This window comes from Streptomyces sp. NPDC012508 (assembly GCF_042902595.1).
Taxonomy (GTDB): Bacteria; Actinomycetota; Actinomycetes; order Streptomycetales; family Streptomycetaceae; genus Streptomyces.
Map to the genome: position 1 here is coordinate 169,807 of NZ_JBIBEO010000010.1, position 226,063 is coordinate 395,869.

Annotated in this window: 198 protein-coding genes, 7 pseudogenes and 1 riboswitch (1 of these 206 cut by a window edge); of the genes and pseudogenes, 128 read left to right on the forward strand and 77 right to left on the reverse strand. The window is 72.4% G+C overall.

Annotation, left to right across the window (positions count from 1 at the left end; all coding sequences use genetic code 11):
- The first annotated feature begins 86 nt into the window (after positions 1-86).
- A complete protein-coding gene (locus ACFY8U_RS30875) occupies positions 87-740 on the forward strand; it encodes a DUF305 domain-containing protein (RefSeq protein ID WP_361597915.1) in 654 nt (217 codons plus the stop codon).
- 112 nt (positions 741-852) lie between these two features.
- Positions 853-2,241: an FAD-dependent oxidoreductase gene (locus ACFY8U_RS30880; RefSeq protein WP_389575535.1), complete on the forward strand. Its 1,389-nt coding sequence runs from the start codon at positions 853-855 to the stop codon at positions 2,239-2,241.
- 30 nt (positions 2,242-2,271) lie between these two features.
- Here ACFY8U_RS30880 and ACFY8U_RS30885 read toward each other — a convergent pair whose 3' ends face one another.
- Complete coding sequence (locus ACFY8U_RS30885) at positions 2,272-2,619, reverse strand: ArsR/SmtB family transcription factor (RefSeq protein WP_389575536.1); 348 nt, start codon at positions 2,617-2,619, stop codon at positions 2,272-2,274.
- A 119-nt stretch (positions 2,620-2,738) separates the two neighbouring features.
- Here ACFY8U_RS30885 and ACFY8U_RS30890 point away from each other — a divergent pair, with 119 nt between their 5' ends.
- The 5 genes from ACFY8U_RS30890 to ACFY8U_RS30910 all read left to right on the forward strand — a co-directional run bounded on the left by ACFY8U_RS30890 (position 2,739) and on the right by ACFY8U_RS30910 (position 7,785).
- A complete protein-coding gene (locus ACFY8U_RS30890; protein ID WP_389575537.1) occupies positions 2,739-3,821 on the forward strand; it encodes an NADH:flavin oxidoreductase/NADH oxidase in 1,083 nt (360 codons plus the stop codon).
- A 181-nt stretch (positions 3,822-4,002) separates the two neighbouring features.
- A complete protein-coding gene (locus ACFY8U_RS30895) occupies positions 4,003-5,088 on the forward strand; it encodes a WD40/YVTN/BNR-like repeat-containing protein (protein ID WP_389575538.1) in 1,086 nt (361 codons plus the stop codon).
- 34 nt (positions 5,089-5,122) lie between these two features.
- A complete protein-coding gene (locus tag ACFY8U_RS30900) occupies positions 5,123-5,800 on the forward strand; it encodes a uracil-DNA glycosylase (RefSeq protein WP_361645175.1) in 678 nt (225 codons plus the stop codon).
- Positions 5,797-6,774 carry an N-acetylglucosamine kinase gene (locus ACFY8U_RS30905; protein WP_389575539.1) on the forward strand — a complete coding sequence of 326 codons (978 nt, stop codon included), beginning with the start codon at positions 5,797-5,799 and terminating at the stop codon, positions 6,772-6,774. The genes ACFY8U_RS30900 and ACFY8U_RS30905 overlap by 4 nt, the downstream gene beginning before the upstream one ends.
- A gap of 87 nt (positions 6,775-6,861) precedes the next feature.
- Positions 6,862-7,785 (forward strand): hypothetical protein, encoded by a 924-nt coding sequence (locus ACFY8U_RS30910; protein ID WP_361437945.1) that lies wholly within the window; start codon positions 6,862-6,864, stop codon positions 7,783-7,785.
- 63 nt (positions 7,786-7,848) lie between these two features.
- Here the strand turns inward: ACFY8U_RS30910 and ACFY8U_RS30915 are convergent, their stop codons facing one another.
- Both ACFY8U_RS30915 and ACFY8U_RS30920 read right to left on the reverse strand, forming a co-directional pair.
- The gene (locus tag ACFY8U_RS30915; RefSeq protein WP_389575540.1) at positions 7,849-8,895 is read right to left on the reverse strand and encodes a lactonase family protein; all 1,047 of its coding nucleotides are present in this window, start codon (positions 8,893-8,895) and stop codon (positions 7,849-7,851) included.
- Between the two features lie 287 nt (positions 8,896-9,182).
- Positions 9,183-10,685, reverse strand: coding sequence for an FUSC family protein (locus ACFY8U_RS30920; protein ID WP_389575715.1), 1,503 nt, complete (start codon positions 10,683-10,685; stop codon positions 9,183-9,185).
- A gap of 312 nt (positions 10,686-10,997) precedes the next feature.
- On the opposite strand from ACFY8U_RS30920, the gene ACFY8U_RS30925 reads away from it, so the two are divergent.
- The 3 genes from ACFY8U_RS30925 to ACFY8U_RS30935 all read left to right on the forward strand — a co-directional run bounded on the left by ACFY8U_RS30925 (position 10,998) and on the right by ACFY8U_RS30935 (position 12,863).
- Entirely contained in the window at positions 10,998-11,480 is a 483-nt protein-coding gene (locus ACFY8U_RS30925) for an Lrp/AsnC family transcriptional regulator (protein ID WP_361437941.1), read from the forward strand.
- 41 nt (positions 11,481-11,521) lie between these two features.
- Positions 11,522-12,217, forward strand: coding sequence for an HAD family hydrolase (locus tag ACFY8U_RS30930; protein ID WP_389575541.1), 696 nt, complete (start codon positions 11,522-11,524; stop codon positions 12,215-12,217).
- Between the two features lie 193 nt (positions 12,218-12,410).
- A complete protein-coding gene (locus ACFY8U_RS30935; protein WP_361597888.1) occupies positions 12,411-12,863 on the forward strand; it encodes an SRPBCC family protein in 453 nt (150 codons plus the stop codon).
- 105 nt (positions 12,864-12,968) lie between these two features.
- Here ACFY8U_RS30935 and ACFY8U_RS30940 read toward each other — a convergent pair whose 3' ends face one another.
- The 4 genes from ACFY8U_RS30940 to ACFY8U_RS30955 all read right to left on the reverse strand — a co-directional run bounded on the left by ACFY8U_RS30940 (position 12,969) and on the right by ACFY8U_RS30955 (position 18,149).
- Positions 12,969-13,328, reverse strand: a complete 360-nt coding sequence (locus ACFY8U_RS30940; protein ID WP_389575542.1) for a hypothetical protein — start codon at positions 13,326-13,328, stop codon at positions 12,969-12,971.
- 124 nt (positions 13,329-13,452) lie between these two features.
- Positions 13,453-14,253 (reverse strand): TIGR01458 family HAD-type hydrolase, encoded by an 801-nt coding sequence (locus tag ACFY8U_RS30945; protein ID WP_389575543.1) that lies wholly within the window; start codon positions 14,251-14,253, stop codon positions 13,453-13,455.
- Between the two features lie 215 nt (positions 14,254-14,468).
- Positions 14,469-16,913, reverse strand: coding sequence for a discoidin domain-containing protein (locus ACFY8U_RS30950; protein WP_389575544.1), 2,445 nt, complete (start codon positions 16,911-16,913; stop codon positions 14,469-14,471).
- A 204-nt stretch (positions 16,914-17,117) separates the two neighbouring features.
- Positions 17,118-18,149: a LacI family DNA-binding transcriptional regulator gene (locus tag ACFY8U_RS30955; protein WP_361597879.1), complete on the reverse strand. Its 1,032-nt coding sequence runs from the start codon at positions 18,147-18,149 to the stop codon at positions 17,118-17,120.
- Between the two features lie 123 nt (positions 18,150-18,272).
- On the opposite strand from ACFY8U_RS30955, the gene ACFY8U_RS30960 reads away from it, so the two are divergent.
- The 5 genes from ACFY8U_RS30960 to ACFY8U_RS30980 all read left to right on the forward strand — a co-directional run bounded on the left by ACFY8U_RS30960 (position 18,273) and on the right by ACFY8U_RS30980 (position 25,778).
- Positions 18,273-19,559: an ABC transporter substrate-binding protein gene (locus ACFY8U_RS30960; RefSeq protein ID WP_389575545.1), complete on the forward strand. Its 1,287-nt coding sequence runs from the start codon at positions 18,273-18,275 to the stop codon at positions 19,557-19,559.
- Positions 19,560-19,638: 79 nt separating this feature from the next.
- Complete coding sequence (locus ACFY8U_RS30965) at positions 19,639-20,511, forward strand: sugar ABC transporter permease (RefSeq protein ID WP_361597873.1); 873 nt, start codon at positions 19,639-19,641, stop codon at positions 20,509-20,511.
- A gap of 2 nt (positions 20,512-20,513) precedes the next feature.
- Positions 20,514-21,368, forward strand: a complete 855-nt coding sequence (locus ACFY8U_RS30970) for a carbohydrate ABC transporter permease (RefSeq protein ID WP_389575546.1) — start codon at positions 20,514-20,516, stop codon at positions 21,366-21,368.
- Positions 21,369-21,385: 17 nt separating this feature from the next.
- Complete coding sequence (locus ACFY8U_RS30975; protein WP_389575547.1) at positions 21,386-22,690, forward strand: glycosyl hydrolase; 1,305 nt, start codon at positions 21,386-21,388, stop codon at positions 22,688-22,690.
- Positions 22,691-22,724: 34 nt separating this feature from the next.
- Entirely contained in the window at positions 22,725-25,778 is a 3,054-nt protein-coding gene (locus ACFY8U_RS30980; RefSeq protein WP_389575548.1) for an alpha-mannosidase, read from the forward strand.
- On the opposite strand, the pseudogene ACFY8U_RS30985 reads toward ACFY8U_RS30980, so the two are convergent.
- The 3 genes and pseudogenes from ACFY8U_RS30985 to ACFY8U_RS30995 all read right to left on the reverse strand — a co-directional run.
- Positions 25,769-27,082: pseudogene (locus tag ACFY8U_RS30985) on the reverse strand (MFS transporter); the annotation flags it as partial. The gene ACFY8U_RS30980 and the pseudogene ACFY8U_RS30985 overlap by 10 nt on opposite strands.
- Before the next feature lie 90 nt (positions 27,083-27,172).
- Positions 27,173-27,532 carry a metalloregulator ArsR/SmtB family transcription factor gene (locus ACFY8U_RS30990; protein WP_361437920.1) on the reverse strand — a complete coding sequence of 120 codons (360 nt, stop codon included), beginning with the start codon at positions 27,530-27,532 and terminating at the stop codon, positions 27,173-27,175.
- A gap of 90 nt (positions 27,533-27,622) precedes the next feature.
- Positions 27,623-27,844, reverse strand: coding sequence for a hypothetical protein (locus ACFY8U_RS30995; protein WP_260227397.1), 222 nt, complete (start codon positions 27,842-27,844; stop codon positions 27,623-27,625).
- A 288-nt stretch (positions 27,845-28,132) separates the two neighbouring features.
- Here ACFY8U_RS30995 and ACFY8U_RS31000 point away from each other — a divergent pair, with 288 nt between their 5' ends.
- Positions 28,133-29,005, forward strand: a complete 873-nt coding sequence (locus ACFY8U_RS31000) for an ABC transporter ATP-binding protein (RefSeq protein ID WP_389575549.1) — start codon at positions 28,133-28,135, stop codon at positions 29,003-29,005.
- A 33-nt stretch (positions 29,006-29,038) separates the two neighbouring features.
- On the opposite strand, the gene ACFY8U_RS31005 is transcribed toward ACFY8U_RS31000, so the two are convergent.
- Complete coding sequence (locus tag ACFY8U_RS31005; protein WP_361767690.1) at positions 29,039-29,422, reverse strand: VOC family protein; 384 nt, start codon at positions 29,420-29,422, stop codon at positions 29,039-29,041.
- 277 nt (positions 29,423-29,699) lie between these two features.
- A complete protein-coding gene (locus tag ACFY8U_RS31010; RefSeq protein ID WP_389575550.1) occupies positions 29,700-32,933 on the reverse strand; it encodes a BTAD domain-containing putative transcriptional regulator in 3,234 nt (1,077 codons plus the stop codon).
- 188 nt (positions 32,934-33,121) lie between these two features.
- Between ACFY8U_RS31010 and ACFY8U_RS31015 the strand changes: the two genes are divergently transcribed.
- Both ACFY8U_RS31015 and ACFY8U_RS31020 read left to right on the forward strand, forming a co-directional pair.
- Complete coding sequence (locus ACFY8U_RS31015; RefSeq protein ID WP_389575551.1) at positions 33,122-33,832, forward strand: DUF6338 family protein; 711 nt, start codon at positions 33,122-33,124, stop codon at positions 33,830-33,832.
- Entirely contained in the window at positions 33,807-33,995 is a 189-nt protein-coding gene (locus ACFY8U_RS31020; RefSeq protein WP_389575552.1) for a hypothetical protein, read from the forward strand. The genes ACFY8U_RS31015 and ACFY8U_RS31020 overlap by 26 nt, the downstream gene beginning before the upstream one ends.
- A 109-nt stretch (positions 33,996-34,104) precedes the next feature.
- Here the strand turns inward: ACFY8U_RS31020 and ACFY8U_RS31025 are convergent, their stop codons facing one another.
- Positions 34,105-38,610 (reverse strand): CHAT domain-containing protein, encoded by a 4,506-nt coding sequence (locus ACFY8U_RS31025; protein WP_389575553.1) that lies wholly within the window; start codon positions 38,608-38,610, stop codon positions 34,105-34,107.
- A 25-nt stretch (positions 38,611-38,635) separates the two neighbouring features.
- Here ACFY8U_RS31025 and ACFY8U_RS31030 point away from each other — a divergent pair, with 25 nt between their 5' ends.
- The 6 genes and pseudogenes from ACFY8U_RS31030 to ACFY8U_RS31055 all read left to right on the forward strand — a co-directional run bounded on the left by ACFY8U_RS31030 (position 38,636) and on the right by ACFY8U_RS31055 (position 42,520).
- The gene (locus ACFY8U_RS31030) at positions 38,636-38,854 is read left to right on the forward strand and encodes a hypothetical protein (protein ID WP_389575554.1); all 219 of its coding nucleotides are present in this window, start codon (positions 38,636-38,638) and stop codon (positions 38,852-38,854) included.
- 451 nt (positions 38,855-39,305) lie between these two features.
- On the forward strand, positions 39,306-39,941 hold the full coding sequence (locus tag ACFY8U_RS31035) for a metal ABC transporter ATP-binding protein (RefSeq protein WP_389575555.1): 636 nt from the start codon (positions 39,306-39,308) through the stop codon (positions 39,939-39,941).
- A pseudogene (locus tag ACFY8U_RS31040) lies at positions 39,938-40,078 on the forward strand (metal ABC transporter permease); the annotation flags it as partial. The gene ACFY8U_RS31035 and the pseudogene ACFY8U_RS31040, both read left to right, overlap by 4 nt.
- A 137-nt stretch (positions 40,079-40,215) precedes the next feature.
- On the forward strand, positions 40,216-40,620 hold the full coding sequence (locus ACFY8U_RS31045) for a GntR family transcriptional regulator (protein WP_389575556.1): 405 nt from the start codon (positions 40,216-40,218) through the stop codon (positions 40,618-40,620).
- Positions 40,617-41,513 (forward strand): ABC transporter ATP-binding protein, encoded by an 897-nt coding sequence (locus ACFY8U_RS31050; protein WP_389575557.1) that lies wholly within the window; start codon positions 40,617-40,619, stop codon positions 41,511-41,513. Before ACFY8U_RS31045 ends, ACFY8U_RS31050 begins: the two co-directional genes overlap by 4 nt.
- Positions 41,510-42,520, forward strand: a complete 1,011-nt coding sequence (locus tag ACFY8U_RS31055; RefSeq protein WP_389575558.1) for a transporter — start codon at positions 41,510-41,512, stop codon at positions 42,518-42,520. Before ACFY8U_RS31050 ends, ACFY8U_RS31055 begins: the two co-directional genes overlap by 4 nt.
- A gap of 135 nt (positions 42,521-42,655) precedes the next feature.
- Here the strand turns inward: ACFY8U_RS31055 and ACFY8U_RS31060 are convergent, their stop codons facing one another.
- Positions 42,656-43,351, reverse strand: a complete 696-nt coding sequence (locus ACFY8U_RS31060; protein WP_361597841.1) for a helix-turn-helix domain-containing protein — start codon at positions 43,349-43,351, stop codon at positions 42,656-42,658.
- A 102-nt stretch (positions 43,352-43,453) separates the two neighbouring features.
- Between ACFY8U_RS31060 and ACFY8U_RS31065 the strand changes: the two genes are divergently transcribed.
- The 6 genes from ACFY8U_RS31065 (at position 43,454) to ACFY8U_RS31090 (ending at position 50,574) form a co-directional block, all read left to right on the forward strand.
- Positions 43,454-45,088: an amidohydrolase gene (locus tag ACFY8U_RS31065; protein ID WP_389575559.1), complete on the forward strand. Its 1,635-nt coding sequence runs from the start codon at positions 43,454-43,456 to the stop codon at positions 45,086-45,088.
- A gap of 180 nt (positions 45,089-45,268) precedes the next feature.
- Entirely contained in the window at positions 45,269-46,903 is a 1,635-nt protein-coding gene (locus ACFY8U_RS31070; RefSeq protein ID WP_389575560.1) for an ABC transporter substrate-binding protein, read from the forward strand.
- A complete protein-coding gene (locus ACFY8U_RS31075; protein WP_389575561.1) occupies positions 46,900-47,853 on the forward strand; it encodes an ABC transporter permease in 954 nt (317 codons plus the stop codon). The genes ACFY8U_RS31070 and ACFY8U_RS31075 overlap by 4 nt, the downstream gene beginning before the upstream one ends.
- A complete protein-coding gene (locus tag ACFY8U_RS31080) occupies positions 47,850-48,728 on the forward strand; it encodes an ABC transporter permease (RefSeq protein ID WP_389575562.1) in 879 nt (292 codons plus the stop codon). The genes ACFY8U_RS31075 and ACFY8U_RS31080 overlap by 4 nt, the downstream gene beginning before the upstream one ends.
- A gap of 5 nt (positions 48,729-48,733) precedes the next feature.
- A complete protein-coding gene (locus ACFY8U_RS31085; RefSeq protein ID WP_389575563.1) occupies positions 48,734-49,750 on the forward strand; it encodes an ABC transporter ATP-binding protein in 1,017 nt (338 codons plus the stop codon).
- A complete protein-coding gene (locus ACFY8U_RS31090; protein ID WP_389575564.1) occupies positions 49,744-50,574 on the forward strand; it encodes an ABC transporter ATP-binding protein in 831 nt (276 codons plus the stop codon). The genes ACFY8U_RS31085 and ACFY8U_RS31090 overlap by 7 nt, the downstream gene beginning before the upstream one ends.
- A 95-nt stretch (positions 50,575-50,669) precedes the next feature.
- Here ACFY8U_RS31090 and ACFY8U_RS31095 read toward each other — a convergent pair whose 3' ends face one another.
- Complete coding sequence (locus tag ACFY8U_RS31095) at positions 50,670-51,410, reverse strand: class I SAM-dependent DNA methyltransferase (RefSeq protein ID WP_389575565.1); 741 nt, start codon at positions 51,408-51,410, stop codon at positions 50,670-50,672.
- A gap of 129 nt (positions 51,411-51,539) precedes the next feature.
- Between ACFY8U_RS31095 and ACFY8U_RS31100 the strand changes: the two genes are divergently transcribed.
- Genes ACFY8U_RS31100 through ACFY8U_RS31110 form a run of 3 tightly spaced genes read left to right on the forward strand, consistent with a single transcriptional unit; the run spans position 51,540 to position 54,375 of the window.
- Positions 51,540-52,295 (forward strand): (Fe-S)-binding protein, encoded by a 756-nt coding sequence (locus ACFY8U_RS31100; protein ID WP_389575566.1) that lies wholly within the window; start codon positions 51,540-51,542, stop codon positions 52,293-52,295.
- Positions 52,292-53,725 carry a LutB/LldF family L-lactate oxidation iron-sulfur protein gene (locus ACFY8U_RS31105; protein ID WP_389575567.1) on the forward strand — a complete coding sequence of 478 codons (1,434 nt, stop codon included), beginning with the start codon at positions 52,292-52,294 and terminating at the stop codon, positions 53,723-53,725. The genes ACFY8U_RS31100 and ACFY8U_RS31105 overlap by 4 nt, the downstream gene beginning before the upstream one ends.
- Positions 53,722-54,375, forward strand: coding sequence for a lactate utilization protein C (locus ACFY8U_RS31110; protein ID WP_389575568.1), 654 nt, complete (start codon positions 53,722-53,724; stop codon positions 54,373-54,375). The genes ACFY8U_RS31105 and ACFY8U_RS31110 overlap by 4 nt, the downstream gene beginning before the upstream one ends.
- 115 nt (positions 54,376-54,490) lie before the next feature.
- Here ACFY8U_RS31110 and ACFY8U_RS31115 read toward each other — a convergent pair whose 3' ends face one another.
- Positions 54,491-54,808 carry a hypothetical protein gene (locus tag ACFY8U_RS31115; protein ID WP_389575569.1) on the reverse strand — a complete coding sequence of 106 codons (318 nt, stop codon included), beginning with the start codon at positions 54,806-54,808 and terminating at the stop codon, positions 54,491-54,493.
- Positions 54,809-54,937: 129 nt separating this feature from the next.
- Entirely contained in the window at positions 54,938-55,867 is a 930-nt protein-coding gene (locus ACFY8U_RS31120; protein ID WP_389575570.1) for a TIGR03564 family F420-dependent LLM class oxidoreductase, read from the reverse strand.
- A 328-nt stretch (positions 55,868-56,195) separates the two neighbouring features.
- On the opposite strand from ACFY8U_RS31120, the gene ACFY8U_RS31125 reads away from it, so the two are divergent.
- From ACFY8U_RS31125 to ACFY8U_RS31150, 6 genes are all read left to right on the forward strand, one after another.
- A complete protein-coding gene (locus tag ACFY8U_RS31125) occupies positions 56,196-56,963 on the forward strand; it encodes a GntR family transcriptional regulator (protein WP_389575571.1) in 768 nt (255 codons plus the stop codon).
- A gap of 45 nt (positions 56,964-57,008) precedes the next feature.
- Positions 57,009-57,236: a ferredoxin family protein gene (locus ACFY8U_RS31130; protein WP_125741086.1), complete on the forward strand. Its 228-nt coding sequence runs from the start codon at positions 57,009-57,011 to the stop codon at positions 57,234-57,236.
- Between the two features lie 14 nt (positions 57,237-57,250).
- Entirely contained in the window at positions 57,251-58,621 is a 1,371-nt protein-coding gene (locus ACFY8U_RS31135; protein ID WP_389575572.1) for an ABC transporter substrate-binding protein, read from the forward strand.
- Entirely contained in the window at positions 58,618-59,499 is an 882-nt protein-coding gene (locus ACFY8U_RS31140; RefSeq protein WP_389575573.1) for an ABC transporter permease, read from the forward strand. Before ACFY8U_RS31135 ends, ACFY8U_RS31140 begins: the two co-directional genes overlap by 4 nt.
- A complete protein-coding gene (locus tag ACFY8U_RS31145; RefSeq protein ID WP_389575574.1) occupies positions 59,496-60,251 on the forward strand; it encodes an ABC transporter ATP-binding protein in 756 nt (251 codons plus the stop codon). The genes ACFY8U_RS31140 and ACFY8U_RS31145 overlap by 4 nt, the downstream gene beginning before the upstream one ends.
- Positions 60,252-60,395: 144 nt before the next feature.
- The gene (locus tag ACFY8U_RS31150) at positions 60,396-63,179 is read left to right on the forward strand and encodes a fumarate reductase/succinate dehydrogenase flavoprotein subunit (RefSeq protein WP_389575575.1); all 2,784 of its coding nucleotides are present in this window, start codon (positions 60,396-60,398) and stop codon (positions 63,177-63,179) included.
- 13 nt (positions 63,180-63,192) lie between these two features.
- Here the strand turns inward: ACFY8U_RS31150 and ACFY8U_RS31155 are convergent.
- The 3 genes and pseudogenes from ACFY8U_RS31155 to ACFY8U_RS31165 form a co-directional block, all read right to left on the reverse strand.
- Positions 63,193-63,962: pseudogene (locus tag ACFY8U_RS31155) on the reverse strand (class E sortase).
- 51 nt (positions 63,963-64,013) lie between these two features.
- The gene (locus ACFY8U_RS31160; protein WP_389575576.1) at positions 64,014-64,757 is read right to left on the reverse strand and encodes a hypothetical protein; all 744 of its coding nucleotides are present in this window, start codon (positions 64,755-64,757) and stop codon (positions 64,014-64,016) included.
- A 34-nt stretch (positions 64,758-64,791) separates the two neighbouring features.
- On the reverse strand, positions 64,792-65,955 hold the full coding sequence (locus ACFY8U_RS31165) for an ABC transporter substrate-binding protein (RefSeq protein ID WP_389575577.1): 1,164 nt from the start codon (positions 65,953-65,955) through the stop codon (positions 64,792-64,794).
- A 247-nt stretch (positions 65,956-66,202) separates the two neighbouring features.
- Between ACFY8U_RS31165 and ACFY8U_RS31170 the strand changes: the two genes are divergently transcribed.
- The 9 genes from ACFY8U_RS31170 (at position 66,203) to ACFY8U_RS31210 (ending at position 79,664) form a co-directional block, all read left to right on the forward strand.
- Complete coding sequence (locus ACFY8U_RS31170) at positions 66,203-67,246, forward strand: iron-containing redox enzyme family protein (RefSeq protein ID WP_361597776.1); 1,044 nt, start codon at positions 66,203-66,205, stop codon at positions 67,244-67,246.
- A gap of 93 nt (positions 67,247-67,339) precedes the next feature.
- Positions 67,340-68,026 carry a 2OG-Fe dioxygenase family protein gene (locus ACFY8U_RS31175; RefSeq protein WP_389575578.1) on the forward strand — a complete coding sequence of 229 codons (687 nt, stop codon included), beginning with the start codon at positions 67,340-67,342 and terminating at the stop codon, positions 68,024-68,026.
- Between the two features lie 74 nt (positions 68,027-68,100).
- Positions 68,101-69,027, forward strand: a complete 927-nt coding sequence (dapF, locus tag ACFY8U_RS31180) for a diaminopimelate epimerase (RefSeq protein ID WP_389575579.1) — start codon at positions 68,101-68,103, stop codon at positions 69,025-69,027.
- Positions 69,024-70,142: a pyridoxal phosphate-dependent aminotransferase gene (locus tag ACFY8U_RS31185; RefSeq protein ID WP_389575580.1), complete on the forward strand. Its 1,119-nt coding sequence runs from the start codon at positions 69,024-69,026 to the stop codon at positions 70,140-70,142. Before dapF ends, ACFY8U_RS31185 begins: the two co-directional genes overlap by 4 nt.
- Before the next feature lie 317 nt (positions 70,143-70,459).
- Complete coding sequence (locus tag ACFY8U_RS31190; RefSeq protein ID WP_389575581.1) at positions 70,460-73,633, forward strand: amino acid adenylation domain-containing protein; 3,174 nt, start codon at positions 70,460-70,462, stop codon at positions 73,631-73,633.
- The gene (gene glyA / locus ACFY8U_RS31195) at positions 73,626-75,101 is read left to right on the forward strand and encodes a serine hydroxymethyltransferase (RefSeq protein ID WP_389575582.1); all 1,476 of its coding nucleotides are present in this window, start codon (positions 73,626-73,628) and stop codon (positions 75,099-75,101) included. The genes ACFY8U_RS31190 and glyA overlap by 8 nt, the downstream gene beginning before the upstream one ends.
- A complete protein-coding gene (locus tag ACFY8U_RS31200) occupies positions 75,098-77,536 on the forward strand; it encodes an amino acid adenylation domain-containing protein (RefSeq protein WP_389575583.1) in 2,439 nt (812 codons plus the stop codon). The genes glyA and ACFY8U_RS31200 overlap by 4 nt, the downstream gene beginning before the upstream one ends.
- Entirely contained in the window at positions 77,533-78,348 is an 816-nt protein-coding gene (locus ACFY8U_RS31205; protein ID WP_361597755.1) for an alpha/beta fold hydrolase, read from the forward strand. Before ACFY8U_RS31200 ends, ACFY8U_RS31205 begins: the two co-directional genes overlap by 4 nt.
- Positions 78,345-79,664: an MFS transporter gene (locus tag ACFY8U_RS31210; protein ID WP_389575584.1), complete on the forward strand. Its 1,320-nt coding sequence runs from the start codon at positions 78,345-78,347 to the stop codon at positions 79,662-79,664. The genes ACFY8U_RS31205 and ACFY8U_RS31210 overlap by 4 nt, the downstream gene beginning before the upstream one ends.
- On the opposite strand, the gene ACFY8U_RS31215 is transcribed toward ACFY8U_RS31210, so the two are convergent.
- The 3 genes from ACFY8U_RS31215 to ACFY8U_RS31225 form a co-directional block, all read right to left on the reverse strand.
- Positions 79,651-81,654 (reverse strand): BTAD domain-containing putative transcriptional regulator, encoded by a 2,004-nt coding sequence (locus ACFY8U_RS31215; RefSeq protein ID WP_389575585.1) that lies wholly within the window; start codon positions 81,652-81,654, stop codon positions 79,651-79,653. The genes ACFY8U_RS31210 and ACFY8U_RS31215 overlap by 14 nt on opposite strands.
- A 474-nt stretch (positions 81,655-82,128) precedes the next feature.
- Positions 82,129-82,854, reverse strand: a complete 726-nt coding sequence (locus ACFY8U_RS31220) for a LuxR C-terminal-related transcriptional regulator (RefSeq protein WP_389575586.1) — start codon at positions 82,852-82,854, stop codon at positions 82,129-82,131.
- Positions 82,838-83,668, reverse strand: a complete 831-nt coding sequence (locus ACFY8U_RS31225; RefSeq protein WP_389575587.1) for a sensor histidine kinase — start codon at positions 83,666-83,668, stop codon at positions 82,838-82,840. The genes ACFY8U_RS31220 and ACFY8U_RS31225 overlap by 17 nt, the downstream gene beginning before the upstream one ends.
- A 919-nt stretch (positions 83,669-84,587) precedes the next feature.
- On the opposite strand from ACFY8U_RS31225, the gene ACFY8U_RS31230 reads away from it, so the two are divergent.
- The 3 genes from ACFY8U_RS31230 to ACFY8U_RS31240 all read left to right on the forward strand — a co-directional run bounded on the left by ACFY8U_RS31230 (position 84,588) and on the right by ACFY8U_RS31240 (position 88,400).
- Entirely contained in the window at positions 84,588-85,322 is a 735-nt protein-coding gene (locus ACFY8U_RS31230; RefSeq protein WP_389575588.1) for a MerR family transcriptional regulator, read from the forward strand.
- A gap of 79 nt (positions 85,323-85,401) precedes the next feature.
- Positions 85,402-86,997, forward strand: a complete 1,596-nt coding sequence (locus ACFY8U_RS31235; protein WP_389575589.1) for a M28 family peptidase — start codon at positions 85,402-85,404, stop codon at positions 86,995-86,997.
- 203 nt (positions 86,998-87,200) lie between these two features.
- Positions 87,201-88,400 carry a cysteine desulfurase-like protein gene (locus tag ACFY8U_RS31240; RefSeq protein WP_389575590.1) on the forward strand — a complete coding sequence of 400 codons (1,200 nt, stop codon included), beginning with the start codon at positions 87,201-87,203 and terminating at the stop codon, positions 88,398-88,400.
- Between the two features lie 215 nt (positions 88,401-88,615).
- On the opposite strand, the gene ACFY8U_RS31245 is transcribed toward ACFY8U_RS31240, so the two are convergent.
- Complete coding sequence (locus ACFY8U_RS31245) at positions 88,616-89,542, reverse strand: MurR/RpiR family transcriptional regulator (RefSeq protein WP_389575591.1); 927 nt, start codon at positions 89,540-89,542, stop codon at positions 88,616-88,618.
- Positions 89,543-89,750: 208 nt separating this feature from the next.
- On the opposite strand from ACFY8U_RS31245, the gene ACFY8U_RS31250 reads away from it, so the two are divergent.
- Positions 89,751-90,569, forward strand: a complete 819-nt coding sequence (locus ACFY8U_RS31250) for an SDR family NAD(P)-dependent oxidoreductase (protein ID WP_389575592.1) — start codon at positions 89,751-89,753, stop codon at positions 90,567-90,569.
- A gap of 7 nt (positions 90,570-90,576) precedes the next feature.
- On the opposite strand, the pseudogene ACFY8U_RS31255 reads toward ACFY8U_RS31250, so the two are convergent.
- A pseudogene (locus tag ACFY8U_RS31255) lies at positions 90,577-91,114 on the reverse strand (FABP family protein).
- Between the two features lie 170 nt (positions 91,115-91,284).
- On the opposite strand from ACFY8U_RS31255, the gene ACFY8U_RS31260 reads away from it, so the two are divergent.
- The 4 genes from ACFY8U_RS31260 (at position 91,285) to ACFY8U_RS31275 (ending at position 96,377) form a co-directional block, all read left to right on the forward strand.
- On the forward strand, positions 91,285-93,408 hold the full coding sequence (locus ACFY8U_RS31260; RefSeq protein WP_389575593.1) for a DUF4139 domain-containing protein: 2,124 nt from the start codon (positions 91,285-91,287) through the stop codon (positions 93,406-93,408).
- Between the two features lie 6 nt (positions 93,409-93,414).
- Complete coding sequence (locus ACFY8U_RS31265) at positions 93,415-95,025, forward strand: mucoidy inhibitor MuiA family protein (RefSeq protein WP_389575594.1); 1,611 nt, start codon at positions 93,415-93,417, stop codon at positions 95,023-95,025.
- Between the two features lie 82 nt (positions 95,026-95,107).
- Entirely contained in the window at positions 95,108-95,581 is a 474-nt protein-coding gene (locus ACFY8U_RS31270) for a VOC family protein (protein ID WP_389575595.1), read from the forward strand.
- A gap of 124 nt (positions 95,582-95,705) precedes the next feature.
- Positions 95,706-96,377: a DUF4389 domain-containing protein gene (locus ACFY8U_RS31275; protein WP_389575596.1), complete on the forward strand. Its 672-nt coding sequence runs from the start codon at positions 95,706-95,708 to the stop codon at positions 96,375-96,377.
- Between the two features lie 63 nt (positions 96,378-96,440).
- Here the strand turns inward: ACFY8U_RS31275 and ACFY8U_RS31280 are convergent, their stop codons facing one another.
- A complete protein-coding gene (locus ACFY8U_RS31280) occupies positions 96,441-98,357 on the reverse strand; it encodes an FHA domain-containing protein (protein ID WP_389575597.1) in 1,917 nt (638 codons plus the stop codon).
- A gap of 304 nt (positions 98,358-98,661) precedes the next feature.
- Here ACFY8U_RS31280 and ACFY8U_RS31285 point away from each other — a divergent pair, with 304 nt between their 5' ends.
- The 4 genes from ACFY8U_RS31285 to ACFY8U_RS31300 all read left to right on the forward strand — a co-directional run bounded on the left by ACFY8U_RS31285 (position 98,662) and on the right by ACFY8U_RS31300 (position 103,974).
- On the forward strand, positions 98,662-99,426 hold the full coding sequence (locus ACFY8U_RS31285; RefSeq protein WP_389575598.1) for an IclR family transcriptional regulator: 765 nt from the start codon (positions 98,662-98,664) through the stop codon (positions 99,424-99,426).
- Between the two features lie 101 nt (positions 99,427-99,527).
- Complete coding sequence (locus ACFY8U_RS31290; RefSeq protein ID WP_389575599.1) at positions 99,528-100,772, forward strand: PP2C family protein-serine/threonine phosphatase; 1,245 nt, start codon at positions 99,528-99,530, stop codon at positions 100,770-100,772.
- Between the two features lie 180 nt (positions 100,773-100,952).
- Positions 100,953-101,501: a rhodanese-like domain-containing protein gene (locus tag ACFY8U_RS31295; RefSeq protein WP_389575600.1), complete on the forward strand. Its 549-nt coding sequence runs from the start codon at positions 100,953-100,955 to the stop codon at positions 101,499-101,501.
- 232 nt (positions 101,502-101,733) lie between these two features.
- Entirely contained in the window at positions 101,734-103,974 is a 2,241-nt protein-coding gene (locus ACFY8U_RS31300; protein ID WP_389575601.1) for a sulfatase-like hydrolase/transferase, read from the forward strand.
- Positions 103,975-104,054: 80 nt separating this feature from the next.
- On the opposite strand, the gene ACFY8U_RS31305 is transcribed toward ACFY8U_RS31300, so the two are convergent.
- Entirely contained in the window at positions 104,055-104,954 is a 900-nt protein-coding gene (locus tag ACFY8U_RS31305; protein WP_389575602.1) for a formylglycine-generating enzyme family protein, read from the reverse strand.
- A 336-nt stretch (positions 104,955-105,290) separates the two neighbouring features.
- A complete protein-coding gene (locus ACFY8U_RS31310) occupies positions 105,291-105,710 on the reverse strand; it encodes a YjbQ family protein (RefSeq protein ID WP_389575603.1) in 420 nt (139 codons plus the stop codon).
- A 91-nt stretch (positions 105,711-105,801) separates the two neighbouring features.
- On the opposite strand from ACFY8U_RS31310, the gene ACFY8U_RS31315 reads away from it, so the two are divergent.
- The 6 genes from ACFY8U_RS31315 to ACFY8U_RS31340 all read left to right on the forward strand — a co-directional run bounded on the left by ACFY8U_RS31315 (position 105,802) and on the right by ACFY8U_RS31340 (position 111,197).
- Positions 105,802-105,885, forward strand: coding sequence for a putative leader peptide (locus ACFY8U_RS31315; protein WP_351816447.1), 84 nt, complete (start codon positions 105,802-105,804; stop codon positions 105,883-105,885).
- 106 nt (positions 105,886-105,991) lie between these two features.
- Positions 105,992-106,858 (forward strand): ABC transporter permease, encoded by an 867-nt coding sequence (locus ACFY8U_RS31320; RefSeq protein WP_389575604.1) that lies wholly within the window; start codon positions 105,992-105,994, stop codon positions 106,856-106,858.
- Positions 106,831-107,562, forward strand: coding sequence for an ABC transporter ATP-binding protein (locus ACFY8U_RS31325; protein WP_361597697.1), 732 nt, complete (start codon positions 106,831-106,833; stop codon positions 107,560-107,562). The genes ACFY8U_RS31320 and ACFY8U_RS31325 overlap by 28 nt, the downstream gene beginning before the upstream one ends.
- Before the next feature lie 225 nt (positions 107,563-107,787).
- The gene (locus tag ACFY8U_RS31330; RefSeq protein ID WP_389575605.1) at positions 107,788-108,825 is read left to right on the forward strand and encodes an ABC transporter substrate-binding protein; all 1,038 of its coding nucleotides are present in this window, start codon (positions 107,788-107,790) and stop codon (positions 108,823-108,825) included.
- Positions 108,825-110,036: an LLM class flavin-dependent oxidoreductase gene (locus tag ACFY8U_RS31335; RefSeq protein ID WP_389575606.1), complete on the forward strand. Its 1,212-nt coding sequence runs from the start codon at positions 108,825-108,827 to the stop codon at positions 110,034-110,036. The genes ACFY8U_RS31330 and ACFY8U_RS31335 overlap by 1 nt, the downstream gene beginning before the upstream one ends.
- Before the next feature lie 57 nt (positions 110,037-110,093).
- Positions 110,094-111,197 carry an NAD(P)-binding domain-containing protein gene (locus tag ACFY8U_RS31340; protein ID WP_389575607.1) on the forward strand — a complete coding sequence of 368 codons (1,104 nt, stop codon included), beginning with the start codon at positions 110,094-110,096 and terminating at the stop codon, positions 111,195-111,197.
- A gap of 1 nt (position 111,198) precedes the next feature.
- Here the strand turns inward: ACFY8U_RS31340 and mltG are convergent, their stop codons facing one another.
- Complete coding sequence (gene mltG, locus ACFY8U_RS31345; RefSeq protein ID WP_389575608.1) at positions 111,199-112,074, reverse strand: endolytic transglycosylase MltG; 876 nt, start codon at positions 112,072-112,074, stop codon at positions 111,199-111,201.
- A 320-nt stretch (positions 112,075-112,394) separates the two neighbouring features.
- Positions 112,395-114,230 (reverse strand): ABC transporter ATP-binding protein, encoded by a 1,836-nt coding sequence (locus ACFY8U_RS31350; protein WP_389575609.1) that lies wholly within the window; start codon positions 114,228-114,230, stop codon positions 112,395-112,397.
- Between the two features lie 95 nt (positions 114,231-114,325).
- Between ACFY8U_RS31350 and ACFY8U_RS31355 the strand changes: the two genes are divergently transcribed.
- The 3 genes from ACFY8U_RS31355 (at position 114,326) to ACFY8U_RS31365 (ending at position 119,433) form a co-directional block, all read left to right on the forward strand.
- Positions 114,326-114,769 carry a MarR family transcriptional regulator gene (locus ACFY8U_RS31355; protein ID WP_361437753.1) on the forward strand — a complete coding sequence of 148 codons (444 nt, stop codon included), beginning with the start codon at positions 114,326-114,328 and terminating at the stop codon, positions 114,767-114,769.
- Between the two features lie 36 nt (positions 114,770-114,805).
- On the forward strand, positions 114,806-117,733 hold the full coding sequence (locus ACFY8U_RS31360; protein ID WP_389575610.1) for an FAD-binding and (Fe-S)-binding domain-containing protein: 2,928 nt from the start codon (positions 114,806-114,808) through the stop codon (positions 117,731-117,733).
- A 275-nt stretch (positions 117,734-118,008) separates the two neighbouring features.
- Entirely contained in the window at positions 118,009-119,433 is a 1,425-nt protein-coding gene (locus ACFY8U_RS31365; RefSeq protein ID WP_389575611.1) for a Gfo/Idh/MocA family protein, read from the forward strand.
- A gap of 68 nt (positions 119,434-119,501) precedes the next feature.
- On the opposite strand, the gene ACFY8U_RS31370 is transcribed toward ACFY8U_RS31365, so the two are convergent.
- Complete coding sequence (locus tag ACFY8U_RS31370) at positions 119,502-121,130, reverse strand: peptide-N4-asparagine amidase (RefSeq protein WP_389575612.1); 1,629 nt, start codon at positions 121,128-121,130, stop codon at positions 119,502-119,504.
- 167 nt (positions 121,131-121,297) lie between these two features.
- On the opposite strand from ACFY8U_RS31370, the gene ACFY8U_RS31375 reads away from it, so the two are divergent.
- A complete protein-coding gene (locus ACFY8U_RS31375; protein ID WP_389575613.1) occupies positions 121,298-123,109 on the forward strand; it encodes an ABC transporter transmembrane domain-containing protein in 1,812 nt (603 codons plus the stop codon).
- The gene (locus ACFY8U_RS31380; RefSeq protein ID WP_389575614.1) at positions 123,106-124,887 is read left to right on the forward strand and encodes an ABC transporter ATP-binding protein; all 1,782 of its coding nucleotides are present in this window, start codon (positions 123,106-123,108) and stop codon (positions 124,885-124,887) included. The genes ACFY8U_RS31375 and ACFY8U_RS31380 overlap by 4 nt, the downstream gene beginning before the upstream one ends.
- A 59-nt stretch (positions 124,888-124,946) precedes the next feature.
- Here the strand turns inward: ACFY8U_RS31380 and ACFY8U_RS31385 are convergent, their stop codons facing one another.
- Positions 124,947-125,738, reverse strand: coding sequence for a metal-dependent hydrolase (locus ACFY8U_RS31385; RefSeq protein WP_361437741.1), 792 nt, complete (start codon positions 125,736-125,738; stop codon positions 124,947-124,949).
- Between the two features lie 71 nt (positions 125,739-125,809).
- Here ACFY8U_RS31385 and ACFY8U_RS31390 point away from each other — a divergent pair, with 71 nt between their 5' ends.
- The 4 genes from ACFY8U_RS31390 (at position 125,810) to ACFY8U_RS31405 (ending at position 130,768) form a co-directional block, all read left to right on the forward strand.
- On the forward strand, positions 125,810-128,383 hold the full coding sequence (locus tag ACFY8U_RS31390) for a DEAD/DEAH box helicase (protein WP_389575615.1): 2,574 nt from the start codon (positions 125,810-125,812) through the stop codon (positions 128,381-128,383).
- Positions 128,384-128,396: 13 nt separating this feature from the next.
- Entirely contained in the window at positions 128,397-129,260 is an 864-nt protein-coding gene (locus ACFY8U_RS31395; RefSeq protein ID WP_389575616.1) for an acyl-CoA thioesterase, read from the forward strand.
- A 49-nt stretch (positions 129,261-129,309) separates the two neighbouring features.
- Positions 129,310-129,795: a glutathione peroxidase gene (locus ACFY8U_RS31400; protein ID WP_361762577.1), complete on the forward strand. Its 486-nt coding sequence runs from the start codon at positions 129,310-129,312 to the stop codon at positions 129,793-129,795.
- A gap of 184 nt (positions 129,796-129,979) precedes the next feature.
- Positions 129,980-130,768 carry a putative protein N(5)-glutamine methyltransferase gene (locus tag ACFY8U_RS31405; protein ID WP_389575617.1) on the forward strand — a complete coding sequence of 263 codons (789 nt, stop codon included), beginning with the start codon at positions 129,980-129,982 and terminating at the stop codon, positions 130,766-130,768.
- Between the two features lie 56 nt (positions 130,769-130,824).
- Here the strand turns inward: ACFY8U_RS31405 and ACFY8U_RS31410 are convergent, their stop codons facing one another.
- Positions 130,825-132,219 carry a cytochrome P450 gene (locus tag ACFY8U_RS31410; protein WP_389575618.1) on the reverse strand — a complete coding sequence of 465 codons (1,395 nt, stop codon included), beginning with the start codon at positions 132,217-132,219 and terminating at the stop codon, positions 130,825-130,827.
- Positions 132,220-132,354: 135 nt separating this feature from the next.
- Here ACFY8U_RS31410 and ACFY8U_RS31415 point away from each other — a divergent pair, with 135 nt between their 5' ends.
- The 3 genes from ACFY8U_RS31415 (at position 132,355) to ACFY8U_RS31425 (ending at position 133,780) form a co-directional block, all read left to right on the forward strand.
- On the forward strand, positions 132,355-132,822 hold the full coding sequence (locus ACFY8U_RS31415) for a VOC family protein (protein WP_389575619.1): 468 nt from the start codon (positions 132,355-132,357) through the stop codon (positions 132,820-132,822).
- A gap of 148 nt (positions 132,823-132,970) precedes the next feature.
- Positions 132,971-133,423, forward strand: coding sequence for a DUF6325 family protein (locus ACFY8U_RS31420; RefSeq protein WP_389575620.1), 453 nt, complete (start codon positions 132,971-132,973; stop codon positions 133,421-133,423).
- Between the two features lie 54 nt (positions 133,424-133,477).
- A complete protein-coding gene (locus ACFY8U_RS31425; RefSeq protein WP_389575621.1) occupies positions 133,478-133,780 on the forward strand; it encodes an SHOCT domain-containing protein in 303 nt (100 codons plus the stop codon).
- A gap of 117 nt (positions 133,781-133,897) precedes the next feature.
- On the opposite strand, the gene ACFY8U_RS31430 is transcribed toward ACFY8U_RS31425, so the two are convergent.
- Entirely contained in the window at positions 133,898-135,127 is a 1,230-nt protein-coding gene (locus ACFY8U_RS31430) for an acyl-CoA dehydrogenase family protein (protein WP_389575622.1), read from the reverse strand.
- A gap of 163 nt (positions 135,128-135,290) precedes the next feature.
- Here ACFY8U_RS31430 and ACFY8U_RS31435 point away from each other — a divergent pair, with 163 nt between their 5' ends.
- Positions 135,291-135,938 carry a TetR family transcriptional regulator gene (locus ACFY8U_RS31435; protein ID WP_389575623.1) on the forward strand — a complete coding sequence of 216 codons (648 nt, stop codon included), beginning with the start codon at positions 135,291-135,293 and terminating at the stop codon, positions 135,936-135,938.
- A 152-nt stretch (positions 135,939-136,090) separates the two neighbouring features.
- On the opposite strand, the gene def is transcribed toward ACFY8U_RS31435, so the two are convergent.
- Positions 136,091-136,651 (reverse strand): peptide deformylase, encoded by a 561-nt coding sequence (gene def / locus ACFY8U_RS31440; RefSeq protein WP_389575624.1) that lies wholly within the window; start codon positions 136,649-136,651, stop codon positions 136,091-136,093.
- A 126-nt stretch (positions 136,652-136,777) separates the two neighbouring features.
- On the opposite strand from def, the gene ACFY8U_RS31445 reads away from it, so the two are divergent.
- The 5 genes from ACFY8U_RS31445 (at position 136,778) to ACFY8U_RS31465 (ending at position 141,321) form a co-directional block, all read left to right on the forward strand.
- Positions 136,778-138,025 (forward strand): MurT ligase domain-containing protein, encoded by a 1,248-nt coding sequence (locus ACFY8U_RS31445; RefSeq protein ID WP_361437717.1) that lies wholly within the window; start codon positions 136,778-136,780, stop codon positions 138,023-138,025.
- A 19-nt stretch (positions 138,026-138,044) separates the two neighbouring features.
- Positions 138,045-138,773, forward strand: coding sequence for a glutamine amidotransferase (locus ACFY8U_RS31450; protein WP_361437715.1), 729 nt, complete (start codon positions 138,045-138,047; stop codon positions 138,771-138,773).
- 176 nt (positions 138,774-138,949) lie between these two features.
- Positions 138,950-139,975 (forward strand): 6-phosphofructokinase, encoded by a 1,026-nt coding sequence (locus ACFY8U_RS31455; protein ID WP_389575625.1) that lies wholly within the window; start codon positions 138,950-138,952, stop codon positions 139,973-139,975.
- Positions 139,976-140,080: 105 nt separating this feature from the next.
- Positions 140,081-141,049: a cytochrome c oxidase assembly protein gene (locus ACFY8U_RS31460; RefSeq protein WP_389575626.1), complete on the forward strand. Its 969-nt coding sequence runs from the start codon at positions 140,081-140,083 to the stop codon at positions 141,047-141,049.
- A gap of 62 nt (positions 141,050-141,111) precedes the next feature.
- On the forward strand, positions 141,112-141,321 hold the full coding sequence (locus tag ACFY8U_RS31465) for a hypothetical protein (RefSeq protein ID WP_389575719.1): 210 nt from the start codon (positions 141,112-141,114) through the stop codon (positions 141,319-141,321).
- Positions 141,322-141,402: 81 nt separating this feature from the next.
- Here ACFY8U_RS31465 and ACFY8U_RS31470 read toward each other — a convergent pair whose 3' ends face one another.
- Complete coding sequence (locus ACFY8U_RS31470) at positions 141,403-142,419, reverse strand: DUF3048 domain-containing protein (RefSeq protein ID WP_389575627.1); 1,017 nt, start codon at positions 142,417-142,419, stop codon at positions 141,403-141,405.
- Positions 142,420-142,505: 86 nt separating this feature from the next.
- Between ACFY8U_RS31470 and ACFY8U_RS31475 the strand changes: the two genes are divergently transcribed.
- The gene (locus tag ACFY8U_RS31475) at positions 142,506-143,237 is read left to right on the forward strand and encodes a lysophospholipid acyltransferase family protein (protein WP_389575628.1); all 732 of its coding nucleotides are present in this window, start codon (positions 142,506-142,508) and stop codon (positions 143,235-143,237) included.
- Between the two features lie 65 nt (positions 143,238-143,302).
- A complete protein-coding gene (locus ACFY8U_RS31480; protein ID WP_389575629.1) occupies positions 143,303-144,340 on the forward strand; it encodes an NAD-dependent epimerase/dehydratase family protein in 1,038 nt (345 codons plus the stop codon).
- An 83-nt stretch (positions 144,341-144,423) separates the two neighbouring features.
- On the opposite strand, the gene ACFY8U_RS31485 is transcribed toward ACFY8U_RS31480, so the two are convergent.
- The 8 genes from ACFY8U_RS31485 to ACFY8U_RS31520 all read right to left on the reverse strand — a co-directional run bounded on the left by ACFY8U_RS31485 (position 144,424) and on the right by ACFY8U_RS31520 (position 151,360).
- Positions 144,424-145,884 (reverse strand): Kelch repeat-containing protein, encoded by a 1,461-nt coding sequence (locus ACFY8U_RS31485; RefSeq protein ID WP_389575630.1) that lies wholly within the window; start codon positions 145,882-145,884, stop codon positions 144,424-144,426.
- Between the two features lie 230 nt (positions 145,885-146,114).
- Positions 146,115-146,858 carry an urease accessory protein UreD gene (locus ACFY8U_RS31490; protein ID WP_389575631.1) on the reverse strand — a complete coding sequence of 248 codons (744 nt, stop codon included), beginning with the start codon at positions 146,856-146,858 and terminating at the stop codon, positions 146,115-146,117.
- A complete protein-coding gene (gene ureG, locus ACFY8U_RS31495; RefSeq protein WP_361597614.1) occupies positions 146,855-147,544 on the reverse strand; it encodes an urease accessory protein UreG in 690 nt (229 codons plus the stop codon). The genes ACFY8U_RS31490 and ureG overlap by 4 nt, the downstream gene beginning before the upstream one ends.
- Before the next feature lie 20 nt (positions 147,545-147,564).
- On the reverse strand, positions 147,565-148,254 hold the full coding sequence (locus ACFY8U_RS31500) for an urease accessory protein UreF (RefSeq protein WP_389575632.1): 690 nt from the start codon (positions 148,252-148,254) through the stop codon (positions 147,565-147,567).
- Positions 148,254-149,975 (reverse strand): urease subunit alpha, encoded by a 1,722-nt coding sequence (locus ACFY8U_RS31505; protein ID WP_389575633.1) that lies wholly within the window; start codon positions 149,973-149,975, stop codon positions 148,254-148,256. Before ACFY8U_RS31505 ends, ACFY8U_RS31500 begins: the two co-directional genes overlap by 1 nt.
- Positions 149,968-150,279, reverse strand: a complete 312-nt coding sequence (locus ACFY8U_RS31510) for an urease subunit beta (RefSeq protein ID WP_389575634.1) — start codon at positions 150,277-150,279, stop codon at positions 149,968-149,970. Before ACFY8U_RS31510 ends, ACFY8U_RS31505 begins: the two co-directional genes overlap by 8 nt.
- Positions 150,280-150,295: 16 nt before the next feature.
- The gene (locus tag ACFY8U_RS31515) at positions 150,296-150,598 is read right to left on the reverse strand and encodes an urease subunit gamma (RefSeq protein WP_389575635.1); all 303 of its coding nucleotides are present in this window, start codon (positions 150,596-150,598) and stop codon (positions 150,296-150,298) included.
- A 141-nt stretch (positions 150,599-150,739) separates the two neighbouring features.
- Complete coding sequence (locus ACFY8U_RS31520) at positions 150,740-151,360, reverse strand: TetR/AcrR family transcriptional regulator (RefSeq protein ID WP_389575636.1); 621 nt, start codon at positions 151,358-151,360, stop codon at positions 150,740-150,742.
- Positions 151,361-151,466: 106 nt separating this feature from the next.
- On the opposite strand from ACFY8U_RS31520, the gene ACFY8U_RS31525 reads away from it, so the two are divergent.
- Positions 151,467-152,468, forward strand: a complete 1,002-nt coding sequence (locus ACFY8U_RS31525) for an ABC transporter permease (RefSeq protein ID WP_389575637.1) — start codon at positions 151,467-151,469, stop codon at positions 152,466-152,468.
- 96 nt (positions 152,469-152,564) lie between these two features.
- Here the strand turns inward: ACFY8U_RS31525 and ACFY8U_RS31530 are convergent, their stop codons facing one another.
- Positions 152,565-152,849: a type II toxin-antitoxin system Phd/YefM family antitoxin gene (locus tag ACFY8U_RS31530; RefSeq protein ID WP_361437685.1), complete on the reverse strand. Its 285-nt coding sequence runs from the start codon at positions 152,847-152,849 to the stop codon at positions 152,565-152,567.
- Between the two features lie 55 nt (positions 152,850-152,904).
- Here ACFY8U_RS31530 and ACFY8U_RS31535 point away from each other — a divergent pair, with 55 nt between their 5' ends.
- The 3 genes from ACFY8U_RS31535 to ACFY8U_RS31545 all read left to right on the forward strand — a co-directional run bounded on the left by ACFY8U_RS31535 (position 152,905) and on the right by ACFY8U_RS31545 (position 154,833).
- Positions 152,905-153,528 (forward strand): ClpP family protease, encoded by a 624-nt coding sequence (locus ACFY8U_RS31535; protein WP_389575638.1) that lies wholly within the window; start codon positions 152,905-152,907, stop codon positions 153,526-153,528.
- Between the two features lie 7 nt (positions 153,529-153,535).
- On the forward strand, positions 153,536-153,841 hold the full coding sequence (locus tag ACFY8U_RS31540; protein ID WP_389575639.1) for a hypothetical protein: 306 nt from the start codon (positions 153,536-153,538) through the stop codon (positions 153,839-153,841).
- 314 nt (positions 153,842-154,155) lie between these two features.
- A riboswitch (cyclic di-AMP (ydaO/yuaA leader) is annotated at positions 154,156-154,353 on the forward strand.
- A gap of 3 nt (positions 154,354-154,356) precedes the next feature.
- Complete coding sequence (locus tag ACFY8U_RS31545; RefSeq protein WP_361437679.1) at positions 154,357-154,833, forward strand: C40 family peptidase; 477 nt, start codon at positions 154,357-154,359, stop codon at positions 154,831-154,833.
- A gap of 222 nt (positions 154,834-155,055) precedes the next feature.
- Here ACFY8U_RS31545 and ACFY8U_RS31550 read toward each other — a convergent pair whose 3' ends face one another.
- Both ACFY8U_RS31550 and ACFY8U_RS31555 read right to left on the reverse strand, forming a co-directional pair.
- Positions 155,056-155,514: an ATP-binding protein gene (locus ACFY8U_RS31550; RefSeq protein ID WP_389575640.1), complete on the reverse strand. Its 459-nt coding sequence runs from the start codon at positions 155,512-155,514 to the stop codon at positions 155,056-155,058.
- Between the two features lie 158 nt (positions 155,515-155,672).
- Positions 155,673-156,839 carry an 8-amino-7-oxononanoate synthase gene (locus ACFY8U_RS31555; protein ID WP_389575641.1) on the reverse strand — a complete coding sequence of 389 codons (1,167 nt, stop codon included), beginning with the start codon at positions 156,837-156,839 and terminating at the stop codon, positions 155,673-155,675.
- 144 nt (positions 156,840-156,983) lie between these two features.
- On the opposite strand from ACFY8U_RS31555, the gene bioB reads away from it, so the two are divergent.
- The 5 genes from bioB (at position 156,984) to ACFY8U_RS31580 (ending at position 161,746) form a co-directional block, all read left to right on the forward strand.
- Positions 156,984-158,273, forward strand: a complete 1,290-nt coding sequence (gene bioB, locus ACFY8U_RS31560) for a biotin synthase BioB (protein WP_389575642.1) — start codon at positions 156,984-156,986, stop codon at positions 158,271-158,273.
- Complete coding sequence (locus ACFY8U_RS31565; protein ID WP_389575643.1) at positions 158,266-159,546, forward strand: adenosylmethionine--8-amino-7-oxononanoate transaminase; 1,281 nt, start codon at positions 158,266-158,268, stop codon at positions 159,544-159,546. Before bioB ends, ACFY8U_RS31565 begins: the two co-directional genes overlap by 8 nt.
- Positions 159,547-159,943: 397 nt before the next feature.
- Entirely contained in the window at positions 159,944-160,642 is a 699-nt protein-coding gene (gene bioD / locus ACFY8U_RS31570; RefSeq protein ID WP_389575644.1) for a dethiobiotin synthase, read from the forward strand.
- A gap of 18 nt (positions 160,643-160,660) precedes the next feature.
- Positions 160,661-161,005, forward strand: a complete 345-nt coding sequence (locus ACFY8U_RS31575; RefSeq protein WP_389575645.1) for a VOC family protein — start codon at positions 160,661-160,663, stop codon at positions 161,003-161,005.
- A gap of 75 nt (positions 161,006-161,080) precedes the next feature.
- Positions 161,081-161,746: a class I SAM-dependent methyltransferase gene (locus ACFY8U_RS31580; protein ID WP_389575646.1), complete on the forward strand. Its 666-nt coding sequence runs from the start codon at positions 161,081-161,083 to the stop codon at positions 161,744-161,746.
- A gap of 12 nt (positions 161,747-161,758) precedes the next feature.
- On the opposite strand, the gene ACFY8U_RS31585 is transcribed toward ACFY8U_RS31580, so the two are convergent.
- The 3 genes from ACFY8U_RS31585 to ACFY8U_RS31595 form a co-directional block, all read right to left on the reverse strand.
- Positions 161,759-162,130: a fic family toxin-antitoxin system, toxin component gene (locus tag ACFY8U_RS31585; protein WP_389575647.1), complete on the reverse strand. Its 372-nt coding sequence runs from the start codon at positions 162,128-162,130 to the stop codon at positions 161,759-161,761.
- Positions 162,127-162,354, reverse strand: coding sequence for an antitoxin (locus ACFY8U_RS31590; RefSeq protein ID WP_361597563.1), 228 nt, complete (start codon positions 162,352-162,354; stop codon positions 162,127-162,129). Before ACFY8U_RS31590 ends, ACFY8U_RS31585 begins: the two co-directional genes overlap by 4 nt.
- A 70-nt stretch (positions 162,355-162,424) precedes the next feature.
- Positions 162,425-162,835 carry a Fur family transcriptional regulator gene (locus tag ACFY8U_RS31595; RefSeq protein WP_361765406.1) on the reverse strand — a complete coding sequence of 137 codons (411 nt, stop codon included), beginning with the start codon at positions 162,833-162,835 and terminating at the stop codon, positions 162,425-162,427.
- Between the two features lie 265 nt (positions 162,836-163,100).
- Here ACFY8U_RS31595 and katG point away from each other — a divergent pair, with 265 nt between their 5' ends.
- The 7 genes from katG to mug all read left to right on the forward strand — a co-directional run bounded on the left by katG (position 163,101) and on the right by mug (position 171,457).
- The gene (gene katG / locus ACFY8U_RS31600) at positions 163,101-165,323 is read left to right on the forward strand and encodes a catalase/peroxidase HPI (RefSeq protein ID WP_389575648.1); all 2,223 of its coding nucleotides are present in this window, start codon (positions 163,101-163,103) and stop codon (positions 165,321-165,323) included.
- A gap of 104 nt (positions 165,324-165,427) precedes the next feature.
- Complete coding sequence (locus ACFY8U_RS31605) at positions 165,428-165,916, forward strand: GNAT family N-acetyltransferase (RefSeq protein ID WP_389575716.1); 489 nt, start codon at positions 165,428-165,430, stop codon at positions 165,914-165,916.
- A gap of 143 nt (positions 165,917-166,059) precedes the next feature.
- Positions 166,060-167,400 (forward strand): hemolysin family protein, encoded by a 1,341-nt coding sequence (locus tag ACFY8U_RS31610; protein WP_389575649.1) that lies wholly within the window; start codon positions 166,060-166,062, stop codon positions 167,398-167,400.
- The gene (locus tag ACFY8U_RS31615; RefSeq protein WP_389575650.1) at positions 167,397-168,416 is read left to right on the forward strand and encodes a hemolysin family protein; all 1,020 of its coding nucleotides are present in this window, start codon (positions 167,397-167,399) and stop codon (positions 168,414-168,416) included. The genes ACFY8U_RS31610 and ACFY8U_RS31615 overlap by 4 nt, the downstream gene beginning before the upstream one ends.
- Positions 168,417-168,565: 149 nt before the next feature.
- Positions 168,566-169,345, forward strand: coding sequence for an SGNH/GDSL hydrolase family protein (locus ACFY8U_RS31620; RefSeq protein WP_361597548.1), 780 nt, complete (start codon positions 168,566-168,568; stop codon positions 169,343-169,345).
- Positions 169,346-169,433: 88 nt separating this feature from the next.
- Positions 169,434-170,876: an adenylosuccinate lyase gene (purB, locus tag ACFY8U_RS31625; RefSeq protein WP_361597545.1), complete on the forward strand. Its 1,443-nt coding sequence runs from the start codon at positions 169,434-169,436 to the stop codon at positions 170,874-170,876.
- A complete protein-coding gene (mug, locus tag ACFY8U_RS31630; protein WP_361438096.1) occupies positions 170,873-171,457 on the forward strand; it encodes a G/U mismatch-specific DNA glycosylase in 585 nt (194 codons plus the stop codon). Before purB ends, mug begins: the two co-directional genes overlap by 4 nt.
- On the opposite strand, the gene ACFY8U_RS31635 is transcribed toward mug, so the two are convergent.
- Positions 171,435-171,803, reverse strand: a complete 369-nt coding sequence (locus ACFY8U_RS31635) for a hypothetical protein (protein ID WP_389575651.1) — start codon at positions 171,801-171,803, stop codon at positions 171,435-171,437. The genes mug and ACFY8U_RS31635 overlap by 23 nt on opposite strands.
- Before the next feature lie 143 nt (positions 171,804-171,946).
- Between ACFY8U_RS31635 and ACFY8U_RS31640 the strand changes: the two genes are divergently transcribed.
- Complete coding sequence (locus ACFY8U_RS31640; RefSeq protein ID WP_361649490.1) at positions 171,947-173,104, forward strand: ROK family transcriptional regulator; 1,158 nt, start codon at positions 171,947-171,949, stop codon at positions 173,102-173,104.
- A 167-nt stretch (positions 173,105-173,271) separates the two neighbouring features.
- On the opposite strand, the gene ACFY8U_RS31645 is transcribed toward ACFY8U_RS31640, so the two are convergent.
- Positions 173,272-174,012 carry a GntR family transcriptional regulator gene (locus ACFY8U_RS31645; RefSeq protein ID WP_389575652.1) on the reverse strand — a complete coding sequence of 247 codons (741 nt, stop codon included), beginning with the start codon at positions 174,010-174,012 and terminating at the stop codon, positions 173,272-173,274.
- Positions 174,013-174,282: 270 nt separating this feature from the next.
- Positions 174,283-175,167, reverse strand: a complete 885-nt coding sequence (locus tag ACFY8U_RS31650) for an RNA polymerase sigma-70 factor (RefSeq protein ID WP_389575653.1) — start codon at positions 175,165-175,167, stop codon at positions 174,283-174,285.
- 114 nt (positions 175,168-175,281) lie between these two features.
- On the opposite strand from ACFY8U_RS31650, the gene ACFY8U_RS31655 reads away from it, so the two are divergent.
- Positions 175,282-176,112 carry an alpha/beta fold hydrolase gene (locus tag ACFY8U_RS31655; RefSeq protein ID WP_389575654.1) on the forward strand — a complete coding sequence of 277 codons (831 nt, stop codon included), beginning with the start codon at positions 175,282-175,284 and terminating at the stop codon, positions 176,110-176,112.
- A 93-nt stretch (positions 176,113-176,205) separates the two neighbouring features.
- Here ACFY8U_RS31655 and ACFY8U_RS31660 read toward each other — a convergent pair.
- A pseudogene (locus tag ACFY8U_RS31660) lies at positions 176,206-176,991 on the reverse strand (EamA family transporter); the annotation flags it as partial.
- 193 nt (positions 176,992-177,184) lie between these two features.
- Here ACFY8U_RS31660 and ACFY8U_RS31665 point away from each other — a divergent pair.
- The 8 genes and pseudogenes from ACFY8U_RS31665 to ACFY8U_RS31700 all read left to right on the forward strand — a co-directional run bounded on the left by ACFY8U_RS31665 (position 177,185) and on the right by ACFY8U_RS31700 (position 188,867).
- Positions 177,185-178,636, forward strand: coding sequence for a PLP-dependent aminotransferase family protein (locus tag ACFY8U_RS31665; protein WP_389575655.1), 1,452 nt, complete (start codon positions 177,185-177,187; stop codon positions 178,634-178,636).
- 101 nt (positions 178,637-178,737) lie between these two features.
- Positions 178,738-180,327, forward strand: coding sequence for an alkaline phosphatase D family protein (locus tag ACFY8U_RS31670; protein WP_389575656.1), 1,590 nt, complete (start codon positions 178,738-178,740; stop codon positions 180,325-180,327).
- Positions 180,328-180,405: 78 nt separating this feature from the next.
- Entirely contained in the window at positions 180,406-181,851 is a 1,446-nt protein-coding gene (locus ACFY8U_RS31675; protein WP_389575657.1) for an SWIM zinc finger family protein, read from the forward strand.
- Positions 181,848-184,595 carry a DUF6493 family protein gene (locus ACFY8U_RS31680; protein ID WP_389575658.1) on the forward strand — a complete coding sequence of 916 codons (2,748 nt, stop codon included), beginning with the start codon at positions 181,848-181,850 and terminating at the stop codon, positions 184,593-184,595. The genes ACFY8U_RS31675 and ACFY8U_RS31680 overlap by 4 nt, the downstream gene beginning before the upstream one ends.
- A gap of 76 nt (positions 184,596-184,671) precedes the next feature.
- The gene (locus tag ACFY8U_RS31685; protein WP_389575659.1) at positions 184,672-186,063 is read left to right on the forward strand and encodes a GNAT family N-acetyltransferase; all 1,392 of its coding nucleotides are present in this window, start codon (positions 184,672-184,674) and stop codon (positions 186,061-186,063) included.
- Between the two features lie 102 nt (positions 186,064-186,165).
- Positions 186,166-186,398 (forward strand): annotated as a pseudogene (locus ACFY8U_RS31690) (hypothetical protein); the annotation flags it as partial.
- A 135-nt stretch (positions 186,399-186,533) separates the two neighbouring features.
- The gene (locus ACFY8U_RS31695) at positions 186,534-188,237 is read left to right on the forward strand and encodes a DUF885 domain-containing protein (RefSeq protein WP_389575660.1); all 1,704 of its coding nucleotides are present in this window, start codon (positions 186,534-186,536) and stop codon (positions 188,235-188,237) included.
- Between the two features lie 183 nt (positions 188,238-188,420).
- Positions 188,421-188,867, forward strand: coding sequence for an Lrp/AsnC family transcriptional regulator (locus tag ACFY8U_RS31700; RefSeq protein ID WP_389575717.1), 447 nt, complete (start codon positions 188,421-188,423; stop codon positions 188,865-188,867).
- A gap of 84 nt (positions 188,868-188,951) precedes the next feature.
- On the opposite strand, the gene ACFY8U_RS31705 is transcribed toward ACFY8U_RS31700, so the two are convergent.
- The 4 genes from ACFY8U_RS31705 to ACFY8U_RS31720 form a co-directional block, all read right to left on the reverse strand.
- Positions 188,952-189,689, reverse strand: a complete 738-nt coding sequence (locus tag ACFY8U_RS31705; RefSeq protein WP_389575661.1) for a hypothetical protein — start codon at positions 189,687-189,689, stop codon at positions 188,952-188,954.
- Positions 189,690-189,857: 168 nt separating this feature from the next.
- Complete coding sequence (locus ACFY8U_RS31710) at positions 189,858-192,866, reverse strand: AAA family ATPase (protein WP_389575662.1); 3,009 nt, start codon at positions 192,864-192,866, stop codon at positions 189,858-189,860.
- Positions 192,863-194,041 carry an exonuclease SbcCD subunit D gene (locus ACFY8U_RS31715; protein ID WP_389575663.1) on the reverse strand — a complete coding sequence of 393 codons (1,179 nt, stop codon included), beginning with the start codon at positions 194,039-194,041 and terminating at the stop codon, positions 192,863-192,865. Before ACFY8U_RS31715 ends, ACFY8U_RS31710 begins: the two co-directional genes overlap by 4 nt.
- A gap of 99 nt (positions 194,042-194,140) precedes the next feature.
- Positions 194,141-194,767 carry a YigZ family protein gene (locus tag ACFY8U_RS31720; protein WP_361437610.1) on the reverse strand — a complete coding sequence of 209 codons (627 nt, stop codon included), beginning with the start codon at positions 194,765-194,767 and terminating at the stop codon, positions 194,141-194,143.
- Between the two features lie 234 nt (positions 194,768-195,001).
- Here ACFY8U_RS31720 and ACFY8U_RS31725 point away from each other — a divergent pair, with 234 nt between their 5' ends.
- Complete coding sequence (locus ACFY8U_RS31725) at positions 195,002-195,424, forward strand: CoA-binding protein (RefSeq protein ID WP_361437607.1); 423 nt, start codon at positions 195,002-195,004, stop codon at positions 195,422-195,424.
- An 11-nt stretch (positions 195,425-195,435) separates the two neighbouring features.
- Here the strand turns inward: ACFY8U_RS31725 and ACFY8U_RS31730 are convergent, their stop codons facing one another.
- On the reverse strand, positions 195,436-195,993 hold the full coding sequence (locus ACFY8U_RS31730; protein WP_389575664.1) for a YbaK/EbsC family protein: 558 nt from the start codon (positions 195,991-195,993) through the stop codon (positions 195,436-195,438).
- A 44-nt stretch (positions 195,994-196,037) separates the two neighbouring features.
- Positions 196,038-196,610, reverse strand: a complete 573-nt coding sequence (locus ACFY8U_RS31735) for a helix-turn-helix domain-containing protein (protein ID WP_389575665.1) — start codon at positions 196,608-196,610, stop codon at positions 196,038-196,040.
- Between the two features lie 117 nt (positions 196,611-196,727).
- Here ACFY8U_RS31735 and ACFY8U_RS31740 point away from each other — a divergent pair, with 117 nt between their 5' ends.
- Complete coding sequence (locus tag ACFY8U_RS31740; RefSeq protein ID WP_389575666.1) at positions 196,728-197,597, forward strand: EamA family transporter; 870 nt, start codon at positions 196,728-196,730, stop codon at positions 197,595-197,597.
- 191 nt (positions 197,598-197,788) lie between these two features.
- Here the strand turns inward: ACFY8U_RS31740 and ACFY8U_RS31745 are convergent, their stop codons facing one another.
- Positions 197,789-198,532: an acyltransferase gene (locus tag ACFY8U_RS31745; protein ID WP_361437598.1), complete on the reverse strand. Its 744-nt coding sequence runs from the start codon at positions 198,530-198,532 to the stop codon at positions 197,789-197,791.
- A 120-nt stretch (positions 198,533-198,652) separates the two neighbouring features.
- On the opposite strand from ACFY8U_RS31745, the gene ACFY8U_RS31750 reads away from it, so the two are divergent.
- A complete protein-coding gene (locus tag ACFY8U_RS31750) occupies positions 198,653-199,180 on the forward strand; it encodes a gamma carbonic anhydrase family protein (protein ID WP_361437596.1) in 528 nt (175 codons plus the stop codon).
- Positions 199,181-199,254: 74 nt separating this feature from the next.
- Here the strand turns inward: ACFY8U_RS31750 and ACFY8U_RS31755 are convergent, their stop codons facing one another.
- A complete protein-coding gene (locus tag ACFY8U_RS31755; RefSeq protein ID WP_389575667.1) occupies positions 199,255-199,938 on the reverse strand; it encodes a DedA family protein in 684 nt (227 codons plus the stop codon).
- A 196-nt stretch (positions 199,939-200,134) separates the two neighbouring features.
- On the opposite strand from ACFY8U_RS31755, the gene ACFY8U_RS31760 reads away from it, so the two are divergent.
- From ACFY8U_RS31760 to ACFY8U_RS31770, 3 genes are all read left to right on the forward strand, one after another.
- Positions 200,135-201,577 carry a hypothetical protein gene (locus ACFY8U_RS31760; protein ID WP_389575668.1) on the forward strand — a complete coding sequence of 481 codons (1,443 nt, stop codon included), beginning with the start codon at positions 200,135-200,137 and terminating at the stop codon, positions 201,575-201,577.
- A 92-nt stretch (positions 201,578-201,669) separates the two neighbouring features.
- Positions 201,670-202,920, forward strand: a complete 1,251-nt coding sequence (locus ACFY8U_RS31765) for an AAA family ATPase (protein WP_389575669.1) — start codon at positions 201,670-201,672, stop codon at positions 202,918-202,920.
- On the forward strand, positions 202,917-204,158 hold the full coding sequence (locus ACFY8U_RS31770) for a VWA-like domain-containing protein (protein WP_389575670.1): 1,242 nt from the start codon (positions 202,917-202,919) through the stop codon (positions 204,156-204,158). The genes ACFY8U_RS31765 and ACFY8U_RS31770 overlap by 4 nt, the downstream gene beginning before the upstream one ends.
- Before the next feature lie 93 nt (positions 204,159-204,251).
- Here the strand turns inward: ACFY8U_RS31770 and ACFY8U_RS31775 are convergent, their stop codons facing one another.
- Positions 204,252-204,713, reverse strand: coding sequence for a DUF4442 domain-containing protein (locus ACFY8U_RS31775; RefSeq protein WP_384511108.1), 462 nt, complete (start codon positions 204,711-204,713; stop codon positions 204,252-204,254).
- 107 nt (positions 204,714-204,820) lie between these two features.
- On the opposite strand from ACFY8U_RS31775, the gene ACFY8U_RS31780 reads away from it, so the two are divergent.
- Positions 204,821-205,912 carry a hypothetical protein gene (locus ACFY8U_RS31780; protein ID WP_389575671.1) on the forward strand — a complete coding sequence of 364 codons (1,092 nt, stop codon included), beginning with the start codon at positions 204,821-204,823 and terminating at the stop codon, positions 205,910-205,912.
- A gap of 84 nt (positions 205,913-205,996) precedes the next feature.
- Positions 205,997-207,421, forward strand: a complete 1,425-nt coding sequence (locus ACFY8U_RS31785; protein ID WP_389575672.1) for an MFS transporter — start codon at positions 205,997-205,999, stop codon at positions 207,419-207,421.
- 9 nt (positions 207,422-207,430) lie between these two features.
- Here ACFY8U_RS31785 and ACFY8U_RS31790 read toward each other — a convergent pair whose 3' ends face one another.
- The 4 genes from ACFY8U_RS31790 to ACFY8U_RS31805 form a co-directional block, all read right to left on the reverse strand.
- Positions 207,431-208,276, reverse strand: coding sequence for a fused MFS/spermidine synthase (locus ACFY8U_RS31790; RefSeq protein ID WP_361597468.1), 846 nt, complete (start codon positions 208,274-208,276; stop codon positions 207,431-207,433).
- Positions 208,277-208,445: 169 nt separating this feature from the next.
- Positions 208,446-209,615: an elongation factor Tu gene (tuf, locus tag ACFY8U_RS31795; protein WP_389575673.1), complete on the reverse strand. Its 1,170-nt coding sequence runs from the start codon at positions 209,613-209,615 to the stop codon at positions 208,446-208,448.
- A 94-nt stretch (positions 209,616-209,709) separates the two neighbouring features.
- Entirely contained in the window at positions 209,710-209,853 is a 144-nt protein-coding gene (locus ACFY8U_RS31800; RefSeq protein ID WP_361437573.1) for a hypothetical protein, read from the reverse strand.
- Between the two features lie 59 nt (positions 209,854-209,912).
- Positions 209,913-210,620 carry a DNA alkylation repair protein gene (locus ACFY8U_RS31805; protein ID WP_389575674.1) on the reverse strand — a complete coding sequence of 236 codons (708 nt, stop codon included), beginning with the start codon at positions 210,618-210,620 and terminating at the stop codon, positions 209,913-209,915.
- A 68-nt stretch (positions 210,621-210,688) separates the two neighbouring features.
- Here ACFY8U_RS31805 and ACFY8U_RS31810 point away from each other — a divergent pair, with 68 nt between their 5' ends.
- Complete coding sequence (locus tag ACFY8U_RS31810) at positions 210,689-211,474, forward strand: TVP38/TMEM64 family protein (RefSeq protein ID WP_389575675.1); 786 nt, start codon at positions 210,689-210,691, stop codon at positions 211,472-211,474.
- A gap of 188 nt (positions 211,475-211,662) precedes the next feature.
- On the opposite strand, the gene ACFY8U_RS31815 is transcribed toward ACFY8U_RS31810, so the two are convergent.
- Positions 211,663-212,832 (reverse strand): thiolase family protein, encoded by a 1,170-nt coding sequence (locus ACFY8U_RS31815; protein WP_389575676.1) that lies wholly within the window; start codon positions 212,830-212,832, stop codon positions 211,663-211,665.
- 117 nt (positions 212,833-212,949) lie between these two features.
- Between ACFY8U_RS31815 and ACFY8U_RS31820 the strand changes: the two genes are divergently transcribed.
- The 3 genes from ACFY8U_RS31820 to ACFY8U_RS31830 all read left to right on the forward strand — a co-directional run bounded on the left by ACFY8U_RS31820 (position 212,950) and on the right by ACFY8U_RS31830 (position 214,664).
- Positions 212,950-213,411, forward strand: coding sequence for a helix-turn-helix domain-containing protein (locus ACFY8U_RS31820; RefSeq protein WP_361437564.1), 462 nt, complete (start codon positions 212,950-212,952; stop codon positions 213,409-213,411).
- 109 nt (positions 213,412-213,520) lie between these two features.
- The gene (locus ACFY8U_RS31825; protein WP_361597450.1) at positions 213,521-214,396 is read left to right on the forward strand and encodes an undecaprenyl-diphosphate phosphatase; all 876 of its coding nucleotides are present in this window, start codon (positions 213,521-213,523) and stop codon (positions 214,394-214,396) included.
- Between the two features lie 52 nt (positions 214,397-214,448).
- On the forward strand, positions 214,449-214,664 hold the full coding sequence (locus tag ACFY8U_RS31830; RefSeq protein ID WP_260227218.1) for a hypothetical protein: 216 nt from the start codon (positions 214,449-214,451) through the stop codon (positions 214,662-214,664).
- Positions 214,665-214,695: 31 nt separating this feature from the next.
- On the opposite strand, the gene ACFY8U_RS31835 is transcribed toward ACFY8U_RS31830, so the two are convergent.
- Positions 214,696-215,295: a flavin reductase family protein gene (locus ACFY8U_RS31835; protein WP_361597447.1), complete on the reverse strand. Its 600-nt coding sequence runs from the start codon at positions 215,293-215,295 to the stop codon at positions 214,696-214,698.
- Between the two features lie 83 nt (positions 215,296-215,378).
- Between ACFY8U_RS31835 and ACFY8U_RS31840 the strand changes: the two genes are divergently transcribed.
- Both ACFY8U_RS31840 and lnt read left to right on the forward strand, forming a co-directional pair.
- Positions 215,379-215,816, forward strand: coding sequence for a nuclear transport factor 2 family protein (locus ACFY8U_RS31840; protein WP_389575677.1), 438 nt, complete (start codon positions 215,379-215,381; stop codon positions 215,814-215,816).
- A 125-nt stretch (positions 215,817-215,941) separates the two neighbouring features.
- Positions 215,942-217,675, forward strand: coding sequence for an apolipoprotein N-acyltransferase (gene lnt, locus ACFY8U_RS31845; protein WP_389575678.1), 1,734 nt, complete (start codon positions 215,942-215,944; stop codon positions 217,673-217,675).
- On the opposite strand, the gene ACFY8U_RS31850 is transcribed toward lnt, so the two are convergent.
- Both ACFY8U_RS31850 and ACFY8U_RS31855 read right to left on the reverse strand, forming a co-directional pair.
- Positions 217,599-218,504 carry a Gfo/Idh/MocA family protein gene (locus ACFY8U_RS31850; RefSeq protein WP_389575679.1) on the reverse strand — a complete coding sequence of 302 codons (906 nt, stop codon included), beginning with the start codon at positions 218,502-218,504 and terminating at the stop codon, positions 217,599-217,601. The genes lnt and ACFY8U_RS31850 overlap by 77 nt on opposite strands.
- Before the next feature lie 62 nt (positions 218,505-218,566).
- The gene (locus tag ACFY8U_RS31855) at positions 218,567-219,754 is read right to left on the reverse strand and encodes an FAD-dependent monooxygenase (protein ID WP_389575680.1); all 1,188 of its coding nucleotides are present in this window, start codon (positions 219,752-219,754) and stop codon (positions 218,567-218,569) included.
- 83 nt (positions 219,755-219,837) lie between these two features.
- Here ACFY8U_RS31855 and ACFY8U_RS31860 point away from each other — a divergent pair, with 83 nt between their 5' ends.
- A complete protein-coding gene (locus ACFY8U_RS31860) occupies positions 219,838-220,437 on the forward strand; it encodes a TetR/AcrR family transcriptional regulator (protein WP_389575681.1) in 600 nt (199 codons plus the stop codon).
- A 120-nt stretch (positions 220,438-220,557) separates the two neighbouring features.
- On the forward strand, positions 220,558-221,013 hold the full coding sequence (locus ACFY8U_RS31865) for a hypothetical protein (RefSeq protein ID WP_389575682.1): 456 nt from the start codon (positions 220,558-220,560) through the stop codon (positions 221,011-221,013).
- Positions 221,014-221,111: 98 nt separating this feature from the next.
- On the opposite strand, the pseudogene ACFY8U_RS31870 reads toward ACFY8U_RS31865, so the two are convergent.
- The 6 genes and pseudogenes from ACFY8U_RS31870 to ACFY8U_RS31895 all read right to left on the reverse strand — a co-directional run.
- Positions 221,112-221,878: pseudogene (locus ACFY8U_RS31870) on the reverse strand (SDR family oxidoreductase).
- 226 nt (positions 221,879-222,104) lie between these two features.
- The gene (locus tag ACFY8U_RS31875) at positions 222,105-222,503 is read right to left on the reverse strand and encodes a VOC family protein (protein WP_389575683.1); all 399 of its coding nucleotides are present in this window, start codon (positions 222,501-222,503) and stop codon (positions 222,105-222,107) included.
- Entirely contained in the window at positions 222,500-223,021 is a 522-nt protein-coding gene (locus ACFY8U_RS31880; protein ID WP_389575684.1) for a cupin domain-containing protein, read from the reverse strand. The genes ACFY8U_RS31875 and ACFY8U_RS31880 overlap by 4 nt, the downstream gene beginning before the upstream one ends.
- Positions 223,022-223,163: 142 nt before the next feature.
- Complete coding sequence (locus ACFY8U_RS31885; RefSeq protein WP_361597417.1) at positions 223,164-223,637, reverse strand: hypothetical protein; 474 nt, start codon at positions 223,635-223,637, stop codon at positions 223,164-223,166.
- A 114-nt stretch (positions 223,638-223,751) separates the two neighbouring features.
- On the reverse strand, positions 223,752-224,420 hold the full coding sequence (ung, locus tag ACFY8U_RS31890; RefSeq protein ID WP_361438092.1) for a uracil-DNA glycosylase: 669 nt from the start codon (positions 224,418-224,420) through the stop codon (positions 223,752-223,754).
- A gap of 95 nt (positions 224,421-224,515) precedes the next feature.
- On the reverse strand, positions 224,516-226,063 hold the 3' portion of the coding sequence (locus tag ACFY8U_RS31895) for an ABC transporter substrate-binding protein (protein ID WP_361597414.1). The gene runs 30 nt beyond the window's last position; the window shows 1,548 of its 1,578 coding nt (coding positions 31-1,578); the start codon falls outside the window, past its right edge — the gene reads right to left on this strand; its stop codon occupies positions 224,516-224,518.

Here is a 226,063-nt window from a genome sequence, read left to right on the forward strand (position 1 = left end):
TGATCGACTTCTCGTGGAAGCGTGCTAGGAACATTCCACCCGGCCATGCCTCGGCCCTGCCCCCGGAACCACCCCTGGAGGTCGCCTTGTTGAACCGCCGTATCCGCGGAGCCGCCGCCGTGGCGCTCAGCGCCGTCGCCGTACTGGCGCTCGCCGCCTGCGACTCGGGCGCCGACTCGGGAGGCGAGCCGCAGAGTCAGGGGTCCACCGGGCCCGCGGTGGTGGCACCGGGGAAGCCGGGCGAGCCGGCGCGGAGGATATCCCCCGCCGAGGCGTCCAAGCTGCTGCCCGACGGCAAGCCCAACGCGGCCGACTTCCATTACGCCCAGATGATGATCGTCCATCACCAGCAGGCGCTCACGATGACCGCGCTCGTACCGGATCGTGCCGAATCGACACAGATCAAGAAACTGGCGGACCGGATCACGGCGGCGCAGAAGCCGGAGATCGGCGCGATGGAGGGTTGGCTGAAAACCAACGGCGGCCCGCGCGAGCAGACCGGCCACGACCACCACACGATGCCGGGGATGGCGACCGAGGCTCAGCTCGCGACGTTGCGGAACGCGAAGGGGAAGGCCTTCGACGAGCTGTTCCTGAAGCTCATGATCACCCACCACGACGGAGCCGTGACGATGGCGGCGGAGGTGCTGGGGAGCGGGAACAACGTGCTCGTGGAGGAGATGGCGAACGACGTGATCGCGCAGCAGACGGCGGAGATCAGCCGGATGCGTTCGATGTAGCCGGGGCGGCGGCTGCGTTCTCGCCCGTGTCGCGCACCTCCCCTCCGGGGGCTTCCGGTGGGATGCTGGAAGCCTCTCGGCGGGCATCCCCGCGGCGGGAAGGAGTACGGACGTGCTTCGTGTCGCTGTCGTCGGTTCCGGACCCAGCGGGGTCTACACGGCCCAGTCACTGGTCCAGCAGTCGGCCGTGCCCGGGATACAGGTCGACGTCCTGGACCGGCTGCCCTGCCCGTACGGCCTGGTCCGCTACGGGGTCGCACCCGACCACGAGAAGATCAAATCGCTGCAGCAGAACCTGCGGGCGGTCCTGGAGGACGAGCGGATCGCCTTCGTCGGCGATGTCGAGATCGGCGCGCGAGGGCTGACTCCGGCCCGCCTCCTGGAGCTGTACCACGCGGTCGTGTACTGCGTGGGCGCGGCACGGGACCGGCGCCTCGGGGTGCCCGGCGAGGATCTGGCGGGCAGCTACTCGGCGACGGACTTCGTCTCCTGGTACAGCGCGCACCCCGATGCCTCGGCCAACGGTTTCGCCGGGTCCGGGACCGGTCTCGACGGCCGGTCCGCGGTCGTCATCGGCGTGGGCAACGTGGCGGTGGACGTCACGCGGATCCTGGCCCGGGGCGTGGACGAGCTGCGGCCGACGGATGTGCCCGAGGGCGCGCTCAAGGCGCTGGAGGCCAGCCGGGTGCGTGAGGTGCACATGGTCGGGCGGCGCGGGCCGGGGCAGGCCAAGTTCACGACGAAGGAGCTGCGGGAGCTGGGATCGCTCCCGGGCGTGCGCGTGGGAGTGGAGGCGGCGGACCTGGCCCTGGATCCGTCGTTCGCCGACCCTTCGGACCTCCCCGCGGTGAACCGGCGGAATCTGGAGGTCGTCCGCGGCTGGGCGGCGGGCGACGCGGGTGACGCGGACGGGGAGGACGTGGCGCGCGGGATCCGGTTGCGGTTCTTCCTGCGGCCCATGGAGCTGCTCGGCGAGAACGGCCGCGTGGCCGCGGTCCGTTTCGAGCGCACCGAGCCGGACGGCGCCGGAGGTGTGCGGGGGACCGGCCGCTACGAGGAGATCGAGGCCCAACTGGTGCTGCGGGCCGTCGGGTACAAGGGCGTCCCGCTTCCCGGGCTGCCGTTCGACGAGAGGCGGGGCACGGTGCCGAACGAGGCGGGTCGCGTGCTGCGTGACGGCGCCCCCTCGCGCGGCGAGTACGTGGCCGGCTGGATCAAGCGCGGCCCGACGGGCGTCATCGGCACGAACCGGCCGTGCGCGAAGGAGACGGTGGCCTCGCTGCTGGCCGACGCGGCGGAGCTGGCGGGCCGTCAGGTGGCGGGCGACCCGCTCGCCGCGATGCGCGAGCTGGGTCACGAGCCGGTCGCCTGGAGGGGCTGGCTCTCGATCGAGGAGGCGGAGTCGGCCCTCGGTCACGCGCTGGGCCGCGGTCGGGTGAAGATCCCCGACTGGGCGGGGCTGCGGGCCGCCGCCCGCGAGGACGCGACCGGACGCGACTGAGGGGGCCGGCGCCGCGCTCGGCCGTCGGACCTAGCCGTCCAGACGGGCGGACTGGGCGTCCGCCGCCGCCAGGACGCTGTCGAGGAGGCCGGGGAAGAGGGCGTCGAGGTCGTCCCGGCGCAGGGCGTTCATCTTGGCCGTGCCCTGGTAGTCCTGCTGGATGACGCCGCTCTCGCGCAGCACGCGGAAGTGGTGCGTCGTCGTCGACTTGGTCACCGGGAGGTCGAAGAACGAGCAGCTCAGCTCGGTGCCCTCACGCGCCATGTCGCGGACGATCCGCAGCCGCACCGCGTCGGAGAGCGCGTGCAGCACACCCTCGAGCCGGATCTCCTCACGCGCGGGGTGGTCGAGGACGCGAGTGCTCGTCGCGGTCGTCACGGAGGCTCCACTTCGTTCGGGAACCACCATTGTACGAAAGGCGCCGTAGTTTGACAGACGCCGTACTACGACGGCTATCGTACGAGTGACCCGAAGGCCCACGCACGAGGAGTTCCGCGATGACCGTCGCCCTGTTCGAGCCCTACACCCTGCGCTCGCTGACCATCCCGAACCGGGTGTGGATGGCCCCCATGGACCAGTACTCGGCGGAGCCGGCCGGTCCGAACGCGGGCGTCGCGAACGACTGGCACTTCGCCCACTACGCCGCCCGCGCCACCGGCGGGACCGGGCTGATCATCGTCGAGGCGACCGCGGTCGCCCCCGAGGGCCGGATCAGCCCCGCCGACCTCGGCATCTGGAACGACACCCAGGCGGAGGCCCTGAGCCGGACCGCCCGGTTCCTCAAGGAGCACGGCACCGTGCCCGCCATCCAGCTCGGACACGGCGGCCGCAAGGCGTCCACCCGGCGCCCCTGGGAGGGCCGCGGCCCGGTCGCCCCGGGCGAACACGGCTGGCAGCCGGTCGCGCCGAGCCCGGTCCCGTTCGCCGAGGGCTATCCCGTCCCCACCGAGCTGAGCGTCGATCAGATCGCCGAGATCCCGGGGAAGTTCGCCGAGGCAGCCCGACGCGCCCTGGCCGCCGGCTTCGAGGTCGTGGAGGTGCACGGCGCGCACGGCTATCTGATCAGCAGCTTCCTCTCCCCGTACGCCAACCACCGCACCGACGCCTACGGCGGCTCGTTCGAGAACCGCACCCGACTGGCGCTCGAAGTCGTCGACGCCCTCCGGGGCGTGTGGCCCGATGAGCTCCCCCTCTTCTTCAAGATCTCGGCCACCGACTGGCTGGAGGGCGAGGGCTGGACCGCCGACGACACCGTCCGCTTCGCGCACCTGCTGCGTGAGCACGGGGTGGACCTCCTGGACGTCTCCGGCGGCGGCAACGGAGGACCGGCGCGGATCCCGCTCGGCCCTGGCTACCAGGTGCCGTTCGCGGCGCGCGTGAAGGCCGAGACCGGTCTGGCCGTCGGGGCCGTCGGGCTGATCACGGAGAGCGGGCAGGCGGAGAAGATCGTCGCCAACGGGGAGGCCGACGCCGTCCTGCTCGGCCGTGAGCTGCTCCGCGACGCGTCCTGGGCCCGCCGCGCGGCGCGCGAGCTGGGAGCCGAGACGCACGCGCCGGCCCCGTACGCCTGGGCGATCTGACACGGGCCCTCTGGGCCGCACCCTCCGCCCCTCCGCCCCTCCATCCCTCCGCCTCTCCGGGTCCTCCCCAGGGCCGGAACACGCCGCCGACCTGGGGAGATGCCCGCTCCGGGAGCCGCTGTCAGTGGTCGGGTGCAGACTGGCCCGTATCCGCGACAACGGCGTCCTGGAGGTGTCGGCCATGCCCGACGTAGTACTGACCGTAGGTACCCGCAAGGGTCTGTTCATCGGCCGACGGCGCGACGGCCGGTGGGAGTTCGACGAACCCCACTTCAACGCGCAGGCGATCTACTCGGTCGCGATCGACAAGCGCCGCGCGACGCCGCGGCTGCTCGTCGGCGGGGACAGTTCGCACTGGGGCCCGTCCGTCTTCCACTCCGACGACTTCGGCGCGACGTGGACCGAGCCCACGAAGCCGGCCGTCAAGTTCCCCCCGGACACGGGCGCTTCACTGGAGCGCGTCTGGCAGCTGCACCCGGCGCCCGCACACTCCCCCGACGTCGTCTACGCCGGGACGGAGCCCGCCGCCCTCTTCCGTTCCGAGGACGGCGGGGAGTCGTTCGAGCTGGTCCGCCCACTCTGGGAGCACCCCACGCGGTCCCAGTGGGTGCCCGGCGGAGGCGGCGAGGCCGTGCACACGATCGTCACCGACCGGCGCGACCCGGCGGCGGTGACGGTCGCGGTGTCGACGGCCGGGGTGTTCCGCTCCCGGGACGGCGGGGCGAGCTGGGACCCCTCCAACCGGGGAGTGTCGGCGGTCTTCCTGCCCGATCCGGACCCGGAGTTCGGCCAGTGCGTGCACAAGATCGCCCAGGACGCCGGGGACCTGGACCGGCTCTATCTGCAGAACCACTGGGGTGTGTACCGCAGCGACGACGCGGGCGGGAAGTGGACCGACATCGGCTCCGGTCTGCCGTCCGACTTCGGCTTCTCGGTGATCGCGCACCCCCATCGGGCCGATGTGGCCTATGTGTTCCCCATCAACGCCGACGCGGACCGCGTGCCCGCCGGCCGCCGGTGCCGGGTCTACCGTACGAGTGACGCCGGGGAGCACTGGGAGCCGCTGAGCGCGGGGCTGCCCGCGGGCGACCACTACGGCACGGTGCTCCGGGACGCGATGTGCACGGACGACGGGGACCCGGCCGGCGTCTACTTCGGCAACCGCAACGGCGAGCTGTACGCGAGCGCCGACGACGGCGACAGCTGGCGGCTCCTCGCCGAACATCTGCCGGACGTGTTGTGCGTACGGGCGGCGGTGATCGGGTGAGAGGGCGGGACACTGCGCCAGTAGAGTGACGGCCGTGGCAGCACGACCGTTGAATGAGATCGTCGAGCCGGGCTGGGCGCACGCCCTCGCGCCGGTGGCCGACAACATCGCCGCGATGGGCGACTTCCTGCGCCGGGAGATCGCCTCCGGGCGTACCTACCTGCCCGCCGGAGCGAACGTCCTGCGCGCCTTCCAGCAGCCCTTCGACGAGGTACGGGTCCTGATCGTCGGACAGGACCCGTATCCGACACCGGGGCACGCGGTGGGACTGAGCTTCTCGGTGGCGCCGGAGGTGAGTCCGCTGCCGCCGAGCCTGGAGAACATCTTCCGGGAGATGAACACCGATCTGGGGCTCCCCCGGCCCTCGAACGGTGATCTGACCCCATGGACCCGCCAGGGGGTGCTGCTGCTCAACAGGGCGCTCACCACGGCGCCGAGAAAGCCCGGGGCGCACCGCGACAAGGGCTGGGAGGCGGTCACGGAGCAGGCCATCCGCGCGCTCGCCTCGCGGGGCAAGCCGCTGGTGTCCGTGCTGTGGGGGCGTGACGCGCGCAATCTGCGTCCGCTGCTGGGCGATCTGCCGGCGATCGAGTCCTCGCACCCCTCCCCCATGTCCGCGGACCGCGGCTTCTTCGGGTCGCGGCCGTTCAGCCGCACCAACGAACTGCTTCTGCGCCAGGGGGCGCAGGAGGTGGACTGGCGGCTGCCGTGACGGCCGGGGCCGAGGGCTGGGTCGTCGGGGTCGACTCGGGCGGCTCCGGGCTGCGGATCGCCCTGGCGCGCGCCTCCGACGGGCGCGCCGTGGAGAGCGTGACGTCTCGTGAGCCGGTGCGGACGGGTCCGGGCGGGATCGAGGCGGCCCATCTGCTCGATCAGCTCCTGCCGGCCGTGGAGGCGCTGCGCGCCCGCGCGGGGGCGGGACCCGTCGTCGCCCTGGCCGTCGGCGCCGCCGGGATGGCGACGCTCGGCGAGGAGCTGCGGGCGGTCCTCCCCGGCGCGCTGGACCAGGCGCTCGGCGTACGGCGGCTGGCGCTGGCGGCCGACGCCGTCACGGCGTACGCGGGAGCGCTCGGGCAGCGGCCCGGCGCGGTCGTCGCGGGCGGGACGGGACTCATCGCCCTCGGTACGGATCTGACGACGTGGCGCCGCGCCGACGGCTGGGGCCATCTGCTGGGCGACTGCGGCGGGGGCGCCTGGATCGGCCGGGCCGGTCTGGAGGCCGCGATGCGGGCGTACGACGGCCGGCGCGGGGGTTCCGCCGCGCTGCTCGCCCGTGCCGAGGCGCGGTTCGGCACGGTGGCCGGGCTGCCGGGCGCGCTGTACCCCCGGACCGACCGGCCCGCCGTGCTCGCGTCGTTCGCGCCCGACGTGGCCGGCTGCGCGTCCGACGGCGACCCGGTGGCGTCGGGGATCCTGCGGCAGGCGGCCCGGCACGTCGCCGAGGCCGCGGCCGCCGTGTGCCCGGCCCCGGGTGTGTACGAAGTGGCCCTGACGGGTGGCCTGTTCAAGCTGGGTGAACCCCTGCTCGTACCGCTGCGCGCCGAGCTGGCGGAGCAACTGCCGCACGCCCGGCAGGCGTCGGCGGCCGGAGATCCGCTTTCCGGCGCGATCGCCCTCGCCACCGCGCTGGCGACGGATTCACTACGGCTGCCGGTGGACCCGAAGTTGTTGCATGTAACCGCGTAAGCCGCGGTTCGGACAAAGAGGGGCAGATAACGCTCTGCTGCACCTCACCGCAGTGCTCGGCGGTCAAAACCAGTAGCATGCGGCGCCATGAGCTCCCCCACTGGGCCTGCTTCCGGCCTGCCTGTACGAATGCCGCGACCCCGCCAGCCCGGGCGACACCGTCGCCCCGAACCCGTGGCGGCGCCCGAGGGCGCTCCCGCGCTGGTTCTCGCTGTTCCTGGTGTGCCGTCGGCCGCCATACGCTCGCTGGCCGAAGAGGTCGTGAGCATCGCCCGCTCCGAGCTGCCCGGCCTGGAGGCCGCGATCGGCTACCTGGACGGGGACGACGCCGAGTACCCCACCCTCGGGGGCGTACTGGCGCGCGCCGAGGCGCTGCGCACCGAGCGGTACGAGCTGGCTCTGGCCGCCGGCCGTGAGGTCAGCGCCCCGGAGGGTCCGGCCGCGGTCGTCGTTCCGCTGCTCGCGGGCCCGGACAGCGCGCTGATGCGCCGGATCCGGCAGGCCGTGATGGACAGCGGCAACGTTGCCGAGCTGACGGACGTCCTCGGTCCGCACCCGCTGCTCGCCGAGGCGCTGCACGTGCGTCTGTCGGAGGCCGGTCTGGCCCGTGCGGACCGCGCGCGGCTCTTCACGGTCGCCACGGCCGCCGACGGCATCGTGCTCGCGACGGTGGGCGGCGAGGAGGCCGTGCAGGCCGCGGGCATCACCGGCATGCTGCTGGCCGCGCGCCTGGCCGTCCCGGTGATGGCCGCCGCGCTCGACCAGGAGGGTTCGATCACCGCGATCGCCGAGCAGCTGCGCGGCTCCGGCTCGGAGCAGCTGGCGCTCGCCCCGTACCTCATCGGCCCCGAGCTGGCCGACGGCCTGCTCGACGCGGCCGCCAAGGAGGCGGGCTGCGCCGCCGCCGAGCCGCTGGGCGCGTACCCGGCGATCGGCAAGCTGGTGCTGTCGCAGTACACGGCGGCGCTGGGCATCGCGCCGCAGCAGCCGCAGGGGGCTCCGGCTCACTGAGTGGACGGGTGAGGGCCCGCACCGGAGGTGTCCGGTGGCGGGCCCTCACCCGTTTCCGCCGGATCAGCCGAAGACGACGCAGGAGGCGGCCGGAGCCTCGACGGAGCCCGCGCGGTGCGGAGTGCCGCTCTCCGCGTCGAGGTCGAACCAGGTCACGTCGCCGGAGCGCTCGTTGGCCGCGTACAGCCGCCGGCCGGAGGGCTCGAGGGCCAGGTCCCGGGGCCAGTGGCCGCCGCTGGGCACGGAGGTACGGAGTTCGGCCTTCTCGCCGCTCGGGTCGAGGGCGAGGACGGCGATGCTGTCGTCGCCGCGTACGGCGACCCACAGGAAGCGGCCGTCGGGGGCCGCGACGATCGCGGAGGGGTAGCTCGGGCCGGGGGTTCCGGCGGGGACGACGGGGGTCTCCCCGAGCGGCTCCAGGGTGCCCGTCGTGGCGTCCCAGCGGCAGACCGTGAGGACGGGCTCCAGCTCGTGCAGGACGTAGGCGTGGCCGCCCGCGGGATGGAAGGCCAGGTGGCGGGGGCCGGTGCCGGGACGGAGGGGGGTCTCGCCGTGGTGGCGCGGCGCCCCGGACACGGGGTCGAGGGCGTAGATCCGTACGGAGTCGGTGCCGAGGTCCACGGCGGTCGCCCAGCGGCCGCCGGGGGCGGGCAGGACCTGGTGGGCGTGCGGGCCGCTCTGACGGTCGGCGACGGGCCCGGCGCCCTCGTGGCGGGCGACGACGGTGGCCGGGCGGAGGGTTCCGTCCGGGGCGATGGGCAGCGCGGTGACGCTGCCCGAGCTGTAGTTGGCGGTCAGGACGTGCCCCTCGGCGACGGCGAGATGCGTCGGCCCCGCGCCCTGTACGGCCACGGGCTCGCCGAGCGGCCTGGGTACGGCCCCGGACACGTCGAAGGCGGCCACGGCGCCGTCCTCGGCCTCGGAGACGGCGTAGAGCACGGGGCCGACGAGGGTGAGGTAGGAGGGATCGGCGAGCTGTCCGGCCGCACCGGTGACGACGAGGGCCCCAGTCTCCGGCTCGACCTCGGCCACGAGAATGCCGCGCCCGCCGGAGGACGTGAACGACCCGACGAAGGCCCGCACCGATCCGCGTACGTCCGTGCCACCCATGACATCTCCCCTCTCGGCCGCGACCCTCGCCGAACGGCCCCGTAGTCGGGGCAGACGTTAGCAGGCGGTCTAGACCAACTTGGATCACAGACGCGCGGGGACGCGCCGCAGGCCCGTGCACCTCGCCGGACCTCCGGGGCCCGCGGCCGTGGCCACGAGGACGGGGGACGGTGTAGGCCCGTCGCACCCGGCCCTCACGCGTCCAGCCCGCGCCCCGGCGGCCCTGAGGCCGCCGAACGGCGAGGAAGGCCGCCGGCGGGCGACTCGGGCTGGCGGGGCGGGGGCTGTCAGGCCGCGGGGACCAGCGGGGCGCTGGGAGACGTGCGCACCGGGGCCGCCAGGGCCACCAAGGCCTGCTCCAGGCCCTGGAGGTGGGTGAGTGCCGCCTCGGCGCCCGGGTGATGGGTCGGGGCTCCGGAGACCTCCGCCGTGGCCCTGCGCGCGGGCCCCACCGGGGGGACGAGCGCGTGGACGGCCGACTCGACGCGCCACGCGGCGGCCGCGAGGCGGGCGTCGTGCGAGGCGTCAGGGTCCGCGGCGACCGCCGCCAGGCCGCGGATCTCGCGGGCGCAGTCGTCCAGCAGCGCCAGGACCCGCCGGGCGCGCGCCTTGCGGGCGCGCAGCGGGCTCAGCGGGTGGACCAGCGGCGCCAGCGAGAGCCGGGCCCGGCCCAGCAGCACCTCCAGCTCCGCGGCGAGCGGCGCCGGGTCGGCCTCCGGGTCGCCGGCGAGGCGCCGCGCCGCCGCCGTGGTGCAGGCGTGCACACAGGTCACGGCCCGCTCGATCCACGCGTTGGTGGCCGCGTGCGTCGTCACCGGCAGCAGCACCACGCCCACGGCCGCGCCGAGCGCACCCACCGCCGTCTCCTCGAAGCGCAGCACCAGGAGCCCCGGATGCAGCACGCCGAGGAGCCCGTACAGCAGCCCCGCCATGACGGTCACGAAGAACATCATCCAGCTGTACGAGAGGGGGGCCGTGTAGAAGATCCCGAAGACGCACACGGCGACCAGCGCGGCCGTCGGCGCGGACGCGCCCGCCAGCGGGATCGCGATCAGGAATCCGGCGGCGATGCCGGTCACCGTTCCGACGACCCGCCGGAAGCCGCGGACCAGCGTCTCGCCGCGCGACGCGGTGTTGACGAAGATCCACCACGCGGTGCCGACGGCCCAGTACCAGCGCTCGTGCGAGATGAACTGGCCCGCGGCGAGCGCGACCGCGCAGGCGACCGTCGCCTGGAACGCCTGCCGCGTCGTGGGCCGGTCGAGGCCGCGGCCGGGCAGCTGCACGGGCGCGGCCGGCGGCGGCACGCGCCGCTCGATGCACCAGGCCACGAAGCGGACCGCCCCCGCCGCCGCGAGAGCCAGGCCCACCGCCCCGTACAGCTCCGGCAGCTGCGCCGGCAGCGCGTGCAGGAACTGGGTGACGAAGAACATCATGAACGCGAAGATGCCCAGCGCGTGTCCGCGCGGACCCCACCGGCGCGCGTACACACCCGCGAAGATCACGAGGAGCCATGACGCGTCACGCAGCAGCGGGGCGCCGTGCAGCGTGGTCGCCAGCGCCAGGACGGGGAAGCCGGCCGCGGGAAGCAGCGCCGTGGTCACGGCCTGGCGGCGGACGGTGGGGTCGGCGACGGTGAAGAGCGCGAGCAGGGCCGCGAGACCGCCGGTGATCGACGCCGTGAGGGAGAGTCCGCAGAGTTCGGCCGCGCCGACGGCGAGGCCGATGGCGAGGACGGCGCGCGAGGAGACGCGCAGCCGGACGCGGCCGGGATCGGGGGCCACGAACATGAGCCTGACCAGCCGACGACCGGTCGCCCGGAGGTTCTTCACGACGGTAGTTCCGCCCCCGCTGCTGAACACACACCCTCTTCGCGTCATCTCGTGCCCCGGCCTGCTTGTGGCGGCCCCAGGACATGGGAAAGGCGCCGCGGTCCGGTCACCGGCCTCGTCGCCGGTCCGGCGCTCGCGCGGCGCCAAGAATTCACTACTGTTCTCAGAGGTAAACACCTGGACACCCAGTGGCTCAACCGACGTGTCGAACGCTGGACCATTGGTACAGTCGGGAGAGCACCAGCCCAGCCAGAAGGGAGCCAACGGACCATGGCGGTGGACGAGCTCGACACCCGGATCCTGCGGCTCCTGATCGAGCAGCCGCGCACCAGCGTGCGCGAGTACGCGCGGATCCTCGGGGTCGCCCGGGGCACGGTGCAGGCCCGGATCGACCGGCTGGAGCGGGACGGTGTGATCACGGCGACGGGTCCGGTCCTCTCCCCCGCCGCGCTCGGTCACCCCGTCCTCGCGTTCGTCCACATCGAGGTCACCCAGGGGCATCTGGACGAGGTCGGCGACGCGCTCGCCGCGGTGCCGGAGATCGTCGAGGCGTTCTCGATCACCGGCGGCGGGGACCTCCTCACGCGCGTGGTGGCCCGGGACAACGGGCACCTGGAGGACGTGATCCAGCGGTTGATCCAGCTGCCGGGCGTGGTCAGGACCCGTACGGAGATGGCGCTGCGCGAGCGCGTGGCGCACCGGCTGCTGCCGCTCGTGGAGTCGGTGGGGCGCGCCTCGGCCCGCAGAGGCTGACGCCGGACCGGACCCCTCCCCTCCGTTGAGATGCTTGACCCATGAGCACCTCCCCCACCTCGGTCATCTTCGATCTCGACGGAACGCTGGTGGACAGCGAGCCGAACTACTACGAGGCCACCCGGCGCACCCTCGCCGCCTTCGCCGGCGCCACGGACTTCGACTGGGAGCGGCACACCCGGTTCATCGGGATCGGGACCCGCGAGACGCTGGAGATCCTCGCCGTGCGGTACGGGATCGACGCGCCCGTCGACGAGCTGCTCGACGCCACCAACCGGAGCTATCTGGAGCTGGCGCGGGCCTCGACCCCGGTCTATCCGGAGATGCGGACGTTCGTGGAGCGCCTGCATACGGCGGGTGTGCCGATGGCCGTGGCCTCCGGTTCGTCCCGCGCCGCGATCGAGGCGGTCCTCGCCGGCACCGGTCTGGACGCCTGTCTGACGACGCTCGTCTCCGCCGAGGAGGTCGGTCGCGGCAAGCCGGAGCCGGACGTCTTCCGCGAGGCCGCGCGCCGGCTCGGCGCGGACCCGGCGCGGTGCGTGGTGTTCGAGGACGCGGCCCCGGGCGCCCTTGCGGCGCGGGCGGCGGGCATGCGGTGCGTGGCGCTGCCGTACGTGGCGGCCACGGCGGACGATCCGGCGTTCCTCGCCGCCGATCTGCTCTTCCCGGGCGGCCAGGCGGAGTTCACCGCGCACGCGGCGCTGGGCCGGCTTGACCTACCGGTCCGGACACGCTGACGTGGGGTGTGCCCCGTGACCCGCTCCGACGATCTCGGCCCGGACGGCATGCGCCCGGGTGGACTGGTTCCACGTGCCGTCGATCCGGATCAATAGCGACACTTCGCCATACATGGGATCATTTGTATGAAGTGACAACACGCCAACACAGGCACACAGATACACAGACACACAGGCACTCAAAGAGGGCGAAATGTCTGCCATCAAGGAATCCATCGACATTTCCCGCAGCCCCGAGGAGGTCTTCTCCTACGTGACCGACCCCACCCATCTGCCCGAGTGGCAGGAGAGCGCCGTCTCGGTCCGGCCGCTGGGAGACGTACCGCTGGGCGTCGGTTCGAAGGTCGCCGTGACCCGGCGGATGGGGCGGCGCGAGATGGTCACGACGATGCAGGTCATCGACATGGACCCACCCAGGAGTTGGCACATCCACGGCATCGACGGCCCGGTGCGCGGTGACGTCCAGGGCAGGATCGAGCCGATCGACGACGGCACGCACTCCCGGCTCACGATCTCCCTGGATTTCGAGGGCCATGGGATGGGCAAGATGCTCGTCCCTCTCGTCGTCCGCCCGGCCACGCGTAAGGAGTTGCCCCGGAACGAGCAGAACCTGAAGGGCATCCTGGAGGCGGGAGCCGCCCGTTGACCGCCCGGCCGCCCCGCCGACCGACCCGTCCCACGCCCCGATGCGCGGCGCGGCGCGGCGGGGCCGGTGTGGCTCGGTGGTCGGGGTCGGGGGTCGGGGTTCGGATCAGCTGAAGACCACGGAGCGCAGCTTCAGCCGCTCCGAGGCGTGGCCGCCCTGCGGCCGAAGGGTGAACCGGTCGCCCTCACAGTCGGGACCGGTGAAGACCGTGGTGGTGGAGGTCGTGTTGTTGCGCGGGGAGTGGGCGGGCGCCGTCCACGGGTCCGCGACCTCGGCGAGGGTCAGGCACACCCCGCTCGGCGGGTCGGCGAGGGCCCCGAGGTGCGGCGCGCCGGTCGGGTCGTTGTAGACGTATGTGAACTCCCCCTCGGCGGCGGAAGCGGAGGGGGCGGCGGCGAAGAGCACGGCGAGACCACAGGCGGCGGCGGTGGCGAGGGCGCGCAGGCGCATGGAACAGCTTCCCATCGTTCGGCGGTACGGCCGGAGTGACGTCGGGGGTGACGTCGGGCGACGTCCGAAGTGCCGCCCGGCCTCCCGGGCTCTCCCCCGGAACGATCACCCTCACTCCCCCTCTGACCTGCGGAAACGATCAGCCGTCACCCGTTCGGGTGAGATCATCGATGAGATCGGGGACATCGGCGAACGAGTCGAGGACGTGGTCCGGTTCCCCGGAGGCCGCGCGGTGGGTCTCAGGCAGGTACTTGCCGGTCTTCACCAAAGCCCCGGTGATCCCGCAGCGCTGGGCGGCCAGGACGTCCGACTCGATGTCGTCGCCGACCATCAGGGTGCGGGCGGCCGAGGCGCCGACGTGCGCGAGGGCGGTCTCGAAGAAGGCCCGGGACGGTTTTCCGGTGATCTCCGCCTCGACCCCGGCGGCTCGTTCGAGCCCGATCAGAAAGGCTCCGGTGTCGAGGTCGAGCCCGTCGGCGGTACGCCAGTACAGGTTGCGGTGCATGGCCACCAGCCGTGCGCCCTCCCGTACATGACGGAAGGCGCGGTTGAGCGCCGCGTAGCCGAAGTCCTCACCTGCCCCGCCGAGCACGACCACGTCGGGCTCTTCGTCCGCTCCCGTGAGCGTCAGGCCGACGAGATCGTCCCGTACGTCCCCGGTGTTGATCAGCAGGCATCGCGCATCGGGGTGCTGCTCCCGCAGATGGGCGGCGGTGGCGGCGGGCGCCGTGAGGATGTCGTCGACGGCGACGGGAAAGCCCCCCTCGGCCAGCGTGGCGGCGATGGAGGCGCGGGTGCGCGAGGTCGTGTTCGTGACCAGCGCGAGCGGAGTTGCGCTCTCCCGCAGTCGCTCCATGGCCGCCACGGCGCCCGGCAGCGGTTTCCAGGAGACGGTGAGCACACCGTCGATGTCGATCAGGACCGCTTCGATACGGGGCATGGGGAGGACCCTCCACACATGCAGTCCCCGGTAGTCCGTCTCCGCACTCGGACGTCTCGGCCGTCGCCGAAAGGCCTGAGTTCCGGGAGGATCTGCCGGGGGCCTGGCCAGAGCCAGCGAGTGGGTCACGCGGGTCGGCGAACGTCTTCACCGACGGGTGCGGCTCGCTCTGGTTTTCTGGTGTATTAGGGATTTTCCTCCTTATTTCTCCCTCGTCAAGACCCCCAGACCTCGAACTCGTAGATCCGTGCGGCAGGGTCGGTGGTCTGCGTGGGCCTGGTGATCTGGAGCCGTACGTAGCGTGCCGAGGCGCTCACCGGGTGCGTCGTCGTGGCCGCCGTGTTGCCGGTGACGGTCGCGGCGGTCGTCCAGGGGTCCGTGGCGGAGCTCCGGACCTGGAGGGTGAAGTCCCGGGTGTTCCAGGACGCGCTCTCGCCGCCCGCCGACGCGTGCTTCACCGTGACCCGGTCGATGGATCGGCCCGACCCGAGGTCGACCTCCAGCCATGGGACCGAGGCCGTGGTGCACCACTTGTCGGTCGTACCGCCGGAGACCGAGCCGTTGACCGCCTTGGCCGGGCCCTCGCCGCTGTTGCACCGGCCGGAGGCGGTCGCCGGGCGGCCGAGGGCGAGGTTGGACTCGGTGCTCGGGGACCAGCCGACGGTGGTCGTCGCGGCCGGCGAGCGGCCGTACTCGGTGGAGACGGCCTCGATGTCGAGCGTCGTCGACGTCTCCGTACCGGCACGGTCGAGCCGGGGGACGAAGAGGGCGTCGTTGGGGGTGGCGCCGAGGAAGGTACGGGTGGAGTCGGCGTTCCGCCGGTAGACCTCGTAGTGGTGGACGGAGCCGGAGGCCGAGGGAGTCCAGGCCAGGCGCAGGGACTTGGCGCCCGCACCGACGTCGGTGGCGCCGAGGACGGTGACCCCGGTCGGGGCGGCGGCGGTGTCCACGGCTCCGTCGTGGACGGCGAGTTGGCCGACCCGGATGTCGTACGAGGGGGCGGAGCCCGAGGCCTGCAGACCGACCTGGGCGATGGTCCGGCCGGTGAAGGCGGCCAGGTCGAGCGTCTTGCGCTCCCAGCCGGTGGTGGTCGTCGAGCCGAGGTCGAGGGTGGTGAAGGTGGCCGGCGCGTCGGTGAACGACACGGCGGCCTTCAGACGGGTGGGCCCGGCGGCCGGGGTCTTCAGGACCACCGACAACTTGGTGTCGGCGGCGACCGGCAGCTTGGTCTGGTAGAGCCGGACGGTGTTCACGGCGTCGAGCCTGCCGGTCAGGCGCAGCGAGGAGCCGCCCTCGTAGGCGTCGGTGAAGTCGATGGACGGGGTCAGCCTGGAGCCGCTGGAGGTGACGAGCCAGCGGTAGGTGGGCGGCACGTCCTGGAGGGAGAGGTTGTTCCAGCCGGTGGAGGAGACCCGGACGCCGCCGGAGTGGAAGAAGTCGCCCTGACCGGCGCCGAACGAGGTGACGAACGGTTTGGCGGTGACGGCGGACGACTCCGGGACGTAGTGGGCGAGGCCCTTCCAGGCCGAGGTCGTCGTGGTGTTCGACGGGTCGCCGTTGGCGCCGTCCCAGTAACGGGCCTCGCGCGCATGGGAGTCGGCGCGCCCGGTGGAGGAGGTGAAGGTCCACTCCGGCCGGTAGATGCCGAGCGAGGTGACGTGCGGCTGACCGGCGGGGAAGACCGATGCCCAGGGGACGGCGGTGTTGTGGCCGTTCGCCTCGGTGTCGATGCCGGAGTACAGCTCGTACTCGCTCCGGCCGAGGCTCCGGGCGAGCGTACGGGAGGAGGTGAGGCCGGCCGCGCTCCAGCCGAAGTCGAGGAACATCGAGTCGGAGGTCCGCTGCGCACCCTCCTGGAGGAACGAGTCGTTGGCGGAGGTCAGCGAGTCCTGCCAGGTCACCGCGCCGGACTCGGTCATCGCGTCGTACCACATGAACTCGACGGGCCCGAGGGAGCGGGCGTACCGCATCTCGTTGCGCAGCTCGGTGGCGAGGGCCGCGTCGCCGCCCGCCGTCTCCTGGTTGATGAACCAGCCGTCGAAGCCGTAGTACTGGGCCACTTGGGCGAGCTTGTCGGCGACGGGGTAGGTGGAGCCGGTCTTCCGGGCGAAGTCGCGTACCCACTGGATCTGGCCGCCGTAGGCGGTGGGCGGGAAGAAGACGGTGCCGTAGACCTTGACGCCGTTGCGGTGCGCGGCGTCGATGACGGTCGCGTTGGGGGCGAGGATCAGGCCCTCGCTCGCCGAACCACCCCAGAAGACCAGCTTGTCGATGTACTGCCAGTGGCCGAAGGCGTAGTAGTGCGGGTTCGTGGAGCCCTGCGAGGGGTTGTTCGAGGTCGGGCCGAAGGAGACGAGCGCGGCGATCTTCCCCTCGCCCGCGCGGGCGTTGGCGTTGGCCTTGAGCGCCGGGTCGGAGACACGGGGGCGCAGCGGGACGCGGGAGCGGTTGAACCGCGCGTCGGGGTCGGTGGCCGGGTCCCAGTTCAGGAGCGTGTCGGGGTGCCAGTACGAGGCGTAGGGCTGGTCCCCGGCGGCGACCGGGGCCCGGGGTGCCACGGGCGCCTCGGGCGCCGCGTGCGCCTCGGGCGCGTGGGGGGCGAGGCCGAGCAGGGCGGCGAGGAGCGCCGCGACCGTCAGCAGGGGGAGGTGTCGTCTCATCCGATACTCCGGTCCAGCGGGAAGGGTGGGGGTGCTGGGCGTACGGGAGGTGCGGCGGTACGAGCGTGCGCGGTGGTGCGGCGGTGCAAGCGACCGGCGAGCGTTCGCGGGGCATGCCGTTCGGCATGGGCGTGCGGCGGTACGTGCGGACCGCGGCGGTACGGGGCGAGCCGGTCGCCGTCTCGCCCGGGAGGCTAAACGGCTTTAGTTGGCCGGGTCAAGGGCCGGCGGCGCCGTGGACTCGCGGACCGTGAGCCGCGGTGTGGGGTTCTTGATGTCCCTCGCCGCCGCCGGGTCGTCGACGACCGCGAGCAGTGCCCGCGCGACCTGCTCGCCGAGGGCGAAGGTGTCCCGGGAGAGCGCCGTGAGCGAGGGGTGGACGATGCGGGTGAGGGCGGAGTCGTCGAAGGAGACGACGGACAGTTCGCCGGGGACGGCCACACCCATCTCGGTGGCCACACCGAGCCCGGCCACGGCCATCACGTCGCTGTCGTAGATGATCGCCGTCGGCCGCTGCGGCCGGGCGAGCAGGGCGCGGGTCGCGGCCGCGCCCTCCGCGTCGCTGAAGTCGGTCGGCAGCGAGACGGCCTCGGTGAGGCCGAGGCGCCGGGCGCTGTCCCGCACGGCCCGGATCCGCCGCTGGGTGTGCTGGAAGGCCGGGAGTCCGGCGAGGTGCGCGATACGGCGGTGGCCGAGGGCGGCGAGATAGTCGACGATCGAGATCATCGCCTCGCGGTCGTCCGCCCAGACGCTGGGCAGGCTGCCGTGCCGGCCGGGTCCGCCGAGCACGGTCGTGGGCACGCCGAGCTCCTCCAGGACGGGGATGCGCGGGTCACGGACCTGGAGGTCGACGAGGACGAAGCCGTCCACCCGGTGCTCGGAGGTCCAGCGCCGGTAGACCTCGATCTCGGCCGCCGTGTCCTCCACGACCAGCAGGTTCAGCGCCGTACCTCGCACGGACAGTCCGGCCTGGAGTCCGCTGAGGAGATGGCTGAAGAAGGGTTCGAGGCCGATGGTCCGCGCGGGGCGGGCCAGGACGAGGCCGACCGCGCCCGCCCGTGCGCCGCCCAGGGCGCGCGCGGCGCTGTGGGGGCGCCAGTTCATCTCCTCCGCGACCCGCAGGATGCGTTCGCGGGTGGCGTCGCTCACCCCCGGCCGGCCGTTGAGCGCGAAGGACACGGCGCCCTTGGACACCCCGGCCCGGCGGGCGATGTCGGCGATCGTCGGTCTGGCCACGGGCGCCCCTTCGGTCTCGCGCACTGTCTTGACAGCGGAGTGTAGCGGGAGCATAGTCCCCCATCGCTAGACCGGTTTAGTAGCTCTGCCTCGTCCGCCAGAACAGACCGGGAGACCTCTCATATGCGAACAAGCAGCCACTGGAAACGGCTGGCCGTGGCCGCGGTCGCCGCGGTGACCCTCGCCGGCTGTGGCCTCGGCGACCCGAACGCCCCGGAGGACGCGGGCGGCGCGGGCGGGGGCGAGGTGACGGGCAGGGTCTCGCTCCAGACCTGGGCCCTGAAGCCGAAGTTCACCGCGTACATGGAGGGCGTGATCGACGCCTTCGAGAAGAAGCACCCGGGCGTCGAGGTGGAGTGGCTCGACCAGCCGGGCGACGGCTACTCCGAGAAGGTGCTCAGTCAGGCGGCAGGCGGCACGCTGCCCGATGTGGTCAATCTGCCGCCGGACTTCGCGCTGCCGCTGGTGAAGCAGAAGAGGCTGCTCGACGTGGCGGGCGCCGATCCCAAGCTGGAGGCCGACTACGTCGAGGGCGGCACCGCCGCCTACCGCTTCGCCGGCCACGACGGCACGTACGGCTACCCCTGGTACCTCAACACCGACGTCAACTACTGGAACTCCGAGCTGCTCACCCGGTACGGCCTCGACCCGAAGAAGCCGCCGGCCACCCTGGACGAGCTGATCGCGGCGGCCAGGACCGTCAAGGAGAAGTCCGGCGGCGAGGTCTATCTCATGAGCCGCAAGCCGGGGCTGATGGACTTCGCCGACGCAGGGGTGAAGCTGATGTCCGACGACGGGAAGAGGTTCACCTTCAACACCCCCGAGGCCGCCGCGCTCCTGGACACCTATCGCGGCGCGTTCAAGGAGGGGCTGCTGCCCAAGGACGTGCTGACGGAGACGTACGCGGGCAACACCAAGCTCTTCTCCTCCGGCACGGCCGCCTGGACGACGGCGGGCGGCAACTACATCACCTCGCTGGCCACCGACAACCCGAGCCTCGCGCCCAAGGTGGTCTCCTCCCCCGCGACGGGCACCCCGCCGCTGTACGTCCAGGGTCTGTCGGTCTCCAGGGCGACCAAGAACCGGGCCACCGCCCTCGCGCTCGCCCGCTGGATCACCAACGCCGAGAACCAGGCCGCCTTCGCCCACCTGACCAGCATCTTCCCCTCCACCAAGGCCTCGGCCTCGGACGCCTTCTTCAGCAAGAGCGACGGGACGAACGCCGGGGACGCCAAGGTCACGGCGTTCACCTCGCTGGCGACGGCGAAGATGCTGGAGCCCGTCCAGGCCAACGAGGCGATCAAGACCGTCGTCAACCAGCAGATCGCCCTCGCCCTCAACGGCCAGGCCGGATCCAAGGAGGCGCTGGACACGGCGGTCGAGCGCGCCGATCAGCTCCTGAAGGACTGACCTCCGGCACGTACCGAACACCGGCCGCGAGCGGCGCCGTCGTCCCCCGGCGCCGCTCTCCCTCCCCGGAAGGCACCCCATGACTCACCGGCGCTGGTTCACCCCGTGGCTGCTCGCCGGACCGGCCGTCGTCTGGCTCGCCGTCTTCAATCTGTGGCCGGCCGTGAACACCGTGATCCTGTCGTTCACCAATGCCAAACCGCTGGGCGGCGGCCGCTTCACCGGCCTCGCCAACTATGAACGCGCCCTGACGGACGACCAGTTGACCGACGCGCTGATCAACAGCATCGTCTACCTCCTCATCTGCCTGCCCCTGCTGACCCTGCTGCCGCTGCTGCTCGCGCTGCTGGTGGAGAAGAAGCTGCCGGGCATCACCTTCTTCCGTACCGCCTTCTACACACCAGTGGTCGCCTCCGCCGTCGTGGTCGCCCTGATCTGGGGCTGGCTCCTGGACGACCGCGGTCTCCTCAACGGCGTGCTCGGCCGGCTCGGTCTCACGGACCGGCCGGTCGACTTCCTCACCGACCGCTGGCTGCTGCTGTTCAGCGCCATCGGGCTGACCGTGTGGAAGGGCCTCGGGTACTACATGGTCATCTATCTCTCCGCGCTCGGGAACGTGGGCCGCGAGCTGCACGAGGCCGCCGCCGTCGACGGGGCCTCCGCCGTGCGCCGCTTCTGGCACGTCACCCTGCCCGGCGTACGGACCACGATGATGCTGGTCTCCGTCCTGATATCGGTCTCCGCGCTGCGGGTCTTCTCCGAGCTGTACGTCCTCTCCCACGGCACCGGAGGCCCGGGCGGCCGGGACATGTCGGTGGTCATGCTCATCCAGATGTACAGCCGAGGCTTCACCGGGCACATCGGCTACGCCTCCGCCCTGAGCCTGCTGCTCTTCGTGATCACCATCGGCCCGATGCTGCTCCTCGCCCGGCTGAACCGGAAGGCGGCCTGACCATGCCCGTACGAGCGTCACGGGGTTTCGGCACACCCGGTCCGGCCGCGAAGGCGGCCCGGTACGCGCTGCTCGCGCTGGTCCTGCTGCTCACCACGGGTCCGTTCCTCTGGCAGCTGTCCACGTCGCTCAAGGGACCGGGCGAGGACGTCTACTCCCGTACGCCGGACTTCCTGCCACGCGACCCGACGTTCTCCAACTACGCACAGGTCGCCGACACCATCCCGGTGTGGACGTACGCCCTCAACTCGCTGACGGTGGCGGCGGTCGCGGTGGCGGGCAACGTGGTCGGGGCCACGCTCGCGGGCTTCGCGCTCTCCCGGCTGCGGTTCCGCGGCGCCCGGCTCGTGCTCGGCCTCTTCGTGGCCACCCTGGTGCTGCCGGGGGAGGTCACGATCGTCTCCCAGTACGTGACCGTGCGCAGCATGGGCCTGACCGACACCCTGCTCGGGGTGGCCCTCCCCGGCGCCATCGCGATGCTCAACATCCTGCTGATGTACACGGCGTTCCAGGCCGTTCCACCCGAGCTCGACGCCGCCGCGCTCGTCGACGGCGCGAACGTGTGGCAGCGGCTGATCCATGTGGGGCTGCCGAACGTACGGGGCATGCTGAGCGTGGTCGTGATCTTCACCTTCATCGGCGCCTGGGACGACTTCCTGTGGCCGCTGATCGTGCTCAACGACCCCGAGCGGTACACGCTCACCGTGGGGCTGCAGTACCTCGACGGCACCTTCACCGCCAACCCGCGGCTGATCGCGGCCGGGACCATGATCGCGTTTCTGCCGATCGTGGCCGTGTTCGCCGCGCTCCAGCGGTTCTTCTTCAAGGGCGTCGAGGAAGGCGCCATCAAGGGATGACCCGTGGAAAGGACCCCATGCCGAGCACGCCCCCTCAGCACGACGCCCCGCGCCTTCCGCCCGACGCGCCGCGCTTCGGCGTCAACTACACGCCGAGTCAGGGCTGGTTCCACCACTGGCTCGACTTCGATCTCGATGCTGTCCGCGCCGATCTGGACTCCATCGCCGGCCTCGGCCTGGACCACGTCCGGGTCTTCCCGCTGTGGCCCGTCTTCCAGCCGAACCGCACCCTGATCCGCCCGCGCGCCGTCGCCCAGCTGGCCGCCATGGTGGACGCGGCGGCCGAGCGGGGCCTGGACGTGGCCGTCGACGGGCTGCAGGGCCATCTGTCCAGCTTCGACTTCCGGCCCTCCTGGACTCTCACCTGGCACCGGCGCAATCTCTTCACCGATCCCGACGTGCTCGACGGCCAGGCCGCCTATCTGCGCACCCTCGCGTCGGCGCTCGCGGACCGCCCCAACTTCCTGGGTATGACGCTCGGCAACGAGATCAACCAGTTCTCCGGCGACCCGCACCCCGATCCGGACCGGATCACCCCGGGCGAGGCGGAGAGCTGGCTGCGGCGCATGCTCGCGGAGTGCGAGCGGGCGGCGCCCGGACGGCTGCATCTCCACGCGGAGTACGACGCCGCGTGGTACCTGGACGACCATCCCTTCACCCCTGCCCAGGCGGCCCGGCTCGGCGGGGTGACGGCCGTGCACTCCTGGGTCTTCAACGGCACCGCCCAGCGCTACGGCCCCGAGTCCGTGGCGTCCGGGCAGCACGCCGCGTATCTGATCGAGCTGTCGAAGGCGTGGGCGGACGATCCTGGGCGGCCGGTGTGGCTCCAGGAGGTGGGGGCGCCCGCCCCGCACATCGCGCCCCGCCGGGCCGCCGACTTCACCCGTACGACCGTGGCGGCGGCGCTCGACTGTCCGGACCTCTGGGGCATCACCTGGTGGTGCTCCCACGACGTCGACCGCGCGCTGGCCGACTTCCCCGAACTGGAGTACAGCCTCGGCCTGTTGACGAGCGACCGCGAGGTGAAACCGGCCGGGCGGGCGCTCGCCGACGCCGTGGCGGAGTTCCGGCGGCGTCCCTCTCGCCCACAGCCGCGGACCACGGCCCTGATCCTCGATCTACCGGCGGACGACCTTCCGGAGGAGGCCTCGAAGCGTTCGACGTGCGCGCCGGGCGGGGCGTACTTCGAGGCGTTCATGCAGCTGGCGGCGGACGGCGCGCGGCCGACCGCCGTACTGGCGTCCCGGGCGTCGGACCGCGATCATCTCACCGCACGCGGGATCACCGAGACGGTCACCGTCGACGACGTCGACAGGCCCTGACGACCACCCTCTCTTACGTGATGGAGCGACTGGCATGCATGACGACCGCACCCTGATCGAGTCCCGTCTCAAGCGCGTCCTGGAGGAGCGCATCCGTCCGGCGATCCATCCGGAGTCGGTGCCCCTGGAGGTGGGGATCTGGACCGCGCCCGACGAACCGGTGCCGGTGGCCGAGGGGATCGCCGCGCCGCGTACCCCGATCGCGGCGGGCGACACCTGGGGAGCCCCCTGGGGCACGAGCTGGCTCACGGTCTCCGGGGAGGTTCCGGAGGCATGGGCGGGCCGGACGGTTGAGGCCCTGATCGACCTCGGCTTCGACGCCAACATGCCCGGCTTCCAGTGCGAGGGGCTGGTCTACCTGCCCGACGGGTCACCGGTGAAGGGCCTCAACCCGCGCAACCAGTGGGTGCGGATCGCCGCTCCCGCGGTCGGGGGCGAGACGGTGCTGCTGCATGTGGAGGCCGCGTCCAATCCGGTGATCCTGGACTACCACCCCTTCCTGCCGACCGAGCTCGGCGCGAAGGAGACGGCGGGCGACAAGCCGCAGTACCGGCTGGCCCGGATGGACCTGGCGGTCTTCGACGAGACCGTGTGGCAGCTGGTGATCGACCTGGAGGTGCTCGGCGAGCTGATGGCGGAGCTGCCGGTGGAGGGCGCCCGGCGCTGGGAGATCCTGCGGGCCGTGGAGAGCGCGCTGGACGCGGTCGACCTCCAGGACGTCAACGGTACCGCCGAGGCGGCCCGTTCACGCCTCGCCGAGGCCCTGGCCTCGCCGGCCGAGCCGTCGGCGCACCGGATCAGCGCGGTGGGGCATGCCCATATCGACTCGGCCTGGCTGTGGCCGCTGCGCGAGACGGTCCGCAAGGTGGCCAGGACGACGGCCAACATGACGGCGCTCCTGGAGGACGAGCCGGACTTCGTCTACACGATGTCGCAGGCCCAGCAGTACGCGTGGATCAAGGAGCACCGTCCGGAGGTCTACGCGCGGGTGAAGAAGGCGGTCTCGGAGGGCCGCTTCGTACCCGCCGGGGGCATGTGGGTGGAGTCCGACACGAACATGCCGGGCTCGGAGGCGATGGCCCGTCAGTTCGTGCACGGCAAGCGGTTCTTCCTGGAGGAGTTCGGCGTCGAGAACGAGGAGGCGTGGCTGCCCGACACGTTCGGCTTCGCGGGCGGGCTGCCGCAGATCATCAAGGCCGCCGGGTCGAAGTGGCTGCTGACGCAGAAGATCTCCTGGAGCCAGGTCAACTCGTTCCCGCACCACACGTTCTGGTGGGAGGGCATCGACGGGACGCGGATCTTCACCCACTTCCCCCCGATCGACACGTACAACTGCTCGATGCGGGGCAAGGAGATCGCCCACGCCGTCCGCAACTTCAAGGACAAGGGCCGGGCCCGGCACTCGATCGCGCCGACCGGCTGGGGCGACGGCGGTGGCGGGACGACCCGCGAGATGGTCGCGAAGGCGGCCCGGATGCGGGATCTGGAGGGTTCGGCGCGGGTGCGCTGGGAGCGGCCGGCGGAGTTCTTCGCGAAGGCCGAGGCGGAGTATCCGCACGCGCCCGTCTGGGTGGGCGAGTTGTATCTGGAGCTGCACCGGGCGACGTTGACGAGCCAGGCGCGGACCAAGCAGGGCAACCGGGCGAGCGAGAACCTGCTGCGCGAGGCCGAGCTGTGGTCGGCCACGGCCTCCGTGCGGTCCGGAGTTCCTTATCCGTACGAGGAGTTGGACCGGATCTGGAAGACGGTGCTGCTGCACCAGTTCCACGACATCCTGCCCGGTTCCTCGATCGCGTGGGTGCACCGCGAGGCGGAGCGGACGTACGCGGCGGTCGCCGAGGAGCTGAACGGGATCATCGGCCGTGCGCAGCGGGCGCTCGCCGGTGATCCGTCGGCGGGCGGCGAGACGGTCTTCAACGCGGCCCCGCACGAGCGCGCCGGCGTGCCGGCGGGCGGGGCGCGGGTCGTCACGGGTGCGCCGCGCGGTTGCACCGCTCAGGAGCGGCCCGGCGGCGGGTTCGTCCTGGACAACGGGCTGCTGCGGGTGACGGTGGACGGGCGCGGCCTGGTGGTGTCGGTGCTCGATCTGGCGGCAGCACGGGAGACGCTGGCCCCGGGGGCGGCCGGCAATCTCCTCCAGATCCACCCCGACTTCCCGAACATGTGGGACGCCTGGGATGTCGACGAGTTCTACCGCAACACCGTGACGGATCTGACCGGGGCGGACGAGGTGACGCTCGCCGCCGAGAGCGCGGGTTCCGTGTCCGTCCGGGTGACGCGGACGTTCGGGGCCTCGCGCGCGGTGCAGACGCTGACGCTCGCTGCGGGCGCGAGGCGGCTCGACCTGGAGACCGAGGTCGACTGGCACGAGACGGAGAAGTTCCTCAAGGCGGCCTTCCCGCTCGACCTCCACACCGATCGGTACGCGGCGGAGACCCAGTTCGGCCACCTGTACCGGCCGACGCACACCAACACCAGCTGGGAGGCGGCCAAGTTCGAGGCGTGCAACCACCGCTTCGTCCACTTCGAGGAACCCGGCTGGGGCGTCGCCCTGGTCACGGCGTCGACGTACGGGCACGACGTGACCCGTACCGTACGGCCCGAGGACGGCGGCACGACGACGACCGTACGGATGTCTCTGCTGCGTGCCCCGCGCTTCCCCGATCCGCACACGGACCAGGGGGTGCACCGGTTCCGCCACGCGCTGGTGCCGGGCGCCTCCGTCGGGGACGCGGTGCGCGAGGGGTACCGGGTCAATCTTCCGGAGCGCCGGGTCCCCGGGGACGCGGCGGTCGTCCCGCTGGTCACCCTGGACGACGACGCCGTCGTGGTGAGCGCCGTGAAACTGGCCGACGACCGCGGCGGGGATGTGGTGGTGCGGGTCTACGAGTCCCGGGGCGGTCGGGCGCGGGCGCGCCTGAGCACCGACTTCGTCTGGGAGGGGGTGACGGTGTGCGATCTGCTGGAGCGGCCGCTCGCCGACGTGCCGCCGGGGACCGCGCGCGGGGAGGACGGGGCCGTGGAGCTGGCCCTGCGCCCCTTCGAGCTGGTCACGCTGCGCTTCACGGGGGCCGGCCACCGCGGGTGAAGGGCGTCGATACGGAAGTCGTGCACGTGGCGCCGCCCCGAGCCGGCCAGGTGCGGATGGTCGGTGGCCAGCTCGGGGTGGCGGTGCTCCAGCTCGTGCGGGTCCATGCGCGGCCAGAGCCGTAGGGCGGCGACGGCCGCGAGCAGGGCGAGGAGGCCCAGCGCGCCGGCGGCGGCCGCGTGGCCGGCGCGCGCGGCTGTCCACCCGGCCAGGGGGTAGGCGAGGAGCCAGCAGCCGTGGGCGAGGGAGAACCTGGCGGCGAAGACGGCGGGCAGGTCCGCGCTGCCCGCCGAGCGCCTCAGCAGCCGCCCGCCGGGCGTCAGTACGGCCGAGGTGGCGGCCCCCAGCAGGAGCCAGGCGATGAGCAGGGCGGGCCAGGACCACGGCCTGGGGCCCGCCGCCAGGCCGGCCGGGAGGAGGGCCAGGATCCCGGCCGTCACGAAGCCGGCGGGGAGCATCAGGGCGCGGTCGCCGGCCCGGTCCAGGACACGGGGCAGCAGCAGCGCCGCGGCCATCGAGCCCGCTCCGTACGCCCCGAGGGCGAACGTGACGTCGCCGACGGGGCGGCCGAGGACCTCGCGGACCAGGACGACGGTGTTGACGATGACCATCGCGCCGCCGGCGGCGACGACCAGATCGAGCGCGAGGAGGGCGCGCAGGCGCGGGGTCGCCAGGACGAGCCGGATGCCGAAGGCGGCCCTGGCGTACGCGCCGCCGGTCCGCTCCGCCGGTGCGGGGGTGGGCAGGAGGACGGAGGCGACGAGGGCGCCTGAGGCGAGGAAGCCCGCGGCGGTGCCGGTGAAGAGCAGGCCGGACGGGACGAGGACGAGCAGGGCGGCGGCCAGCGCGGGGCTGAACAGGTTCTCCAGGTCGTAGGCGAGGCGCGAGAGCGAGAGGGCGCGGGTGTAGTCGCGCTCGTCGGGCAGGATGTCGGGGATCGTCGCCTGGAAGGTCGGGGTGAAGGCGGCGGAGGCTGCCTGGAGCAGCAGGATCAGGACGTAGACCTGCCAGACCTGGGTGACGAAGGGCAGGGCGAGGGCGGCCGCCGCGCGCGTGAGGTCCATGGCGACCAGCAGCGCGCGCCGGGGTATCCGGTCGGCGAACGCGCTGATCCATGGGGCGATGCCGACGTAGGCGATCATCTTGATCGCGAGCGCCGTTCCGAGGACGGCGGAGGCGTCGGCGCCCGCGAGGTCGTACGCGAGGAGGCTCAGCGCGACGGTGGCGAGGCCGGTACCGGCGAGGGCGACGACCTGGGCGGTGAAGAGGCGACGGTAGGTGCGGTGACGCAGCACGGACAGCATGAGGCCCGCCCTCGTTCGGCTCCGGGGGTCGTGACCACGGTAGCGGACATGTGCATAGGTGCGCACATGACAGAGGGTGGAGCGATCGGTTCAGTCGTGCCAGGGTTCCCCGGTCACCTGGTGGTCGGCGTGGTTGATCGCCTCGACGACAAGACGCCGCATATGGCCGTCCGGGAGCGTGTACACCACCCGCCGGCCGTCCTTCCGGTGCTGGACGAGCCCGCCGAGCCGCAGTTTCGCCAGATGCTGGCTCACCGCCGGCCGCGCCGCGCCACAGGCCTCCGCGAGGGCGGTGACGTCCGACTCACCACGCGACAGCAGCCACACCAGATGCAGCCGGGTCGGGTCCGCGAGGAGCGCGAACACCCCCGCCGCCGCGGCGAGCTCAGGGGCGCCGGGAGTGCGCTGATGCACCACGCTCGCAGGTGAGGATCCCTCGCGTTCTGCCATGGGGTCATCGTAGGCACGGCCACGGGAACGGAAGCCGCCCCGGCGCGATGTACGCCGGGGCGGGTCCCGTGAAGGCTGTTCGGAGCTCTGTCAGAGCTTGTGCATGCCCTTGTAGGGGCTGAGGACTCGGACCTGGGTGGCCCCGAAGTCGACGAGCAGTGCACCCGTCGGCTCCGTGCCGATGATCTTCCCGAGGCCGTGACGATCGTGGGAGACGCGGTCACCGACGGCGAACTCCTTGATCACGGGATCGACGGGAGCCGCGAAGGGGCTGGTGGACAGGTGGCGCCGGGGCGCGGATCGGTTCGTCATCGTCCAGCCAGTATGCCGTGCGGGAGGGCGGGGGCACAGACGCGCACGCCCCCGGGATGCGCGGGCGGCCGTCGGCGACGGCCGCGCGCCGGTGACCGTTCACGCCAACGAGCGGACGGATTATCGGTGTTGGCCGGTTCCCGGGGTTCGGCGTGCCGGGCGGGTCCGTCTCGGCACATGTCATGATCCCGCCGGGCGTACGGCTCGTGCGGCTGTCACCCCGCGATCAGCGTGCTGTCAGCGGGGCCGTACACCGTGTGACGCGTCCGTCGAGCACGAGGAGAGACGATGACGCACGCCATCCGGGCCGAAGGGCTGGTCAAGAGGTACGGAGGCGCGGCCGCGCTGGACGGCGTCGGCCTGGAGGTGGGGGCCGGCGAGGTGGTGGGCCTGCTGGGCCCGAACGGGGCGGGCAAGAGCACGGTCGTCCGGATCCTGTCCGCACTCGACCGGCCCGACGCCGGCCGGGTCACGGTCTGCGGGCATGACGTCGTACGGGAGGGGGAGCGGGTCCGCGAGCTGCTCGCGGCGGCAGAGGGACCTCCAGGCGCGTGGCCGGGGAGGCTCCTCGCTCGCTTCGGGCTCACCGCCGCCGCCGGACGTCCGGTCGCCGCGCTCTCCGACGGCGAGCGGCGCGGCCTCGATCTGGTGGCGCGACTGTCCGACGGGCCGCGGGTGCTGATCCTGGACGAACCGGACAGGGGCCTCGACGTCCGGGCGCGGCGGGCGCTCCGGGACGCCGTCAGGCGGCTCGCGGCGGAGGGAACGGCCGTGCTGCTCACGACAGAACACCCGGACGAAGCGGACGGCTTGGCCGACCGGGTCGCTCTGCTCGACCGCGGCCGGGTCGTCGCGGAGGGACGGCCGGATGAGGTCACGCGACGGACCGGGGAGGCGTCGCTGCGGGTACGGCCCAGCCTGGCGGGGGACGGGGACGCCGTCTCCCGGATCCTGACGGAGCTGACCGGCGCCCGCCCGTCGCACGACCGCGACACGGGCACCCTGTCCGTCCCGGCCGCCGACCCGATGCTCCTGTCCGCACTCGTACGACGCCTGGAACGCGCCGGCATCGGCACCGAGACCCTGGGGCTGCACCAGCCGACCCTGGAGGACGCCGTCGGCGCACTCACGTACCGGCCCACCGCGCACCGGGTGGGGTGATCCTCGGCGGGAGAGGAGGCGCGCGGCCGTGTGTCAGAGGGGCTTGATCCGGGCGTGCAGGAGGCAGAATTCGTTGCCCTCGGGATCGGCCAGGACGTGCCAGTTCTCGGTGCCGTCCTGGCCGACGTCGGCGGGCTCGGCGCCGAGCGCGAGCAGCCGTTCCAGCTCGGCGTCCTGGTCGCGGTCGGTGGCGTTGACGTCGAAGTGCAGTCGGAGTTTCCCGGTACGCGGGGCGGTGCTGGGGCTCAGGATGAGGGTGGGCTGCGGCCCGCCGAAGCCGGCGTCGGGCGGCCCGATCTCGATGCTTCCGTCGTCCTCCCGGGCGAGTTCGACATAGCCGAGGACCTCGCTCCAGAACGCGGCGAGCCGGTCGGGGTCTGCGCAGTCGATGATGAGCTCACTGATGCGGCATGCCATGCCCGTCAGTGTAGGGAGCGGGATCCCGTCCGTGGCGGGATTACGGGCCGGGGTGACGGCCGGGGCGGGACGGCCTGGGCGGGGCTTCCGGGCCGGCGCCGGACGGCCGGGGGTGTGCGAGCGGGGGGTACGACGGCCGGGGCGGGATGTGCGGGCGGGGGTATGACGGCCGGGGCGGGTTGTGCGGGGCCGGGGCAGGACGCCCGGGCCGGGGGCGTCCGGCGCGGCCCGGCGCGGGGCAGGACGCCTGGGCCGGGGAGTCCGGGGCGGCCGGCCGTCACGTGCTCTCCGCGCCCTCCCCCGTCAGCAGCGCCAGCGCCTCCTCTCGCGGCAGGGTCGCGCCGCGGTCGTAGGCCTCGGCGTACCCGGCCTCGCCGAGCGTCGTCGACAGGTCGGCGGTCAGTCTCCGCAGCTCCGGGGCGCCGAAGTCGAACGCGCCGCGGATCGCCCGCGTCGTGCCGAGGGCCGTCGCCGCACCCACCGGATCGCCCTCCAGGGCGAGCAGCAGCGCGCGCTGCTCCGCGACCCACGTCATCCCGTCGCTGTCGCCCCGCGCGACATAGCCGCGCACCGCCCTGGGCAGCAGGGCCCGGGCCTCCTCGGACGCTCCCCCGGCGATCAGATTCGCCATCCTGCCCGCGGTGATGATGTCCCGGCTCGTCTGCTCGGGGTACGGAAGCCGGTGCACGAGGGCCTCCATACGGTCCAGGGCCTCGTCGGCTCGGTCCAGCTCGCCGGCGGCACGGTGCGCGTAGGCGAGTTGGATCAGGAGACCGGCCTCCATCCGCCGGAGGCCGCGTTCCCGGGCCTGCCGCAGGGCCGCGTCCACGTCACGCAGGGCGCCCTCGTGGTCGCCGGACCGCGACCGCTCCTGCGAGAGACGGAACTTGGTCCAGGTGAGATGCTCCTCCGTGCCCAGTTCGGAGCTGATCGCCACGGCCCGTTCGAAGACCACGAGGGCGGGGCCGTGATCGCCTCGCAGCGAGTGGTCCCGGCCGAGCGGGAGCAGGCTCATCAGCAGCCCCCAGCGGTCGCCGACCTCCTCGAAGCCGCGCAGCGCCGCGGCCCGCGCCTCGGCTCCGCTCTCCAGGTCCCCCTGCTCGGTGAGGACGAAGTCATGGGCCCAGTAGGCGCTGGCCCGGACCCAGGGGTCCGGGGAGCGCAGGGACTGCCGGAGCCCCCGCTCCCTCTGATCCGCGTCGCCCGCCAGCTGGGACATCCGCAGCAGCGGAAGCGCCGGATGGAAGCCGAGCACCTCGGCCGTGTCGACATCCTTCTCGGCGTCTTCCTCGCCGTCCTTCTCGCCGTCCTTCTCGCCGTCCTTCTCGCCGTCCTTCTCGGCCGGGGAGACGTCGTCCCGCTCGGCGTCCGGGGCGCCCGCGGCGCTGCGTACGAGACCGAAGGCGATCCGCGCCTCGTCGGGCAGCGCGTCGCCGAGCTCCAGGACCGCCCCGAGATAGGTCTCGAACTGAGTGCTCATCCCCCGGATCCCCCAGTACCAGAACATCGCCCGGACGAACCGGGCCGCCCTCGGCGCGTCCCGTGCGTCGAGCACCGACCGCAGCGCGACCACCATGTTCTCGTGCTCGGCGTCGAAGACCGCGATAGCGCGGAGCTGTTCGCCGGTGCGCAGCAGGGGCTCGAGCTCCTCGGCCAGGGCCAGGAAGTGGTCCGCGAACGGGAGGGAGACGTCGTCCCCGGACTGGAGGAGCCGGTCAGCCGCGAAGGCGCGTACGGTCTCCAGCATCCGGTACCGGGGTTCGCCCGCGCCGGAGGAGGTCACGAGGGACTTCTCGACGAGGGCGCCGAGTACGTACACCACGTCCTCCGCGGGCAGGGTGTCGTCGACGCAGACACCCTCCAGGGAGGCGACGGTCGCGCCGCCCGGGAAGGCCGACAGCCGCCGCGCCAGGACCCGTTCGGGCTCGTCGAGAAGGTCCCAGCTCCACTCGACGAGCGCGAGGAGGGTGCGCTGGCGGGGCAGCGCGGTGCGGCTTCCCGACGTGAGGAGGCGGAATCGGTCGTCGAGGCGGCGCGCGATCTGGTCCACGCTCATCGAGCGCAGTTTGGCCGCGGCGAGTTCGAGGGCGAGCGGCATGCCGTCGAGGCGGCGGCAGATCTCGACGGCGGCGGCCGTCGTGGTGTCGTCGAGGGTGAAGTCGGGGCGGACAGCGACGGCCCGGTCGACGAAGAGCCGTACGGCGGCCGAGTCGCCCGCCTCGGCCGGCTCGTGGGAGGGGGCGGGGAGTTCCAGCGGGCCGAGCGGGCAGAGCGCCTCGCCCGTGAGGGCGAGGGCCTCACGGCTGGTGGCGAGGATCCTCAACCGTGGCAGCCGGTCGAGGAGTTCCTCGGCGAGCTCGGCCGCGGCCTCGACGAGATGTTCGCAGTTGTCGAGGACGAGGACGGCCTCGCCGCCGTCGAAGAGCTCGGCCAGCCGGTCGACCGGCGTCGTACGCGGGGCCTGCGCGCCGTCGTAGATGCGTCCGTCCTTGGAGCTGAGCGCGCCGAGCACGGCGTCGGCCAGCTGGTCCCCGGGACTCACACCGGCCAGCGGCGCGAACCAGACCCTGCCGCGCTCGTAGGCCCGGTGCCGGGTAGCGGCCTCCAGGGAGAGCCGGGTCTTGCCGGCGCCGCCGAAGCCGACGACGGTGACCAGCCGGGAGGAGGCCAGCAGATCGGCGACCCGGTCCAGTTCGCGGTCCCTGCCGACGAAGCTCGTCAGGCGCGCCGGGAGACGGCTCGGTGCCGCGGCCTCGGGACGATGGGCCGGCGTGATCAACTCGCCGCGGAGGAGCGCCATATGGATGTCCTGGAGCTCGGCGGACGGGTCGACGCCGAGTTCCTCGCCGAGTCGCCCGCGCGTCTCCTCGTACACGGCGAGCGCGTCGGACTGGCGGCCCGCCGCGGACAGCGCCTTCATCCGCAGACCGGCGAGGCGCTCGCTCAACGGGCGTTCGGCCCCCGCCGCTTCGAGGTCCGTGAGGACCTCGGCGTACCGCCCCAGACGCAGTGCGGCGTCGAAGCGGTCCTCGGCCGCGGCGGCCCGCACGTCGTCGAGACGGGTGGCGACGGTACGGGCGAAGGGGGCATCGAGGACGTCGGCGAGCGCCGGACCTCGCCACAGCCCGAGGGCCGCGCCGAGCAGCGAGGCCGCCTCGTCGGCGCGCCCGGCCGCCAGCTCCCGCCTGCCGCGCGCCGCCAACTCCGCGAAGCGGTGGGCGTCCACGTCCTCGTCGCGTACCGACAGGCGGTATCCGCCGGCCACCGACTCCAGCGTGGCGACGCCCCGCAGGGCCTTGCGCAGCCGGGACACCAGCGCCTGGAGGGCGTTGCCCACCTCGGCCGGTGAGTCGGCGCCCCACAGTCCGTCGACGAGCGTGTCCACGAGGACGGGCCGCCCGCCCTCCAGCGCGAGCCTGGCCAGCAGCATGCGCAGCCGGACTCCCCCGATGTCGACCGACGACGCGTCGTCGGCCATGGCCTCGACCGGACCGAGCAGGACGATCTTCACGACGGCAGCCTCCCCCAGGCGCAGCGAACCGCGTCATCCTATCGATCATGTGTTCCCGGGCGCCCCTCGTTCCCGCACCCCCTTCACGTCTGCCGGGCTCCTGGCCTGGATTGACATGTCGCCGCGCGGATCACCGACGTACGGTGTGAGCCGGGCACTTCGTGACGCGGGGGACGGGAGAGGGAGCGATGGTTCCGGGGACGGTGCAGCAGCTGACGATCCTGCTGATCCTGGTGCTGCCCGGGGTCTTCTACCAGGCCGTACGGGAGCATCTGCGCGGGGCCGTCGCGGCGGAGCAGGAGCCGCAGAACCGGATCGTGCGCGCCATCGCGGCGGGGGCCCTGCTGGACGCCGTGTACGCGGTGGCCGCGGGCCCGTGGCTGGTGCGGCTGCTCTCCGGGGAGGGCCAGGGGCCGGTCGCCGGGGTGCTCGCGCGCCCCCGGGAGGCGGGCCTCGCGGCGCTCCTTCTGGTGATCGTGGTGCCGTCGGGGATCGCCTGGGCGGAGGCGGTACGGGACCGGCGGCGACGGCGGGCGCGCTACGAGCCGACACCCACGGCCTGGGACGCGCTCTTCCGCGACCGCGGGTCCTGCTTCGTCCGGGCACGGCTCAAGAACGGTCTGTGGGTGGGTGGTTGGCTGGGATCCCGGTCGGCGGTGTCGGCCTATCCGCAGCCGGGTGACGTCTACCTCCAGTCCCAGTACCGGATGGCGCCCGACGGCCGGTTCCTCGGGAAGGTCCCCGACACCGGCGGGGTCTATCTGCGGGCCGCCGACATCGACGTACTGGAAGTGCTGCTGCGGCCGTCGGCTCCGCCGGTCGCGCCCGCGCAGCGACAGGAACAGGATCAGGATCAGGAGGAGGGATCAGGAGATGACACAGCAACACAGCGAGTCTGACGACCGGGAGTGGGAGGACCTGATCGCCGAGCTCTCGGAGGTCCGCCGGACGTACCGGCCGGTCGACGACATGGCTGAGCCGGACGACGTGCCTCAGGCGCCCTCGGGCACGGCGGTGGACACGACGATGGGCGACGGGGCGACGGCCCGCCCACAGGACTGAGCGGCTGCGTCGTTCCCCGTCCGTCGGGGGCCACGGTGCCGGCCGGCCCCCGTCGGGAGCCACGGTGTCGAGGTCCCTCGTCAGGAGCCACGGTGTCGGCCGGCCGCCGTCACGGGCCGGTGTGGATGTGCGCGGCCCACAGGTGCGGGGCGCGGGCGAGGCGCCGGCGCAGCTCGCGGACCGGGCGGTGCAGCGCCGTCGCCGGATCGATCGGGCGGCCCCGCCCGAGGTCGTCCTTGAGAGCCGTGTACACCTCCTCCGTCAGCCGGGCCGCCACCTTGTCCGCGACGGGCCACAGCGTGCCGATCACATGTGCGTACCCGGCCAGTTGGAACGAGGCGGACAGCTGCACCGACTCGTCGGGCAGCGTGAAGCCGCCCTGGGAGGTCGAGCAGGCCGACAGGACGGCGAGGACCGCCTCGCGAGGGCGCTGCTCGGCGGCGTCACGGGCGGTGAGCCGTCCGTCGTGGAGGATCAGACCGCTCTCGGACGGCCTGTCCGGCTCGCTGACCCCGTGACAGCTGAAGTGCACCCACGGATGGGCGGGCAGTGCCTGGCGGACCGCTTCGACGGTGGCGTCGGAGCCCGCGAGCTCGACGTGCGCCGGGAACAGTGCGCGCAGCAGCTCGGCCTCCTGGGAGGCACCGGGCAGGGACGGCGCGCCGGGGGTGTCGGCGAGGGTGACGATCAGCGGCGAGGGCAGGCCCATGGCAGCGCTCGCGGGCGCGTGCCGGGCGCGGTCCAGGGCGCGCAGCGTCGGGGTGTACGAGGAGACGACCCGGTCCATGACGCTCTCGCCGGAGCCGGAGCCGGACCGGGATCCGGAGTCCGGGCGGCCCGCCGCGTGGAGGGGCAGCAACGCCAGCCATCCGGTGGGGCACCACCACAGCCGGGTCCACGACGCGTCGTCGGGCGGGGGGGTGCGCAGGCCGAGGCGGGCGAGGACGGGTTCCGCGACGGCGGTCCACAGCCACTCCAGGATCTCCGACAGCGTCCCCATCGCGGTGAAGGCCCGTCGGGCCCCCTGGTCTCCGTACGCGTGGTCGACGGCCGTGAGGAACTCCGTGGCCCTGTTGAGGACGTCGACCGGCGTGAGCGCGGGCAGCGCGACGACCTCGATGCCCCGGTCGGCGGTGACGAGGAGCGCGTCGGAGCGGTACTGGCTGACGTTGACCACGACGACCGGTCCCCCGGACGCGGCGCCGAGCAGCTCGGTCACGCGCGGCGCGGTCAGAAAGCCTTCGAGGCCGGGGAGTCGGCGGATCCGGTCGAGGAGGTCGTCCCAGGTACGGGCGAGGGCGTGCCGTGACTCGGCAAGAAGCCCGGCCTCGTCCCCGGCGACGCCCATGGGGTCGGCCGGTCCGAGACCGGTGGGCGACGCCGGGCGCGGCGGCCCGGCGCTCAGGGAGTCCCGGACCCGCTCGAACTCGGCGGCCAGGGCGGGGTCGGCCGCACGCAGCCGGGTGAGGTCGCCGCGCGACTCCACGCCCTGGGCGAGCAGCACCCCACGCCCCTGTTCGAGGAGCGTGAGCGCCGTCTCCGGGTCGCCCAGCCGCAGCGCGAGCGCGGCGGCGTCGGAGGCGAGGCCGGTGCCGGCGACCAGCCGGTCCTCCTGGTCGGCACGTTCGAGACCCCGCGGGGCGAGGCGGGGCAGCAGGCCGACGGCGTACGTGTACCCGGCGAGCGCCTCGGTGTCCCGACCGACGGCCGCTGCCGCCTCGCCCCAGGTACGTGCGGCCAGCAGGCGCTTGGCCAGGGAGGCGACGGGGCTCTGGGCGGCCTGCCGGGCGAGGCGGACGGCCTCGGCGAGGTCCGGCGGGTCGACGCTCTCAGGACCGGCTGTGACATCACCCCTGGCCGGGCCCGGCGCCTGGAGCCCGCCCGCTCCGCCGTGGGGCCGGTCCGCGGCGAGGCGGGCGCGGGCCAACTGGGTCCGGGCCAGCACCCATTGCACATGGGCCTCGTGGTGGTGGCCCCGGGGCAGACGGTCGAGTGCCTCCCGGGCGGCGCTCGCCCCGCGGGCGAGCACGGGCTCGAGCGCGGGATCGGCGGGGTCCTCGGCCACCTCCGCGGTGATCATGCTCGCGCCGGCCAGGTTGATCAGGGCCACGGTCCTTCGTGGGTGGAGGTCGTCGAGGCCGGCGACGGCCTCCTCCAGGACGCGCCTCGCCTCCGCGAGCAGCTCCGGGTCCGTGGGGTCGCCCGGGCCGCCGAGTGCGGTGCGGTGGAGCAGGACGCCGAGGTTGACGCGCGCGATGTCCCTGCCGTGCCGCTCCCCGTGTTCGAGGGTGGTCGCCTCGCGCAGCAGCCCCGCCGCCTCGTCGGCGGCGGTCCTGTCGTGCGTGGCCTCGTACCGGATCCGTAGCGCCTCGGCCAGGTTGGAGAGGTGGGCGGCGCGCTCGAAGGAGTTCGGCGGGCTCTGCCGGACCGCGCGCCGCAGGACGTCCACGCCCTCGTCGAGCCATCTGCGGTCGCCGGTGAGGCGGGAGCGTCGGACGAGCGCGAGGCCCAGGTTCGTGAGAACCCCCGAGCGTCCCCTGTGGTCGGCGGGGACGACGGCCGCGGCCTCCCGCAGGACGCCGATCGCGGTGCCCATGAGCGTGTCGTCGGCGGTGTCGGCGGCCCGGCCGCACAGGGCTGTGCCGTAACTGGTGAGGAGGGCGTGGCGCTCGCCGGGATCGTGCGGGCTCGCGAGCGCCGCGCGGTACTGGTCCAGGGCCTCGTCTCGCAGGTCTTCGTCGTAGGTGCGCAGGTGGAGTTCGGCGAGGACGTTGGCGAGGCCGGAGCGGGCGCGCGACTCGGACGTGTGCCGGGTGCCGCTTCCGTACGAGTCGGTGCGGGGCGCGCCGCTCTCCTCCGCCACGGCCACGGCCTTGCGGTGCCAGTCGACGGCCTCTTCGAGCGGGGCGCCGTCGCCGGTGAAGCGGGAGAGGGAGCGCAGGGCGGCGCCCAGACGGGAGAAGTTCTCACCTCTGCCGGGCGAGGCGGGTCCCGAGGTCCGTACCGCCTCGCGCAGCACCTCGACGGCTTCCCGGACGAGGCCGACGTCCGAGCGGATCTGGGCGAGGTCCTCGAGCGCGTCGCCCAGGTTGCCGAGGCGGTGTGCGCGGTAGTGGTCGCCCGGTGCGGTCGCGGCGACGGCGTCCCGGTGTGCGCGCACGCCCTCGGCCAGCAGCTCCTCGTCGGCGGTCAGGGCGCCGAGGCCGACCAGGGCGACGCCGAGGTTCGAGCAGCTCACCGCCCTGTCGTGCCCGCCGGTACCCGGCGCGGCCGCCACGGCCAGGCGCAGGACCCGTACGGCCTCGGTGTATCCGCCGGGATCCCGCGTCGTGGTGGCGCGCTCCAGGTGGACGCCGCCGAGGTCGGACAGATACTCCGAGCGTCGCGGATCGTCCTCGCCCAGGAGGTCGAGGGCCCGGTGGATCAGGGCGATGCCCTCGCTCCGCTTCTCCTCGGCGCGCGGGCCGTGGGTGCTCTCCGGCGCGGTCCGGCCGGTGAAGCGCCAGGCGAGCGCGTGCCCGAGGGCGTACGTCACTCCCGCCGTGTCGCCGTCCGTCGCCTCCGTGAGGGTGAGGCACTCCCGGTACGTCCGCTCGGCCTCCGCCGCGGCCGCTTCGGCGGTCTCCCCCGCGCCGTCGCCCAACGCGTTCAAGGTCCTGGCCAGTTCGAGCAGGACGCGGGCGCGATCGGCCGACCGCGGCGGGGCGTCCGCCGCGAGCCGGCGCAGCAGGGCGAGCGGTTCGGCGAGGGCGTCGGACGCGCCGCCGAGGGCGTGGGCGTGGATGCGCAGCAGGGCGGCGAGTTCCAGGGCCCGGCCCATGTGGTGCTGGTCGCCGGCCCCGGTGGCGTCCAGCGCGCTCCGGGCGTGTCCGATCGCGGCCTCCAGGTCGGCCAGGACGCCGGTCTCGACGTACCGGGAGCGCAGGACCTCGGCCAGGACGTACTGGGCGTGGGTGTGGGCCGGGTGGCCGGGCGGGGCCGTGGTCAGGGCGTCACGGGCGGCGCTGTGGGCGTCGTCGAGGGTGGTGGGGTTCCGGGTGTTGACCGTACGGCCGTTGAGGGCGTGGGCGAGGTTGGCGAGGTAGAGGGAGCTCTCGACGGGGTTGTCCGCCACGGCGGCGGCGCGTCGGCAGGTGGCGATTCCCTCGTCGTGGAGCGCGGTGCGGTCCTGCCCGCCGGGAGTGCCTCCGGGCGCCATCGAGAGGGTGACGAGTGCCATCCCGAGATCGTTCAGGTGCGCGGCGGGCGGCGGCTGGTCCGGGCTCGCGGCGGTGGAGCGGCGCAGGGCGTCGACGGCCTCGAGGAGGAGAGCGGGCTCGTGGAGCTGTGTCGCGGCGGTGAGGAGAGCGGTGCCGAGCAGGGCGAGGTGCAGGGCGTGGTGCGGATCGCCCGGCCGGCTCCCGCGCACCGTCCGGCGCAGCACGTCGACGCTCTCCCGCGCGACGGCCGGGTCCGCCGTGGCATCGGCGGCGTGCTTGAGGACGAGCCCCAGGTTGCCTTCTCTGCGGGCCTGTTCGACACGCTCTCCGGGTGCGGCGGCCACGGCGGCGCGGCTGTGCCTGACCGCTTCGGCGAGGATGTCGGGTCCGCCGCCGTCCCGGAATCCGTACAGCATCGTCAGGCCGAGGTCGGACAGGCAGGTGCCCTGTTCGGCGCTGCCGTCGGGGGAACCCGGCGACGGCGTGGCGCAGCAGGGCGGCCGCGGCGGGCAGCGGGCCGGGGTGGCGGTGCAGGGTGTAGAAGGCGAGGATTCCGGCGCCCGCCTGGTAGGCGTCGCCGGGGTCGGCGTCGGCTCCGGCGGGCTCGCCCGCGAGGAGCGCCAGCACCGGGCTGAGGACGGGCGGTACATGAGCGGGTGAGGCGCGGTGGACGTCGAGGAAGCAGAGGACCGCGGAGCCGAGGGCCGCCATGTCCGCCGCCTCGCCCGCGACATGACGGCACCAGTCGTAGTACCCGATCGCGTTGACGGCGACGAGCAGGACGTTCCCGTCCGGCAGGGTCCCCGCCCGGCGTATGTCGTCGGCGGCCGTGGCGGCCTCGTCGGTCAGGAACCAGCGCAGCGCGTCGGGGTCGTGGTCGACCCGTAAGACGCGGTCCATCATCCGCTGAGCCGTCTCTTCGACGTTCATCTCCGGTCGCCACTCCCCGCTCGGCGTTCTCTCCCCTGTGGGGTCAACGTAGCCCAGGGGAAGGGGGGTTCCCCGGGCGGGATCCGACGTCCCCGGAACCCGCGGGCGGACGTCGGGAACCGGACGGCCCCGCCGTCCGACTACCCGGGCGGGCTCCACACGGACCACGGAAGGGCAGGGGATGGGCGGGCTTGACGTACACATGCGGAGGGTCGCCTGCCGTCATGGCCGGGTCGAGGCCGTGGCGGGCGTGGACCTGGAGATCGCGGCGGGTGAGCGGGTCGCGCTGACCGGAACCAACGGGTCGGGGAAGTCGACCCTGTTGCGGGCGGTCCTGGGGCTGCACCGACAGGTGAGCGGCTCGATCCGCGTGGGCGGGCGCGGCGCCGCGTCGCCGGCGGAGTGGGCCTGGCGGCGCAGGGCCTGTGCCTGGATCCCGCAGAAGCCCGCGGCCGGCCGGTTCCCGCTGCTCGCCGGCGAGTTGCTGGAAAGCGGCGGGGCGGAGGAGGAGGCCGTCGAGGCGGCCGGCCGGCTGGGGGTCGCGGAGTTGCGGCATCGGCCGCTGCACACCCTCTCCGGTGGACAGTTGCAGCGTATGTACCTCGCGCGGGCGATGGGCTGTGTGGCCGCGGGCGCGCAGGTGCTGCTCGCGGACGAGCCCACCGCCGCCCTCGACTTCGAGGGCCAGGACGAGACCGCGGACGCGCTGACGTCCCTGCCGGTCACGCTGGTCGTGGTGACCCACGACCGGGCGCTCGCCGAACGGTGCGACCGGGTCCTGGAGATGGCCGCCGGACGCCTGCGGGAGGTCCGGTGATCCTCGCTGCCGACGTGGGCGAACTGCTTCAACTGCTGCCGGTGCAGCGCGCCGGGTTCGCACTGCTGCTCGCCGCCGTCGGGCTGCCGGTGGTGGGGGTGGTGATCGTCGGGCTCGCTCGCGGCCCGCCGTCTTTCCCCCCCGGCGGCCCCGCGGCCTCGCGCCCCAGAGGCCGAGCGAGGTCTGGCGCGCCAACCATGCGCGGCCGGCGCCGCGGTGCATGGCCTTGCCACATGGCCGATGTAGAAGGCTATAGTGCTAGGCAACTAGATAAATGGAGGAACCGGTGATTGAGTTCCACCTGAACAGCCGGTCCGGTCTGTCTCCGTACCAGCAGCTGGTCCAGCAGGTGCGGCATGCCCTGCGCCTGGGCCTGCTGGAGGAGGGCGACCGTCTGCCGACGGTCAAGGACGTGGCCAAGCAGATGGCGGTCAACCCGAACACGGTGCTCAAGGCCTACCGGGAGCTGGAGCACGACGGCCTGGTGGCCGCCCGTCCCGGCGTCGGGACGTTCGTGACCCGGACGCTGGCCGACGGCACGCTCGCCGCGCACGGACCGCTGCGCAAGGACCTGCAGCGCTGGCTGACCAAGGCCCGCCTGGCCGGACTCGACGACGAGAGCATCGAGGCGCTGTTCATGACCACGTTCCGCAACGCCGCCGGAGAGGACGTAGCGTGAGTGCTGTCCTGCGAGCCCAGGGCCTGGGCAAGAGGTACAGGCAGCGCTGGGCGCTGCAGAACTGCGACCTGGACGTCCCCGCCGGCCGGGTGGTCGGCCTGGTGGGCCCCAACGGTGCCGGCAAGTCGACCTTGTTGAACCTGGCCTCCGGCATGCTCACCCCGACAGCAGGCTCCATCGAGGTGTGCGGTGGCCGTCCTGCCGAGGGCGTGGAACAGCTCGCCAAGGTCGGATTCGTCGCCCAGGGCACCCCGACCTACGCCGCGCTGAGCGTCGCCGACCACCTCGACCTCGGCAGGCGCCTCAACCGGAACTGGGACGACGGCCTGGCCCGCGACCGGATCCGTCACCTCGGTCTGGACCCCAAGCAGCGGGCCGGCAAGCTGTCCGGCGGCCAGCGCGCGCAGCTCGCTCTCACCCTGGGCGTCGCCAAGCGCCCGGAACTGCTCATCCTGGACGAGCCGGTGGCGGCCCTGGACCCGCTCGCCCGACGGGAGTTCATGCAGGACCTGATGGAGGCCGTCGCCGAGCACGAGCTGAGCGTCGTGCTCTCCTCCCACCTGGTCTCCGACGTGGAGCGGTCCTGCGACTACGTCATCGTCCTGGTCGACTCCCGGGTGCAGGTGGCAGGCGACATCGACGACCTGCTCGCCTCCCACCACCGGCTCACCGGGCCGCGCCGGGACCCGGACACGCTGCCGGCCGGTGTGCACGTGATCACCGCCGGCCACACCGAGCGGCAGACCACTCTCCTGGTGCGCACCGACGCCGCGGTCCACGACCCGTCCTGGACCGTCGGCCAGCTCGGCCTGGAGGACATCGTCCTGGCCTACATGACCCGGCCCGCCGACGCGGTTCGTGACACCCGACCCGCGCTGGAGGTACTCCGATGATCTGGCTGACCTGGCGCCAGTTCCGCACCCAGGCCGCCGTGGTGTTCGCCGCGGTGGCCGCCCTCGCCGCGGCCCTCGCGGTCACCGGCCCGCAGCTGGCCGACCTCTACCGAGCCGCCGGCAGCAGCCTGGTGGACCAGGTCTCCAGTTCGGACCAGACCCTCTACTACGCCGGACTGATCGTCGTACTCGCCGTCCCGGCGGTCATCGGGATGTTCTGGGGCGCCCCGCTGATCTCCCGTGAACTGGAGACCGGCACCCACTACCTCGCGTGGAACCAGGGCGTCACCCGCACGCGCTGGCTGGCGACCAAACTGGGCCTCGGTGCGGCGGCCGCCATGGCCGCTGCCGGACTGACCAGCCTCGCGGTGAGCTGGTGGAGCAGCCCCATCGACCGGGCCGTCGACGGCGGGGGCGCGACGGACACGTACTTCCCGCGGCTCGACCCCGTGGCCTTCGCCGCACGGGGTGTCGTCCCCATGTCCCATGCCGCCTTCGCCTTCGTCCTGGGGGTGGCCCTTGGCCTCCTCGCCCGCCGTACCCTGCCCGCGATGGCCACCACGTTCGCCCTCTACACCGCGGTCCAGATCGTCGTGCCGGTGTGGATCCGGCCCCACCTGGCCGCCACGGACCGGACCACTGTGCCGATCGAGCCCGGCGGCGCCCCGATCAGCGTCCAGGACGGCGCCCGGCAGATCGTCGCGCACCTCGAAGAAGTGCCCGGTGCCTGGGTCACCTCCCAACAGACGCTGAACGCCGCCGGTCAGCCGGCCCTCGTGCCGCCGTCCTTCGGCGACTGCCTGAAGACCGAGTCGGGCCCGCCCACCATGCAGCAGGTCGAAGGCTGCGTCGCCGACCTCGGCGCCCAGGGCTACCAGCAGCAGGTGACGTACCAGCCCGCCGGCAACTTCTGGGCCCTCCAATGGGCCGAGACGGGGCTCTACCTCGGTCTCGCCCTGGCCCTGGCCGGGTTCTGCGCCTGGTGGATCCGACGCCGCCTGACCTGACGGACGCCGGTCCCGGTACGGGAGCAGCCGCGAGGGGCAGCCGGATCTCGGCTGCCCCTCGCGGCGTCGGGCAGCCGGGTCTCGGCTGCCCGACGCGGCGTCGCCGCAGCTTGAGAGAGCTGCGCGCGGCCCCGGCTACGGCAGCCGGGCCGCCGCCGCGTCCAGCATCAGGTCCAGGGCGAAGGGATACCCGCTGTCGCGCATGTCGGCGGCGAGGAGCGGGAACGTCGCCGCGATGTTCGGATGGGTCTCCGGCGGCAGTTTGCCGTACGAGGCGCGCCACACCTCCTCGTCCGCCACGCGCGCCGGCTCCGGCAGGGCGAGCGCGGCGGCGTCCAGGGCCGCGAAGGCGAGGGCCTGGTCGACGAAGGCGTGGTAGAGCGGTACGGCCGTGGTGTCGGGGAAGCCGGCCCGGCGCAGGATGCCGAGGATCTTCTCCACCGCCGCCGTCTCATGGGCGCGGCCGGTCGTCCGGTGGGCGGCGAGCAGCGCCACCTGCGGGTTGGCCAGATACACCGCGTGGATCCTCAGCCCCATGTCGCGCAGGTCCGCCCGCCAGTCGCCGGTCGCCTGCCAGCCTTCCTGCGCGCGCCCGACGAATTCGTCGGCCAGGGCGAGCAGCAGGTCGTCGGTGTTGCGGAAGTAGCGGTAGAGCGAGCTGGGGTCGGACCCGAGGGCGGCGCCGAGCCGCCGCACGGACAGGGCGTCCGCGCCGTGCTCGCCGACGAGCCGCAGCGCGGTCTCGATGATCAGCCGTTCCGAGAGAACGGCGCCTTGCTTGGTGGGCCTGCGCCGCCGCCGCAGGCCTTCCGGAACCACTCGCTCGACCATGCGGGCACCTTATGACAACACCATTGACGTGTAAACGGCTCGCCCAGTTCCATGTGCCTTCACCAGGCACCCCTTCTTCTCTCCCGTTCTGGAGCGTCCCCCATGACCAAGGCCGATCTGGTCTTCACCCAGGGCCCCGTCCACACCGGCGATCCCGCCCGCACCCGGGCGAGCAGTCTCGCCGTCACCGGAGAGCGCATCACCGCCGTCGGTCATGACGAGGTGCGCGAGCTCATCGGGCCGGGCACCGAAGTCGTCGACCTGCGGGGGAAGTTGCTTCTGCCCGGCTTCCAGGACGCGCATGTCCACGCCGTCTTCGCCGGGACGGAGCTGGCCGAGTGCGATCTGACCGGCACGGTCGGCGTCGAGGACTATCTGACCCGGATCCGGGCGTACGCCGAGGCGCACCCGGACCGCCCGTGGATCACCGGCGGCGGCTGGTCGATGGAGAGCTTCGAGGGCGGCGTGCCGACCCGGCAGCTGCTCGACTCGGTGGTCCCCGACCGGCCGGTCTATCTGGTCAACCGCGACCACCACGGCGCCTGGGCGAACACCCGCGCCCTCGAACAGGCCGGGCTCACCCGGGAGACCCCCGACCCCGTCGACGGCCGGATCGAGCGCGAGCCGGACGGCACCCCGAGCGGCACCCTGCAGGAGGGCGCAACCGGCCTGGTCTCCCGGCTCGTCCCGCCGAGCACCGCCGCCGACCGGCTCGCCGGGCTGCTGCGCGCACAGAAGCTGCTTCACTCGCTCGGCATCACCGGCTGGCAGGACGCCATGCTGGGGGTGTACGGCGGCCACCCGGATCCCTCGGACGCCTACGTCACGGCCGCCCGCGCCGGGACGCTCACCGCTCGGGTCACCGGGGCGCTGTGGTGGGACCGCGAGCGGGGAGCGGAGCAGATCGACGAACTCGTCGCCCGCCGCCGGGAGTTGTCGTACGGGCGGTTCCGGGCCGGCTCGGTGAAGATCATGCAGGACGGTGTCGCCGAGAACTTCACGGCCGCGATGACGACTCCGTATCTCGACGGTTGCGGCTGCGCCACCGCCAACTCGGGGCTCAGCTTCGTCGACCCGGTGGCGCTGCGCTCCTACGTGACCCGGCTCGACGCCCTGGACTTCCAGGTGCACTTCCACGCGCTCGGCGACCGCGCGGTACGGGAGGCCCTCGACGCCGTCGAGGCCGCGATCGAGGCCAACGGCCGGCGCGGCAACCGGCACCACCTGGCCCATCTGCAGGTGGTCCACCCCGACGACCTGGACCGGTTCGCCCGCCTGGGGGCCGTCGCCAACATCCAGCCGCTGTGGGCCGCGCACGAACCGCAGATGGACGAGTTGACGATCCCGTTCCTCGGGCCCGAACGAGCCGCCTGGCAGTACCCGTTCGGCTCCCTGCTGCGTGCCGGGGCCACCCTGGCGGCGGGCAGCGACTGGCCCGTCTCCAGCCCCGACCCGATCGCGGGCATCCATGTCGCGGTGAACCGGAAGGAGCCCGGCACGGCCGACGAGCGGGTCTTCCTGCCGGAGCAGCGCCTCGATCCGGCCACCGCCGTCGCCGCGTACACCGCCGGTTCCGCGCATGTGAACGGGCTCGACGAGACCGGCACGCTGCGCTCGGGCATGCTCGCCGACCTCGTGGTCCTCGACCGCGACATCTTCACCGCGCCGCCGGAGGAGATCGCCGAGGCGCGGGTCCTGAGCACGTACGTCGGCGGCACGCCAGTGCACACGGCCTGACGCCACCCCGCCGCGGCCGCCGGCCCGGCGCGCCTCACCCCACGCCCCCCACGCCGCGCCACCACCCCCACGCTGCCTCACCACCCCCACGCTGCCCCGCCACAGCAAGCTCCACAGCCCGCACCACACCTCGTTCCATCCCCCAGCGCCCGTCACTACACCCGTAAGGGGTGGGTCTCCTTGCGCATCTCCAGAGCCACCGCGCTGCTCCTCTGCACCGCCGCCGTCGCGACCACCACCGCCGGCTGTTCCGGCGCGACCGGATCCGGATCCGGCGGCGCCTCCGCCTACACCGTCACCCCCACCTCCCCCGCGGCGAAGGGGACGATCGGGGCGCTCACCTGGTCGCTGTACGCCGAGCCGTACACGCTCGACTACGCCCTCGCGTACGACTACCCGCCCAACACCGTGCTCGCCAACGTGTGCGAGCAGCTGCTGCGGGTCACCCCCGATCTGAAGATCGAGCCCGGGCTGGCCGTGAAGTACGCCAACCCCGATCCGAAGACCTGGGTGTACACCCTGCGCTCCGGGGTGACGTTCCACGACGGCACGACCATGACGGCCGACGACGTGGTCGCCTCCCTCAAGCGCCATATGGACCCGGCGACCGGGTCGCCCTGGGGGTCGGCGTTCAAGAACGTCGCCTCGATCAGCAGCAGCGGTCCCCTGGAGGTGACGATCCGGCTCACGCAGCCCGACGTCCTGCTCAACGAGCTGATGGCGGCCTCCCCCGGCACCGTCGAGAGCGCCGCCTTCCTGGCGAAGGCAGGCAAGGACTACGGCGGCCCCAAGGGGAAGGTCAACTGCACCGGTCCGTACGCACTGGACGACTGGGCCCAGGGCGAGAGCGTCACGCTGAAGAAGTACCCGGCGTACTGGGACACGGCCCTGGCCCCGAAGAACGACACGGTCACCTTCACGTTCGTGGAGGACCCGGCCGCCCGCACCAACGCCTTCCTGTCCGGCACCGCCGACGGCGGCTACATGGTGCCCGCCACCTCACTCGCGCAGCTGCGGGCCACCACCAAGGGGAAGCTGTACTTCGGCCCCAACACGGCGGCCGCCGACCTCTCCGTCCTCGACTTCACCGGACCGCTCGGCGATCTGAAGGTCCGGCAGGCCCTCTCCATGGCCCTCGACCGGAAGAACATCGTCAAGGCGGCGGCCGGCGGTGTCGGCGTCCCGGCGAAGGCGCCCACCGCACGCGGCGCGTGGGCGCTCGTGCCGGAGAAGACCGACGCCTACTTCGACGCCCTGCCCGAGCCGGTGTACGACGTGGCCGCCGCGAAGAAGCTGGTCGAGGAGGCCGGTGCGAGCGGGCGGAGGATCACGCTCGTGACGAGTTCGCTCGCGCCGGAGATCAGCGTCGTGGCCAACGCCGTCCAGGCGGCGGGGCGGCAGATCGGGCTCGACGTCCGGCTGAAGGCCGTCGCCCCGGAGGCGTACAGCAGCATCTTCGTCGACCCCGAGGCGCGCAAGGGCCTGGACCTGGTCATCACCAACGGGTACGACAACACGCCCGACCCGCTGGAGTTCTACCAGTACCTGCGCACGGGCCACGTCGGGAACTACGGCAGGTGGTCGAACGCCGCGTACGACGCCGCCTTCGACCGGGCGAACGCGGAGCCCGACCCGGCCCGCAGGGCGGATCTGACGGCCGAACTCCAGAAGATCGCGGTACGCGAACTCCCCGTCATCCCGCTGTACGAAGCCCCCTACTCGGTCTTCCTGGGCAGCAGGGTCACCGGCGCGCCCACCGGAATCGCGCAGCTGTACTACCCGTGGGCCGCGACGATCGGGGCCGCACAGTCATGACGCGCTATCTGGCGGGCCGGCTCCTCGGCCTCGTGACGGTCCTGCTCGTCACGTCGGTCGTGGTCTTCGCCGCGGTGCATCTCGCCCCCGGCGACCCGGTGTCCTTCCTGCTCCACGGCCGTCCCGCGACGCCTGAGGCGATCGCGGCGCTGCGCGCCCAGTACCACCTGGACGATCCGCTTCCGGTCCAGTACGCGAAGTGGCTGGGCGGGGTCCTGCACGGCGACTTCGGCCGCTCCGCGCAGTTCCACCAGGACGTCGGTTCGCTCATCGGCTCGCGCCTGCCGGGCACGGCCCTGCTCGTGGGGTACGCGGCGCTGCTCGTCGCCGTCCTCGGGGTGACCGCCGGCGTCCTGGCGGCCCTGCGGCCCGGGGCGGTGGACCGGACGGTGCTGCTCGGTACCGGTGTGGCGACGGCGACCCCCTCGTTCGTCAGCGCCATCGCGCTCGTCTCGCTCTTCTCCGTCCAACTGGGCTGGTTCCCCGGGCCCGGTGGCACTCCGGAGGGCTTCACCGACCGGGTGTACCACCTGACGCTGCCGGCGTTCGCGCTGGCGATCACCTTCGCCGGGATGCTCGCCCGGGTCACCCGGTCGGCGATGCTCGACGAGATGGGGCGCGAGCACGTCGAGGTGGCGCGGGCCCGTGGGGTCGCGGCCGGCTCCGTGGTCCGCCGTCATGTGCTCCGCAACGCCCTGGGCCCGATCGTGACCGTCGGCGGCACGATGCTCGCCGGTCTGCTGATCAGCACGTCGATCGTCGAGACCGCGTTCAACGTGTCCGGCATCGGTTCGCTGCTCGTGCAGTCGGTGACGGCCAAGGACTTCGCCGTCGTCCAGGCGATCACCCTGCTGAGCGTGACGGCGTTCGTCGTCGTCAATCTCGTCGTCGACCTGCTCGTTCCGCTGGTCGACCCCCGGCTGTCCGTCCACGGGGAGGCGTCCCGATGACCACCACCCTCTCCCCCGCGTCCGGCGCACTGCGCCGTCGCCCGGGACTGCGCGCCCTGCGCGTCCTCGGGCAGGGGCCGCTCTTCACGGCCGCCGTCGTCGTGCTGGCCGGACTCGTCCTGGTCGCCGTGCTCGCGCCCGTACTCGCGCCGTACGACCCCGAGGCGCTCGATCTGTCGGCGAGCCTGGTGGGCACGGGCGGCGACCATCTCCTCGGCACCGACCAGTCGGGCCGGGACATCCTCTCGCGGCTGCTCCACGGCGCGCGGACGGGGCTGCTCGGACCACTGCTCGTGGTCGGCGTCTCGACGCTCCTGGGCACTCTGCTGGGCCTGGTCGCCGCCTGGCGCGGCGGCTGGGCGGACGTGGTGCTGTCCCGGTCGATGGACCTGGCGTTCGCGATTCCCGGACTGCTGTTCGCGATCCTGCTCGTGTCCGTCCTCGGCTCGGGCATGACCGCGCCGGTGATCGCCATGGCGGTGGCGTACACGCCGTACGTGGGGCGGCTCGTGCGGGGCATCGCCCGCCAGGAGAAGGCCCGCCCGTACATCGAGTCGTACCGCGTGCAGGGGTGGTCGGGCTGGACGATCTGTCTGCGGCATCTTCTGCCCAACATCGCCCCGACGGTGTTCGCGCAGTCCGCGATGAACTTCGGGTACGCCCTGATGGACCTCGCCGCGCTGTCGTTCCTCGGGTTCGGCGTGCAGCCGCCCACGGCCGACTGGGGCGCCATGATCAACGAAGGCCAGGCGGCCCTCCAGCAGGGGGCGATGCTGCCCGCGCTCGCGCCGTCGGTCTGTGTCGTCCTGGCCGTGGTGGCGTTCGGCATCGTCGGCGAGGGCCTCGCCGACCGGATCGCGAAGCGGGAGCGATGAACCCCATGAACACCATCGACAACGCGGGCCGGATCGGCCCCTCCGACACGGGACGGTCTCCCGTGCTGGAGATCGACGGGCTCGCGGTCCGGCTGCCGGGCGGGCAGGCGGCCCGGCCCCTCCTCGACGGCGTCACGCTCCGGGTCGCGCCGGGCGAGACCGTCGGCCTGGTCGGCGAGTCCGGTTCGGGCAAGTCGGTCGCGTGCCGCAGCGTGCTCGGCCTGCTGCCGGCGAAGGCGCGGACCACCGGTGCGGTACGGGTGGGAGGCCGCGACGTCCTGACCATGGACCGCGCGGAGCTGGCACGGCTGCGCGCCCGGCAGGTCGCCATGATCTACCAGGATCCCCGCGCCTCGGTGAACCCGCTGCGCCGGATCGGCGACTTCGTCACCGAGGGGCTGCGCGCCGCCGGTACCCCCGCGGCGACGGCCCTCGCACGGGCCGAGGAACTCCTCGACGCCGTGGGCATCCGCGATCCGCGGGGTGCGCTGCGCCGCTATCCGCATCAGTTCTCGGGCGGCATGCTCCAGCGGGTGGTGATCGCGGCGGCGCTGGCGGGCGAGCCGGAGCTGCTGGTCGCCGACGAGCCGACCACGGCGCTCGACGTCACGACGCAGGCCGAGATCATCGCGATCCTCACCCGGCTCCAGGCCGAACGCGGCACCGGCCTCCTCTTCGTCACCCACGATCTGGAGCTGGCGTCGGCGATCTGCGACCGCGTGTACGTGATGTACGCGGGCCGGATCGCCGAGACGGCGGACACCGGCACGCTGTTCGACCGGCCGCGGCACCCGTACACGGCGGGGCTGCTTGCCTGTACCCCCCGTATCGGGGCCGGCGCCTCCGCTCCACGGCCCATCCCCGGCCGGCCCCTCTCGCTCGCCGAGGCGCCGCCGGGGTGCGCCTTCGCGGCGCGCTGCGTCCACGCGCAGGCGCGGTGTGTCGAGGAGACACCCGTGCCGGCGCGCCACGGCGACGGTCTGGCCGCCTGCCACCGCGCCGACGAAGGGATCACATGGTGACCAGAACCGAGAAGCACCTGCCCCACGAGCTCGTGGTCGACGGGCTGCGCAAGCGGTACGGGGGCCACATGGCCGTGGACGACGTGTCGTTCACCCTCGCGCCGGGCGCCTCGCTCGGCATCGTCGGCGAGTCGGGCAGCGGCAAGACGACGACCGTGCGGATGCTGGTCGGACTCGAGCGGCCCGACGGCGGAACGGTCCGGGTCGGGGGCCGGGACCGCTCGGCACCGGCCCGCGGCCGCGCCGAGCGCCTGGCGCGCGCCCGCGAGATCCAGATGGTGTTCCAGGATCCGTACCTCTCCCTCGACCCGCGCGTTCCGGTGGGCCGGTGCGTCGAGGAGGTGCTGCGTCTCCATGTCCCGCTGGAGGCTGCGGCGCGGCGGGTCCGTGCCGCCGAACTCCTCGACCAGGTGGGCCTCGGCGAACGGGAGGCGGCGGCCCTGCCGGGCAAGCTCTCGGGCGGCCAGCGCCAGCGCGTCGCGATCGCCCGCGCACTGGCCGCCGAGCCGCGGTTCCTCGTCCTGGACGAGGCGGTGGCGGCCCTGGACGTCTCGATCCAGGCGCAGGTGCTCGAACTCCTGAGCAGGATCAGACGCGAGACGGGCGTCGGCTTCCTCTTCGTCACCCACGACCTGGCCGTGGTCCGGCACATCACGGACGAGGTGATGGTCCTCAGGGCGGGCCGCGTGGTGGAGAAGGCCCCCACGCAGAGACTCCTGCACGCACCGGCGCACCCCTACACCCGTCTCCTGCTGGACTCCGTCCCCCGCCGTGGCTGGAACCCGGGGAGAGGAGGCCCGCCTCACGACACGCCCAACTCCTAGAGGGACCGACGAGGTTCAGCGCCCCCCTCGCGGGGGGCCACGGCGAGCAGTTGGGCGAGCAACCGGTATCACGGGCGACGCCCCATCGGCCGGCGTCAGACCGGCTTGCGCCAGACGGAGATGTGCTTCGTGGAGTTCTGGGTGAACGGCGCCCCGTCCCAGTCCGCGACGCGGCGTTCGAGTTCGAGCCCGGCGATCCGTGCCATCAGGTCGAGCTCTGCCGGCCAGGCGTACCGGTGCCGGGAGCTGCCACGGCGGTAGCGTCCGTCGGCGCTGTCGCGGGTGAAGTGGTGCGAGACGAGAATCTGCTCGACGAGGTCGAAGGTGTCGAAGCCGAGGTGCTGCTCGGAGAGGGCGAACGGCACCGCGACCTGGCCGGGCGGCAGGAACCGCAGCGGTGGCACCCCCAGCTCGATGACGAATCGGCCGCCCGGCTCGAGATGCCGTGCGGCGTTGCGGAAGCACTCGACCTGCTCGTCCTGGGTGAGCAGGTTCGTGATGGTGTTGTACACGAGATAGACCAGGGTGAACCCGCCCGGGACGACGGTGGTGGCCATGTCCCCGACAGTCACCGGGAGCGTGTCCTCGTCGGCCTTGCGCCGCAGCACCGCCGCCATGTGCGCGGACAGCTCGATGCCCACCACCGGCACGCCGCGCTCCCGGAGCGGCACGCCGACGCGTCCGGTACCGATGGCGAACTCCAGTGCCCGGCCGTCTCCGGCGAGGTCGGCGAGGAAGGCGAGTACCGGTCCGAGGACTGCGGCGGAGGACATCTCGGCCTCCTCGGCGTCGTAGCGTTCGGCGGTCGCGCGGGTCCACAGCTCACTGCTCGTCACGGCAACCACTCTCCCGCGCGCCGAGGGCCGCTGTCGACGCGTTTACCGTCCGTGGGCGGTCGCGGGCGGGGCCGGACGCGGGCTACCTTCCGGGGGAAGGGATCATCGACGTGACGTGAGGGAGCCGCGATGCGTGTTGCTCTGTTCCTGACCTGTGTCAACGACACGCTGTACCCGGACACCGGCCGGGCCGTCGTGCGGCTGCTCACCCGGCTGGGTGTCGACGTCGACTTCCCGATGGGGCAGACCTGTTGCGGGCAGCCGCAGTACAACACCGGATACCGGCGGCAGGCCGAGCCGCTCGCGCGGCGGTTCGCCGCGGTCTTCGGCGGTTACGACGCGGTCGTCACCCCCTCCGGTTCGTGCGGCGCGATGGTCCGCGAGCTCTATCCGCGCATGGGCGAGCGGGCGCGGGCCGAGGGCCGTGGTGACGGGCTCGCCCTGGCCGTCGCGCCGGTCGTGCCGAAGACGTACGAGCTGACCGAGTTCCTGGTCGACGTCCTCGGCGTGACGGACGTCGGCGCGTCCTACCCGCACAAGGTCACCTACCACCCCACCTGTCACGGTCTGCGCGGCCTCCGTCTCGCGGACCGGCCGTACCGTCTGCTGTCGGCGGTGAAGGGGCTGGAGCTGGTGGAGCTGCCGGGCGCGGAGGAGTGCTGCGGCTTCGGTGGCACCTTCGCCGTGAAGAACCCCGACGTCTCGGCCGCGATGGGCGCCGACAAGGTCCGCAGCGCCGTGTCGACCGGAGCCGACGTCCTGTGCGCGGCGGACAACTCGTGCCTGATGCACCTCGGCGGCACGATGAGCCGGCTCAAGGTCGGCGTCAGGCCCGTCCACATCGCCGAGATCCTGGCTAGCACGGAAGAGGAGCCGGCGGCATGAGCGGTACGTTCCTGGGCATGCCGGCCTTCCCGGAGGCCGCGCGCGACGCGGTGCGGAACACCACCCTGCGGGCGAACCTTCGGCACGCCACCCACACGATCCGCGACAAGCGCGCCAAGGCGGTGGCGGAGCTGGACGACTGGGCCGAGCTGCGCGAGGCCGGCAAGCGGATCAAGGACCACACGCTCCGCCATCTCGACCACTACCTGCTCCAGTTGGAGGAGTCGGTGGTACGGGCCGGGGGCACCGTCCACTGGGCCGCGGACGCCGCCGAGGCGAACCGGATCGTCACCGGCCTGGTGAAGGCGACGGGCGAGAGCGAGGTCGTCAAGGTCAAGTCGATGGCCACGCAGGAGATCGGACTCAACGAGGCGTTGGAGGCCGAGGGCATCGCCGCCTACGAGACCGACCTCGCCGAACTGATCGTGCAGCTCGGGCACGACCGCCCCTCGCACCTTCTCGTACCCGCCATCCACCGCAACCGTGGCGAGATCCGTGACATCTTCCGCTCCGAGATGGGCCGTTGGGGCCGGCCGGCGCCCGAGAACCTGAGCGACAACCCCACCGAGCTGGCCGAGGCCGCCCGGCTCCACCTCCGCGAGAAGTTCCTGCGCGCCAAGGTCGGGATCTCGGGGGCCAACTTCATGATCGCCGAGACCGGCACGCTGGTGGTGGTCGAGTCCGAGGGCAACGGCCGGATGTGCCTGACGCTGCCGGAGACCCTGATCTCGGTCGTCGGCATCGAGAAGGTCGTGCCGGCCTGGCGGGACCTGGAGGTCTTCCTCCAGACCCTCCCCCGCTCCTCGACCGCCGAGCGCATGAACCCGTACACCTCCATGTGGACCGGCACGACGGACGGTGACGGGCCGCGGACCTTCCATCTCGTCCTGCTCGACAACGGCCGCACCGACACCCTCGCGGACGAGGTCGGCCGCCAGGCTCTGCGCTGCATCCGCTGCTCGGCCTGTCTGAACGTCTGCCCCGTCTACGAGCGGGCCGGCGGCCATGCCTACGGCTCGGTCTACCCGGGCCCCATCGGCGCGATCCTGAGCCCTCAGCTCCGGGGCACCGAGAGCGCGATCGACGCCTCGCTGCCGTACGCCTCCTCCCTCTGCGGGGCCTGTTACGACGTGTGCCCGGTCGCCATCGACATCCCCGAAGTCCTCGTCCACCTCCGCGAGAAGGTCGCCGAGGGCGAGGGCCACCGCCTGGAGAAAGCCGCCATGGGGGCGGCCGCATGGGCGTTCGGCCGTCCCGGCGTCTACGCGGCCGGCCAGCGCCTGGCCTCCCTCACCCGCGGCCTCCATCCCTCCCGCCTGCCAGGTCCGGGGCGAGCGTGGACGGACAGCCGTGATCTGCCCGAGGTCCCGGCGGAGTCCTTCCGCGGCTGGTGGAAGCGTGAGCACGAACGGAAGGAGGGATCCGAGTGAGCGGCAGAGAGCTGATCCTGCGCCGGATCCGCAAGGCCCTGACCGACGTACCGGCGGACGACACGCCCTACGACGGGGCCGTCCCCCGGAACTACCTGCGTGAGCACGGGGACCGGGACACCGAGGAGACCGTGACCCTGCTCGCCGAGAACCTGGCGGAGTACCGGGCGGTCGTCCACCGCTGCCGCCCCGACGCGCTCCCGGAGCTGATCGGACGCCTGCTGGCCGAGCGCGGCGCGCGCCGGGTCCTCGCGCCGGCGGGTCTGCCCCGCGCGCTCCTGAGCCGTACGGACGTGGCCGTCGTGGACGACCGGGCCGCACTCACCCCGTACGACCTGGACGAGGTCGACAGTGTCGTGACGGGGTGCGCTGTCGCGATCGCGGAGACCGGTACCGTCGTCCTCGACGCCGGCCCGGACCAGGGCGGCCGCCGCATCACCCTCGTACCCGACCATCACATCTGTATCGTGCGCACCCCCGCGCAGATCGTCGCCTCGGTACCGCAGGCGCTCGGACGCCTCGATCCCACGCGCTCCCTGACCTGGATCTCGGGCCCGTCGGCGACGAGCGACATCGAACTCGACCGCGTCGAGGGGGTCCACGGCCCACGACGGCTGGACGTGATCCTCGTCGACGCGTCTCCGGACTGACCGAGCTGGGCCGTGGCGCGCGGACCTTCGATCCACAGGTGGGTGCCGGCCCCGCAGCGGCCCGCCGTGCGGTGCCCGGCGGGCCGCCCCGGTCACCCCTCGCTCATCCCCCGCCTCACCCCTCGCTCACCGCGCCGGACGCGAGGGGTTCGCGGGATGCCGCCGTGCGCTCGGCGCGTCCTTGGGCCGCCGTCCCTCCGACCAGCGTCAGCGGGACGGAGAGGCTGTCGCACATCCTCTTCGCGCGCGCGACCGCGCTGAGCGTCGCGGCGGTCGGCGGCCCCGCGGGCAGCTCCAGGACGACTCCCGCCGGCCGGTGGGAGTCGACGAGAGCCTGGAGCAGAAGGGCCGCGGCGGCCCGGTTCGTGACGTCGAGGTCCTCATGCAGCGTGACGTACAGCGTCCCTGCGTCGATGTGGTGGCTGAGCAGCATCGCGACCTCCAGACAGAACCTCGGGTACGCCCCGGCCGCCGCGCGGGCGGGACGATGGGCAAAGGGGCAGATTCCCGGCATACGGCTCGGGAAAACCCTGGTCAGGCACTGTTCCCGCGTGTGGCCGCGTCATCGTGTCCCGGCGAGCTCCCCGAGCAGCTTCCAGGTGCGGAGCCGGTCGGCCTCACCGCCCAGGTCCGTCGCCGTGAACACGACCTCCGTGGCCCCCGCCTCGCGGTAGCGCCGCACCTCCGCGGCGACGGCTTCCTCGTCTCCGATCACCGCCACGTCGGCGGCCCGCTCACCACCGGACAGACCGATGACCCGCTGGTAGGAGGGGATCCGCTCGTACAGCGACAGGGTCTCGGCCGCGGTCTCCCGTACGGCCTCGACGTCGGCCGTGACCACTCCCGGGACGAGGGCCACGATCCGAGGTGCCGGCCTGCCCGCCGCCTCGGCGGCGGCGTTGACCGCAGGGACGATGTGCTCCGCGAGGGCGCGGGGTCCTGCGAGGAACGGCAGCACACCGTCGGCGAGTTCCCCGCTGACGCGCAGTGCCTGCGGCCCCATGGCGGCGACCAGGAGCGGCACCGGCGGCGCGGCGCCGGGCACCGCCGCCGGGAGCGGGGTGGTCGCGGTCAGCAGCTCTCCGTGGAAGTCGGCCGCGCCCGTCTCCAGGAGAGGGCGCAGGGCTGTGAGGAACTCCCGGAGGAGGGCGATGGGCCGCTCGTACGGTATGCCGAACCCCTCCTCCGTGAGGTGCCGGGTGCCGAGGGCGAGCCCGAGGTGGTAGCGGCCGCCGGTCGCGGCCTGGGCGGTCTGGGCCTGGCTGGAGACGACGAGCGGATGGCGGCCGAAGACCGGGATCGCGGAGGTCCCCACCTGAAGCCCGGGCACCTCGCGCCCGACGATCGCGGCCAGGAGGGGAGAGTCGTACGCGAAGGTCTGCCCGAACCAGGCCGAGCGCAGGCCCGCCGCGTGGGCCTCCCTGGCGAGGTGGACCGTGCTGTCGATGGAGAGTTGGTGAGAGGTCGAGCTCAGCGTCACTCCGATAGTCATGCTCCGGGCAACCACCGGTGAGCCGTCGGGCATTCCGGCCGCACGACGGGAGAAGGGCGCGGCGCGGGAGAAGGCCGCCGCCCCGAGCGCCGCCGCGGGAGACGGGCCGCCGCGCCGGGCCGCCGCCGCAGTGGACGGTCGCCGCCGCGGGCGCGAGGGGCAATCTGCTCGCATTCTGGGCAGGAAGCGTCCATCTGGTGGGCGACAGGGTGGCGGATCTTCTCACCCCACTGAAAAAACCGCAGGTCACGGCGGTGTCTTCGGTCCGTCAGGTGGCGCAATGTGGCCGCAACACCATCCGGTCGATTCCCCCGGTACGTTCCCGGACATGCCAGCCGAACCCGCCCCCGCCTCCCTCCCGGTCGCCGCCGCGCGCCGCCGGCGACTCCGCGCGGACCGGGCCCGGGAGCTCGCCGACCTGCTGCGCCACCAGATCCTGGCGGGCGGCTTCCCCGGTGGTGTCCTCCCTCTGGAGGACACCATCGCCACCGACTACCGGGCCAGCCGCAACACCGTCCGCCAGGCCCTGGACCTGCTGCGCGGCGAGCAACTCGTCGACCGGCAGCCGGGTGTGGGCACGGTCGTGGTCTGCGAGAAGTACCCGCACGGCCTGGACCGGCTCCAGGGCCTGGCGGAGACGCTGCACGAGCACGGCCGGGTCACCAACGAGGTGCGTACCGTCGGGCCGGTCGCCGCGTCCGGCCCCGTGGCGCACCGGCTGGGTCTGCCCGAGCACACGGACGTCCTCTGCATCGAGCGGCTGCGCCGGCTCAACGGGCTGCCGCTCTCGCTGGATCTGTCCTACCTGCCCATGGACATCGGCGGTGAACTCCTCGGCTGCGACCTGGAGAACACCGACGTGTTCCGGCTCCTCGAATCACTGACCGGCGGTCCGCTGGGCCATGCCGAGATCACCCTCGAAGCCGTCAACGCCGACGCCCACTCCGCCGCGGTGCTCCAGGCTCCCCGGCGAGCCGCCGTACTGATGCTGGAGCGGCTGACCTGTCTGCCCGACGGGCGGCCCGTGGACCTGGAGTTCATCCGGTTCCGCGGCGACCGCATCACCATGAGCGGCGTCCTGCACCGCTCCGTCTGAACACCCTCACCGCCGACGCCTTTCCCCACCCTCCGGGAGACAGCCATGCCTCTGGTGCCGCAACGCGCCGACGTGCCCGTGACCATCGACGAGTCCAAGTGCATCGACGGCTGCACGCTCTGCGTCGACATGTGTCCGCTCGACTCGCTCGCGATCCGCGAGGACAACGGCAAGGCGTACATGCACGTGGACGAGTGCTGGTACTGCGGCCCCTGCGCGGCCCGATGCCCCACCGGCGCGGTCACCGTCAACATGCCCTATCTGCTCCGGTGAAAGGCCCGACTCCCATGCCCGGCACAGCCGTTTCCCTGCCCCGTTCCCCCGTCCGGCTCCTCTCCCTCTCCCTCGCGACGCTCCTCGTCTCCGCGTGCGGCGGAGCGGCGGGCGCCGACGACGACACGGCCGGCGCGCGCACCGTCACGGTGACCGTCGGCTACCAGTCCAAGACCATCAACACCGTCACCGCCGGTACTCTGCTGCGCTCGCTCGGCTACTTCGAGGAGGAGCTCGCGGCGCGTGGGAAGAAGGACGGCGTCACCTACAAGGTCGCGTGGCAGGACTACGCGACCGGCGCCCCGATCACCGCCCAGATGACCGCAGGGAAGATCGACATCGGCTCGATGGGCGACTTCCCCCTGCTCATCAACGCGGCCCGCGGCAAGCAGCTGCGGCAGCCGACGCGGCTGGTCTCGGTCACCGGCTACAACCTGCGCGGCGGCCTCAACACCGTGGTCACCGCTCCCGGTTCACCCGTGCGGTCGCTCGCCGACCTGCGCGGCAAGAAGGTGTCGACGAGCGTCGGCTCGGCCGCCGACGGGACGCTGGTCCGGGCCCTCCAGCGCGCGGGCGTCGACCCGGACAAGGGCATCCGGAAGCTGAACCAGCAGCCCAGCGTCGGCGCGTCCGCGCTCGCCGCCGGGAGCGCCGACGCCCTGTCCCAGTTCGTCGCCTGGCCCGGGCTGCTGGCCTACCAGGGCCGCGCCACGGCGCTGTACGACGGCGCCGAGCTGAACCTGCCGACCTTCCACGGGGTCACCGTCCGGGAGAAGTTCGCCAAGGAACGGGCGGGAATCCTCGACGACTTCCTCACGGCACAGCGGCGGGCCACCGACCATCTGCGGCAACAGCCGGTCGCCGCGGCCGAGTCGGTGGCGAAGGAGACCGGGCTGCCCGCCGAGGTCGTCTACCTCTACAACGGCGCGAACGGCATCGCCACCTTCGACCCCGCGCTCCGCCCGGAGTTGATCGACGCGCTGAAGAAGGACGTGCCGCTGCTGAAGGCGGCCAAGCTGGTGGGCGACGTCGATGTGGACGCGTTCGTCGACCGGGCCCCGCTGGAGCGGGCCGCGCAGGCCCCGTCGTACCCGAAGGCGACCGCCTCGAAGCCCGAGCTGTGGCTGAAGGGGCAGAGCACCACCCGTACGTTCGACAGCCCGAAGGAGCTCCTGAAGGCGGCCACGTCCGCCAACGGCGTGCGGGCCGCGTACGTCCCGGACGCGGTGACCGGCACCCTGTGGTTCGCCGACAAGGCGGTGTGGGTCGTCGACGGCGCCGACCTGCACGCCTTCGTCACCCCGTCCGGCGCGAAGGCGTACACCGACGCGCACCCCGGATCGCGGGTCGTCGACCACGCGACCGCCGTCGGTCTGGCGTCATGAGCGCGGGACGCTGGCTGCTGCGGGCGGGCTCGCTCGGCGCGGCCCTCGGCCTGTGGCAGCTGCTGACCTCCCTCGACGTCAATCTGTGGCTGCGGTTCGAGCAGTTCCCCACGGTCGGGGAGGTGGCCTCCGCCGCCGCCGACCGGATCGGCACCGAGGCGTACTGGCAGGACCTCGGGCACAGCCTGCGCCGGATCATGGTGGGCTTCCTGCTGGCCGCGGTGGCGGGCGTGACGGTCGGCACCGTCGTCGCCCGCTCCCGGTGGGCCGCCGATCTCCTGGGCCCGGTCCTGGAGGTGGCCAGGCCCGTTCCGGCCATCGCTCTGGTCCCGGTCGCGATCCTGCTGCTGCCCAGCAACGAGCAGGGGATCGTGTTCATCACCTTCACCGCGGGCTTCTTCCCGGTCCTCGTGTCGACCCGGCACGCGGTGCGCGCCCTCACCCCGGTCTGGGAGGAGGCCGTGCTCACCATGGGCGGCAGCCGGGCGCGCGTGCTGTTCTCGGTGGTCCTGCCCGGGGCGCTGCCGGGGATCTTCGGCGGCCTCTCGGTGGGCATCGGCGTCGCGTGGATCTGTGTGATCTCCGCGGAGATGATCTCCGGCGAGTACGGGGTCGGTTACCGCACCTGGCAGGACTACACGGTCGTCGACTACCCGGGCGTGTTCGTCGGCATGGCCACCATCGGCGCCCTGGGCTGGCTCACCTCCACGGCCGTGGAGCTCCTGGGCCGCCGCGTCACCTCCTGGCTGCCCCGGCCCGCCGCGCGACCCGCGGGCGGTGCGGCGCGCGCGGTGTACCGCCGTCGCCCCGTCTCCCGTACGGCCGTCGCTCCGGCACCCGTGTCCACACCCGTCGTCGAGAAGGAGTCGGTCTCATGACCAGCGCGCCCCCGAGCGTCGCACCCGCGCGGGCCGGCGCTGAGCTCGCCCTGCACGACGTACGGCTCGGTCACGCGGACGGTACGACGGTCTTCGCCGCCGCCGAACTGCGGATCGCGCCCGGCGAACTGCTGACCGTGGTCGGCCCGTCCGGCTGCGGCAAGTCGACCCTGCTGCGCACCCTCGCCGGTCTGCTCCCGCCGCTGGAGGGCCGGGTGACCCACGACGGCGAGCCGATCGAGGGGCCGGCGGCCGACCGGGCGCTGGTCTTCCAGGACGACGCGCTGCTGCCCTGGCGTACCGTCCGCGCCAACGTGGAACTGCCCCTGGCGATCCGCCGGGTGCCGCGCGCCGAGCGACGCAGGTCCGCCGCCGACTGGCTGGACCGGGTCGGCCTCGCCGACCACGCCGGCAAGCTTCCGCACCAGCTGTCGGGAGGTCAACGGCAGCGCGTGCAGCTGGCCCGCGCCCTGGTCGGCAGCCCCCGCGCGGTCCTGATGGACGAGCCCTTCGGCGCGCTCGACGCCCACACCCGCGCGGGCATGCAGGACCTCCTCGTGGAGATCCTGCGCGGCACGGGCGCCACCGTCGTGTTCGTCACGCACGACGTGGACGAGGCCCTCCACCTGGGCGATCGCGTCGCCCTGCTGCCCTCCGGCCGGCTGCTCGACGTACCGCAGCCGCGCCGACGGGACGCCCGGCAGTCACCCGCCACCGCCGAACTGCGCCGCCGTGTGCTCGCATCGCTCTGATCGCGGCCACTCCCTGATCCCGGCGTCCCCGTAGCCGGGCGTCCCCGTAGCCGGGCGTCCCCGTAGCCGGGCGTCCCTGTATCCCGGCATCCCTGTATCCCGGCATCCCTCCGTTCCCGCCCGAAGGCTCCCGAAAGGCTTCCCGTGGACACCCCTCTGGCCATCCCCGACCTCGCCGACGCGACCGAGCTGACCTGCGACGTCCTCGTCATCGGCGGCGGAACCGCCGGCACCATGGCCGCTCTGACGGCCGCCGGGCGGGGCGCCGACGTGATTCTCCTGGAGAAGGCGCACGTCCGGCACTCCGGCGCCCTCGCCATGGGCATGGACGGGGTCAACAACGCCGTCGTCCCGGGCCGGGCCGAACCCGACGACTACGTCGCCGAGATCACCCGCGCCAACGACGGCATCGTCGACCAGTCCACCGTCCGGCAGACCGCGACCCGCGGCTTCGCGATGGTCCAGCGGCTGGAGTCGTACGGGGTGAAGTTCGAGAAGGACGAGCACGGTGAGTACGCGGTCCGCCAGGTGCACCGCTCCGGCTCGTACGTGCTGCCGATGCCGGAGGGGAAGGACGTCAAGAAGGTCCTCTACCGGCAGTTGCGGCGACGGGAGATGCGGGAGCGGATCCGGATCGAGAACCGGGTCATGCCGGTGCGGGTACTCACACACCCGGAGGACGGGCGGGCCATCGGCGCGGCCGGATTCCATACCCGTACGGGCGAGTTCGTCGTCGTGCGCGCGGGCGCGGTGATCCTGGCCACGGGCGCGTGCGGCCGGCTCGGACTGCCCGCCTCCGGCTATCTGTACGGGACGTACGAGAACCCCACCAACGCCGGCGACGGCTATGCCATGGCGTACCACGCGGGCGCGGCCCTGACCGGCATCGAGTGCTTCCAGGTCAACCCGCTGATCAAGGACTACAACGGTCCCGCCTGCGCGTACGTGGCGAATCCGTTCGGCGGGTACCAGGTGAACCGGCACGGCGAGCGGTTCGTGGAGTCGGACTACTGGTCGGGGCAGATGATGGCCGAGTTCGCGGCCGAACTCGCCTCGGACCGGGCCCCGGTGTACCTGAAGCTCAGCCATCTGCCCGAGGAGACCATCAGCGCCGTCGAATCGATCCTGCACACGACCGAGCGCCCCACCCGTGGCACGTTCCACGAGGGGCGGGGGCACGACTACCGCACCCATGACATCGAGATGCACATCTCGGAGATCGGGCTGTGCGGCGGGCACTCCGCGTCGGGGGTACGGGTCGACGCGCATGCCCGCACGACCGTGCCCCGGCTGTACGCGGCCGGAGACCTCGCCTGCGTACCGCACAACTACATGATCGGGGCCTTCGTCTTCGGTGACCTGGCGGGCGAGGACGCGGCCCAGTACCGGTCGTACGAAGGGGAGTTGCCGCAGGACCAGCTCGCCGCCGCCCATGAGCTCGTCTACCGCCCGCTGCGCCACCCCGACGGGCCGCCGCAGCCGCAGGTGGAGTACAAGCTGCGGCGGTTCGTGAACGACTACGTGGCACCGCCGAAGACCGGGGCGAAGCTGTCCCTCGCGGTGGAGGCGTTCGACCGGATGTCGAGGGAGATCGAGGGCCTGGGCGCGCGCACCGCACACGAGTTGATGCGGTGCGCCGAGGTGTCCTTCATCCGGGACTGCGCGGAGATGGCGGCACGGGCGTCGCTGGCGAGGACCGAGTCCCGCTGGGGCCTCTACCACGAGCGGCTCGACCACCCGGAGCGCGACGACGCGGGCTGGCTGCACCACATCGACCTGCGCAAGTCGCCCTCCGGGGCGATGGAGTTCACGGCCCGGCCGATCGAGCCGTACGTGGTGCCCGTCCCGGAGTTCGCGCCGGAGGCCGGGCCGGAACGGTGGCTCGGGGAGGTGACGCTGGTGCCGACGGCCACGGCGGGCCGGCGGGACGCCGCCCCGGCGGCAGCCGGGAGGGCGTCCGCCGGAAGCGCGGCTCAGGCGGTGCCGGCAGAAACGGCGGCGGGATCAGCGATGGAATCGGCGATCGCTCCGGGCGGGCCGAGCCCGGCGCTGCTGCGGCTGCTCGCCCTCGCCGAGGAGTCCCCCGATCTGGCCGCCCTCGGCCCCTACCTCACCGATGCCGACCCGGCCGTCCGGTCGGCCGCCGTCGCCGCCCTCGGGGAGACCGTGCCGGCCGGGGCGGGGCCCGCGCTCGCCGTACGGCTGCGGGACACCGCGCCCCAGGTCCGGCACGCCGCCGCGGCCGCCCTGCGCGAACTGGTCGAAGTACTGCCCGCCGAAGCCGAGTTGAGGGATGCCTTGCAGGAAGCGCTCGCCGAGACGGACCCGGTCGTCCGCTCCGCCGCCCTCGAAGTCCTGCGCGCGCAGCGCCTCGGTGACGCCTCGGTGTACACCGGTGCGCTCACCGACCCCGACATCGACGTCCGGATCCACGCCGTCCGTGGCCTGGTCGCGGTGGACGCCGTCGCGGAGCTCGCGGTGGCCGCCTCCGACGCCGCCCGCGAGGTCCGGGTGGCCGTGGCACGAGGCCTGGCAGCCGTCCGTACACCGGACCCGGCTCCGCTGCTCCCCCTGCTGGACGACCCGGACCCCCTGGTCAAGGGCGCCGCTTTCGCCGCCCTTGCCGTCACCGGCTACCCGCCCGCGTACACGGAGTCGGCCGTCACCGCGCTCGCCGCCCCTGCCTGGCAGGTACGGGCCGGAGCCGCGACCGCTCTCCGCGCGGCGGCTGCGGGGCAGGCCGTACCCGCGCTCGCGAAGGCCCTGGCCGACCCGAACGCGGACGTCCGCAAGGCCGCCGTCCTCTCGCTCCACCCCCACCGGGCCGACCCCGAGGCCCGCGCCGCCCTCGCCACGGCCACCACCGACCCCGACGCCGACGTCCGCGCCCACGCCTCACGGGCGCTGTCCCGCCCCGCGACGTCCTAGAAGGGCCGCTGCTTCAGGCGGGCCGCTCCGAGGTCAGGACGCCTATCTTGTCGATGCGGTGCTCGGGGTTGCCCTGGGCGTCCCGCCAGAAGTTGCCCGCCGCGTCGTCCTCCGGCGTCGCGCACGTGGAGAGGGTGATCATGGCGAGGGTGGGCTTCTCCCCCGGCTCGCCCGGCACGGCGGCCCGCTGCTCGGCGAGCGAATCGGCCGAGCGGAAGGACGTGGTCCGCGTCTCGACGATCTCGTAGGTGTAGACCGTGCCTCGGGCGGTGACGTACACCTCGTCCCCGACGTCGACCGAGGGCAGCGCCCGCAGGGGTCCGCCGGCGGAGAGCCGGTGGGCGGTCACCAGGTAGTTGCCGATGTCCCCCGGTCCGACGCCACCGCGTTCACCGTGGGGGCTGGCGGCCACACCGCGGTCCTGGATCCGGGTGCCCGCCGCGTCGTCGGTCGTCCCCTCGTACGGCAGGACGTCCAGGTCCTCGACGCCTATGGACGGTATGGACAGCTCGGCGGCGACGGGGGTCTGGGCGAGGGCTCCGCGGGCGACGGCGGCGCCGCCTCGGGGGCGGGGGGTACGGCGGGTGCCGGGGCGCGGGCGTCGGCGGACGTACCCACCGCGCTGCGGACGTCGGCGGAGGTTCCGCCCGCACCGCCGGAGAGCGCGGCGACGGCCGCGACGATCGCGGCGACCACGGCCACTGCGGCGACGGCCAGAGCGCGGTGTACGCCCCGGCCTCTCGGCGGGCCCTTACTCAGGGTCCCGCGTCGCTGGGCACCCATACCCCAAGGATCGCCCACGCGTGCCACCCCGGCACCCCGGGCGTAGACGGGTCACCCGACCCCGTCCCCGGCCTCCACGCGGTGGGCCTCCAGGCCGGGTGTCGTGAGCAGCTCGGTGATCAGCTCCTCCGTACCGCCGACATAGGTGCTGACCAGGTCGACGTCACCGCCGACGCACCAGGCGCGGTCCTGCGGCCACCACAGGTCGGGGAGTTCCATGAAGGGGTCGAGGATCTCCGGGGACAGGACGTCGGCCAGCGGTCCGGAGAGCAGGATCTCGTCCCGTCCCGGGGTCGGGAAGGTGGGGGTCCCGGGCCACTCCCGGCGGCCGTACCCCTCCCACAGCCCGAACCAGCACCGCTCCGGCGTACCGGTGTGCCGGGCGAGAACGGGCAGCAGGGCCCGCGCGACCTCGCCGGGCGTGGGTCCCTCGGCGGCGTGCTCGTCCCACACGCCGGGCAGGCCGTACTCCTGCGCGTTCTGGTAGAACCGCTCCAGGCCGATGACCTCGTGCCAGTCCGTGAGGGCTTCGACGCGCCGTCCGTACGCGGCGGCCACGGTCTCCCAGCGCACCGGCCGCTCGTCGAGGCTCGCGGGGTGCAGCACGCGCGCGTACGCCGCGAATCCGGGCGCGGCGACTCCGGCCACGGTCCCGAAGTCGCCGTACCCGGGGCGCCGTTCGGTCAGCCAGCGGGCGGGGGCGAGGTCCGTCTCCTCGACGCGCAGGCGTCCGTACGAGGCTTCGGCCCCGCTCTTCTCGGCCCCGCTCTCGTCGGCCCGGCTCTCCTCGTTCACGCGCCACCACCCTCCGTCGGCGTCCCCACGGCTTCTATGCTCCTCCGGCGTGGAGGATCCGGAAACGATCGGGGTCCGCCGGATCTCGGTCGACGACCTGGATCGGCGCCCGGTCCCACTGCCACACGCCGATGCCGGGTGTGCGGGAGAACCGGATCTTCCCACGGGTGCCTTCGACCGCGACGCGCGGCCACGCCTCGGCCGTGCGCGCCCGGCCCGCGCCGTGCCCGACGTCCGCCCCGTGCCCGACGTCCGCGCCGTTCTCCCCGTGAGAACGCAGTACATCGGCGAGGACGGTGATCGTGTCGTAGCCCTCGAAGGCGACGAAGGAGGGCGCTTCGGCCAGTCGCTCACGCAGGGCCGTCCCGACGCGTACGCCGAGTGGGCCGAGGCGCTCGGGCAGGTAGCGCAGGAACGGGACCGCGGCGCCGTCGTCGCCCAGCAGCCGCGCCCACGCGGCGAACTCCGGTTGGCCGGCCGGAGCGCCGATCAGGAGGTCGGCGAGACGCTCGTCGCGTCGGACGGCCTTGACGATCGACACGGCCGGCTCGGGATTGCCGACCAGAAGCAGGAGCGCTGTCGCGCGATGCTCGACGACTTCGTCGCACACGCCCGTCGGGCCGAGTTCGCGCAGGTCGAGTTCGACGACGGTGCCACCGCGTGGAGCGAGGTGGTCCCGCAGGATGCGGGTCCCGGAGGCCCAGTAGACGCTCGGCTCGGCCGCTACGGCGATGCGGTCGTGGCCCGACTCGAGGAGGAAGTCCGCGTAGGTCCGCCAGCCGTGGGACTGCGGCGGGGCGAGGCGCGCGACCCAGTCCGTCGGCTCTTCGGTGAGCGCGTCGAGCACCGCCGACGAGCAGAGGAACGGCAGGGCGAGGGCGTCCGCCCGGGCGGCGGCGGCGCGGGCGACCACGCTGTGGTACTCCCCCACCACGGCGGCCACACCCAGGCCGGCCAGTTCGTCCACGGCCGTCGCGGCCCGCTGCGGATCGGCCGCGGTGTCCCGGACCACCAGCTCCAGCGGTGCTCCGGCGATCCCGCCGGCCGCGTTGACGTCACCGACGCCCAGCTCGAGTCCCGCGAGCAGGTGCCGGCCTGCCTCGGTCCAGCCCGGACGAGTCAGCGGTACGAGAGCGCCGATCCGGACGGATGCTCCGTCAGCCCGCTCGGCCCCGGGCGGCGATGGTGGCGTGTTCATGCGTGGACGTCTCCCGACAGACGGTGCGGTTGCCGTGCGAAGCGCCGAGAGTAGCCGAGCCGGGAACGGCCTGGTCCGGCACCCCGTCCCGGCGTACAGAGCACGTACATATTCCGTCCAGCGGGCCCCTTGCAGAATGGCAGAGCCCGCCGCCCACGCGGCCAGAAAGAACGTATCGCCGCAGTACTGGTACGGCAGGCCTTCGTCTCGGAAATCTGATTCGTCCAGTGAATCCAAGGGGAAACACATGTCAGAAGTCGGCGGCTCCAAGGGTCTGACCGTATCCGGTGACCCGTTCCTGTCCACCGTGGACAGGGTGTGCGCATGGCTCGGTTCCGCGCCTGAGAAGGTCGACGCTCTGTCGGGCAGTGAGCGGAGCCGCGTCCTGGGCGAGGTGGCCGACATCAACACCGCTGCGGCCGCGGGTGACATGGGCGCCCTGTACGCGCAGCAGTATCTGCTCGACCGGATCTACCAGCTGTACACGAAGATCCCGCAGCAGCAGAACGCCGAGGGCTCGGTCGTCGTCTACGAGATAGCCCGTCTTCTGGAGACCGCCACCGCGGCCGCCCAGGACCGGCTGATCGAGCCGGGTCTGCTCGAGGACGCGCCCACCGAGCCGCGGGAGTACCTGACCTGGCTCAAGAACACCGCGCGCAGCCACCGGGTGTACAAGCACCCCTACTACCACGAGTTCATCCGCAACGCGGCCACGCACGACGACCTGCGGAACTACGTGATGCAGGAGTCGGTCGTCGACGGTCGCTTCGACGACCTGCTCGCGATGATGCAGGTGGGCACCGCCGGCGCGGCCAAGATGGAGATCGCCGCCAACTTCTGGGACGAGATGGGCAACGGCAAGCCCGCCGAGGTCCACACCCACCTGTTCAACAAGATCTACGAGGTCTTCGAGATCTCGGAGGACGAGCTCGCCCGCTCGCTCACCGCCACCTCCCTGCTCAACGGCAACCTCGCGGTCATGCTCTGCCGCCACCGCACGCTGTACGCGGAGGCCGTGGGCTTCCTGGGCATGACCGAGTGGATGGCCCCGGACCGGTTCGTCCAGGTCGTGCACGCCTGGGAGCGCCTCGGTCTGCCGGAGGTCGGCATCGTCTACCACAAGCTGCACATCACCATCGACTCCCAGCACGCGCAGGGCTGGTTCCACAACGTGGTGCTGCCCGCCGCCGAATCCGCGGACATGCGGCGTGCCATCGCGCGCGGCATCATGTGGCGGCTCAACTCCTCTGCCGCCTACCTCGACGAGCGCATGCCGTCCGTCGCCGCCTGACGTCCGACGTATGACGTCCGACGCAGGGCGACCAGCGCCTGACGTGCGACGTCCGATCGTCCGACGACATCACCCTTTTCTGGAGGAGAGATCATGGCCCTTGGCAGCGAACGCTTCGTCATCATCGACCTGCCGGAGGTCTCGGCCGACATCCTGCCGAGCTACGACGACTGCCCGGTCGACGAGTACATGGGCAACGGCACCCGTTTCAAGCGCTTCTCGCAGTACCGCCTCAGCCCGCAGGGCGACGACGGCTGGTCGTTCGAGCGCCTCGCGCACCGCGACTACACGACGTACAAGAAGTTCAACTCGGTCGGCGGCGGCATCCGTCGCGTGTACGAGCCGATCAAGGTGGACTTCACTCCGCTGATCGAGCACGGCGTCCGTGAGCTCGGTCTGGACCGGTCCGAGGACTGGCAGATCAACGTCCACCAGAACCGGACGCGCGCCGACGGCGAGAGGCCCGGCCCCCTCACCCCCGAGGGCGTGCACCACGACGGCCACGAGTTCGTGATGATCGCGATCCTCAACAAGGTGAACGTCGCCGGCGGTACGACCCGGCTGTGGAACCCCGGCGCCGACGAGCCCTTCTGGTCCGGCACGCTCGAGCCGGGTCAGGCGGTCCTCCTCGACGACCGCGCGCTGGCCCACGACGTGACCGACGTGCTCTCCGCCGACGGCGGTCCCGGCCATCGCGACATCGTGATCATCGCCTTCTCCCGGTGGGCGGAGAAGTGGTACGGCGAGGAGCACGACGCCGCCGCGCTCTCCGAGCAGTGATCCCGGGCGCCGCCCCGAGGTGAGGCACCACGCCTCGGGGCGGCGCCGCGCCCAGCAGCCAAGGGAGGTCATCCGTGATCGACTTCTACAAATATCAGGCAGCAGGCAACGACTACTTGGTGATCGACCCCCGCAGCTCCGGCTTCCCCCTGACCCGTGAGGCGATCCGGCTGGTCTGCGACCGGCACCGGGGCATCGGGGCGGACGGTGTCCTGTACGGACCGCTGGAGACGCCCCGACCCGGCGTCCCGGTCATGCTCGACCTGTACAACTCCGACGGGTCCGACTGCGGCAGAAGCGGCAACGGTCTGCGGATGTTCGCGCTCCACCTCGCCGAGCAGGAGGCCGGCGCCTGGGCCGGCGGGGGCGAGTTCACCCTTCGTACGGCCGCCGGCGACTGCCCCGTGCGGGTTCTGGACGCCACCGAGGGCCGCGTGGAGGTCGGCATGGGCCGTCCCAGCTTCGACGCCGCCGACCTGCCCCTGCTCCGTGAGGACGGCGCTCCGTTCGGCGGCCGGGCGGTGCGCGTTCCGCTGGCCGTGGACGGCGACGAGCTGACCGTCACCTGTGTGTACAACGGCAATCCGCACACGGTGCTCCTCGTGGACGCCCCGTCCGCGGACCTCGCCCGGCGGCTCGGCCCGAGGATCGCCCGGCACCCACGGTTCCCGAACGCCACCAACGTGCAGTTCGTACGGATGGTGGAGCGGTCCGTGATGGAGCTGGAGGTCTTCGAACGCGGCGCCGGATACGTGACGGCGTCCGGCGCCGGCGCCTGCGCCGCGGTGTCGGCAGCCCGGGGACTGGGGCTGTGCGACGGCCGGGTGGAGGTCAGGATGCCCGGCGGCACTCTGGAGATCACGGTCGCCGAGGACGGCGCGGTCACGATGACCGGCGACGCCGAGCAGGTGGCGGCCGGCTCCTTCGCGCCCGCCCTGCGCGCGCGCCTCGACCGGACCGCGCCGGCCACGCCGGCCGCGACCGCGGGGACCGTGCGGTGACTCTCTCCTCGTACGCGCGGGAGTCGCGCGACTATCCGATCCAGCGGTGGGTCTTCGAGGACGCCGCGGGACGCTTCGACATCGACCTCGGGGACAGCAACATGGTCCCCGGACGCCTCGACGCGCTCAACGTACCGCCCGGGCTCGAACTGGACTACGGCCACGACCGGGGCCTCGACACCCTGCGCGCCGCGGTCGCCGGCCTCTACGGCGGCTCGGCCGCATCGGTCCTCGTCACCGTGGGCGCCCAGCAGGCGCTCTACCTCGTGTACGCCGCGCTGCTGACACCCGGGTCCCGGGTGATCGCCTTCCGGCCCGGCTGGCAGCAGTCCTGGGACGTGCCGCCCGAGTTCGGCTGCAAGGTCGACCTCGTCGGGTTCCGGCCCGATCTCAGCTTCGACATCGAGGCCGCCGAGGCGGTGGCCGGGCCGGACGTGAAGCTGATCGTCGCCAACAGCCCGTGCAATCCGACCGGTCGGCGCATCGCGGAGGAGGACCTGAGCGGCCTGCTCGCGCTGGCCACGCGTACCGGGGCACATCTGCTGCTCGACGAGGAGTACGCGCTCGACCTCTCACGCTCGGCGGCCGTCGGCGCCGACCGGGTGATCTCGGTGTCGAGCCTGTCCAAGGTGTACGGCTTCCCGGGGCTGCGGGTCGGCTGGCTCTACGGTCCTGAGGACGTCGTGGAGCTGTGCGCCCGGCGCAAGTTCCTGTCCACCATCTCCAACTCGGTGCTGTGCGAGACCCTGGCCGTCGACGTCCTGGCCCACCGCGAGGACCATCTGCGCTCCTACCGCGAGCTCACGGGTCAGGGGCTGGAGCTCGTACGGGACTTCGCCCGGCGCAACGCGGACGCGGTGACGCTCGTGGAACCCGAGGACACCCCGTTCGCCTGGCTCTGGCTCAAGACCGGCGAGGAGCCTCTGGCGATGTGCCGCAGAGCCCTGGACCTGGGCGTGCTGCTCATGCCCGGCGAGACGCTCGGTGCCAGCGACGGCTTCCGGATCTGCTTCGCGCGGACCGCGGAGGCGGTGACGGAGGGGCTGAGCCGCGTGGAGCGCGTCCTCAGACCCGCGTCGCCCACGACCGGCCCGGCCCCGGCCCCGGCCGCCTGAGACGCTCCACCGCCGGACCGCTCCACCGCTGAACCGGCTCCACCGCACCACCGCTGAACCGCTGAACCGCCGGGGCGCCCTCCCGGTCACCTGGACAACCAGGGGGCCGCCCCGACCCGGGCCGCCGCCCCGAAGGCCGCCGCACCCGGCCCGCGGGGTCCGGTTCCCTCTTCCCTCTCCCGTACCGCCCTCGCCCTACCCCGCCATGCCCTGACCTGCCCTGCCCGCTTCCCGCCGCACCGGGGCGCCAGGGCCCGGGGCGCTCCCCCGCGCCCCCTGGGCGACCACCGTGAACAGCCGAACGGAGTTCTGTGACGATGAGCACGCACACCGCCGAGTCGCGCATTCAACTGTCTTTCGGACAGGAGCAGTTGTGGTTCCTGGACCAGATGAGTCCGGGCGAGACCACCTACAACGTCCCCATCGCCTACCGACTGCGCGGCGCGCTGGACACGGCCGCCCTGGAGGGCGCGCTCAATCTGCTGGTGAAGCGCCACGAGCAGCTTCGGGTGACCTTCCACGCGGCCGACGGCGTCCCGTACCAGGTCGTCTCGCCGGCCGAGGACCGGCCGCTGCCGCTCCGGGACCTGTCCGGGCTGGCGCCCGACGAGGCCGAGAGCGTGCTGCATGAGGCGCTGCAGACCGAGGCGGACACACCGTTCGACCTGGCCGCGGGGCCGATCTCCCGGTTCCAGCTGTTCCGGCTGGCCGACGACCACCATGTGCTCAGCCTGAGCTTCCACCACATCGTCACCGACGGCTGGTCGGGCGGTGTGGTCAGCCGCGAGATCTCCCAGGCGTACGGGGAGCTGGCCGCGGGCCGGACGCCCGCGCTGCCGGAGCTGACCATCGGCTACGGCGACCACATCCAGCGGCAGCGCAAGCAGCGGGCCGACGGCGTGTGGGAGGAGGAGCTGAAGTTCTGGGAGGAGCGGCTCGCCGGTCTCGAGGCGCTCGAACTGCCCGCCGACCGGCTGCGGCCGGCCGAGCCCACGCAGAACGGCGAGACCTTCGTGGTCGACTTCCCGGCCGAACTGCTGACGAAGGCACGGGCCTTGGCCCATGAGCAGGGCGCTTCCCTCTACATGGTGGTCGCCGCGGCGCTGAACGTCGTGCTGAGCCGGTACAGCGGGCAGGACGACATCGCCCTCGGGGTGCCCATGCTGGGCCGTACCGATCCCGAACTCGAAGACGTGGTCGGCCTGTTCATCAACATGACGGTGCTGCGCTGCGACCTGTCGGGCGATGTCACCTTCGCCGAGCTCCTCGAGCGCATCGCCGACGCGAACCTCGACATGTACGACAACCAGGACGTGCCGTTCGACCACGTCGTGGACCGGGTGCAGACGACGCGGGACGCGGGGCGCAACCCGCTGTTCCAGATCGCCTGCCAGCTGCTCGGCGAGGCGGCGACCGGCGACTCCCTCGAGCTGGCCGGGCTGGCCTCCGAGTCGATCACGCTGGCCACCTCCCGCTCGCGCTTCGACCTGTCCTTCAGCTTCGTGGAGGGCGCCGAGCGGCTTCGTCTGATCGTCGAGTTCGCGACCGACCTGTACGACCGCTGGCGCGTCGAGGCCATGATCGGGCACTTCCAGAACGTGCTCGACGCCGCCTCGGACGCCCCCGGGACCCCGGTCGCCGCGCTGCCGCTGCTCTCCGAGGCCGAGCGCGCCGAACTCCTGGAGGTGGGCCGCGGCGCCGACTTCGACTACCCGACCGAGCCGGTCCACGCGACGATCGCCCGGATCGCGCAGGAGAACCCCGACCTCGTCGCGGCGGTATGCCGCGGCAAGGAGATGACGTACGGCGAGCTGATGCGCAGGGCCGGCAAGCTCGCCCGGTACATCCGCGCCCGGGGCGTGCGCCAGGAGGAGGTCGTCGCCATCGCGATGGACCGCGACCTGGACGCGCTGGTGGCGATCCTCGGTGTCATGGTGTCCGGCGCCGCGTACACGATCATCGACCCCTCGCACCCCAACGCCCGCCTGGACCACATGCTGCGGGACACCAAGAGCCCGCTGGTCATCACGCGGGCGGGGTCGGTGGGCGACCTGCCGGAGTCGTGCGGCTGGGCGAGCGTCAACATCGACACCGACTGGGACGCCATCGAGGCGCAGCCGGACGACGAGCCGCTGGAGGAGTGGGCCGAGCCGGACTCCCTGATCTACGTCCTCTACACCTCGGGGTCCACCGGGCGCCCGAAGGGCGTGATGATCGAGCAGCGGGGCCTGCGCATGTTCATCGAGGCGTACCGGCGCAGCTTCGGCGAGTGGACCACGGAGGACCGGCTGCTGCAGCTGCCCGCGCTGACCTTCGACATGTCCCAGGGCGAGATCTTCGCCGGTCTGATCAGCGGTTCGGCCCTCGTGCTCGTGGCACCGGAGGACGCCTCGTCCCCCGAGTCCCTCGGCTCGCTCATCCGTGACCAGCGGGTGACGTACGCCGGTCTGTCGCCCGCGATCCTGTCCGTCGTGGACGCGGGGCCGTACCCGGATCTGAAGTACATCATGGGCGGCGCGGAGGCCCTGCCGGCCGAGCTGGTCAACAAGTGGAACCTGCCGGGACGCAAGTTCGTGAACCTGTACGGCCCGACCGAGGCGTCGGTGGCGACCACCGAGTACCTCTGCGAGCACAAGGAGTGGCTGTCGTCGCCGCCCATCGGCCGGCCCGAGTTCAGCCGTCTGCACTACGTGGTGGACAAGGAGTTCAACCTGGTGCCGGTCGGCGTCCCGGGTGAGCTGCTGATCGGCGGCGACGAGGGTCTGGCCCGCGGGTACCTCAACCTGCCGGAGCTGACGGAGGAGAAGTTCGTCCCCGATCCGTTCCTGGGCGAGGGCCGGGTCTACCGCACGGGCGACCTGGTGCGCTGGACCCGCGATCTGCAGATCGACTTCATCGGCCGGCTCGACAACCAGGTCAAGCTGCGCGGTCTTCGGATCGAGCTCGGTGAGATCGAGTCCGGTCTGCTGACCCACCCGAAGGTTCGGATGGCCCTGGTCCTGCTGCGTGAGGACTTCGGGGAGAAGCAGCTCGTCGCGTACTACACGGTCCTGGGCGACACCCCGCCGACGGTCGCCGAGCTCCGCGAGCACCTGGGCAGCACGATGCCGGAGTACATGGTGCCGACGGGCTGGGTGGAGCTGACGGAGTTCCCGCTGACCCCGGCCCGCAAGATCGATCGCGCCAAGCTCCCTGCCCCGGCCTCGGGTTCGGGTGACGGGACGGCCAGCTTCGTCGCCCCGGTGACCGCGACCGAGGAGAAGGTGGCCGAGGTCTTCGGTGCTGTACTGTCCATGACACAGGTCAGCGCGGACGGCAACTTCTTCGAGCTGGGGGGCAATTCGCTGCAGGCGATGCGTGTCGTGAGCCGGCTCAACAAGCACTTCGGCGTCAAGGTCAACGTCCGCCTCCTGTACGGCGGTGCCACGGTCGCCTCGGTCGCCACCGCCATCGACGCGCTGGTGGAGTCCAAGGCGGGCTCGCGTGCTTGAGGTCCCACGGGTGGCCGGCCCGTCCGCGCAGGCGTCGCACCCGCCGCAGGCCCGGCACGCCTCGTCCCGGAACGGCTCCGGTTCCAGCTCCGCGCAGGCGGTGCTGCTGCGCCAGGGAGTGGCGCTGCTGAACCGGACCGACCCCGAACTGGCCCTGCTCCTCGACCGTGAGGTGGAGGAGCAGGCCATGACCCTGGCCATGGTGGCGTCCGCCAGCGTCGCGAACCCGGCCGTCCTGGCCACGGGCGGCGCCGCCCTGTCGAACGTGACGGCCGAAGGCTATCCGGGGGCCCGCTACCACCCGGGCGCCGGGCGGTTCGACGCGGCGGAGCGGCTGGCCGTCGAGCGGGCCAAGCACGCCTTCGGGGCGCGGTACGCCAATGTGCAGCCGCACTCCTGCTCCTCGGCCAACCAGGCCGTGCTCGCGGCGCTGCTGCCTCCGGGCGGGGTCCTGCTCGCCCTGGACCTGGACTCCGGCGGCCATCTCACCCACGGGTCCGCCGCCTCGGTGACCGGACACCACTACCGGGCCGTCCACTACGGCCTGGACGACCAGGGGTTCGTCGACTACGACCAGGTGGCCGAACTGGCCCTGGTCCACCGCCCCCAGGTGCTCATCGCGGGAGCCAGCGCCTATCCGAGGACGCTGGACTTCGCCCGGTTCCGCGCGATCGCAGACTCCGTCGGGGCGTACCTGGTCGCCGACATCTCGCACATCGCCGGCCTGGTGGCGGCCGGGGAGCACCCCAGCCCGATCGATCTGGCCCATGTCACGACCACCAGCACGTACAAGCAGCTGGGCGGGCCGCGCGGTGGGCTGATCCTGATGGGCGAGGAGCACCGGGCGCCCGGCCCGGACTCCCGCCGGACCCCGCTGGACCGGCTGATGCAGCGCGCGGTCTTCCCGCAGTCCCAGGGAACGCCGAGCCCGGCGTCGGTCGCCGCCAAGGCGCACGCGCTGAAGCTGGTGGCGGAGCCGGAGTTCCGGGAGACCATGCGGCTGGTACGCGACGACGCCGCGGCGCTCTCCGACGCCCTGTCCGAGTACGGCTACCGGGTCCTGACCGGCGGTACCGAGAACCACATGGTGCTCCTGGACATGTTCGACCGTGGCATCACCGGTGTCGTCGCCGAACGCGCCTTGGAGGAGTGCGGAATCCTCACGAACCGCAACCGCATTCCCAAGGACACCAAGGCCCCGCTCGTCGCCAGCGGTCTGCGCCTGGGCACGAACGTGCTGGCGCAGCGTGGCATGGGGCCGGCCGAGATGCGGGTCTGCGCCGGTCTGCTGCACGAGGTGCTCATGGGCACCACCGTGCTCAGCGACACCGAGTTCCGTACCGACCCCGGGGTGCGCGACCGGGTGGTGGCCGAGGTGGCCGCCCTGTGCCGCACCCACCCCCTGCCCTTCGGCGCCGGCCTCGGCCCCGCCGAGGGCTCCGACCGCGAGCCAGGAGAGAGGTCTTGAGCCGGAACACCACGCCCGTGACGCCTCCCGCCCCGTCGCAGGCGCCGAAGACCGTACCGGCGCCGCCCGCGCTGCTGCCGGCGGACCGTCCGCGACTGCCCGGAGCCGCTCCGGACCGTACCGGCTCCGCCCGGCTGCCGCTGGGTCCGTCGGCGCGGACGGCCCCGGAGGAGATGCTCCTGGCCGGCTTCACCGCGCTGCTCCACCGCTGGACCGGTCAGTCCGCGTTCGGCTTCGTCGTCACGAGTCCCGCTTCGGGGACGGTCCGGCTCGCCCGGACCGTCCCCGGGGCGGCGACCCTGGCCGGGCTCGCCCGCGACGCGGAGGCACGGCGGGAGCCCGTCGACGAGGCGGCGCGGCAGGACGAGTTCGCGCTGGTGCTGCACGCACCGGGTGAGAACGGTCTGCCGAGCGCGGAGCTGCGGTACGCCCCCGAACTCTTCGACCGGGCCACCGTCGTCCGCTTCCTCGCCTCCTACGCCACGCTCCTGGAGGACGGCCTGGCCGACCCGGAGCGTCCGGTGGCGGAGCTGCGGCTCCTCCCCGAGGACGAGCTCCACCGGATGCTCGTCGAGTGGAACGACACCGCGGAGGACCTTCCGAACGACGTCTGCCTGCACTCCGCGTTCGAGGCCCGCGCCGCCGAGGCCCCCGACGCCCCCGCCCTGGTGGGCGGCGCCGCGACCTGGACCTACCGCGAGGTCAACGAGGCGGCGAACCGGCTCGCCCACCGTCTCAGGGGCCTGGGTGTCGGCCCGGACCGGCGCGTCGGCATCTGCCTGGACCGGAGCGCCGAGCTGCTGGTCGCCGTCCTGGGCGTCCTCAAGGCGGGCGGCGCCTACGTACCGCTCGACCCCGACTACCCGCGCGAGCGTCTCGCCACGATGGTCGCGGGCACGTCCTGCGCGGTGGTGATCAGCCGGAGCGGGCCGGCCGAGAGCCTCCCGCTTCCGGACATCGACCCGGACACGCCCGTCCTGCTCCTCGACCGGGACGAGGCGGTCCTCGCCTCGCTCCCCGCGCACAACCCCGCCGGTGGCGCGACGCCCGACGATCTCGCGTACATCATCCACACCTCGGGTTCCACCGGCGCCCCCAAGCCGATCGCCCTGCGCCATCGCGGGGTGATGAACAACATCGCGGACCTCAACACCCGTTTCGGCGTGGGCCCCGGTGACCGGGTCCTCGCCCTGTCGTCGCCCAGCTTCGACATGTCGGTGTACGAGTTCCTGGGGCTGACCACCGCGGGCGGCACGGTGATCCTCACCGAGCCGGAGCGCGCCAAGGACCCGGAGCACTGGGCCGATCTGCTGGCCGAGCACCGGGTCACCGTGTGGAACTCCGCCCCCGCCCTCCTCGACATGGTCGTCGACCATCTCGAGAGCACCGGCGCGCGCCCCCTCGACGACCTGCGGCTCGCCCTGCTCGGCGGCGACTGGATCCCCGTGTCGCTCCCCGACCGGGCCCGGGCGAAGGCCCCCGCCCTGCGCTTCGTCGCCCTCGGCGGGGCCACCGAGTCGTCCATCCACTCCACGATCTACGAGGTGACGAAGACCGACGCGCGCTGGACGAGCATCCCGTACGGCCGTCCCATGGCCAACCAGCGCACGTACATCCTCGACGAGGGCCGCCGGCCGGTTCCCCCCGGCGTTCCGGGTGAGCTCCATCTGGCGGGGATCGGGCTGGCCCGGGACTATCTCGGCCGGCCGGAGCAGACGGCGGAGCGGTTCTTCGACTGGTCCTGCGGCGAGGTGTCGGGCGAACGTCTCTATCGGACGGGCGATGTCGCCCGCTACGGACCGGACGGCCTGATCGAGCTGCTGGGCAGGGCGGACTTCCAGGTCAAGCTGCACGGGCTGCGGATCGAGCTCGGCGAGATCGAGGCCGTGCTGCGCGCCCACGACACCGTCAGGGAAGCGGTGGTCACCGCGCACCCCGACGGGTCGGGCGACCGGCGCCTCGTCGCGTACGTCGTCGCCGAGGCGGGCCGGACCGTGGAGCAGCCGGCGGTCGCCGAGCACGCCGCCCGGTCGCTGCCCCGCTTCATGGTGCCGAGCACCGTGCTCGTCCTGGACGAGCTGCCGCTGACGCCGAACGGCAAGGTGGACCGCAAGGCCCTCCCGGCACCGCCCGACGACCTCGGCGAGCCCGAGGAGAGCTACGCGCCGCCGGTCACGGAGACGGAGAAGACGGTGGCCGAGGTCTTCGCGGCCGTGCTCGGCGTCTCACGGCTCGGGGCGGACAGCGACTTCTTCGCCGTCGGCGGCAACTCCCTCCAGGCCATGCGTGCCGTCACCCGGCTCAACAAGCACTTCGGGATCAGGGTGAACGTCCGTCTGCTGTACGGCGGAAGCACGGTCCGGAGCATCGCCCTTGTCATCGACGAGCGGCTCGCGCAGTCCGCTCCGACTCCGAACGGAGCGCCCGCACCATGATCGAACCCTCCGTGGACAGTCTCGTCGCTCTCCGGGCGGAGGGTGACCGGCTCCCGCTCCACTGTGTCCATCCGGTATCCGGCTCTCCGTTCTGCTACTCGGCGATGGCGCACCGGCTCCGCGCCGGGCAACCGGTGTTCGGATTCGAGGCCCCCGGTTTCGATGGTGCCTCCGAACCCCTCACCTCGATCCGCGCCCTGGCCGAGCTGCACACGGCCTCGCTCCGTGCGGCCCGCCCGCACGGCCCGTACCAGCTGCTCGGCTGGTCTCTCGGCGGGGTCGTCGCCTATGAGATGGCGCGGCTGCTCGCCGCCGAGGGAGAGGAGGTCCCGCTGCTCGTCATCGTCGACGCGGCGCTTCCCGGGACGCAGTCGGTCCCGCCCGACGACGAGCTGGCCCGCTACTTCCTGTACGACTTCCTCGGTGTGACCCGTGACCGGGCCCCGGGGGTCGACAAGGCGCTGGCCGGGGTGCGTCCGGGGGCGGAGCCGGCCGAGGTCTTCGAGGCGGCCGAGCTCCACGGGGCCGTGCCGGAGGAGTTCGACGCGGAGTTCCTGCTGGAGCGCTACGCCCTCTTCCGTACGCATGTCGTGGCCATGCGCGAGCACCGTCTGGACGCGGTCCACGACGGGCCCGCGATCCTGATCAAGGCCGAGGACTCGGTGGAGCGGCTGCTCGACTGGAGTCCGTACGTGAGCCGTCTCACCGTCCGCACCGCACCGGGCGACCACCACTCCGTGTGGCAGGGCCCGGGTCTCACGGCCATCAGCGCCATCGTCGACGAGGCTCTAGGAGAGGCGACTTCCGCATGACGGAGCACGGTACGCCCACCGCCCCGGCCCCCGCGGCCGAGGCGGAGGGCCCCCCTCGGTCGCTCTGGCGCGACAGGGACTTCATGGTGTTCTGGACGGGCGAGGCGCTCTCCCTCTACGGCACCCAGATCACGCAGCTCGCGCTTCCGCTGACCGCGGTCCTGGTCTTCGGGGTCGGGGCCGGGGAGCTGGGCATGCTGCGGTTCGCCCAGCTGGTCCCCTTCCTCGGCCTCGCCCTGCTCTTCGGCGTCTGGGTGGACCGGATGCGCAAGCGCCCGGTCATGCTGGGCGCCAACGTGGTCAGGATGGTGCTGATCGGTCTGGTCCCCGTCCTGTACGAGTTCGACCTGCTGACACTTCCGACGCTGTACGCCCTGGCGCTCGGCATCGGGGTGGCGACGGTGCTCTTCGACGTCAGCTGGATGTCGTACGTTCCCGTCCTGGTGAAGGACCGGCGCAGTCTGCTGGAGGCCAACACCAAGCTGAACGCCACGCTGTCGTCGGCGGACATCGCCGGGCCAGGACTGGCGGGCACGCTGGTGAGTGCGTTCTCGGCGCCCTTCGCCATGACCGCCAACGCCTTCTCGTACGCCCTGTCGGTGCTGTCGCTGATCCTCATCAGGAAGCCGGAACCCGCCCCGGAGCCACCCGCGGAGAAGCGCCGGCTGCGCGCCGAACTCGGCGAAGGCCTGCGCTGGGTGTTCGGCAACCGGTGGCTGCGGGCGATGGGTCTTGTCGGCTGCTCCTGCAACTTCCTGCTCACCATGGTACAGACGCTGTTCCTGCTGTACGCGGTGCGCGACAAGGAACTGTCCGCCGCCGCGGTCGGTTTCGTCATGGGGGCGGCGGCCGTGGGCGGGCTGCTGGGCGCGCTGGTGTCGGGCATGGTGGTGCGCCGGCTGTCGGTGGGCACCGCCTACCGGGTTTCGGTGTCGATCATCTTCCTCGGTCCGCTGCTCATTCCGGCCGCGGGCGGTCCGCGCTGGCTGCTGATCGGGCTGTTCGTGGCCTCCTTCTTCCTGGAGTACTTCGGCGCCAGCGTCTCCAACGTCCTCATCGTGAGTCTGCGTCAGACCATCACTCCGCAGCATCTGATGGGACGGATGACGGCCGCGATGCGCATGCTGCTGTACGGCGGCGGTGCGCTGGGCGGACCGGTCGGCGGTCTGCTGGCGGCGATGGCGGGGCTGCACGGCGCCCTGTGGATCGGTGGTCTGCTCTCCGCGGCGATGCTGATCCCGATCTTCCTGTCTCCGGTCGGCAAGCTGCGCACCATGCCGACCGGGCCGGAGGACTCTGCCCTCACCTCGGCGTGAGGTCCGTGGGCCGTGTGACGTCCTCGCGCCGGCGGAACGCGGCCCTGCGGAGCACGGCGGCCCGGCGCAGTACGAGGGCGTAGCTCTCGATCCGGTCCTTCTCGGCCGGCCGCTCGTGCGCGACGACGAGCTGGGCCGGCTGTGCCGGCTGTGCGGGCTGGGCCGGCTGCGCGGGCTCTGCTACGGCGAGGCGTGCCAGGGCGGCCCGCCGGTTCAGCATCGGCTCGCTCTTCGCGCACTCCGCCGCGTAGATCCCCAGGAGGTCGTGCAGGCGGTACCGAGGGCCGTGGTCCTCCAGGAGATGGTGGGCGACGAGCGTGTCGAGCAGCCGCCGCGCGGTGTCGCGGTCCGTGTCGGCGAGCGCCGCGGCGGCGGGGACGGTGATCGGCCCGTCCTTGGACAGTCCGAGGAAGCGGAACATGCGCGCCGCCTCGGCGGAGAGCGCCTGGTACGAGGTCTCGAACGCGTCGCGCACGCTGGCCAGGGCGTCGTCCGCCACGGTGAGGCGGTCGAGCCGGCCGCTTTCCGTCGTGTACTGCTCCACCAGCGTGCCCAGCGGGACACCGGGGTTCGCGGCGATCCCCTCGGCGGTGATGCGCAGCGCGAGCGGCAGCCCGCCGCAGAGCGCGGCGAGCCGCCGCGCGGTCTCCGACTGTCCGGCGAGCCGCCCGCCGGACAGGGCGGTGAGCAGGTCCGCTGCCTCGTCGAGGGCGAGCGGGCGGACGGTGTGCGTACGCGCCCCGTCGCGGGCCGCGAGGCCGCCGAACCGCTGCCGGCTGGTGGCGACGACGCAGGACGCGCCGCGCGGGATCAGGGGCCGGAGCTGGTCCACGCTCAGGGCGTCGTCGAGGACGATCAGCATCCGTCTGCCGTACAGCAGGCTGCGGTAGAGCGTGGCCCGGCCGGCGAGGTCCCTGGGTATGCGCGTGCTGTCGGCCCCGAGGCTGGTCAGCAGTTGGAGCAGTGCGTCCGACGCGGTGAGCGGTCTGCCGCGCAGTCCGTTGCCGCAGAGGTCCACATAGAGCTGGCCGTCGGGGAAACGGTCGGAGACCCGGTGGGCCAGTTCCAGGGCGAGTGCCGACTTGCCGACCCCGGCGGGGCCGTCGACGACGATCACCGGGGTGCTCCGCTGGGCGAACTCGTCGTCGAGGAGGCCCTCGAGCTGCTTCAGCTCGGTGTCGCGTCCGGTGAATCCGCGGGCCACCGACGGCAGCTGGGCCGGTACGGGAACGCCGGCGCCGAGCCCTTCCCGGGGGCGGGGGGCGAGGCTGCCGCCGGGGAGCCGTAACTCCCGCTGTCCCGCGAGGATCCGCCGGTGGAGGTCCTGCAGCTCGGTCCCCGGCTCGATGCCCAGCTCCCTGCGCAGCAGCTGCCGGGTCTCCGTGTACACGGCGAGGGCGTGCGCCTGGCGGCCCGCGTGGTAGAGCGCCAGCATCAGCAGCCAGCGGAGCTTCTCACGCAGCGGCTCCTCCGCCGCGGCGCGGGAGAGGGCGTCGACCACCTCGGCGTGCTCGCCGGCCTCGACCATGACCGCCGCCCACTCCTCGACGGCGGTCAGTCGCAGGTCCCGCAGGCGGACGCCTTCCATGGCGGCGAAGGGCCCCGGCACTCCGGAGTACGCCTCGCCCCGCCAGAGCGCCAGGGCGTCCTCGTACAGCCGTAACGTCGTTTCGGCGCTCCCGCCCTCTCGTGATCTGCGGGCGTGGCCGTGGCGTTCGACGAAGAGCGTGGCGTCCACGTCGGTCGGTTCGAGCCGCAGGCAGTAGCCTCCGGGCTCCGAGGAGAGCACTGTGCTGGCCGCCCTGTTGCCGCGTCCAGGCTCCAGCGCGCGGCGCAGCCGGGCCACGTAGGTGTGGACGCCGTTGGCCGCCGTCTGCGGGGTGTCGCTGCCCCAGAGGGCGCTGGTGATGGTGTCCCCGCTCACCACCTCGCCCGCGCGGCTGGCCAACAGGCTCAGGACCGCGCGCTGTTTGGGCGAACCCAGCGCCACTTCCTCACCGTGCCGCCAGGCACGTATGGGTCCTAAGAGCTGTATGCGAAGAGGTGCCCCCGTGCAGGTCATGTCCCGTTCACCCCTCAGGGTCGCGTGCTGTTCATGCCGGTTCCCGGTGGTGGCCGTTCGGGCCCCGGGCTGCGCGAAGGCGGCGAGTTGCGTCGCGTATCGCGTTGTTCATGAAGAGCCGGTGTGTCCGCGGGAGGCGGCCGGCGCGGGCAGAGTCTGCCCGGGTCACTCAGGACGCGCGCGACGGCCGCCGGCGCGGGCCATTCAGGCCATTGCCGTGACCATGACACGCACCGGACCGGCGGTCCGCGTCACGTGCCGGAAGGTGAGTCTCGCAAGGCGTCACTCGAGGCATGGCCCGAATCTAATCCGGACACGGGTGCGACACCAGGCCTTCAGGGAGCATCGGGCATGCTCCGAAAGGAGTAGGGAGACCGCGGTGGTACGGGACGGGCTTCGCGGTCACATGACTCGGCGGCACACCAGCTCCGGGATCGAGACGGGCCGCCCGCCCTTCCCGGCGGGATCGATGAGCCGCGCCTCCACCGCCTTGTTCACGGCCCCGATGCGCGAGGCGACACCGAGCTTCTCGAAGATGTTCCGCAGGTGCCGCTTCACGGTGGCCTCGGTGATGCCCAGCCGATTGGCGATCTGACGGTTGCTCAGCGCTCCGGCTACCTGGGTGAGGACCTCCCGCTCGCGGGGCGAGAGGGAGTTGCCCGCCCCGCGGATGGCCGCCTCCGGAGTGGCGCTGCCCGGCAGGGCGATCATGACCTGCGGGTCACGCGCCATGGACCCGCGGATGGCGCAGAGCAGCGAGGCCCGCGGGGAGCTCTTGTGCAGATAGCCGTGGGCGCCGCGGGCGAGCAGCTCGTGCACGAGCGGGCCGTGGTCGTGCATGGACAGCATCAGCACCCGCAGACGCGGGAAGCGCACGGTCAACTCGCTGACCACGCTGGGCGCGTGATGGTGGGGCATCTCCACATCGAGCAGTACGACATGCGCTCCGGTGCTCGCCACCAGGTCGCCGAGGCCCACGGACGTGTCCGCCTGGGCGACGACACGGAGGTCGTCCTCCGCGTCGAGGAGCTGACAGAGGGCCTCACGCAGCAGGGAGTGATCGTCGACCGCGATGATACGGATCGGCTCCGCCGGCCACGGCGGCCTCGGGTCATCGGGCGTTCGCATGCCACTCCTCGCCCGTCGGCACCGTGAACACGAGGGTCGTTCCCGCGCCGGGAACGCTGTCGATGTCCATCCGGCCGCCCAGGAGCCGGATCCGTTCGGCCACGGAGGCGAGGCCGTTGCCGAACGTCCGCTCCCGGGGAAGGCCGACCCCGTCGTCGCTCACCCGCGCCTCCACCCGGCGAACGTCACGCCGCACGTCACATCGCACGTCGACGGACACCCGGGAGGCGTGGGCGTGCGCCAGGGCGTTGCGCAGGCCCTCGCGCAGGACGAGGAAGAGCTGCTCGCCGAGGGCGTCGGGCAGCGGATCGTCGAAGTCCTCGATCCGGATCTCCACGACCGGCTTCTCGACGGCCATGGCGGTGACGAAGGCGGTCAGGGCCCCCTGGAGGGAGCCGGCGGAGTGGGCGCCGGTGCGCAGTTCGGTGACGACGTCCCGTGTGCTGTGCATGGTCTCCAGGATGGCCTGCTTCAGGCTGTCCAGCCGGGGGTCGGTCGCCGAGGAGACGTTCTGGGTGAGTTCGTAGAGCTCCAGCTGGCGCAGGGCCAGGCCGGCCGCGCTGCCGATGCGGTCGTGGATCTCCCTCGCCATCGCGTCGCGACTCTGCCGGGTGGACTCCCGCACCAGATCGAGGAGTTGCAGGTCGGTCCCGTCGGCGCCGTCCTCCAGGGAGCGGGTGACGGCCGCCTGGAGCGTCGCCATCAGCCGCATACCGCTCAGGTCGCCCGACGGCCGGTGGGCGAGGCGCCGCTCGATGAACTCGGCCACGACCTGGACGAGTAGGGAGCCCGCGCGCACGGCGTGGACCGGCACCGTTCCCCGGCCACCCCACCCTCCGCCCGGACGACGTGGCGTCGAGTGCCGCTCCGGTCCGCGACCGGGTCCGCGCTCGTGCGCCGCCCCGGCGCCGCTCCGCAGGGCGTCGCGGCATTCGGAGAGGATCCCACGGGCCTGCTCACATACGGAATCCCAGACTTCCACATCCGCCCCGAGCGGATTCCGCTGCTCGGCGAGCCTGCTGCGATAGACGTCCAGCAACTCGGACTCACCGTCACGTAATTCCGCGGCCAGTTCCTCGCCTTCGACACGAGGACCGTGCCGTGGCTTTCCCCGCGCCGACGTGTCGGACACGTCTCCGCCCTCCCCCATACCTATCCCCCTCTACCAGCTTCCTCGTCACGCGGTCGGTACAAAACGGCGAGAAAGGCCGGAGATCGCCATGATCATGCCGTACCACCAAAAGGACGTCAAGTGCCCCGCCTGCGGAATCCATACCCCCGCCTCCTTTGATCGGCGGACGCAAAACCGGCGAAAGATCTCGGACGGCCACGAACGTACGGCATATTTACTTCTCCATCAGTAGCAGGGACCACCGAACACGAACCGAGGGACGGACGAACGGCCGCCGAACTCCGCAGCCGGCGCCATGGCGCCATGGGAGGATCACCCCATCGGCCACCCTCCGACAAGGGCGTCAACAGCAGTTTCAGGCCGAAACACGGGGAGCCGGGCGGACCGGCGGCGGAGCCGGGTCACCGCCGCCCGGAAAACTCCGCGAAGCCACGCACCTTCCACGGGACAGCGAAACTCCCCTTTGAGCCAACTCCCCGACCATAGCCACCAGAATGCTTGTGCCGTCGCATTCGAGCCGCATAGGGTCACGGCGACCTCGAATTGCTGGCACGGCCGCGAAGCACATCGTCCCCAGTATCCGATCGAATCCCGGTGGAATATGTCGCCGCTCTCCGCTCTGAGCCGCAGGACCAACGTCCCCGTTCGCACTCTCCGCTCCTATCAGGACCTGGACCTCCTTCCCACACTCCCGGAATACGATGAATCACATGTGCGCAGGGTTGCACTGGTAAAGGCACTCCTGAATGTCGGCGGGCTGCCGCACGCGGAGGTACGCCGACTCGTCAGGCATGTCGAGGACGAACGACCACCGGCGAACGAATTGCTCCGCATCACGCAGCACGCCTTACCCACCCCCGGCTCCGCCTCGCACGATCAGGAGTGGGAGTGGGCTCAGGCCAGGGTCTCCGACCTGATCCGGGGCTGGGGCTGGCAGGTGAGCCCGGACAACCCGGCCTGGCAGACACTCTGCCAGGTGACCATCGCCTGTAAATCGCTCGGTCACCATGAAATTCCACGGTTGTTCCATGCGTATGCCGAACACCTGGAGCGCATCGCACGGCTTGAGGTGCAAATCCTCAGCGAACAGGACCACCCCGAAAGCGCCGCGACAAGCCTGGTGGCGGTGACCGCACTTGGGGACGTCGCCATCTCCGCGCTCCGTCGGCTCGCCCACGAGCATTTCCTGTCGTCGACGGGGAGCGGACCCCAGCACTCCTCCGCTCGCGAGCCCGGCCCCGGCCTCCGGGCGGGCGTCCCGCCGTCCGGCACGACGCCGGACATCCCCCCGCCCCTCCTCCATGAGATCGCCACAAGTGTGCATGAAATAAAGTGAGTTCTGGCACATGTGTTCACAGAACACCCCAGAGATCGCTAGCTTCCCCTCAACATCGTTCGCACCGGGAAGGACCTCTGTGAACGCATCACATCGCAGAGCCGCGGCCACCCTGACCGCAGCTGCTCTCGCGACCCCGCTCCTGCTGGTCTCCGCCTCCCCCGCCTCCTCCCAACAGGACCGGCCGGGCAAGGACGCCGCAGCGCTCTCGAAGGCGCTCGTCCGCGAGGCGTCGGCCAAGGACGCCTACAAGCACCTGCAGAAGTTCCAGGCGATAGCCGACTCGGCCGGCGGCCATCGCGTCGCCGGCTCGCTCGGGCACGACGCCTCGGCGGCGTACGTGTACCAGCAGCTGAAGAAGGCCGGCTACAACGTCTCGTACCAGAAGTTAGGCTTCATCTACACCCAGACGCTGGCCGAAAAGCTCTCCACCGTCGCGCCCGCCCCGCGCGACCTCGAGATCAAGGCCCTCACGTACACCAAGTCGACCCCGGTCGGCGGCGTCAGGGCGGACATGGCGGCGGTCCCGGTCGACGCCGACGGCACCACCGGCTGCGAGCCCGGCGACTACGCCCCGGGCGCCTTCACCGGCAAGATCGCACTGATCAAGCGCGGCGGCTGCGCCTTCGCCGTCAAGCAGGAGCGGGCCGCGGCCGCGGGCGCGATCGGCGCCCTCATCTACAACAACATCGACGCCGGCTACGGCCCGCTCTCGGGCACGCTCGGCGACCCCGCCGCCGCGAAGATACCCACCGGCGGCCTCAGCAAGGCCGATGGCGAGAAGCTCACCGCGGACCTCGCCAACGGCCCGGTGAACCTCTCCCTGGAGATCCGTCAGCTCCAGGAGAATCGTTCCACCAACAATGTCATCGCCGAGACCAAGCGCGGCAACGCGGCCGACACCGTGATGCTCGGCGCCTCCCTGGACTCGGTGGTCACGGGACCCGGCATCAACGACAACGGCTCCGGCTCGGCCGGACTCCTCGACGTCGCCCTGAAGCTGGCCGCGAAGGAGAAGAACCCGCGCAACAAGGTGCGCTTCGCCTGGTGGTCGGCCGCCGAGAGCGGCCTGGTCGGCTCCCACCACTACGTCGCGAACCTCACGCCGCTCGACAAGCGGGAGATCAAGCTCTACCTGAACTTCGAGTTGATCTCCTCGACCAACGGGGGCATGTTCGTCTTCGACGGCGACAACTCGGACGGCGCCAACACGCAGGCCGCCCCGGCGGGCTCGGCCGGACTCGAACGGGACATCACCGCGTTCCTCGGCAAGCAGGGTCTGCCGCACGCGGGCACGCCGTTCGTCTCCCGCTTCGACTACGGCCCGTTCATCGACGCCGGCATCCCCTCGGGCGGTACGTTCTCCGGCGCGGAGGCGCTCAAGACGCCCGCAGAGGCCGAGAAGTTCGGCGGTACGGCGGGGCTTGCGTTCGACCCGAACTACCACGCGGCCGGCGACACCCTCCAGAACGTCGGAATGGCGGTGTTCGACCGCAACATCGACGTCATCGCCCACGCGGTGGGCACGTACGCGCACGACATCAGCACCGTGAAGCAGCCGGCGGCCGGCGCGCGGACGTCTGCGAGCGCGCATGCGGACGGAGACGCGGACCACGGCACGACCGTCGGCGCCTCCGGCCCGCGCGGCGGAAGCGCCTACGGCGTGACCGAGTAGTCCGGCGCAGACTCCAGGCAACCCCCGGTGCCGGCGTCCCGATCGACGACCCGGCACCGGGCGGTGCCCCACCCCAGGCACCACGCGCCGGGAGCCCGTGCCCCACCAGGCGCCCCGCTCCCAAACAGGCCCACAGACCAGCCGCACCACTCTCGTCGCCCCACCTCGTCGCTCCATCCGTCGCCCGACAGAAAGCAGAGGCCATGGCCATCGACGTCACCGCCCTCCGGGCCCACTTCCCCTCCCTCGACAGCGGCCTCGCCTTCTTCGACGGGCCGGGCGGTACGCAGACCCCCCGCCCCGTCGCCGACGCCATCGCGGCGACGCTGACCGGGCCCCTCTCCAACCGGGGGACGATCAGCCCGTCCGAGCTGAACGCCGAGCAGTCCGTCACGGCCTTCCGTGCCGCCTACGCCGACTTCCTCAACATGCCCGTGGACGGCATCGTCCACGGGCGCAGCGCCACCCAGCTCACGTACGACTTCTCGCGCACCCTGGCCAAGGGCTGGAAGCCGGGCGACGAGATCATCGTCAGCCGTCTGGACCACGACACCAACGTCCGCCCCTGGGTCCAGGCCGCCGGGCACGCGGGCGTGACGGTCCGCTGGATCGAGATCGACCCGCAGACGGCGGAGGTCGACCTGGAGTCGTACGAGCGGGCCCTCTCCCCCCGGACCCGGGTGGTGGCGGTGACCGGGGCATCGAACGTCCTCGGCACCAAGCCGCCCCTCCGGCGGATCGCCGATCTGGCCCACGAGGCCGGCGCCCTGCTGTACGTGGACGGGGTGCACTACGCGGCGCACCACCTCGTGGACGTGCCCGCGCTGGGTGCGGACCTGTTCGTGTGCTCGCCGTACAAGTTCCTCGGCCCGCACACCGCGGTCCTCGCCGGAGCGCCGGACCTCCTCGAAACCCTCCGCCCTGACAAGCTGCTGCCGTCCTCCGACGCCGTACCGGAGCGCTTCGAGTTCGGGACGCTCCCGTACGAGATCCTGGCGGGCGCCCGTGCCGCGGTGGACTTCCTCGCCGCGGTGGACCCGGGCGAGGGGAAGACGCGCAGGGAGCGGCTGGCGCACTCCTGGAGTTCCCTGCACGCGCACGAGCTGGCGCTGCGTACGAGGCTAGAGGAGGGTCTTCAGGCCTTCGGCGACGCCGTCACGCTGCACTCGAAGGCCCAGGACCGGACTCCGACGCTGCTGATGACCCTCGAAGGCCGTGACGCGCGCGAAGCCCAGATCCACCTGGCGGCCCGCGACGTCCTGGCCACCGCCGGACAGTTCTATGCGTACGAGCCGTTCACCGCGCTGAAGCTGGAGGGGCCCGCGCTGCGGGCGGGCCTGGCGCCGTACAACACGGCCGAGGACGTGGACCGTCTCCTCGACGGTCTCTCCTCTTTCCTCTGACTCCTCTGCTCCGACGCATGTGTGGCGGCTCCGGCCCAGGGGTTGACCGGAGCCGCCATGCCGTTCAAACACGGGGTCGTCTGAGGAGGAGGGGCGGCGACCGCATGTTCTGTTCGGGCCCGTGGGGGCATCCACAGTAAATATATATACCGTCGAGTAGGCAAGATGCATGAAAAATTTCATGCACCCCATGGGCATGAAAAGTCAGGCGTACGTCAGTCGTCCAGGAAGAAATCGTGCTGTTCGGCCGCCTGCTCGTACTTCTCCAGCCGGATCTGCGTCCGCTCCGGATCCGCGTCCGCCATGGCCTGGAGGAGGGCCGCGGAGAGGACCCCCGGCGCCGCGTACGAGTCGAAGACCAGCCGTGACCCCGTACCGGCGGTGAACACCACATCGGCCTCGTCGACGAAGGGCCCGAGCGCCAGGTCCGTGATCAGCACGACGCGCAGCCCGGTGCGGCGAGCCGCCCGGACGACGGCGAGGGTCTCCTTGGCGTGCCGGGGCATCGCGAAGGCCAGCACCCAGGTCCCGCCCGCCTCGCGCGCCTGGAGCAGCCCGTCGTAGGCGACGCTGCCGCCCCGCGTCACCACCCGCACATCGGGGTGGATGCGCCGTGCCGCGTACGCGAAGTACTCGGCGAGGGTGACCGAGATCCGCAGGCCGACGACCGTCAGCGGGACGGACCGGGCCAGCTCGCGACCGATCTCGAGGATCTGGTCGGGATCGGCGAGCGCCCGCCGCAGGGCCATCAGGTTCTCGATCTCGGCGTCGACCGCCGACTGGAGTTCGTTGCCGAGCCGCTCCTCACCCTCCTCCGGCGCGCCGGCGACCGCGCTCAGCGCGATGGGCTGGAGGGCCTCCCGGAGCGCGGGATATCCGCTGAACCCCAGCGATGCGGCGAACCGGGTGACGGACGGCTGGCTGACGCCGACACGCTCCGCCAGCTCGGTGATCGACAGGAACGCGGCCTCGGTGAGGTGGTCGATGAGGAACTGGGCGATGCGCCGCTGCCCGGGGGACAGCCGATGGCCGCCGAACAGTGCCCGCACCCGCTCGGCGGGAGTGGCGACCTCCGCGTCCGACGAGCGCTTGCCCGGTGTGATCGCGGCTGCCTGTGCGCGCGCCTGCTGCCCAGATGGCACGGGGTGCCTCCTTCTCGTCCCACTGCTGCCCAAGATAGTTCACCCGACCCGGCCTTGAACGGGCCCGGCAGGCGGGCTCGCTGATGGGATCGAGGACCACGCCGGCCCTCCGACCGGCCGGAAGCCGTGAAACCATCGTCACGACGACGGCAGAGACGCCGACGGAGACGACGGCACACAACGGCAGACGACGGAGGCTTCGACGACCATGGCTGATCAGCGCGTGTACCTCGTGACCGGCGGCGGGACGGGCATCGGCGCCGCGACGGCCCGACTGCTGCGGGAAGCGGGACACCACGTGGCGGTCTCCGGGCGCCGCCCCGAACCGCTGCGGGTCGTCGCCGAGGAGTACGGTGCGCTGGCTCTGCCCTCGGACATCGGCGATCCCGAGGCCGTGCGCGCACTCGTCGAGGCGACCGTCGGCGCGTACGGGCGGCTCGACGGCCTCGTCCTCAACGCGGGTATCGGGCGTGGCGGAGGCGTGGGCGAAGTGACGCTGGAGGACTGGGACGCGGTGATGCGGACCAACCTCACGGGACCGTTCCACCTGCTGCGTGCCGCGCTCCCCCATCTCCTCGACGCCCGGGGCGCGGTGGTCGCGGTCGCCTCCGTCTCGGCCCTGCGCAACGGCGTGGGCAACGCCGCGTACGCCACCTCCAAGGCGGCCCTGCTCCAGCTCTGCCGCTCGCTCGCCGTCGACTACGGGGCCGCGGGGCTGCGCGCCAACACCGTGTGCCCGAGCTGGGTACGCACCGACATGGCGGACCGCCGGATGAGCCGGTTCGCCGACGAGGCGGGGCTGGGGAACGGCGGTGTCGACGCGGCGTACGAGGAGGTCACCCGCATCCTGCCCGCCGGGCGTCCGGGCGAGCCGCGCGAGGTCGCCGAGGCGGTCGCCTGGCTGCTCTCGCCCGCGTCCTCCTTCGTCAACGGCGCGGTGCTCACCGTCGACGGCGGCGTGACCGCCCTCGACCCGGGCACGCTCGCCTTCGACTACCGCATCGAGCCGCGGGCGCCGCGCTCCTGACGTCCGGTCAGGCGTTGCGACGCAGCCGGACCGACAGGTGGTGCTGCAGGCGCTGTCCGACCGCCGCGAGGTCGTGGACGAAGTCGAGCGTGTCCTCGTCCACCACGGTGTACCGGCGTCGCCTCGACCTCCTTGGCCGTGGGCGCGAGCGCCACCGTGTGGGTGGCGAGATCGACCGTACCGGCGTCCGCGCGGCCGACGAGGATCTCCGCGATGCCGGTGGGCTGGGTGACCAACGCCTCGACGCGTCCCTCTGGTTGGAGCCGCCACCAGCCGCTCTCCCGGGCCGACGGCCGCAGCGGGGTGCCGTCCGCGTCGATCAGCCAGGCGCGCGCCTCGTAGTGGAGGAAGGGCCGTCCGTCGTGGCTGAAGGTGACCTCCTGCTCGTACGTGAACTCCTCGTCGAGCGTCGGATACCCGCCCCGGCCACGGCCGGACCAGGTACCCAGCAACCCGGTCACCGGCGCGAGCTGCGGGTGTGGTGCGGGGGCTCCGTCCGGTCGCAGGGCGTCGGGGAACGGGTACTTCCGGGCGGGGTCGAACATGATGCGCTCTCCTGATTCGGGGCCGGTGCCGGATGGCAGCTTAGGAGGAGGCGGCCGCTCGGCCGGCGGGGCGCGAGGTGCCGGACACCGTCTTCCCGATCCGAGGCGGACGCGAGGGCCCGTCCGGCGTAGGCTTCGATCGGCATGAACGCGGCGGGGGGCGGGAGCACATGACGGCTGAGCGGGCACAGCGGTGGGAATCGACCCTCGATGCGGTCGTGGTGTACGCGCAGGGCGCGGTCTGTCGCCGCCTGGCCAGGGGCGGGATGCCGTCCGACGGCCGGGTGCGGGTGACGGGACTGCCCCGCTCGATCGACCCGGGCTCGCTGCGGGCCCGTGTCCTGGGCGCCTCCGGGGTGCGCGTGACCGAGGCCCGGGTGGAGGTCGAGGCGGAGCCGCTCGGTACCGAAGGCGGCACGGACGGATCGGCCGACGCGTTGCGGCGCGAGGTCGAGCGGCTGAGTGACGCGTACGCGGCGGCTCGGGCCCGCCGGGACCGCCAACTGAGCCTGATCGAGGAGGTCAAGGCGCTCCACCCGGTCCCGCCCGCCCGCAAGCGCGACGACCCGCACCGCCGTACCCCGGCCGACGCGTGGCTGGAGCTCGCCGACTTCGTCGAGGAGCGGCTGACGGGGCTGCACACCCGCCTCGTCGAGCTGGAGGAGACGCTGCGTGACGTCGAGCACCGGCTCGACATGGCCGTCGACCGGCAGTCCCGCGCCTCCACCGCCGCGTCGTCCGCGTACGTGGAGACGACGGTGTGCGCGGTCCTGAGCCTCGACCGAACCGGAACCGGCTCCGGTGCCGCGGATGAGGGCGCGGAGGTGGAGGTGGAGCTGGAGTACGGGGTTCCGGGCGCCGTCTGGGTGCCGGCCTACCGGCTCACGCACCGTCAGGGCGACGGCAGCGGACGTCTGGTGCTGCGCGCGTCGGTGGCGCAGCGGACCGGGGAGGACTGGACCGGCGTGCGCGTCGCCCTGGCCACGGCCGATCTCCGCCGCCGCACCGACCTGCCGAAGCTCCGCTCGCTCCGCATCGGACGCCGTCAGCCCGCCCCCGCCCCCTCCGGCTGGCGCGAGCCTCCGGCGGGGCTCGCCGATCTGTTCGCCGGTTACCAGGCGGCCGGCCCCCGCCCCGTCCCGCGCGCCGCTTCCGCGGCCGGCGCGACGGGTGCGGTGCCCGTTGCCGTCCCGCCGCCTCCCCCGGCGCCCGCCGCGCAGGATTACGGCGCGCCGCCGCCGGGAGCGCTGCCGCAGCCCGGCGGCGCGTACGGTTCCTCCCCGGAGACCCTGAGCGTCGGGATGCCCGCCCCCGCCCAGCCGGGCGGACCGCCACCGAGCGCCCGGCCGCGTACGGGCGGCGGGTTCGCCGGTGCCCCCGCGCCGGCCGCCATGGCACCCGCCGCCCCCGCGGGGGCGGCACCGCCACGGCCCGCTCCTCCGGCGCCGGTGGCCGGTCCGCCGCAGCCGAGCGGCGCCGAGCTCGACTACGCCGCCCTCGTCCTGCGCGGCCCGGACGAGCAGGCCGGTCACAGGGGCCGGCTGTTCCCCGACTCCTCCTACGACCCGCTGGCGGCCGAGTACCGTCGCCGTGCCGAGGCGGTGGCCGCCCTGCCCCTGCCGGGGCATGCCGTGCGGCCCCGCGAGTCGGCGGGCTCCTTCGACCACCGCTTCGACGCCACCGCCCGCGCCGACATTCCCTCGGACGGCACCTGGCACACCGTCACCGTCGGAGAGATCCCGGTCGGCCTGCGTACCGAGTACCTCTGCGTACCGTCCGTCGAACAGACCGTGTATGCGACGCTCGTCCTCTCCAACGCCACCGACCAGGCGCTTCTGGCCGGCCCGGTGGAGGTCACCGTCGACGACGAGTTCCTGCTGACCGCGGCCCTGCCCACGCTCGCCCCCGGCGGCGTCCGCCGGGTGGGGCTCGGGCCTGCCGAGGGCATCCGGGTCACCCGGCGTACGCACGTGCAGGAGTCGACCTCCGGCCTGCGCAACAACACCACCGTGCTCGCCCACCACGTCCATGTGGAGCTGGCCAACCGGCTCGCGCGGCCCGTCACCGTCGAGATCCGCGAGCGGGTGCCGGTCACCTCCGAACCGGACGTACGGATCGAGGAACGGGCCGACTGGACGGCACCCGGTGAGGACACGGGGCCCGACCGGCATGCCACGGGCACCCGCGTCTGGCGGGTGGACCTGTCGGCGGGCGCCACCGCCGCCCTCGCCGGCGGCTACGAGATCCGCATCCCGACCGGCAAGGCCCTGGTCGGCGGCAACCGCAGGAGCTGACACACCATGTCCACGGCCCCGAAGCCGATCGCCTTCCCGACGACCGCCGTCCCCGCGATCGCCCCGCCCGCGATCGCCCTCCCCGTCACCGCCGTCACCTGCCTGGAGGACCGCGCCCACGTCGAGCGCACCGCCGTGCTCGACCTGGAGGCCGGAGTCCAGCGCCTGCGGCTCGGTCCGGTCAGCGCGCTCGCCGTCGACCGGACCCTCCACGCCGAGCTGACCGCCGACCGTCCCGCGACGGTGCTCGACGTACGGATCGTCCGCAGCTGGACGCCCCGCGCGCCGCTGCCGTCCGCCGAGGACGACTCCGCCCTGCGCCACCGGGTCCACGCCCTCGAGGAGGAGCGGCTCGCCCTGGGACAGCGGCGCGAACGGCTGCACGCCCGCCTCGGCCTGCTCGGCCGCCTCGCCACCGACCTGCTGCGGGAGATCGGCGAGGGCGCGGGCTTCGGCGAGTCCGAACGGGACCGCTGGGCCACCGAACTGGACCGGGTCGACGGCGAACGCGACGCCTACGGCGAGGAACTCCGCACCGTCGACGCCCGGTTGGCGCAGCTCGCCGCAGAACTGGGGGAATCCCAGCGGGCCATGCACCTGTCCGAGCAGGAGCCCGCCGAGCTGGTCGGCCACGTCGAGCTGACCGTGGAGGCCGAGGCCGCCGGACCGGCCGCGCTGCGGCTGAGCCACCTCACCCCGTGCGCGCTGTGGCGGCCCGCCTACCGCGCCGTGCTCGACGGGGACTCCCTGACGCTGGAGACCGACGCGATGGTCTGGCAGCGCACCGGCGAGGACTGGACGGACGTACGGCTGACCCTGTCGACGGCCCGTTCGGCGCTGGCCACCGATCCGCCCCGGCTCGGCGAGGACCGGCTGACACTCACGGACCGCTCCACGGCGGAGCGCCGCACGGTCGACGTGGAGCTGCGTGAGGAGGAGATCGGCGACCTCGGACCGGCGGCCCCGGTGCTCGGCCTGCCGGGGGTCGACGACGGCGGCGAGGCGCGGGTGCTGCGCGCCCCCGCGCCGGTGTCGGTGCCCGGTGACGGCCGCGCCCATCGCGTGCCGCTCTCCGCGTTCACGACGGCCGCCCACAGCGAGTACGCCTGCTCCGCCGAGCTGTCCCCGCTGGTCACGCAGGTGGTGCGGTGCGACAACCTGTCGGGCCATGTGCTGCTCGCCGGGCCGGTGGACCTGGTCCGCGGCAGCGGATTCAGCGGGCGCGGCACGCTGGACTTCACCGCGGTCGGCGCCCCGGTCGAGCTGGCCTTCGGCAGCAGCGACGACTACCGGGTGGTCCGGCGCACCGAGGAGTCCCGCGACACCGCCGGGCTCTCCCAGCGGACCGTGATCACCCGCACGGTGCGGCTGCACCTGTCCCGGTTCTCCGCTCCCGGGGAGCAGGGCGAGCGGGTGGTCGCCCTGCGGGAGCGGATCCCGGTGTCCGAGGTCTCGGCGGTGGAAGTACGCCTGCACAAGGACGCGTGCTCCCCGGTGCCCGACGTGGTAGACGCCGAGGGCATCGCCCGCTGGGACGTCCCTCTCGCGCCGGGCGGCCGCCGCACGGTCACGCTGGTCTACGAGCTGTCGGCGAGCGGGAAGGTCACGGGGCTCTGAGCGCGGAGCGATGATTTCCGGGCTGTCGGGCGGTCGTACCGGTAAGAAGCCGCAGCGCACCCGACGAGATCAGGAGAACGTCATGCCCCGGATCACCCCCAACCTCTGGTTCGACACGCAGGGCAAGGAGGCCGCGGAGTTCTACTGCTCGGTCTTCCCCAACTCGGAGATCAAGAAGGTCTCCTACTACGGCGATGCGGGACCCCGCGAGGCCGGAACGGTGATGACCGTCGACTTCGTCCTGGACGGGAACGCGGTGACCGCCCTCAACGGCGGACCCGATTTCACCTTCAACGAAGCGGTGTCGTTCCTCGTCGACTGCGCGGACCAGGAGGAGGTCGACCACTACTGGTCCAAGCTGTCCGAGGGCGGCCAGGAGGGCCCGTGCGGCTGGGTGCGCGACAAGTTCGGCCTGAGCTGGCAGGTCGTGCCGTCGATCCTGGACGAACTCATCGCCGACCCGGACGAGGCCCGCGCCCAGCGGGCGATGAAGGCGATGCTGGGCATGGGGAAGCTGAACGTCGCGGAGCTGCTGGCCGCGGCGGACAAGGCCTGACCGCGCTGGAGCGGGGGCGGGCGGCGGGGCGGCCGGGTCCACGCCTCGCGCCGCTCCCGGTGGGCCGGACGGCGGAACGGCGCGATCATGGAGGTGAGGGACCCGACGCGAGGAAGTGACGATCATGGACGGCTCCCGGTCCTCCTACCCTCCGGTCACAGTGACGGCCCGGCTCGACACCCCGCTGTCGCGCTGGTTGTGGCTGGTCAAGTGGATCCTGGTGATCCCCCACTGGATCGTCCTGATCTTCCTCTGGATCGCGTTCGTGTTCGTGACCGTGATCGCGTTCTTCGCGATCCTGTTCACCGAGCGCTATCCGCGGGCCCTGTTCGACTTCAATGTGGGGGTCCTGCGGTGGTCCTGGCGGGTGTCCTTCTACTCGTACAGCGCCCTGGCCACCGACCGGTACCCACCCTTCAGCCTGGGCCCGGAGCCCGACTACCCGGCGCGACTGGACATCGCCTACCCGGAACGTCTCTCCCGGGGGCTGGTCCTCGTCAAATGGTGGCTGCTGGCCATCCCCCAGTACCTGGTGATCGCCTTCTTCGCCGGCGGAATGCGAGCGGGCTGGTGGAGCGGCGGCCTGACCACCCTGCTGACCCTGATCGCGGCCTTCGCCCTCGCCTTCACCGGCCGCTACCCCCGTGACATCTTCGTGCTGGTGGTCGGCCTGAACCGCTGGGTGATCCGGGTGGCGGCGTACGCGAGCCTGATGACGGACAGGTACCCGCCCTTCCGGCTCGACCAAGGAGGCGAGGAATCCCCGGTCAAGCCCTGGCCCGTCGAAGACCGCTGAGGACCACCGCCTGCACTCCGGGCACCGGGGCCCGGGTTCGCCGGCAGGCGGCGCACGACATGATCACGTCGCGGCGGGGGCCTTCCCGGGGGCGGTCGTGGCCGGCGCGTCCTGCCGGTAGAAGATGTCGATGTCCACCTCTTCGCCCCCGACGATCAGGGTGTCCCACGCCCCGCTCTCCAACAGGGTCCGCAGCGTGTCGGAGTTGAGTGTGTCCAGGTGGTTCCGGAGTGTCGCGTCGTCAGGCATGCCGGGAAGGCGTGAAGCCAACCGGTCACGGATTCCCCGCAGCCGTTCCATGAGCGCGTCGATGTCCGTGCTCCTGTCCAGGTCCTTGCCCGCCGACTCCTCGATGCTCTGGGCGATCTTGTCCTTGATCGCGCAGCTGACGCCGTGCTCGTCGGTGGTGATCATCGTGTTCCAGGCCCGGCTCTTGTGCCGGTACTGGAGCATGGACATCGCCGCTTCGTGGCGTGCGAAGTCGGCGTCCCGGAACGGCCTGCCGGTCCATGCGCCGTTGAGGGATCGGGCCAGCGAGATGGCAGAGCCCAGTCCGCTGTTGAGCCCGCGTCCCGGCCAGAAGTGGATGGCGTTGGCGGCGTCGCCGAGGAGGAACCCGTAGGTCCCCGGGGTGGTCGACGTGGCCGGGCGCAGCCGGGCGGTGAACCTGGGCCGCTGCACCATGTCGAGCCGGAAGGCCGTGACGGCGCTCAGATCCCTCTCGGCGACACCGAAGAGCGCAAGCCCCTCCAACACCCGCTTCCACAGGGCCGAGCCCCTGACCATGGCGGGCAGGAAGAGCGTGCTGTGCGTCGAGCACTGGAAGTCACCGTGGTCGTCCCGCCCCATGACGCACGGGCGTGAGGCGATGCAGTCCTCGAACACGTGCCGCACCGGATCGATACCGATCACTTCCGCGGCCTCGGCATCGGTGAGCCGCATGTTCAGGAACCCCTCGCCGCGAAGGGCGTTGAGGAGGAAGCGGTTCTGGGCCACGGTCAGCAGGACCGTCATGGGGTCCGTCAGGGTCGACTTGACGCGCAGCCCCAGGACGACATCCTGAATGTGCTGTCCGTGCAGCGAGTAGATGGACGTGTCGGCGTTGCCGAACCTGTCGGTGAAATACTCCCGCGTCCGGGAGCGGCCTCCCTCGCAAATGACGAGCACATGGCCCTTGGACTCGGATGTGTCGTACTCGGCTGGGTCGAACACCTCGGGAACCAGCCGGATCCGGTCGGATTTCTCGTTGGCCAATTCGAGGAGAGTGTCCTCGATGTAGGAGATCCGAAGGTTTCTCGGGTTGTAGCCGCGGAGCGAATCGGGGCCCACCGGCCACATTTCGGAGTACGCGTCGCCGCGGAACAGCCGCCCCTGCACCTCCTCGGGAAGGTTCAGATACTGCCGGCTCTGTACGGTGACGACCTGCTGCCGCCTGACGTTGCCCTGTGCCTCGCTCTTCCAGACGACCTTCGGTCCGTCCTGAACCCACCGGCCGTCGTACACGGTGACGGCCACGCGATGCCCCATGAGGTGTTCGAGGAGCAGAGCGAAACTCAGGCCGACGGGACCGCCGCCCGAGACGGTGACGTCCAGGACGGGCGCTGCCTCCAGGGTCGCCTTGGAGGGAGTGAGCGGCCGCAGCACGGAGAGGTCGAGGATGGTCTCCATCGCATCGGCCGCTTCGAAGCGGAACGTCTCGGTTCCTATCTCGACGAGATCTCCGGGCTGCAGTTCGTGCGATGTCACACGCGCCCCGTTGACTCGCGTTCCATTACTGCTTCCGCTGTCGTACAGCACGAATCCGTGGCGCTCGCGACGCACCTCGGCGTGAAAGCGCGAGACATTTCCTCCTGTTATCACGACACTGTTGTCGCCGTTGCGGCCCAGGGTCAACGGTGTGGCGCCGATCGGGAACTGCTGTCCTGCCAGAGAGCCTTCACGGCCAACAAGACGAGGAGGCATGGGGTCACCCAATTCCATGAGTCACGGATCCGATGACGGCATGCGAGACCGGTCACAGAAATCCCCCCTGCATCACAGACCGCGAGTCGACCGGCACGCAGAGCAATCTTAATCCGGCCGCGAGGCCGATGAGAAGCCATCCGGACCGACCGGCCATCACACGGTTCCCATTCCGTGAAGACGTAACAGCGAAGTCCGATCGGGGCTGCTGATTCAGTTGTGAAGGATGCGAGGGCGGAGTATTCGAGGGGCATTTCCCAGGACTCTCGGCCGGGGCCGGGGGAATCTTGCCGGTGCCGTGCCCACGGCGCACGCTGGTCGTATGGCTTCTCGCGACAGCCCCGCCCCTACGCTCATCACCTCCGTGCAACGTGCCTTCCGGCTGCTGGAGGCGGTGAGCGGGCACGAGAACGGCGCGCCGGCGAAGCAGCTGGCACGGGAGGCGGGGCTGCCTCTGGCCACCGCCTACCACCTGCTGCGGACCTTGGTCCACGACGGATACCTGCGGAAGCTGGACGACGGCGGGTTCGTCCTGGGCGACAAGGTGCAGGCGCTCCGCACCACCGGCCGCGGGCAGGCGCTGCTGAGCCGAGTCCGCCCGACGCTCGCCGCGTTGCGCGACGAGCTCGCGACCGCCGCCTACCTCACCTTCTACGAGGACGGCGAGATCCGGGTCGCCGAGATCGTGGACAGCCCCCGGGCACCCCGGGTCGACCTCTGGGTGGGATTCGAGGACGCCAGTCACGCCACCGCGCTCGGCAAGTCGGTGCTGCGCGAGCTGGACGAGGAATCCCGCAAGGACTATCTCTCCCGGCACCGCCTGGCGGATCTCACGCCACGGACGATCACCGACGTTCCGGAGCTGCTCCGGCGACTCGACTCCTCTCCCGTGGCGCCGGCGGTCACCGACATGGAGGAGTACGCGCTCGGCACGGTCTGCATCGCGGTGCCGGTGTACAGCGGGGACACGCTCGGCTCGCTCGGCGTATCGCTGCGGGCGGACCGGCTCTCCCGCCTCGATGAGATCCGGGCGCGGCTGCTCCCGACCGCCAGTCGCGTGACCAGGGGCCTCTCACTCACTATCTGAAATCCGCGCCCTTGTGACGTTCACCCCCATCCTCTTTTCTGGATTTAACAGACATCTACGGAGCAAACGCTCCGCGCACAGGTGAGGACTACGGGCGAAACATGAGTCACACCCGAGAGCACGGTGGCGACCACGGGCCGATCCGGCCCTCCAGGAAGCAAGGGGCCGCCACGGGGCCGGTGGCCCGGAATCGCCTCGCTGTGCAGCTCGCCTCCGGTACGCCCGTACTGCCCGTGCTGATCGTTTCCGTCATCGTGGTCGTCGACCTCCTCGCCGGAGCCGGGCTGACCTGGCTGCCGCTCCTCGCCGCAGGGCCCGCGCTGGCCGCGACCACCAACGGGCCTCGCGGAGTCGTCTGCGTCGGCCTTCTCGCCGGGGGGCTGGGCGCGATGCTGGGAATCCGTGACGGCGCGCCGGGCGGTGAGCTGGCAGCCGTACTGTCGGCCCTGATGGCCGTCACCCTCGCCGGCGCCCTGGCCAGCGCGTTGCGCGGGCGACGCGAGCGGGTGCTCGCGGACGTCCGCTCGGTCGCCGAGGCCGCCCAGCACGCGCTTCTGCAGCCCGTACCGGCGACGGTCGGCCCGTTCCAGGTGGCCGTCCGCTACAGCGCCGCGGCCGCGGAAGCCCGCATCGGCGGAGATCTCTACGCCCTCGTGCCCACCCCGTACGGGGTCCGGCTGATCGTCGGCGATGTGCGCGGCAAGGGGCTGCCCGCCGTCGGGGTCGCCGCTCTGGTGCTGGGAGTCTTCCGCGAGGCGGCCTACGAGGAGCCCGATCTTCTGGCCGTCGTCGACAGGATCGAGCGGAGTCTGGCGCGCAACCTCCGCAGCGACGACTTCGTCACGGCCGTGGTCGCCGGGCACCCCCGGCCAGGCCTTCTCGAAGTGGTCAATTGCGGGCACGCGCCTCCGCTGCTGGTCCGCGGATCCGAGGTCGTGCCGGTGGAGCCGGCCCATCCGGCCCCGCCGCTCGGGTTGCGCGCTCTTACGGGCGAGACCCCGGGCCTGGATGTACTGCCCTTCGCCGACGGGGATCAGCTGCTGCTCTACACCGACGGGGTCACGGAGGCACGCGACCGGGGCCGTGAGTTCTACCCGCTTGCCGAGAGACTCGCGCAGCACCTGTCCGACGAGCCGACGGATACCCTCGCAGCGCTCCACGGCGAACTCCTGGAGCACGTGGGAGGCCGTCTGCACGACGACGCGGCGCTGCTCCTCCTCCGCAGACCCGCCGCTGACGAGGCAGCGGTTCTTCACGTTCCGTCCGCGGCGGACGGAGAGGTCATCGATGCCCGGAGCCTTCGGACCGGCCCAGGCCGGATCGGGCACCCCCATGACCCCGCCTGACGTAGGGCTGTCCCACTCGCCGGCCCGGATTGTTGCCGCGCCGTGACGACGTCATGGCCACTTCGTGGCGATACGTTCCGTCCACCGGCTGAGCCGTCCCGCGGCGCCTAGCATCCGAAGACGCCCCTGCCGCTGATGGTTGTGGGGCCGTCCCCCGTCTCAGCCGAAGGTATGTTCCTCATGAGCGTTTCCAGCATCCTCAGCGTCGACGAGGCAGAGCCACGACTGCCCGAGCTGAACGTGGTCGACGTCCGCACCCCCGGCGAGTTCGCCTCCGGCCACGTGCCCGGCGCCGTCAACGTTCCCCTCGAGCGCATCGAGGGCAGACTGTCGGAGCTGCGGCACGCCGCCGAGAGCGGTCCTCTGCTCCTGGTGTGCGCCTCGGGCGCGCGCTCCGGGAAGGGGGCCGCGGTCCTCGCCTCCCACGGGATCGCGGTCGCGAGCCTGACGGGCGGCACCCGGGCCTGGGCCGCCGCAGGCCACCGGCTCGAGCATCCGCCCGGCCCCGTGCGAGCCGTCTGGGGGATGGAGCGTCAGGTGCGCTTCACGGCCGGCGCTCTGGTGCTGCTCGGCCTGGCTCTCGGACTGCTCGTCCATCCGGCGTTCCAGGTGCTGTCGGCGGGCATCGCCGGAGGTCTGGTCTTCTCGGCGCTCACCGACACCTGCGGCATGGCGGTGGTCCTGGGCCGGCTTCCCTTCAACCGGCGCGGCGCAGCACCCCACGGGTGACCGCACCGCCTCTTCCGGCGTGGTCGGTCCTCTGCACGACGGCTCACCGGATGTGCGACGGCTTCAGTGCCCGCCAATTCCGGACCGTGGGAGCAACGTGGGCGCGTTCCCTCCCCTGCCGGCCGGTTCGGGCGCCGTCACATGTTCTTCATGCCGTGTGCATGGTCCTGGTGCCGCTCCGCCACTCATGATCGGCGGAACACCCGCAGCCACACCCGAGGAGCCGTCAGCCATGCCCAGCCGCCGTACCTTCCTGGCCGGCTCGACCGGCGCGCTCGGTCTGGCCGCCGTCGTCGACACCGCCGCGGGATCAGCGCAGGCAGCGTCCTCGGCAGCGGTCCCCCACGCGACGGAGGGCTCGGGCACGCGGCCGCCGAACTTCGTCGTCGTCCTCGCCGACGACCTCGGCTACGGAGAGCTCGGCGCCAACGGCCAGAAGCTCATCAGCACCTCCCGCCTGGACCGTCTCGCCGCCGAGGGGCTGCGCTTCACCGACGCCTACTCCACCGCCGCCGTCTGCGCCCCCTCACGCTGCTCCCTGCTGACCGGACTCCACACCGGCCATGCCACGGTCCGTGCCAATCCCTCCTCCGGCGGGCAGGGTTCGCTCACCGACCACGACACGACCTTCGCCGAGGTGCTCCGGGCACGCGGCTACCGCACCGCGGTGATCGGCAAGTGGGGCTTCGGACCGGAGGCCGCCGGCCAGGCCAGTCACCCGGCCGCCCGGGGCTTCGAGGAGTTCTACGGCTACATCGACCACAGCCACGCGCACCAGTACTACCCCGCGTATCTCTGGCACAACGACGTCAAGGAACCCATCCCCGCCAACGCCGGCGGCGTGAAGAGCGTGTACGGTCCGGACCTCCTGGAGCAGCGTGCCCTGGAGTTCATCGGCGACCACGCCTCCGAGCCGTTCCTCCTGCTGCTCACCCCGAACGTCCCGCACGCCCCCAGCGACATCCCCGGCTTCGGGGCGTACGCCGACCGGAACTGGACGGCCGCGAACAAGGGGCACGCGGCCCAGGTCACGTACTTCGACTCGCTCGTCGGCAAGGTGGTCGACCGGCTCCGGGAGCTCGGTCTGGAGCGGGACACCATCGTCCTCGTCACCAGCGACAACGGGCCGCACGAGGAGGGCGGTGTCAACCCCGACCTGTTCGACGCGAACGGGCCACTGCGCGGCTACAAGCGCAACCTCTACGAAGGCGGCATACGCGTCCCCCTCGTCGCCTGGGGTCCGGGCCGGGTCCGGCAAGGCACCAGCGACCGTCCCACCTCGCTGACCGATGTGCTCCCCACCCTGGCCGAGCTCGGCGGCGCCCCGTCCCCCACCGATGTGGACGGGTTGTCCGCCGCTCCCCTGCTCGCCGGCAGCGCCGACTCGGCACGCCACGGACACCTCTACTGGTTCCGTGACGAGCGGGGCGTCACCGGCCGGGCCGACGCGCAGGACGGCGGACGTGCCACCTGGCTCGCCGAGGCGGTCCGCCGGGACGACTGGAAGGCCGTGCGCTTCGCCCCCGAGCGGGACCGTGCCCTCCCCGACGACCATTGGCAGGTGGAGCTGTACAACCTGGCCACCGATGTCGGCGAGACCCACAACATCGTCGACGCGTACCCGGCCAAGGCCGCGGAGCTTGTGGCGTTGATGCGCTCCTCCTGGAAGGACAGCTATCCGCGCATCCCCTTCGGGACGCGTCTGGCCCTGCCCGGTCTGGCCGTCCCGGGCCGGGCGTTCACCGTGTCCGCCACCCTCGGCAACGGCTCCTCCCGCCCGTGGACCGCGGCCTCGCTCGCTCTTCGCGCCCCCGACGGCTGGCTCGTGGCCCCCACCTCCCCGACCGCCGCGGACCAGCTCGCGGCCGGCGGTGGGCTCACCGCGTCCTGGCGGGTCACCCCACCAACGAACACCGCCCCCGCGACAACGTGGACGCTCACCGTGGAAGGCAGCGCCGTCACCCCGGCCGGCCCGGTCCGCTATCCGGCCATGGGTACGGTCCCGACCCCGCCCCCTGCCCCCACCCGCGACTCCTACCTCTCCGACCTCGCCTGGATCAGTGCCACCAACGGCTGGGGACCGGTGGAGCGCGACACCTCCAACGGCAAGAACGCCGCCGGCGACGGCTCGCCGATCTCCTTCAGGGGTACGACGTACCCCAAGGGCCTGGGTGTCCACGCGCCCAGCGACATCGCCTTCCATCTCGGCGGTGCCGCGGCCCGGTTCACCTCCTTGGTCGGCATCGACGACTTCTCCGCCAAGCAGAGCTCCGTCGGCGCGACCCGCGCCAGGGTCTACGGCGACGACAGCCTGCTGCTGACGACCGGCACCCTCAGGGCGGCCACCGGCCCGGTCCAGGTCGACCTGGACGTGCGCGGCATCCGCGTCCTGCGGCTGGTCGTCGAGGACGCCGACAGCCGCTCGTCCTTCGACCACACCTCTTGGGCCATGGCCCGCATCACCGTGGGGTGACATCACGACGTCCGTTCGTACGTCCGGAGGCCGTTTCCGCACACTCGGAAACGGCCTCTTCCACGGGCGGGCGAACGGTGCTAGGCGGCGTCGGCGGCCACCCGGAACCCGATGTTGCCGGTCGAGCTGTCGGGCGTGTTGGAGCTACGGGCGGCCACCCGGTAGCGGTTGCAGTAGGAGTCGTGGCACAGGTAGGAGCCGCCGCGTATCGCCCGTGAGCTCTCCTCACCGGGGGTGAACCGGTCCGCACACCACTCCCAGACGTTGCCGACCGCGTTGTAGAGACCGAAGCCGTTGGGGCGGAAGGACGTCACAGGAGCGGTGCCCGCGTAGCCGTCGGCGGCGGTGTTGCGGATCGGGAACTCGCCCCGCCAGATGTTGCACATGTGGCGGCCGCCGGGCTCGAGTTCGTCGCCCCACGGGTAGCGGCGCTGCTCCAGTCCGCCGCGGGCCGCGTACTCCCACTCGGACTCGGTGGGCAGGCGGGTGCCGGACCAGGCGCAGTAGGCCTGGGCGTCGTTCCAGGACACGTGGACGACGGGATGGTTCTGCCGGTCGGTGACATGGGAGCCGGGCCCCTCGGGGTGGCGCCAGTCGGCTCCCTCCACCGCCCGCCACCAGGGGACGGCCGCCACGGGCCGGGACAGGGCTGCCACCTCCTCGCCGAGGAAGGCCCCGAACGCGAAGGAGAAGCCGAAGCGCTCGGCCTCGGTGACGTGCCCGGTCGCCTTGACGAACAGGGCGAACTGGGCGTTCGTCACGGTCGTGGCCGCGATCCGGAAGGGTCCGACGACGACCTCACGGACCGGCCCCTCGGCATCTTCCGGAAAGCCCTCCGGGTCGTCGGTGCCCATGAGGAAGCGCCCTCCAGGCAGCGTGAGCAGCTGCCGGGCCACCCGGGAGGGCGGGAGCGCGGAACGGGGCGGAGCAAGGGTCGGTGCGGGGACGTGGGCGTGACCCGGGGTGCAGCATGCGGGCATGACGGCTCCGTGGGAATGGTGGGCGTCCGGCACTCGTGCCTCGTGGCACGCGTGCCGGACGGACGAGGCGACGAGCCGTCGGCCGTGGTGCGAGCGGGGAGGAGACGGGATTCAGGCTGGTGCGCCAGGTGGGGATCCCGCGAGGGAAAGGGCACGTTCAGCGGGCCGCGGCGACCGTACACAGGGCGCTCGCCACGTGCCTTGGCCGACGTGGCGGCGCGTCGTGAGGATTCCTGCTGCCATGGCAACGACAGTAGGCGGCGCGGAACCGTCCTTCCATGTACGGCGGATGAAATAGCCGGCCGGCCACGCCCAGGACGGCCTTGACCGGCTCGGTCAGCCCAGGAAGCTCAACCGGACCTGGCGCTCCGGGTTGTCCTTGTTCGTGTCCACCAGGCAGATCGACTGCCAGGTGCCCAGTTCCAGGCGTCCCCCGATCACCGGGACCGTCGCGTGGGGCGGGACCAGGGCCGGGAGGACGTGGTCGCGGCCGTGGCCCGGGGAGCCGTGGCGGTGTTGCCAGCGGTCGTCGGCCGGGAGGAGGTGGTGGAGTGCCGTCAGGAGGTCGGTGTCGCTGCCCGCGCCCGTTTCGAGAACAGCCAGGCCGGCCGTGGCGTGGGGGACGAAGAGGTTGAGGAGGCCGTCGATGCCCGAGGCCGTCTCCGTGAGGAAGTCCGTGCAGACCTGGGTCAGGTCGGTGACCGTCTCCGTGGTGCCGGTGGTGAGGGTGATCACGCGGGTGATGAAGGTCGACATGAGGTCATCCTGCCGTTCACAGCGCGGGATCGCGCGTCCACGCTCCGAGACACCGTTGACCGGCACCTGAACGAGTCGCTACGTTCGCGCCATGTTGCGTACAGCCCTGCTCACCACGCGCGGTCACATCGACCTGCTGCGGGTGGCCTCCGCCGCGTGTCGTCGCGGCTGCTGACGCCCTCTCACACCTGATCCTCCCGCGCTGACACCCGTGTTCGCGCGCCCTCGGCGCGCTCACGGTCGCTGAGGCGTACCCACTCCCCTCCTCCGGAGCCTCCTTCATGACGGTCGGTCATGCCCCACCCAAAACCTTGAGCGATATTTCGCCTATTTCAGAAGTCGAGGAGATTGTCTCGGCAGCCCGGAAGGGTGCCCGACGCCGGCTCGCCGTGCCGCGCTGGCTGCGCCGCACCGTCGGCCCCCTCCTCCTGCTCGTCTCCTGGCAGGTGCTCAGCTCCACCGGAGTCCTGCCGCCCGACGTTCTCGCCTCCCCGGGCACCATCGCCCGGGCCGGCGGCGAACTGGTCGTGGACGGCACCCTGCCGTACGCCATGGGCGTGTCGCTCCAACGCGTCGCCGTCGGCCTGCTGTTGGGCGGTACCGTCGGCGTCTCGCTCGCCCTCGTCTCCGGACTCTCGCGGCTCGGCGAGGACCTCGTCGACGCGACCGTGCAGATGCTGCGGACCGTCCCCTGGGTCGGCCTCATCCCGCTGTTCATCATCTGGCTGGGCATCGGCGAGGCGCCCAAGGTGGCGCTCATCGCGCTCGGCGTCGCCTTCCACCTGTACCTCAACGTGTACGCCGGAATCCGTGGTGTCGATGCCCAACTGGTCGAGGCGGGCGAATCGTTGGGGCTCGGGCGCTGGGGGCTGATCCGCCATGTGGTGCTGCCAGGCGCCCTGCCGGGAGCGATGACCGGACTGCGGTACTCGCTGGCGACCGCCTGGCTCGCGCTCGTCTTCGGCGAGTCGATCAACGCCGACGCCGGCATCGGCTTCCTCATGAACCAGGCGCGCGAGTTCTTCCGTACCGACGTCATCGTCGTCTGCCTCGTCGTCTACGCCTTCCTCGGCCTGCTGGCCGACGCCGTCGTCCGTACTCTCGAAAGGCTGCTGCTGCAATGGCGACCGACCTTCACCGGGCAGTGACCATCGAGGGGCTGACCCGCTCCTTCGACGGCCGTCCTGTCATCGACCACCTCGATCTGACCCTGCGCGCCGGCGAGTTCACCGTGCTCCTCGGGCACAGCGGCTGCGGCAAGTCCACTCTGCTGAGGGTTCTCGCTGGGCTCGACCGGGACATCTCCGGTACCGTCCTCGTCCCCAAGCGCCGCGCCGTCGCCTTCCAGGCCCCGCGCCTCATGCCGTGGAAGCGCGTGTGGCGCAACGTACTCCTGGGCCTGCCCGGCAGGCCCGAACGGGCCGTCGCGGAGCGGGCGTTGGAGGAGGTCGGGCTCGGTCACCGCTCGGGCGCGTGGCCCAAGACCCTGTCCGGCGGCGAGGCGCAGCGCGCGTCGCTCGCCCGCGCTCTCGTGCGGGAGCCTGATCTGCTGCTGCTCGACGAGCCGTTCGGAGCCCTCGACGCGCTCACCCGGATCAAGGCGCAGCGGCTGGTCGCCGAGTTGTGGCAGCGGCGCGGCTGCGCGGTGCTGCTCGTGACGCACGATGTCGAGGAGGCGCTGCTCCTCGCCGACCGGGTCCTCGTGATGCGGGACGGTGTCATCGCGTACGACTCTCCCGTCGGCCTCGATCGTCCCCGCCGGGCCGGGGACCCCGCCTTCGCCGCCCTGCGCTCCCGTCTCCTCGCCGAACTCGGCGTCGAGGCGGAACTCCCCGCCGCGCAGGCCGCCTGACCGCGCCGCCACCAGGCGCCCCGGTCGCCAAGCCGCCGGGCCCCCTGGTCCGTCGGCTTCCGCGGCGGCAAGGCCCCCCACCGTCCGTCGGCCTCCGCGGCAGCCAGGGCCGCCAGGTCCGGCGGATCGCCAGGTAGGCACGCCTCCGCAGCCAGGTCCCAGGCCCCGCCCCCTCGACCGTCCAAGCCCCCCGCCCACGCCACCCGAATCGGAAGACCCACGCCCATGAAGCGTTCCCTCCTGCCCGCCGCCCTTCTCCTCCCTCTCGCCCTGCTCGCCTCCGCCTGCTCCTCCCCCTCCTCCGCCGACTCCGGATCCGGCTCGGGCTCCGACGGCAAGGGCTCCGTCGTCCTCCGGGTCGGCGACCAGAAGGGCGGTGCGGAAGCAGTTCTCCGCGCCGCCGGCGAACTCGACGATCTGCCCTACCGCGTCACCTGGTCGACCTTCACCTCCGGCCCGCCGCTCCTGGAGGCCGTCAACGCCAAGGCCGTCGACATCGGGGCCGTCGGCAACACCCCGCCCGTCTTCGCCGCCGGAGCCGACTCGAAGATCACCGTGGTCGCGGCCACCCATGGTGACTCCGCCGGCGAGGCGATCCTGGTCGCCGAGGACTCCCCGCTGCGCACACCCCGGGACCTCAAGGGCCGGACGGTCGCCGTGGCCCAAGGCAGCTCCGCCCACTTCCAGCTGATCGCCTCACTGAAGAAGGCAGGGCTCTCCCTCGACGACGTCAAGGTGAGCCTGCTCCAGCCCGCCGACGCGCTCGCCGCATTCACCAGCGGCAAGGTCGACGCCTGGGCGGTCTGGGACCCGTACACCTCGCAGGTGCTCACGAGCGGCAAGGCCCGCGTGCTCACCGACGGCCGGGGCGTCGTCAACGGGCTCGGCTTCCAGGTCGCCGCGCCCGCCGCGCTCGCCGACAAGGAGAAGGCCGCGGCGATCGGCGACTACATCGAGCGGCTGCGCCGCGCCCAGGACTGGGTCTACGACCACCCCGAGGCGTGGGCGAAGGTCTGGGCGAAGGAGACCGGGCTGCCCTACGACGTCGCGCTCGCCGCGGTGAAGCGCAGCAACGGCACCCGGATCGCGGTCGCCCTCGACAAGGAGGCCATCGCCTCCGAGCAGGAGATCGCCGACACCTTCGCCGAACTGAAGCTGATTCCGAGGACGTTCCGCTTCGCCGACTACGTCGACACCCGCTTCAACAAGAACCTGCCGCCGTCCACCACCCCGGCGCGCAGCTACGGAAAGGGCTCCTCCTGATGACCGTCCATCTGCACTGGTTCCTGCCGACCGGAGGCGACGGCCGTACCCTCGTCGACCGGCACGCCTACACCGACGGCGGTATCACCCGGTCCCGGGCCGTGACCGGCGTGCGCGCCCCCGACATCGACTATCTGGCGCAGATCGCCAAGGCCGCCGAGCAGTTGGGCTTCGAGGCCGTGCTGACGCCGACCGGGACGTGGTGCGAGGACGCCTGGCTGACGACGGCGGCGCTCGCCCAGCACACGGAGCGGCTCAAGTTCCTCGTGGCGTTCCGGCCGGGGGTGATCTCGCCCGTACTCGCGGCGCAGATGGCCGCCACGTACCAGCGGATCACCCGGGGACGGCTGCTGCTCAACGTCGTGACCGGCGGCGACTCGGTGGAGCAGCGCCGTTTCGGCGACCATCTGGACCACGACCGGCGCTATGCCCGTACGGCCGAGTTCCTCTCGGTGGTCCGCGGCGCGTGGACCGGGCAGCCGTACGACTTCGAGGGCGAGCACTACCAGGTGGAGGGGGCGCTCACCGCGCTGCCGCCGGACCCGCTGCCGGAGATCTTCTTCGGCGGCTCGTCGGCGGCGGCCGGGCCGGTCGCCGCCGCGCACGCGGATGTGTATCTGACCTGGGGCGAGCCGCCGTGGCAGGTCAAGGAGAAGATCGACTGGATCCGGCGGCTCGCGGAGGAGCGCGGGCGTGAGGTGCGGTTCGGCGTCCGGCTGCACACGATCTCGCGGGACTCCGCGCGCGAGGCATGGGCGGTCGCGGACCGGCTGCTCTCGGACCTCGACGCCGAGACGATCGCGGCGGCACAGCAGACGCTCGGCCGGAGCGAGTCCGTCGGCCAGCAGCGGATGGTGGCGCTGCACGGCGGCGGCTCGCTGGAGCGCGACAAGCTGGAGATCGCGCCGAACCTGTGGGCCGGAGTGGGTCTCGTACGGGGAGGGGCCGGCACCGCGCTGGTGGGCAGCCACGCCGATGTCGCCGACCGGATCGAGGAGTACCACGACCTGGGTGTGGAGCACTTCGTGCTCTCCGGGTACCCGCATCTGGAGGAGGCGTACTGGTTCGGGGAGGGCGTCACCCCGGAGCTGGCGGCGCGCGGCCTGCTGCCGCGGATCCCGGCATCGCCGCTGCTCGGAGTCCCGGCGGCCAACGGCCGTCCGGCCTCGGCACCCGGTGGCGCTCCGCTCCTCGTGGCCGGAGGGCGGTGACGGAGGGCCTTCGGTCGTGTCGGGAAGATCCCGGCCCGCTCCTCGGTTGGTGGAATCGTGAACGATTTCGGGGTTGAGAGCGGGCAGGACGTACGAGACGTCGACGTGGTCGTGATCGGTGCCGGGCAGGCGGGGCTCTCCGCCGCCTACCATCTGCGCCGCACGGGCCTCGCGCCCGATCGCGACTTCGTCGTCCTCGACCACGCCCCGCGCCCCGGCGGGGCGTGGCAGTTCCGCTGGCCCTCGCTCACGTACGGCAAGGTCCACGGGATGCACGCGCTGCCGGGGATGGAGCTGACCGGCGCCGACGACAGCCGGCCTTCGTCCGAGGTGATCGCCGCGTACTTCACGGCGTACGAGGAGCGCTTCGATCTGCGCGTCCACCGGCCCGTGGAGGTGAGCGCCGTACGGGAGGGCGAGCGCGGACGGCTGCTCGTGGAGACCTCGGAGGGGACGTACGCCACCCGCGCCCTGATCAACGCGACCGGTACCTGGGACCGGCCCTTCTGGCCCCGCTACCAGGGCCAGGAGACCTTCCGGGGCCGCCAGCTGCACACCGCGAACTACCCCGGTCCCGAGGAGTTCGCGGGTCAGCGGGTGATCGTGGTCGGCGGCGGTGCGTCGGGCACGCAGCACCTGATGGAGATCGCCGAGGTCGCGGCGGGGACGACGTGGGTGACCCGGCGAGAGCCCGTCTACCGCGAGGGGCCCTTCGGCGAGATGCAGGGCCGGGCGGCGGTCGCGATGGTCGAGGAGCGGGTACGGCGCGGTCTGCCGCCGCAGAGCGTCGTCTCCGTCACCGGGCTGCCGCTCACCGACGCGATCCGCAGCGCACGGGAGCGCGGCGTCCTGGACCGCAACCCGATGTTCGACCGGATCACGCCGACCGGCGTGGCCTGGACCGACGGCCGGACCGTGGACGCCGATGTGATCCTCTGGGCGACCGGCTTCCGGGCCGCCATCGACCACCTCGCCCCGCTCAGGCTCCGCGAGCCGGGCGGCGGCATCCGGGTGGAGGGCACCCGGGCGGTACGGGACGAGCGCGTCCATCTCGTCGGCTACGGGCCTTCGGCCTCGACGATCGGCGCCAACCGGGCCGGCCGCGCGGCCGTCGCCGAGATCCGCCGCCTGCTGGAGCGGGCGCCCGTGGCGACCGCGTAGGTCAGCCCTGCTTCGCCGCGCGGCGAAGCGCGTTGAACTCCTCGACGTTCGCCTGGTGTTCGGCGTAGTCGGCGGTGAAGCGGGTGTCACCCGGCTTCACGGTCACGAAGTACAGCCAGTCGCCTTCGGCGGGTTCGATCGACGCGGACATCGCCTGCTCCCCCGGGTTCCCGATCGGGGTGGGCGGCAGGCCGGGACGCTCGTAGGTGTTGTACGGGCTGTCGATCTTGGTGTCGGCGTGGGTGGTGTCGACGGTGGAGCGCCCCATGGCGTAGTTCAGCGTGGAGTCCATCTGGAGTGCCATGCCCTTGGCGAGCCGGTTGTAGACGACGCGGGCGACCTTGCCCATGTCCTCGTCGGTGTCGGCCTCCGCCTGCACGATGCTGGCGATGATCACCGTCTGGTGCACGCTCACCCCGTTGCGCTGGGCGCCCGCGGTGATGTGGTCGGCGCCGAAGCGTTTCCCCGCCGTCCGGACCATGTAGGACAGCAGGCTCTCCGGGGTCGTCGCGGCAGCCACCGGGTACGTCGCCGGGAAGAGGTACCCCTCGGGGTTCCCCTGGGCGGCGACCGGCAGACCGAGAGCGGTGGCCGGGGCGTCCGCGACGCTGCGGGTGGTGCCCTCGGCGAGACCGAGGGAGCGGTCGACGGCGGCATAGACCTGGCCGGCCCGCCAGCCCTCCGGGACGAGCAGGGTGCGCTTCTTCTCGGGAACGGGGACGGGGGCACGCTCGTCCTCGCCGAAGAGCAGGATCAAGGGGATGGTGATGGCCGCGGCCGCGGCGATGCCCGCCCCCAGGAGCACGGCGAACCGGCCGAGCCGGGTGAGCCGGGGACGGCGGCGACGGTGTTCGGGCTGCCAGGACCGGTACGTCATGAGCGCACGCTAACCCGGGCCGCCCGCGAAACCGGGGAGCCCCGCACGCGGCGGCGCCGCCGACCCCCTGGGACGGGGGACCGACGGCGCCGCTTTCCTGCCGGGCGTGAGGGTCAGACGAGCCAGCCCAGGAAGTGGAAGACGCCGGCGAGCAGGTTGGTGATGACGTTCATGGTGGTGCGTTCTCCTTGTGCAGGTGCATCTGTGGGACGCCTGTGCGACATCCGTGGGACAGTGCGCGGTCGCGGTCTGCAGCCCGTCGCTTGCGCACCGTAATCATCAGTCGTCACAAGGAAGTTGAGCAACGGAATCGGGAACGATCACACGTTCTGGGGAACAACCGCTCCCGCGTTCGTGTGTTCGTCACGGCGCACCAGGGCCGCGTACCGGCCGTCGCGGGCGAGAAGTTCGTCGTGGGTGCCGCGCTCGGCGATCCGGCCGGCTTCGAGGACCATGATCTGGTCCGCGTCCCGGACGGTGGAGAGCCGGTGGGCGATGGTGATGGTGGTCCGTCCGGCGGAGAGGGCGTCGATCGCCTGCTGCACCGCGTGTTCGGTGCGGGTGTCCAGCGCGCTGGTCGCCTCGTCGAGGATGAGCACGGGCGGGTCGCGCAGGATGGTGCGGGCGATCGCGAGGCGCTGCTTCTCGCCGCCCGAGAAGCGGTAGCCGCGCTCGCCCACGAGGGTGTCGTACCCCTCGGGCAGGCCGGCGATGTGGTCGTGGATCTGCGCGGCGCGGGCGGCGGCGCGGATCTCCTCGTCCGTGGCGTCGGGCTTGGCGAAGCGCAGGTTGTCCGCGACGGACGCGTGGAAGAGGTACGTCTCCTGGGAGACCACGCCGACCGCGCGGGCGAGGGTGTCGAAGTCGAGGTCGCGGACGTCGACGCCGTCGATCAGGACCCGGCCGCCGGTCACGTCGTAGAGCCGGGGCACGAGATAGCTGAGGGTGGACTTGCCCGATCCGGTCGGTCCGACGACGGCGAGGCTGCCGCCGGCCGGGACGGCCAGGTCGATGGAGTCGAGCGTCGGACGGCCGGCACCCTCGGGGTCGTAACGGAAGTCGACGTTCTCGAACGTCACCTCGCCGCTGATCTTCTCCAGCCGGACCGGGTTCTCGGGCTCGGTGATGTCGACGGGGAGGTCGAGGTACTCGAAGATCCGCTGGAAGAGGGCGAGGGAGGTCTGCATCTGGACGCCGGTGGACAGCAGGCTCACCGCGGGCCGGAAGAGGCCCTGCTGGAGCGAGACGAAGGCGACGAGCGTGCCCAGCGAGATGGCCGGGCCTCCGGCCTGGAGGGCGAAGCCCGCGGCCCAGTAGATCAGCGCGGGCATGGCGGCCATGACGATGCCTATCGTCGACATCCGCCAGCGTCCGGCCATGGAGGAGCGCACTTCGAGGTCGACGAGGCGCTCGGACTCCTCGGCGAAGGACTTCGTCAGCGAGTCGGAACGGCCCATGGTGCGGCCGAGCAGGATGCCGCTCACGGAGAGCGACTCGGTGACGGTGGCGGCCATGGCGGCCATCTGCTTCTGCCGCTGGGTGGTGATCTTCTTACGCTCGCGGCCGACCCGGCGGCTGATCCAGACGAAGACCGGCAGCAGGAGCAGCGAGACGACGGTGAGCCGCCAGTCGAGCGCGAGCATGGCGACGACGGTGGCGACGACGGCGGTCAGGTTCGAGACGAGGGAGGTGGCGGTCGACGTGACCGTCGCCTGCATGCCGCCGATGTCGTTGGCGATCCGGGACTGGACCTCGCCGGTCCGCGTCCGGGTGAAGAAGGCCAGCGGCATGCGCTGCAGCTGTGCGTAGACCGCGGTGCGCAGGTCGTGCATCACGCGCTGGCCGACCGTGGTGGAGATGAGGGTCTGGAGCACGCCGAAGACGCTCGTCATCACGGCGGTGACGATCATGCCGAGGGCGAGCAGGCTCAGCAGCCCGGTGCGGCCCTGCGGGATCGCGGTGTCGAGGATCTCCTTGAGGAGGAACGGCGACGCCACCGTCACCAGGGACGAGGCGCCGACGAGCAGGCCGACGACGGCGAGCCGGCCGCGGTAGGGACGGAAGAGCCGCAGGATGCGCCGCGTCTGCGCGGGCTCCTTCGGCTGCGCGGGATCGCGCGGTGGAGGTGTCCATTCGGACTCTTCGTGGTGACGCATGGGCTCCTACGAGAGGTGAGAGTGGTCAAGTCGATCAGAGCATAGCTCATTGTTACCTATACTCACAATGAACCAGGTCCTGATAATGTTCCCCCATGAACACCCCCGACGCGGACGGCCTTCTCGCCGAGCAGCTGCTGCGCCTCACCCGACGGCTGCAGCGCAGCCAGAAGCGGCTGCTCGAGCCGGTCGGCATCACCCCCGCCCAGTCCCGGCTGCTGCGCACGGTCGCGCACTACGAGCACCCGCCCCGGATGGCCGATCTCGCCGAGCGCCTCGAGGTCGTCCCCCGGGCCGTCACGAGCCTCGTGGACGGTCTGGAAGCCGCCGGCCGGGTGCGCCGCGTCCCCGATCCGACCAACAGACGGGTGGTCAGGATCGAGCTCACCGACGACGGACGCGGGACGCTCCGCGCGTTGCGGAGCGCGCGCAGGGCGGCCGCAGAGGACATCCTTGCTCCATTGACCGTCGATCAGCGTGAGGTGCTCGGAGGTCTGCTGTCCGCTCTGGTCGACCACGTGCCGGAGCGCCGCTGCTGACCGCGCGGGTACCGGGGCGCCGAGGGGAGCCGTGACATGCCACTGCTGGAGCCGAACCCGCGGGCCCTGCGCACCGGTACGAAGCGGACTCCGGCCCCCGACCGGGTCCCCGATCTGCAGTCCGGGGGGACTCCGCGCCTGATGCGGGAGGAGCTGGTCGCACTCCTCGGCCGCGAGAAGGTGCTCTCGAAGATCTCCGACCTGGTGCGGTACGCCTCCGACGCCAGCCCCTACCGCTTCGTACCGCAGGTCGTGGTGGTCGCCGAGGACATCGACGACATCTCCGCCCTCCTCTCCTACGCCCACGGCAAGGGCCGCGAGGTCGTCTTCCGGGCGGCCGGGACGAGTCTGAACGGACAGGCGCAGGGGGAGGACATCCTCGTCGACGTGCGCCGTCACTGGGCGGGGGTCGAGGTCCTCGACGGCGGCGCCCGCGCCCGGATCCGCCCCGGCACCACGGTCGCCCGGGCCAACGCCGCCCTCGCCCGCCACGGCCGGATCCTCGGGCCCGACCCCGCGAGCGCCGTCGCCTGCACGATCGGCGGAGTGGTCGCCAACAACGCCTCGGGCATGACGGCCGGGACGACCAGGAACTCGTACCGTACGGTCGCCTCGCTCACGTTCGTGCTGCCGAGCGGCACCGTGGTCGACACCGGCCACCCGGCCGCCGACGAGGAGCTCGCGCGCGCCGAGCCCCGGTTGTGCGCCGGTCTGATGGAGCTCAAGGCCGAGATCGAGGCCGATCCGGAGCTGGTCGCCCGGATCCGTGCCAAGTACGCCATCAAGAACACCAACGGCTACCGCCTGGACGCCTTCCTGGACGGCGACACGCCGGTGCGGATCCTGCGCGGCCTGATGGTCGGCTCGGAGGGGACGTTCGGCTTCATCTCGGAGGTCGTCTTCGACACGCTGCCGCTGGAGCGGCAGGTCTCCACCGCGCTGCTGTTCTTCCCGTCGCTGCCGGCGGCGGCCGCCGCCGTGCCTCGTTTCAACGAGGCGGGGGCGATCGCGGTCGAGCTGATGGACGGCAACACCCTGCGCGCCTCGGTCAGCGTCTCCGGGGTCCCGGCCGACTGGGCGGAGCTCCCCAAGGAGACGGCGGCGCTGCTCGTGGAGTTCCGCGCCGCGGACAGCGCCTCGCAGGAGGTGTACGAGCGGGCCGCCGCGACGGTCCTCGAAGGGATCGAGCTCGTGGCGCCGGTCGCCTCGGTGGACAACGCGTTCACCCGCGACCCGGGCACGATCGCCGGGTACTGGAAGGCCCGCAAGGCGTTCGTGACCGCGGTGGGCGGCTCGCGCCCGTCCGGTACGACACTGATCACCGAGGACTTCGCCGTACCGCCCGACCGGCTCTCGGACGCCTGCGCCGACCTCCTCGAACTGCAGGCCCGGCACGGTTTCGACGCGGCCGTGGCCGGTCATGCCGCCCACGGCAACCTGCACTTCCTGCTGGCCTTCGACGCCGCCGCCCCCCGGGACGTGGCGCGCTACGCCGCGTTCATGGACGAGTTCTGCAAGCTGACGGTGGAGCGGTTCGACGGCTCGCTCAAGGCCGAGCACGCCACCGGCCGCAACATCGCCCCCTTCCTGGAGCTGGAGTGGGGTACGAAGGCGACGGAACTGATGTGGCGGACCAAGGAGGTCATCGATCCCGACGGTGTGCTCGCGCCGCGGATCGTCCTCGACCGTGACCCGCAGGCGCATCTCCGTGGTCTCAAGACGATCCCGAAGGTGGAGGCGATCGCCGACCCGTGCATCGAGTGCGGCTTCTGCGAACCGACCTGTCCGAGCCAGGATCTGACGACCACTCCGCGCCAGCGCATCGTGCTGCGCCGGGAGATGATGCGGCAGAGCGACGGCTCCGCGGTGGAGGCGAGCCTCCTGGAGTCGTACGGCTACGACGCCGTGGACACCTGCGCCGGTGACTCCACGTGCAAGCTGGCCTGCCCCGTCGGGATCGACACCGGGGCGCTGATGAAGGAGTTCCGCCATCAGCGGCACTCGCCGCGTGAGGAGCGGATCGCGGCCCTCGCGGCCAGGAACTTCCGTGCCGTGGAGGCCTCGGCCCGCCTCGCCGTCGCGGTGGCCGACCGGATCGGCGACCGCGCCCTGGGCGCGGTGACGGGCACGGCGCGCAGGGCGGTGCGGCCCGATCTCGTACCGGAGTGGCTGCCGGAGATCCCGGGCGCCGCCCCGCGCCGCCTCCCCCGCACCCACCGCCCGGCGGCGGTCGCCGTCTACTACCCGGCCTGTGTGAACCGGATCTTCGGCGCGCCGGAGGGCGTGCGCGGGCCGTCCCTCCCCGACGCGATGGTGGCCCTCTCCGGCAGGGCGGGCAGGCCGGTGTGGATCCCGGGCGACGTGGCCGGTACGTGCTGCGCCACGATCTGGCACTCGAAGGGGTACGAGCGCGGCAACGAGGTGATGGCCAACCGGATCGTCGAGGCGGCCTGGGGCTGGACGGCGGGCGGGCGGTTGCCTCTGGTGGTCGACGCGTCCTCCTGCACGCTCGGGATCGCCCACGAGGTGGTGCCGTATCTCACCGACGACAACCGGGAGTTGCACGCGGAGCTGACGGTCGTCGACTCACTGGTGTGGGCGGCGGACGAGCTGCTGCCCCGGCTCGACGTGCGCCGCACGGTGGGCTCGGCGGTGGTGCATCCGACCTGTTCCATGCGGCATCTGGGGGACGAGGAGCAGCTGACGGAGCTGGCCCGGGCCTGTGCCGAGGATGTCGTCGTGCCGGCCGACGCGGGCTGCTGCGCCTTCGCGGGAGACCGGGGCATGCTCCATCCGGAGCTGACGGAATCGGCCACCGCGCGTGAGGCGTCCGAAGTGACGGCGCGCCCGTTCGACCTGCATCTGTCGGCGAACCGGATGTGCGAGATCGGCATGGAGCGGGCGACGGGCCGGAGCTACCAGTCGGTGCTCCTGGCGCTGGAGCGCGCGACACGACCGGCGTGAGGTGGTCTGCGCGACACGGCCGTCGCCGACGCGGCCCCCGTGGCACGGGCTGCCCGACCGGGCCCTGACGCCCCGTCCGGCACGACGAGGGTCCCTTACCCCATGTGGGTGAGGGACCCTCGTCGTCCGCATGGTCCGGCGACCGACCCGGAATGGAAGAGTCCAACTACCCGTCGGAAGAGTCCAAACCGCCCCCTTGCGCACCACCAGTCTCAACGACCAGGGTCCTTTGCGGGATTCATGAGCCAGCCGTGCACACAGCTACTGGAGGTTCCATGAACGACAACGCACCGCAGCCACCGAGCCGTCGCTCCGTCCTGCGGACCACGGCCGGGGTCGCGGGAGCGGGCATCGGCCTCGGCGCGCTGGGCGCCGGCAACGCCGAGGCCGCCTCGCCCGAGGCCGCCTCGCCCGGGGCCGCCTCGCCCGAGGCCGCCCGGGCCCCCCGGCGCAGAGGCGCCACCATGGCCGGCGTCCCCTTCGGGAGGCGCTCCACGGTCCGGGTCGGGATCGTCGGCCTCGGCAACCGGGGCGGCAGCATGATCGACCTCTTCCTCGTCCTCCCCTGGGTGCGGGTGGTGGCGATCTGCGACCCGGTCAAGGACAAGGCGGAGCGTGCCGCGGCCAAGGTCGTCGCCGCCGGACAGCCCTCCCCCGCCGTGTACACGAAGGGCGAGGACGACTACGAGAACCTCTGCAAGCGCTCGGACCTCGACTTCGTCTATGTGGCGACGCCCTGGGAGACGCACTTCGCGATGGCGCGGGCGGCGATGCTGAACGGCAAGCACGTCGGCGTGGAGTGTCCGGTCGCGATGACGCTCGAAGACCTGTGGGAACTGGTCGACCTCTCCGAGGAGACCCGCCGCCACTGCATGCAGCTCGAGAACTGCTGCTACGGCCGCAACGAGATGCGGGTCCTGCGGATGGCCCACGCGGGCAAGTTCGGGGATCTGCTGCACGGGGCGGGGGCGTACAACCACGATCTGCGCGAGCTGATGTTCTCGCCGACGTACTACGAGGGCCCATGGCGCCGGATCTGGCACACCAAGCTGCGGGGCGATCTCTACCCCAACCACGGCTTCGGTCCTGTCGCCAACTACATGGACGTCAACCGGGGCGACCGCGTGGTGAGCATCAGCAGCTTCGGGACACCGGCGCTGGGCCTCGCCCAGTACCGGGCGGAGAACACGCCGCCGGGTGACCCGAGCTGGAAGGAGACGTACGTCGGGAGCGACCGGACGATCAGTCTGGTCCAGACGGCGAAGGGGCGCGTGATCCGGCTGGAGCACGATGTCTCGACCCCGCACCCGTACAGCAGGATCAACAGCCTGGGCGGTACCCGGGGTGTGTTCGAGGACTACCCGGCCCGGGTCTATCTGGAGCCGGACCACAAGGGACACCAGTGGGGCGACTTCGGTGCGTACGCCACGGAGTTCGACCACTGGCTCTGGAAGGAGCACTCCAATCCGCCCGGCGGGCACGGGGGAATGGACTACATCATGGTCTACCGGCTGATGCAGACCATGCAGCTCGGACTGGTCCCCGACTTCGACGTCTACGACGCGGCGGTGTGGACGGCTCCGGTGCCGCTGAGCCACGCCTCGATCAAGGCGAAGGGCGCGCCCCAGGCGATCCCGGACTTCACCCGCGGTGAGTGGAAGAAGTCGCGGTCCGGCGTGGACTCGGCCAAACCGGCATAGCGGCGGACGCACGCGGGGCCCGGCAGCACAGGCCGGGCCCCGCCACCCGTCGTCGGCCGCACTGCGGCTCAGCAGCGCAGCCGGTCCTCCGTGACCGTCCCCTGCGCCGTCCTCACGCTGCGGTCGTGGCAGCCGTCGGAGCCGTGGAGCCGGTAGCGGTCGGACGTCGTCCCGACCGCGTGCCGCTGGTCGCGCGGCACACCGGTGGTGTAGGTGGCGTCCCCGGCGTAGCTGTGGTCGAGGTGCGACCAGGAGAGCCGCTTGCCGCCCCGTACGACCTCGGTGCGGGCGCGGTCGCCGAGTGCCAGCACGGTCCTCAGGCGGTCGCCCGCGCCGATGGTCGTCTCGCCGTCCATCGTGTACGTGCGGTGGGTGCGGGTGCTCGTGCGTCCGACGGTCACGGTCTCGTCGTCGGTCCACCGTGCGGTGAGTGCGTCGGGGTTCTCGCTCTCGGCCCAGCGGTGCACGGAGGTGTGCGCCAGGGTCCGCGTGACGGTGGTGTCGACGCGGCCGTGCGAGGTGTTCAGATGCCCGGCGACGGTGAGGGCGTGCCCGCCTTCGGTGTCGACCCGGTGTTCCGCACCCGGCGTGTGCACGGAGGCGTTGCGCGGCGCGGTCTCGTGGTGGCGGTCGAGCCCTCCGGTGACCACGGCGCTGTCCTCGTCCTGCCAGAGCAGGATGTTGGTCGGGGTGCTCCAGCCGGTCCGTCCTGCGGGGAGGCCCGCGACCGACACCTCGACCCGGTGGGCGCGGCCGTCGTTGAGGAGGCCCGCGAAGGGGGTCAGGTCGTAGACGATCGGCTGGACGTCGAAGGCGCGGGGGCCGGGAGTGACGTACCAGAGGAAGGGGTTGGACCAGCCCCCCGTCCAGACGGTCGGGAAGGGGGCGGCGATGCCCGCTGTCCGTCCGTCGACGGAGATCCGGACCTCGCGGTACGGCCCGTCGGTCGCCTTGCAGGAGTACGGGGCCGCGTCGGGCACGGTCAGGTACCAGTACTCCTCGCAGCCGCCGCCGGAGCCGGTCGCGTACACCTCGGCGAGGATGCGTTCGGTGTTGCGCGGGGTGGTCAGGCTCGTGGAGTCGAGCGGCATCACCCGGTCGGGCGTACCGGCCGCGGGCTTCACCGCGCCTCGGGCGGCGTAGAAGGTGAGCGTGACGCGGACGTCGAGGACGCCGGTGTACGTCTCGTTCACGACATTGCCGATGAGCATCTCGACCGGCTGGGGGCGGGCGAGCGTGTCGCGGTAGCGGGTGACGTCCTTCTCCACCGACCAGCGGATGCCGTCGGGCGAGGGCTGGGGCGTGGAGGTGCGGAGGATCTCCACGCCGCCGACGGAGACATGGCCGAGGCGGTCGTACTGACGCCCCTTCACCTCTCCGTCGAGGCGGAGGACGACCTTGCTCCAGCGGGTGCCACACTCCTTCGGAGGTGCGTAACTCCCTTGGTACGGCGTGAAATCGCGGAACTGGGCCGCCGCGAGCAGGACCTCGCAGGATCGGGTCGGCGGCTTGGTCACCGGCGGGTCGGCGGTCAGCGGGTCGTGCCAGTCGCTGCCGAACTCGGCGGGCGGCGGATCGGTCGTGGCGGCCGGGGTCCGGTCGGCCGGAGCGATCGCGGCCGCCGGGTGCGCCGTGAGCAGGGTGCCGGCGGCCAGGACGAGGCCACCGATCATGCTCATGATCTTCTGATGTCTCATGGGTCGCGAGTGAAGCGCGGGGCGTCGGAGGCGTCCAGGGGGCGTGTGCGACCTTGGCGCGTTCTGTGCGCCTTCGTGAATAAATCGATTGCAGAGGGCCGTCCCGCGGCGCGAACCTTGCACGGTTTGCGCCACTCGGCGAGGAGACCGGAAAGCCCTGGGACGACATGAAGATTCGCGATCTACCGTATGCCGATCCAGGGGTCCCCGATGTCCGCTCGGGCACCCGGTTCCTCCTCTGGCTCGGCCGCAACCAACTCGGCGGACAGGTCAGCTCCCTCCTGTGGGGGCTGCTGCTCCAGCTCAGCATCGCGGGTCTGTCGCTCGCGGTCGGACTCGCCGTCCAGGCGGTCGTGGACCGTGACGGCGGGCGGCTCGCGCTCGCGGGCGGTCTGCTCGCCCTGCTCGGCGCGGGCATCGCGGTCGGCGACATGATGCTCCACCGCACGGCCGTCACCAACTGGATCACCGCCGCCGCGCGCGTCCAGCAACTGCTCTCGCGCAAGACCGCCGAGCTGGGCTCCGTCCTGACCCGGCGGGTCGCCGCGGGCGAGGTCGTGGCCGTCTCCACCGGAGACGTCGAGAAGATCGGCTGGTTCGTCGAGGCGCTGTCCCGCTTCGCCGCGGCCGCGCTGACGATGGTCGTGGTCTGTGTGGGGCTGGTGGTCTACCAGCCGGCGCTCGGCGTGGTGGTGGCGGTGGGCCTGCCGGTGCTCGCACTGGCCGTCCTGCCGCTGCTCCCCCGCGCCACCCGCAGGGCCGACGTCCAGCGGGAGAAGGCGGGCCGGGCCACCGAGCTGGCCTCGGACACCGTGGCCGGGCTGCGGGTGCTGCGCGGCATCGGCGGCGAGGAGCTGTTCCTCTCCCGCTACCGGGCCGCCTCGCAGGAGGTCCGGCACGCCGCCGTCCGCAGCGCCCGGATGTGGGCCCTGATCGCGGCCGTGCAGGTCCTGCTCCCGGGTCTGCTCCTCGTGGGCGTGCTCGCGTACGGAGCGAGGCTCGCGCTCGACGGGCGGATCGCGGTCGGCGAACTGGTCACCGTCTACAGCGCGGTGGCGCTGATGCTGCATCCTCTGCGCCATGTGGAGGAGATCGCCATGGCGTACTCCTTCTCCCGGCCGTCGGCCAAGCGCGCGGCCCGGGTGCTGTCGCTGGCCCGGACCACCACCACGACGGCGGACGAGCACGGCGGGGCGACGGGCGATCTGTACGACCCCGTCACCGGGCTCCTCGCCCCCGCCGGCCTCCTCACGGCGGTCGTCTGCGGCGACCCGGACGTGGCCGGCAGGCTCGCCGACCGGCTCGGGGGGCATCCCACCGAGGCGGGCGAGGGGCACACCTCGGTCCTGCTCGGCGGAGTGCCGCTCGACGAGCTGGACCTGGACACGGCCCGTACGGCCGTGCTGGTCCAGGACAAGGACCCGGTCCTGCTCTCCGGCACGCTCCACGAGCTGCTCGACGTGCCCTCCTCGGGCACGGTCAGGCCGGAGGAGGCCCTCGCGGCGGCCCGGTGCGGGGACGTCCTCGACGCGCTCGCGCAGGCGTCCGCCGACACCGAGGGCGACCCGATGAAGACCCGGATCACCGAGCGCGGCCGGTCGCTCTCCGGCGGCCAGCGCCAGCGCCTGGCCCTGGCCCGTTCCCTGGTGACCGACCCGGAGGTGCTGGTCCTCGACGAGCCGACCTCGGCGGTCGACTCGCACACCGAGGCGCGGGTCGCCGCGGGGGTGCGAGGGCTGCGCGAGGGCCGTACGACGGTCGTCCTCGCCTCCTCGCCGCTCCTGCTCGACCGGGCCGACCGGGTGGCCCTCGTCCACGACGGCGAGGTGGTGGCCGTCGGTACGCACCGCGAACTGCTGCGTACCGAACCGCGCTACCGGGCCGTCGTCACGCGCGACACCGACGAGGAACAGACCTTGCAAGCAGAGCGGGACGAAGCGGGACTGGAAGCAGCAGAGCTGGAAGGAGAGTCGGCATGATCGGCCTGGCGCCACCGGCGTACGACCCTGGGGCCCCGACCTCGGCGACGACCCTGCCCGTGGGGACGGCCGCGACCGTACGCACCTACGTACGGGATCTGCTGCGCCGCCATCGCGGGGCGTTCGCGCTGCTCATCGGTGTCAACGCGGTCGCGGTGACCGCGTCGATGGTGGGCCCGTACCTGCTCGGCTCGCTCGTCGAGCGCCTCTCCGATGGCGCGCGCGACCTGCAACTGGGGCGCACGGTCGCCCTGTTCGCGCTCGCCCTCGTCGTCCAGACCCTGTTCGTACGGATGGTGCGGCTGCGCGGCGCGATGCTGGGCGAGGAGATGCTGGCCGACCTGCGCGAGGACTTCCTCGTACGGGCGGTCGGGCTGCCGCCGGGAGTCCTTGAGCGGGCCGGGACCGGCGACCTGCTGTCCCGTATCACCACGGACATCGACCGGCTTGCCAACGCGATGCGCGAGGCGGTCCCGCAGCTCGCCATCGGCGTGGTCTGGGCCGGACTGCTGATCGGCGGGCTGGCCGCGACCGCGCCGCCGCTCGCGCTCTCCCTGCTGATCGCCGCGCCGCTGCTGATCGTCGGCTGCCGGTGGTACTTCAAGCGGGCCCCCTCGGCGTACCGCTCCGAGGCCGCGGGCTACGCGGCGGTCGCCTCCGCGCTCGCCGAGACCGTCGACGCGGGCCGCACCGTCGAGGCACACCGTCTCGGTGGCCGCCGGGTCGCGCTGTCCGACCGGCGCATTCAGGAGTGGACCGCCTGGGAGCGGTACACGCTGGGACTGCGCTCGGTCCTCTTCCCGGTCATCAACCTCACCCACACCCTGGTGCTGGCCGGAGTCCTCATGCTCGGGGGCGTGTTCGTGCTGCGCGGCTGGATCGACGTGGGCGAGCTGACCACGGGCGCGCTGCTCGCCCAGATGCTGGTCGAGCCGGTCGGGATCATCCTGCGCTGGTACGACGAGCTACAGGTCGCCCAGGTGTCGCTCGCCCGGCTCGTCGGCGTCCGGGACATCGAGCCGGACGCCGGCGACGGGGCCCTGCGCCCCGAGGGCCGGGACGTCCGGGCCGACGAGGTGCGCTTCGGCTACCGCGAGGGCGTCGACGTGCTGCACCGGGTGTCGATGGACGTCGCCCCGGGCACCCGGCTCGCCCTCGTCGGCCCGTCCGGCGCCGGCAAGTCCACGCTCGGCCGGCTGCTCGCGGGGATCTACGCCCCGCGGACCGGCACGGTCACGCTCGGCGCGGCCGAGCTGGCGAAGATGCCCGCGGAGCGCGTCCGGGAGCATGTGGCTCTGGTGAACCAGGAGCACCATGTGTTCGTCGGATCGCTCCGGGACAACCTGCTGCTCGCGCGGACGGGCGCGGAGGACGCCGAGCTGTGGGCGGCGCTCGGAGCGGTCGACGCGGACGGCTGGGCGCGGGGGCTCGACGAGGGCCTGGACACCGAGGTCGGCTCGGGCGGGCTCGCGCTCACCCCGGCCCAGGCCCAGCAGATCGCCCTCGCCCGGCTGGTGCTCGCGGACCCGCACACGCTGGTCCTGGACGAGGCGACGTCGCTCCTGGACCCGCGGGCGGCCCGCCATCTGGAGCGCTCGCTCGCCCGGGTCCTGGACGGCCGCACGGTCGTCGCGATCGCCCACCGGCTGCACACCGCGCACGACGCGGACGTGATCGCGGTGGTCGAGGAGGGCCGGATCAGCGAGCTGGGCAGCCACGACGAACTGGTGACCGCGGACGGCGCGTACGCGGCGCTGTGGAGGTCATGGCACGGCTGACCGGTGGGCGGGCCGGCCGGACCGACGTCCGTCGGGCCGGCCGGCCCGCCCCGTACCCGCTAGAGGTACCCCAGCGCCGAGGCGCCGCCCACGCCGCCGAGCAGCATGAACGCCGGCATCAGCACCTTCAGCTCCACCCAGCTGCCCGCGCGGAACCGCATCCCCTTCGGCGGTCCGACCGGGTACCACCGCTTGCGGCCCACCGGGATCGGCCACAGGATCGGGCAGCCCGAGACCGTCAGGGCGTCGCCGATGTCGTGCACCAGGGCGCCCAGGACGATGGGCAGGCCCAGCCAGAGGTACTCCTGCCCGGGGGCGGTGAAGAGCCAGTCCGCGCCGTTGCCCGGCTGGTCCAGGACGCCCGCGAGGATCCACGCGCTGGTGGCTCCGAGCAGCCAGACCAGGACGTCGCTCGACACCCGGGCCGCCCGCCACAGCAGGCCTTCCACCGCGAGCACGAGGTGGACGAAGAGGATCCCGAGGACGGCCCAGCGGCCGCCCGTGATGGCCAGGGCCGAGGCTCCGGCGCCGATGAGGACCGCCCAGAGCCAGGTGTGGGTGAGCGTGCGGTGGCCGCCCGACCGGCGGGGGTCTGCGGTGGAGCGGGTCGCCTTGTAGACGGCGTACGAGAGCTTGTCGACGATCCCGCACAGGCCCTTGGAGATCGGTCCGAAGGCCCGCGAGATGGTCGCGGACTTGTGATCGAGGTCAGGGGCGAGCGCCGCGCCCGCGCAGATGAGCGCTCCGACGACGACAACCGGCCACGGCATCGGGTGGCCCGCGGCGGCCGCCGCCGCCCCGACGCCCAGCCAGGCCGCCGCTCCGGACAGCGAGTGCGCCGGTCCCATCATGCTTGTCCCCGCCCCATTCCTCCGGTGCCGGCGCTCAGTTGACGGCCGGTCGACGCGACAGCGTATCGTCCGTGATCTTCGAGCCGGTGGCCGGTTCCCTCATCCGAACGGAATCCAGGCAAGATGGGGGCGTGACCCTTATCGATCAGCTGCCGCCGAACGCCGACCCCGACGCCCTCTTCGAGGCTTTCTCCTCATGGGCGGAGGACCGGGGCATCACGCTCTACCCGGCCCAGGAGGAGGCGCTGATCGAGGTGGTCTCCGGAGCGAACGTGATCTTGTCGACCCCCACCGGATCGGGAAAGTCCCTGGTCGCGGCGGGGGCGCATTTCGCGGCGCTGGCCAATGACCAGGTGACCTTCTACACCGCGCCGATCAAGGCGCTGGTGTCGGAGAAGTTCTTCGACCTGTGCAAGCTCTTTGGCACCGAGAACGTCGGCATGCTGACCGGCGACGCGTCCGTGAACGCCGACGCGCCGATCATCTGCTGTACGGCGGAGGTGCTGGCCTCGATCGCGCTGCGCGACGGCAAGTACGCCGACATCGGCCAGGTCGTGATGGACGAGTTCCACTTCTACGCGGAGCCGGACCGCGGCTGGGCCTGGCAGATCCCGCTCCTCGAGCTGCCGCAGGCCCAGTTCATCCTGATGTCGGCGACGCTCGGCGACGTGTCGATGTTCGAGAAGGACCTCACCCGGCGCACGGGCCGCCCGACCTCCGTGGTCCGCTCCGCGACCCGGCCGGTGCCGCTCTCCTACGAGTACCGGCTCACGCCCATCACGGACACGCTGACCGAGCTCCTGGAGACCAAGCAGGCTCCCGTCTACATCGTCCACTTCACCCAGGCGCAGGCCGTCGAGCGGGCACAGTCGCTGATGAGCATCAACATGTGCTCGCGGGAGGAGAAGGACAAGATCGCCGAGCTGATCGGCAACTTCCGCTTCACCACCAAGTTCGGCCAGAACCTCTCGCGTTATGTGCGCCACGGCATCGGTGTGCACCACGCCGGCATGCTGCCGAAGTACCGGCGCCTGGTGGAGAAGCTGGCGCAGGCCGGTCTGCTGAAGGTGATCTGCGGGACGGACACGCTCGGCGTGGGCGTCAACGTGCCCATCCGTACGGTGCTGTTCACGGCTCTGACGAAGTACGACGGCAACCGGGTGCGCACGCTCCGGGCGCGCGAGTTCCACCAGATCGCGGGCCGGGCGGGCCGGGCGGGCTTCGACACGGCCGGTTTCGTGGTCGCTCAGGCGCCCGAGCACGTCATCGAGAACGAGAAGGCGCTCGCCAAGGCCGGCGACGATCCGAAGAAGCGCCGCAAGGTGGTGCGGAAGAAGGCTCCGGAGGGTTTCGTCGCCTGGAGCGACACCACCTTCGAGAAGCTGATCGCCGCCGAGCCCGAGCCGCTGACCTCGCGTTTCAAGGTCACCAACATCATGCTGCTCTCGGTGATCGCCCGGCCGGGCAACGCCTTCGAGGCGATGCGCAAGCTCCTGGAGGACAACCACGAGCCGCGCAAGGCGCAGCTGCGCCACATCCGCCGGGCCATCGCGATCTACCGCTCGCTGCTCGACGGCGGGGTGGTGGAGCAGCTGGACACCCCGGACGCCGAGGGCCGCACGATCCGGCTCACCGTCGACCTCCAGCAGGACTTCGCGCTGAACCAGCCGCTGTCGACGTTCGCGCTCGCCGCGTTCGACCTGCTCGACCCGGAATCCCCGTCGTACGCCCTGGACATGGTCTCGGTCGTCGAGTCGACGCTCGACGACCCGCGCCAGATCCTGGCCGCCATGCAGAACAAGGCGCGCGGCGAGGCCGTCGGGCGGATGAAGGCGGACGGCGTCGAGTACGAGGAGCGCATGGAACGGCTTCAGGAGATCTCGTACCCGAAGCCGCTGGAGGAGCTGCTCTGGCACGCGTACAACGTGTACCGCAAGTCCCACCCGTGGGTGGGCGACCACCCGGTCTCGCCGAAGTCCGTCATCCGCGACATGTACGAACGGGCGCTGTCCTTCACGGAGTTCACGTCCTGGTACGAGCTGGCGCGGACCGAGGGCATCGTGCTCCGCTACCTGGCGAGCGCGTACAAGGCGCTGGACCACACGATCCCGGACGATCTGAAGTCCGAGGACCTCCAGGACCTGATCGAGTGGCTGGGCGAGATGGTGCGCCAGGTGGACTCCTCGCTCCTCGACGAGTGGGAGCAGCTGGCGAACCCGGAGGTCGAGACGGCCGAGCAGGCGCAGGAGAAGGCCGACCAGGTCAAGCCGGTCACGTCGAACGCCCGCGCCTTCCGGGTCCTGGTCCGCAACGCGATGTTCCGCCGCGTGGAGCTGGCGGCCCTGGACAACGTGGACGCGCTGGGCGAGCTGGACGCCGAGTCGGGCTGGGACGCGGACGCGTGGGGCGAGGCGATGGACGCGTACTGGGACGAGTACGACGACCTCGGCACGGGTCCGGACGCGCGCGGCCCGAAGCTGCTGAACATCGAGGAGGATGCGGCGCACGGCCTGTGGCGCGTCCGGCAGACCTTCGCCGACCCGAACGGCGACCATGACTGGGGCATCAGCGCGGAGGTGGATCTCGCGGCCTCCGACGAGGAGGGCCGGGCGATCGTCCGTGTGACGTCCGTGGGACAGCTCTAAGGAGAAGAAGACGGTGACCAACCCCGCCGAGAGCCTCGTCGACCTGCTCGACCTGGAGCAGATCGAGGTCAACATCTTCCGCGGCCAGAGCCCGCAGGAGTCGCTGCAGCGGGTCTTCGGCGGGCAGGTCGCCGGCCAGGCCCTGGTCGCGGCCGGGCGCACCACGGAGGGCGACCGGCCGGTGCACTCGCTGCACTCCTATTTCCTGCGCCCGGGCCGCCCCGGCGTCCCGATCGTCTACCAGGTGGAGCGGGTGCGGGACGGGCGTTCCTTCACCACCCGCCGGGTGACCGCGGTCCAGCAGGGCCGGACGATCTTCAACCTGACCGCCTCCTTCCACCTCCCGGAGGAGGCCGGTCTCGAGCACCAGCTGCCACCGCGCCACATGACGGACCCGGAGACCCTGCCGAAGCTCGCGGACGAGATCCGCGACCACCTGGGCACGCTGCCGGAGGCTCTGGAGCGGATGGCCCGGCGCCAGCCGTTCGACATCCGCTACGTGGACCGGCTGCGCTGGACCAAGGACGAGGTCAAGGACGCGGACCCGCGCAGCGCGGTGTGGATGCGCGCGGTGGGCCCGCTCGGCGACGACCCGCTCGTCCACACGTGCGCGCTGACGTACGCCTCCGACATGACGCTCCTGGACGCGGTCCGCATCCCCGTCGAGCCGCTCTGGGGGCCGCGGGGGTTCGACATGGCGTCGCTGGACCACGCGATGTGGTTCCACCGCCCCTTCCGCGCGGACGACTGGTTCCTCTACGACCAGGAGTCCCCGATCGCGACGGGCGGCCGAGGCCTGGCCCGCGGCCGTATCTACGACCGCGAGGGCAGGCTGCTGGTGTCGGTGGTGCAGGAGGGACTGTTCCGGAAGCTGTAGCCGGGGATCGTAGGGTGAAGGCATACCCGGTCTCGACGAGGAGCCTTTCATGAGCCTGTACGACATCCCCCTGCGCACCCTGTCCGGCGACCCGATCTCGCTGGCCGACTACCGCGATCAGGCCGTCCTGGTCGTCAACGTGGCCTCCAAGTGCGGTCTGACGCCGCAGTACGCGGGGCTGGAGCGGCTGCAGAAGGAGTACGGGGACCGTGGCTTCACCGTGCTCGGTGTGCCGTGCAACCAGTTCCTCGGGCAGGAGCCGGGGAGCGCGGAGGAGATCCAGACCTTCTGCTCCACGTCGTACGGCGTGACGTTCCCGCTCCTGGAGAAGACGGACGTGAACGGCGACGCCCGTCACCCGCTCTACGTGGAGCTGACCCAGGTCGCGGACGCGGAGGGCGCGGCCGGGGACGTGCAGTGGAACTTCGAGAAGTTCCTGATCGGCCGGGACGGGCAGATCACCCGCTTCCGTCCGAGCACCGAGCCGGAGGCCCCGGAGGTCGTCGCGGCCATCGAGGCGGTGCTGCCCGCCTGATCCGGCGGCGAGGTCGACCGGTCCACACGGTGTCGATCATGTAATGTGTACGGCTCCAGCAGAGGACGACCGAGGAGGTGGGACCCATCAACGCCATGCAGGCAGGGTGCTCCCCCTCGACGACCGTGTGGTCCGCCCGACAGAGGTGACCACGGGAGTGCCCCTCGGCTTCCCGGAAGGTTCCATGTCGACCGACCTCTTTTCCTCCCTCCGTTCCACCACCGTCTCCCGGCTCCGCTCCGCGGGCTGCGTGTTCGCCGAGGACGAGGCGGAGCTTCTCTTCTCCTCGGCGGCCGACGGCGAGGAGCTCGAGACGATGATCGAGCGGCGCGCCGCCGGTCTGCCCATCGAGCACGTCGTGGGCTGGGCGGCCTTCGCCGGCCTCCGCGTCACCGTCGACCCGGGGGTGTTCGTGCCCCGGCGGCGTACGGAGTTCCTCGTCGAGCACGCCGTGGGTCTGGCGCGGCCCGGGGCCTTGTGCGTCGATCTGTGCTGCGGGTCCGGGGCGGCGGGAGCGGTCCTGCTCTCGGCCGTCGAGGGCGCCGAGGTGTACGCCTCGGACATCGAGCCCGCCGCCGTGCGCTGTGCCCGGCGCAACGTCGAGCCGCGCGGCGGCCGGGTCTTCGAGGGCGACCTCTTCGCCGCGCTGCCGGACGTGCTGCGTGGCCGGGTCGAGGTGCTGGTCGCCAACGTGCCGTACGTACCGACCGAGGACGTCGCGCTGCTGCCGCCCGAGGCGCGCGAGCACGAGCCGCTGGTCGCGCTCGACGGCGGCTCGGACGGGCTCGACGTCCTGCGCCGGGTGGCGGCCGAGGCCGCCGACTGGCTGGCGCCCGGCGGGCATCTGCTGGTCGAGACCTCGGAGCGGCAGGCCGCCCGGGCCGTCGAGACGCTCTCCGGGCGCGGCATGACGCCGAGCGTGGCCACGTCCGAGGAGCTGTACGCGACGGTCGTCGTCGCGGCCCGGGGCTGACGCGGCCGCCGCCCTTCCCCGGGCAGGGGCAGGGGCGGCTGACGCGTCGTCCTGCCCTAGGCCGTACGGGGCCGGATCCGGCAGCGTGCCGGGCCGGTGGCACGCAGGGTGATCGCCGAGGTGACCGGCACCTCGGTGTCGACCGCCTCCAGGTCGTAGGCCTGGAGGATCATCGCCAGCGCGACGACCGACTCCAGCATCGAGAAGTGCTGGCCGATGCAGGCGCGCGGGCCGCCCCCGAAGGGGAACCAGGCGTAGCGGGGGCGGCTCGCCTCCGCCTCGGGCGTGAAGCGGTCGGGGTCGAAGCGCTCCGGGTCCTCCCAGTACGCGGGGTGCCGGTGGGTGACCCAGGGGGCGACGATCACATCGGCGCCGGCCGGGATCGTGTGCCCGTCGATCTCGGTGGCGGCGACCGCGCGGCGGCCGATGACCGGGCCGGCGGGGAAGAGCCGCATGGCCTCCTTGAGGACCTGGGTGAGGTACGGCAGGGCGTCGAGGTCTGCGGCGCCGGGGGTGCGGCCGGCCAGGACGCGGTCGACCTCCTCGTGCGCCCGCTTGCGCTGCTCGGGGTGGAGGGCGAGGAGGTGGAGGGCGAAGCCGAGGGAGGTGGCCGTCGTCTCGTGTCCGGCGAGCAGGAAGATGAGGACCTGCTCGCGCAGTTCGGCGGCGTCGAAGCTGCCGTCCTCCGCGCTCTCGGCCTCGGCGAGAAGGGTCAGCAGGTCCTGCGCGCCGGCGTCACCGCCCGCGTCCTCACCACCCGCGCCCTCCCCCGCCGCCGCGCGTCGCTCGGCGATGATCCGGTCGCAGACGGCGTACAGCTCGTCGTGCGCGGCCGCGGCGCGGCGGTTGCCGGGGGTGGGCCAGTCGCGAGGGATGTTGAGGGGCGAGAAGCCGCGGCGCAGGACGTAGTCGCCCATCACCGGGAAGGCGCGCTCGACGATCTCGACGGCGGCCTCGACGTCCGTACCGAAGAGGATGCGGGCTACGGCGCGCAGGGCGAGCCGGGTCATCTCGTCGAGGACGTCGACGGTGGAGCGCTCCGCGGTGCGCCACTCCTCGGTGACGGTCGCGACCTCGGCGGCGATGGCCTCGGCGTAGCTGTCGACGCGTCGGCGGGTGAAGAGCGGCTGGACGAGCCGGCGCTGCCGCAGGTAGTCCTCGTCCTGGCTGGTCAGCAGGCCGTTGCCGAAGGACTCGCGGACCTCCTGGTAAAAGGCGTTGTCCTTGCGGAAGTTGGCGGACTGGGTGGCGAGGACCTGCTGGGCGCCTTCGGCGGAGAAGACCCCGTAGACGGTGGCGCGCACTCCGGGCGGTCCCGCGGTGATCCGGACGACGTCTCCGTGGGCGCGCTGGGAGTCGAGGAAGGTGCCGAGAGCGTCGTTCCTGAGGTCGAACATCGAGCCGAGCAGCGGTAGCCCCGCCGGGCCCGGAATCTCGTGGGTGGTGGTCATCTGCGCGTTGCCCCCTTGATCGTCACCGGCACGCCGATTCTGCCCCACGGCCCGACCCGCCGGTACCCATGCCGAACACCCGGCCGGATCAGGTCTGTTGGCCCGAGTGTCGGTGGCACCTGGGAGGCTCGTTCCATGGAACCCGTGGAGATGACCCTGCAGCTCACCATCGACTGCGCCGACCCCCAGAGGCTGGTCCGTTTCTGGGCGGCGGCCCTGCGCTACGTACCGCAGCCGCCGCCGGAGGGGTATGCGACCTGGCGGGCGTACTGGGCGTCGATCGGGGTCCCGGAGGAGGAGCTGACCGAGGGGGCCGGGGAGCTCCCCGAGTCCGTGGTCGACCCGAAGGGCGTCGGGCCGCGGATCTGGTTCCAGCAGGTCCCGGAGCCGAAGACGGTCAAGAACCGGCTGCATCTGGATCTGAAGGTCGGCGGCGGCCGGGAGGTGCCGCTCGCGCTGCGGCGCGCGAGGGTGGACGGAGAGGTCGCGCGGCTGACGGACCTGGGCGCGACGGTCCTCTCCACGCTGGACGGGCCGGAGGGGACGGACTCCTACGCGGTGGTGCTCCAGGACCCGGAGGGCAACGAGTTCTGCGTGGTGTGACGCTCCCGCCGCGCCGGGGCGCGGCGCTTCACGACGTGCGGAGGCCCCCGGGCGGTGCTGGAATGGCTGAGCGGCCACCTGTCGCCGAGGCGGCCGTCCGCAGCCGGTCCGGTCGAGGCGGGAACCCCGAGCGCTTGGAGGAGTGGCCATGAGCGACGGCCTGTCGGAAGCCGAGGACATGGGCCCCGTCGACTACCTGATCCTGGAGTTTCCCGGCAACCGGATGACGGGTGAGGCCTTCCCCCTCCTCCTCGATCTGGTGGAGCGGCGCATCATCCGCATCCTCGATCTGCAGTTCATCCGCAAGGACAAGGACGGTTCGGTCACCGCCGTGGAGCTGACGGATCTCGGGGACGAGGTCGACCTCACCGTGTTCGAGGGCGCGTCCTCCGGACTCCTGGACCAGAGCGACGTCGACGATGCCGGTGCCGCGCTGGAACCGGGCAACTCCGCCGGGGTCATCGTGTACGAGAACCTGTGGGCCGCCCCCCTCGCACGAGCCCTGCGGCGCAGCGGCGCGCAGATCGTGGCGAACGGACGGATTCCCGTCCAGGCGCTGCTGGCCTCGCTGGACGCCGCCGATGCGGCGGGCTCCGGCTGAGGGGGACGGCCTGACCAATCCGGCACCCGAGCACCCCCTGGGAGATGACTGACCATGCCCGGACTTCTCCGCGGCGTCGCCCGCACCGCCGTCGTCGCCGGCACCGCCACCGCGGTGTCCAACCGAGTGTCACGGCGGCAGGCGGGCCGATGGGCCCAGCAGGACTACGAACAGCAGGGACAGCAGCAGTACCAGCAGTCCTACCAGCAGCAGCCACCAGCGCCGGCTCCGGCACCCGCCGGCGACGACATGAGTACCAAGATCGAGCAGCTCAAGCAGCTGGGGGAGCTGAAGGCGCAGGGTGTGCTGACCGAGTCGGAGTTCGAGGCCCAGAAGCGCGCCCTCCTCGGAACGTGACCCCCACCTGACCCGTGCCCGACGGCCCGCGCCCCCCTGGTGGGGGCGCGGGCCGGGTGCGTGCGGGCCGGTCTGTGCGGGCCGGGTCGCTGCGGGCCTGTCGGTCCGGGCCGCTGCCTAGCGGATCGGCATCCCGGAGAGCGTGCGGGCGATCACCAGGCGCTGGATCTCGCTCGTGCCCTCGAAGATCGTGTAGATCGCCGCGTCGCGGTGCATGCGCTCCACCGGGTACTCGCGGGTGTAGCCGTTGCCGCCGAGGATCTGGATGGCCTGGCCGGTGACCTTCTTGGCGACCTCGCTGGCGTACAGCTTGGACATCGAGCCCTCGGCCGAGGTGAACGGCTTTCCGGTGGTCGCCATCCAGGAGGCGCGCCAGACGAGGAGCCGGGCGGCGTCGATCTGGGTGCGCATGTCGGCGAGCTGGAAGGCGACGCCCTGGTTGTCGATGATCGGGCGGCCGAACTGCTCACGGGTCTTGGCGTAGTCGAGGGCGACCTCGTACGCGGCGCGGGCCGTGCCCACGGCCATGGCGCCGACGGCGGGGCGGGAGGCCTCGAAGGTGGCCATGGCCGCGTTCTTCACCCGCTCCCCCCCGCCCGCCTTCGCCTTCTCACGGGCCCGGGCGAGGCGCTCGTCCAGCTTCTCCTTGCCGCCGAGGAGGCAGTGGCCGGGGACGCGTACGTCCTCCAGGACGACCTCGGCGGTGTGCGAGGCGCGGATGCCGTGCTTCTGGAACTTCTGCCCCTGGGAGAGACCGGGGGTGTTCGGCGGCACGATGAAGGAGGCGTGCCCCTTGGAGCCGAGCTCGGGGTCCACGGCGGCGACGACGACGTGGACGTTGGCGATGCCGCCGTTGGTCGCCCAGGTCTTGGTGCCGTTGAGGATCCACTCGTCCTTGGCCTCGTCGTACACGGCCCGGGTGCGCATGGAGGCGACGTCGGAGCCGGCGTCGGGCTCGGAGGAGCAGAAGGCGGCGACCTTCACGTCGTCGACGTCGCCGTACATCTGCGGGATCCACGTGCCGATCTGCTCCTCGGTGCCGTTGGCGAGGACGCCGACGGCGGCGAGGCCGGTACCGACGATGGAGAGGGCGATGCCCGCGTCGCCCCAGAAGAGCTCCTCCATCGCCATCGGGATGCCGAGCCCGGTGGGGTCGAAGAACTGCTGGGCATAGAAATCGAGAGAGTAGATGCCGATCTTGGCGGCTTCCTGGATGATCGGCCAGGGAGTCTCCTCACGCTCGTCCCACTCGGCGGCGGCGGGGCGCATCACGTCCTCGGCGAATCCGTGCAGCCAGTCACGGACCTGCTTCTGGTCGTCGTTGAGTTCGAGCGTGAACTCGGCCATGTTCCCTCCCAGCAGTACGTTACTTGCGGTAACAGCAGTCTGTTACCGGCTGGTAGCCGCTGTCAACCTGCGGCGGAGCAGCGCGGGCGGCGCGGCACCGGGTGCCGCTCGGGTGTTACGTTGCGACAGCCTCACGGAATTCGCACGGGCGGGGAGACACGCTATGGAGACCACACACCGGACCACCGACCAGCAGAAGCCGGCCGATCAGCGGCGCCGCGAACTGCTGGAGGCGGCGGACCGGGTGGTGCTCCGGGACGGGCCCAAGGCCTCGATGAACGCGATCGCCGCGGAAGCGGGGATCACGAAGCCGATCCTGTACCGGCACTTCGGTGACAAGGGCGGGCTGTACCGGGCGCTGGCGACCCGGCACACCGACGCGCTGCTCGCCGCGCTGCGGGCCGCGCTCGACGCGCCTGCCGACCGGCGCCGGCGGGTCGAGTCCACGCTCGACACGTACCTCGCCTCGATCGAGGCGATGCCGCAGGTCTACCGCTTCCTGATGCACCCGGCGGAGGAGACGCACCAGGCCGAGCAGGGGTTCGACGTGGGGCTCCACTCGGCGCCGGTGCTGCGGCGGATGGGCGAGGAGCTCGGCCAGGTCATCGCGGAACGCATCGACCTCGGCCCGGCCGGCGAGGCCCAGGCCCGGATCTGGGGCCACGGCATCGTCGGCATGATGCACGCGGCGGGCGACTGGTGGCTCGGTGAACGCCCGTGCTCGCGAGCGGAGTTGGTCACGGCGATGGCGGACCTGCTGTGGGGCCGCCTGGCGGAGGCGGCAGACCGAGCGGGCGCTCCAGGCTTCTGACCGGCGGCCCGTGGCGTGCGACGGACAGCTTTGGCGATCGCCATCGAGGGTCGGCCGCCGGTCGGCCGCCGGCAGTCGGCCGTTGGCGGTCCGGCGTCCTCAGACGCCCTCGCCCCTGCCCGCGCCGCCCTCGGTCGGCCCCCGGCGCGACGTCAGGTGCGCAGGGCGTCCGCGCCCGTTCCCCATGGCTCCTTGCGGATCGCGCGCAGCAGGCGTGACCTGCGCCACCCGGTCACGTGGTCCGCGTAGACGCCGCCCTCCAGATGGTCGGTCTCGTGCTGGAGGCAGCGGGCGAAGAAGCCCGTGCCCTCGACGCGCGCCGGGGTGCCGTCGAGGAGCACGCCCTCGAGGACCGCACGGTCGAAGCGGGGCGTGGGGGCCTCAAGGCCCGGCAGCGACAGGCAGCCCTCCGTACCCCGGACGATGTCGCCGTCCGCCTCCACGAGGCGCGGGTTGACCAGGTGCCCGAGGTGGCGCACGTCCTCGTCGTCCGGGCAGTCGTACACGAAGACGCGCAGTCCCACGCCCACCTGGTTCGCCGCGAGGCCGACGCCGTTCGCCGCGTACATCGTCGCGAACATGTCCTCGATCAGCCGGGCGAGCTCCGGGCCGAAGTCGCTGACGGGTTCACAGGGGGCGTGCAGCACCGGGTCGCCGAGCAGAGTCATCGCTCGGACGTGGCCGGAACTGCCGGGGATCGGCCGGTTTCGCATGGGCGTAAGGGTACGGTCCGCCGTGACCTCGTCGTTTCGTCGAGGGGTGCGGGGGTGCCGCAGTTCGGGTCGCTGGCCTGATCTCGATAGGCTGAGCCCGGACCGACGCAAGGAGGAACAAGGAAGATGTCAGGACACCCCGGTAATCCAGAGCCGCTGTCGCCACGCGCCAAGCTGGCCGTGACGGCGGGCAAGGCCGCGGCGGCGGTGTCGCGCGCGGCGGGACGCGGCAGCGGATCGGTGATCGGCGGCAAGGTGGCGCTGAGGCTCGACCCGGACCTGCTGGGTCGGCTCGCGCAGCATCTGGACGTCGTCCTGGTGTCCGCGACCAACGGCAAGACCACCACCACCCGGCTGATCGCCGAGGCGCTGCGGGCCAGCGGTCCCGTCGTCTCCAACGCGCTGGGCGCCAACATGCCCGCGGGCATCACGTCGGCGCTGGCCGGCGGCTCGGACGCCAAGTACGGCGTGATCGAGGTCGACGAGAAGTACCTCGCCGGAGTCGCCCGGGACACTACGCCGAAGGCGATCGCGCTGCTCAACCTCTCCCGCGACCAGCTCGACCGCGCCGCCGAGACGCGGATGCTCGCCGAGAAGTGGCGCGAGGGTCTGAGCGGTACGAAGGCGGTCGTCATCGCCAACGCCGACGACCCGCTGATCGTGTGGGCCGCCTCCTCCTCCCCCAACGTGGTGTGGGTCGCCGTCGGCCAGGAGTGGAAGGACGACGCCTGGTCGTGCCCCTCCTGCGGCGGTGTGATGCAGCGCCCCGGCGACGACTGGTTCTGCGGCGAGTGCGGTTTCCGCCGCCCGGCGCCGAGTTGGGCGCTCAACGGTGACCACGTCCTGGACCCGCACGGTTCGGCCTGGCCGATCCACCTCCAGCTGCCCGGCCGCGCGAACAAGGCCAACGCCGCGACCTCGGCAGCCGTCGCCGCCGTCTTCGGCGTCCCGCCGCAGGTCGCCCTGGAGCGCATGTACCAGGTGCAGGCCGTGGCCGGCCGCTACGACGTGGTCTCCTTCCAGGGCCGCGATCTGCGTCTGCTGCTCGCGAAGAACCCGGCGGGGTGGCTCGAAACGTTTTCCCTCATCGACCAGCCGCCGACCCCGGTCATCCTCTCCGTCAACGCGCGCGGCGCCGACGGCACGGACACCTCCTGGCTCTGGGACGTGGACTACGGACGGCTCGCCGGTCACCCGATCATGGTCATCGGCGACCGCAAGCTGGACCTGGCGGTCCGCCTGGAGGTCGCGGGTGTGGAGTTCCGCGTCTGCGAGACGCTCGACGAGGCGGTCCAGCTGGCCCCGCCCGGTCAGATCGAGCTGATCGCCAACTACACCGCCTTCCAGGACGTCCGCCGCCGCGTCGGCAACTGACCCGTAGAGGACTTGCAGCATGAGTGACAGCAGCCTGCGCCTGGTCTGGGTCTACCCGGACCTGCTCAGCACGTACGGCGACCAGGGCAACGCCCTCGTCGTCGAGCGCCGCGCCCGCCAGCGCGGTCTGGACGTCCAGCGCGTCGACGTCCGCAGCGACCAGCCGGTGCCGACCTCCGGCGACATCTACCTGATCGGCGGCGGCGAGGACCGGCCGCAGCGGCTCGCGGCCGAGCGGCTGCGCCGCGACGGCGGCCTGGAGCGGGCCGCCTCCAACGGCGCGATCATCTTCTCGGTCTGCGCCGGCTACCAGATCCTCGGCCACGAGTTCATCAACGACCTCGGCGAGCGCGAGCCCGGCCTCGGCCTGATCGATGTCGTCTCGACCCGCGGCGAGGGCGAGCGGTGTGTCGGTGACGTCCTCGCGGACATCGACCCGCGCCTCGGTCTTCCCCAGCTGACCGGGTTCGAGAACCACCAGGGCATCACCCATCTCGGCCCGACGGCCCGCCCGTTCGCCCGCACCGTCCTGGGCAAGGGCAACGGCACGGGCGACGGCACCGAGGGCGCGTACAACGACACCGTCTTCGGTACGTACATGCACGGCCCGGTCATGGCCCGTAACCCGCAGATCGCGGACCTGCTGCTGAAGCTGGCCCTCGATGTGAACGCGCTGCCGCCGACCGACGACCGCTGGTACGAGGCGCTGCGCGCCGAGCGCATCGCGGCGGCGACGCAGCCCGCCTGACCCTCCGGCGGACTGCACGTCTGAGCGCCCTTACGCCCATTGGATTCGTAAGTAAATACGGTGTCCAAACTGCGGACATCCGGTTCGGCCCCGCCACTCGGCACCGATAGGGTGGCGGGGATCCAACCGGACGACGTGGTCCGGAAGTCGGCCCACGTTGCAAAGGTATTTGGGCTATGCGCATTGGTGTGCTCACCTCCGGCGGCGACTGCCCCGGCCTGAACGCCGTCATCCGTTCCGTCGTGCACCGCGCCGTCGTCGACCACGGCGACGATGTCATCGGCTTCCACGACGGATGGAAGGGCCTCCTCGAGTGCGACTACCGCAAGCTCGACCTTGACGCGGTCGCCGGCATCCTCGCCCGCGGCGGCACCATCCTCGGCTCCTCCCGGGTCCAGCCCGCGCACCTGGTCGACGGCGTCGAGCGCGCCCGGGGCCATGTCGCCGAGCTGGGTCTGGACGCGATCATCCCGATCGGCGGCGAGGGCACGCTGAAGGCGGCCAACCTGCTCTCCCAGGCGGGGCTGCCGATCGTCGGGGTGCCGAAGACGATCGACAACGACATCGCCTCGACCGACGTCACCTTCGGCTTCGACACCGCCGTCGGTGTGGCGACCGAGGCCCTGGACCGGCTGAAGACCACCGCCGAGTCGCACCAGCGTGTGCTCATCGTCGAGGTCATGGGCCGGCACACCGGCTGGATCGCCCTGCACTCCGGCATGGCCGCCGGCGCGCACGCGATCGTCGTGCCCGAGCGCCCCTTCGACATCGACGAGCTGACCGCCCGGGTCGGCGAGCGCTTCGAGGCCGGCAAGCGCTTCGCGATCGTGGTCGTCGCCGAGGGCGCAAAGCCGCGCGAGGGCTCGATGAACTTCGAGGTCGGCGCCAAGGACCAGTACGGTCACGAGCGCTTCACCGGCATCGCCAACCAGCTCTCGGTGGAGCTGGAGCGACGGCTCGGCAAGGAGGCCCGCCCGGTGATACTCGGTCACGTCCAGCGCGGCGGTACGCCGACCGCGTACGACCGGGTCCTCGCCACCCGCTTCGGCTGGCACGCGGTGGAGGCGGCGCACCGCGGCGAGTTCGGCATGCTGACCGCGCTGCGCGGCACGGACATCACGATGGTTCCGCTGGCGCAGGCCGTGGAGACCCTCAAGACGGTCCCGGCCGAGCGCTACGCCGAGGCAGAGTGCGTGCTCTGACCTCCGTACCGACTCCACGGAACCGCCCCCGGTCGCATCCGCGAACGGGGGCGGTTCTAGTCTGGTGCGGACATCAAGCGCGAATCGGGCTCCAGGAGTACACACATGGATCACAGCGGGCACGGCATGACCATGGATCTGCCGCCGTTCACGCTGGGACGGGGGCTGGAGTTCTCGCCGGACCTGTTCTTCCTCGTCGGGTGCGTCGTGGGGCTCGCGCTGTACGGCTGGGGCGTGGCGCGGCTGCGCGGACGTGGTGACAGCTGGCCGGTGAGCAGGACGGTCTTCTTCGCGGCGGGCGTGCTGACCGTGGCGCTGATGATGTGCACCAAGCTGAACGACTACGGCATGGTCATGTTCAGCGTGCACATGGTCCAGCACATGGTCATCTCGATGCTCTCGCCGATCCTGCTGCTGCTGGGCGCGCCGGTGACCCTGGCGCTGCGTGCGCTGCCGGTGGCGCCCCGGGGCGACAAGGGGCCGCGCGAGCTGCTCCTGATGCTGCTGCACAGCCGCTACATGCGGATCGTCTCGCATCCGGCGTTCACGATCCCGCTCTTCATCGCAAGCCTGTACGGCTTCTACTTCACCCCGCTCTTCGACACGCTCATGGGGTCGAAGGTGGGGCACATCGCGATGATGGTGCACTTCCTCGCCGTCGGTCTGGTCTTCTTCTGGCCGATCATGGGCGTCGACCCGGGGCCGCACCGCCCGGGCTATGTGATGCGGATGCTGGAGCTCTTCGCCGGCATGCCGTTCCACGCCTTCTTCGGCATCGCCCTGATGATGGCGAGCCAGCCGATGATCAAGGCGTACGAGAACCCGCCGGCCTCCCTCGGGATCGACGCGCTCGCCGACCAGAACGCGGCGGGCGGCATCGCCTGGGCGTTCAGCGAGATCCCGTCGGTGCTGGTGCTGATCGCGCTGGTCTACCAGTGGTACCACTCCGAGCAGCGGCAGGCCGTCCGCAAGGACCGGGCCGCCGACCGCGACGGGGACAAGGAGCTGGAGGCGTACAACGCCTACCTCGCCTCGCTGCGGGGCGCCGACCGGCAGGTCTCGACGCGGGAGTAGCGCTCCACCCTCCTCAGGGGTCACGATGAGCAGGACGGCCCCGTCAGGAGGAGGGCGGACATATGTCCGGTCCCACGAAGGCGATGAGCGTGACGACCGTCGCGGCCCTGGTGCTGACGACGGCGTACACGGTGGCACTCGGCAGCAGCGGCTGGCTCTGGTTCGGCTGGGTGGTGCTCGGGGTGGTCACCATCGGGATGGCGGCCGCCGACAGCTCCGTCCCCGCGGGACCGCCCCGCCGCGGCCCGGGCAGGCCCGGCCCCCAGCCGTAGCCTCGGCCCCGCCGCCGCGCGGCGGGCGACATTCCACGGTTCCCGGTCGTGCCCGGGCGGCGGGTACCCCGCGCGGGCCGGCTATCCGCGTGGTGCGAGCACGACCCAGGTCCGGCCGGGGGCGAAGTTCAGGGGCGCACCGTCGGGGGTGGTGAAGGCCGTGCCGTTCTCGGCGGCCGGACGGCTCCAGCGGGCTTCGTACGCGCGACCGTCACGCAGGACGAGGGCGCTGCCGGTGCCGACGGTCTCGGTGTACGGCGAGACGCTGCCGAGGACGTCGTGGAAGCGCGACGACCGTATGGTCACGTACTGCACCACGACGGTCGACGCCGTGACCGGGCCGTCGTCGGTGGTACGGGCGGGCCTGCCGTCCATCGCGACCCGCCAGCTCTTCTCGGTCGCGTTCCAGGTGAAGGTGTAGCGGGAGGCCGGGAAGCGCACGGTGCGTTCGTTGACCGGTTCGCCGCCGGACGGGGCCGGTCCGAAGCGGAAGCCGATGTCCTTGGCGTCCTCCGCGTCCGGGGCGGCGGCGAGGGCCCGTCCGGGCAGCACGTAGAGGTTGTGCGGGGCGGCCCTGCCGCGGTCGCGGACATAGGCACGGGGGGCGTCCTCGGGTGGCAGCGCGTCGAGCGGGGCGGCCTTGAGCAGCGGTTTCAGGGCGGTCTGGGAGCCGGAGTAGGCGAGGGCGGGCCGGCCGAACTGCCGGAGAAGCTCGATGTCGGACTCGCGGGCGCTGCGCACGGGGCCGATCCGCTCGGGCAGGTCCGTGGAGTAGACGGCGAGCAGCCGGGTCTGACCGCCCTCCACCTGCTCGACGTAGACGAGATCGGCCGCGCCGAGGCCGGTGTGCGGGCGGGCCGGCGGCACGTTGTCGATCTTGACGGCCAGGACCGGGGCGGCCCGCGCGGGCAGGCCGGTGAAGGGCGAGCGGCCCTGTGGGGCGGTGGTGGGCGAGGTCGGGGGCGGCGTCGGGGTGGGTTCCGGGGTGCCGGAGTCGGCACATCCGTACAACCCGGCGGTCATCACCGCGCACAGCAGCACGGTGACGGCTGCGCCGGGTCGTCCACGTGACGGTACGCGTCGGCGTTCGGCAGCCATCGGGCCCCACTCTCCGTCTCCAGTGTGGACCAGGGTCGCGCGAGTGGTTACAAATAACCATCGCTCTACCGAGACGGGGGCCACCGTTGTTCTACTACGTCCTGAAGTACGTCCTGCTCGGTCCGTTACTGCGACTGGTCTTCCGGCCGCGCACCGAAGGCCTCGAACACATCCCGGCGGACGGCGCGGCGATCGTCGCCGGCAACCATCTGTCCTTCTCCGACCACTTCCTGATGCCGGCCGTACTCAAACGGCGGATCACCTTCCTGGCCAAGCAGGAGTACTTCACCGGGCCCGGTCTCAAGGGCCGGCTGACCGCCGCGTTCTTCCGCAGCGCCGGGCAGATCCCGGTCGACCGCTCCGGCAAGGAGGCCGGGCAGGCCGCGATCCGCGAGGGGCTCGGAGTGCTGTCCAAGGGCGAGCTGCTCGGCATCTATCCCGAGGGGACGCGCTCGCACGACGGACGGCTCTACAAGGGCAAGGTCGGCGTCGCGATCATGGCGATCACCGCCGGGGTGCCCGTGATCCCGTGCGCGATGGTGGGCACCTTCGAGATCCAGCCGCCCGGCAAGGTCGTGCCCCGGGTGAAGCGGGTCACCATCCGGTTCGGCGCGCCGCTCGACTTCTCCCGCTTCGCGGGCATGGAGGGCGAGAAGGCCGCGGTCCGCGCCGTGACGGACGAGATCATGTACGAGATCCTCGCGCTGTCCGGACAGGAGTACGTCGACGACTACGCGGCCAAGGTGAAGGCCGCCGAGCAGGAGGCGAAGGCGGGGAACACCCGGTCGCCGAGGAAGTTCCCGCGCAGGGGACGCTGACAGCGGATCCGCGTACGGCGAAAGGCCCTGGGGCCGGCGGGCGAGGCCGCCGTAGCGTCACGCCCATGGGACAAGGGAACGCACTCGTAGTCGGAGCGACAGGACAGGTGGGGCGGGCGGCCGTGCGGGCGCTCGTCGCGGACGGCTGGGAGGTGACGGCCGCCTCGCGGGGCGGCGGGCGGGACGAGGCCTGGCCGGCGGAGGTCCGGTCGGTGGCCTTCGAACGCGACGAGGAGGGCGCGCTCGCCGGCGCGCTCGGCGGCGCCGGCTGCGACGTCCTGGTGGATATCGTCGCCTACCACGCGGGCCACGGTCGGCAGTTGACGGCGCTGGCCGACCGGATCGGCTCGGCGGTGGTCGTCTCCAGCGGTGCGGTCTACGAGGACGACCGGGGCCGCAGCTTCGACACCCAGGACGAGCCGGACGGCTTCCCCGCCTATCCGGTGCCGATCCCGGAGTCGTGGCGGACGGTCGCGCCCGGCGAGGGGACGTACGGGACACGGAAGGTGGCGCTGGAGCGGGAACTGCTCGCGGCGGGCGAGGCGCTGCCGACGACGGTGCTGCGGGCGGGCGCGGTCCATGGGCCGTACTGCCCGGGTCCGCGCGAGCTGTGGTTCGTCAAGCGCGCCCTCGACGGGCGGCCGGTGCGCATCCTCTCGTACGACGGCGCGTCCCGGTTCCACCCGGTGCACGTGGACAACCTCGGGGAGCTGGTGCGGCTCGCGGCGGCCAAGCCGGGGACGCGTGTGATCAACGGCGGCGATCCCGGGGCTCCCACGGTCGCGGAGATCGGCGCGGCGATCGATGCCGTGATCGGTGTGGAGAGCGAGACCGTGCTGATGGCCGGTGCTCCGGAGGGGACGGTGGGGCTCACTCCGTGGACCGCGGCCCATCCGGTCGTCTACGACATGGGCGCGGCGGAACGGGAGCTCGGCTACCGGCCGGTGGTGTCGTACGCGGAGTCCCTGCCGGCGACGGTCGCGGACCTGACCCGGCGGGTGGCGGAGCGGGAGTGGCGGGAGGCGTTCCCGGGCCTGGCGAAGTACGGGGTGGACTTCTTCGACTACGCGGCCGAGGACGCCTGGCTCGCCGCCCGCCGTTAGGGCCGAGGGGCCGCTCGCCCTTGCCGGGTTCCACCCCGTGACGAGGTGGAACCCGGCAACCGATCACCCTGGCAGCGCGTATCTCAGGGGCGCATGCCGATGGTCGTCACGGGCGGGGTGGGCTTGGGCGAGGGCTTCGCCGTGGGCGTGGGCTTCGGCGTCGGGGTGCCGGCCGAAGCGGGGGTGTCGGCCGGAGCAGGCTTGGCAGCCGGAGCCGGCGTGGCGGCCGGAGCGGGCTTGGCCGGGCTCGCGCTGGGGCTGGAGCTGGCGGCCGGTTCCGGGGCCTGAGCGGGGGCTGTCACCTGGATCCGCGAACCGGCGGTCTTGGCGGGGCCCTGAGCGGGGGTCTCCTTCGGCCTCGAGTCCGGCCGAGAGTCCGGCTTCGGGGCCGACGTCGGGGTCGCGGTCGGCTTCGAGGCCGGCGTCGGGGTCGCGGTCGGCTTCGATGTCGGCGTCGGGGTCGGCGCCGGCTTCGGCTGGGTGACCTCCGCGCGTTCGATCGCGAACGCCTCGGCCGTCCCCGCGATGTTGGCGCCGTCGACGTACCCCGCGAGCGCGTACACACAGTCGCGCTTCGCGTTCCGGGGGCACGGCGCCGCTGCCGCCCCCATCTCGCGGTGGGGCGTGGGCATCGAGGGCAGCGACACCCAGGTGTTGGCGACCGGACTGTACGCCTCCATCGTGTCCGAGGTCGTGAAGGTGTCGTCGAGACCGCCCATGACATACACGCAGCCGTTGCTCAGGCCTTCCGGGCAGGGCGCGTAGGCCGCCCCGGGCCCGTCGTCGCGGCCGGTCGGCATCTCCGGCAGGTAGGTCCAGGCGTTGAGGACGGGGCTGTACACCTCCGCCGAACTCAGTGCGCCGGCGGTGTTGCTCGCGCCGCCCAGGGCGTACACGCAGGTGCCCTTCAGCCCCAGACCCGTGGGGCAGGGCCCGGCCGCGCCGGCGAGGCCGACCCGGGCGGTCTGCAGGGGAGTCACCGTGGCCCAGGTGTTCGTCTCCGGACTGTAGGCCTCCACCGTGGTGTGGATGGGGTTGACGAGGTCGGAGCCGCCGAAGACGTAGACACACGTCCCCCGCAGCCCCAGCCCTTCGGCACACGGCGCGGTGGCGGCCGCGGCGCCGGCCCGGGCGGTCGGCAGGTCCGGCAGGGTCAGCCAGGTGTTGGTGTCCGTGCTGTACGCCTCCGCCGTTGCCAGTGCCGGGCCGGCGGCGGCCGTTCCCCCGACGGCGTACACACAGTCGCCTCGCACCCCTTCGGGGCAGGGAGCGGTCGACGATGCGACCGAAACGCGGGGTGTCGTCATCTGCGGCAGCGTGGCCCACGCGTTGGTGCTGGGGCTGTACGCCTCGAACGGGGCGATGCCCGTGACACCGCCTCCACCGATGGCGTACACGCACGTGTCGAGCAGGCCCTCCGGACAGTGCGCCGCCGTGGACCCGAGGGCGGCGCGGCCGGTGGGCATGGACGGCACCGAGACCCACACGCCCTGCGCGGTCGCGGAGCCGGCCGTCAGGGCCACCAGTGGGGCGATCGCCAGCACCGCCAGCCGTCGCCAGCCTCGTCGCCGTGGTGGCGGGTGCCCCTTCCGGTCATCGTGCGATGTGCGTCTCACAGGAACCTCTCTCCATCTGCCTGGGCCGGACAATCCGACAGAACATATGACTATGTGAGGGGTTCCACCTGAATGCCCGAATCCCGCAGGCGCGCCACGATGTCACCCGCGCAGAGGGCCCGGCTGGGCCACGAGGCCCAATCGCCGGCGCGCGGGCCCTACGACGGCGCGAGGATGTCCAGTGCCTCGTCGAGGATGCGGCGCAACCGGAGCGCGTCGGGGGCCACGGCGGCGACCAGGGCCGCCGGGCCGGCGAGCGGGACGAGGACGGCGTTGTCGGCGAGTGGCCGTGGCTCCACCGGCTTCTCCTCGAACGCGGGGTCCACGACGAGGAGTTGCCCGGTCGCGCGGTGCCCGCCGAGGACCGCTCCGCCGTCCCAGCCGCCGGGGGCGCCGGGTCCGTACGCCAGTTCCTGGTCGAGCAGTGGCCGGCCGCCGCGCTGCACGGTGAGGCGGGTGGTGAGGGTGCCGGTCTCCTCGCCGTAGCGGCCGAGGATCTGCTCCTCGCGGAGCACGAGCCGTGCGGTGGGGGCGAGTTCGACGGCCGTGTGCATCCGCAGGTCGGATCCCCGGGCGGAGACGAGCTGCTCGGGGATCCAGCGCAGCACCGCGCCGTCGCCGACACTCATCCGGAGGTCGTACGTGGCGGATTCGGCGCCGCGGCCTGGCAGGGCGACGGTCGCGGCGGCCGAGTCGACCAGGAGCCGCGCCCCGTCCCGTACCTCGGTGTCGATCGCCAGCCGGTCACCGCCGAGCGGGGCGCTCATCGCGCCGACGACGGTGACACGCGTGTACGCGCCGGTGGTGCGCGTCCGGCGGAGGGCGAGCGGGCCGTCGCCACGGAGGACCGGCAGCCCCCCGTCGGCGTCGGCGACGATCCGGGCGGTGGCGCGCAGGCTCATACGGCGACGGTCGTGGTCCAGGCGGCGAGCCGCTCGCGGACCCAGTCGGCGACGGGGGCGACGCCGTGCTCGCCGGTGAGCGAGGTGAAGGCGACGGGCAGGTCGCCGCGCTGCGCCTCGGCGTCACGGGCCATCCGCTCCAGGTCGGAGCCGACGTACGGAGCGAGGTCGGTCTTGTTGACGACGAGCAGGTCCGCCGTGGTGACGCCCGGGCCGCCCTTACGGGGAATGTCGTCGCCGCCCGCGACGTCGATGACGAAGATCTGGGCGTCGACGAGGCCCTTGGAGAACGTGGCGGTGAGGTTGTCGCCACCGGACTCCACGAGGATGAGGTCGAGCGGGCCGACCGTGTCCTCCAGGTCCTCGACGGCTTCCAGGTTGGCGGAGATGTCGTCGCGGATCGCGGTGTGCGGGCAGGCGCCGGTCTCGACGGCCTGGATGCGCTCGGGCGGCAGGACGGCGTTGCGGAGCAGGAACTCGGCGTCCTCCCGGGTGTAGATGTCGTTGGTGACCACGGCGATCGAGAGCTGGTCGCGCAGCGCCCGGCAGAGCGCGGCGACGGTGGCGGTCTTGCCGGAGCCGACGGGTCCGCCGAGTCCGACCCGCAGGGCGCGCCGGGTTCCGTCGGGGCGGTGGGCGTCGGCGGAGACCGCGCCGATGTGGTCGTGGGAGTGGTCGAGGTGCATGGTACGGCTCCTGGGGTTTCTCAGGACGCGAAGAGGCGGACGGGCCAGGCCGCGTGCTGTTCGGCGGTGATGTCGAGGAGGGGTGCGGAGGCGGCCGGGAGGGCGTCGACGCCCTGGCGGGCCGCCGCGGCGGCCCGCTCGGCGACCCGGTCCATCTCGGGGGCGAGGCGGGCGAGGACGGCGGTGGCCCGGAAGGGATCGAGGCTGAGCAGGCGTACGGCGGCGGTGGCAGGGCCGCTGACCGTCTCGTACGCGACGCAGTGCGCGGCGTCCTCGGGGCCGAGTCCGGCCGCGCGTGCGGCGACGCCGAGGACGATCGGCTGGTGCGCGCCACGCGGGAAAGCCGTGGCGAGCGCGTCGAGTTCGGCGCACGGCCAGGTGGCACGGGCCGCGCGCATCATCTGCCGGCCGAGCTTGCGGGCGACCGCGCGCAGGGCCGGTGACGGGGTGCGGGCGTCGGCGGCCGTGTCGAGGTCGTACGGGTCGTGACCGAGCGCCGCCGCGGCGGCGAGACCTGCCGCGGTGAGCCCGGCGGTGTGCAGCCGGCCTCTGCAGAACGCGGCCAGGCTCGCCGCGTCCGTGATCCGCCCGGCCTTGACGGCGGCCTCCGCCCCACCGGAGTGGGCGTGCCCGCCGGCCGGGAAGCGCCCGTCGGCGAGGACGAGGAGCGCGGCGCGGCCGACGGTGCCGTGTGTGGTCGTGGACGTCATCAGAAGAGGAAGTAGCGCTGGGCCATGGGCAGTTCCTCGGCGGGTGCGGGCTCGACCGCCTCGCCGTCGATGGTGACGGTGAAGGTGTCGGCGTCGACCTCGACCCGGGGCAGGGCGTCGTTCTCCCGCATGTCGGCCTTGGTGACCCCGCGGGTGCTGCGGATGGGGGTGAACTCCTTCTGGACGCCGACTCGTTGGGGCAGGTCGTCCTCGATGGCCGCCTCGGCGACGAAGTTGAACGAACCCGCGGCTGCGGCCTTGCCGAGTGCGCCGAACATCGGGCGGGGCAGCACGGGCTGCGGGGTGGGGATCGAGGCGTTGGCGTCGCCCATCTGCGCGTACGCGATCTGGCCGCCCTTGAGCACCGTCTGCGGCTTCACGCCGAAGAACGCCGGCTCCCAGAGCACGAGGTCGGCGAGCTTGCCGGGTTCGACCGAGCCGATGAGGTGATCCATGCCCTGCGCGACGGCCGGGTTGATCGTGTACTTGGCGACATAGCGACGCGCTCGGTGGTTGTCCGCGCGGCCGTCGCCGGGCAGGGCGCCGCGGCGCTGCTTCATCATGTGCGCGGTCTGCCAGGTGCGCATGATCACCTCACCGACGCGGCCCATGGCCTGGGAGTCGGAGGAGATGATCGAGATGGCGCCGAGGTCGTGCAGGACGTCCTCGGCGGCGATGGTGGAGGGCCGGATACGGGACTCGGCGAAGGCGAGGTCCTCGGGGACTGCGGGGTTGAGGTGGTGGCAGACCATCAGCATGTCGAGGTGTTCCTCGATGGTGTTGACGGTGTGCGGCCGGGTCGGGTTGGTGGAGCTGGGCAGTATGTAGGGCTCCGAGACGACGGTGATGATGTCGGGTGCGTGCCCGCCTCCGGCGCCCTCGGTGTGGTACGCGTGGACGGTGCGGCCCGCGATCGCGGCGAGGGTGTCGCCGACGAAGCCCGCCTCGTTCAAAGTGTCCGTGTGGATGGCGAGTTGGGCGCCGGTCTCGTCGCAGACGCTCAGACAGGCGTCGATGACGGCGGGGGTCGCCCCCCAGTCCTCATGGATCTTGAAGCCCAGCGCGCCGCCCCTGAGTTGGGAGTGCATGGCCTCGCGGGACATCGTGTTGCCCTTGCCCAGCAGTCCGATGTTGACGGGGAAGGTGTCCAGCGCCTCGAACATCCGGGCGAGGTGCCAGGGGCCTGGGGTGATGGTGGTGGCCTTGGTGCCCTCGGCCGGTCCGGTGCCGCCCCCGACGAGCGTGGTGACTCCGGTGGCGAGGGCCTGCTCGACGACCGTGGGCGAGATGAAGTGGACATGGGCGTCGACGGCACCGGCGGTGACGATCTTCCCGTTGCCGACGATCACCTCGGTCTCGGGGCCGATGACCAGGTCGGGGTGGACCCCGTCCATGGTGTCGGGGTTGCCGGCCTTGCCGATACCGGTGATCCGGCCGTCGCGGATGCCGATGTCGGCCTTGACGACGCCCCAGTGGTCGATGATCACGGCGCCGGTGACGACGGTGTCGGGCGCCCCTTCGGCCCGGGTGGTGCGGGCCTGGCCCATGGACTCGCGGATGACCTTGCCGCCGCCGAACACGGCCTCGTCGCCCGCGCGCCCTGGGCCGCCGGAGCGGTCCTCCTCGATCTCGACGAGCAGGCCGGTGTCGGCGAGCCGGATGCGGTCACCGGTGGTGGGCCCGAACAGGTCGGCGTAGACGGCACGGTGGAGCTCAGGCATCGAGGGGACCTCCGACCTCACCGCGGAGTCCGGGGACCACACGGCGCCCCGCCAGCGGGACGAGTTCGACCTCGACCGGGATGCCGGGCTCGAAGCGCACGGCGGTGCCGGCGGCGATGTGGAGCCGCTGCCCGCGCGCGGCGGCGCGGTCGAAGTCCAGGCCGGGGTTGGCCTCGGCGAAGTGGTAGTGGGAGCCGACCTGGACGGGCCGGTCGGCGGCGTTGAGGACGGTGAGCCGGGTGACGGGCCGGCCCTCGTTGAGGGCGACGGGACCTTCACCGTAAAGAATCTCTCCGGGGATCATCGGCAGCGCTCTCCCGTCACAGGATCGGGTCATGGACGGTGACGAGCTTGGTGCCGTCCGGGAAGGTGGCCTCGACCTGGACGTCGTGGATCATCTCGGGGATCCCCGTCATCACGTCGTCGCGGGTGAGCACCTTGCGGCCGGAGGCCATCAACTCGGCGACGGTGCGGCCGTCGCGGGCGCCCTCCAGGACGTGCGTGGTGATCAGAGCGACGGCTTCGGGGTGGTTGAGCTTCACTCCGCGTGCTCTGCGCTTCTCTGCCACGTCCGCCGCGACATGAATGAGCAGGCGCTCCTGCTCGTGCGGGGTCAGTTGCACGCTTCCACCTCACAGTCGTCCACCGGGCAGTTCTCTCCCCGGACAGCAGCGGACCCTACCGATCGTCAACACTCTGTTGAGCTGCGGTGATGGGCCGCTCGGCCAGACATTGCACGTTAAGGCGGAAGTTTTTCCGACGCGTTAACTCGGGCTTTGCATCTCCATGGACATCAGCCCGCGCAGGCCGTCCACCAGGACGTCGACCTCCACGTCACCGAAGAGCGCCTGCTGCGCTATGAAGCCCTGGGCCGTGGCGATGAGGGTGCGCGCCACCCGGTCGGCGGGTACGTCCGCCGTCATGATCCCGTTCGCGCGGTAGGCCTCGACGAGCTTCGCCCAGGCCTCGCGCATGCCGTGGTACCCCTCGGAGAGCGTCCGGAAGAGCTGCTCGTTGCGGAGGGTCTCCGACCAGACCTGGAGGATCAGCCGGGCGAACGCCTGTCGATCGGCGCCCGCGATGCGCTCTTCGAGGAAGAGGCGCAGGACGGCGCCGAGCAGCACGTCGGGCGTGGGCGGCGGGGTGGTACGGGAGGCCTCCTCGAAGGCGCCGCGGATTCCGGCGAAGGCTTCCGCCGCGATGGCCGCGATCAGCTCGTCCTTGCCGCGGAAATAGCGGTAGACCGCTCCCGCCGACAGCCCCACCTCGGTCAGCACGTCCGCCATGGACGTGGCGTGGAAGCCGTTGCGGGCGAAGCAGCGCGCGGCGCCGTCGAGGATCTGACGGCGGCGGGCGTCGAGGTGTTCCTGGGAGACACGAGCCATGCCCGAAATCTAAAAGGAACATTCATTCTTGACAAGCGAACGCCTCGGCGGGACAGTGGCCTCACTCCGCAAAACGAACGATCCTTCTCTTTGAATCGAGAGCGTCATGTCTGCCACCGCCACCCGCAAGACCCTCGCGGTGATGGTGCTGATCCCGGTCGTCGTGGCCCTGGCCCTGTGGGCCTTCGCCTGGCCCGCCGCCCGGATCGCCCCCCGCGACCTGCCCATCGGCGTCGCGGGTCCCGCGACCGCCACCGCCCCGCTGGAGCAGCGGCTCGCCGAGCACGACGGAGCCTTCGAGGTGCACCGGTACGACTCCGAGGCCGCCGCCCGTACGGCGATCGAGGACCGGGTCGTATACGGCGCGGTGGTCGTCACACCGCAGGGCCCCGAACTGCTGACCGCCTCCGCCGCGAGCCCCGTGGTCGCCGGGCTGCTGCGCGAGGCCGTGACCGCCCAGGCCCCGGCCGGCGCCCAGGTCACGGTGACCGATGTCGTCCCGGCCCCCGCGGGCGACCCCCGGGGCAGCGCGTTCGGCGCGAGCCTCTTCCCGCTGGTCCTGGCCGGCGCCGCCTCGGGCATCGTGGTGACCGTCCTCCAGCTGCGCCGGGGCCGGGCGGCCCTCGCCCTGATCGGCGCCGCCACGCTCGCGGGCATCGTCGGCGTCTCGCTGGGCCACAGCTGGCTCGGCGCGCTCACCGGCGACTGGTGGGCCGAGGCCGGCGTCCTCGGCCTGACCGTGCTCGCGATCGGCGCGACGATCGCGGGGCTCGCCGCGCTGGTCGGCAAGCCGGGAATCGGCGTCGGAGCGCTGCTGATGGTGCTGCTGGGCAACCCGTTCTCGGGCGTGGCGAGCGCGCCGGAGCTGCTGCCCGCACCGGCGGGCGCGCTCGGTCAGTGGCTGCCGCCGGGCGCGGGCGGCACCGCACTGCGCTCGGTCGCCTTCTTCGACGGCGCGGGAGCGGGCTCGGCGCTGCTGGTCCTCGGCATCTGGGCGGCGGCCGGTCTGACTGCGCTCCTGCTCGGCGGGCGGCGGGACAGGACCGCGGGCGCGGCGGCGGCCGCACCGGCTCCCGTACCCGCGCCGTCGCCGGCACCCGTGGGCTGACGCTCGCGGCGACACCGTGGGCTGACGCCTTCGGGCCGACGCCCTTCTCGTACGGCCGCGTGCCCCCGCTGTAGCGGACGGGGGCACGCGGCTCTGTCATGCGCCGGGGGTACCGGGGGCGCGATGGCGGGCCGCGATGCCGAAGCGGCCCTGTTCACCGGGAGCGGACGGGAGGGGGCGCACCTCGGAGACCGAGCTGACCGTCAGATCCTCGACAGCCTCGTGCTCCGCTTCGAGTCGTGCCAGGTCAGCGGCCGAGACCAAGGCGACGAGCGGCTTGCCGTGGCGGGTCACGACGACGCGTTCATTGCCGTACACCACGCGGTTGATCAGGTCGGCGAGCTCTGCACGTGCTTGCGTCACCGGAATCTCGTAGGCCATGCTCCTCATCTTACGGCCTGTACGTCCTGTACATTTTTTACAAGGAGGGATGCACATGCGTGCCCGCTACGTCCTGCCCGAGTTCACCGAGCGCACCGGCTCCGGGAGCCGGACCCTCGACCCGTACTCCAAGCTGCTCGAGGAGCGCATCGTCTTCCTCGGCACCCCGATCGAGGAGACCTCGGCCAACGACGTCATCGCACAGCTCCTGCACCTGGAGTACACCGCCCCGGAGCGGGACATCTCGCTCTACATCAACTCGCCCGGCGGTTCGATCAGCGCCATGGCCGCGATCTACGACACGATGCAGATCGTCACGTGCGACGTGGAGACCACCTGCCTCGGGCAGGCCGTCTCGACCGCCGCCGTGCTGCTCGCGGCGGGCGCACCCGGGAAGCGGCTCGCGCTGCCCGGCGCCCGGGTCGTGCTCCAGCAGCCCACGACGGACGAGCCGTTGCAGGGACAGCCGAGCGATCTCGACATCCAGGCAAGGGAATTGATCCGGCTCCGCGCGATGCTGGCCGGCATCCTGGTCACCCACACCGGGCAGAGCCCCGAGCGGATCGACGCCGACATCGACCGCGTCACCGTCCTCGACGCGCCGGCCGCCACCGCGTACGGGCTGGTGGACCACGTCATTCAGAACCGCGGGGCGTCGGGCGGCGCCGGGGCCCGGTGAGCCGGACATGGTTCCCGAGCTTCCACCCCTGCCCGCCCTGACGCGCGCCGAGGGCGAGTTCATCGACGCGTATCTCGAAGTCGTCGATCTGCTGGGACGCATCAATCCATCCAGGGGATCGCATACGTATGGGGCGCTGCGCGCGGCGCAGGCTCTGGTGGGGAAGGCGAACGCGCTGCGCGACGCGCTGACGATGATGCATGTCCGCGGCGAGAGCGAGGTCCACGCGGAGACATTGACCCGCGCGCTGCGGGTGTTGGACGGGGAGCGCCGGGCACACCGGGTCACCGTGCCGGAGGCACCGGCGAGTTGACATTCCGCCGTGTCGTGTCGAGGTCCACTCGGAGCAGCGGAGCCGCAGAATCGCTCCCTCGTTCGGCGTAGTCGACGAATCGACATATGTGCGGGGTGAGTTGCGCAACAGGTGTACGCATCTGGCGGAATCGGGCGTTCCACCCCTGGTCCGGGACTCGTCGGCCAAACCTCCGAAGATCACGAAACCTGCCTGTCCACTCGAATGGATCAGTCGTGAGGAGCCTCACATAACGCCGTTTCGACTCGGATTTCGCCCTGGTTGTGGGTCAAGATCCCTCACGACGACAAGCCCCCGCCACCGCGGCGGGGCGGTCCGGGCGGACGCCGAGTCCTGCCGCTGTCCCGGATGTCTGGTCGACAGGAGTGGATCGGCAGGAGTGGAGGACCCGAGCAGTACGGGACGGCCGCCCATCCGGGCCGTTCCTCGGGGTGAAGCCGCAGCCGCGGCCGGGCAACTTCGCCAGCCCGAACCCGACAGGTCATCCTTCACAGGCGGCTGACGAAGGGTTGCGCATGAGTGCGCAGATTCATGTCCCGTCCATGCTGTCCCGGGCCGGAGCCGTCTCGGCTCTCACCCTCGCCGCCCTCGGCGGCACGATGCTGGCGCCAGGCGCCGCACCGGAGGCCCAGGCCGCGACGTCGCACGCCGGCAAGGCGCTCAACGTCGCCGCCTCGAAGAAGGGATCGCCCTACAAGTACGGTGCGTCCGGGCCGACCAGGTTCGACTGCTCGGGGCTCACGCTCTACTCGTACAAGAAGGCGGGCAAGTCGCTGCCCCGTACCGCGCAGCAGCAGTACAACAAGACCCGGCACATCTCGGCCTCAAGCCGGCAGAAGGGGGACCTGGTCTTCTTCCACTCGGGTGGAAGGGTCTACCACGTGGGGATCTATGCGGGTAGCGGCAAGATCTGGCACTCGCCCAAGACCGGCTCCTGGGTGAAGCTCGACAAGATCTGGTCGTCCAAGGTGTATTACGGCCGGGTCCGCTGACGCCGCGCCGAATCGGACGCGCCGTGTTGTGATGTGAGCTGACGCGGCGGGTGGGTGCGGTGGCGCCGCCGCACCCCTCGCCCTCAGCGCACGGGAGATACCAGCTGCTTCACCCCGAGGGCGGCACCCCTGCCGCCCGCTCCCCCACCCGCCCCGGCCGAGCGTCATCACTCGTCCGGACTACACACCCCGCGTCCCGGCTGCGTGGCACGTCGGTACCGGCTAGGAGCCGGCGGGCTGAGCGGCGAGCGCCTGGTGCGGGGCGGCGGTCCAGGGGAGGTTGATCCAGACCGTCTTGCCGCCCTCGCGGGTCGGCGTGACGGAGAGCCGCCCGCCGGCCTCGGCCGTCAGGAAACGGATGATGACCATCCCCCGGCCGTTGTCCTGCTGTACAGCCGCCGGGAGCCTCTTGGGCCAGCGGGGGTGGCTGTCGGTGACGCCGATGTGGAGCTGCTCCTCGCGCTCCAGGCGGATGTCGACGGTGAAGGTGGGCGACTGCCCGAAGGTGTGCTGGACGGCGTTGGTGGCCAGTTCGGAGACGATGAGCCGGACGGTGTCGGCGGTGTCGTCGGCCTCCGCGAGCCCCCAGCCGGTCAGGACGTCGGCGACATATCTTCGGGCGGCGGACACCGAGGCGGGATCGCTCGGCAGAGTGACGGTTGCTTCCTGGTGGTCTGCCATGGCGACGCTGTCCCTTTCCCACCGGGCCCGGCCCGGATTGCGCTACGCGTCAGAGTGCCACCGATCGTGCCGCCCTGTATGGCGATCCACCAAGATATGTGCATATTTGTCGCTCGAAGCGGTGAACTCTGGTACGAGATACCGTATTTGGGCTGCGCTCAGTGGGCCGGAGGTGCTGTCCGCACGATCGTCGCGACGGCCTGCTCGATCTGTGTGTCCGTCAGATCCGCGCGGGCGGTGAGCCGCAGCCGGGAGACGCCGTCCGGTACGGACGGCGGCCGGAAGCAACCCACGACGAGCCCCTGGTCACGGCAGTCCGCCGCCCACCGCAGCGCCGCCTCCGGCGAGGGCGCGCGGACGGAGACGACGGCCGCCTCCGGGCGTACGGCGGTCAGGCCGGCCGCGGTGAGCATCCGGTGCAGCGTGGTGGCGACGGTCCGCGCGCGTTCGGCGAGGCCGGGGTCGCCCTCGATCAGCCGCAGGCTCGCCAGGGCGGCACCCGCGGCGGCCGGGGCGAGGCCGGTGTCGAAGATGAACGTACGGGCCGCGTTGACCAGGTGCTCGATCACCCGGGCAGGACCGAGGACCGCTCCGCCCTGGCTGCCGAGCGACTTGGAGAGGGTGACGGTGGCGACCACGTCCGGGTCGCCCGCGAGGCCGGCGGCGTGCAGGCCGCCCCGCCCGCCGTCCCCGAGCACGCCCAGACCATGGGCATCGTCCACGACGAGCCCGGCACCGTGGGCGCGGCAGGCCGCGGCCAGCTCGGCCAGCGGGGCCTGGTCGCCGTCCACGGAGAAGACGGAGTCGGAGACCACGAGGGCCCGTCGGTCGGGGTGGGCCTGGAGGGTCTTGCGTACCGCCTCCGGGTCGGCGTGCGGGACCACGGCCGTCTCGGCGCGAGAGAGCCGGCAGCCGTCGACGATCGAGGCGTGGTTGCCCGCATCGGAGACGATCAGCGCGTCACGGCCGCTCAGCGCGGTGAGGGCGGCGAGGTTGGCGGTGTAGCCGGAAGAGAAGACGAGGGCCGCCTCGAAGCCGCAGAAGTCGGCGAGTTCCCGCTCAAGCCGGGTGTGCAGCCGGGTGGTGCCGGTGACGAGCCGCGAACCGGTGGAACCGGCGCCCCAGCGGCGGGCCGCCTCGGCCGCCGCCTCCGTGACCTCCGGGAGGCGGGTCAGTCCGAGGTAGTCGTTGCTCGCCAGGTCCAGCAGATCCGACTCGGCCGCCCGTGGCCGGAGCGTACGGACGAGCCCCGCCTCCGCGCGGCGGCGCGCCTCCGCGTCGGTCCAGTCGAACGGGGTCCGGCGGGTGTCCTCGTCCCGGTGCATGGGGCAGATCCTTTTGTAGGCAGCGCACAGACCCTAACCCTCCGTGCCCGGGGACAGGGTGTGGCCATGCACACACCTCAAACCGGCTCGTTTGTTCAGATCCTCCTTGGCCGCGAGGTGTGCCGTAGGCGAGGATCAGCCCTTATGGACCTGCTGAACACGCTGGTGGACAAGGGGCTGCGGCGCGAGCTGCCGAGCCGTGAAGAAGCGCTCGCCGTGCTGGCGACCTCCGACGACGAACTGCTCGATGTGGTGGCCGCGGCCGGCAAGGTGCGCCGTCAGTGGTTCGGGCGGCGCGTGAAGCTGAACTATCTGGTCAATCTGAAATCGGGGCTGTGTCCCGAGGACTGCTCGTACTGTTCCCAGCGGCTCGGCTCGACGGCCGGGATCCTCAAGTACAGCTGGCTGAAGCCGGACGAGGCGTCGCAGGCGGCCGCCGCCGGTGTCGCCGGCGGGGCGAAGCGCGTCTGCCTGGTGGCGAGCGGCCGGGGGCCGACGGACCGGGACGTGGACCGCGTCGGCAAGACCATCGAGGCGATCAAGGAGCAGAACGAGGGCGTCGAGGTCTGCGCGTGCCTCGGCCTCCTCTCCGACGGCCAGGCGGAGCGGCTGCGCGCGGCGGGCGCCGACGCGTACAACCACAACCTGAACACGTCCGAGGGGACGTACGGGGAGATCACCACCACCCATACGTACCAGGACCGGGTGGACACCGTGCAGAAGGCGCACGCCGCCGGTCTGTCGGCGTGCTCCGGACTGATCGCGGGCATGGGCGAGAGCGACGAGGACCTGGTCGACGTCGTCTACGCGCTGCGCGAGCTGGACTCGGACTCGGTGCCGGTGAACTTCCTGATCCCGTTCGAGGGCACCCCGCTCGCGAAGGAATGGAACCTCACCCCGCAGCGCTGTCTGCGGATCCTCGCGATGGTGCGGTTCGTCTGCCCGGACGTCGAGGTCCGGATCGCGGGCGGGCGTGAGGTGCACCTGCGCTCGATGCAGCCGCTCGCGCTGAACATCGCGAACTCGATCTTCCTCGGCGACTACCTGACCAGCGAGGGCCAGGCCGGCAAGGCGGACCTGGACATGATCGCGGACGCGGGCTTCGAGGTGGAGGGCGCCGGCACGACGACGCTGCCCAAGCACCGCGCGGACGCGCTCGCGGAGGCCGCTGCCGGTGCGGCCGGCCGGTGCGGCTCCACGGCGTCCGCGGGCGGGGGCTGCGGCTCGCACGCCGAGGCCGGCGGCGGTTGTGGCTCGCACGCCGAGGCGGGCGGCGGCTGCGGGCCGTGCGGCGGCCACGCTCCGGCCGCGGAGACGGCCCCGGAGGCGGAACCGGAGTCCGGGACCGCCGCCGAGGGAGTGCCGGGAGCGCGTACGGACCTGGTCGCGGTACGCCGGCGCGGCGCCGGGACGGAGCTCGCGCCGAATGCGTAACGACGAACTGCTGGCCCTGGACCGGGCGCACGTCTGGCATCCGTACGGCCCCATGCCGGGCCGTACGGACCCGATGGTCGTCGCGTCCGCGTCCGGGGTACGGCTGCAGCTCGCCGAACCCGTCCACGGACAGGGCGAGTTGATCGACGGCATGTCCTCGTGGTGGTCCGCGATCCACGGCTACAACCACCCCGTGCTCAACGAGGCGGCGCACGGTCAGCTGGACCGGATGAGCCATGTCATGTTCGGCGGGCTCACCCACGAGCCGGCCGTCCGGCTCGCCACGCGCCTGGTGGAGATCACCCCCGAGCCGCTCCAGCACGTCTTCCTCAGCGACTCCGGCTCGGTCTCCGTCGAGGTCGCGGCGAAGATGTGTCTGCAGTACTGGCGGTCGGTGGGGAAGCCCGGCAAGCAGCTGCTGATGACGTGGCGGGGCGGCTACCACGGGGACACCTGGCAGCCGATGTCGCTGTGCGACCCCGAGGGCGGGATGCACCACCTGTGGTCGGGCGTGCTCCAGCGCCAGGTCTTCGTGGACGCGCCGCCGGTCGCGTACGAGGAGTCGTACGCCGACATGCTGCGGGAGCAGATCGCGCTGCACGCGGACGAGGTCGCCGCGGTGATCGTGGAGCCGGTGGTGCAGAACGCGGGCGGGATGAGGTTCCACTCGCCCGAGTACCTGCGCGTGCTGCGCGAGGCGTGCGACGAGCACGGCGTGCTCCTGATCTTCGACGAGATCGCGACCGGGTTCGGCCGCACGGGCACGCTGTTCGGTGCCGACCACGCGGGGATCTCGCCCGATGTGATGTGCCTGGGCAAGGCGCTGACCGGCGGCTATCTGTCGATGGCGGCGACGCTCTGCACGACGCGGATCGCCGAGGGGATCTCGCGCGGCGAGGTTCCGGTGCTCGCGCACGGGCCGACGTTCATGGGCAATCCGCTGGCGTCGGCGGTGGCCTGCGCGTCGATCGACCTGCTGATGTCCCAGGACTGGGCGCTGGAGGTCAAGCGGATCGAGACGGGGCTGCGCGAGGGCCTCGCGGACGCGGCCGCGCTGCCGGGTGTCCGGGAGGTACGGGTGCTCGGCGCGATCGGCGTGGTCCAGCTGGACCACGACGTCGACATGGCCGCGGCGACGGAGGCGGCGGTCCGCGCGGGCGTCTGGCTGCGCCCGTTCCGCGACCTGATCTACACGATGCCGCCGTTCGTCACGGGCGACGACGACCTGGCCCGCATCTGCGCCGCGGCCCGCGCGGCAGCGACGGCGGGCTGACACCGGGGCCGGCGTCTTCGCGGCGCCGGGCGCCCGACCGTGGTGTCCGGACCCCCTCGGGGGCTGAAACGGGCAGGCCTACCGACCCGGCCGGCCCGTGTCCCCCTCGGGGCGGGCTGCGGCCCGGCACACCGGCCGGCGGTCGGTGCCGTGCCTTCCCGGGCGCATGCCCGCCGCGGCACATCGGACGGCTGTTGCCGTCCACGCCCCCTATGGGCCGGTACGGCCGGCCCACGAACACGCCGGCCCCTGTCCGCCCCTCGGGGCGGGCTGCGGGCCGGTTCACCAGACGGCCGGTCGCGTCCGGGCTCCCTTCGGGGCTCCGGGTGCGGGTCGGTGCAGCGGATCACCCTGCGGCCTCGTGGGCGCGGGGGGCATAGAGAGGACTCGAGACACCATGACCGTCATCGTCGTCAGCGGTACGGGGACGGAGATCGGGAAGACGATCGTGACCGCCGCCGTGGCCGCCGTGGCCGTCGCTCAGGGGCGGTCGGTCGCCGTCCTCAAGCCCGCGCAGACCGGGCTCGCGCCCGGCGAGCGGGGGGACGCGGACGAGGTCGTACGGCTCTCCGGAGCGGCGGTCTCCGAGGAACTGGGCCGCTTCCCCGAGCCGTTGGCGCCCGCCACGGCGGCCCGGCGGGCCGGGATGGCGCCGGTCGGGCCACGGGCGGTCGCCGAGGCGGCCGCGAAGCTGGCCGCCGAGCACGATCTGGTGCTGGTCGAGGGCGCGGGCGGCCTCCTCGTCCGCTTCGACGACGACGGCGGAACGCTGGCCGACGCGGCCCGGCTCCTCGGCGCCCCGGTGCTCGTCGTGACGCCCGCCGGGCTCGGCACGCTCAACAGCACCCAGCTGACCGCGGAGGCGCTCGCGGCCCGCGGCATCGAGCAGCTGGGCGTGGTGATCGGCAGCTGGCCCGCCGTCCCGGACCTCGCCTCGCGCTGCAACGTGGCCGAGCTTCCGGAGATGGCCGGTGCGCCGCTCCTCGGGGCCGTACCGGAGGGCGCGGGCGCGCTGGACCCGGCGGACTTCCGGGCGCGGGCGAGCACATGGCTGGCCCCGGCGCTCGGCGGGTCCTGGGACGCCGACACGCTCTGACCTCCGTAGGCTGGATCCATGCGCGCATACGTTTCGGAGATCGTTGTCGACTGCGCCGATCCCGCGGGTCTCGTACGGTTCTGGGCCGCGATCCTCGGCGGGGCTCCGGTCGACCGGAGCCCCGACTGGTCGTACGTCGATCCGCCCGGGTTCGTACGGATCGCCTTCCAGCAGGTCCCCGAGGGCAAGGTCGTGAAGAACCGGCTGCATCTGGACCTGACGGCGCCCGAGCTCGACGCGGCGGCCGACGAGGCGACCGCCCTCGGCGCTGCACGGGTCGGCGGTATCGTCACGGACCCGCAAGGGTCCTTTCAGGTGATGCGTGACCCGGAGGGCAACGAGTTCTGCTTCGTGTCGGGCTGAGATGGGCGGTACGGGGGCAGAATCCTTCCGTCCGTCCGCGTCTGCGACGTCGAGCGTCGGAGGAGGAGGTCCGCGATGTCCTCGCGTTCCACCCGGGTCCCCCGGGATGCCGTCCACCATCCCCTTTTCGCGCGCTTCTACGCGCGGTTCAGCGTCTCCGCCGACACGAAGGGCGGCATCGGCGCCCTGCGTACGGAGCTGCTGACGGGCCTTTCCGGCCGGGTGATCGAGATCGGCGCCGGGAACGGGCTGAACTTCACGCACTACCCCGGCGCCGTGTCCGAGGTCGTGGCCATCGAACCGGAGCGCCATCTGCGGCAGTTGGCGGCGGAGGCCGCCCTGCGCGCCGACGTGCCGGTGGACGTCGTCCCGGGGGCGGCGGAGGCGCTGCCGGTGAAGAGCGAGGCCTTCGACGCGGCGGTCGCCTCACTGGTGCTGTGCACCGTACGGGATGTCCACAGGGCACTCGCCGAGCTGCACCGCGTCCTGCGTCCGGGTGGCGAACTCCGCTTCTTCGAGCACGGGTTGGCGCCGTCCCCCGGGATGGCCCGGGCCCAGCGCGCCCTGGACCGCACGGTGTGGCCGCGGCTGTTCGGCGGCTGTCACACGGCCCGTGACCCGCTGGCGGCGATCGAGGCGGCGGGCTTCGAGCCCGTCACGTACCGAAACTTCGAGGTACCGGAGAGCGGTCCCCGACTCCCCTCCTCGTACTGCGTGTTGGGCGCGGCCCGCAAGATGTGAGGAGCCGTCGGCTCAGCGGCTCCACTGGCGCAGCTCGTCCGCGATGACCCGTACGTCGGCCTCGCCCTTCTTCACCAGGCGGGCCAGATCTCGCACCTGTTCGGGCGAGGTGACGACCTTCAGGCCACTGGCGACCAGGTAGCCGTAGGCGACGGCGGAGGCGAACATGGCGTTGGAGTGCTCCAATGCCGGTACATGCAGCAGAAGTTGGAGCAGGGCAGCGGCGCGGGCGTGGGGGTCGCTGTACACGGGCACGCCGAAGATCTCGGCGTCGTGCCGGCCGACGGCGGCGACGAGCGCACCCCAGTCGGTGACCTGGGGGTCGCCGGGCGTCTGGTGTTCGGCCACCATGAGCAGCCAGGAGAGGTCGACCGTGAGGCTCATGCGGTGCGGTCGCGCTCCGTGCCGAACTCCTCGGCGAACACGGCCTCGTACTGCTTCATGAAGTCGGCCGCGGCCTCGACGAAGGCGCGCCCGGACTCCCCCGCGTCCTGCTGGACGAGTTCCTCGATGTAGCGGTTGACGCTCATGCCGCGCTGCTGCGCCCGCCTGCGGGCGGTGTCGGCGGTGTTCTCGTCCACGCGTACGTTCAGCTGAGTCTTGGCCACACCCCCACGCTAGCGCCGCTGCGCTAGCACCGACAAGGGGAGCCGCCGGGGCACGACCCGAGCACCCCGCCTAGGCGCAGGACGGGCAGAGCCCCCGGTAGGTGACCTCGGCCTCGGACACCGCGAAGCCGAACCGCTCTCCCACCGGAAGGTCGGCCAGCGGGTCCCCGATCGGGTGGACGTCGCGGATGGTGCCGCAGCGCGAGCACACCAGGTGATGGTGGGGGTGGTGCGCGTTCGGGTCGTAGCGCTTGGCCCGGCCGTCGGTGGAGACCTCGGCGACCTCACCGAGGGAGACCAGCTCGCCGAGCGTGTTGTAGACCGTCGCCCGGGAGATCTCGGGCAGCCGTTCCGCCGCGCGGACGTGCACCTCGTCGGCCGTGAGGTGCACATGGTCACCGTCGAGGACCTCGGCGACGACACGCCGCTGGGAGGTCATACGCCAGCCGCGTCCTCGCAGTCGCTCCAGCAGGTCGCTCATTCGGTTCACCCATTCAGCTCGGACTTCGCTCGGTCATCGGTTCCGACGTCGGGTCGGACCTCGGCGGGACACGCGACGTTCACCCAGGACGGAGACTCCCGATGCGATAGAGGATTGGCGCGCTTCTTGACTTGGACTCTGTCTATCATAGGATCGATTCCGGCAATAGCCAAGGGACAACATGGCTCCGGACGGGCGACACGACCGCCTTCCCCCGGGCCGCCCCGGCTGAGCACCGCGATCCGCCCCGTCCGGAAGGATTCCCATGTCCGAGAACCACGATGCACTCGTCACCGACGCGAAAGCGGAGGGCGCGGGTGGCTGCCCGGTCGCGCACACCGCGCGCGCCGCGCACCCCACCCAGGGCGGCGGAAACCGCCAGTGGTGGCCGGAGCGGCTCAATCTGAAGATCCTCGCCAAGAACCCCGCCGTGGCGAACCCGCTCGGTGAGGAGTTCGACTACGCCGAGGCCTTCAAGGCGCTCGACCTGGCGGCCGTGAAGCAGGACATCGCGGAGGTCCTGACCACCTCCCAGGACTGGTGGCCCGCCGACTTCGGCCACTACGGCCCGCTCATGGTCCGTATGGCCTGGCACAGCGCCGGTACGTACCGCATCAGCGACGGCCGCGGTGGCGGCGGCACCGGTCAGCAGCGCTTCGCGCCGCTCAACAGCTGGCCGGACAACGGCAACCTCGACAAGGCCCGCCGTCTGCTGTGGCCGGTCAAGCAGAAGTACGGCCAGTCCATCTCCTGGGCCGACCTCATGATCCTCACCGGCAACGTCGCCCTGGAGACGATGGGCTTCGAGACCTTCGGCTTCGCCGGCGGCCGCGCCGACGTGTGGGAGCCCGACGAGGACGTGTACTGGGGCCCCGAGACCACCTGGCTCGGCGACGAGCGCTACACCGGTGACCGCGAGCTGGAGAGCCCGCTCGGCGCGGTCCAGATGGGCCTCATCTACGTCAACCCCGAGGGCCCCAACGGCAACCCGGACCCGATCGCCGCGGCCCGCGACATCCGCGAGACGTTCCGCCGCATGGCGATGAACGACGAGGAGACCGTCGCCCTCATCGCCGGTGGCCACACCTTCGGCAAGGCCCACGGCGCCGGCCCGGCGGACAGCGTCGGCGTCGACCCCGAGGCCGCGCCGCTGGAGGCCCAGGGCCTCGGCTGGGCGAACACGCACGGCACCGGCAAGGGCGCCGACGCGATCACCAGTGGCCTCGAAGTCACCTGGACCACCACGCCCGCGCAGTGGGGCCACGACTTCTTCAAGCACCTCTTCGAGTACGAGTACGAGCTCACGAAGAGCCCGGCCGGTGCGCACCAGTGGGTGGCGAAGAACGCCGAGGCGATCATCCCCGACGCGCACGACGCGTCGAAGAAGCACCTCCCGACGATGCTCACCACCGACCTGTCGCTCCGCTTCGACCCGGTCTACGAGCAGATCTCGCGGCGCTTCTACGAGAACCCGCAGGAGTTCACGGACGCCTTCGCCCGTGCCTGGTTCAAGCTGACCCACCGTGACCTGGGTCCGGTCGTGCGCTACCTCGGCCCCGAGGTCCCGTCCGAGACGCTGCTGTGGCAGGACCCGCTGCCGGCGCGCGAGGGCGAGCTGATCGACGCGGCGGACATCGCCTCCCTCAAGGAGCAGGTCCTCGGCTCGGAGCTCACGGTCACCCAGCTGGTCTCCACGGCCTGGGCCGCCGCCTCCTCCTTCCGCGGCAGCGACAAGCGGGGCGGCGCCAACGGCGCCCGTATCCGCCTCGAGCCGCAGCGCAACTGGGAGGTCAACAACCCGGACGAGCTGGCGCAGGTGCTGCGTACGCTCGAGGGCATCCAGGCGTCCTTCAACTCCGCGGGCGGCAAGCAGGTCTCGCTGGCCGACCTGATCGTGCTCGCGGGCTCCGCGGCGGTCGAGAAGGCGGCCAAGGACGGCGGCTTCGACGTCGAGGTGCCGTTCACGCCGGGCCGTGTCGACGCCGCGCAGGAGCAGACGGACGTCGAGTCGTTCGCCGCGCTCGAGCCTGCCGCCGACGGCTTCCGCAACTACGTCGGCAAGGGCAACCGCCTGCCGGCCGAGTACCTGCTGGTCGACAAGGCGAACCTGCTGACCCTCAGCGCGCCCGAGATGACGGTCCTCGTCGGTGGTCTGCGCGTCCTGGGCGCCAACCACGGCCAGTCCAAGCACGGCGTCCTCACCGACAAGCCGGGCACGCTGTCCAACGACTTCTTCGTCAACCTGCTCGACCTGGGCACGGCGTGGAAGTCGACGTCCTCGGCGCAGGACGAGTTCGAGGGCCGCGACCTCGCCACCGGCGAGGTCAAGTGGACCGGCACCCGTGCCGACCTCGTCTTCGGCTCGAACTCCGAGCTGCGCGCGCTCGCCGAGGTCTACGCGAGCGCCGACGCCAAGGCGAAGTTCGTGAACGACTTCGTCGCGGCGTGGAACAAGGTCATGGAGCTGGACCGCTTCGACCTCGTCTGATCAGGAACCCGGGCCCCGTGATCGCGGGGCCCCGGCCCTGAGGAGACCCCACCGTGAAGTCCAGGCCTGCCCGTCCGGGCAGGCCTGGACTGCTCTCCGCCCACATCGCGAAACACGCTCGACGGACGGCCGGAGCCGGTGGTGGGATGCGGATCATGACCGAACCGCGCATCCGGGCCGCCGTGCCGGCCGACCTCGACGCCGTCCTCGCCTTCTGGAGGATCGCCGCCGAGGGCACCAGCATCAGCGACGACCGTGACGGGATCGAGCGGCTCGTCGCCCGCGACCCCGAGGCCCTGCTCCTCGCCGAGCGCGACGGCGAGCTCGCCGGCACGGTGATCGCCGGCTTCGACGGGTGGCGCTGTCACCTCTACCGGCTCGCCGTGCACCCGGACCATCGCCGCCGGGGGGTGGGCGGCGCGCTGCTCGCGGCCGCGGAGGAACGTTTCGTACGGCTGGGTGGCCGACGCGCCGACGCGATGGTGCTCGACCACAACGAGCTCGGACAGCACGCCTGGCGGGCGGCGGCGTACGACCCCCAGCAGCAGTGGACCCGCTGGGTGAAGCCGCTCCCGAGCGCCCCCCGTGGCTGAGAACGGCTTTGCCCGTCCTTTACCATGGGTACTTCCAACCCCCGCACGATCGAAAGGTGTGAGCGTCCGCCCATGGGCGAGCCTCCCAGTACCAAGCGAGCGATACCTCTGTCCGTGACTGATCATGGAACGGAGGTGAACCGATGATCGAAGTGCTTCTGCTCGTGGTGGCTCTGCTGCTCTCGCTGGCGTGCGGCGCCTTCGTGGCGGCCGAGTTCTCGCTGACCACGGTCGAACGCTCCGAGCTCGAGAAGGCCGTCGAGCGGGGGGAGCGGGGTGCGTCGAGCGCCCTCAAGGCCGTCAAGTCGCTCACCTTCCAGCTCTCCGGCGCTCAGCTCGGCATCACCGTCACCAACCTGATCGTCGGCATGCTCGCCGAGCCGTCGATCGCCAAGCTGATCCGCGGCCCGGTCGAGGCCCTCGGCCTCTCCCCCTCGGTCGCCTCCTCGATCGCCCTCGTCCTCGGCACCGCCCTGTCGACCGTCGTCCTGATGGTCGTCGGCGAGCTGGTCCCGAAGAACTGGGCCATCTCCTCGCCGCTGGCGATCGCGAAGCGGGTGGCGACCCCCATGCGGATCTTCACCGCCGCCTTCAAGCCGCTGATCAGCCATCTCAACAACACCGCCAACCGGATCCTGCGCCGGCTCGGCATGGAGCCGACCGAGGAGCTGGTCTCCGCCCGCTCCCCGCAGGAGCTGGTGGCCCTGGCCCGGCACTCCGCCAAGCAGGGCGCCCTCGAGGCAGACACCGCGGAGCTGTTCGTACGGACCCTCAACCTGGCCGAGCTGACCGCGGAGAACGTGATGACCCCGCGCGTGCAGGTCACGGCCCTCGACGTACAGGCCACGGCCGAGGACGTCGCCAACGCGACCCGCGCGACCGGCCTGTCCCGCTTCCCGGTCTACCGCGGCAGCCTGGACTCCGTCGTCGGCATCGCCCACATCAAGGACGTCCTGGCGATACCGGCCGACGAGCGGCGCCGCCGGCGCATCGGGGACATGCTGCGCCAGCCGCTGCTGGTCCCGGAGACGCTGACCGTGGACCGGCTCCTCGACCGGCTGTCCGGCAAGCAGACCATGGCCGTCGTCATCGACGAGTACGGCGGTACGGCCGGTGTCGCGACGCTGGAGGACATCGTCGAGGAGGTCGTCGGCGAGGTGCGCGACGAGCACGATCCGCACGAGACCCCCGACCTGGCGCGGGCGGGCGTGGACGCGGACGGACGCGAGCTCTGGTCCGCCGACGGCGCCGCGCGGACCGACCAGCTGGAGACGATCGGCCTGCGCGTACCGGACGGACCGTACGAGACGCTGGCCGGTGTCATCGCCGCCGAACTGGGCCGGATCCCGTCGGTCGGTGACCGCGTGGAGCTGGCCGGCTGGCGCCTGGACGTGGTGGACGCGTCCGGACGCCGGGCCGCGCGGGTGCTGATGCACATGCCCCCGCTCGAAGAGTCCGGCACGACCCGGGAGGCGGGCCGATGACCGCGATCCAGTTGCTCATCGGCGCGCTGACGCTGGTCGTCAACGCCTTCTTCGTCGGCGCGGAGTTCGCCCTGATCTCCGTACGCCGCAGTCAGATCGAGCCCGAGGCGGAGGCCGGCAACCGGCGGGCGCGCAGCGTCATCTGGGGCCTTGAGCACGTCTCGGCGCTGCTCGCCGCGGCGCAGCTCGGCATCACGCTGTGCACGCTGGTGCTCGGCATCGTCGCCGAGCCGGCCATCGCGCACCTGCTCGAACCGGTCTTCGACGCGATCGGCGTGCCGCACGGTCTGGTGCACCCGATCTCGTTCGTGATCGCGCTCTCCGTGGCGACGTACCTGCACATGCTGCTGGGCGAGATGGTCCCCAAGAACATCGCGCTCGCCGAGCCGACCCGCTCGGCGCTGCTGCTCGGGCCGCCGCTGGTGGCGCTCGCGCGTGCGCTGCGTCCGGTGATCTTCTCGATCAACGCCTTCGCCAACGTGCTGCTGAAGCTGTTGCGGGTGGAGGTGAAGGACGAGGTCTCGGCGACGTTCTCGGACGACGAGCTGGCGCGGATGGTGACCGACGCGGGTGTCGCCGGTCTGCTGGACGACCGCGCGGCGGAACGGCTGCACGACGCCCTGGAGCTGGGGCGCCGGCCGGTCCGGGATGTCGTCATGCCGGTGGAGAAGGTCGTGTACGCGGCGGTCGGGACGACGCCCGAGGAGCTGGAGGCCCTCTCCGCCGAGTCGGGCTTCTCCCGTTTCCCGGTGGTCGACTCGGGCCGCGGGATCCTGGGCTACCTCCATGTGAAGGACGCCCTGGACGTGACGCCGAGGGATCTGCCCTTCCCGGTCTCTGCGATGCGGCCGATCGCCCGGGTCCGGGCGGCCACGCCCATGGACGACGTCCTGACGGCGATGCGCCGCAGCCGTACGCATCTGGCGGCGGTCCTGGACGAGGACGGCAAGCTGGCCGGCCTGGTCACGATGGAGGACGTGCTGCGGGAGCTGGTCGGTCGGCCGACAGCGCCGTAGGACGGCGGGAAGCCGTAGACAGCGGGAACAGGCAACAGGAGCCCCGGGGCGCGTCCAGCGCTCCGGGGCTCCGTCGCGTCGTCGGCGGCGGCCGGCCTCCCCGGCTCCGGAGGAACGCGCGCATACCGCGCGGTATGATCTCTTCCGCCATGGAGATGAATGCCACCTACACCAGTCTTGTCGCGGTCGGGGACAGCTTCACCGAGGGCATGTCGGACCGACTGCCCGACGGTACCTACCGGGGGTGGGCCGACCTTCTCGCGGCACGCCTCGCCGCCCGCACCCCCGACTTCCGCTACGCCAACCTCGCCGTCCGGGGCAAGCTCATCGGCCAGATCGTCGAGGAGCAGGTGGACCGGGCCGCCGAGATGAAGGCGGACGTCGTGACCCTGGTCGGCGGCCTGAACGACACCCTGCGGCCGAAGGTCGACATGGGCCGGGTACGGGGCCTGCTCACCGAGGCCGTCGAGAAGCTGGCGCCCTCCTGCGGGCAGCTGGTCCTGATGCGCAGCCCAGGACGCAACGGACCCGTGATGGAGCGTTTCCGGCCGCGCATGGAGGAGCTCTTCGGGTACGTCGACGAGCTCGCCGCCCGCCATGGCGCGCTGGTGGTCGACCTCTACGGGGCGCCCGCGCTCGGCGACCCGCGCCTGTGGGACGTCGACCGGCTCCACCTCACCGGCGAGGGGCACCGGCGGGTGGCCGAGGCCGTGTGGCAGGCCCTCGGGCTCGCGCCCGAGGCCGACTGGCGCACGCCGCTGCCGTCGGCCCTGCCCCCGCGCTGGGTGACCCGCCGTGCCGCCGACGCGCAGTTCGCGAGGGAGCACCTCGGCCCGTGGATAGGACGGCGCCTGACCGGCCGCTCCTCGGGCGACGGCCGCCCGGCGAAGCGGCCGGACCTGCTCCCGTACGAGCCGCCGACGGCCTGACCCACGCGCGCGTGACGGGCGTCTCGTAGCAAGAGACAAACCTGGCCGTGGCGCTGGCCTGCAGAAACCGCCAGTAGAATCTGTCCACGTGACTGCTGTGACTGCGAAGCCCCGTATCCCCAACGTCCTGGCCGGCCGCTACGCCTCCGCGGAGCTCGCCGTCCTCTGGTCCCCCGAGCAGAAGGTGAGGCTGGAGCGTCAGCTGTGGCTCGCCGTGCTGCGTGCTCAGAAGGACCTCGGGATCGAGGTTCCGGACGCCGCCCTCGCCGACTACGAGCGCGTGCTCGATCAGGTCGACCTCGGCTCCATCGCCGAGCGCGAGAAGGTCACCCGGCACGACGTGAAGGCCCGGATCGAGGAGTTCAACGCCCTCGCCGGACACGAGCACGTCCACAAGGGCATGACGTCGCGCGACCTCACCGAGAACGTCGAGCAGCTGCAGATCCGGCTCTCGCTGGAGCTGATGCGGGACCGCACGGTCGCCGTCCTCGCGCGGCTCGGCAAGCTGTCCGGCGAGTACGCCGAGCTCGTCATGGCCGGCCGCTCCCACAACGTCGCCGCCCAGGCCACCACCCTCGGCAAGCGCTTCGCCACGGCCGCCGACGAGCTGCTCGTCGCCTTCGGCCGCCTGGAGGAGCTGATCGCCCGCTACCCGCTGCGGGGCATCAAGGGCCCGGTCGGCACCGCGCAGGACATGCTGGACCTCCTCGGCGGCGACGCGGCCAAGCTCGCCGACCTGGAGCAGCGCATCGCCGGTCACCTCGGCTTCGCGCACGCGTTCACCTCCGTCGGCCAGGTCTACCCGCGCTCGCTCGACTACGACGTCGTCACCGGCCTGGTGCAGCTGGCCGCCGCGCCGTCCTCCATCGCCAAGACGATCCGTCTGATGGCCGGTCACGAGCTGGTGACCGAGGGCTTCAAGCCCGGCCAGGTCGGCTCGTCCGCGATGCCGCACAAGATGAACACCCGCTCCTGCGAGCGCGTCAACGGCCTCATGGTCATCCTGCGCGGCTATGCCTCGATGACCGGTGAGCTGGCGGGCGACCAGTGGAACGAGGGCGACGTGTCGTGCTCGGTGGTCCGCCGGGTCGCCCTGCCGGACGCCTTCTTCGCCCTGGACGGCCTGCTCGAGACCTTCCTGACCGTGCTCGACGAGTTCGGCGCGTTCCCGGCGGTCGTCGCGCGCGAGCTCGACCGGTACCTGCCGTTCCTGGCGACCACCAAGGTCCTCATGGGCGCCGTCCGCGCCGGTGTCGGCCGTGAGCTCGCCCACGAGGCCATCAAGGAGAACGCCGTCGCCTCCGCCCTCGCCATGCGCGAGCAGGGTGCCGAGCGCAACGAGCTCCTCGACAAGCTGGCCGCCGACGAGCGGATCCCGCTGGACCGCGCGCAGCTCGACGCCCTGATGGCGGACAAGCTGTCGTTCACCGGTGCCGCCGCCGACCAGGTCGCCGCCGTCGTCTCCCGTATCGAGGAGATCGTCAAGCAGCACCCGGAGGCCGCCGCGTACACCCCCGGGTCGATCCTCTGACGAGGTTCACCCCGCAGGAGCTGGAGGCCGCTCGCGACCGCGTCATCCCCGATGTGGTGGCGGGCGGCCTTTCGGTCCTCTTCTGCGGGATCAACCCGGGTCTGATGTCGGCGGCGACGGGCCACCACTTCGCCCGCCCCGGCAACCGATTCTGGCCCGTGCTCGCCCGGTCCGGGTTCACGCCCCGTCTGCTGAAGCCGTCGGAGCAGGAGGAGCTGCTCGCGTACGGTCTCGGCATCACGAACGTGGTGGCGCGGGCGACCGCGCGGGCCGACGAGCTGAGCGCCGAGGAGTTCCGGGAGGGCGGCCGGCTGCTGACCGAGCGGGTGGAGCGGCTGCGTCCGCGCCTGCTGGCGGTGGTCGGCATCACGGCGTACCGGACGGCGTTCGGCGAGAAGCGCGCTGTCGTCGGCGAGCAGGAGCGGACGATCGGGGAGACCCGGATCTGGGTGCTGCCCAATCCGAGCGGGCTGAACGCGCACTGGACGGTGGGGGCGATGGCGGAGGAGTTCGCGCGACTGCGCGAGGCGGCGGGGGTGCCGGACCGGCGGCCCGACGTCACGGCGGATCCACACCCGTGACGCAGGCGAGGAGTCCGTGGCCGTCCGCGCCACGGCGCGTGAGTCCGAGCACGACCCAGTGGGCGTCCACCCGCCAGAGCTGGATGTCGGGCACGGAGGCGCAGATGAACCCCCAGGGCTCCGGTATCTCCTCTCCCGCTCCGGCTCGGGCGACCAGGGAGTGGAGGCTGACGAGCCGGGGCGGACCCCAGCGGGTTTCCAGGAGCAGGGCGAGGGCTTCCCGTTCCGCCTCCGCCTGCTCCTCGGTCGGCTCCTCGACGGCTAACTCCGTGAGGTGGTAGCCCTCTTCGGGGAACGCGCGGGCGCGCAGCAGATCGAGGGCGGCGAGATGCTGGGCGAGCGTCATGTGTTCAGTAAACCGGCAGGCTCTGACAGCCGATGCTCCGTCAGGAGCCCGGTTCGCCACAGTGGGGTACGGGCGGACCTCGCCGCACCTCTGTCCATTGAGTAACATCCGGCAGACATGCGCACGAGCTGGGAGGACACACGGTGGGGCGGCTGACCGGCGGGGATCCGTCGCTGCTGCGGCGGATCAATTCCGCGGTGGTACTCCATGCTCTGCGGGGCGCCGACGCGCTCACGCTCACGGACCTGACGCGGATCACCGGGCTGTCCCGGCCGACCGTCGAGGGCGTCGTCGAGGGGCTCATCGTCGGAGGTCTGGTCGTCGAGTCGGCGCCCGAGGAGGGCGAGGCGAGGCGGCAGGGCCGACCTGCCCGGAGGTTCCGCTTCCGGGCGGAGGCCGGGCATCTGCTGGGCATCGAGATCGGCCCGCACCGGGTCGCCGCGCTGCTCTCGGGCCTGGACGGCCGGATCATCGGCGCGGGGTCCCGTGACGTCTCGGAGACGGCTCCGGAGGACGAGCGCCTGGAGCGGGTCCGTACGGTCGTGGCGGACGTGCTGCGCAGGGCCGGGGTCGCGCGGTCGAACCTGCGGGCGGTCGGCGTCGGCACGCCCGGGATCGTCGAGGCGGACGGCACGGTACGGCTCGGTACGGCGCTGCCCGGCTGGACGGGCCTGGCGCTCGGGGAGCGGCTGCGGCGTTCGTTCAAGTGCCCTGTGCTGGTGGAGAACGACGCCAACGCGGCGGCGGTCGCGGAGCACTGGAAGGGTGCGGCGACCGACTCCGACGACATCGTCTTCGTCCTGGCCGGGCTGAGCCCGGGTGCGGGTTCGCTGATCGGCGGGCGTCTGCACCGGGGGTACGGCGGGGCGGCGGGCGAGATCGGCGCGCTGCATCTGCTGGGCCGGGGTGTCACGCCCGAGCACCTGCTCTCCACCACGGACGAGCCGCTCCATCCGCTGGACGAGCAGGCGGTGGCCGAGGTCTTCACGCTGGCCCGCGGGGGCGACGCCCGCGCGGAGGCGGCGGTGGAGCGCTTCACGCAGCGCCTGGTCCACGACGTGGCGGCGCTGGTCCTCGCGCTGGACCCGGAGCTGGTCGTGATCGGCGGCTGGGCCGCGGGCCTGGACGGTGTCCTGCAGCCCCTCCGCGACGAGCTGGCCCGGTTCTGCCTGCGGCCGCCCCGCGTGGTCCTGTCGATGCTGGGCGAGGCGGCGGTGGGCACGGGCGCGCTGCGGCTGGCCCTGGACCACGTGGAGGAGCAGCTCTTCGCGGTGGAGGGCACGGTGACGGCCCGCCGCTGAGGGGTGGGCGGGGGTGCCGGTGGCGGAGGGCGGTACGGCCGGCCACCGTGCGGGCGCGCGATGGCGGTGACAGCGGTGACGACGGTGACAGCGGTGAGCCCGGGTGGGCCGCCGTGGCGGTCCCTCCCGGGCTCGGGCCGGTTACGAAGGTTTCGTCGGGGTCCCCGTCAGGACGCCATCACCAGGTCGCCCGAGTCGCCGAAGGTCAGGCGGCAGGTGTCGGCGCGGTAGGTGGCCACCGAGACCGCGGCGGTGCGGCCCTCGGAGAGGTAGCGGGTCGTGACGACGAGGACCGGGGCGCCCGGGAGGCGGTCCAGTTCCTTGGCGTCGTCGGCGCGGGCCGAGCCGAGCTCGACGGCGCGGTCCTGCCCGTCCAGGGCGAGGCGCTGGAGTTCGCGCAGGACGCCACGGGCGCGGGCGGGGCCGGCCGGGGTGTCGATCGCGGTCAGGTCGGGGACCGAGGAGGACGGCACGTACAGGAGCTCGGCCGCGACCGGCTGGCCGTGCGTGACGCGCAGCCGGCGCACGATGTGCACCTGCTCGTCGGGGGCGAGGTCCAGGAGCCGGGCGACGGCCGCGGGGGCGGTGTCGCGGCCGGAGTCCACGGACTGCCAGGTCTCTTCGCCGACACCGGGCCAGACGTGCTGCGTCGTGGAGACGTCGACGCCCATGCGCGGCGGCGCGACGGTCGTACCGACACCGCGGCGGCGCTGCAGGCGCCCCTCCAGCTCCAGCTGCTCCAGTGCCTGGCGGAGCGTGGCCCGGGCGACGCCGAAACGCGCGGCCAGATCACGCTCGTTGGGCAGGATCTCGCCGACGGCGAAGTCGGAGTCGAGTGCCTCGCCGATCACGGTCTTGAGGTGCCAGTACTTCGGCTCCGGAGCCGATTCCAGCTGCGTGGTCCCCACCCTGATCCTCCGCAATTCGCCGTGTCCCGCGGCGGTTTTCCGCGCCCTTGTTTATTAAAGGTTCCTGCACTAACTCTGCGACCATAAGGCGGCGCACCTACTTGGTCAAGACCAATCGTGACCCGGATGCCCTCGATTGCGGCCCTCTGACGTAGATCGTTCACAGGACGTTCGCACCGTTGTGTGCCATGCGCAGCAAAGTGCCCCGCCTCCGGAGAGAAGGCGGGGCACAGGGGCAGGCGGTAGGGCGCCTCACGGCACCGGCGCAGGTCAGCCGGGGTCGACGGCGTGCAGCTTCTCGGGATTGCGCACGATGTAGACGCACTGGACGCGCCCGTCGCGCACCTCGATCTGGAAGACCGAGTCGGGCTTGCCGTCGGCGAGGGCCAGCAGTCCGGGCGCGCCGTTGACCTCCAGGAAGCGGAACTCGAAGGCCGCCTCGGCGCCCTGGGCGACGGCGATGAGGAAGCGGCCGACCTTGTCCGCGCTGTCGATGACCCGGAGGGGTGCCTTCGCCTTGCCGCCGCTGTCGCCGACGAGCCGCGCGTCCGGCGCGAGGAGGGCGAGGAGCTGTTCCAGGTCGCCGCCTGCCGCCGCGGCGAGGAAACGCTCGGTGAGGTCACGGCGTTCGGCCGGGTCGACGTCGTAGCGGGGCCTGCCCTCGTCGACATGACGGCGGGCGCGGCCGGCGAGCTGGCGGACGGCGGCCTCGGAGCGGTCGAGCGCGGTGGCGATCTCCCCGTACGGGAAGCCGAACGCCTCGCGGAGCACGAAGACCGCGCGCTCCAGCGGCGAGAGGGATTCGAGGACGACGAGGACCGCGAGGGAGACGGAGTCGGCGAGCATGGCGCGCTCGGCGGTGTCGGGGACGGACGGCCCGAAGTCCGTGACGACGGGTTCGGGCAGCCAGGGCCCGACGTAGGACTCGCGGCGCGCCTGGACCTGGCGGAGCCGGTCGAGGGCAAGCCGGGTGGTGATCCGTACGAGATAGGCGCGCGGTTCGCGGACGTCGTCCCGGTCCGCGGAGGACCAGCGCAGCCAGGCCTCCTGGACCACGTCCTCGGCGTCGGCGACGCGGCCGAGCATGCGGTAGGCCACGCCGACGAGCATCGGCCGGTGTTCCTGGAAGACGTCGGTCAGCGTGTCGGTCACCACTCCCCCATCCCAGCCGACGCGTCGCGCTCTGTCCAGTTCCGTCCGCGCCCTTGAACTCGTATCTACTGAGCGGTAATTCTTGCTGACAGGGTGTCTAAGTCAAGGAGCAGACGTATGTCCGCACAGATCTCGTTCACGGTCCAGACCCCGGCGGGTCCAGGCACGGTCTCCGTGACGTACGAACGCAGGGGCGCCGGTGAGCCGCTCCTCTTGCTGCACGGCATCGGCCACCACTGGCAGGCGTGGGAGCCGGTGCTCGACATCCTGGCCACCGAGCGGGACGTCGTGGCCGTGGACCTGCCGGGCTTCGGCACCTCGCCCGCGCTGCCGGACGGCTGCGCGTACGACCTGTCGACGGTCGTTCCGGTCCTGGGCGCCTTCTGCGAGGCTCTCGGTCTCGAACGGCCGCACGTGGCGGGCAACTCCCTGGGCGGTCTGCTCGCCCTGGAGCTCGGCCGGGAGAAGCTCGTACGGTCGGTCACCGCGCTCTCCCCGGCCGGGTTCTGGTCGGAGAGCGAACGGCGCTACGCCTTCGGGACGCTGCGCGCGATGCGTGCGGCCGCGCTGACGATGCCGGTGCCTCTGATCGAGCGGCTGTCGCGCAGCGCCGCCGGGCGGACGGCGCTGACGAGCACCATCTACGCACGCCCGGGGCGCCGTTCACCCGAGGCGGTGGTCGCCGAGACGCTCGCGCTGCGGGAGGCCACCGGATTCCGAGAGACCCTGGAGGCCGGCCGGACGGTGATGTTCGGAGACGACATCACCGCGGTGCCCGTGACCGTGGCCTGGGGCACCCGCGACCGGCTGCTGCTGCGCCGTCAGGGCGTCCGTGCCAAGCAGACCGTGCCCGGGGCGCGGCTCGTCCGGCTGCCCGGCTGCGGGCACGTTCCGATGAGCGACGACCCGGCTCTCGTCGCCCGGGTGATCCTGGACGGCAGCCGCTGACGGCTCACGGCGGGTGAAGAGCCCGGTACCGATGGCCGCTCCGGCGCCGACGAGGAGGCCGCCCGCGGCCTGCGGCAGGCCGAACCCGCCGGTCGCCACGAGCGCCGCGGTCACGGCCGCGGCGACCGGGATCGCGCCGGTGAAGAGGGTGGCGCGCTCCATGCCGATCCGCTGGACGCCCATGTAGAACAGGACGAACCCGACGACCGTGGCCAGCACGGCCTGCCACACCAGGGCGCCCGACTCCACGGCCGTCGGCATCCGCAGGAACGCGCCGCCGTCCACCGCGAGGCCGAGCAGCGCCGACTCGACGGCGGCGATCCCGCAGACGACGGCCGTCAGGAGCTTCGGCCCCAGCGGACGGAGCACCGGTACGGCGAGGACCGTGAACCCGACCTCGCCCGCCAGTGCTCCTACGGAGTAGGAGAGGCCCGCCAGGTCGGTGCGGCCCCAGCCCTGGACGGTGAAGGCCCCGGCGGCCACCAGGAGTGCGCCGTAGAGGACCGGCCGGCTGGGCCTGCGCCCCTCCAGGAGGGGGACGACCACGGCCACGACGATCGGGGCGCAGCCGACGAGGACGCCGGGGACGGCCGGTTCGGCCGTGCGTTCAGCGGCGAGGATCGCCAGGTTGAAGCCGACCATGCCGACGGCGGCGAGCACGGCGAGCCGGGTCCATCCGCGGACCCCGAGCCCCCGCAGCGCCTCGAGCCCGCCGGGGCCGAGCAGGGGTAGCAGGAGAAGACAGGCGGCGCCGTAGCGCAGGGCCTGGCCGCCCGCGTACGGATAGTCGCCGAGAAGGCTGTTGGCGGTGAAGGAGGCGCCTACGAGGGCATAGGCGACGGTCACGAGGAGGGCGCCTCGCAGGGAGTTCGCGTTCATGCCTCCGACGCTAGGAAGCAGGCCGGTCCGGTTTAAGGGCCACTTTCCTCACGGTTTCAGGGACCACTTCGCCCTTTCCGCACGTCAGGGTCACCCTGAGGGGAAGTAGGGGCCGGGCGAGGCGGCGACGGCCGCGATGAAGGTACTCTCCACCGCGCTGTGCCGAGCGGAGTGACCAGGGAGGGGCCCGCGCATGCAACCCACACCGGCCTGGGAGCTGCTGCTCCCGGCGGCCGCCGCACCGGCCAGGCGGCGCGGCCGGGCGCTTCAGGAGGCACTGCGGGAAGGCGTTCGCACGGGGCGGCTGACGGCCGGGACCCGGCTGCCGTCCAGCCGTGAACTGGCCGCCGACCTCGGGGTCTCGCGCGGCCTGGTGACGGAGGCGTACGAGCAGCTGACCGCCGAGGGGTATCTGCGCAGCGACCGCGGTTCGGGCACCTGGGTCGGAGAGGCGGTGCGGGCGGCCACGGACCGCGCGGTACGCGACGCGGCGCCGCCCCCGTCCGGCGTACAGGTCGACTTCCGCCCCGGTACGCCCGACCTCGCGCTCTTCCCACGCGCGGCCTGGGCGTCGGCCCAGCGATCGGTGCTGTCCTCGCTGCCCCACCGGACGCTCGGCTACCCGGACCCGCGCGGGCTGCCGGAGCTGCGGACGGCGCTCGCGGGGCTGCTCGCACGGCGGCGCGGGGCGGTGGCCGATCCGGAACGCCTCGTGGTGTGCTCGGGGGTCGCCCAGGCGTCGACGCTGCTCGGCTTCGTGCTGCGGGCACGGGGCATGCGGACCGTCGGGATCGAGGACCCCGGCAGCCCCGAGCACGGACGGCTGTTCGCCTCCACCGGCCTGGACACCACGTGGCTGCCCGTGGACGAGGAGGGGCTGCTGCCCGGTCCGCTCAAGGCGTCGGGGGTACGGGCGGTGGTGGCGACCCCCTCCCACCAGTTCCCGACCGGGATCGCGTACTCGGCGGCGCGCCGGGCCGCACTGCTCGACTGGGCGCGGACGGTGGACGGGTACGTCCTGGAGGACGACTACGACGGCGATTTCCGCTACGACCGGGCCCCGGTCGGCGCGCTCCAGGGCCTCGATCCGGAGCGGGTCGTCTACGCCGGGTCGGTGAGCAAGTCCCTGGCCCCCGGGCTGCGGCTCGGCTGGATGCTCGTACCGCGGGAGCTGCTCGCCGAGGTCGTGGAGCGCAAGCGGACGATGGACCTCGGGAATCCGGCCCTGGACCAGGCGCTGCTGGCCGAGTTCGTGACGCGCGGGGCGTACGACCGGCAGCTGCGCCGCTGCCAGCGGGCCTACCGGGAGCGGCGGGACGTCCTGGTGGCGGCGCTCACGGAATCCTTCCCCGGCACCTCGGTGAGTGGCATCGCGGCCGGTCTGCACATCATCGCGCGCGTGCCGCGGCGTTACGGCCCCACGGCGCGCTTCGTGGCGCGTGCGGCGGAAGCGGGGGTGGCTCTGCGCCCCCTGGAGGAGTTCGGTACGGCGCGGCCGAGGGACGGCGCGGTCCGGCTGGTGCTCGGCTACGCCCATCTGACGCCGTCCCAGATCGGGCGTGGGGTGCGCCTCGCGGCGGAGGCGTGCGGCGCGGCCCCCGGGTCAGGGCCGGCTGAGGGGGGACCTGGCCCGAACGGGGGGTGACTCCGGGGTGTTCACCCCGGGTTCGTGTCCGCGCCGCTCCTGGCCGTTAGGCATGGGGCGGCACAACGCACCCGCTCCGTACCGCACTTGGAGGCGCTTCGATGTCCAGCTCCGTCCCCGAAGGCCCGTCCCCCGCCCGCCGCAGCGTGCTGCGCGGCTCGCTCGCCGCGTCGGCGGCGCTCACCCTCGGCGGCGCCGCGGCCGCCGCACCGGCGCTGGCGCTCTCGGGACGGCCGCGGGCCGCCTGGGGGGTGCAGACGGGTGATGTGACCGCCTCCTCGGGGCTGGTCTGGGTCCGTTCGGACCGGCCCGCCCGGATGATCGTGGAGACGTCGTCGAGCGAGTCGTTCCGCCGTACGCACCGCCATGTCGGACCCCTGCTGGGGACGGGCAGCGACTTCACCGGGACGACGGCGCTGCGCGGGCTGCCCGCGGGCGAGCAGATCCACTACCGGGTCACCCTCGCGGACCCGGACGACCCGCGCCGAACCGGCGAACCGGTCGTCGGCACGTTCCGTACGGCCCCGGCACGGCGGCGCGACGGGGTGCGTTTCCTCTGGTCGGGCGACATCGCCGGGCAGGGCTGGGGCATCAACCCGGACATCGGCGGCTTCCGGGCGTACGAGGAGATGCGCCGGCTGAACCCGGACTTCTTCCTGTGCAGCGGCGACACCATCTACGCCGACGGCCCGCTCCAGCCGAGCGTGACGCTGCCCGACGGCCGGATCTGGCGGAACGTCACGACGCCGGAGAAGGCGAAGGTCGCCGAGACCCTGGACGAGTACCGCGGCAACTTCCGCTACAACCTGCTCGACCACAACGTGCGCGCCTTCAACGCGCAGGTGCCGTCGATCGTGCAATGGGACGACCACGAGGTCCGCAACAACTGGTATCCCGGCCAGATCCTGGACGACGCCCGCTACACCGAGAAGGACGTGGACGTGCTCGCGGCCCGCGCCTCACGGGCGTTCGCCGAGTACTTCCCGGTCTCCACGCTCCACGCGCGCGGTGGCGGCGCCAAGGGCCGGATGCACCGGGTGGTGCGGTACGGCCCGCTGCTGGACGTCTTCGTCCTGGACATGCGCTCGTACCGCAACGCCAACTCCCCCGGCCGGCAGGCTGACGACACGACGGGCATCCTCGGCGCGGAGCAGCTCGCCTGGCTCAAGCGGGAGCTGAACCGCTCCCGGGCGGTGTGGAAGGTGCTCGCCGCCGACATGCCGCTGGGCCTCGTCGTCCCCGACGGTTCGGCGAACATCGAGGCGATCGCCCAGGGCGATCCGGGCGCGCCGCTCGGCCGGGAGCTGCAGATCGCGGAGCTGCTGCGGTTCATCAAGCACCGCCGGATCACCGGCACGCTGTGGCTGACCGCGGACGTGCACTACACCTCCGCACAGCACTACGCCCCGGAGCGCGCCGCCTTCCAGGACTTCGCGCCGTTCTGGGAGTTCGTCTCGGGTCCGCTGGCCGCGGGCGGCTTCCCGGCCAACGCGCTGGACTCCACCTTCGGGCCGGAGCGGGTCTTCGTACGGGCGCCGGAGCGGGCGAACCTGTCGCCGATGGAGTCCCCGCAGTACTTCGGGGAGGTCGACATCGACGGAGGCAGCGGGGAGTTGACGGTCCGGCTCCGGGCTGAAGGCGGGACGGTCCTGTTCAGCAAGGTGCTCCGGCCGGGTCGCGTGGGGCAGTAGGGCGGCCCGGGTCCAGGACGCCTGTCCCCGGAGGGCGTTCGGGGCCGATTGTCAGTGGTGGGTCCTAGCGTTTTCGTCATGACGCGATCCGTACAGGCGCTCGCCTACTCACGCCCGTCCGCCCTGCGCTCCTCCGGGGACGGACAGCTTCTCGGCCTGGAGACCTCCGGGGGTCTCACGCCGGCAGGCGCCGAGGCGCACCCCCGTTTCTTCGCCGGGTTCCTGACGTCTCCGCAGATCGCCGCGCGGGGTCTGCTGGCGGTGGCGGACGTGGCGGCCGCCCGCTACCACCAGCGGATACGGCCGGGGTCGCTCGACCCGGTCGTGACAGGGAACGGCGACCGGCTGCGGTTCGAGTCCTTCTCCGGCTGCGGCGGGGTCTACGCCCGGCTCGACGTGCTGAGCGAAGGGCTCGACGGCGCCACGACCGGGCACGGCACCACCAATGTGGATGTCAACAACCCGCTGCGCGAGGCCCTGTCGCGGATGACGGGGAGCGATCCGCTGCATCTGCGGGTCGGCCCGGAGGAGCTGGCGGTGACGACGCTCGAGGGCGCGGTCGTGGAGAAGAAGGTTCCGCTGCCGGACCGCTGGCTGCGTGGTTTCGCGGAGGCGCAGGTGGCCTCGGCGGGCTTCGATCTGCGGGCCGAGCTGACGGGCGCGGAGGCGGTCCGGTTCCTGCGCTCGCTGCCGCGTGCGCAGGGGGCGGGGCGGCGGGGGCCGCTCTGGGTCGTCCAGGCCGGCCGGACGCTGCGGCCGACGACGCGGCCGGTCGCGGGGGCGGTCTGTCTGCCGGGGCCCGATCGGCTGGTGGCGTTGGAGCGGGTGCTGCGCCACGCGACGGCGTTGCGGGTGTACGGGCCGGTTCCGGACGGTGTCGCGACGGCGAGCGCCTGGGAGGTGACACTGCCCGGGATGCGCCTGACGCTCACCCTCTCGCCCGACGCCGCGCGGGGCTTCTCCGGCGAGGGCGGGGTCCTGGAGGCGCTGGCGACGGAGGAGGCCGCGCAGGACGCCGAGCTGATCTCGGTGCTGCTCTCCTGGGAGCCGAAGATCGACCTGGCCGAGCTGGGTGACCGGTCGGGCCTCCCCGTGGACCGCGTGCGGGCCGCGCTGACCCGGCTGGGGACGGCCGGGCGCGTGGGGTACGACGTGGCCGACGCCGCCTACTTCCACCGGGAGCTGCCGTACGACGCGGACCGCGCCGAGCGGCACAACCCCCGGCTCGTGGCGGCCCGCGCCCTCGTGACGGAGGGGGCGGTCGTCCTCGACGGCGCCCTGGCGACGGTCGCGTCGGGTGAACGGCGCTACCAGGTGCGGGAGTCGGACAGGACGCTGACCTGCACCTGTCAGTGGTGGGCGGACTACCGAGGCCGCCGAGGCCCGTGCAAGCACGCGCTCGCGGTGCGAATGGCCCGGCGAAGCGCGGTGGCCGGGGCGGCGACGGGTGCCGTGGACGATGCCATGCCCGGGGCAGCCGCTCCGGCTGCGGCCGGAGCCGAGTCCTTCGGCGGTGCGCGATGAGCGACGGATTCGACCGAACCGCGCTGAAGGCGCGGCTGACCGCGGCTCGGGACGGACGGGCGGTGGACAAGCTGCTGACCGCTGTACGGGCGGGGCGGGTCCAGGACGTTCCCGGGCTGCTGAAGGAGCTGGGGCCCGGCGACCGGAAGACGGCCCTCGCGGAGCTCAAGGCCCTGCGGACCGAGGTCCGCGGCTGGAGCTGGAGCCGGTGGAACGAGCAGGTTGCGGTCCAGAAGGCGCTCCGGGTCGCCGGGGCGGGGTGCCACACGGGCGCGGCGGCGGCCGCCGCCTGGATCGGGGGCCGGGACCTCAACAACTGGGCCCGGGGTACGAGCCACTTCGTCCTGGACGTGCTCGCCGACCGCGACCCGGCCTGGCTGGGCGATGTCGCGCAGCGGCTGGCCGAGCGGCCGGCCGTGGCGGAGGGCGAGTACCGGCTGGTGCGCGAGCTGGTGACGCGCTCGGGCTGTGCCGTGCCGACGACGGACGGCTATGTCATCGGCTGGACGGGCGCGGTGACCGGGCGACGGCTCCTGGAGGAGCTCCGCGCCGACCCCCACACGCCGCTGCTGGTGCCCCGCATCCTCGACATGGTCGAGACCCCGGACCGGCTCACCTGGTCCGTGGGCCCCGAGGCCCCCACGCACTGGCCGACGGCGCTCGCGAGGCTCGCCGCGGAGGGTGTGCTCGACCGCGCGTCCCTGGTGGACGGCTGCGTGGCGCGGCTGCTGCGCGGCGGCCGGGCGCGGGACCTGCGTTTCCCGCTCGCCCTGCTCCAGCTCCTGGATCCGACGCCCGAGGAACGGCGCGGCCGGACGGCGGACTGGATGGGGATGGCCGCGGACGCGCCGTCGCCGGTCGCCGCGTACGCGCAGGAGGTTCTGGCGGGACTCGCGGGCGTCGGCGACCTGTCGACGGCGGAGCTGGCCGAGATGTCCGGTCAGGTGCTGTTCCGTACGGAGAAGAAACTCGTCCGGGCACAACTGACGCTTCTGACGAAGGAGCTGAGGAAGGCCCCGGGCGCGGCGGCCGAGCTGCTGCCCGTGGTCGCGGAGGCGTTCGGGCACGAGGACACGGGGATCCAGGAGCGGGCGCTGAAGCTCGTCGGACGCTACCTCCCCGAGGTGGACGAACAGGTGCGGGAGGAACTGGCGGGCGCCGCAGCCGTGTTGAGCCCGGCGCATCGCGAGGCGGCCGCGGAGCTGTTCGGCCCCACGGGTCTCGCCGACGACCTTCCGTACGAGGAGACGCTGCCGCCCGTTCCGGAGCCGAGGCGGGTGGCGGCACCGGCCGCCACGGTCGCGGAGCTGGTCGAGGATCTGGTGACCGTCTCCAAGGGCCGTGCGGACGCGACGCCGGAGGAGTTCGAGCGCGCCCTTGACGGGCTCGTGCGCCACGCACACCGAAACCGCGAGGAGCTGACCGCCGCCGTGGCGGGGACCTTCGCCGATGCCTGGTGGGCGGGCGAGGAGGGAGACCTGCGGGACCACTTCGCCCACGCGACGCACGGCGTGGACGTGGTGATGGCCACCCTCATGGGGCGAGTACGGCCGTCCCGCATCCACGACGCCCGGGTCCGCGGACGGTCCCCCTCGTCCTGTGTGCACGGCGCGCTGGACGCGGTGGTCGACGCCCGGCTGTGGGAGGTCGCGGCCCTCATCGGCACGGACAGGCTGCCGTTCCTGCTCGCCGCGCCCACCTGGCACACCGGGGCGATCGAGCCGTCCGTACTGGTGGACCGCTTGCGCGCCTACCGTGACGCGGGCATCGAGCCGGCCCCCACCGACCTCGCGCAGGCACTGCTGCGGGTCCGTAAGGGCGACCCGTCGGCCACGGAGGCGGCGGTCGGCGCCTCGGCGCTCGGCACCCGGGCCGGGGAGCGGCTCGCAAACTGGCTCACGGCGGACGTCTCACTCGCCCCCGGTCTGCGGTTCCTCGCCCGGGGACAGGGCGTGAAGGAGGGCACGGGGTCGCTGGCGGACCGGTTCGTCCTGAAGATCCGCGAGCGCCGGGCGGTACGGGAGGAGTTCCCGCCCGTCTTCCGGTGGCTGGGCGGCGCCGAGACCGAGGCCCACGGCCGCTGCCACCACTGGATCGGGGAACGGCGGAACTGGCCGGGTGTCGTGCCGGACGACCGGGAGACCCTGGCGGCCTGGCTGCTGCCCGTGCTCGCGGGCGGGGTCGGCTGGGACGAACGCGGCACGTCCTGGGGTATGGCGGCCCTTGCCGAGGCCGACGGTCCGGTCGGTGCGGCGACCCACCTCGCCCTGGCGCTGGCGCTCGGCTCCCGCCACACGGAGGACCGGCTGAACGCCGTGGACACGCTGCTCGTCCTGGCGGCGCGCGGCGATCTGGATCCGCTCCGGCTCGGCGAGGCGCTGGCCGGTCTGGTCGGCGAGGGGACCGTCAGGACCAGCCGCCTCGCGGACGCGGCCCGGACGGCCGCGGCGACGGGCGCGTACGGCACGACCTGGTCCGTACTGGCGCCCCTCCTCCCCACGTTGCTCGCGGCCGAGAAGCCGGTGCGAGGGCTCGGTGAGCTGCTCGCCGTCGCCGCCGACTGTGTGGAGCGGTGCGGGGCCGGCGGGGAGCCGGCGGGACTGGACGCGGTGGCGGACCGGCGTGGTTCCTCACAGCTCGTCGTCCAGGCCGGGCGGCTACGGAAGGCGCTCCGTGCGGGGTCGTCAGACATCCCTCAGAGGGCCGGTCAGGAGACGACACAAGCGGCCGAAAACGACCAGTAAGCTCACAGATCGGCGCTTAACCCGTCAGTCACAAAGCGTTCGTGATCACGCAACACCGCTGGGTCACAGTGAGGTCATGACCGATGTGACTTCTGCCAAGAGCTCCCGCCGCCCCCACCACTGGCGGCGGGACCTCATCGAACTCGCCGCCCTGTTCACCGCCGTGGTGGTGGCCGACACCATCGCCAAGACCGTCGTCCGCGGCGCCGACGGTCCGTACATGCTCGTGTTCTCGGCCATCGCGCTGATCGCCACGGCCACCTTCCACACCTGGTGGGCTCGGCGTCATAGTCATGCGCCGCCCGCCAGCGATCCCGGCGGCAGCGGGCCGACCCCGCTGCCGGCGGCCACCGGCGCCCCTTCGCCCGAGCGTGAGCCCGTGGAGACGACCCTCTGGCGGATGCGGACCACGGTCCGCGACACCCCGGGCAGTCTCGCCGCGCTGTGCACGGCGCTGGCCCACCACGACGTGGACATTCTGACCCTCCAGACCCACCCGCTCGCCGAAGGCACCGTCGACGAGTTCCTGCTGCGCGCCCCCGCCGGCCTCCAGGCGAGCGAGCTGACCCGCGAGATCGCGAGGGGCGGCGGCACCCACACCTGGATCGAACGCGCCGACGCCCATGACCTCGTGGACACCCCGACCCGGCTGCTCGGACTCGCCACCCGGACCGCGCTCGACGCGGCCGAACTCCCGCTCGCCCTGCGCCAGCTCCTCGGCCGCTGCTCCATCCACTCGCTTCCCGCCGTCTCCCTCACCGGCCGCCCCACCGGCGAGACCGCACCCGTCGAGGGAGTACTGGAGGAGACGGTGATGCGCCTGCGCGACCCGAACGGTGGCGTAATCACGATCGAGCGGCCCTATCTGCCGTTCACCCCGACCGAGTTCGCCCGCGCCAGGGCGCTCGTCGAGCTGGACGCCCGGCTCGGTCCGCGCATCCCGCGCAGCCAGGACGTCCTCACCCTGCCCGAGGGCAACGAGATCACCGTCCGCCGCGCCGACCAGCGCGACCTCGTCGCCGCGCGCGCCATGCACGACCGCTGCTCCGCGCGGACGCTCGGCCTGCGGTACCACGGCCCGGTCGGTGACGCCGACCGCTATCTCGACCATCTGCTCAGCCCCCGCTTCGGCCGCACCCTCGCCGTGCAGACGACCTCCGGCCGGCTGGTCGCCCTCGGCCATCTGCTCTGGGACGGCGACGAGACGGAGGTCGCCCTGATGGTCGAGGACGACTGGCAGCGCCGGGGCATCGGCTCCGAACTCCTCGGCCGACTGGTCGCGATGGCCGTCGAGGCCGGCTGCGAGAGCGTCTACGCGGTGACGCAGTCGTCCAACACCGGCATGGTGGCCGCGATGCGGGCCCTGAACCTCCCCCTCGACTACCAGATCGAGGAGGGAACCCTGGTCATCACCGCTCGCCTCTCCTCGACTCCGACGCGGAGCCGTCTGCCGCTGGGCGAGCGCTGACGGCCTGAGGACAGGAGGGCAGGAGGGCAGGAGGGCCTGCGGGGGACACCTGAGCCGGGGTGCACCCGGGTGTCGGAAAAACGACCCACGGCACGTGGCCGGATCCCTTCCACCGGGCCCGGCCTCAGCCGTACGTTCTCCGCCTCCCCGCCCCACACCCCGACCGCCCACCGCGAGCTCGCCGCCGAGGTGGGCGAGGCACCTGCCACCCCTCCGCCGGGGCATCGCCGCCGACTGGATCCGGCCAAAGTCGGTCGAGGGCTTGAAGGTTCCGTACTCACCAGTTGCGTCCGCCCCGGCGCGAACTGATCGGCCCGTCCATCGAGCGCAAGCGCGGGTGACGCGCGTCGACTCGCGGCCGGGCCCCTCTCGGAACCGGTACGGACCACCCGTTCCGAGCGCTCATTTGTCGGCCTAGTGAGATCGATTGAGGGTGACGCGAGGACGGTGGAGGGCTCAGGATGAACCTCATGCCAGAGACTTCCAGCAGCGCGCTGCCCCGCCAGGTCGCCGACAGCTACGTCGACGCTCTCATCGAACTCGACCCGATCACCGGTACATACCTGGGAGTCAAGGGGAGCGCGGGCCTCCTTCCCGACTTCTCGCCGGCCGGCCAGGAGGCGGTGGCCGACCTCGCCCGCCGCACCCTCGCACGGCTCGACGAGGCCGAGCGGCTGCCGGGCGCGGACAGCGACGCCGAGCGGCGCTGCGCCCGTCTGCTGCGGGAGCGCCTGACGGCCGAACTCGCCGTCCACGAGGCCGATGAGGGACTCTGCGCGGTCAGCAACATGCGGTCCCCCGCGCACAGCGTGCGCATGGTGTTCACCGTGATGCCGACCGGGACCGAGGAGGACTGGGAGGCCGTGGCACAGCGGCTGCGCGCGGTTCCCACGGCGCTGGAGGGCTACCGCGCCTCGCTGGCGCTCGGCCTGGAGCGCAAGCTCCTGGGCGGACCGCGGCCGACCGCGACCTTCGTCGGGCAGCTGACGGAGTGGTCGGGCGGGGAGGGAGAGGGCCGGGGCTGGTTCGAGGAGTTCGCCGCCGCGGCTCCCGATTCGCTCGGTACCGATCTGCGTACGGAGCTGGCCTCGGCGGCCCGTGGCGCCACCGAGGCGGTCGTGGCACTGCGGGACTGGATGCGCGACGTGTACGCCCCCGCGGTCGCCGGCGCGCCGGACACGGTGGGCCGCGAGCGGTACCAGCGGTGGTCGCGCTATTTCAACGGCACGGACCTGGACCTCGACCAGGCCTACGCGTACGGCTGGTCCGAGTACCACCGCCTCCTGGGTGAGATGCGTACCGAGGCCGAGCGCATCCTGCCGGGTTCCGGACCGTGGGAGGCGCTCGCGCACCTCGACGTCCACGGCACCCACATCGAGGGCGTCGAAGAGGTCCGGGTCTGGCTGCAGAAGCTGATGGACGAGGCGATCGAGGCGCTGGACGGCACCCACTTCGAACTCGCCGAGCGCGTACGCAAGGTGGAGTCGCGCATCGCCCCGCCGGGCGGCGCCGCAGCCCCGTACTACACCGGCCCGTCGGAGGACTTCTCCCGGCCCGGGCGCACCTGGCTGCCGGTCGACGGCCAGACCCGCTTCCCCGTGTACGACCTGGTGTCGACCTGGTACCACGAGGGTGTGCCGGGCCACCATCTCCAGATCGCCCAGTGGGTGCACGTCGCCGACCAGCTCTCGCGCTACCAGGCGACGATCGGCGGGGTCAGCGCCAACGCGGAGGGCTGGGCGCTCTACGCGGAGCGGCTGATGGACGAGCTCGGTTTCCTCCCCGACGCCGAGCGGCGCCTCGGCTACCTGGACGCACAGATGATGCGCGCCTGCCGGGTGATCGTGGACATCGGCATGCACCTGCGGCTGGAGATCCCGGCGGACTCGCCGTTCCACCCGGGCGAGCAGTGGACGCCGGAGCTGGCGCAGGAGTTCTTCCAGCGGCACAGCAGCCGTCCGCCGGCCTTCGTCGAGAGCGAGATGACCCGCTATCTCTCGATGCCGGGGCAGGCGATCGGCTACAAGCTGGGCGAGCGGGCCTGGCTGCTCGGGCGCGCCAACGCGCAGGCGGCGCACGGCGACGCGTTCGACGCGAAGGCGTGGCACATGGCGGCCCTGTCGCAGGGCCCGCTGGGCCTCGACGACCTCGTGGAGGAGATCTCGCGCCTCTGACCGCCGGGCGAAGAAACCCCTCAGAGGCGCCCAGCTCAGAGGGACCCGGCGCAGAGGAACCCTGCGCGGGAGGGTGCGGGTCGGCGGGGAATCCTGCCCGGTCCGCGTCCCGGACCGTGAGAACTCCCCGGTGATCGCTTGATCGGCCGGGGATTCCCCTGCACCATCTCGGTCATGACCGCCATGACCGAGTACACCCCGGACGCCATCGACTGGCGCATCCTGGACGCGCTGCAGGCCCAGGGCCGGGCCAGCTTCACCGAGCTGGCCCGTGCCGTCTCCATGTCGGCCTCAGCGGTGACCGAGCGCGTGCGCAGGCTGGAGGAGGCCGGGGTGATCACCGGCTACACGGCCGTGATCGACCAGGAGCGGCTCGGGCTCCCGATCCTCGCCTTCGTACGGCTGCGCTACCCGAACGGCAACTACAAGCCGTTCCACGATCTCCTCGCCTCCACGCCGGAGGTTCTGGAGGCGCACCATGTGACCGGCGACGACTGCTTCGTGCTCAAGGTCGCCGCGCGGTCCATGAAGCACCTGGAGGAGATCTCAGGGAAGGTCGGCACGCTGGGTTCGGTGACGACGAGCGTCGTGTACTCCTCACCCCTTCCCCGGCGCGCCGTCAGCCGCTGACCGGGTAACGGTCTGGGCCGTTCATACGGGAGGGCGATGGGTTGCCTGGCTCGCGGCGCTTCGTGGCGCCTGAAGAGTGAGGCATCAGAAGCGGTCCGTGCCGAACACGTTCCGCGCGGCCGACACCAGCTCCCGGCGCGCCAGGTGGTGGTTCTCCTTCCGCGCCTCCCTGTCGCGGCCGGCGGCCTCCCACTGCTGTTGCGTCCAGTTCAGCAGGAGAGCCGCCTGCTCACTGCCGAATCCGGGAAGGTCGTCGAGAGCCCGCCCCGCGTCCCTGTACTCCGGAGACGATTCCCGCTGCGCGAGGGGTACGTGATCATCCACCTCCCAGAGTCTCTCCACCGCTTCCCGCGCCCGGACCGCTGCCGCTTCACCCTGCTCCGCCCGCCTGCGCAGCTCCTTCAGCGCCCGCTTGGCGGGGGCGTTCTGCTGAGCCGTCCAGTACATGCGGCCCACGCCCTTGCGGAGTTCCTCGATGGAATCGAGAAGTGCCGCAGGCGCCGCGAGTTCGGCCTCGGCATGGGCGAGCGTGAACGCGTGCCAGCGCCGCCGGGCCTCCGGCAGAGAGTCCGTGGTGTAGAGCTGGTCCGCAGCCTCCATGCACTCGCTGGCGGCTCGCAGATAGGCCGCCAGAAGCGACCAGCGGCGGTCGTACAGAGCTTGATGGTGCGTCGCCTCCGCCGCTATCTGGGCGGCTTGCCGGGCGGCCTTGGCTTGAGCCTGGCCGCCGCGTGCCTGGACCCATCCGCCGAGCACCGTTCCCAGGGCCGTGCCGCCCACGGCTACGGCCCCGATCACAGCCGAAGTGACAGTCGCGTCCATCTGTTGCCCCCTGATCCGAGTTACGTGTGAAGCCGGCGGCTCCCCTGTCGCCGGGAACTCGGCCACGCGACGTCAGCCGCATCGCAATGGCGCGGTGCCGCCGCCCCTACGACAAACACCCCGACCGCCGCCTCGCCCCCGTCACCGTCTCCGGCAGACTCCTGCGGGTCAGGCACCGGCCCCCTTCTGCCGAACGACCGACCCCGTCCGCTCCTTGACCACCTCGAGCTGCGCGGGAATCCGTCGTCGCAGGTCCCCGACATGGCTCACGATGCCGACACTGCGGTCCCGTTCGCGCAGGGAGTCGAGGACGTCGAGCACCTCGTCGAGCGTCTGGTCGTCCAGGCTGCCGAAGCCCTCGTCGATGAAGAGGGTGTCGAGCCGGACGCCGCCCGCCTCGTCGGTGACGACGTCGGCGAGGCCGAGCGCGAGGGCCAGCGAGGCGAAGAACGTCTCCCCGCCGGAGAGCGTGGCCGTGTCCCGCTCGTTGCCCGTCCAGGCGTCGACGACGTGGAGGCCGAGGCCCGCGCGCTTTCCGCCGGAGCGGGCGTCGGAGTGCACGAGGGTGTAGCGGCCGGAGGACATGCGCTGGAGCCGGGCGGTCGCGGCGGCCGCGACCTGCTCCAGCCGGGCCGCCAGGACGTACGACTCCAGACGCATCTTCCGTTCGTTGTCCGCGGAGGTGCCCGCGGTGAGTCCGGCGAGCCGGGCGACCCGGTCGTACTCCTCGCGCAGCGGTCCCAGACGGCGGACCTCGGTGTCGGCCTGCCGGGAGAGCCGCCCCAGTTCGGCGGCACGGTCGCGGACGGAGGCGAGGGCCGACGTGGCGTCCCTCAGGGCACGTTCGGCGGCGGTGTGCGCTGCCTCGGCCGCCGAAGGATCGGCCGGCGGGCGTTCGGCGGCGGCCCGGGTCTCCGGCTCGGCGAGCCGGTCGGCGACGGCGGCGGCCTCTGCCTGCCAGGCGTCCAGACGCTGCTGGAGCGCGCGGTGTTCGCCGTCGGCCAGGAGCGCGGCGGCAGCCTCGGCGGGGGTGTCGAACCCGGCACGGAAGGCGGCGTCCGCGAGCCGGCCGTCGGCCTCCTTCAGCCGCCGGGCGCTGAGCTCGACGGAGCGTACGGTCTCGGCGGCGTCGATCAGGATGGCGATCTTCCGCTCCAGCCGTGAGGCGTGTTCGGCGACGCTCCCGGACTCACCGCGCCCCCGGGCCACTTCGGCGTCCAGGGCGGTCTGCTCCCGGTCGAGCGCCTCCCGCTGCGAGGTCCGCGCGGCGACGCGCCGCTCGGCGTCCCGCTGCGCCCGGACCCGGCTCTCGTACTCCCGCTCGGCCCGCGCGAGCGCCTCCCGCAGTCCGTGGGTCTGCGCGGCGAGAGCGTGGGCGTCGGCGTGCTGTCGGGTCAACTCGTCGACCTCGCGGACCAGTTCGCCGACCGTCGGTTCGGTGGTGTCCGCCGCTCCCTCGCCGGCCTCCGCGCGGGCCGCCGCCCACGCCTCGGCGGTGGCCGCCGTGTCGCGTTCGGCCGCCGTGCGGGACTCCTCCGCGCGGCTGAAGGCCTCGTAGGCGGCGTCCTCCGTGGCGCGGTCGACATGGTCGGTGCCCGTGCGGGCGGGGGCCGGATGGTCGGCGGAGCCGCAGACCTGGCAGGGCGCTCCGGGGGTGAGGGCCGCGGCCAGTTCGGCGGCGATGCCCTGCAGTCGGCGGGCCTTGACGTCCAGCCACGCCTCGTGGGCTTCGTTGCGGCGCTCACGGGCGGCCGTCAGCCGGGACTCGGCGGTGGCGGCCTGCGCGGCGAGCGTGTCACGGCGGTGGGCGGCGGCCAGCCGTCGCCGGGCCGGTTCGAGGCGGCCGGCCAGATGCTCGGCGCGGGCGGCGGCTTCCTGGGAGGCCTCGATCCGAGCGGTCAGCTCCGTCCGGCGGGGTTCCCAGCCGCCGAGCCAGTGGGCCGCGTCCTGGAGTATCTCGTCGTCGGCCCGGGCCTGCCGGCTGAGGTCCGTACGCTCCCCGGCGATCTCGGCGCTGCGCCGTTCCGCCCGCCGGGCCGACTCGAGTCCGCCCAGCTCCTCGCGCAGCCGCCGTTCGAGGGCGGAGAGCTGCTCGGCTCCCGCGTCGGCGAGGTCGGCGGGCAGGCGGCCCCGGCTCTGCTCCCGGGCAGCGCGCGCGGTCGCGTGCTCGCGCTCCGCGTCGGCGCGCAGGCCGAGGGCGGGAGCGACGAGATCGGCCTTGCGGGACCGGTCGAGCACCGCCTGCGCGCGGTCCCGCTCGGGCCTGCTCGCCTCCAGCGCCTCCCGGCGCCGCCGTGTCTCCGCGTACCGCGCCTGACGGGCCGCCAGGTCCCGTTCCGCGTCGAGCACCCGGCGGGCGGCGGCCTGCCGCGACTCGGCCGCGAGGACGGCCGAGTCGGCGATGTCGAGCGCCTCGCGCGCCTCGGAGCGCGCCACGGCCGCCAGGGTCAGGACGGCCTGGGCGAGTCCGGGCTCGCCGGGCCGCTCGTCGACGACCGCGCCGCCGGTGACCTGCGCGATCCGGTGGGCGAGCGCGAGCAGCCGCTCGTCCCCGGCCCGTACCTGCTGTTCGGCCGCGCGCCGCAGATCGGCGAGCCGCTCCTCCACGGCCGCGAACCGGCGGGTGTCGAAGAGCCGCCCGAGCAGTTTGCCGCGCGCCTCCGCGTCCGCCCGCAGAAAGCGGGCGAAGTCTCCCTGGGGCAGGAGCACGACCTGGCAGAACTGGTCCCGGCTCATGCCGACGAGCTGGGTGATCTCCTCGCCGATCTCCTGGTGGGAGCGGCTCAGCTCGGCCCACGCGCCCGTGCCGGAGTCGTACGCCCGCAGCCAGCTCTGGGCCTTCTCGGTGGTGAAGCCGCCGCCGCGCCTCTTCGGGCGTGGCTGGGCGGGCCGCCGGGTGACCTCCAGCCGCCGCTCGCCCACGGTCAGTTCGAGCGTGACCTCGGTGTACGTGCCGGCCGGGGCGTGGTCGCTGCGCAGCGAGGTGCCGGGCGACTGACGGGCACCGGGCACAGCTCCGTACAGGGCGTAGCAGACGGCGTCGAGGACGGAGGTCTTGCCCGCGCCGGTGGGGCCGTGGAGCAGGAAGATGCCCGCGCTGGACAGGGCGTCGAAGTCGATCTCCTGGGTGGTGCCGAACGGTCCGAAGGCGGTGACGGAGAGGCGGTGGAGTCTCACCGGGCGCCCACCTCGCGCTCCTGTACGGCGCTGTCCACCCGTACGTCGTCGAAGGCGCCGTACAGCACGGTCCGTTCGGTGTCGTCGGGTCCGGCGCCGCCCCGCACATGCGCCACGAAGTCCTCCGCGATCTGCTGGTCGCTGCGGTCGCGGAGCCGCTGGGCGTACGAGGCGAGCGGGTCGCCCTCGGTGCGCTCGGGCTCGAAGACGAGGTTCAGGGTGTGCGGGAAGCGTTCGGCGAGCCGGGCCATGGGGTCGGCGGGCCGCACGGGGTCGGTGAGGGTCGCCTCGACCCAGGACTCCTCGTGCCGTACGAGGGCGGGGTCGGCGAGCAGGTCGTCGAGCCGGCCGCGGATCCGGGCCAGCGGCCGGGGCACGGGGCAGTCGACGCGCTCGGCCGCCTCGATCGTCCCGTCGGCCCCGAGGTCGATCAGCCACATGCTCTTGCGGTGGTGGACCTCGGAGAAGGAGTACGCGAGAGGTGAGCCGGAGTAGCGGACGCGCGGGGTGACGGTCTGGCTGCCGTGCAGATGGCCCAGGGCCACGTAGTCGACGCCGTCGAAGACTCCGGTGGGGACGGCGGCCACCCCGCCGACCGTGATGTCCCGTTCGCTGTCGCTCGGTTCGCCGCCGGCGACGAAGGCGTGCGCGAGGACGACCGACCGGGTGCCGGCGGGCCGCGTGGAGAGGTCGGCGCGGACGCGGTCCATGGCGGCGGCGAGCACCGCCTCGTGCCCGGCCTTGGCGGCGCCGAACCGCTCGCGCACGAGAGCGGGTTCGAGATACGGCAGGCCGTAGAGCGCCACGGATCCGTAGGCGTCGTCGAGCATGACGGGCGTCCCGACGCCGGCCGGGTCGGTACGGAGGTGGATGCCGGCCCGCTCGATGAGCCCGGCGCCGACGCCGAGGCGGCGGGCCGAGTCGTGGTTGCCGGAGATCATGACGGTCGGCACGCCGGCCTCGGCGAGCCGGTGCAGAGCGGTGTCGAAGAGCTCGACGGCGGTGAGCGGCGGCACGGCCCGGTCGTAGACATCCCCGGCGACCAGGACCGCGTCCACGTCACGCTCGCGCACCGTGGCCACCAGGTGGTCCAGGAACGCGGACTGGGCGTCGAGCAGGCTCACCCGGTGGAACGACCGTCCCAGGTGCCAGTCCGACGTATGCAGGAATCTCATGATCGAGGAGCGTATCGGTGGGGTCGGACAACGGCCGGGGGATCGGGAAATCCGGAGGTGCCCGGGACCGCGCGCCGGGGGATCACCCGGTCCGGGCGCTCAGACATCGCCGTACGCCTCGCCGCCCAGTTCCACGCGCGCGGTGCCGGCCGTGACGTCGGCGAGCCAGGCCCTGAACGCCTCCACGTCGGCGTCCGGGAGTCCGATCTCGATGGCGACGGCCTCGCCGTAGCGCACGTCGCGCACGCTCCGGCCCGTCGCCCGCAGGTCGTTCTCCAGCTTGCCCGCGCGCTGGTGGTCGACGGTGACGGTGGCGAGGCGGAAACGCTGCCGGGTGAGGGTGCCGAGCGCGTCCAGGGCCTCGCCGACGACCCCGCCGTACGCCCGGATCAGACCACCCGCGCCGAGCTTCACGCCGCCGTAGTAGCGGGTGACGACGGCGGCGACGTACCGCACCTCGCGCCGCATCAGCATCTGGAGCATCGGGACACCGGCCGTACCGCCGGGCTCGCCGTCGTCGCTCGCCTTCTGGACGGAGGCGTCGGCGCCGATGACGTACGCGAAGCAGTTGTGCGTGGCCGTCGGGTGCTCCTTGCGGATGCGCGCGACGAAGTCCTGCGCCTCCTGCTCGGTCGCCACCGGTGCCAGCGCGCAGATGAAGCGCGAGCGGTTGATCTCGGTCTCGTGCACGCCCTCGCGGGCGAGCGTGCGGTACTGCTCCTGCATCCCGCCACCCTATGCGCCCGGGAACACGCCTCCGTCCCCCGCCGACTGCTCCGGCCGCTCCTCGCCGGGCTCCGTGGGCGGCAGGGCCCGCGGGGCGAGGGGCCGGCCGGCGCGAGTGTTACCCGATTCACTGAGGCGGCCCGCCCGCACCGCGGGGCGCGACGGTCCGCGTCCTCGGGAATCACCGGTGCCCGTGGCTCGTTGTGGAGGACGACGAGCCACGGGAGGCAACGGATGAGCGTCGAGACGGCGACCACGGAGTCGGAGACCGTACGGAAGATCCTGACGGCCACGGGAGACACGTGGGCGGTCGTGGGTCTCTCGTCGAATCAGAGGCGCGCGGCCTACGGGGTCGCGGCGGTGCTCCAGCGCTACGGCAAGCGGATCGTGCCCGTGCACCCGAAGGCGGAGACCGTCCACGGCGAGCAGGGCTACGCCTCGCTGGCCGACATCCCGTTCCCGGTCGACGTGGTCGACGTGTTCGTCAACAGCGAGCACGCGGGACAGGTCGCCGACGAGGCGGTCGCCGTCGGCGCCAAGGCGGTGTGGTTCCAGCTCGGCGTGATCGACGAGGCGGCGTACGAACGGACCCGCGAGGCGGGGCTCGACATGGTCATGGACCGCTGCCCCGCCATCGAGATCCCCCTGCTCCCGTAGGGCTCGACGCGTCAGGCCACTCCCAGGCCCTCCAGGACGACGGCGCCGGGCAGTTGGGCGAAGGCCTTGCCCGGCACGATCAGCTTGCCGCGGCGGCGGCCGCTTCCGACGAGGACCCAGGCGGTGTCGACGACGGCCGCGTCGACGAGGACGGGCCAGTCCGCCGGGAGTCCGATCGGGGTGATGCCGCCGTACTCCATGCCGCTCTCGCCGGTCGCCGTGTCCATGGGCGCGAAGCTCACCTTCCGTGCGCCCAGGTGCTTGCGGACGACTCCGTTGACGTCGGCCCGGGTGGCGGAGCGCACGAGGCAGGCGGCGAGAGTCGTCACCTTGCCGCGCTTTCCGGCGACGATCACGCAGTTCGCGGACCGGTCGAGGAGTTCACGGCCGTGGGTCTCGACGAACACGGCCGTGTCGGCGATCTCCGGATCCGTGTCGACGTACAGCAGCTGATCGGCGGGGACGGCTCCCTGCCAGGCGCGTACGGCGGCGGCCACCGGTTCGGTGAGCCGGTCCAGGCACTCGGGGGCGGGAACGGCGTGGTCGAAGTCTCCGATGGGTGCGCGCATGCCGGCCACGCTAACAAGCGGGGCGCTCCCCCGAGCGGCGCGTCTCAGCGTGCGGGCGGGATGGAGACGGCCATGGTCATCTCGGCGGTCTCCGTGCCGTCGTTGCGGTAGGCGTGCGGCACGTTGGCCTCGAAGACGGCGGAGGTGCCGGCCGGGATGCGGTGCTCCTCCCCCTCGACGACGAGCGTGAGTTCCCCGGCCGTGACGTGCAGCAGCTCGGTGGTGCCGTCGGGGTGCGGGTCGGAGGAGCTGCCGTCGCCCGGCATCAGCGTCCAGGACCACAGCTCCAGCGGGCCGCGGGCCTCGGTGCCGACGAGGAGGGTCGTGTGGCTGCCGGTGGAGGTGGACCACATGCGCACGGCCTGGCCGGGCGGGACGAGCCGGACGTGGGGGCCCTGCTCGTAGTCGAGGAGGGTGGTGATCGAGACGCCGAGCGCGTCCGCGAGCTTCACCGTCGTGCCGACGCTGGGGTTCGTCCGGGCCTGCTCGATCTGGATGATCATGCCGCGGCTGACGCCCGCCCGTGCGGCGAGCGCGTCCAGCGTGAAACCGCGCTCATTGCGCCACCGCTTCAGATTCCGCGCGAGCGACTGCGTGAGCTGATCGAGGTCCGACACATTCCGTCCAATATTTTGGATGACAGAGTTCAACAGACTGAACTACGGTGTGGTCTACCGCGGTGTACTCAGCTGTCCACCGCACTGTACTGCGAGACCGCCACCCTGCGAGGATCCATGACTGCGCTGTTCGCCCTGGCCACCGCCCTGCTCTGGGGTCTGGCCGACTTCGGCGGCGGGCTGCTCACCCGGCGCATGCCCGCCCTCACGGTGGTCGTCGTCTCGCAGACCATCGCGGTCGTCGTCCTCGGCGCGATCGTGATCGCCACCGGTGCCTGGCGCGAAGTGGGCCCCGAGCTCTGGTACGCCGTCGCGGCGGGCGTGGTGGGTCCGGTCGCGATGCTCGCCTTCTACAAGGCCCTGGCGCTCGGCCCGATGGGCGTGGTCTCCCCGCTCGGCTCGCTCGGCGTCGTCGTCCCGGTCTCGGTGGGCCTGCTCCTCGGCGACCGGCCGGGACTGCTGCAGTTCGCCGGAATCGGTGTGGCGGTCGTCGGCATCGTCCTGGCCGGCGGCCCCGAGCTGCGCGGCGCGCCGGTGCAGCGTCAGGCGGTGCTCCTCACGCTGGTCGCGGCCTTCGGGTTCGGCTCGGTGATGGCCTTGATCGCGGAGGCGTCCACGACCCTGACCGGCCTGTTCCTCGCCCTGTTCGTCCAGCGGGTGACGAACGTGGCGGTGGGCGGTGGCGCGCTGTTCGTCTCCGTGAAGCGCGGCGGTCGGGCGCTGCCCGAGGACGGTGGCGGGATGAAGGTCGTGTGGGCGGCTCTCCCGGCGCTGGCCTTCGTCGGCCTCGCGGACGTGGCCGCCAACGGTACGTACTCGATCGCGGCGCAGAACGGGCCCGTGACCGTGGCGGCCGTGCTGGCGAACCTCTACCCGGTCGTCACGGCGCTGGCCGCGCGCGGGGTGCTGAAGGAGAGGCTCCGCGCGGTCCAGGCGGCGGGCGCGGGGCTTGCCCTGGTCGGCACCGTACTGCTGGCGACGGGCTGACGAGGACGTCCTCCGGGGCCGCCTCCGGCGCCGGGGCCGGCCCTCCACCTCGGATCCGCGTCCACCTCGGATCCGCGTCCACCTCGGATCCGTGTTCACCTCGGATCCGTGTCCACCTCGGAGCGGCACCGGCCGGGGAGCAGCACCGGCTCGGATCCGACCGCCTCGGGTCAGGCCCGGCCCGCGTCGGGTCAGCCTTCCGCGAGGTCCCAGGCGGCGAGCGCCGCCAGCTGCTCGTGCGTCACGCCGTCCGGAACCGGCGTCGGCGCCGGGGTCCGCAGTGGCGGCTGCCAGCCCCGCTCCGCGTCCCAGCTGCGTACCACCTTCGCCGGAGCCCCGGCCACCACCGAGTGGTCCGGGACCTCTCCCCGTACGACCGCGCCCGCCGCGACCACCACGTTCCGGCCGAGCTTGGCGCCGGGCAGGATCACGGCGCCCGTGCCCAGCCAGCAGCCCGGCCCGATCTCGACGGGCTCGGAGCGCGGCCACTGCCTGCCCACCGGCTCGTCCGGGTCGTCGTAACTGTGGTTGGTCGAGGTGATGTAGACGTACGGCCCGCAGTACGTGTCCGAGCCGATCGTCACCGAGGTGTCGGCGATGACATGGCTGCCGCGCCCCAGGACGACGCCGTTGCCCAGGGTCAGGACCGTGTCGGGACCGAGGTCGAGTCCGGGCAGCATCCCGGCGGTCAGGGTGACCTGCTCGGCGATGATGCAGCACTCGCCGATCTCGATCCACCGCTCGCCGAAGACCGTCCCCTGCGGGAACGCCAGCCGGGTGCCCGCGCCGAGGCGCTTGAAGCGCAGCCGCCCGGGGCTGTCGGCGGTCACGGCACCGGCCTCCTGCACCCAGCGCCACCCGCCCTGCACGGCGCGGGCGAGCACGCGGCGCCGCCAGGCGGTGAGAGAGGAGAACGTGTTTCTGTTCCTGGGCACCCACACACGGTAGTAGGCACCGTCGTACCTGATCAGTGGGGTGCCCTGTGATGTCCGTCATGGGCCGCGACTAGGGTGCCGTGGAGGCGTGACGCAATCACGAGGGATCAGGAGCGAACCATGACAGAGGCGTTGATCAGGGCCGTGGGCGGCAAGGAGCCGCAGGTCGATCCGACGGCCTTCACCGCGCCGACCTCCGTCGTGCTCGGTGACGTCACGCTCGGTGCCCGTGCCAGCGTCTGGTACCACGCGGTGCTGCGGGCGGACTGCGGTCCCGTCGTCGTCGGCGAGGACTCCAACATCCAGGACAACTGCACCGTCCACGTCGACCCGGGCTTCCCGGTCACGATCGGCGACCGCGTCACGGTCGGCCACAACGCGACCGTCCACGGCTGCACCATCGAGGACGACGTCCTGGTCGGCATGGGCGCCACGGTCCTCAACGGGGCCCGTGTCGGTGCCGGTTCACTGATCGCCGCGCAGGCGCTCGTCCCGCAGGGGATGGAGATCCCGCCGGGCTCGCTGGTGGCCGGCGTCCCGGCGAAGGTCCGGCGCCCCCTCACGGACGAGGAGCAGGCGGGCATCCGTCTCAACGCCGAGATGTACCTCCACCTGGCCAAGGGCCACGCCGAGGCCTTCCAGGACTGAGGCCTACGGAGAAGGGCGCGGCGGCCGTGAGGCCACCGCGCCCTTGCGCGTCCGTACGGAGGTATGGAGCGCGGTCAGTCCGCCACCGGCACCGGCACCGGCTCCGCGGCCGTCTCGCTCTCCGCCTTCGTCCCCGACTGCGTCCCGGTCTGGGCCGCGGCCTTCTTCGCGCGGTTCTTCAGGACCAGCATCGAGGTCACGCCGACGAGGACGGCGAGCACCAGACCCAGCCACGAGAAGCGCTTCAGCCACGCCTCGGCGACGATGCCCACCGAGTAGACGACGGCCGTCGTACCGCCCGCCCAGAGGATGCCGCCGAAGACGTTGGCGATCAGGAACTTCCAGTACGGCATCTTCAGCACACCCGCGAGCGGGCCGGCGAAGATCCGCAGCAGGGCGACGAAGCGGCCGAAGAAGACGGCCCACATGCCCCACTTCTCGAAGGACCGCTCCGCGAGCGCGATGTTGCCCTCGCTGAAGTGCTTGGGGAACTTCTTGCCCAGCCAGGCCAGCAGCGGACGCCCGCCCCTGCGGCCGATCGCGTACCCGATCGAGTCGCCGATGATCGCCCCCGCGGTGGCGCAGGTACCGAGGACGTACGGATTGATGTCACCGTGCTGGGAGGCGAGCAGGGCCGAGCTGACGAGGACGATCTCGCCGGGCAACGGGATCCCCAGGCTCTCGAGCCCGATCACCACTCCCACCAGCGCGTAGATCGCGCCTGCGGGGATCGTCTCCAGCCATTCCTGGACGTGCAACGCGGATTCCTCCCGTGTCGAGGCGCGCGCCGCGTCGCGCGCGCCGGGGCAGCCTACCTGGTCGCACGACGACGCCCGGCCGGCCGCCGAGCGCGTTAATGACTGGTCGGCCGCGAGGGGGCGCGATACGCTCCGCCGCGATGACGACTCACTCCGTACAGAGTTGGGGGGTCCCGTCCGCGCAAGGTGAGTGCTGATGTCCACTCACACCGCGTACGGGGATTCCCGCCCTTCCTTCCTGTCCTTCTGGCTGCGCGTGCGCGAGTTCGCCGTGCCGCCCTCCATGATCGAGACCGCGACCGCCCGCCGCGAGGCCGGGGACTGGGCCGGGGCGTGCGCCGCCGCACGCGTGGACGCCGATCTCGACCTGCGGTCCGTGACCCGGACCCATGGCCGGGAGCTCGCCACCCGGATCCGGGGCGACCTCCGCCATCTGGCTCCCGACCTGCTGCGCTGGCACCTGCCGAGGATCGCCCCGCACGGGCTGCTGCGTCCGGGGCTGACGACCCCGCTGGCGCGGTACGAGGGGGCGGCGCCCGGTCGCGCGGGCCCCGTGCATCTCGTGGCCCGTACTCCGCCCGCGTGGGCGGACGGCGGTCAGCGGATCAGCCTCGCCCTGTGGGACGCGGCCTCGCGCGACACCGCCGCCCGGGGCCATCCGCACCCACGGCCCAGCCGGAGGTTCCGCCTCGATCTGCACCGTCACCTGTGGGACGCGCGCAGGGCCGATGAGCTGCGGATCCGCTCGGGGGCCGACCGGTCACCGGCGGCGGAGGCAGAGGTTCCGGGACCGGTTTCGGTTCCTGGTCCGGTTTCGGTTCCGGGTCCGGTTCCGGTTCCGGAGGGCTACCGCTGCGCCGTCGACCGGTGGGCGGCCGAGGCCGGGCATCTGCTCCGGGCCGAAGGCAGGTCCGGCGGTCCCGTCGCCGTACGCCTCGGGCCCCGGCGCCCGCTGATCCTGGACGTGACCGGGGGCGGCGGCGCCGCCGCGCCCGCGTGGCGGATCGTCTCGGCCTTCCCCGGGGTCGGCGGCTCCGCCCTGCCGGTCCTGCCGGACGCGGCGACCTGGGTCCTGCCCGATCTGGACCTCCTCCGCGCCGGTGCGATCGAGGCCGATCGGCTGCATCCGCTGGTCGCCTCGGCACTCGTACCGGATCACGTGCCGTCCGGCCCGTCCGCCCGGTGGGAGGACCAGGTCGCGGAGCCGCGGTTCGTGGAGTGCCGGGGAGCCCGCCATCGGATCGGCCTGGTCGACGGCGTGCTGACCGCCCTCGACCACGACCCGGACGAGATCCGCCGCGAGGAACTGCTCGTGGCGCTGAGCGGTACCCCGCTGCCCTGTCTGCGGGCGATCGACGAGGCGCACCGCCGCCCGGACTGCCTTGTCGGTGTCCGGGAACGCCTGCACCACGGTGACATCGCCGGTGCGCTGGCCGTCGTCGAAGGCCTGCTCGGCCCGGAGGCGACGCTCCGCGCCGGCGCCCTGCGCGACGCGCTGGAGGCGGCGGCCGACCGGCGGATCGCCTACGGGCTGTTCAGGGCCGGCCTTGCCGACCCCGCGCCGCACCGACCTCGTCCGGCGCCTGCCCGTCCCCGCGACCACCGCCCTCATCCCCGCCACGCGCGCACCGCGCGCTGACGCCTGCGCTGCGCCTACGCCTGCGCTGCGCCTACGCCCGGGGCTGCGTCCCCGCACCCCCCGCTCACCCACGAACCCCAAGGTGATCACCCATGCCCACGATGTCCACGTACGCCGCTGCCCCCGATTCCCCGCTCGACGTCGCCGGCTCGTTGCTGGCCCTGCTCAACGACACCGTCACCGAACCGCGTCCCGACCCTCAGCTGGAGGCCCTGACGCTGGCCGTGGCGGCCGACCTTCCGGTGATCCTGTGGGGCGAGCCGGGCATCGGCAAGACGGCGGCCCTGACGCGACTTGCCGAGGAGCTGGACCTTCCGCTGACGACGGTCATCGCCAGCGTGCACGAGCCGTCCGACTTCTCGGGGCTGCCGGTCGTCGGCGACGATCCCGCCGAGCAGGGTGTTCCGATGGCCCCGCCGGACTGGGCCGTGCGTCTGGTCCGGGCCGGGCGGGGGCTGCTGTTCCTGGACGAGCTGTCGACGGCGCCGCCGTCCGTTCAGGCCGCGCTGCTCCGGCTGGTCCTGGAGCGGCGGATCGGCTCCCTCCGACTGCCTCCCGGGGTACGGATCGTGGCCGCGGCCAACCCGCGGTCGTCGGCGGCCGACGGCTGGGAGCTGAGCCCTCCGCTGGCCAACCGGTTCGTCCATCTCCAGTGGGCCCACGACCAGGAGGTCGTCGTCCGCGGGCTCGGCGGGACGTGGCCCCGGGCGACCCTGCCGCGGCTCGACCCCGAGAAGCTGGCGGGAGCCGTGGAGTTCGCCCGGCGGGCGGTCTGCGGGCTGCTGACCGCGCGGCCGGCGCTCGTGCACCGGCTGCCCGGCAGCGAAACGCTCCGGGGCGGCCCCTGGCCGTCGCCCCGGAGCTGGGAGATGACCCTCCGTCTGATCGCCTTCGCGACGGCGGCGGACGCGTCCCGCGAGGTGCTGGCCCAGCTGGTCCGGGGCGCGGTGGGCGACGGTCCGGGCCTTGAGCTGATGGCGAGCCTGGACCGTCTGGACCTCCCCGACCCCGAGCTGCTGCTCGCCGACCCGTCGGCCGCCGAGCTCCCCGAGCGAGGGGATCTGCGTCAGGCCGTACTGGACGGAGTGGTGGCGGCGGTCCGCGGGCGGCCGGACAGGGCGAGGTGGGACGCGGCCTGGGCGGTCCTGGTGCGCGCGCTGGAGTCCGGGGCGCCGGACCTGGTGGTCGTCCCCGCGACGACGCTCGCCTCGCTGCGCCAGGGGGACTGGGACGTTCCGGCGTCGATCGAGAGTCTCGCGGGCGTGGTCTCTCTGTCGCGGCGCGCGGACGACGCGGCGGCCCGGGCGGCTCGGGCGGCCCTGGCCACGAAGGGCAGCCGATGACGGGCGCGGTGGTGGGGGCGCTGGAGCTCGAGAAGCTGTACGCGGCCCGGCTGCATGCCGCCCGGGTCCGGCCTTATCTGGCGACGGCGCTGTTCGCCCTGCACACGGTGGAGTCGCGGCAGGTGCCGACGATGGCGGTGGACCAGCACTGGCGATGCTACGTCTCGCCCGGGTTCGTGGACCGGACCCCGGTGGAGGAGCTGGCCGGAGTGTGGGTGCACGAGGTGTCCCACCTGCTGCGCGACCACCACGCGCGGGGCGACCGGGTGGCGCGGGAGCGCGGTCTGACCGGTCCCGGGGAGCGGTTGCGGATGAACATCGCCGCGGATCTGGAGATCAACGACGACGTGTTCGGTGACGGTCTCGTCCGCCCCGAGGGCGCTGTCGTACCGGCGTCCCTGGACCTGCCGGAGGGTGAGTTGATGGAGGACTACCTGCGGCAGTTCCGGCTCGGGCCGTGGACTCAGGGGCTCGCCTGGCTGGACTGCGGCAGTGGCGCGGACGGCCGCGCGCGCGAGTGGGACCTGGGGCCCGAGGGCGCGCACGGTCTCAGCGCGCAGGAGCGGGATGCGGTGCGGTTCCGGGTGGCGCAGGGCATCTCGGGGCGGCCGGGGGACGCCCCGAAGGGGTGGCAGCGGTGGGCGGAGGAGGTGTTCCACCCGCCGCAGCCGTGGCGGGAGTTGCTGGGTGCGGCGCTCCGTTCGGCGGCCTCGGGACCGGGAGCGGGCGACGACTACACGTACGGTCGTCCCTCCCGGCGCTCGACCTCGCTGCCCGGGATCGTGCTCCCGAGCCTGCGGCGTACTCCGCCACGGGTCACCGTGGTCATCGACACCTCGGGGTCGGTCAGCGACGCCGAACTGGGCAGCGCGCTCCTGGAGGTCACCGCGATCGCCCGTGCCGTGGGAGGCCGGCGCGACCTGGTCAGCGTGGTGTCGTGCGACGCGGCGGCCGGGGTCGCGCATCCGCTGTGCCGTGCGGAGGGCATTCCGCTCGTGGGCGGCGGGGGTACGGATCTGCGCGCGGGCTTCGCCAGGGCCCTGCGCTCGCGCCCTCGCCCGGACGTGATCGTCGCCCTGACGGACGGCCAGACCCCCTGGCCGAGCGCCCCGCCCCCGTGCCGAACGGTGGTGGGCCTCTTTCCTCGCGTGGGACGTTCCCGGACGTACGACGAGAGCGACCCCGAGTACGTTCCGGACACCCCGCCACCGTGGGCCCGCGTGGTCACCATCGGCTAGGCGGGCGCTCTTCCGGGGCGGGCCGGCCTCGGGGCGCGGCACGGCGGTCCGGCCGGATCCGGCCGGACCGCCGTGTCCCGGCAGAGCCGTGGGCTACTTCCCCTGGCCGTTCGGGCGCAGGGTCCAGACGACCGTCATCTCGCCCGTCACCGCGCCGTCCTCGCGGGTGATCGCGATGTGGACCGGGAACTCGGGGCGCTCGCCCGCGTCGAGTTCGGCGACGACGTCGGCGGCCGGGCGGCCGAGGGTGGCCGTGGCCGTGACGACGCCCATGGCCAGCTTCTTGTAGCCGATCTCGGCGGTGACCGCGAGCGGGACCGCGCGGTTCAGCTGGTCGCCGAAGGCGGCCAGGACGATCGCGCCGCTGGCCGACTCGGCCAGGGTGAACATGGCTCCGGCGTGCGGACCGCCGACGTGGTTGTGGTAGTCGGCCTGGTCCGGCAGGCGGACGACGGCACGCTCGGAAGTGGTCTCCAGGAACTCGAGGTTGAGGGTCCTGGCCATGGGAACCGTCGCGGCGAGCATCTCGCCGACGGACATCTGGTCTGCGCTCATGCGCCGATGTTACCCGCGAGTAGCACCGATGGCCATCCCTGTCCCCCGCCCGCCCGTACGGGGGCGGGCGTAGCACGGTTCCGGCCGCACCTCTATGGTTACTGGCCATGTGGCCAGGACAGCAGCCGCCCGGGGGCGAGCAGAACCCGCAGGACCAGAATCAGAACCCCTACCAGCAGTCGGGGTACCAGCAGCCGAACCCCTACCAACAGCCCGGCTACCCGCAGCAGCAGCCCGGGTACCCGCAACAGCCGCCCACGCAGCCGGGTTACCCCCAGCAGCCCGCGCAGCCCGGCTTCCAGCAGCCCAACCCGTACCAGCAGCCGACCGTGCCGCAGTACGCGGTGCCGGGAGCGCCGCAGGGCGGGCCGGGCGACGGCAAGAAGAAGCAGACGACCCTGATCGCCATCGTCGCCGCGACCGCCGTGGTCGTCGCCGCAGGTGTCACCGGATTCCTGGTCCTCGGCGACGACGACAAGAACACCCAGGCGGGCGACGACCCGAAGGCCACCGCCTCCGCACCCGCCTCCGGCGGATCCGGCTCCGGCGAGCCCTCCACCTCCCCCTCGCTCGACAACCCGCGCGACGACGCCGCGCTGCAGCCGACGATCCCGGGCTGGAAGGTCGTCCACAACCCGAAGTACGGCACGCTCTTCGACGTACCGGCCGACTGGGAGCTCCTGAAGCCCGGCTCCGTCACGTTCTTCGAGGACGAGAAGAAGGGCGACGGCTCTCCGGTCGTCACCATGTCCGCGCCGGTGCGCTACAAGAGCAAGTGGTGCACGTTCGACACGAACAAGGACGGCTCCGAGGAGCACTGGGGCCTGAGCAGCGCCGGCACCAAGGGCGGCCAGGGCGCCAAGGACACCGCCGAGGCGGCGTTCAACGAGGCCGGCAACTGGGTGTGGGCCGGTTACGCCCAGCACATGCCCAAGGGGACCATCAAGATCACCAAGGCGGTGCCGTACACCACCACGTCCGGACTCGCCGGCCACGTCTCGACGGCGACCGCCCCGGGGATCAAGAAGCGGAACAAATGCGAGTCGGACGGCAAGTCCATCGCCTTCTCCTTCAAGAACGCCAAGGGCGACTTCTCGTCCTTCGTTCTCTACGGGGCGGACGGTGTCAAGGACGAGCTTGCGGACGCCACGATCCAGAAGATCCTCGCGACGGTGCGACTGGCTCCGGCCGCTTCCTGACGAGCGGGGACGCGCGACCGGGCGGCGACGAGCTGACGGGTCATCCGTTTGGCAGGAGGCGGCGGCGCCGGGGATAGTCCCGGAGTGAGTACTGCCGCCGCCTCCCCCCGCACCCCGCGCTCCCGCCGCCCCGAATGGGCCGGCCGCAACTACGTCCTGCTGACCGTCGCCGCGATCGTCACCAACCTGGGCACCCACGGCGCCCTGATCGCGGCGGCGTTCGCGGTGATCCAGACCGGCGGCGACGGCGGTGACGTGGGTCTCGTGGCGGCGGCCCGGACCCTGCCGCTCGTCCTCTTCCTCCTCATCGGCGGCGCCGTCGCCGACCGGATACCCCGGCACCGCGTGATGGTGGCCGCCAACGCGCTGAACTGCCTCTCGCAGGGCGCCTTCGCCGTACTCGTCCTCGCCGGGGACCCGCAGCTGTGGCAGATGATGGTGCTGACCGCGCTGTGCGGAACGGGCCAGGCCTTCTTCAGCCCGGCGGCCGAGGGCATGCTGATGTCCAGCGTCAGCGGCGACCAGGTCAGCCGCGCCTTCGCCCTCTTCCGGATGGCTATGCACGGCGCGGGCATCGGCGGGGCCGCGCTCGGTGGCGCGATGATCGCCGCCGTCGGCCCCGGCTGGGTCCTCGCCATCGACGCGGCCGCCTTCGCCGTCGCCGGTGCGCTGCGCGCCTTCCTCGACGTCAGCCACATTCGCGAGCGCGAGGCGGGCGGCGGACTGCTCGCCGATCTGCGTGAGGGCTGGCAGGAGTTCATCGGGCGGCCCTGGCTGTGGTCGATCGTGGCCCAGTTCTCCGTCGTCGTGGCCCTCGTCGGCGCGGCCGAGTCGGTGTACGGGCCGCTGGTCGCCCGGGACGAGCTGGGCGGAGCCAGGCCATGGGGGCTCGCGCTCGCCGCGTTCGGCGTCGGCACGCTCAGCGGCGCGCTGCTGATGATGCGCTGGAAGCCGCGCCGGATGCTGCTGGTGGGCACGCTGGGCGTGTTCCCGATCGCCCTGCCCTCGGCGGCGCTCGCGGTGCCGCTCGATGTCGTCGGGCTCTCGGCGGCGATGTTCGTCAGCGGAGTCGCCATCGAGGTGTTCGGTGTGGCGTGGATGACGACGCTGCACCAGGAGATCCCGGAGGAGAAGCTGTCCCGGGTCGCCGCGTACGACTGGTTCGGATCGACGGCCATGCTCCCCCTGTCCACGGCGCTCGCGGGACCCGCGGAGAGCCTCTTCGGCCGCAGTCAGGCGCTGTGGGGTTCGGCGGTCCTGATCGTGGTCGTGACGGCCCTGGTGCTGCTCGTCCCGGACGTCCGGAACCTGACGCGCCGCACGAAGGAGATCGCTTCCGGCCCCACCGTCCTCGCTCCCACTCCCCTTCCCACGGAGCCCGCGCTCATCGAGCCCGCGCTCAAGGGGCCCGCGCTCAAGGGGCCCGCGCTCAAGGGGCCCGCGCTCAAGGGGCCCGCGCTCATGGAGCCCGCGCCCACGGCGAAGGGCGACGCGGACATGGTCCGCTGACCGTCACCGTCACCCCACGCTGAACGCGCCGTCCGGCGGTACGGGAGACGGCACCGCGTCCGGGTCGCTCACCGGCCGGGCGTCGCCGGTGAAGCGCGTGAGGGTCTCGCCGTACTCCACGCGCGCGGGGAACGCGTCCGCCGCCGCGCGCCGGGCCAGGCGGGCCGTGTCGATCTCCCGGCCGGAGGCGACGAGGACGGCGTTGCCGAAGCGGCGGCCGCGCAGCACCGCGGGCTCGGCGATCAGGGCCAGCTCGGGGAAGACGGCCGCGAAGGTGGCCAGTTGGGAGCGGAGGAAGCCGAAAGGGGCTCCGTCGGCCAGGTTGGCCGCGTAGATCCCGCCCGGCCGCAGCACCCGACGGGCCTCGCGGGCGTACTCCACGGAAGTCAGATGCGCGGGGACCCGCGAGCCCCCGAAGACGTCCGCGACGAGCACGTCCACCGACGCGGCGGGCGCGCCCTCCAGCCAGGTCCGGGCGTCGGCGCCGTGCACGGTGACGCCCGAGCCGTCCGGCAGCGGAAGGTGCTCGGTGACCAGGTCGAGCAGGCCCCGGTCGGCCTCCACCACGTCCTGGCGGGAGCCGGGGCGGGTGGATGCGACGTACCGGGGCAGGGTGAGCGCCCCGCCGCCGAGGTGGAGGACGGAGAGTGGTTCGCCCTCGTCGGTGGCACTGTCGAGGACATGGGCGAGCCGGCGCGCGTACTCGAATTCGAGGTACGTCGGATCGTCCAGGTCGATGTACGACTGCGGTGCGCCGTCGACCGTGAGCAGCCAGGCCCGCTCCCGGTCGACATCGGGCATGAGCCGGGCGGTGCCCTGGTCGACGTCCCGGATGACGGGTATCTGCTCGTTCACGCTCTCATTGTGCCCACAGGGGCCCGTCAGCCTGCGCCCCGGCCGCCTCCGCCCCGGGCCGCCGGCGGCCCGGCGGCCCGGGGCGAGAGCTCCCCGGGCGCGCACGGCGATGGGCCCGCACTCCGTGGGTACGGAATGCGGGCCCCCGCCCGTGCGCGTGCGCGTGCGCTCAGTCCACCGTCGTGACCGTGCCCGCGCCGACCGTGCGACCGCCCTCGCGGATCGCGAAGCCGAGGCCGGGCTCCAGCGGTACGTCACGGCCGAGCTCGACGGTCATGGTGACCGTGTCGCCCGGGCGCGCGACGGCCCGCTCGCCGAGGTCGACGTCGCCGACGACGTCCGCGGTCCGGATGTAGAACTGCGGCCGGTAGCCGGTCGAGACGGGGGTGGTGCGACCACCTTCCTTCGCCGACAGGACGTAGACCTGCGCGATGAACCGCCGGCGTGGGACCACGCTGCCGGGCGCCGCCACCACGTGTCCGCGGCGGACCGTGTCGCGCGCGACCCCGCGCAGCAGCAGGGCCACGTTGTCACCGGCCTCGGCGGACTCCATGGGCTTGCCGAAGGTCTCGACGCCGGTGACGACCGTCTCGGTCTCCGCGCCGAGCACCTCCACGCGGTCACCGACCCGCACCGTCCCGCGCTCGATCGCACCCGTGACGACGGTGCCGCGGCCCGTGATGGTGAGCACGTTCTCGACGGACATCAGGAACGGCGCGTCCACATAGCGCACCGGCATCGGTACGTACGTGTCCACGGCGTCGAGGAGCGCCTCGATCGAGGCGGTCCAACGCGGGTCCCCCTCCAGGGCCTTGAGCCCGGACACCCGGACGACGGGGACGGTGTCGCCGCCGTAGCCGTGCGCGGTCAGCAGCTCCCGTACCTCCAGCTCGACCAGGTCGGTCAGCTCGTCGTCCCCGGCGTCGGCCTTGTTGAGCGCGACGACGATGTGGTCGACGCCGACCTGGCGGGCGAGGAGCACGTGCTCGGCCGTCTGCGGCATGATCCCGTCGAGCGCGGAGACGACGAGGATCGCCCCGTCGAGCTGCGCGGCGCCCGTGACCATGTTCTTGATGTAGTCGGCGTGGCCCGGCATGTCGACATGGGCGTAGTGGCGGGTGTCGGTCTCGTACTCGACGTGCGCGATGTTGATGGTGATGCCGCGCTGGGCCTCCTCGGGCGCGCGGTCGATGCGGTCGAAGGGCACGAAGGTGCCGGTCCCGCGCTCGCTGAGGACCTTGGTGATCGCGGCGGTGAGGGTGGTCTTGCCGTGGTCGACGTGCCCGACCGTGCCGATGTTCAGGTGCGGCTTGGTGCGCACGTATGCCGTCTTGGACATGGTTCGCTCGTTCCTTGAGCTCGAAGCGTGTGAGGGGACCCCGGGGCCGGACCGACCCTCCCCCTGCGGGGTCCGCCGGACGATCCGGGGAGGGTCAGCTTCGGGCGCCGTCGAATGCGACGGCCGCGAGCGCGTCGGCTGCGAGCGCCGCTGCGGCGAGGAACGTGAGATCGGCGACGGCAGCCTTCGGCGCGGCCGCGACTGCGGGCCGTGCTGCGAGGAAGGCGTACCGGAACATGTCCACGATCATCCCGGGACGGGCGGTCGCCGTCGAACGATTTTCTGCCGAGGGGGAGTTCAGAGGTGCTTGAGCGCCTCGCGCACGGAGAGCGGAGCGAGCCGTTCCCGGTTGCGGTCGACGAACGCGCGCACCTCGTCGGGGCCGGTCTTGGCGTACTCGCGCAGGGCCCAGCCGATCGCCTTGCGGAGGAAGAAGTCGGTGTCCCCGGCCCGGCGCAGGCAGTAGGCGAACAGCCGCTCGGTGTCGGTGGCGCCCTTGAACCGGAGTTGGTGCAGCAGCGCGGTGCGCGCGACCCACAGGTCGTCGTCCTCGATCCACTCGTCCATCCGCGCGGCGAGCCCCGGATCGGCGGCGACGAGCCCGCCGACGACGTGGGCGGCGAGGTGGTCGACGGTGTCCCACCAGGATTCGGTGGTGACGAGGTGTCGGGCGACGGGCAGGAAGCCGGACGAGCAGCGCCCGACGTGACGGCGCAGATAGTCGACGCCGAAGTAGTGGTACTCGCGCTCCGGGAGGGCGAAGCAGCGCAGCGCGACGGCCGCGCAGTCGGCCTCGTCGGGGCGTGGCGTGCCCTCGAGGACGGTACGGGACAGGGTTCGCCGCTCGGGGGTCCGGATGCCGAGGAAGGGCGCGACGCCCTTCATGTACGCGACCATCTCCTGGGCCCGGAAGGGGTCACCGGCGGCGGGGTAGACCTCGGTGAGACGCGCGAGCACGGTGTCGGCGAGGGCGCTGGCGGGGACGGCGGGCGGCGCGGACGTCATACGGCTCACAGTACGGCGGATGACGGACATTACGGCGATCACATCGGTGCTTCGGTTACTCTCCCCGGATGCTCGACCCCGTCACCCGGCCGCCGGGCTCTCTCGCTCTGCGCTGCTCCCGGGCTCTGCTTTCGCCCTGGTCGCGGCTGTCCCTGCTCGCCGCGCTGCTCCTCGCCGCGGCGACGACCGTGGTGCTGTACGAGCCACAGCGGCTGCTCGCGGCCGGCTGGCCGCCGCAGACGAGCGGCGCGGGCGCGGTGGTGCTGTTCGGTCTGGCGTACGGGGTGTGCACCGCCGCCTTCGTACCGCGGCCGATCCTGAACCTGGCGGCGGGCGCGCTGTTCGGTACGCAGGCGGGGCTCGCGGCGGCGCTGGCCGGGACGGTCCTCGGGGCCGGCATCTCGTTCACGCTCGGGCGGCTGCTGGGTCAGGACGCGCTGCGGCCGCTGCTGCGGGGCCGCTGGCTGACGGCCGCGGACGGGCAGTTGAGCCGGCACGGATTCCGCTCGATGCTGGCGATCCGGCTCTTCCCCGGGGTGCCGTTCGCCGCGGCCAACTACTGCGCGGCGGTCTCCCGCATGGGGTACGCGCCGTTCCTGCTGGCCACCGGGCTCGGGTCGATCCCGAACACGGCGGCGTACGTGGTGGCGGGCAGCCAGGCCGGGTCGCCGACCTCGCCCGCGTTCCTGATCTCGATGGGCTTCATCGTCGTGTCCGGCCTGGTCGCGGCGGCGGTGGCGTGGCGCAAGCGCCACGGCCTGCGGGCGCGGGCGGCGGGGAGGGCCGCGGCGTCGACCGCCGAGGTCGCGCCGGAGCGGACGCTGGAACAGGCGGGAGCCCCGAAGGGCCGCTGACCGCAGCCGCGCAGGGCCCGGCGCCGCTGACGCAGCTGCGCCGGGCCCGGCGTGGCCTGCCCCGGCCCGGGGCGGGGCGGTGCACCCGCCGAGGCCGGACCGCGCGCGACACCCTCCGGCCCGGGCCGAGCGCGCCGCGCCGTACCCCCGCGGTCCGGCCCCGACAGGCGCATCCGGGCCCGCTCCCGTCAGAGCGCCTCGACGATCATCGCGTTCGCCAGGCCGCCCGCCTCGCACATCGCCTGGAGGCCGTACCGCGCACCCCGCGCGCGCAGGGCGTGCACCAGGGTGGTCGTCAGGCGGGTGCCGCTCGCGCCGAGCGGATGGCCGAGCGCGATGGCGCCGCCGTGGACGTTGACCTTGGCCGGGTCCGCCCCGGTCTCCTGCTGCCAGGCGAGCACGACACTGGCGAACGCCTCGTTGATCTCGAAGAGATCGATGTCGTCCAGGCCGAGCCCGGCCCGGCGCAGCACCTTCTCCGTGGCGGGGATGACGCCGGTGAGCATGAGCAGCGGGTCGGAACCGGTCACCGCGAAGCTGTGCAGCCGGGCCAGCGGGCGCAGGCCGAGGCGCGCGGCGGTCTCGGCGGCCATGACGAGCACGGCGGAGGCCCCGTCGTTGGTCGGGCTGCTGTTGCCGGCCGTCACCGACCAGTCGATCTGCGGAAAACGCTCGGCGAAGCCGGGGTCCTGGAACGCGGGCCTCAGCCCGGCGAGGATCTCGGTGGTCGTCGTGGGCCGCACCGACTCGTCCCGTCGGACCTCTCCGTACGGAACCACCTCCGCGTCGAACAGTCCGGCCTCCCAGCTCCGCGCGGCCTTGGCGTGCGAGGCGGCGGCGAACTCGTCCATCGCCTCGCGCCCGATCGACCATTTCGCGGCGATCAGCTCCGCGCTGATGCCCTGCGGCACCAGGCCCTCCGGGTACCGCTCGGCGACACCCGGGCCGAAGGGGTCCGCGCCGGGTGGGACGTTCGACCACATCGGGACCCGGCTCATCGACTCGACCCCGCAGGCGACGGCGATGTCGTACGCCCCCGAGAGCACGCCCTGCGCCGCGAAGTGCACCGCCTGCTGGGAGGAGCCGCACTGCCGGTCGACGGTGGTGGCGGGGACGGACTCGGGGAAGCCGGCACCGAGCCAGGCGTACCGAGTGGTGTTCATGGCCTGCTCGCCGACCTGGTCCACCGTCCCGCCGATGACGTCGTCGACGAGCGCGGGGTCGATGCCGCTGCGCTCGATCAGCGCCTTGAGGGTGTGGGAGAGCAGGGCGACGGGGTGGACCTCGGAGAGGGCGCCGTTGGCCTTCCCCCTGCCTATGGGCGTGCGGACTGCTTCGACGATGACGGCGTCGCGCATGATGACGGCTCCTCGATCACCTGATGAGTTGGAAAACTGGACCAACACCTGCGAGTAACATAGCCCAGTCAGTTTGATTTTCAAACCATCCCGTCGGGACTCCCTTAGGCTGGGCGCATGAAGGCCGCCCCCCGCCCCTGTTCGATCGCCGACACCCTCGCGCTCGTCGGCGAGAAGTACGCACTGCTCGTCCTGCGCGAGATCTCTCTCGGCGTCCGCCGCTTCGACCGCATCGCCCGGAACACCGGCGCCCCGCGCGACATCCTCACCGCGCGCCTGAAGCGGCTGGTGGAGGCCGGAATCCTGGAGAAGGTGCAGTACAGCGAGCGCCCGGCGCGCTTCGAGTACCGCGCCACCGCCGCCGGGGAGGAGCTGCAACCCGTCCTGCTGACGCTGATGGCCTGGGGTGACCGCCATCTGAACAGCGAGGACCGTCCGGTGCTCCTGGAGCACAGCTGCGGCGAGGTGCTCAGCCCCCGCGTGGTCTGCGCCTGCTGCGGCGGCGAGGCGGACCCCGCCAGCCTGACGCACCATGTGCGTTCGGCCGGCTGGACGACGAAGGGCCCTGTGGAGACCTGAGATCAAGGCCGTCACCCAAGGACGGTACGCTGCGCAACGACCGGCGGTCGATCTCCGATCCGACCGCCTCTTCTGACCGCACGAGCACATTCGGGACGGCCCTAGCCCCATGAGTTGGTTCGAATCATTCATCCTCGGACTCGTCCAGGGGCTGACGGAGTTCCTTCCCATCTCCTCCAGCGCGCACCTTCGCCTCACCGCCGCCTTCGCCGGCTGGGAGGACCCGGGAGCGGCCTTCACCGCGATCACCCAGATCGGCACGGAGACCGCCGTCCTGATCTACTTCCGCAAGGACATCGCCCGGATCGTCTCGGCGTGGTTCCGCTCGCTCCGCGACAAGTCGATGCGGAGCGACCACGACGCGCAGATGGGCTGGCTGGTCATCGTCGGCTCGATCCCGATCGGCGTGCTCGGCGTCACGCTGAAGGACCACATCGAGGGCCCGTTCCGTGATCTGCGGCTGATCGCCACGACGCTCATCGTGATGGGCATCGTCCTCGGCGTCGCGGACCGGCTCGCCGCCCGCGACGAGGCCGGCGGCCGGCACCGCGCGGCCCGCGAACGCAAGACGCTCAAGGACCTCGGCGTGCGGGACGGCCTGATCTTCGGCTTCTGCCAGGCGATGGCCCTGATCCCCGGTGTCTCCCGCTCGGGCGCGACGATCTCCGGCGGTCTGCTGATGGGCTACACCCGTGAGGCGGCGGCCCGCTACTCGTTCCTGCTCGCCATCCCCGCCGTGCTCGCCTCGGGCGTCTTCGAACTGAAGGACGCCACCGAGGGCGGCCATGTGTCGTGGGGTCCGACGATCTTCGCGACGATCATCGCGTTCGCCGTCGGCTACGCCGTCATCGCCTGGTTCATGAAGTTCATCACGACCAAGAGCTTCATGCCGTTCGTGATCTACCGGATCGCGCTGGGCATCCTGCTCTTCATCCTGGTCGGCACGGACACCCTCAGCCCCCACGCGGGCGAGTCCGGGAGCTGATCCCGGCCGACCCCGCCGGGCGATCTTCACGTGCGCGTCGCACCCTGGAACCATGGCCTGGCAACCACCCATCGTCGTGCACCGCCCGTCCCCCGACGGCGGGCGGCGCGTCACGGTCCGCGGCCAGATCGTCGGCCTCGCGCACAACGACACCGACCTCGTCGAGTTCCTGCGCCGGGCGGGGCTCGAGGACGCCGACATGATCCTCGACGATCCGCACCTGGTGGAGTGGCGCGGCGGCCGCCCGCACCGCTGGGAGGCCGCCTAGGCGGCGCCCCTCGCGTGCCGCCCGTGGATGGTCAGGACTCGGGGTCGTACGGGACCCGGGCGATCTCGCGGATGCCGCCCAGGGTTCCCCACTCGTTCCGGCCGAGCCGGGTCAGCGGACGCATGAGCGTGATCTCGGGATGGCCGTCCACCATGACGGACTCGTCCACCGCCGCGTGCACCACACGTCCGAAGACGACGGTCGAGTCCCCGATCCGCAGCGTGCTGTGCAGCTCGCACTCCAGCGCGACCGGCGACGACGCCACCCGCGGCGGCTTGACCCGCAGGCTCGGCTCGCGCTCCACCCCGCACACGTCGAACTCGCTCACGCCGCGCGGGAAGTCCGTCGCCGTCGCGTTGATCTGCTCGAAGAGCGGCTCGGGCGACAGGTTCACGACGAACGCACCCGTGTCCTCGATGTTCCGCAGCGAGTCCTTGCGGCCCACCGAGGTGAACTGGACCACGGGCGGCGCGACCGACGAGATCGTGAAGAAGGAGTGCGGTGCGAGGTTGTCGGTCCCGTCGGCCGAGGTCGTGGAGATCCAGGCGATGGGCCGGGGTACGACGGTGGCGGTGAGCAGCCGGTAGAAACTGTTCCGGTCACTGCGGTCGGGATCGAAGTCGATACGCATGCCGAGAAGTATGACCGGTATCCGACCACGCCTCCCGCCGCACGGCTCTTGGCGCCCCGCCTCCGCTGCCCGACACTGAGGCGATGACACAGCGCGTGGATCTCGCGACCGTGATGGACCGGATGGCCATCGACGACCTCGTCACCGGATACGCGGTGGCGGTGGACGACTCCGACTGGGCGGGCTACCGGGCGCTGTTCACCCGTGACGGCCGGGCCGACTACCGCGGCTCCGGTGGTGTCGAGGGTCCCGCGGCCGAGGTCGCCGACTGGCTCGCGGAGACGATGCGCCTCTTCCCGGTGCGCCAGCACCTCATCGTGAACCGCCGGGTCCGGATCCAGGACCTCGGCGGCTACCCGGGCGACGGCGCGGACGTCCGCGCCGACTACGTGAACCCGATGCGCTTCGAGTCGGGCGAGGACTTCGTCTGCGGCGGCCGCTACACGTTCACGCTGCTCCGGACGGAGGCCGGCTGGCGGCTGCGCTCCGTGGTCGTCGAAGAGAAGTGGCGCCGCCTCTGAAGGTGGTACGCGCCTCGTACAGCCGTGGCTCGCATACGGCCGTAGGGGTCGAACGGCCGTGGCGCCCGTACGGCTGAGGCGGTCGTCCGGCGCACACTGGAGGCGAGACCTGGAGGCGACGCCGCATGCGGAATCCGTTCGGCCGTCGCGACACCGCGGCCGCGCCCGGCAACGGCACGGGCAGCACGAGCACGGGACCCGACACCGGCGACGGCGCGGGCCTGGGCAGCACCGGCGCACGCAGCACCGGCACCGGCACCGGCACCGGCCGAGGCAGGCCCCGGGTGCCCGCGACGCAGCATCGCGCCGCCCGGGCCTGCCTCGCGGTCGTGGCCGGCGCCCTGCCCGCGCTCGCGTTCCCGGCGCCCGCGCTGTGGTGGTTCGCCTATGTCGCGCTCGTCCCCTGGCTGCTGCTGCTCCGCACCGCGCCCACCGCACGCCGGGCCGCCCTGGAGGGCTGGCTCGGCGGCGTCGGGTTCGCGCTCGCCGCGCACCAGTGGCTGATGCCGAGCATGCACGTCTTCATCCTCGTCGTCGCCGCCCTGATCGGTCTGTTGTGGCTGCCGTGGGGATGGCTCGTGCGCGCGATGCTCGGCGACGGGCCCTCCGGCCCGCGCGCCGCCGCCGCGATACTCGTCGTGCCCTCCGGCTGGCTGCTCATCGAACTCGCCCGTTCCTGGGAGGGCTTGGGCGGCCCCTGGGGGCTCCTCGGTGCCAGCCAGTGGCAGGTCGCACCGGCGCTCCGCCTTGCCTCCGTCGGCGGCGTGTGGCTGGTCTCCCTGCTCGTGGTGGCGGTCAACACCGCCGTGGCTCTCCTTGTGGTGTCGGCGGCTGCCGTACGGATGACGGCCCTGGTCGGCCTTGTGGTGTGCGCTCTCACCGTGGGCGTGGTCTGGTGGGGCGTCGCACCACCGCGCGAGCAGGGCAGCGCACGGATCGCCGTCGTGCAGCCAGGGGTGTACGACGGGGCGGTCGGCGCCGAGCGGAGGTTCGACCGCGGTGAGCGACTCACCCGGGAGCTCGTCGGCCAGGATCTCGATCTGGTCGTCTGGGGCGAGAGCAGCGTCGGCTCCGATCTGACCGCGCGCCCCGACCTCGCGGCCCGGCTGGCCGCCCTGTCGCGTGCCGTGGACGCGCCGATCCTCGTCAACGTGGACGCCCGCCGTTCCGACCGGCCGGGCATCTTCAAGAGCAGCGTCCTGATAGGGGCGGAGGGGCCGACCGGCGACCGGTACGACAAGATGCGGCTCGTGCCGTTCGGCGAGTACATCCCGGCCCGCCCGGTGCTCGGCTGGGTGACGTCCGTCGGCAAGGCGGCTAACGAGGACCGGCGGCGCGGCACGGAACCCGTGGTGATGACCCTGCCGCCCAAGGACGGCGAGGCGGCGCTGCGGATCGGTCCGCTGGTCTGCTTCGAGTCGGCGTTCCCCGACATGAGCCGCCGGCTGACCCGCGACGGCGCCGATGTGCTCATCGCCCAGTCGGCGACCTCGACGTTCCAGGACAGCTGGGCGCCCGCCCAGCACGCCTCGCTGGCGGCGCTGCGCGCGGCGGAGACAGGCCGGCCGATGGTGCACGCGACGCTGACCGGAGTCAGTACCGTCTACGGCCCGGACGGCGGCCGGGTCGGCACACCCCTGGGCACCGACCGGAGCGCGGCCGCCGTCTACGACGTACCGCTGGCACGGTCGACGACCGGCTACGTCCGGTACGGCGACTGGGTGTTGTACGGCGCCCTGTCCGTCCTGGCCGCGCTCTGTGCCGCCGAGGGCATGGGGACCCTCAGGAGGCCTGCGTCAGAGCTTCGCGCACCACGCGCTCGCACAGCTCGTGGGTCGCGAGGGCGTCACGAGCGCTGAGCGTCCTGCCGTCCCGTACCGCGTCGAGGAAGGCGAGTACGGCCTGCTCGATACCGCGCTGTCGGGCCACCGGCACCCAGTCCCCGCGCCGGCGGACCGTCGGCTGCCCCTTGTGGTCCACGATGTCCGCGAGGTTGAAAACCTGACGCTTGGTGTCCTGGCCCGACACCTCGAGGATCTCCTCGGTGGAGCCGTTCATCCGGTTCATCATGCCGATGGCGGTGAAGCCGTCGCCGGAGAGCTGGAGCACGACGTGGTGCATGAGCCCGTCGCGGATCCGGGCGCGTACGTCGGTGTGCTCGACGTCCCCGGGCAGCAGGAAGCGCAGGGTGTCGACGACGTGGATGAAGTCGTCGAGGACGAGGGTGCGCGGGTCCTCGGGCAGGCCGACGCGGTTCTTCTGCAGGAGGATCAGCTCGCGCGGGTGGTCCAGGCACTGCGCGTAGCCGGGGGCGAGCCTGCGGTTGAAGCCGACGGCCAGGCTCACGCCGCGCGCCTCGGCGAGCTCCACGAGCCGTTCGGAGTCGGCGTATTCGTACGCCAGCGGCTTGTCGACGTACGTCGGGACGCCGGCCTGGAGCAGCCGGGCGGTGATCTCGGGGTGCACGTCCGTCGGCGCGTGCACGAAGGCGGCGTCGAGCCCGGCGGCAAGCAGCGAGTCGAGGTCGCCGTGGCGCTGGGGCGCGGGCACGCGGTGGATCTCGGCCACCCGGTCCAGGGTGGTCTTCGTCCGTGTCTGGAGATGGAGTTCGACCCCGGGGAGGGCGGCGAGGACGGGGAGATAAGCCTTCTGCGCGATGTCGCCGAGTCCGATGCAGCCGACCTTCACGGGGTCTCCCTAGCGCTTGTTGGTATGCCCTTCGACGGCGTACGACCTGCCGTTCGCGCTGGTCAGCTTACGCGGGACCGCTCGTCGGCGAGCGGGGGCCGCCAGTCGGCGATGCCGTCGAAGCCGCGCAGGACGAGTCCGGGGCCGAACCGCGACACGGCGGCGATGAGCGCGTTGCGCAGGGCGACGGCGGGCGGGGCGGACATCAGGGTGAGCCGGCCGGTGCGCGCGGCCTTGCGGACGATCGCGGTGGTGCGCGGCAGCCGGTCGGCGGTGTACGAGGCGAGGGCGTGGCTCGGCGGAAGCCCCCGGGCCGCGTGGTGGGCGAGGACGATCGCGTCCTCGATGGCCTGGTTGCCGCCCTGGCCGAGGGTGGGCTGCATGGCGTGGGCGGCGTCGCCGAGCAGGGCGACACGGCCACGGTGGAAGGCGGGCAGCGGATCGATCATGTGGTGGACGTCGTTGCGCAGGACGTCAGCCGGTTCGACGGAGGCGAGGATCTCGGGGACCGGGTGGTGCCAGTCCCCGAAGAGGCGGAGGAGTTCGGCCCGCTCGTCGTCGGGGCCGTGGGCGCCTTCGGGGGCTGCGGCCATCGCGTACGCGTAGATGCGGCCGTCCTTGAGGGGCTGGGTCCCCCAGAGGCGACCGCTGCCCCAGGTCTCGTGCGGCGCGAAGGGCCGGTCGGGGGCGGGGACGACCACGCGCCAGGTGGTGAAGCCGGAGTAGGCGGGGGCGGGGTGGCCGGGGAAGAGGGCGCGGCGGAGCGTGGAGCGGATGCCGTCGGCGCCGATGACCAGGTCGGCCTCGATGTCTCCGTCCGGGGTGCGGACGACGGCGGGCCGTTCGTCGTCGCCCGGGTCCACGAGGGACGCGGCGGCTCCGGTCCGTACGACGCCGTCGGGCAGGGCGGAGGTGAGGATCTCGACGAGGGTGGCGCGGTGCAGCAGCACGAGAGGGCCGCCGAAGCGGTCGGCGGCGGCCTTGGCGCTCGTGCGGGCGAGCCAGCGGCCGTCGGGGGCGCGCATTCCGCCGTCGCCCTGCCAGGCGGAGAGCTCGCGGACGCGGTCGCCGAGGCCGATGACGTCCAGGGCGCGCTGGGAGTTGGGAGCGAGGCCGATCCCGGCTCCCACGGGGGTGAGGGCGGCGGCGCGCTCCAGGACGGTGACGTCCCAGCCTGCCTGGTGGAGGGCGACGGCGGCGGTGAGTCCGCCGATGCCCGCCCCGACGACGACGGCACGGTGCTGATCCATGACTCCTCCTCGATACTACAAGTGTAGTGACCCGGGATACGACCGTACTACAGCTGTAGTCCGGCCGGTAGTAGGTTGTCCCCATGACCGCGCGCACCCCCGCCTCCGCCCCCTCCCGCACCACACGCGTCGGTGACGCGGCGCTCGAACTGCTCGTCGAGCGAGGGATGCGCGGGCTGACCCATCGCGCCGTGGACGAGCGCGCCGGACTGCCGCAGGGATCGACCTCCAACCACGCCCGCACCCGCCAGGCCCTCCTGGAGACCGCGGTACGGCGGCAGGTCGAGCTGGAGTCGCTCGTGCTCGCCCCGCACGAGATGCCGGGGCCCGGCAGCGGGCTCGAAGCCCTGGTGGACGCGCTGGCTCTGGCCCTGCACCGGTACCTGACCGACCACCGGGCGCTGCTCGTCTCGCGCTACGAACTGGCCCTGGAGGCCACCCGCCGCCCCGAGCTGCGCGCCTTCTTCGACGCGGCGGGGTCGGCGGCGTTCCACGGGCCGCTGATCGCGATGATGGCGGGGGCCGGCTCCCCGGCCCCCGAGCGGCACGCCCTGTCCCTGATCGCCTGGTGCGAGGGGCTGATGTTCTCCTGCGCCGCCGGGTCCTTCCACTCCGCCGTGCCCGGCCTGGCGGAACTGCGGACCGGCTTCGAGGAGTTGCTGCGGGGCATGCTCGGCCCGTGAAGCCCCGTGCGCGGGCCGGCCGGCGAAGCGGGGTCACCCGGATCCGGGGCATCACCCGTGCGGGGCATTCCCCGCCGGTAGGGGCGCGAAGATCACCGTCCGGCCAGCAGAGTTGCGCGGGTGCATGCAACGAGAACCACAGCGACGTTCCTGGCCGGGGCGGCGATCGCCGCGCTCTCCGGTTGCGTCTCGGTCGATCCGCCGCCCGCCGCGCCTCCGCCGCCCCTGGAGGTGAGCAGCCCCTCCCCGCATGTGGACGTGGCTCCGCAGATCGTCGAAGGCCCGGCCCGCGAGGCCCTGGAGGCCGCGCTCCCCGCTCCCCCTCCGCCGTCGCCCCGGGCGGCGCCGAGGAAGCCCAGGCAGCAGGGAGGAACCACCGTACGGAACGGAACGGGCACCCCACAGCGGCAGTCGGGCGCACCGAGGGAGCAGAAGCGGACCGCACCGCCACGGCCGCCCGGACTGCCGGAGCCGCCACGCTCACGGGCCGATGTGTGCCGGCTGGGTGCGCAGTACGGAGGCTGGCACCCCGAGAGCGTGCAGGCGACGATCTGCAAGGACGCCTACGCCCGCTGAGCTTCCGGTGCCGCCGGCTGCTCTCGGCTGCCACGGCGGGCCCGCCCGTCGGCCCGTCGGCCCGTCGGGGCAGCACGGTGTGGACAGGGCAGGGCCGGTCAGATCGACGATGTGCCGCCGGGGGCGGAGGGGTGCAGGGACTCGAAGTGGAAGGCACTGATGTAGCAGTCGCGCGGCTGCTGGATCGCGAACGTGATGCAGTCGATCACCGACTGCGCCGCGAGCGGGTCCTGAGCTCCGCGCGGTGTGGTGTCCCATTCCGGGGACAGCGGGTCCCGGCTGCTGTCGAAGTCCGGTGGGAACAAGGAGATCACACGGACGCCCTGGGGGCGCAGACGGCGCGAGAGCGCTTCGGTGAATCCCCTCTGACCGTGCTTGGCCGCGACGTAGGCCTCGTGCGCCACGGGGTGCTGGGCGCCGGGAACACCGCAGACGGAGAAACCATCGTGACCACGTCGGGGTGGTCGGAGGCGAGTAGCAGCGGCAGGAGGTTCTTCGTCACGAGGATGGTCCCGGTGCTGCCCGAGGCAAGGGTGTCGACTACGTCCTCGTCGGAGACCGCAAGAAGGTCGGGGCCTTCCAGCCAGCGGGCGCCGTTGTTCACGAGAACGTCGACGCGGTCGGTCCGGCGGCCGACCGCCGCGGCGAACTCACGGATCGAGGCGGGGTCGGCGAGGTCACAGGCGAAGGCCTGCACGCGGTCGTGACCACGGTCGCGAATCTCGCTGCTCGTGCGTTCCGCCGCTCCCAGGCTGCGTGCGGCGAGAAGGAGTTCGGCGCCGAGGCCGGCGAAGTGGTGGGCGAGCGCGCGACCGAAGTCGCGGCCCGCGCCGGTGATGACCACGCGGCGGTCGGTGAGGTCCATGGCGTTCTTTCGATCGTGCGAGCGGTTGGGTACGGCATGGTCGAGGGGCCGCCGCCTGCCCCGCGGATCATGTGACCCGCCCTCGGGTCCGGGTCGTCGGCATGCGCATGGGGAGAGTGAGGGCGGGCCCGGGTCCTTCGCCGGACTGTCCACGGCACGGCACGGCAAGGCACCACGGCACGGCGAATTCAGCTCTGCCTGCGCCTCATGTCTCGCCGGGTACTGCTCAGGTCCAGGTACGCGAGCACAGCACCAGACGGTAGCCGTCCGGGTCGGCGATCGTGACTCCGTGCTCGTCCCAGTACGGGTTGTGGGCCGTAACACGCGTGCCGCCGGCCGCCACCAAACGGTCGACCAACTCCTCGTCCACCGTCTCGCCCAGGTAGAGCACGAACAGGTCGTCCACGGTGGGCGTGGGTTCCAGCGGGCGTTCGGGGTCGTGCGTCAGCTCGAAGTGCCAGGCCCCGTCGGGCGGGCCGACCATCAGCAGGTCGTGCTCGCCCGGGACGCGCTCGGTGGTACGCCACAGGACGGGCAGACCGAGGCCGTCCACATAGAAGCGTTCGGCGGCGGCGAGGCTGCGCGAGGGCCGCGCGACCCGGACATGAACGGTGGAGTCGATCATGCCGACGCCTCCAGCGCGGCCCGCCAGACCGGGCTGTCCACGTAGTGGTTGTCGAACCGCTCCGCGGACTCGGCGATCTCCTTGGGATCCGCCTCGCCGCGCATGACACGCCCGAGCAGGCGCAGATAGTCGAACCTGCCCATGCCCGGTGTGAACACGAACAGGACGTCCGCCTCACAGCCGGGCGCGGCTGCGAAGGCATGCGGGGTGTGGGGCGGCACAGCCAGGAAGTCGCCTGCCTCCAGGACGGTGACCTCCTCGTCCACCAGCACCTGGAGAGACCCGCTGATCACGAAGAACAGCTCCGTCGCCCTGGTGTGGAAGTGCGCGGGGGCTCCCACGGCCCCCTTGGCGAAGGTGGACCGGTAACTGGTGAAACCGTCGGCCGTGTCGGCCGGGTCGGCGAGCAGCGTCATCACGCTGCTGGGGTCGGCGCAGGTCTCCGCGTCGGCGTGCCGGGTCAGCACCGGCCGGAACGGCGCGGCGGAGGATATCCCGGTGGGCGTTTCCTGGGTCATGGCCTGACGATACGATCTTGAACCCCGTCCTCAACAGGCACATTCGGGGCCCGGCACCCGTCGGCCGGAAAGCCTCCTGTCGGGCGTCCTCCGCTGATCGCGCACGGGGACTGATCGCGCACCGGGACGAGCCGCGAAGCCGCTACCGCGCGCGGAGCCGTACCTCCAGGCGGTCGATCGCGGCGCGGACCCCGTTGCCGTACCCGTCGTCGTCCAGGGTGTCCGAGGCCGCGCGGGCCCGGTCCAGATGGACCCGCGCCGCGTCGGGCTGCTGGAGCTTCAGATAGTCGGCGGCCAGGTTGAGATGGAGCGAGGGGTACAGGGCCCGGAGCGCCACGGCTGCCTCGTGCGCGGCCAGCCGCTCCTCGCTCAACCCCTCGGCCGCGAGGAGGGCCCGCAGATCCCAGGCCAGCTCGGCGTCCGGGTCGTCCTGCGCGTCCGCCATGTAGTGCGCGAGCGTGCAGCGGTGCAGGGGGTCGCCGTCGGGGCCGATCTGCGCCCACAGCTCGACGAACCGGTTGCGGGCCTCCTCCCGGTCCCCGCCGTGGAGCAGCATCGTCGCCTGCCCGATCCGGGTCATGACGCCGTCGTCCGACACCTGCTGCTGCTCGGTCACTGAGGCCTCCACACGCTCTCCGTCCAGGGGCTCCGACGCTAACCGTCGCGGCCCCCGATCCGGCACAGGCTCGGGTGGCACCCCGAGCCTGTCAGCCGGGCGGGCTCACCGTCCTCAGCCGAGGTTCGGGATCCGCCAGTCGATCGGCTCGTGGCCCTGGGCCGCGATCGCCGCGTCGATCTGCGTGAACGGCCGGGATCCGAAGAACTTCTTCGCCGACAGCGGCGAGGGGTGCGCGCCCTTCACGACGACATGACGCTCCTCGTCGATCAGCGGGAGCTTCTTCTGGGCGTAGTTCCCCCAGAGCACGAAGACCGCCGGGTCCGGCCGGGAGGCCACCGCACCGATCACCGCGTCCGTGAACTTCTCCCAGCCCTGGCTCTTGTGCGAGTTCGCCTCGCCGGCCCGGACGGTGAGGACCGCGTTGAGCAGCAGCACGCCCTGCGCGGCCCACGGCATCAGATAGCCGTTGTCCGGCACGGGGTGGCCGAGCTCCTCCTGCATCTCCTTGTAGATGTTCCGGAGGGAGGGGGGCGTCTTGACGCCCGGACGGACCGAGAAGCAGAGGCCGTGCCCCTGCCCCTCACCGTGGTACGGGTCCTGGCCGAGGATCAGGACCTTCACCTTGTCGTACGGTGTCGCCGCCAGGGCGGCGAACACCTCGTCCCGCGGCGGGTAGACCGGCCCCTTGGCCCGCTCCTCCTCGACGAACTCGGTCAGCTGCTTGAAGTACGGCTTCTGCAGCTCTTCGCCGAGGACGCCGCGCCAGGACTCGGGCAGCATGTCGGTGTCGGTCACGTCAACAACCTCCGGTAGGCGATCTCTTGTACGTCCAAGAACCTACCGGGGGCCACTGACAAGTGCGCCGCTCGGGCCGCCTACCAGCTGGTTCGGCGGTTGAGCTCCCACATCTGCATGACGGTCTGCGGGTCGAGCGCGCGCTCGGCGCCGCCGATGTCCTCGCTCGCCGCGATGTAGAGCTTGCCCTGCCACAGCGGGAGCAGCCGGACGTCCTCCACCATGATCTCCTGGGCCTTGCGGAACTCGGCCACGACCGCCCCGCGGTCGCTCTCGCGACGCGACTTCGGGAGGATCTCGTCCGTGATCTCGGGGCTCAGGTACGGCGTCCCCAGCGCGTTCTGCTTGCCGACGAACGGGGCGATGAAGTTGTCCGCGTCCGGGAAGTCGGGGAACCAGCCTCGGCCGAAGACCGGGTACTGCCCCTTCTGGTAGCCGGCGGCGAACTCCTTCCACGGCCTGCTCTTCAGGGTCACCTCGAAGAGCCCGGAGGCGTCCAGCTGCCGCTTGAGCTCGGCGAACTCGAGCGCGGTGCCGGAGCCGTACCGGTCGGTGGTGAACCAGAAGGTCAGCTCGACGGGCTTCTTGATCCCGGCCTCGCGCAGGATGTCGCGCGCCTTGGGGACACTGGGCTCGCCGAAGCGGTCGAAGAACTCGGTGGTGTGGCCGACGATGCCCTTGGGGACCATGGAGTACAGCGGCTCCGCGGTGCCCTTGTAGGCCTTGGCGACGAGCTCCTCACGGTCGACGAGCTGGGCGATGGCCTTGCGGACGGGCTCCTTGGCGACCGCGGGGTCCTGGGCGTTGAAGACGAGGTAGCGGATGTCGGCGCCGGTCGACTCCACGAGCTGGAGTTCCTTGTTGGCGTCGCTGCCGTCCTGGAGCTGGACGACCTCCTCGGCGGTGAGGCCGCGGTAGGTGGCGTCGATCTCCTTCTTCCGCAGCGCCGCGACCATCGGCTCGGACTCCTTGAAGTACCGGATGGTCACGCCGTCGTTCTTGCGGTCCGCGAACCCCTTGTAGGAGGGGTTCTTGGTCATCTCGGCCTTGTCGCCCTCGGTGTACGAGTCGAGGACGTAGGGGCCCGAGCCGGTGAGCCCGCCGTCCTCACGGAGCTTGTCGGCGGGGTACTCGGCCGGGTCCACGAGGGACATGGCGGGGGTGGCGAGGACGAAGGGGAAGGTCGCGTCGGGCTTGTTCAGCTTGAAGACGACCGTACGGTCGTCCACGGTCTCGATCGTGTCGAGCGAGCCGAGCATCCCGTTCGGGCCGCCCTCGGCGTCGATCTTCCGGATGCGCTCGATCGAGTGCTGGACCGCCTTGGCGTCCAGTTTGTTCCCGTTCGAGAAGGTAAGGCCGTCCTCGAGCTTGCACTCGAAGACCCGGCTGGCGGTGTCGGTGAACTGGCAGTCCGCGGCATCGGACTGCGGGGAGGTGCTGCCGGTGGGGAAACTCACCAGCGTCTGGAAGACATTTCGGAACAGCTCCCAGGAATTGTCCCAGGCGGCTGCCGGATCAAGCGTGGTGGGAGAACTCGTCGTGCCGACGACGATTCTCTGCTCCCCGGCGGAGGCATTGTCCGAAAACAGGCTGCATCCGGACACCAGGGATATGGACGCAAGGGCTGC

Bases quoted from the DNA above. Each gene is read 5' to 3' on its own strand.
- ACFY8U_RS30890 (WP_389575537.1), top strand. From the start codon at position 2,739: ATGACCGTCGCCCTGTTCGAGCCCTACACCCTGCGCTCGCTGACCATC.
- ACFY8U_RS30895 (WP_389575538.1), top strand. From the start codon at position 4,003: ATGCCCGACGTAGTACTGACCGTAGGTACCCGCAAGGGTCTGTTCATC.
- ACFY8U_RS30910 (WP_361437945.1), top strand. From the start codon at position 6,862: ATGAGCTCCCCCACTGGGCCTGCTTCCGGCCTGCCTGTACGAATGCCG.
- ACFY8U_RS30915 (WP_389575540.1), bottom strand. From the start codon at position 8,895: ATGGGTGGCACGGACGTACGCGGATCGGTGCGGGCCTTCGTCGGGTCG.
- ACFY8U_RS30920 (WP_389575715.1), bottom strand. From the start codon at position 10,685: ATGTTCGTGGCCCCCGATCCCGGCCGCGTCCGGCTGCGCGTCTCCTCG.
- ACFY8U_RS30925 (WP_361437941.1), top strand. From the start codon at position 10,998: ATGGCGGTGGACGAGCTCGACACCCGGATCCTGCGGCTCCTGATCGAG.
- ACFY8U_RS30930 (WP_389575541.1), top strand. From the start codon at position 11,522: ATGAGCACCTCCCCCACCTCGGTCATCTTCGATCTCGACGGAACGCTG.
- ACFY8U_RS30935 (WP_361597888.1), top strand. From the start codon at position 12,411: ATGTCTGCCATCAAGGAATCCATCGACATTTCCCGCAGCCCCGAGGAG.
- ACFY8U_RS30940 (WP_389575542.1), bottom strand. From the start codon at position 13,328: ATGGGAAGCTGTTCCATGCGCCTGCGCGCCCTCGCCACCGCCGCCGCC.
- ACFY8U_RS30945 (WP_389575543.1), bottom strand. From the start codon at position 14,253: ATGCCCCGTATCGAAGCGGTCCTGATCGACATCGACGGTGTGCTCACC.
- ACFY8U_RS30950 (WP_389575544.1), bottom strand. From the start codon at position 16,913: ATGAGACGACACCTCCCCCTGCTGACGGTCGCGGCGCTCCTCGCCGCC.
- ACFY8U_RS30960 (WP_389575545.1), top strand. From the start codon at position 18,273: ATGCGAACAAGCAGCCACTGGAAACGGCTGGCCGTGGCCGCGGTCGCC.
- ACFY8U_RS30965 (WP_361597873.1), top strand. From the start codon at position 19,639: ATGACTCACCGGCGCTGGTTCACCCCGTGGCTGCTCGCCGGACCGGCC.
- ACFY8U_RS30970 (WP_389575546.1), top strand. From the start codon at position 20,514: ATGCCCGTACGAGCGTCACGGGGTTTCGGCACACCCGGTCCGGCCGCG.
- ACFY8U_RS30975 (WP_389575547.1), top strand. From the start codon at position 21,386: ATGCCGAGCACGCCCCCTCAGCACGACGCCCCGCGCCTTCCGCCCGAC.
- ACFY8U_RS30980 (WP_389575548.1), top strand. From the start codon at position 22,725: ATGCATGACGACCGCACCCTGATCGAGTCCCGTCTCAAGCGCGTCCTG.
- ACFY8U_RS30990 (WP_361437920.1), bottom strand. From the start codon at position 27,532: ATGGCAGAACGCGAGGGATCCTCACCTGCGAGCGTGGTGCATCAGCGC.
- ACFY8U_RS30995 (WP_260227397.1), bottom strand. From the start codon at position 27,844: ATGACGAACCGATCCGCGCCCCGGCGCCACCTGTCCACCAGCCCCTTC.
- ACFY8U_RS31000 (WP_389575549.1), top strand. From the start codon at position 28,133: ATGACGCACGCCATCCGGGCCGAAGGGCTGGTCAAGAGGTACGGAGGC.
- ACFY8U_RS31005 (WP_361767690.1), bottom strand. From the start codon at position 29,422: ATGGCATGCCGCATCAGTGAGCTCATCATCGACTGCGCAGACCCCGAC.
- ACFY8U_RS31015 (WP_389575551.1), top strand. From the start codon at position 33,122: ATGGTTCCGGGGACGGTGCAGCAGCTGACGATCCTGCTGATCCTGGTG.
- ACFY8U_RS31020 (WP_389575552.1), top strand. From the start codon at position 33,807: ATGACACAGCAACACAGCGAGTCTGACGACCGGGAGTGGGAGGACCTG.
- ACFY8U_RS31025 (WP_389575553.1), bottom strand. From the start codon at position 38,610: ATGCTGTACGGATTCCGGGACGGCGGCGGACCCGACATCCTCGCCGAA.
- ACFY8U_RS31035 (WP_389575555.1), top strand. From the start codon at position 39,306: ATGGGCGGGCTTGACGTACACATGCGGAGGGTCGCCTGCCGTCATGGC.
- ACFY8U_RS31045 (WP_389575556.1), top strand. From the start codon at position 40,216: ATGGAGGAACCGGTGATTGAGTTCCACCTGAACAGCCGGTCCGGTCTG.
- ACFY8U_RS31055 (WP_389575558.1), top strand. From the start codon at position 41,510: ATGATCTGGCTGACCTGGCGCCAGTTCCGCACCCAGGCCGCCGTGGTG.
- ACFY8U_RS31060 (WP_361597841.1), bottom strand. From the start codon at position 43,351: ATGGTCGAGCGAGTGGTTCCGGAAGGCCTGCGGCGGCGGCGCAGGCCC.
- ACFY8U_RS31065 (WP_389575559.1), top strand. From the start codon at position 43,454: ATGACCAAGGCCGATCTGGTCTTCACCCAGGGCCCCGTCCACACCGGC.
- ACFY8U_RS31075 (WP_389575561.1), top strand. From the start codon at position 46,900: ATGACGCGCTATCTGGCGGGCCGGCTCCTCGGCCTCGTGACGGTCCTG.
- ACFY8U_RS31080 (WP_389575562.1), top strand. From the start codon at position 47,850: ATGACCACCACCCTCTCCCCCGCGTCCGGCGCACTGCGCCGTCGCCCG.
- ACFY8U_RS31085 (WP_389575563.1), top strand. From the start codon at position 48,734: ATGAACACCATCGACAACGCGGGCCGGATCGGCCCCTCCGACACGGGA.
- ACFY8U_RS31090 (WP_389575564.1), top strand. From the start codon at position 49,744: ATGGTGACCAGAACCGAGAAGCACCTGCCCCACGAGCTCGTGGTCGAC.
- ACFY8U_RS31100 (WP_389575566.1), top strand. From the start codon at position 51,540: ATGCGTGTTGCTCTGTTCCTGACCTGTGTCAACGACACGCTGTACCCG.
- ACFY8U_RS31105 (WP_389575567.1), top strand. From the start codon at position 52,292: ATGAGCGGTACGTTCCTGGGCATGCCGGCCTTCCCGGAGGCCGCGCGC.
- ACFY8U_RS31115 (WP_389575569.1), bottom strand. From the start codon at position 54,808: ATGCTGCTCAGCCACCACATCGACGCAGGGACGCTGTACGTCACGCTG.
- ACFY8U_RS31120 (WP_389575570.1), bottom strand. From the start codon at position 55,867: ATGACTATCGGAGTGACGCTGAGCTCGACCTCTCACCAACTCTCCATC.
- ACFY8U_RS31125 (WP_389575571.1), top strand. From the start codon at position 56,196: ATGCCAGCCGAACCCGCCCCCGCCTCCCTCCCGGTCGCCGCCGCGCGC.
- ACFY8U_RS31130 (WP_125741086.1), top strand. From the start codon at position 57,009: ATGCCTCTGGTGCCGCAACGCGCCGACGTGCCCGTGACCATCGACGAG.
- ACFY8U_RS31135 (WP_389575572.1), top strand. From the start codon at position 57,251: ATGCCCGGCACAGCCGTTTCCCTGCCCCGTTCCCCCGTCCGGCTCCTC.
- ACFY8U_RS31140 (WP_389575573.1), top strand. From the start codon at position 58,618: ATGAGCGCGGGACGCTGGCTGCTGCGGGCGGGCTCGCTCGGCGCGGCC.
- ACFY8U_RS31145 (WP_389575574.1), top strand. From the start codon at position 59,496: ATGACCAGCGCGCCCCCGAGCGTCGCACCCGCGCGGGCCGGCGCTGAG.
- ACFY8U_RS31165 (WP_389575577.1), bottom strand. From the start codon at position 65,955: ATGAACACGCCACCATCGCCGCCCGGGGCCGAGCGGGCTGACGGAGCA.
- ACFY8U_RS31170 (WP_361597776.1), top strand. From the start codon at position 66,203: ATGTCAGAAGTCGGCGGCTCCAAGGGTCTGACCGTATCCGGTGACCCG.
- ACFY8U_RS31175 (WP_389575578.1), top strand. From the start codon at position 67,340: ATGGCCCTTGGCAGCGAACGCTTCGTCATCATCGACCTGCCGGAGGTC.
- ACFY8U_RS31190 (WP_389575581.1), top strand. From the start codon at position 70,460: ATGAGCACGCACACCGCCGAGTCGCGCATTCAACTGTCTTTCGGACAG.
- ACFY8U_RS31205 (WP_361597755.1), top strand. From the start codon at position 77,533: ATGATCGAACCCTCCGTGGACAGTCTCGTCGCTCTCCGGGCGGAGGGT.
- ACFY8U_RS31210 (WP_389575584.1), top strand. From the start codon at position 78,345: ATGACGGAGCACGGTACGCCCACCGCCCCGGCCCCCGCGGCCGAGGCG.
- ACFY8U_RS31220 (WP_389575586.1), bottom strand. From the start codon at position 82,854: ATGCGAACGCCCGATGACCCGAGGCCGCCGTGGCCGGCGGAGCCGATC.
- ACFY8U_RS31230 (WP_389575588.1), top strand. From the start codon at position 84,588: ATGTCGCCGCTCTCCGCTCTGAGCCGCAGGACCAACGTCCCCGTTCGC.
- ACFY8U_RS31240 (WP_389575590.1), top strand. From the start codon at position 87,201: ATGGCCATCGACGTCACCGCCCTCCGGGCCCACTTCCCCTCCCTCGAC.
- ACFY8U_RS31250 (WP_389575592.1), top strand. From the start codon at position 89,751: ATGGCTGATCAGCGCGTGTACCTCGTGACCGGCGGCGGGACGGGCATC.
- ACFY8U_RS31260 (WP_389575593.1), top strand. From the start codon at position 91,285: ATGACGGCTGAGCGGGCACAGCGGTGGGAATCGACCCTCGATGCGGTC.
- ACFY8U_RS31265 (WP_389575594.1), top strand. From the start codon at position 93,415: ATGTCCACGGCCCCGAAGCCGATCGCCTTCCCGACGACCGCCGTCCCC.
- ACFY8U_RS31270 (WP_389575595.1), top strand. From the start codon at position 95,108: ATGCCCCGGATCACCCCCAACCTCTGGTTCGACACGCAGGGCAAGGAG.
- ACFY8U_RS31275 (WP_389575596.1), top strand. From the start codon at position 95,706: ATGGACGGCTCCCGGTCCTCCTACCCTCCGGTCACAGTGACGGCCCGG.
- ACFY8U_RS31280 (WP_389575597.1), bottom strand. From the start codon at position 98,357: ATGGAATTGGGTGACCCCATGCCTCCTCGTCTTGTTGGCCGTGAAGGC.
- ACFY8U_RS31285 (WP_389575598.1), top strand. From the start codon at position 98,662: ATGGCTTCTCGCGACAGCCCCGCCCCTACGCTCATCACCTCCGTGCAA.
- ACFY8U_RS31290 (WP_389575599.1), top strand. From the start codon at position 99,528: ATGAGTCACACCCGAGAGCACGGTGGCGACCACGGGCCGATCCGGCCC.
- ACFY8U_RS31295 (WP_389575600.1), top strand. From the start codon at position 100,953: ATGAGCGTTTCCAGCATCCTCAGCGTCGACGAGGCAGAGCCACGACTG.
- ACFY8U_RS31300 (WP_389575601.1), top strand. From the start codon at position 101,734: ATGCCCAGCCGCCGTACCTTCCTGGCCGGCTCGACCGGCGCGCTCGGT.
- ACFY8U_RS31305 (WP_389575602.1), bottom strand. From the start codon at position 104,954: ATGCCCGCATGCTGCACCCCGGGTCACGCCCACGTCCCCGCACCGACC.
- ACFY8U_RS31310 (WP_389575603.1), bottom strand. From the start codon at position 105,710: ATGTCGACCTTCATCACCCGCGTGATCACCCTCACCACCGGCACCACG.
- ACFY8U_RS31315 (WP_351816447.1), top strand. From the start codon at position 105,802: ATGTTGCGTACAGCCCTGCTCACCACGCGCGGTCACATCGACCTGCTG.
- ACFY8U_RS31320 (WP_389575604.1), top strand. From the start codon at position 105,992: ATGACGGTCGGTCATGCCCCACCCAAAACCTTGAGCGATATTTCGCCT.
- ACFY8U_RS31325 (WP_361597697.1), top strand. From the start codon at position 106,831: ATGGCGACCGACCTTCACCGGGCAGTGACCATCGAGGGGCTGACCCGC.
- ACFY8U_RS31330 (WP_389575605.1), top strand. From the start codon at position 107,788: ATGAAGCGTTCCCTCCTGCCCGCCGCCCTTCTCCTCCCTCTCGCCCTG.
- ACFY8U_RS31335 (WP_389575606.1), top strand. From the start codon at position 108,825: ATGACCGTCCATCTGCACTGGTTCCTGCCGACCGGAGGCGACGGCCGT.
- mltG (WP_389575608.1), bottom strand. From the start codon at position 112,074: ATGACGTACCGGTCCTGGCAGCCCGAACACCGTCGCCGCCGTCCCCGG.
- ACFY8U_RS31350 (WP_389575609.1), bottom strand. From the start codon at position 114,230: ATGCGTCACCACGAAGAGTCCGAATGGACACCTCCACCGCGCGATCCC.
- ACFY8U_RS31355 (WP_361437753.1), top strand. From the start codon at position 114,326: ATGAACACCCCCGACGCGGACGGCCTTCTCGCCGAGCAGCTGCTGCGC.
- ACFY8U_RS31360 (WP_389575610.1), top strand. From the start codon at position 114,806: ATGCCACTGCTGGAGCCGAACCCGCGGGCCCTGCGCACCGGTACGAAG.
- ACFY8U_RS31365 (WP_389575611.1), top strand. From the start codon at position 118,009: ATGAACGACAACGCACCGCAGCCACCGAGCCGTCGCTCCGTCCTGCGG.
- ACFY8U_RS31370 (WP_389575612.1), bottom strand. From the start codon at position 121,130: ATGAGACATCAGAAGATCATGAGCATGATCGGTGGCCTCGTCCTGGCC.
- ACFY8U_RS31375 (WP_389575613.1), top strand. From the start codon at position 121,298: ATGAAGATTCGCGATCTACCGTATGCCGATCCAGGGGTCCCCGATGTC.
- ACFY8U_RS31380 (WP_389575614.1), top strand. From the start codon at position 123,106: ATGATCGGCCTGGCGCCACCGGCGTACGACCCTGGGGCCCCGACCTCG.
- ACFY8U_RS31385 (WP_361437741.1), bottom strand. From the start codon at position 125,738: ATGATGGGACCGGCGCACTCGCTGTCCGGAGCGGCGGCCTGGCTGGGC.
- ACFY8U_RS31400 (WP_361762577.1), top strand. From the start codon at position 129,310: ATGAGCCTGTACGACATCCCCCTGCGCACCCTGTCCGGCGACCCGATC.
- ACFY8U_RS31405 (WP_389575617.1), top strand. From the start codon at position 129,980: ATGTCGACCGACCTCTTTTCCTCCCTCCGTTCCACCACCGTCTCCCGG.
- ACFY8U_RS31410 (WP_389575618.1), bottom strand. From the start codon at position 132,219: ATGACCACCACCCACGAGATTCCGGGCCCGGCGGGGCTACCGCTGCTC.
- ACFY8U_RS31415 (WP_389575619.1), top strand. From the start codon at position 132,355: ATGGAACCCGTGGAGATGACCCTGCAGCTCACCATCGACTGCGCCGAC.
- ACFY8U_RS31420 (WP_389575620.1), top strand. From the start codon at position 132,971: ATGAGCGACGGCCTGTCGGAAGCCGAGGACATGGGCCCCGTCGACTAC.
- ACFY8U_RS31425 (WP_389575621.1), top strand. From the start codon at position 133,478: ATGCCCGGACTTCTCCGCGGCGTCGCCCGCACCGCCGTCGTCGCCGGC.
- ACFY8U_RS31430 (WP_389575622.1), bottom strand. From the start codon at position 135,127: ATGGCCGAGTTCACGCTCGAACTCAACGACGACCAGAAGCAGGTCCGT.
- ACFY8U_RS31435 (WP_389575623.1), top strand. From the start codon at position 135,291: ATGGAGACCACACACCGGACCACCGACCAGCAGAAGCCGGCCGATCAG.
- def (WP_389575624.1), bottom strand. From the start codon at position 136,651: ATGCGAAACCGGCCGATCCCCGGCAGTTCCGGCCACGTCCGAGCGATG.
- ACFY8U_RS31445 (WP_361437717.1), top strand. From the start codon at position 136,778: ATGTCAGGACACCCCGGTAATCCAGAGCCGCTGTCGCCACGCGCCAAG.
- ACFY8U_RS31450 (WP_361437715.1), top strand. From the start codon at position 138,045: ATGAGTGACAGCAGCCTGCGCCTGGTCTGGGTCTACCCGGACCTGCTC.
- ACFY8U_RS31455 (WP_389575625.1), top strand. From the start codon at position 138,950: ATGCGCATTGGTGTGCTCACCTCCGGCGGCGACTGCCCCGGCCTGAAC.
- ACFY8U_RS31460 (WP_389575626.1), top strand. From the start codon at position 140,081: ATGGATCACAGCGGGCACGGCATGACCATGGATCTGCCGCCGTTCACG.
- ACFY8U_RS31465 (WP_389575719.1), top strand. From the start codon at position 141,112: ATGTCCGGTCCCACGAAGGCGATGAGCGTGACGACCGTCGCGGCCCTG.
- ACFY8U_RS31470 (WP_389575627.1), bottom strand. From the start codon at position 142,419: ATGGCTGCCGAACGCCGACGCGTACCGTCACGTGGACGACCCGGCGCA.
- ACFY8U_RS31480 (WP_389575629.1), top strand. From the start codon at position 143,303: ATGGGACAAGGGAACGCACTCGTAGTCGGAGCGACAGGACAGGTGGGG.
- ACFY8U_RS31490 (WP_389575631.1), bottom strand. From the start codon at position 146,858: ATGAGCCTGCGCGCCACCGCCCGGATCGTCGCCGACGCCGACGGGGGG.
- ureG (WP_361597614.1), bottom strand. From the start codon at position 147,544: ATGCACCTCGACCACTCCCACGACCACATCGGCGCGGTCTCCGCCGAC.
- ACFY8U_RS31500 (WP_389575632.1), bottom strand. From the start codon at position 148,254: ATGACGTCCACGACCACACACGGCACCGTCGGCCGCGCCGCGCTCCTC.
- ACFY8U_RS31505 (WP_389575633.1), bottom strand. From the start codon at position 149,975: ATGCCTGAGCTCCACCGTGCCGTCTACGCCGACCTGTTCGGGCCCACC.
- ACFY8U_RS31510 (WP_389575634.1), bottom strand. From the start codon at position 150,279: ATGATCCCCGGAGAGATTCTTTACGGTGAAGGTCCCGTCGCCCTCAAC.
- ACFY8U_RS31520 (WP_389575636.1), bottom strand. From the start codon at position 151,360: ATGGCTCGTGTCTCCCAGGAACACCTCGACGCCCGCCGCCGTCAGATC.
- ACFY8U_RS31525 (WP_389575637.1), top strand. From the start codon at position 151,467: ATGTCTGCCACCGCCACCCGCAAGACCCTCGCGGTGATGGTGCTGATC.
- ACFY8U_RS31530 (WP_361437685.1), bottom strand. From the start codon at position 152,849: ATGGCCTACGAGATTCCGGTGACGCAAGCACGTGCAGAGCTCGCCGAC.
- ACFY8U_RS31535 (WP_389575638.1), top strand. From the start codon at position 152,905: ATGCGTGCCCGCTACGTCCTGCCCGAGTTCACCGAGCGCACCGGCTCC.
- ACFY8U_RS31540 (WP_389575639.1), top strand. From the start codon at position 153,536: ATGGTTCCCGAGCTTCCACCCCTGCCCGCCCTGACGCGCGCCGAGGGC.
- ACFY8U_RS31545 (WP_361437679.1), top strand. From the start codon at position 154,357: ATGAGTGCGCAGATTCATGTCCCGTCCATGCTGTCCCGGGCCGGAGCC.
- ACFY8U_RS31550 (WP_389575640.1), bottom strand. From the start codon at position 155,514: ATGGCAGACCACCAGGAAGCAACCGTCACTCTGCCGAGCGATCCCGCC.
- ACFY8U_RS31555 (WP_389575641.1), bottom strand. From the start codon at position 156,839: ATGCACCGGGACGAGGACACCCGCCGGACCCCGTTCGACTGGACCGAC.
- bioB (WP_389575642.1), top strand. From the start codon at position 156,984: ATGGACCTGCTGAACACGCTGGTGGACAAGGGGCTGCGGCGCGAGCTG.
- ACFY8U_RS31565 (WP_389575643.1), top strand. From the start codon at position 158,266: ATGCGTAACGACGAACTGCTGGCCCTGGACCGGGCGCACGTCTGGCAT.
- bioD (WP_389575644.1), top strand. From the start codon at position 159,944: ATGACCGTCATCGTCGTCAGCGGTACGGGGACGGAGATCGGGAAGACG.
- ACFY8U_RS31575 (WP_389575645.1), top strand. From the start codon at position 160,661: ATGCGCGCATACGTTTCGGAGATCGTTGTCGACTGCGCCGATCCCGCG.
- ACFY8U_RS31580 (WP_389575646.1), top strand. From the start codon at position 161,081: ATGTCCTCGCGTTCCACCCGGGTCCCCCGGGATGCCGTCCACCATCCC.
- ACFY8U_RS31585 (WP_389575647.1), bottom strand. From the start codon at position 162,130: ATGAGCCTCACGGTCGACCTCTCCTGGCTGCTCATGGTGGCCGAACAC.
- ACFY8U_RS31595 (WP_361765406.1), bottom strand. From the start codon at position 162,835: ATGAGCGACCTGCTGGAGCGACTGCGAGGACGCGGCTGGCGTATGACC.
- katG (WP_389575648.1), top strand. From the start codon at position 163,101: ATGTCCGAGAACCACGATGCACTCGTCACCGACGCGAAAGCGGAGGGC.
- ACFY8U_RS31610 (WP_389575649.1), top strand. From the start codon at position 166,060: ATGATCGAAGTGCTTCTGCTCGTGGTGGCTCTGCTGCTCTCGCTGGCG.
- ACFY8U_RS31615 (WP_389575650.1), top strand. From the start codon at position 167,397: ATGACCGCGATCCAGTTGCTCATCGGCGCGCTGACGCTGGTCGTCAAC.
- ACFY8U_RS31620 (WP_361597548.1), top strand. From the start codon at position 168,566: ATGGAGATGAATGCCACCTACACCAGTCTTGTCGCGGTCGGGGACAGC.
- ACFY8U_RS31635 (WP_389575651.1), bottom strand. From the start codon at position 171,803: ATGACGCTCGCCCAGCATCTCGCCGCCCTCGATCTGCTGCGCGCCCGC.
- ACFY8U_RS31655 (WP_389575654.1), top strand. From the start codon at position 175,282: ATGTCCGCACAGATCTCGTTCACGGTCCAGACCCCGGCGGGTCCAGGC.
- ACFY8U_RS31665 (WP_389575655.1), top strand. From the start codon at position 177,185: ATGCAACCCACACCGGCCTGGGAGCTGCTGCTCCCGGCGGCCGCCGCA.
- ACFY8U_RS31670 (WP_389575656.1), top strand. From the start codon at position 178,738: ATGTCCAGCTCCGTCCCCGAAGGCCCGTCCCCCGCCCGCCGCAGCGTG.
- ACFY8U_RS31675 (WP_389575657.1), top strand. From the start codon at position 180,406: ATGACGCGATCCGTACAGGCGCTCGCCTACTCACGCCCGTCCGCCCTG.
- ACFY8U_RS31680 (WP_389575658.1), top strand. From the start codon at position 181,848: ATGAGCGACGGATTCGACCGAACCGCGCTGAAGGCGCGGCTGACCGCG.
- ACFY8U_RS31685 (WP_389575659.1), top strand. From the start codon at position 184,672: ATGACCGATGTGACTTCTGCCAAGAGCTCCCGCCGCCCCCACCACTGG.
- ACFY8U_RS31695 (WP_389575660.1), top strand. From the start codon at position 186,534: ATGCCAGAGACTTCCAGCAGCGCGCTGCCCCGCCAGGTCGCCGACAGC.
- ACFY8U_RS31700 (WP_389575717.1), top strand. From the start codon at position 188,421: ATGACCGAGTACACCCCGGACGCCATCGACTGGCGCATCCTGGACGCG.
- ACFY8U_RS31705 (WP_389575661.1), bottom strand. From the start codon at position 189,689: ATGGACGCGACTGTCACTTCGGCTGTGATCGGGGCCGTAGCCGTGGGC.
- ACFY8U_RS31715 (WP_389575663.1), bottom strand. From the start codon at position 194,041: ATGAGATTCCTGCATACGTCGGACTGGCACCTGGGACGGTCGTTCCAC.
- ACFY8U_RS31720 (WP_361437610.1), bottom strand. From the start codon at position 194,767: ATGCAGGAGCAGTACCGCACGCTCGCCCGCGAGGGCGTGCACGAGACC.
- ACFY8U_RS31725 (WP_361437607.1), top strand. From the start codon at position 195,002: ATGAGCGTCGAGACGGCGACCACGGAGTCGGAGACCGTACGGAAGATC.
- ACFY8U_RS31730 (WP_389575664.1), bottom strand. From the start codon at position 195,993: ATGCGCGCACCCATCGGAGACTTCGACCACGCCGTTCCCGCCCCCGAG.
- ACFY8U_RS31740 (WP_389575666.1), top strand. From the start codon at position 196,728: ATGACTGCGCTGTTCGCCCTGGCCACCGCCCTGCTCTGGGGTCTGGCC.
- ACFY8U_RS31750 (WP_361437596.1), top strand. From the start codon at position 198,653: ATGACAGAGGCGTTGATCAGGGCCGTGGGCGGCAAGGAGCCGCAGGTC.
- ACFY8U_RS31760 (WP_389575668.1), top strand. From the start codon at position 200,135: ATGTCCACTCACACCGCGTACGGGGATTCCCGCCCTTCCTTCCTGTCC.
- ACFY8U_RS31765 (WP_389575669.1), top strand. From the start codon at position 201,670: ATGCCCACGATGTCCACGTACGCCGCTGCCCCCGATTCCCCGCTCGAC.
- ACFY8U_RS31770 (WP_389575670.1), top strand. From the start codon at position 202,917: ATGACGGGCGCGGTGGTGGGGGCGCTGGAGCTCGAGAAGCTGTACGCG.
- ACFY8U_RS31775 (WP_384511108.1), bottom strand. From the start codon at position 204,713: ATGAGCGCAGACCAGATGTCCGTCGGCGAGATGCTCGCCGCGACGGTT.
- ACFY8U_RS31780 (WP_389575671.1), top strand. From the start codon at position 204,821: ATGTGGCCAGGACAGCAGCCGCCCGGGGGCGAGCAGAACCCGCAGGAC.
- tuf (WP_389575673.1), bottom strand. From the start codon at position 209,615: ATGTCCAAGACGGCATACGTGCGCACCAAGCCGCACCTGAACATCGGC.
- ACFY8U_RS31800 (WP_361437573.1), bottom strand. From the start codon at position 209,853: ATGTTCCGGTACGCCTTCCTCGCAGCACGGCCCGCAGTCGCGGCCGCG.
- ACFY8U_RS31805 (WP_389575674.1), bottom strand. From the start codon at position 210,620: ATGACGTCCGCGCCGCCCGCCGTCCCCGCCAGCGCCCTCGCCGACACC.
- ACFY8U_RS31810 (WP_389575675.1), top strand. From the start codon at position 210,689: ATGCTCGACCCCGTCACCCGGCCGCCGGGCTCTCTCGCTCTGCGCTGC.
- ACFY8U_RS31815 (WP_389575676.1), bottom strand. From the start codon at position 212,832: ATGCGCGACGCCGTCATCGTCGAAGCAGTCCGCACGCCCATAGGCAGG.
- ACFY8U_RS31820 (WP_361437564.1), top strand. From the start codon at position 212,950: ATGAAGGCCGCCCCCCGCCCCTGTTCGATCGCCGACACCCTCGCGCTC.
- ACFY8U_RS31825 (WP_361597450.1), top strand. From the start codon at position 213,521: ATGAGTTGGTTCGAATCATTCATCCTCGGACTCGTCCAGGGGCTGACG.
- ACFY8U_RS31830 (WP_260227218.1), top strand. From the start codon at position 214,449: ATGGCCTGGCAACCACCCATCGTCGTGCACCGCCCGTCCCCCGACGGC.
- ACFY8U_RS31835 (WP_361597447.1), bottom strand. From the start codon at position 215,295: ATGCGTATCGACTTCGATCCCGACCGCAGTGACCGGAACAGTTTCTAC.
- ACFY8U_RS31840 (WP_389575677.1), top strand. From the start codon at position 215,379: ATGACACAGCGCGTGGATCTCGCGACCGTGATGGACCGGATGGCCATC.
- lnt (WP_389575678.1), top strand. From the start codon at position 215,942: ATGCGGAATCCGTTCGGCCGTCGCGACACCGCGGCCGCGCCCGGCAAC.
- ACFY8U_RS31855 (WP_389575680.1), bottom strand. From the start codon at position 219,754: ATGGATCAGCACCGTGCCGTCGTCGTCGGGGCGGGCATCGGCGGACTC.
- ACFY8U_RS31860 (WP_389575681.1), top strand. From the start codon at position 219,838: ATGACCGCGCGCACCCCCGCCTCCGCCCCCTCCCGCACCACACGCGTC.
- ACFY8U_RS31875 (WP_389575683.1), bottom strand. From the start codon at position 222,503: ATGATCGACTCCACCGTTCATGTCCGGGTCGCGCGGCCCTCGCGCAGC.
- ACFY8U_RS31880 (WP_389575684.1), bottom strand. From the start codon at position 223,021: ATGACCCAGGAAACGCCCACCGGGATATCCTCCGCCGCGCCGTTCCGG.
- ung (WP_361438092.1), bottom strand. From the start codon at position 224,420: ATGCTGCCCGAGTCCTGGCGCGGCGTCCTCGGCGAAGAGCTGCAGAAG.